Origin of the sequence: Paracoccus sp. MBLB3053, assembly GCF_031822435.1 — a bacterium.
Classification (GTDB): Bacteria; Pseudomonadota; Alphaproteobacteria; order Rhodobacterales; family Rhodobacteraceae; genus Paracoccus; species Paracoccus aurantius.
Genome location: NZ_JAVQLW010000001.1, coordinates 54877 through 252500, shown reverse-complemented (window position 1 = coordinate 252500; position 197624 = coordinate 54877). Strand labels below are relative to the sequence as shown.

The following is a 197624-nucleotide window of genomic DNA, read 5'->3' as shown; positions in this document are numbered from 1 at the left end:
AATTGTCTGTGAAGATGCAGACTTCCCGCGGTTAGACGGAAAGACCCCATGCACCTTTACTATAGCTTCGCACTGGCATCAGGATTGTGATGTGCAGGATAGGTGGTAGGCATCGAAGCAGTGACGCCAGTCGCTGTGGAGCCATCCTTGAGATACCACCCTTCGCACTCTTGATGTCTAACCGCGGCCCGTTATCCGGGTCCGGGACCCTGCGTGGTGGGTAGTTTGACTGGGGCGGTCGCCTCCCAAAGAGTAACGGAGGCGCGCGAAGGTTGGCTCAGAGCGGTCGGAAATCGCTCGTTGAGTGCAATGGCAGAAGCCAGCCTGACTGCAAGACTGACAAGTCGAGCAGAGACGAAAGTCGGCCATAGTGATCCGGTGGTCCCGAGTGGAAGGGCCATCGCTCAACGGATAAAAGGTACGCTGGGGATAACAGGCTGATGATGCCCAAGAGTCCATATCGACGGCATCGTTTGGCACCTCGATGTCGGCTCATCTCATCCTGGGGCTGGAGCAGGTCCCAAGGGTATGGCTGTTCGCCATTTAAAGAGGTACGTGAGCTGGGTTTAGAACGTCGTGAGACAGTTCGGTCCCTATCTGCCGTGGGTGTAGGATACTTGAGAGGAGTTGCCCCTAGTACGAGAGGACCGGGGTGAACGTTCCACTGGTGGACCAGTTGTCGTGCCAACGGCAGTGCTGGGTAGCTATGAACGGACAGGATAAACGCTGAAGGCATCTAAGCGTGAAGCCCCCCTCAAAACAAGGTATCCCTTGAGAGCCGTGGAAGACCACCACGTCGATAGGCCGGAGATGTAAGTGCAGCAATGCATTCAGTTGACCGGTACTAATGGCTCGATTGGCTTGATTTGATCCGGAAGAAGACAGATCAATCTGTCACGCTTCCAAAAGCATCCTTGGACAACCGAAACCCTGCAAAGGGTAACGCCGATCCGTTTCTTTCCCGGTCTGGTGGCCAAAGCACGAGCAAAACACCCGATCCCATCCCGAACTCGGCCGTTAAGTGCCGTCGCGCCAATGGTACTGCGTCTCAAGACGTGGGAGAGTAGGTCACCGCCAGACCTGGAAAGAAACGGTTCTCTCAAAACGATGAAAAAACGCCGAAAACCAGGCAAAACGGCGCGGGGTAGAGCAGCCCGGTAGCTCGTCAGGCTCATAACCTGAAGGTCGCAGGTTCAAATCCTGCCCCCGCAACCAAACTTTACTGCAAGATAACAAACACATAGGCCGCCCTCTGGCGGCTTTTGCGTGTCGCGTCGTGTTGCAAGCGCGTCCCGACCGCTCCCCAAAGATTCCAAAGGCTTACAGCCGTTCCGATTTCTTCCGTGCAACACGGATGCGACAAGGGATGGGGTGGATGTTCCGCAGGCGTTCGCGGCCACCAGCGATTGCCATCTTGGCCGATTGCCGCCTTTCCGGATTGACCGCCGGCCGCGGATTCACGATCATTCCCATATGCTTCCATTTTCGACCGAGTTCCCTGTAATCCCCAGCGACAACCGCGGGCTGCCTTCGTGGCGGAAGTGGTCGCTTGGATCCGCGGTATGCAGCATCAGACTGTGCTTTCGAGTAAGTCTGAGGCTGAGCTTGACAGAGCTAATGTTCACATCCGCTCGAATAGCGGCGAAGAACTCCGCATGCGGGAGTTGCGAACCGGAGATGCCTGGACTGCCATCGGTATTCGGCACGACCTTCCCGATGATCTCGGGCGTGTTTGGCGAACGGAGTGCGTCCTGAAACGTGCTTCCGCAGAGGGTGGGCAGGACCTGGTCCGCCTTCGGACCCAGTGCATCGCTACAACACCGGGCGCACGACTTGACACCCCGCGAAAGCCGTACCTGATCAAGGCGCTCTTGAAAGACGGTTGGGGAGGAAAAGACCAGCAGTTCAGTGTCACCGACCAGCCTGTTTGGCTTGAGAACAATGATGCAGGCCTTGCTTCAGCGAAATCAGTGACTCTGGGCGATGCGGCGAAATGGCTTCCAACCGTCTACATGTCTGCGACTGGGGTATCTTCCTGGCTGCTCAGCCAGCGGGAAATTGAGAAGCTTTCCTATGACCTCGGCGGGATCGCGCATGTCGTTGTCGAAACAGATCGAGCGTTCTCGTTTCAGCTTCGCGACGAGACCGAGGGCCGCAACGCCTATGGGGGGACGATTGGTTTGTCAGTTCCCGGACAGGGTATCGTTAGGCGATACTATCTGGGTGGCAGATCCAAGACGGTAGAGAGCTGGCTACCGCGATTGTGGCAGCGGCGTCGTCCTTGCGGAGTCAGATGCCAGCCTTCGGATGGGACTGGACGGAGCTGCAGGAGCAGGCTCTCCGCGTTCAGCGTGAGCGTGAGAAAGATAGCCAGACCGAGGCAGAATGGAACCAGCTGCACCAAGAGCAGATCGACAACCTGCATGACAGAATCCGTGAGCTTGAGCAGCAGTTCAGCGCAATTCCTGCTGCGAGCCTCGGCACGGATGAGGCCGAGTTCTCCACCGACAATCTAGTTCAGAGGGTCGGTCCGGAGGTTTATTCTGGCGAGATATCCGATAGGCTCCGACTTGCGGCAAAAACGACGTTGTCTGTCGCAGACCAGATCGGGCTTGACGCAAGGTCCAAAGCTATTTTTCAGCGTGTTGTCGAACGCTTACCCGCGTCGCCCGCGCTCGCCGAACTCTCACAGGATCTTGCGCGAGCAACCAAAGACCCCAAGCGGGTTGCCAGTGAACTGACTTCGCTCCTCGCCCGGCATGGCTATACGGAGAAGTCAGACAACAAGCATATCCGACTTGAAGCGAACAAGGGTTTTGACGGCCTGGACTCCATCACGCTCCCGAAGACCCCGAGCGAGAAGCAATGTCGTCCAGATCATTCTCATCCGGTGTCGGAATTCGTTGCCAGTCGAGCGTTTCGCCGATGGACCGAGCAATGGCACAGAATACGGGAGGGCGCGGATCAACATCTGTATGTCGCCGCTCGATAGCGAGGATGTAAGTCTTTTGCGCTGTATTGAAAAACGTATTCCTGGGCAGCTGGATGGACGCGATGATGTTGCATTCGCGTAACCGGCCTGCGCGCCTCGGAACTGCGCACCCTGCGCTGGCAGGACGTGGATTTCGAGATGGGCTTCGTCTACGTGCGCCAGCGCGCCGACGCCTACAACCAGATGGGTGAGCCGAAATCGCGCGCGGGCTATCGCGACATCCCGGCCGGGTCGATGGTGCTGAACGCCCTGCGCCGCTGGAAACTGCGCTGCCCGAAGAGCGACCTCGGGCTGGTGTTCCCCGCGCCGCGCGGCGGCGTCCTCCAGCACACCAACACGCAGTCCCGGTTCCGCAAGCTGCAGGAGCAGGTCGGCGTGAAGCTGCGCTGGCACGACCTGCGCCATTTCGCGGTATCGCTCTGGATCGAGCAGGGCATCTCGATCAAGGAGGTGATGACCTTCGCGGGCCATTCCTCGATCCAGATGACCATGGAGCGCTACGGCCACCTGTTCCCGTCGCCCGACCACCAGAACGCCATGGCCGAGGTCGAGGCCAAGCTGCTGGGGTGACCGATTCCGAGCGGCGGCTGCTGGATGCTTCGCCCGGTTCACCCGTATGGCCGGGATCGGCCCTCACCAACGCCCCTGTGGCGGGGCTTGGAGCCGCTCTATCGAAATGGCTCAGGCTCATAGGCCGCCTTGGCCATCACCTTGCTGGCATCCCCGCGGAATCGATAGCGGCCAATCATGTCGCCGCTGGCGGCGTCGTCGACCTCCTGCACCCGATAGAGCGTAAGGCTCTTGTCGCTGTTGGGCTTGAGCTGGAAGACCCGGCCGTTCTTGCGGTAATAGAAGAATTTCGAGCCCTTGATCTGGGCCCATGGACAATCGGCGTAGGACAGGGGTCGCCGCTCCCGCTCCAGTCGCGCCGCTTCCGACCGCCGCTCCGCCTCCGCACGCTCCTCGTCGCGCAGGCGCTGCCACTGCGCGCCTACACAATCCGCCAGCCGCCCGATGATGGCGGGCATTTCCGTGCCAGCCTCTTTCTCGGCCTGGTAGATGGCCAGACATTCGGCCTCGAGCTTCGGTTCCGGATCTCCGAGGTATTCCTCCTCGATTATGGCCTTCATGCGCTGCTCGATATCGGTCATCGTCAGGGCAGGGCCAGGCAGGCCATTCAGGAAGGCGAGCATGTCGTCCTTCGGGATCCAGCACTCTATCGCCGAGGCCAGGACCTTGTCCCGCGGGCCTTCCCATGTCTTCCAAATGGAACTGTCCTGATCCAGTCTCGTGATGATCTCGAGGGCCAGCTTGGCCAGGGAGCGCTGCTCTCGCATATGACGCAGGGAAGGGCTGCGCACATAGTCGGCCAATAGACTGTAACCTATTGAGGTTCGCTGATTCATGAACATGCGGGGCTTTCCCGTTTATTCCCAATGGTTTGCGTCTGCTCCGTGCGACACTACGCTGACGTCGCCCACCCAAAATCTCTCTAAATATTTGCTTTTGAAAGACTATTCTGGCCCCGTCGGGTTGCCTCATAACCTGAAGGTCGCAGGTTCAAATCCTGCCCCCGCAACCAAAAATCAAAATACATCAATACACAAAAAACGCCCCAAGGGGCGATCTCCGCGTTCGAGGGAATTCGGCCCCCTTCCGAACGAACACCGAACTCACCACCATGACCTCAGCCAGAAACGTGCCGCGCTCTGATGTAGGTGCGCCACGGCCTGCTCTGCTCCCTGAACTTTCTACCGCCCGAAGGCAGAGTCTTCTGGCTTCGCTCAGGGGGACGGGTTGGTGACGCCCCCCGATTTCGTCAGCATGATCGGAACCTTGTTACCGATCGAGCCGTGTGGCCGTTCCTCGTTCTAGTACCTACGCCAAGCCTCCAGCTTTTCGGTCGCATCCGCAGGGCTCATGAACCAGCGTGTGTCCAAGCACTCAGACCTCAGCTTGCTGTTCTCGATGAAGGGATTGTCGGTCGGCTTTCCAGGGGCGAGAAGCCGAGGACGCCGCCGCGCTGGTAGGCTAAGAGATCCATGTCGCGCGACACGAACTCTGTTCCCTGATCGACCCTGATCGTCTTCGGCGACAGGCCGTCCGGATCGACACCGCTGCACATCCCGCGAACGACTTCGCGCTTGCGACCAGGCTTCAGGGCTTTCGGCGAATGACCTCCGTTCGCATGTTCTCTCGAACCAGTGGCGTTCACATGCTCACCATCTCCCGGTCCAAGGTCAGGTTGGTCACGATCTTCTTCAGGCGGGCGTTCTCGTCCTCGAGATGCTTCAGCCGCCGCATCTCGTCCGGCATATTTCTTCTTCCAAGCAAGGTAGGTCGGCTGGCTGATCCCGTTGGGCGCTGCGATCGATCCCCTGGATCAATCGCTTGACGCTTCAACTGCGGCAGATCTCGGCTACTGGGGTTCCTTCCTCGCCCTGCTTCAGGGTGAACGCCTTCTGCGCGTCCGAAAACTTGCTCGCCTTTATACGATTCCGCTCCTCTCCCGGCCGGGAAAGCGTAGCGGAAAACTCCAGGTTCAAACGGTCCGGTTTCCGGGGATCAGAGCAGATCACAGGTGGATCAGCCACCTTTTCTCGCCCGACAGTCTTCGTGCCGATCCCGGTGTCCGCCACCTTCCCTGATCATATCGGCGACGCGACGCAGGTCTGCTCCACGCCCTCGGTCAGCCGGGGAATGACGCAATCGAAGACGATGTCGCTGCCGATGGCATAGAACGAGGTGGGCGGGCGAAGCGCGTCCGAAAGTCTCGTGACGGCCGAGCTCATCGTCAGGGATTGCGGCCCCGCTCCTATGATCAGGGGGGCGACGGAAACCTGCATGCGGTCCAGCTGCCCGGCCTCGAGGAAACCGGCAATCGTGGTCCCGCCGCCTTCGACGAGGATCGACGAAAGGCCGGTTTCCTGAAGTCGCGGCAGGATCTCGGCCGGGTTGATCCAGCCAGCGCGTGCGCCCAGCCGCAGGATCTCGACGCCATGCGGCCTGGGCCTGTCGATCCCCTGAACCACGATCCGGCGTGCTCCGTCCGAGCGAAAGACCGTGGCGTCATCGGGCAGGCGGCCCTTGGGGTCGATGATGATGCGTGCCGGGTTCCGACCCGTGCAAAGACGAACGGTAAGCCTTGGCTTGTCCAGAAGCGCAGTCTTGACGCCGATCACGATGCCATCGACCAGTGCCCTGAGCCGATGAAGATGCGCCAGCCCGTCCGGGCCCGAAACGCTGGCCGAATCTCCGGAAACCGTGGCGATCCGGCCATCGAGGGATTGCCCGATCTGCGCCACGACCCGCGCATCGCCATCTCGGCGCGCGACGGGGCCGTAAAGGGCCAGTGCCGCGCGCTCGGCTTTCGTCCAGCCGAAATCGCCCGGCGGGCGTGCCCCGTTCCTGATGGCCAGAATGTGGTTCCAGATGCGTGGGGTAACTTCGACCGAGCGCATGACCGCGTTGTCTTTCATGGTCTAGCCGGGGGGGAGGGCCAGCAGATCGACATGGCCGATCTCCCAGCGGGTTGTCTCGATCCGCGCCATCCTGAGGCTCGCCCATTCCTGCGCGTCGCGCAGGCCCGCCTCGGCGGCGACTGTCGCAATTCCTTGAAGCAATTCTCGCTGAAGTCCGGCATGTTCGATTCCGAGATCCCAGTTGCTATCCGCTCGAAGGACCTGGAACCCGGCCAGCCGGAACGTCTCGACGGCCTGTCGCCCGGCATCCGGGCCAAGCGCAGGCCCCAGCCCCTTGTCGCGTTTCTGATGGCGATTGTAGGCCGCCGTTACAATAACGTCGTCAGGCAGCATTGGATCCCATTCCATGCAGCCGTCATAGGACAGGGCGGCATAGAACGGCAGCCTTGCGTCGAGCAGCCGCCGCGACAGGGCGGAAATCCATCGCGCAGGCATGAGGTCAAGCAGCGCAGAAGCCGTCACGAGCGTCGCCCCCTCCAACGGAAGCGCATCGACATTCCCCAGATCCTGCATCAGGCATTCGATATTCCTCTGGGTCGCTTTCGAGGCGTAAGAAAGCAAGGCCGGGTCATGATCGACAAGACGCCATGACGCAGAGGCCGGCAGATGGGGCCGAAGCGCTCGCATCATTGCTCCGGTTCCCGAGCCGAGATCGAGCACCAAGGGGTCGGGGCCCGCGGCATCCGCAGCAAGAGAAAGCAGATATGGGTCGCGCGCAGACTGATCCGCCGCTTCCCTCATCGCGAGCCATTCTGCGGAAAAAGACACGATCAGACCTCTCGTTCGAACCAGGCGCGTGCGACATGGCTTTCGTGCAGCGTGATGCGCAGCCGCGTGACGCGGGTCGCATCGCCCATCTCTCCGCCGCGAATGCGGGCTGCCAGCTGATCGAAAATATGGCGGCAGAGGAACTCGGTCGTGGTGAACTGTCCGGCGAATTCCGCGGCTTCGTCAAGGTTCTTGTAACGAAGCGGTGCCAGCACTTCAGACAGCGCCTCGGTCGCCAGTCCGATATCGACAACCAGTCCTTCCGCATCAAGATCGGTGGCATAGAAGGCGGCATCGACGATGAAGGTTGCCCCATGGACGCCTTGGGCTGGCCCGAAGACGGGCGAGCGCAGGGAGTGGGCAATCATGATATGGTCGCGGACTTCGACGGCAAACATGGTCTCTCCTGGTTCAAAAGCGGATGCGGTGGCAGAGGGTATCCGGATCGGCAAGGATGCGGGGATATTCGGACGGGAGATCCATCAGCGCCGTTTCCCCCGAAATCAGCAGGTCGAGCACGGGATCGGCCAGAAGTTCGAGCGCCTTTTCCAGCCTGCGGCGCGTCGTCCAGCGCGGAAGCCGCTCGGAAGGAAGGGTTCCGACCTGCGAACTGATAAGCCTCAGCCTGCGGCTGTGAAAGGCGCCACCCAGGGGCAGGGCCGTCAGGCCGCGCCCATGCCAGCTTGCCTCGACGACCACCGCGCCGGGACCCGCCGCATCGATTGCCGAGGCGAGCCCTGCTTGCGTTGCGCTGCAATGGATGACGACGTCCTGCCCGGCAGGCGGGCTGATCGCGAATTCGCATCCCAGGTTCCGGGCGGGCCTCGCACGTTGCCGCAGGGGATCGACCAGCGTGACCTCGGCGCCCGGAAGCCGGGCCGCCAGATAGCCGGTGAGCAGCCCGACAAGCCCCGCGCCAATGATCGCGATGCGGTCACCCGCACCCGCCTGGCTGTCCCAGATGATGTTCAACGCCGTTTCCATGTTCGCGGCGAGCACCGCACGTTCCGGCGGAACGCGTGGCGGAAGCGGGATCAGGTTCGTCTCGGGCAGCCGAAAACGATCCTGATGGGGGAAAAGGGCAAAAACGGGGTTTCCGGCATGGCGGCCGTCCTGCGCGACCCCGACGGCCGAATATCCGTATTTGACAGGGAAGGGAAAATCTCCCTCCTGGAAAGGCGCGCGCATGCGGTGCCATTCGTCGCGGGGAACGCGGCCTTCGCTGACGAGCCGTTCCGTGCCGCGGCTGATCCCGGTGAAGGCGGTTTCGACAAGCGTTCCCGCTCCCTCCGTGCCTGGCCGAATTTCCACCTCGCCAGGGGCGATGCACCAGAGCGCCGATGCGGTCATGCCGCGCTCGGGCCTTTGCGGCGCCTGGCGAGGGGCATGTCCCGCAGCGGGTTCGGGGCGGATGGCGGCATCTGACTTTCCCGGGAAAATGCGAGATTCACCGTAACAAACATCACGACAGGGCGAAATGTTCCGCGCTCTGGCACCCGGCCGCAGTCATTGCGCAAGGTATCAGGGACTGCCCCATTTCTCACCAACTGGTTGCAGTTCGTGCAGAGAGGCGGAAACCGGCCAAGCTTGGGCCCCGCGCCTCAGGCTTCGTTTAAATCTCGGTAATCGTGGGAATTACATGCAGATTTCTTCATCGTTCCGGGTACTGGTGATCTGCTATCGCTGATTGTCTGCCCAAAACTGAGGAACAAAGTCTTAACCGGCGGGCGTCGTTCGTATTGACCGAAATTTGCATTCTTCGTATCAGTTTTCGGGACTCGAGAGCTAACTGGAAGAACATCGTTGTCGTGCGGCAAAAGACTGATCGAACGGTTCCCCTTGGCCGTTTCCACGCTTGCCGATCCGGCAAGGGCTAGATCTTTCGTCGGGTGCTCAGGCGACACGGCTTTGTCACTTCGCTGCCTCAGGGTAACAACCCGACATCCCGTGCCGGGTGTCAGCTGAATTCGCCGGAGGTTTTCATGACAATGCCCACCGTTTTCTTTGTGCATGAAGATCTGAAACCTCAGGTTTCATCGTTCCTTCCTGACGGCGCTGCATTGTTCACGGATCTGCGGGAATTCGATCGCAAGGCGCTCAAATCCTTGTTGGGCCGTCGTGCTGCCGGCGTCGTCCTGCCTGCCGGATTTGACGCGAGCTTGCCCGAGGAACTGACGACGCTGCCCAGGATCGAGCTTGACCCGGCCGAACCGGCGGGTGCCGCCGCACGGATCATCGAACTGCTCATCGACCAGGTGCAGGCCAGCCAGAAGGATGCAGGAACGTCGCGCATGGCGGCCTCGGTGCTTAGGTCGGAAATCCAGACGCTTGAAGCGAATTTCAAGGGCGTCGAGGATTTCCTTTACGGCCTCGGCAATCCGCGCTTCCTGCAATCGCTGGTGTGGAACCCGGCAGGGGAGATCCTGTCGATTTCGCCCGGAGAGACGGTGACGCAGATGCTGCCGATCAGTGATGTGGGCGTATCCGCCGTCGATCTCTGGCTGCCCGAGGTCGTCGCGGCATTTTCAAGCCGGCTTCAGGCCGTTCTGGTAGACGCGTCGGGGCAGCGCCATGGGCTGCATGCAAATCTCGCAGATACCGGGCTCGAAACCGGCTGGCTGCGGTTCACCACGCCCGAGCCGATCTTTGGCGTCGAGCGCGATTGCCAGCTTGAGATCAGCTGGAGCGGCACCCAGCCTCTGCTGCTGGGGCTGGGCAATGCCGTGCCTGATCCGCATTTCGGGGTGAAGGTCAACGGCATGAACGCCAAGGACCAAACCCTTGCCTTGCGTGCCTGGAAATCGCTTCCCGGTGTGAAGCTGCCGCAATGCGCGCCCGTCACTGCACGGGGCCGTCTCGTGAGCATCGGGGAATCGAACTTCATCTCACCCGGCGCGCTTCCCGAGCCAAGCATTTTCTCGGTCCCGAACCTGGCCAACGATCATATCTCGACGCAGTTCTGGGAAAACGAAGATGCGATCATGGTTCACCCGTCGCGGCAGGGCCCGGTCTGCGCCATCATCCGTGACGTCGAACTGCCGGCGCTTTCCCATATCTCGGCGCTGGTCAATGTCGGTCACCCGCGTTCGCCGAACCTGAACTTCAGCATCGGTGTGGCGCCAAGCGGGCTCGTCGACGAAGACGGCTACTGGCAGCGTCGGCTGGGCCCCTGGGTCATCGGCGTTCCGCCCCATGGCTGGGCGCAGGCGCATTGCATTCCGATCGAGCCGATCGAGGGCAAGGCCGACATCATCCTTGCCGCCTCGCTGGCAAGCGATCGGCCCAATGACATGAGCTGGGGGCTCTTCCGCGGTTTTCGGATCGGGCGGAGCGATCGCCAGGAGGCCATCCTGCAATGACCAAGCGCGCGCGGGATCAGATCAGCGTCGTCATCCCGGTCAAGGGTCATCCCGTTCTTCTTGACGATGCGATCGGTGCCGTGCAGCGCGAACTGGCCCATGGCGTGATCCGGCGAATAGTCGTGGTGAACGATGGTTGCCGCTATGAGGAAACCCGCGCCAGCATCGCGGCTTGGCAGGCCGTGCTGGGCGAGGCGATGCACGCGATCGAGATCCCGAACGCTGGGCTTAGCGGAGCGCGCAATCGCGGCATCGATCGCGCCCTGGAGATCGACCCCGACATTGCCGGCATCCTGCTTCTGGATGCGGATAACATGCTGGCAGAGGGCGCCAGCGCGGCCATGCGACAGGTTCTGGAAACCTATCCCGACAAGGACTGGTTCTATCCGGATTTCGACTTTTTCGGCCAGAAGGGCAACTATGTCACCGAGCGCGAACCCTCGCTGCTTTTCCACGCCCATATCAATATCTGCGAGGCAGGAAGCCTGATCCGCCGCCGCGTCTTCGAAGCGGGCATCCGTTTCGACGAGGCGATGCGGCAGGGATACGAGGATTGGGACTTCTGGCTTTCGGCTTCGCGCAAGGGGTTCCGCGGCCAGCCCTTTGCCCAGCCCATGCTGCTTTACCGCAAGCGCCCGGTCAGCATGTTGTCGAACTCGCATGATGTCGACGGCGAGTTGCGGCGCTTTCTTGAAAAGAAGCATAGCTGGCTGTTTTCGACCCGTTCCCTTCTGGCGCTCGAGGCAGAGCAGTTCCCCCGCTACGCGATCATCGAGGGCAGCGACGACACTGCCCTGCTGTGTACTGACCCGGAACGGGGCGAAACCGTCGCGATCGGTGAACTGGAACGCAAGCTTTTCGCGCATCTCGGCGATCCCTATTCCCATCATGTCCCGGCCTATTTCGTGTTTCTGCGCGAGGGGGTGACCGCGCGCCTGGCCGAGGCACGCGTGCTGCGCAATTTCCTTTGGAACTGCGAGCGGCGTTCGACCCGGCGGAACTGGTATCCGGATTATGAACTTTTCTTCCTTGATTCCGCCGAGGGAAGCCACGCCATTCGAAACGATGCGGGCAATCCCGAACGCGCTGCGGATGGGGTCATCGTTTCCCTTGAGCAGCTGCGAAGGATCATCGTTGACCGCGACGCGAACTGGGTTCGCGACGTCGATCGCGTGCCCTGCCCGCATCAGGTTTCAAGCTGGGACATGGCGCTGGACGGCATTTCCCAACCGAAACCCTATAGCGATGCCGGAAACGAGGTTTTCCGGAATTTCCTTTTCACCCTGTTACGCAGCCGTTACCGGGCCGCCTTAAGTCAGCGCTGGTCGTGGCGCGAACCCGGAGGGGCCGCGTCGCGCGCCATGGCGTCGGAGATCCCGCGCAAGGCGACATCGGGCGGGGTCGTGTTTCCGCTTCTGAAGCAGAAAGGACGCCGTGACATTGCCTTCGTGCTCCCCATCTTTGATTTCGGCGGGGTCGAGAAGGTCGCGGCCAGCATGGCACGCGAATTCGCCGCGGCCGGGGATCGGGTGCATCTCGTGGTCGCCAGCGACCGCCCGATCCATCGCGATGTCTGGACGCTCGAGGCGTTCTCGACCGTGAACTGGTTGCCCGATCCTAGCACCATCGACTGGACGGGGCCCGAGTTCCTGGGCACTGCCGAGCCAAGCTGGGGCAACGCGCATGAACGCGCGGATCTTTGCGGGCTCCTTTCGTCGATGGATGTCGTGATCAACGCGCATTCCGGTGCCCTTCACAAGGTGGCAGACCGGCTGCGGCGGCAGGGCACGATCATGATCGACCACGAACATCTGCTGGAACGCAGCATCTATGGTCGGGGATACGGCCCGCCGAAGCTCGCGCTGGCCTATGAATATGCCTATGACCTGTTCCTGACCTGTTCGGAATCGCTGCGCTACTGGTTGGGCGCGAACGGCATTCCCCGCGAAAAGCTTTGCCCGGTGGTCAATGCACCCGGTTATCCCCTGGCGCCGAGCAGGATCGCGAGCGTGCTGAAAGGCAGAAGATCCCGTGCCAAGGCCAACGGGCCGCTGCGCGTCTTGTTCATGGGGCGGCTTGATCCGCAGAAGGGCGTCCATCGTCTGGTCGAAATCTATAACGGGCTGGCCCTGCGCGCGCCCTCGATCCAGCTTTCGATCGCCGGACAATCCGTCATCAACGAGGCGGGCGGGGGTTTCGGTTTCCCCAAGCATACCAGGATGCTTGGCGCGGTCCGCGGCCCCGAAGCGCTGACCGAGCTGCTTGCCGAAACGGATGTCGTCGTGCTGCCCTCGCTTTACGAGGGGCTGCCGCTTTCGGTTCTGGAAGCGCAGCGTTGCGGCGTCGTCGTGATCGCCACGGATGTGGGCGCGATGCGCGAAGCGATCGAGGATGGCTCGAACGGCTTCGTCATGCCCGAGGAAAATTGCGAGGAACTGTTCATCACGCAGATACTGGCCCTGGATCAGGACCGCGCGCTTTTGCAGCGCGTGTCGCGGGCGGCAGAGCGTGATGCGCGCAGCTGGAGCGATGCGATCCAGCCGTTGCAGCAGTGGCTCGATGCGAGATGGGAGGGCCGCGCGTGCGAGGAGGCGCAAGCGCCATTTTTAAGCAGTGAAGGATGATTGAAGTGACGACCATTTATTCCGCCGCCGTCAAGTCTTACCAGGCTGCTGCCGACGTCCTGGTGGCCCTTCAGGAAGGTCGGATGGACCTTGTGCCTGAAATCAATGCCGCGCTGGTTGGCCGCCCGAAGCTGGCTCTCAGCGGCGGCTACAACGCGATTACCAACACCTTTGGCGCATGCCTGCCGGATGGAACCCGCTGTGATGTTCTCGGGTCGACCGAGGGCAACACGGTCGAGCTGCGCAGTTCCGGCCTGAACTGGATGACGCTCGAAGCGACGCTGCCCTCGAAATTCGAGACGGCGACCCGCTGCTATGTCGAATGCGAGGCCGGCAGCGACTTCCCGCTGGTTGCAGACGTCTTCGTCCGCAATTTCGCAAAGGACGGCTCCGTCGAGGATGCCGGACATGTCGAATGGCATATCCGTCCGGGGTCTCTCTCGCTCTGCCGTATCGATCTGCCCGAATTCGACGAGGCTGCGGCCGAACGTCGCGTGATCGTGCATCTTCGCCAGCCCTCGCACCGACTGCTGATCGGCGGGCTTTGTGTGACGCTGGTCTGAACTTCTACTGCCGCCTGCTGCTCGCGCCTGCGCGGGCAGCGGTAACTGACGAAAGGTCTTCTTCTTGGGTCTGAACACCGATTTCTGCTTTGCGGATGCGAACGGGACGCTGGTCGTTGCGGGATGGAGCAGTGAACAAAGCCTCGACCTCGAGCTTTATGCCGATGACACCCGGTTCAAGCCCGAGATCGTCACGCGACATACCCGCCGCGATCTTCGGTCAGCCGAGCCGATGGGTTTCCTTGCGATTTTCAACCTTTCCGCCGTGGATAATTCGGTTGACGGGACCTTGCATCTCAAGACCGGGCACGAATTTTCCGAGATCACGCCCGAGCGGCTGATCACCGACGAGATGCGCCTGATCGAAATCGGCGTGGACGAGGCGTTCTTTGCCTATCTTCGCGTTCTGGCGACCGGTCGACTGAATCTGCCGATCGGCGAGGTGGCACAGGCGGCTGCGAACCGGCTGCGCTTTGCGCCCCTGCTTCCGCGCGAAAGCGAGGATTTCGCCCTTGGCGTCGATCGCGGCGTGGTGACGGCGGACGGACAGGGGATCGTCTCGGGCTGGTATCTGGGCGCTTCCGGTCTTCGCGAGCCGCTGCGCGCGCTGGCCATTGACGAAAACCAGATCTGCAGCATCGACCTGCTTGCAAATTCCCTGCCGCGAGAAGACCTGCAGGCCTATTCGCCGCGCTATCGCTATAGCGGGATGGATGGCTTTTGCGGCGCATTCGTTCTGCCCAATCCCGCGCGCGGTCCTCTCAAGCTGCTGCTGATCATCCCGGGGCAGGACGCGGCAGCCGGTGTCGTCGTGGTCGCCGATCCGGTCCAGCCCGCCGAGCTTGCTTCGGCAATCAGCGAGGCCGGGCAGGCGCTTCCCGACCCCGCGCTGCAACGCCGTTTCCGCGGTGCGATGCTGGGCTCACTCGCGCCCTGGAAAGCTCCGCAGGATGCGCCGCTTTCCCGCGCGGGCAAGGTGTCTCTGGTGCTCGATCACGACCTTGCCGACAGCGACCTGCGCGATATCCTGCGCCGGATCGGGGCCGCCGTCGCCCGGCCCGTAGACCTGTTCCTGCTGCGCAGCACGCTGACGGCCGAGCTTTCCGAGGCGATCGGCGGAGCGTCGCGGGAAATGGAGCACGGGTTGCAATTGCAGGGCGTCGCCATGCAGTTCGAGCCGGCAAGCCATGCCGGAGATTTCCTGCTTTTCGGGCGAAGCTCGACGTTTTTCCTGCTCGAGCCGGAAGACATGGTCTTTGACGCCGCGGCGGATCGTCAGCCGGTCCATGTCACCGTTCTTGACCCGATCGGCAGCCTGACGGGCGAACAATCCCCTTCGCCCGAGCGTTTTGCCCGCGATCTTCTGCCCTTCGCGATCAGCGGGCCAACCTCGACGCTGCTTTCCCTTCTTGAACTCGCGCCCCGCGAATTCCTGACCGAGGAAGCCCGCCTGCGTTACCTGGCAGAACGGTTGATGCAAAGCGGCGGCGCCAGCAGCAACGGGGTCGACAGCACCCTGCATTTCTCGGGCAAGTCAGGCCCGTTCAGCCAGAATCTTCCCGGCGGGCTCGACTGGCACGGCTTTGACGCCGAAAGCCGCAAACTGATGGAGGCTCGGACCCCGGTATGACCCGCATCGTCATCATTTCACACTCGCATCCCAACCTGCGTTACGGCGGGGGCGAGGTTGCGGCCTATCGGCAGTTCCAGCACCTGTTGTCGCTGGGCGAAGACGCGTTCTTCGTCGGCTCGACCATCGGTCCCGAGGACAGCGAGAAATTCTTTGGCCGCGGGCAGCAGGTCATCAGCTTCAGCCCGAGGGATTTCTGCCTTCAGGGCAAGGGGATGGATTCCTTCAAGATGGAGCAGGCGAAGGTCTCGGATGAGGACTGGCTTGTCGAGTTCCTTGCCGCCTTCAAGGCCGATGTCTACCATTTCCACCATTTCTGGAACATCGGGGCCGGCACCATCCGCCGGCTGCGCAAGCTTTTGCCCGAAGCCAGGTTCATCTGCACCCTGCACGAACTGACCGCGATCTGTGCCAATCATGGCCAGATGGTGAAACGATCGGGTGAGCTTTGCTATGCCTCGAGCGAGGTTGCCTGCGCCGCATGCCTGTCGCGCCCGCCCATCGATTTCGTGCTGCGTCGCGCCCGCATGATCGAGATGCTGGCGCTTTTCGACCACCTGCTGTCACCAAGCCAGTTCCTGAAGGATCGCTTCGAGGATTGGGGCGTGCCGAAAGGTCGTATCGGCGTGATCGAGAACGGGCTGGATCACCGGCATGACGAAGTCGTGGAAAGCGAAGCCATGCTTGCGCAAAGGTCGGGTCGCTTCGCTTTCTTCGGACAGGCGACGCCGACAAAGGGTCTTGATGTGCTGATCCGCGCCGCAGCGTTGATCGAAGCGCGGGAGGTCGAACTGGATCGGCCTCTCAGCATCGAGATCCACGGTGTGGACAAGGACAGCTTCGCGCGGATGTGGCCTGATCTTGAAGTTCCCAAATCGGTTCACTTCCGCGGTCGATATCGTCCGCAGGATTGCGTGAACATCATGCGCGGCTATGGTTGGATCATCATACCGTCGGTCTGGTGGGAAAACTCACCGGTCGTCATCCAGGAAGCCCGGGCCGCCCGAACGCCGATGATCGCCTCGGATATCGGCGGCATGGCTGAGAAGACGATGGGTTGGGGCATCCAATTCCGCGTCGCGGACCCCGCAGCGCTGGCTGAAGCAATTTTGTCCGTGCACGGCAATGTCGAGCGACTGAAGGAACATGTCGCCATGATCGATCCGCCCCTGGATCTGGCGGGGTTCACCGAAGCATGGCGAGAAGCCTGCGAACTTTCGGGCACGAAGGCGCGTATCGTGAAAGGCGCCAAGGTCGCCTGAGAGAGGGTTCTGGAAAAGTGCCGAAATCTCCGCCGTCGCGGCCATTTCGCGACGGCGGTTCGTTTGATCCGGGCTTTCATGTTTCAGGGGGCTTGCTGCTTGAGCGATGCTGCTGCGCCGCACGAAGGTTGAAGCCACCACGCGGCCACACCGGTCAAGCGCCGACGGTCGCGGCGGCCACGGCACGAACCAGAAATCTCAGGTCGAGAGCCGCACGTAAAGCATTCGTCCTGTGTCAGGCAGTCGATAATTACACGAAATCAAAGTGCTGGCTCGGCGGGAACTTCGCCTTCCACCCCGGTCGCAACGGGGGCACCGCTTTTCTCGCGATAGCCTTCGGTCCTGCAGGCTTCGTTCGCGGCGCTGTCGGTCATGGTTGCAGGGCGGGTCAGCGCGCGATCCCAAAGCACCATGTCCCTGCGGTAAAGCTGGCAGGTGACAGGACCTTCGACGGTGTCGACGGTGACGGTCGCGGATTCGTATTCGGTTTTATCGCATGCGCAGACCGATACAACGGCTGCCAAAAGTGCAAGTCTCAGCATTCTCCCGTCCTTTGATGTGTTGGTGATGCCTGATGTTTTCGTTAAATACAGAGAAATTCAACAATAAGTTACCGAAAATCGCCGATTTCCGGACCCGCCCGGATGTGCGGCAGATCAATTGCTCGAAACCATGCAGCAAGTAGGCCAGAGTGATCCTTGAAATGCTGCGATGCAGTATCATCACGTGATGACGAAGTGTTTACAAATTGGATGCTGCAAGATAATAAATGCTCAAGTCTGTTGCAGATTGGGTCGTCAGTTGAGCGATTTTGAGCGCCAGGAGAAGATCGTCTCGTTGCTGGATGAGCGACCTTTCGCATCAGTCCGCGACTTGCAGCATCTGATCGGCGTATCTGGCGCGACCATTCGGCGTGATATCGAAAAGCTGAACGAGGCCGGGCGCGCACGCAAGGTGTATGGCGGTGTGGCCGCGGTCGAACGGGGCGTGCGCGCGGCTTCGCTGCCCTTCGTCGAGAACCGCGATATTGCCGTCGGTGCCAAGCGCGCCATCGCGCGTGAGGCCGAAAAGCTCGTCCGGGACGGCAGCGCGATCATCATCCATGGCGGTTCGACCTGTTTTCATTTCGGCTGCCGGATTGCCAATCGTAACCTGCGCGTCTTCACGAATTCGCTGCCGCTGGCGGCCTATCTGGGCGAGCATGGTTCGTGTCAGCTTACGGTCGGCGGGGGCGATCTGCATCGCGAGCCGGGGATTCTTTACGACGTGCGCTCGGATGAGCATCTGTTCTATGCGGCTCAGTTCTTCGTCGGCGCGCTCGGCATCAGCGAACAGGGCATCCTTGAACAGCACCCGCTGCTGGTCCGGCTTGCCGATGAGATGAGTCAGACCGTTTCCGAGGTGATCCTGCTGGCCGACAGCCGCAAGTTCTCGATCCGCCCGCCGACCGTTTCGCTTCCGTTTTCACGCATCGCGCGTGTCGTGACAGATGACGGTCTTGCCGATTCCCATGCCCGGATGCTTGAACGGGCCGGGGTCGAAGTCATCATTGCCCAGACCGAGAGGGAACAATGAGCCAGCCCCCCATTCTGGAGATGCGCAACATCTCGAAAACCTTCGGCGCCGTGAAGGCGCTCAAGGATGTCAGCCTGACCGTCCTTCCGGGTGAACTGCATGCCCTGATGGGCGAGAACGGCGCGGGCAAGTCCACGCTGATGAAGATCCTGTCCGGGGCCTATATCGCCGATCCGGGCGGAACCGTCGTGATCGAGGGCAAGCCCCAGCACGAGGCCGCCGGAAGCGTCGCCGTCATCTATCAGGAATTGTCGCTGGCCCCGAACCTCACGGTGGCCGAGAACATGTTCCTTGGACGAGAAATCGCGAACCGTGGCGTTCTGAACCGGCGCGAGACGCTGGATCGCGCGCGACCGATCCTCGAGCGGCTGGGCGTCAGCTTCGATGCGCGTACCAGCGTCGGTGACCTGTCTCTGGGCGAGCGCCAGATGGTCGAAATCGCCCGCGCCCTGACCACGGATGCGCGCCTGATCGTCATGGATGAGCCGACGACGTCGCTTTCCGCGCGAGAAACCGAACGCCTCTTCGAGGTGATCGCGCGCCTGAAATCTCATGGCATCGCGATCATCTATATCAGCCACCGCATGGAGGAAATCTATGCATTGGCCGACCGCTGTTCGGTCTTGCGAGACGGCGTCTATATCGGGACGCTCGACCGGTCCGAACTGTCGGCGCAAAAGCTTGTCTCGATGATGGTCGGGCGCGATCTCGACAGCTTCTACAAGAAGGAACACGTCGCTTCGCCCGATCACAGCGGAACGCCGCTGCTATCGGTGCGCGACATGTCGGATGGAGGGCTGGTAAAGGGCTGTTCCTTCGATCTTTATCGCGGCGAGGTGCTGGGGATCGCCGGTCTTGTCGGATCGGGCAGGACCGAGCTTGCGCGCCTGATCTACGGGGCCGATGCCCGCAGCAGCGGTACGGTTGCGGTGCAGGGGGCCGAGGTCGACAGTTCCAGCCCGCGCGCCGCGCTTGCCGCGGGGATTGCCTACCTGACCGAAGATCGCAAGAAGCTGGGCCTGTTTCTCGACATGACGATATCGGAGAACGTCAATATCGGCGTGATCGAGAAAGATGCGAAATCCGGTGGCCGGCTCGATTTCCGGGCGGCCGCGCGGCGCGCCAATGACGCGATCAAGGCGCTTGCGGTCAAGACACCAAGCGCCCGCGTGCCGGTCGGCGGCCTTTCGGGCGGCAACCAGCAGAAGGTGCTGATCGCACGCCTGCTCGAGACGGGTCCGAAGGTCGTGATCCTGGACGAGCCCACACGCGGCGTCGATGTCGGCGCCAAATCCGAAATCTACAAGCTGATCGACGGGCTGGCGCGCAATGGCGTCGGCGTCGTCATGATCTCGAGCGAACTCGCCGAGATCATCGGTGTGGCCGATCGCGTGCTGGTCATGCGCGAAGGGCATATCGCGGGGCAGGTCCCCTCGGGGCCCGGCCAGGCGATCAGCCAGGAGGCCATCATGGAACTTTCGACCGGTTCGGTCTCCGAACCGGCTCCGGCGACGGAAGGAGCAACGCTATGACAGAAACCAAGACAACCGCCCCCGCCTCGGTCGCCGCCAAACAGCGCCTGCGCACGATGATGAGCATCGTGGGCATGCTGCCGGTGCTGATCATCCTCGCGATCATCTTCGAGGTCATGAGCGGGCGCTTCATGAGCGTCAACAACATCTCGAACGTGATGCAGCAGGCCTCGATCAACATCGTGCTGGCCTCGGGGATGACCTTTGTCATCCTGACCGGGGGGATCGACCTGTCGGTCGGCTCGATCCTAGCGACATCGGCGATGGTCGCGGTCATCGTCTCGCTTATTCCGGGGATCGGCTGGCTGGGCGTTCCGGCCGGAATGGGCATCGGGCTTGCTTGCGGGCTTGCCAACGGCATCCTCATATCGGCATTGAAATTGCCACCTTTCATCGTGACATTGGGATCACTGACAGCGGTTCGAGGCATAGCCCGGCTTCTGGGCAATGACACGACCGTCTTCAACCCGGACCTGCCCTTCGACGTCATCGGCAATGGCAGCCTCTTCGGCATCCCGTGGCTTGCGATCATTGCCGTGGCGGTCGTGCTGATCTCGTGGTTCGTTCTCAAGCGCACCGTGCTGGGCACCTGGATCTATGCCACCGGCGGCAACCCCGAGGCGGCGCGGCTGACCGGCATCAAGGTGCCGCTGGTCCTTCTGTTCGTCTATGGCGTCTCGGGGCTGTTCGCGGGTCTTGGCGGGGCAATGGCGGCGGCGCGCCTTTATGCGGCTAACGGTCTGCAGCTTGGTCAGGCCTATGAACTCGACGCGATCGCGGCTGTCATCCTGGGGGGCACCAGCTTTGTCGGCGGTGTCGGCTCGATCTGGGGCACGCTGATCGGCGCATTGATCATCGCCGTGCTGTCGAACGGCCTGATCCTGATCGGCGTCTCGGATATCTGGCAATACATCGTCAAGGGCCTCGTCATCATCGCGGCCGTGGCACTCGACCGCTACCGCCAGACCGGCGCGCGGACCTGAGCGAACCCTGTTCCAACAACGCATCATAATGGGAGGAAACCTCATGCGTTTTGCGAAAACCCTGGCCTCGGCACTGGCGCTGGCGGCTGTCTCTGCGGTGCCTGCCGCAGCCAAGGATCTCAACAGCATCGGCATCTCGGTCGGGCTCTTGGGCAACCCCTTCTTCGTCGCCACGATCAAGGGCATCGAGGACGCGGCCAAGAAGATCAATCCCGACGTCAAGGTGACTTCGGTTTCGGCCGATTACGACCTGAACAAGCAGGTCGGCCAGATCGACAGCTTCATCGCGGCGGGCGTCGACATCATCATGCTGAACGCGGTGGATGCCGCCGCCATCGCGCCTGCGGTCAAGCGCGCGCGGGACGCGGGCGTTGTCGTCGCGGCCTTTGACGTCTCGGCCCCCGGCGCGGATGTCACGGTCATGACGAACAACGTCCAGGCCGGCGAAAAGGCCTGCGCCTATATCTCCGAGGCGCTTGGCGGCAAGGGCGACGTGGTGATCGTCAACGGCCCGGCCTCGTCCTCGATCCTCGACCGGGTCAAGGGCTGCAAGGACGAGTTCGCCAAGCATCCCGATATCAAGATCCTGTCGGACGATCAGAACGCCCAGGGCTCGCGCGACGGCGGCATGAATGTCGGCCAGAACCTGCTGACCCGCTTCGACAAGATCGACGGCGTCTTCGCGATCAACGACCCGACCGGGATCGGCTTCGCGCTGGCTGCCAAGCAGGCTGGCCGCGACGAGTTCATCATCACTGCCGTGGACGGTGCCCCGGACATCGAGAACGAGCTGAAGTCGGGCGATGGCCTGATCAAGGCCTCGGCCTCGCAGGACCCCTACACCATGGCGGGTCAGGCGCTCGAAATGGGCTACAAGGTTCTGCAGGGCGAGACGCCCGAGCAGGACACCGTCCTGCTTGAGCCCGAACTGATCACCAATGAGAACATCGACAGCTACAAGGGCTGGACGTCGCCCCGCTAAGGGCAAGCGGCCGCGCGGATCGTTCCGCGCGGCCCCATCCGATTTCTTTCAAGGCGCTTCCCAATGACTGACGAAACCCTTCGCGACGCCGTCCTGCAGGCCAATCTCGACACCGTACGGCACGGGCTGGTGCTTTCGACATTCGGAAATGCCAGCGGCATCGACCGCGAAACCGGCCGCATCCTGATCAAGCCCAGCGGTGTGCCCTATGACAGCCTTACCGCCGCCGACATGGTGCCTTGCGATCTCGACGGGCGCGCGCTCGACAACCGGTTGAGGCCCTCGTCCGATCTGGCGACCCATGCGGTGCTTTACCGCGCCTTCCAGGGTATCGGGGCGGTCATTCATACCCATTCGACCTTCGCCACCATAATGGCGCAAGCACGTCGTCCTGTCCCGGCGCTGGGTACGACTCATGCAGATTACTTCTACGGCACGATCCCCGTGACACGCGACCTGACACCGGACGAGATCGCCGATGATTACGTCCTGAATACCGGCAATGTCATCGTCGAAACCTTCAAGGACGTCGATCCGCTGTCGATCCCTGCGGTCCTGGTTGCAGGGCACGGGCCCTTTGTCTGGGGCAGGACGCCGGCCGAGGCCGTGCATAACGCCGTGATCCTTGAAGAGGTCGCGCGCATGGCCTGGCATGTCATGGCGCTGAACCCCGCGCCGCAGCCGATCTCGCAGGCGCTTCTGGATCGTCATTACCTGCGCAAGCATGGCGCGCAGGCGACCTACGGTCAGGGGAACTGAGCATGATCGTCGCCGGCGTCGATTTCGGCACGCTCAGCGTGCGCGTGACCCTGATGGAGACCGAGACCGGCGCGACCCTTGCCGGCGCGACGGCGGGCTATGCGCTGAAGCGCAGCGCGGCCGACCCGCTGCTGGGCGCGCAGGCCCATGCCGATCACATGACCGGACTTGCCGCGGCCATGCGCGAGGCTGTCGCCAAGGCGGGGATCGACGGCGAGCAGGTCGCGGCCCTGGCCTGCGATACCACAGGGTCCAGCGTGGTGATGGTCGACAAGGACCTGCAGCCGCTGGCGGATTACTACTTGTGGTGCGATCACCGCGCCCATCACGAGGCCGCCGAGATCACCGCGCTGGGCCGGGCCGAGGGGCTCGAGGCGCTCGACTGGTGCGGCGGCACCTATTCGCATGAATGGGGCTATGCCAAGGTCCTGCATTTCCTGCGTCACAATCCGGGCCTGCGTGCGCGTTTCGCCACCGCGCTCGAACATTGCGACATGGTCGCGGCGACGCTTTGCGGCATCACCGATCTTGCCGACTTGCCCCGCAGCATCTGCGCGGCCGGTCACAAGTGGATGTATGGCGCGGGGTGGGGGGGCTTGCCGCCGCAGGACTTCCTGAGCCGGGTAGATCCGCTGTTCGAAGGGATCAATGACCGGCTTTCAGGGCGTTTCGTCACCTCGGATGCGATCGCCGGCCATCTTTCGCCCGAATGGGCCGATAAGCTGGGCCTGAAAGCGGGCATTCCGATTCCGGTCGGCGCCTTCGACGCGCATTGGGATGCGATCGGGGCGGGGGCGCGGCCGGGCGATATCGTCAACGTCGTCGGGACCTCGACCTGCATCATCGCCATGGGGCCGGCGGAATTCCCGCCTGTTCCGGGACTTTGCGGCGTCGTGCCGGGCAGCGTGCTGCCGGGCTGGGCCGGGATCGAGGCCGGACAATCCGCCACGGGCGACGTCTTCGAGGCGATCGCGAAGCGGGCGGGCAGCGATGTCGCGACGCTTTGCCAGGGCTTGGAAATGCTGCCCCCGGGCGGCAGCGGGCTCTTGCGGCTCAACTGGGACAATGGCGACCGGACGGTTCTGGTGCGCTCGGATCTGGGCGCGGTCACGCTGGGCTGGGATCTGAACCATACTGCCGCCGACGAGATGCATGCCGCGATCGAGGGCATGGCCATGCATGTGCGCATCATCACCGAAAGGATCGAAAGCGGCGGAATGCAAACGGCGCGGATCGTCAATGCGGGGGGCATTCCGCAAAGGAACGACGTGCTGAACCAGGTCTATGCCGATGTGCTTGACCGCGAGGTCCATGTTCCGGCGCATTCGCCTGTCGGAACCGGCTCCTGCATCTTCGCGGCCATGGCTGCGGGCGCGTTCGAGACCTTCGAGGCGGCGCAGGCCGTGCTTTGCCCACCCAGTCGGGTCTTCGTTCCCCGCGCGGAATCGCGGGAAGCCTATGATCGCCTGTTCTCGGTTTTCAGCGAGCTTTATCACGGCTTTGGCGAAGGCCGGCCCGTGGATCTCGCCAGCGTCCTGCCCAAGCTGCGTGACTTCCGCCTTGCCGGATCGGCGGTGCGCTAGCGGACCGCCAGACCCGCGTTGAGACCGCCATCGATCAGGTAATCGGCGCCGGTGATGAAGGCCGCGCGATCCGAGCAGAGAAATGCGATCAGCTCGGCGACCTCGTCCGGTTCGCCGATCCGGCCCAGCGGGTGGGCGGCCCCGAAGCGGGCGAAAACCTCGTCTTCGGCCTGATCGCTGCCCAGTTTCCGGGCGGCAAGCTCGAGGATCGGGGTGCGGACCGATCCCGGCGAAACGGAATTGACGCGAATGGAAGCCGCAGCGTGGTCGATTGCCATGGCACGGGTCAGCGCATGGATCGCGCCCTTGCTCGCGACATAGGCCGCGACCCCCGCCTGGCAGCCATGCCCCTGGACCGAGGAAAGGTTGACGATCGCGCCCCCGCCGCGCTTCTCCATCTCGGGAATGCCGAAACGCCCGGTCAGGTAGATGCCCCCGACATTGACGGCCATGCACTGCGCCCAATCCTCGGGTTCGGTGGTCAGCACCGTGCCATAGGGATGCACGGCGGCGGCGTTCACGATGATGTCGAGTCCGCCGAACTGATCCAGGATCTCGTTCACGGCATCACGCACATCTTCTTCCTTCGAAACATCCGACCTGCGTGTCACAAGTGAGAGCCCACGGGCAATTCCGATCGCGGCAAGCTCCTGATTGGCTCCGACATCAATGCCGCAGGCCAACACATCGGCGCCTGCGGCGGCCAGCCGGATTGCCGCGGCTCGCCCGATGCCCGTCGTGCCCGTTACCAGCGCGACCTTGCCGCTGAATTCCGTCTCCTGCATCTGCGCTCTCCCCTTGCTTCGGGCGCAGGTTAAGCCCGGCCGGTGCCGAAGGGCAGCCCGAAATCAGGCAGGCAGCGCAATCCCGTCCAGTGCCGTACCCGCGATCCGTGCGGTTTCATCCCAACCGGGCAGCGCCGCACCGGCAAGGGCGGCCGCTTCGGACATGCGCGCGTAGCTCGCATGGTCGGTCAGAAGCTGCCGCAAGGCGGAGGCAAGGGCTTTCGCGTCGTCGCAGGGCACCAGAATTCCCGCATCCCCCGGCACCGTATCCGGCACGGCCCCCGTCAGCGTGCTCACGATGGGCAGACCGTGGAGCAGGGCCTCGTCAAAGACGATGCCGTAACCCTCGTAGCGGGTGGCCAGCGCGAAAATCGAAGCCCGCCGGTAATGCGCCTGCAATTCCTCTGCCATCAACCGGCCCGGCATCTGGATGCGGCTGGAAAGGCCGCTTTCGTCGATGCGGCGACCCAGGTCCGCGGCGCATGACGGATCAAGGGGTGTTCCCACGATCGCGGCCTGCCAATCGAGATCGGCGATCTGGGCCAGTGCCGTGACCAGAATGTCATGCCCCTTGCGGGGCAAGAGATTGCCGACCGACAGGATCAGCGGCGGGCTGGCGGGATCGCGCCGCAGATCTACGGGGCGGTTCGTGCCGGGCCGCGCGACGGTGATCGCCTTGGGCGGTACGCCGTATTCCTTGATGAGAATGGCGCGGGTATGGGGGCTGGGCACAAGAACATGGCGGGCCAGGCGCAGGTTGTCGCGCTCGGTCCGAAACAGCCGGTCCTTCGTCGTCGGCTCCAGGCCACCTTCATGCGCCAGCGGATGATGGATCATCGCGACGATCGCCGCGCCGATCCTGGCAAAGCCCTGCGTCGGCAGGGACCCCAGCGCGAGCCCGTCCAGGATGACGATCCGATCCTTGGGCACCTTTGCCAGTCGCTCGAAAGCGGCTTCGCATTCCTCGGGGGTCGGGTCTGGGAAACCGCCAGACAATTCGATCAACTCGACATCGCGGCCCGCGTCTCGCAGCCCTTCGAGCAGGTGGCGGTCATAGATGAACCCCCCGGTCAGCGTCGTGATGCTGCCGGGAACGGCAAGGGCGGCTTTGTGTAATGGGATCATGCGGGCGGCGCCTTGGTCGTAGAAGAATAGCTGCGCAGGATCAGATCGCGCATCCGCTCCATGGGCAAGGCCCGAGTGGTTGTCGGCGGAACAAGGCCCGGCGCAAGGCCCCATTCCGCGGTGCGCCCGACCAGGTCCGCAGGTCCGATCACATGGACCGGCACCTCGCGCCGGTCGTCCAGCCCGATCGAACTGGCGGCCTGATGATCTCCGAGCAGCACGACAAGCCGTCTTTCATGGGCGTGGCGCAGGCAATATTGCAATGCCGCGTTCAGGCTGTAGTCGATTGCCTCGCGATATTGCATCCGAACCCGGTCGCGATCACGCCAGACGGTTTCTGGGCTGTCGCCCGATCTCGCCTGTTCGTCAAAGACCCGCCCGTCGCCGATCCGGTCCCAGTCCAGCAAGCGCGGCACGGGAACCCAAGGGGCGTGGGACGAGATCAGGACGATCTGCGTGGCAAGCCGTTTCCCGTCCTGCCGAGGCAGCAACCGCTCGGATGCGGCAAGGGTGAACTGGTCGGGCATGGTGACCCAGTTGAACGCCGCGCCGCCATAGCCCAGATCGGCCGCGGCCATCACCCGGTCGAAGCCCATCCGGGCCGCCTCCGGCCAGGGCCGCGTAATGCCGGGAACGATAGCCGCGGTTTCGAACCCGGCCTGTTGGGCGATATGGAAAACCGTGCGGCGACCGCTCGCAAGCGCCGCGCGATATTGCACCTGGTTCGCGATCCAGAGCCCGTTGGCGAAGGTCGCATGCGCAAGCCAGCTTTGCCCGCCATGGGTCGGAGATGTCAGAAAGCCCGAGCGCGCTGCCAGGCCCGAGGCCGCCAGGGCCGTTTCGGTGCGGCGCAATGTCCCAAGATGCTTTTGGGCAAAGAAAGCGGTGTCGAAGCTGGTTCGGCCATAGCTTTCGACGAAGATGACCATCAGATCGGCATCAAGAAGGTCCAGCCGCAGCGCGGGGCTTATTGGATCATCACGGATTTCCGCGCGAAAGCTCCGGGCGGTTTCGATGCCTTGGCGGATCGCTCCGACCCTCTCGATCATGCCATGCGACGGGGCGGCGCTGCCCAGCAGCGCAAATCCGCAAAGACCTGCTGCGACGGTCGCGGCGGTGCGAGGCTTGCTCAAAAGCCCCGGCCTCAGCGCGGCCCATACCCCAATGCTCCACCAGATCACGCGACATCCGAGCGCAAGCAGCAGGATCGCTGCAAGAACAGCGGTGATTGCGGCAAGCCTGCCGAAGCTGGATGCCAGAAGGCTGGTCAGCGGCCCGATCAGGGCAAGGTCGGCGACCGGGTCGAATTTTCGGCCAAGCATCTGCAGGCTGATGAGGTCGGCCGCGCTCCAGATGTCGCTGATCACAAGGAGCAGGAACAGCGCCACCTTCACCCCCCGGTAGGAACCAAATGCCAGCAATGCTAGCAGGATCATGGGGAATTCGGCGGGCAGCCAGTGTTGTGGATGGTTCGACAGGACGAGCGCAAGATAGAGCGCGAGCGCGGCGAGGATCAGAGAAATCAGTTGGCGCGTGCTCATTGGCGATGTCTGCGAAGCCAGAGAATATCTGTCGCGAAGGACCACAGCAGGAACCCCGCCGCGATGCGGGCCAGCCAGTCGAAGGCCGGGTCATCGGCCACCGGAAGTTGCAGGACCAGCAAGGTCGCGAGTTGCAGCACGCAGATCGCCTTGCGCCGGAACCGTTGGGGCAGGGGGCGCCCGATCCAGGGGAAGACCCAGGATGCGAACATGAAGACGGGCCGCGCGAAACCGAGGATCAGGATTTCACCTCCGGTCCGTCCCGCGCTCAGCAGGTGCAGCGACATGATCAGGGCCAGGGCAGAATCGACCTCCATGTCGAACCGCGCGCCGAAGGCCGAGACCAGGCCGCTGCGACGGGCAAGCCAGCCGTCGAGACCGTCGAGCAGCAGTGCCAGCGCGGCGATGCCCGCGACCAGCCTTCCCCCGCCTTCGCCCGATGCAAGCGGAGCAAGCAGCGCAAGCGTCATGGCCGCACGCGCCAAAGTGATGGTGTTGCAGGCGCCGAATGCGGGATGCGGATAGAAGTGCCGGATCAGGCGCGGCAGCACTGCGACAAGAAGCGCGTATGTGGCGAGGCTCGGCATCAACGGTCCGGGCAAGATGGCAAGACAGGCCACCAGCGCCGCTGTTCCGATCGCGACCGCGACAGGATAGCCGGTGACGCGACAGGTCGCAGGCTCGCGAGGCCGCGTCGGCCCCGATTGGCCGGCATCCGTCGAAGAAAGGGGCTGCAATTTCCGCATCAGGAAATCCTACGCGCAGCCGGGCATCGGTCAAGCGCCAGCATTGGAAGGGATTTTCCAGACATAGCACCTGCCCCGAAAGTTTTTTCGCAACTGCCGGGAAGAGAATGCGGCTCGGCTACGTATATAGTTCAAGATGACGACGAAGCCTGACCCGATCCTGGATCAACTGCCGGCGCTGCGCCGCTATGCCCTTGCCCTGTCGCGAGACGAGGGGGAGGCCGACGATCTCGTGCAGGAGGCACTTCTGCGCGGTCATGAAAATCGGCGGAGCTTTCGCGCAGGTGGAAACCTGCGGGGCTGGCTGTTCTCGATCCTGCGGAATGTGTTTCTGGATCGAAACCGCAGCCGCCGGGCCGAACGCAAGCGGGAAGAGGCGGTCGCGGCCTATGCCCCCGACGTGATCGAGGCGCCGCAGGATCACGCGCTGCGCCTCGCGCAGTTGCGGCAGGCCTTCATGATCCTGCCCGATGACCAGCGTGAGGCGCTTTTGCTCGTCGCGATCGAAGGGCTGACCTATTCCGAGGTCGCGGCGCTTGCCGGTGTGCCTGTGGGCACGCTGATGTCGCGGGTGGGGCGCGCCCGCGCACGGCTTCGAGAGTTCGAGGAAGGCGGGGCAAGGCCAAGGCCGCTGAAACTGGTGGGAGGGCGCGATGCAGCCGGCAAGTGACGCGATTTCCGAACTGGACCTGAATGCATATGTCGATGACCAGCTTGACGACTGGCAGCGATTGCGTGTCGAGGAATATCTTTCGCATCAGCCCGAGGCGGCGGCAAGGGTGATGCAGGATCTGCATCTGCGCAGGGAATTGCGGCTGGCCTTCGCGCCCGGCCGTGACACGCCGGGCACGCAGCGCGCGGCCGCGACCCGGCTTTCGCGGGCGCTTCGCCGCGACCAGCGTCTGCGGGGCGTGATCCGGCTTGTGCCGGTCGCGGCGCTCGTCCTTGCGGGATGGCTTGCCAATGAGGGGCTCGGCCCGCTTTCGGTGGGCCGCGTCGTCGCCTCGCAGCCGCCGCATCCCGTGATCGCCGCCGCGCTTTCCGCGCGCGAGGCCAGCATCATCCGCCTGCCCATGCGGTCACAGCCCCAGATCCACGAACTCGACCCTGCCGAATTGCGGGCGGCGACCGGCATCTTGCTGCCGCGCTTCGACCGGGCATGGGAGATCCGCGATGCGCAGGTATTTCCGTCGCCGCAAGGGCCGGGGATCGAGATCGTGTTCGATGCGGGCGAGCTTGGGCGGCTTACCCATTTCGCGGTCAGGACGGGCAGCTTTGCCGTGACCCTGCCGCATCTGGAAACCCATCGGGGCGACAATGTCGCCTGGTTCCAGATCGGCGAGACGGCGCATGTCCTGATCTCGGACCGCGGGGATGGGGCGGCGCTGCTCAAGGTCGCCGAAAACCTGTCCTCGACCCTTTACTGAATCCAACAACAGCGGAGATCACCATGGACCAAATCACCAGAGGCCGCAGCGCCGGCTTTTCACCCAGCGCGGCCTATGATGACGGACTTCGGGCGCATATGCTGCGCATCTACAACTACATGGGGCTTGGCCTTGTGCTGACCGGGCTGGTCGCTGTGCTTGTCGCGTCGGTCCCTGCAATCTACGTTCCGATCTTCAGCTCGCCGCTGAAATGGCTGGTGATGCTCGCCCCGCTGGGCTTCGTGATGTTCCTGTCTTTCCGCATCGAAGCCATCTCGGGCGCGACCGCGCAGACCCTGTTCTGGGTATTTTGCGGCATCATGGGCCTGTCGCTGGCCTCGGTCTTTCTGGTTTTCACCGGCACCTCGATCGCCCGGGCCTTCTTCGGCGCTGCAGCCATGTTCGCGGGCATGAGCCTTTACGGCTACACGACCAAGCGCGACCTGAGCAAATTCGGCAGCTTCCTGATGATGGGCCTGATCGGCGTGATCATTGCCAGCATCATCAACATCTTCCTGGGATCGTCGGCGCTGCAATTCGCGATCTCGATCATCGGCATCCTGGTCTTCGTCGGCCTGACGGCCTGGGACACCCAGTCGATCAAGCTGCAATATGCCGAGCACCACGACGATGAGACCCGCCAGAAGCTGGCCGTCATGGGGGCGCTGTCGCTCTACCTGAATTTCATCAATATTTTCCAGCTTCTGCTGAGCCTGACGGGCCAGCAGGAGGAATAACCCGCCAGAAGGATAATGAGGCATGGATCATAACGACAGGCAGGCCATCGAGGGCCTGTTCGACAAGCTTGGGCAGGTCGAACGCCAAAGCGCCGCCCGCGACGGCGAGGCCGAGCAGTTCATCTCGGGCCAGATCGCACGCCAGCCGGGCGCTCCGTATTTCATGGCGCAGACCATCATCGTGCAGGAACATGCGCTGAACGCCGCGCAATCGCGGATCGAGGAGTTGGAGCACCAGCTTCAATCCTCGCGTCAGGGCGCGGGACAGGGCGGTTTCCTTTCGCGCATGTTCGGTGGTGGTGGTGCAACGGCTCCGGCCCCGCGCATGGCGGCGCGTCCGCAAGCTGGCGCATCGATGGCGCAGCCGGGGCAGGGCGGCGGTTTTCTGGCCGGTGCGGCGCAGACGGCAATGGGCGTCGCGGGCGGCGTCATGCTGGGCAATGCCGTGATGGGCATGTTCGCGGGCGAGGCCGAAGCGGCCCCAGCCCCCGCACCCGAGGAAACGGAAGAAGAAGACACCGGCGCCTTTGAGGATGCCGGCGGCTGGGACGAGGAATTCTAAGAAATTCCCGCGCCAAGGCAGCCTCTCCTCCCCTTGGCTGCCAGGTAACGATTGCTTGGTTCAGGCCCCGCGGATTGATCCCCTGGATCCGCGGGGCGTTGTCTTCCTGCCCCGAGGGTCCATGGCGGCCTTGCGCCTAACCCTGCGCGGCGGCGCGGGCTTCGACCACGCTGAAGGGCACGCCCGGCTCGTCCTTGGCACAGCGGATGACGAGGCTTGTCTTGACCGATGCGACATTCGGCGCAGCCGTCAGGCTTTCCGTCAGGAAACGCTGGAAGCTCGGCAGGTCGGGCGAGACGCATTTCAGGATGAAATCTATCTCGCCATTCAGCATGTGGCATTCGCGCACAAGCGGCCATTCGCGCGCCAGCGTCTCGAAGGCGGCAAGGTCCTTTTCGGACTGGCTCACCAGACGCACCATGGCAAAGACCTGAACTTCGAAACCCAGTTCGCGCGGGTCGATTTCAGCGTGGTAGCCACGGATGAAACCCAATTCTTCGAGCGTGCGGACACGGCGCAGGCAGGGCGGGGCCGAGATGCCCACGCGACGCGCCAGTTCGACATTGGTCATGCGGCCGTCGGCCTGTAGTTCTGCAAGGATCTTCCGGTCGATCTCGTCCAGTCGGGCGACGCTCATGCTTTTCCTCTTGGGCCTTTCCATCGCCCGAAACCTTGCCGGAAGCTATCTTGCCGGGCTTTGTTGCGCAACATTGTTTCCGCCGGGGCAAGGGGCTTGCGGGCGCATTGCATCGCGCGGCGGGGGTGACTACCTAGGGCGGGAAAATCAAAAGGTCCAGTTGCCATGTCCCATGCCCCCGCCGATTTTACCGCACCTTCCCTTCCGTCGCATACGCGCGTCCTTATCGTGGGCTCTGGGCCGGCCGGTTACACGGCCGCGGTCTATGCCTCGCGCGCGATGCTCGAGCCCGTGCTGATCCAGGGCATGCAGCCGGGCGGGCAGCTGACCATCACCACCGAGGTCGAGAACTGGCCGGGCGAGACCGAGATCCAGGGCCCCGACCTGATGGTCAAGATGGAGGCGCATGCGAAGGCCATGGGCGCGCGCATCTTCATCGACACGGTCACGAAGCTTGACCTGTCGGTGCGTCCCTTTGTCGCCGAGCTGGATTCGGGAGCGAAGATCACCGCGGATGCCGTGATCCTGGCCACCGGTGCCCAGGCGCGCTGGCTGGGCCTGGAATCGGAAGAGAAGTTCAAGGGCTTCGGCGTTTCGGCCTGCGCGACCTGCGACGGCTTCTTCTATCGCAACCGCGAGGTCGTGGTGCTGGGTGGCGGCAACACCGCCGTCGAGGAAGCCCTGTTCCTGACCAATTTCGCGAGCAAGGTGACCTTGGTGCATCGCCGCGACAGCCTGCGGGCCGAGAAGATCCTGCAGGAACGCCTGTTCAAGCATCCCAAGGTCGAGATCCTCTGGGATCACGAACTGGCCGAGGTGCAGGGCAGCGAGCAGCCGCTGGGCGTGACTGGCGTGCGCGTGCGCCACGTCAAGAGCGGGGCCGAGCAGGTGATCGGTGCCGATGGCGTCTTCGTCGCGATCGGCCATGCCCCGGCTTCGGAATTGGTCAAGGACCAGCTTGAATTGCACAATGGCGGCTATGTGAAGGTCGAGCCGGGCACCACCCGCACCTCGATCCCCGGCGTCTTTGCGGCGGGCGACCTGACCGATCACGTCTATCGTCAGGCCGTCACCTCGGCGGGCATGGGCTGCATGGCGGCGCTGGATGCCGAGCGCTGGCTGGCCGAGCATCACATGGCGGGCGCGCCGAACCCCGACAGCGCCGAGATCCCGGCCTGATGAAGGCTCTTGGGGGCGCGCCCGTCCGCGCCTCCGTCTTTGCGCCCTGCCGGGCGGGCAGCCATCCCGCGGCCGTCTGGGCGCAAGCACACGCAATTCCTTGCCAGATTCGCGATTTCGACCGTCTTGTCGAGACACGGCAGTTGAAAGGCGCCGGATTGCATGTCTAGCCTGACCCGGTTGGCCTGCACTCCGTCACCCTTGCAACTGTCGAGAGCCTTGATGACCCAGCCGAATCTTGCCCCTGTTCCAGAACTTTACGTCAGTGCCGAATCCGCGCAGAAGCTCAAGGCCGAGGCCGCGCAGATGCTTTCCTGGGATCTGACGCCGCGCCAGATCTGTGATCTGGAACTGCTGATGAATGGCGGCTTCCACCCGCTCAAGGGCTTTCTGACCGAGGCGGATTACAACTGCGTTCTGGAAGACATGCGGCTTAGCTGGGGCGGGCTCTGGCCCATGCCTGTCACGCTGGATGTCAGCGAGGCCTTTGCCGAGACCGTCGAGCCGGGGCAGGATATCGCCCTGCGCGACCAGGAAGGCGTCATCCTGGCCATCCTGTCCGTGACCGACAAATGGACGCCGGACAAATCGCGCGAGGCCGAGGCCGTCTATGGGGCCGATGATCTGGCGCATCCCGCGGTGAACTATCTGCACCATTCCGCGGGCGCGGTCTATCTGGGCGGTCCCGTCACCGGATTGCAGCAACCGACGCATTACGATTTCCGCGCGCGCAGGGATTCGCCGAACGAATTGCGGGCGCATTTCCGCAAGATGGGCTGGCGCCGCATCGTGGCCTTCCAGACCCGCAACCCGCTGCATCGTGCCCATCAGGAACTGACCTTCCGCGCAGCGCGCGAGGCGCAGGCCAACCTGCTTATCCACCCGGTCGTCGGCATGACCAAGCCGGGCGATGTCGATCATTTCACCCGGGTCCGCTGCTATGAGGCGGTGCTGGACAAATATCCCCATGCGACCACGCATCTGAGCCTGCTGAACCTTGCAATGCGCATGGCGGGCCCGCGCGAGGCGGTCTGGCACGGGATCATCCGCCGCAATCACGGCCTGACCCACATGATCGTGGGTCGCGACCATGCGGGGCCGGGCAAGAACAGCAAGGGCGAGGATTTCTACGGCCCCTATGACGCGCAGGAACTGTTTCGCAGGCACCAGGACGAAATCGGCATCGAGATGGTCGATTTCAAGCACATGGTCTATGTGCAGGAACGCGCGCAATACGAACCGGCCGACGAGATCAACGGCGATGTCACCGTGTTGAACATCTCGGGGACCGAGCTGCGCCGTCGCCTGCGCGAGGGGCTCGAGATCCCGGAATGGTTCAGCTTCCCCGAGGTCGTCACCCAGTTGCGCCGGACCTCTCCGCCGCGCAGCAAGCAGGGCTTCACCGTGTTCTTCACCGGGCTCTCGGGCTCAGGCAAGTCCACGATCGCGAATGCGCTGATGGTCAAGCTGATGGAAATGGGCGGCCGTCCGGTGACGCTTCTGGATGGGGACGTGGTGCGCAAGCATCTTTCGTCCGAACTCGGCTTTTCGAAGGAACACCGTGACGTCAACATCCGCCGGATCGGCTATGTCGCGAGCGAGATCACCAAGAATGCGGGTATCGCCATCTGCGCGCCAATTGCGCCCTATGCGGCAACGCGCCGCGCCGTGCGCGAGATGATCGAGGATTACGGCGCCTTCATCGAGGTGCATGTCGCAACCTCGGTCGAGGAATGCGAACGGCGCGATCGCAAGGGGCTCTACAAGCTTGCACGCGAGGGGAAGATCAAGGAGTTCACCGGCATATCTGACCCTTACGAAGAGCCCCTGAACCCCGAATTGCGCATCCAGACAGAAGGGTTCGACGTGGATTATGCGGCCCATCAGGTGCTGCTGAAACTGGAATCCATGGGCCTGATCGGCGCGGAATGAGCCCAAGTGCAGAACCCAAGGGGCCGGGCTGACGTTGACCGGCGCGGCCCCTTGGAATATCGCCGGGGCATGTCCAGCCAAGGAGCGCAGATGACCGAGCCCATTCTCATCCTGACCATGAAATGGGGCACGATCTACGGGGCAGAGGACGTGAACCGCCTTTACAGGCAGGTCAGGCGCCATCTCGATCGTCCGCATCGCTTCATCTGCTTCACCGACGATGCGGCAGGCATCGATCCCGGCGTCGAAGCCCTGCCGCTGCCCGAACTGGGCCTGCCCAAGGGGCATGGCGACACGCGTTGGCGCAAGCTTGCGCTGTTCCGTCCCGATCTGGGCGGTTTTGCCGGGATGACGGCGCTGTTTCTCGACCTCGATCTGGTGGTGGTCGACGATCTTGCGCCCTTCTTCGATTTGCCGGGCGATTTCTTCATCATTCGCGATGACGACCTTTTCCGCCCGAAGCCGCTGCGCAAGATCAATGCCGAGCGCGATCGTTTCCTGCATTCGGTCGGCAATTCCTCGGTCTTTCGCTACGAGGTCGGGGCGCATTCCTATATTCTTGACGCCTATCTTGCCGATCCCGAGGCCGCGACCTCGAATTACGAGATCAGCCAGCAGTTCCAGAGCGCGCAGCTGGCCGCGCATGGCAATCTGCATTACTGGCCCAAGGGCTGGTGCGTCAGCTTCAAGAACGATTGCGTCCCGCGACACGTCCTGAGCTTTTTCGGCGACCCGGTGTTGCCTGCGGGCGCCAAGATCGTCCTGTTCGCCGGCGCCCCCAAGATGGAGGACGTCTTTGCCGGGCGCGGCGCCACATGGTACCGCCGCATCGGCAATATCGACTGGCTGCGCAAGGCCTGGCAGGGATGATCGCCGATGCCTTCCGGCGCTGGAAGCAATCCCGCCGCATCGCCCGCGCCGAGGCCGAAATCCTTGCGCGGGGGAATGAACCGGCTTCGCCGCACGGTCTGCCCGCGCCGCTGATCATAAGCCTGACCAGCTATCCGGCGCGTTTTGCCCATCTGCATCTGGTCCTGCGCTCGCTTCTGTCGCAATCGGTGCGTGCTGATCGGGTGATCCTTTGGCTCGACGCAGGGGATGAGGCGCTGCTGCCTGCCGAGATCATCGCGCTTGATGTCGAGATCCGGATCTGCCCGGCCTGGCGATCCTACAAGAAAATCGTCCCGACCCTTCTGGAATGGCCGGATGCCCATGTCGTCACGGCGGATGATGATGTGTATTACGGCCCCGACTGGCTGCGCCAGATGGTCGAGCGGGCGGATGCGGGCGTGGTGTGCCACAGGGCGCACCGGGTTACGATGCGCGACGGGCAGCCCGCCAGCTACGATGACTGGCAGCGCAACATCGCCGCGCCCGAGCGGTCCGGGCTGATCTTTCCGACCGGGGTGGGAGGCGTGCTTTATGCGCCGGGGGCGTTCCATCCCGACGTGACGAATGCCCAACTGTTCCAGCGGCTGGCGCCATCGGCCGATGATGTCTGGCTTTACTGGATGCACCGGCTTGCCGGGTCGAAACCTGCCAAGATCGGCGGGCGCTTTCGCATCACGGAATGGCCGGGAACCCAGGAACAGAACCTGCGCGGCACCAATCTCGCGGGCGACGGGAATGACCGGGCCGTCCGTGCCATGCTGGAGTATTACGGATTTCCGGGCTGAGCGGCTTGCCAGCCTCGTTGACGCGGGCAGAAGCCTCTGCAATCGTAATCTTGCCAAACCGTTAGCTTCTGGAGATCAGCATGACGATCCTGCCTGAGACTAAGACTGTTTCGACCCGCGGCCTTTTCGCACTTGGGGCCGCGTTGGCGTCCTGCGCGCTGCTTACCGCCTGCGCCACGACCGAAGAAACCCCTCCGCCGACCGCGGACAGCAACCATTTCGTGGTGACGCTTGCCGAGGATGGCAGCCTGATCGGGAAATACGACGCGAACAGCTTCAGCCAGTCGGTCGTCAGGAGCGTGCTCGACAGGGGGTGCGTCGGCGGAAGCGTCGATACCTATAGCGAAATGGTGGGCGCCGACGGGCTGACGGAATTCACCGCGACCTGCGTTGGCGGGGTGAAGGATATTACCGGCACCGTGGCCTATCAAAAGGCCGTAGCCGAGGCCGAGGCGGCCCAGTAAGCGCCGCGTTCCCGCGCGCCGCCAGGCCCCAGAGGCGGCGGCGCGTCTGTTCAGTGCACGCTGACCGGCGTCAACTCGTTCTGGCGTGCCAGCATGAAGGCCATCTGACGGTCCTTGACCAGCGCAAGGCGTTCGCCATCGATACCGTGGACGGCGTAAAGCGCCTCGGCATCGGGAACCTGTTCGCGCACCTCGTCGGGAAGCGTGTCCATCTCGACGCGCCGGATATAGACGATATTGCCCGCCGTTTGCGGGCCGAAATCAAATTTCTCGTTCATTTGCGATCCCCTTTCATTTGCGGCTGATCGGAATGGTCTGCACAATGCTGTCCGGAACGGATCGGCGCAGGTCGATGTTCAAAAGCCCGTTTTCAAGTCCTGCGGATACGACCTCGACGCCATCGGCCAGCACGAAACTGCGCTGGAAAGCGCGCGAGGCGATGCCGCGATGCAGGAAGACGCGACTTTCGTCCAACTCGACCTGGCGGCCCCGAATCACCAGTTGGCGATCCTCGAGCGTGATGGCGAGATCGTCATCCGAGAACCCGGCAACGGCAAGCGTGATCCGGAACCCGTTCGGCCCCTGATGTTCGATATTGTAGGGCGGATAGCCCTCGGCGCCCTTGGCGGCCCGTTCGGCCAGACGCTCAAGCTGGTCGAACCCCAGCAGGAACGGATGAGCGGCCAGACTGATCTTGGTCATTTCCCAAGCCCTTTGCATCAAAGCGACTGTCGGCCGGACCCCAGGATGGCGATCCGGCATTTCCAATATGTGGGCGCGGCGGGCAGTCCGCAAGTGCTGCGGCTTCTTGCCCATTAACACCGCGATTGCTGTGCGTTATAAGGGAAACGATCCAGCCCGAGGCCCGAGATGAATGCCCATCACGAGATGTCCCACGATGAAATCGCCCGCACGCGGCTGGCCGTGCTCAGGCGCGAGCATCGTGACCTTGACGAAGCGATCGCCGCCCTTTCGGACCAGAGCCTGACCCATTCGCTGACGCTGCAACGGCTCAAGAAGCAGAAGCTTGCGCTCAAGGATCGCATCGCACGGCTGGAAGATGAGCTGACCCCGGACATCATCGCCTGATTGCATCGCTGCCCCCGCCGCGCTAGGGCGGGGGAAACATGCGCGAAAAGGGGACGGTGCCATGGAAAAACCCGTCGGAATCATCATGGGAAGCCAGTCGGACTGGCCGACCATGCGCGAGGCTGCGGTCATTCTGGATGAGCTTGGCATAGGCTATGAGGCAAGGATCGTCAGTGCGCATCGCACGCCCGACCGCCTGTGGGAATATGGCAAGACCGCCGTCTCGCGCGGGCTCAAGGTCATCATCGCGGGGGCGGGCGGTGCCGCGCACCTGCCGGGCATGATGGCGTCGAAGACCCGGGTTCCGGTCATCGGTGTGCCGGTCCAGACCAAGGCACTTTCGGGCGTGGATTCGCTTTACTCGATCCTGCAGATGCCCAAGGGCTATCCCGTCGCGACCATGGCGATCGGCGCGGCCGGTGCTGCGAATGCCGGGCTGATGGCCGCGGGCATCCTTGCGATCAACGACCCTGAACTTGCCGCGCGTCTGGATGCGTGGCGCGAGGCACTGTCGGCCTCGATCCCCGAGGAGCCGAAGGATGACTGAACTGAAACCGGGTTCCACGATCGGCATCCTGGGCGGCGGCCAGCTTGGGCGCATGCTTTCGGTGGCAGCCAGCCGTCTGGGCTATCGCTGCCATGTCTACGAACCGGGCGCCTCGCCTGCCGCCGACGTGGCCCATGCCGTGACGAACGCACCCTACGAGGACGAGGCTGCGCTGCGCGCCTTTGCCGAATCGGTCGATGTGATCACCTATGAATTCGAGAACGTGCCCACGGCCGCGCTGGACCTCTTGGAATCGATCCGGCCGATCCGCCCGAACCGCCGTGCGCTGGCTGTCTCGCAGGACCGTCTGACGGAAAAGGACTTCCTGTCCAAGATCGGGCTGACCACCGCGCCCTATCGCAACGTGGAAACCGAAGCCGACCTGCCCGCCGCCTTGGCCGAACTGGGCGCTCCCGCGATCCTCAAGACCCGGCGCATGGGCTATGACGGCAAGGGCCAGATCCGCTTCAAGGATGCGGAGAGCCGCGACTGGACCGGCGCGCCTTCGGTGCTGGAAGGGTTCGTCGAGTTCTCGGCCGAAATCAGCGTCATCGTGGCCCGCGGAACGGATGGTCAGGTCGCGGCCTTTGATCCGGGCCTGAATGTCCACCGCGAAGGCATCCTGCGCACGACCACCGTGCCATGCGGTCTGCCGCAGGCCATGCTGACCGATGCGGTCCTGATCGCGGCCAAGATCGTGAACGCGCTGGATTACGTCGGGGTGATGGGGGTCGAGCTTTTCGTCACCCGCGAAGGGCTGGTCGTCAACGAGATTGCGCCGCGCGTGCACAATTCTGGCCACTGGACGCAGGCGGGTTGCGTGGTCGACCAGTTCGAACAGCATATCCGCGCAGTCGCTGGGTTGCCCCTGGGCGACGGCCAGCGCTATGCCGATGTCGAGATGGAGAACCTGATCGGTGAAGATGTGGACCGCATCCCCGAACTTCTGAAGCGTCCGCGCACGCAGATCCATCTTTACGGCAAGGGCGACGCGCGCCCCGGCCGCAAGATGGGCCACGTCAACCGGGTGCTGTAAGCGCCGCCTCGATGCGGTCGAATTCCTGACGATCCGCGGGGATGCCAAGACGTATCCAGCGCGGGTGCCAGGGAAAGATCCGGCTCCAGATCGCGGCGCGGGCAAGTCTGTCCCGCGCCGCTTCCGCATCCGGGGTTTCATAAAGCCTGAAGAGATGCGTCCCGCCGACAAATTGCCAGCCAGCCGCCGCCACGATCCGGTCGAGATGAAGACTGGCTTCGGCCAGCCAGGTCACCGTCGCCTCGCGCCAGTTCTGATCGGCAAGTGCGAGGGTTCCGATCTCGATCGCCGGGCCCGAGACCGACCAGGGACCCGCGCGTTCGGCCAGCCGGGCAAGCAATTCGGGCGCGCCGATCACGAAGCCCAGCCGAAGACCGGCAAGTCCCCAGAACTTCCCGAATGAGCGCAGCACCGTGACATTTTCCGGTCTGCGGGCAGCGACGGAAAGATCGGGCCGGGCATCCGCGAAACTTTCATCGACGACGAGGTGCCCGACGCGGGCCGCAATCTCGGTGATCTGCTGTGGGGAAAGGTTTCTGCCATCCGGGTTGTTGGGATTGACCACCACGGCCAGATCGCCCGCCAGCAAGCCAGCATCCTGCCGCTCCTCGACCTGCCAGCCTGCCGCGCGCAGGCTGGCCGCATGTTCGTTATAGGTCGGCCCGAGGCACGTCGCGGTCTTGCCCCGAAGCACATGGGGCAAAAGCTGGATCGCTGCGGATGCCCCGGCCACGGGCAGGATCTGGTCCGTTGGCGCGCCGAAAAACCGCGATGCTGCCTTGATCAGCCCCGCTTCATCCGTCCGCATGGGCAGTGCTGTCAGGGAATGGGACGAGAAGCCGGGCACAGGATAGGGACGCCGATTGATTCCCGTGGACAGGTCGATCCATGCTGCACCGCCGAATTCCCGTGCCGCCCTGTCGATGTCGCCGCCGTGATCGCGTTTGCCAAGAATCGTCATGTTTTGTTCCGCCCTGACCTTTCTGGATCGCCTTCCTGATGATGCACATGCAGCAAAACCGGAGGCATAGGTATCATTTTCTCTTTACACCCAGTTGGAAGAAGAACACGATATATGGTAGGCGCGCTCGGGGGATAACGCCGGGTGTAGTCGAAGCCCACCAAAAATTGGGTGGGTTGGCCTTACTCTGGAAAGGCAGGGGGAACATGGCGCAGCTTAGTGACTTCATCCACAGCGACGAGATCCATCCCATCGATATTGTCGAGACGGTCGCGGCCCATCACGCATGGGATTTCGACCGGCTTGCCGAAGATCAGATCGCGATGGCGGTCGAGGGGCAATGGCGCAACTACTCGATCACATTGGCATGGTCCCCGCGGGAAGAGGTCCTGCGGCTGATCTGCACGTTCGACATGGACCCGCCTGCCGATCGTCTTCCAGCGCTGTACGAGGTGCTGAACCTGGCCAATGACGAGGTCTGGGATGGCGGCTTCACCTTCTGGGCATCGCAAAAACTGATGGTCTGGCGCTACGGTCTGGTGCTGTCGGGCGACGCGATCGCCAGCCCCGAACAGATCGACCAGATGATCCGCAACGCGATCGAATATTGCGAACGCTTCTATCCCTGCTTCCAGCTTGCCTGCTGGGGCGACGCTTCTCCCGAGGCGGCTCTGGACATCGCCATGTCCGAGGCCTACGGACGGGCCTGAGAGCCGCCCCTGAAACCGGTTCGGGCGGCCAAGCAGGGGGAATGCAATGGATATCTCGGCGTTGAACGCCCGCGGTCTGGTTTTGATCGGTTGCGGTCGCATGGGCGGGGCACTTCTAGACGGCTGGCTGAGGAACGGGCTCGAACCTCATGCCGTCCATGTGGTCGACCCGAATGCACGACCCGAGCTGTCGCAGATCGGGATCTCGGTCAATGGCAAGCTGCCGCAATCGCCCGCCGTGCTGGTCATTGCCGTGAAGCCCCAGATGATGTCGGGCGTTCTGCCGCAGCTTTCTGGGTTCGGGGCCGGTACTCTTGTGCTGTCCGTGGCGGCGGGCGTCACCATCGCCGCCTATGAGGCGGCCTTCCCGACCTCGCCCATCGTGCGCTCGATGCCGAACACTCCGGCAGCGATCGGCCAGGGCATCACTGCGATCATCGGCAATGCCAAGGCGGGCGAAGCCGAGATGGATCTGGCCGAGTCGCTTCTTTCCGCGGTCGGTCGTGTCGTCCGGCTGGAAGCAGAGGAGCAGATGGATGCGGTGACAGCGCTTTCCGGTTCGGGCCCGGCCTATGTTTTCCACATGATCGAGGCAATGGCGGCAGCCGGCGAGGCCGAGGGGCTTTCGCCCGAACTGGCGCTGGCGCTGGCCCGCGCGACCGTCGCAGGGGCCGGCGCCCTTGCCGTTCACGCCGATGAGGACCCGGCGAAGCTGCGCGAAAATGTCACCTCTCCGGGCGGGACGACCGCCGCGGGCCTGAGCAGGCTGATGGATGCCGAGACGGGACTGCCGCCGTTGATGCGCCGCACGATCGCCGCCGCCGCAGAGCGTGGTCGGGAACTGGGCAAGTGAGCGGCGCGCAGGTTGCCAGCCCACAGATCAGCTGGGACGATTTCGCATCGGTCGATATTCGCGCGGGACGTATCGTCCGGGCCGAGCCCTTCCCCGAGGCGCGCAAGCCCGCGATCAAGCTGTGGCTGGATTTCGGTGCCGAGATCGGAGAGCGAAAATCCTCGGCCCAGATCACCCGGCATTATTCTCCCGAGACGCTGGTTGGCAAACAGGTGCTGGCCGTGGTCAACTTTCCTCCGCGCCAGATCGGGCCCTTCAGGTCCGAGGTGCTGGTGCTGGGCCTGCCTGACGAGGCGGGCGAGGTGGTGCTGATCGCGCCGGACAAGCCCGTGCCGGACGGGGGGAGGATGTATTGATGAAGCTTTTGGTGACCCGCCGCATGACCGATGCGGCCGAACGTGCCCTGTCGGACCGGTTCGAGACCGTGATCCTTGACCGCAAGCAGGGGCTCAGCCCGGACGAGGCGGGTGCGGCGATGCGCGAATTCGACGCGGTGATGCCAACGCTTGGGGATCAGTTCGCCGCGGATGCATTCCAGGGCGACCTGCGCTGCAAGCTGATCGCGAATTTCGGCGCGGGCTTCAACCATATCGACGTGGCTGCAGCCGCGAATGCCGGTGTCGCAGTGTCGAATACACCCGAGGCGGTGACCGAGGCCACCGCTGACATCGCGCTGACGTTGATGCTGATGACCGCACGCCGCGCCGGCGAGGGAGAGCGGATGCTTCGGCGCGGGGATTGGACCGGCTGGCAACCGACGCAGCTTCTGGGGCGGCATGTCACCGGCGCAACTGTCGGCATCATCGGCATGGGGCGGATCGGCAAGGCCATTGCCCGGCGCTGCCATCTGGGCTTCGGCATGCGGGTGCTGTTCCACAATCGTTCGGTCGTATCGGCGCTGGATATCCCTGCGCGGCAGACCGAAAGCCTGGACGAATTGCTGACCCAATCCGATTTCGCGGTGATCGCCGTGCCGGGTGGGGCGGCGACGCGTCACCTGATCGGGGCACGGGAGCTGGGCCAACTGGGCAAGAATTCCTTCCTGATCAATATTGCGCGCGGCGATGTCGTGGATGAGGCTGCGCTGGTCGATGCCCTTCAGCAGGGCGGGATCGCGGGGGCAGGGCTCGATGTCTACGAGCGTGAACCCCATGTCTCGCCGGAGCTCTGCGGGCTGGAGAACGTGACGCTGCTGCCCCATCTGGGGACGGCTGCCGAAGAGGTGCGCACGGCCATGGCGATGCGTGCGTTGAACAATCTCGTTGCATTCCACGAGGGACGGCCGCTGCCCGACCAGGTGAACTGATGCGGCCGGACGATCGCGCGATGGCCCTGATCCGCGCAGGGATCGCGGCCGCCGATCCGGCCGCGGCTGTCAGTCGGGGCATGGCGGATGTGCTGGCCGACCCACCGGGACCGGGGGGGAAATGGAAGATCATTGCATTGGGCAAGGCTGCCCGCGCCATGGCCGCCACCGCATTTGAAGCACTGCCCGGGGCCGAGGTCCTGGTGGTCACGAATGTCGGCAATGACGATCCGCTTGCGGGTGCGCGGGTCATGCGCGCGGGACATCCGCAACCCGATGCCGACGGCGCGGCTGCCGCAGACGAGGTGCAGCGCATCCTGCAGTCGACGGGCCCCAACGATCGTGTCCTTGCGCTGATCTCGGGTGGCGGCTCGGCCATGCTGCCGGCCCCGGTCGAGGGCATGACGCTTGCTGACAAGCAAGAGGTCAACAGGCTCCTGCTGGCTTCTGGGGCGGATATTTCGCAGGTGAACCTGATCCGGCAGGGCCTGTCCCGCCTGAAGGGCGGCGGCTGGTTGCGCCTGTCGCGCGCGCCCGTCACCGCGCTGATCCTTTCGGATGTTCCTGGCGACGACCTGCGGGTGATTGCTTCTGGCCCGACTGTCGCCCCGGTCGGGTCACGGGCCGAGGCCGTTGCCCTGGCCCGGGAACTCGCGATCTGGGACAGAATGCCCGAGCCGGCGCGCATCGCCCTGCAGCGGCCCGACGACGCCCGATCCTTGCCCGATGCGCGGAACATTCTGGTGGGGTCGAACGCGATTTCGGTCTCCGCGATGGTCGAGGCGGGGGGAGAGATCGCGCCCATCGCGCTTGAGGGGGAGGTGCAGGACTGCGCCCGCGCGATCTGGGCCTTGGCCAAGGGCCTTCGTGCGCATCAGGCTTTGGTTTTCGGCGGGGAAACGACCGTCCGCCTGGTTGGCGACGGTATGGGCGGCCGCAACCAGGAACTCGCCCTGCGACTGGCCATGCTGGCCGAACAGGAACCGGTGGATTTCGACTGGGCCTTCGCCTCGGTCGGCAGTGACGGGCGCGACGGGCCGGGTGAGGCAGCAGGCGGGCTGGTCGGCCCGCAAAGCATTTCGGCGATACGCGCCGCCGGGATAGACCCTGCCGAAGCGCTGTCGCGCAACGATTCCACGCCCGCGCTGGATGCAGGCGGCGCGCTGGTCGTGACCGGGGCGACCGGCACGAATGTCGCGGACCTGGCGGTTCTCGTCCGGGCCTGATGCTTATTCGGCCGCGATGCGGGGATCGTCGGGCGTCCCGTTCGTGGCCATCATCGCGAAGCGGCGACGCGCCTCTCCGGCCAGATGGATCAAGCGCCCCGCGCAGATGGTCGCCTCGACCCGGCCTGTACGACGTGAAATGATGGCCAGATCTGCCCTGCATCCCAGATCCAGCCGCCCGCGATCGGCAAGGCCCATGATCTCGGCCGGGCGCGATGACAGCATTGCCCAGATGCGGGGCAGTTCGGCAAGCTCGGGTCCGGCCAGGGAAAGCGCCAGCGGTACCATGGCAGCGGGTGCACCGTCCGAGACGATCGCGTCGCCCAGATGGCTGCGCAGCATGTCGCGCAGCCGATCCTCGTCTGCGGCCGAGAGCAGGACGGGATCGCCCATCGCACGTGCTGCAGCGGCGGCGGAATGTGCAGCCGGGCAGGCGGCGAGGCCCGCGCCGATCATCGAATGGGTCTCGCGCATTGCCCCGCCGGTATCGCCGACGCTTCCATAGCGCGCGCGGATTTCGTCAAGCGCTTCGGCCAGTCGGCAAAGATGTCGGGGCACCTCGCGGCGGCGTCCCGAAGCTTCGTCAAGCGCCTGCGCCAGAAGCTGGGGACGCGTTCCAAGGCGTCCGGCCTCGAAGGCGAGTTGGGCGGGATCGTTCAGCCGCAGGTCGTTCAGCCGCGCGAAATCGCTTTCGAACCAGGCAAGCTCGGGCCCCTGGGCCGCGAAGAGCTCGATCAGATCCTCGGTCGTGTCGGTCCGGTAGCTTTCGATCCGGATCGCAGGGCGCAGATCGGGAAGGCCGTGACGCGGCAGAAGCGACAAGAGTTCCCTTGCCGAAGCGGGCGCGTCAAAGCCGTTTTCCCAGGACCAGCGTGGGGCCAGCCAGGCCGTGGAGATCCCGGCGGACGAGGCCGCAACCCTGCTGCGTTTGAGCCGGGTGACCATGTCGCTGCCCCTGGCCGGGACATGCAGCAGGTCGATGATGCCGGGCAGGACGAGATATCCTTCGAGGTCGATGGCCGGCAAGGGGCCCTTGGTGATGCGTCCCGCCGCCAGGGAAACGGACCGCTGACGCAATTCACCTTCGCGAAGAATGGTCGCGCCAACAAGACGCATCGGGGGCAGGTAGGGCATCGCAACTCTCGGGCCAGTTGTTCCCCGGATCATGCCGTCACGTGATGAAGAATGCGTGACATCGGCCCGTATTTACTGGGCGGTTTCTCGCCCGAGCAGAGGAAATTCGCGAATGACGCGCATATGCCGGCTCTTATCCTCGCCCAGCAGCGCAACCGAGCGGACCGGCATCGGCTCGGCGATAAGGGGGGCGATCACCGGCGCCAGCGCTTCGCGCAGCTGTTCTTCTGTCTCGGGCGACAGGCTGTTCGAAAGGGTGAGATGGTAATTGAACAGATCCAGCACGAAAGGATAGCCCCAGTGCTCAAGATGCATGCGCGCCCGCTCGGGCAGCTTGTCGGGATTGCGGCGATCGCGTTCCTGCGGGCTCAGCGGCGCACGCAGATGATCCAACCGCGTGACCAGGGCCTGTTCTAGCGCCATCAGTTCGGCGGGCCTGTTGCGTGGGCGCAGTGCGACGAAGCTCCAGTCGGCGCGCAGTTCAAGATCAAGCGTGAAGGGCGCCAGATGGTCACAGACCAGTTCGATCTGCCGCATGAGATCGTCTAGGTCATGCCCTGCGGCCAGGCGGAAGGGCGCCTTCAGGGTGGCGTGAAATCCGTATCGCATCGGGGTCGAGGTCAGCTCTTGCGGGCTCGCCGGAAGGTTGTCGATCTGCGGCCGTGGAACGGTCGCCGCCCGCCGGGCATCCCAGCCAAGCCACGCGCTTCCGAACTCGCCAAGATCGCCCTCGGGCATGTGATAGATGGCCAGGCGCGTGAAAGTCATCCCTGTCTCCTGCATGCCGGGCAATTCCGCATTGCATCCGGCGAAATCTGTGCCCGGCGGCTTGTCCGTGCGTCGAGGCGAGCTTATGGCTGCAAGGGCTGGTCCACAATCGGGGACGCCGGATGAAATCCACACTTCGCTACATGACCTGGCCATTCATCCTGACAGGGGTGGGACTTGCGCTTGCCGGTCTGATCGGCTGGCAATATTCCGGCACGGTTTCCGGAACTCTGACGTTCTTCATGATCGCTGCCGTTCTCGCGGTGCTCGAAATCTCGCTCAGCTTCGACAATGCGATCGTGAACGCCAACAAGCTCAAGCAGATGACGCCGCTTTGGCAGCATCGCTTCCTGACCTGGGGCATCGTGATCGCGGTCTTCGGGATGCGGGTGATCTTTCCGCTATTGGTGGTCGTGATCGCGGCGCGCCTTGGCCCGATCGAGGCCCTTCGACTGGCGGCGACCCAGCCCGTCGAATATGCCCGCATCATCCACGAGGCCCATCTGCCCATCGCGGGCTTCGGCGGCGCCTTCCTGATGCTGGTGGCGCTGAACTATTTCTTTGACCAGAGCAAGGAAGTCGACTGGATCGCAGGGATCGAACGCGCCTTGCGCAGGATCGGCGAAATCCGCGGCATGGAGGTCGGCTTTGTCCTCGTCTGCATGATGATCATCCTGCGGTTCCTGCCCGACGGAAAGGAACATGCCTTCATCGTCGCGGCGACCTGGGGCGTCATCACCTATCTGCTGGTCGATGCGCTGGGGCATGTGCTGGACCGATGGGGAGGTGGCGGCGTTTCGGCCGGGGACATGGCCCGAGGCGGATTTGGCGCGTTCCTGTATCTTGAAGTGCTGGATGCCTCGTTCAGTTTCGACGGGGTGATCGGAGCCTTCGCGCTGACCCAGAACCTTTTCCTGATCGCGATCGGTTTGGGCATCGGGGCGATCTATGTCCGCTCGATGACCGTGATGCTGGTCGAAAAGGGCACCCTGGCGCAGTTCCGCTATCTCGAGCACGGGGCATTCTGGTCGATCTTCGTGCTGTCGATCATCATGTTCGTCCAGACCCTGATCCATATCCCGGAATTCGTGACCGGGCTTCTGGGCGCGGGCTTCATTGCGGTCGCCTTCATCAATTCGCTGGAATGGCGCCGCCGTCACCCGGAATGGGCCGAGAGCGACTGAGAAAAAGGCGCCGCGAGGGGCGGCGCCTTCCGGTTTTTGGGAACTCAGCCCAGAAGCGGGCTGGTGGCGGCCTCAAGCCAGCCGCGCGTCGCATCCGAGACGAGCGGCTCAAGCTCGGTCCGGACCCAGGCGTGATAGGCATCAAACCATTCGATCTCGGCCGAGGACATCAACGCGGGGTCGATCAGGCGCTTGTCGATCGGGGCCAGGGTCAGCGTCTCGAAGCCCAGCATGTCGCGCCCGTCGGGGCTTTCGGCGGGCTCGACGACGATCAGGTTCTCGATCCGGATGCCGTATTCGCCCTCGCGGTAATAACCCGGTTCGTTCGACAGGATCATGCCGGTCTGCAAGGGAATTTCCGAGATGCGCGAGATGCGGACCGGGCCTTCATGCACCGACAGGCCGGCGCCCACGCCATGGCCGGTGCCGTGGTCGTAATCCATGCCTTCCATCCACAGCGGCGCGCGGGCCAGCGCGTCGATATGCGCCCCCGCGACACCGCGCGGAAATTTCGCGCGCGAGACGGCGATCATGCCTTGCAGCACGCGGGTATAGGGCCGACGGATCGCCTGGTCGAATTCGCCCATGGGTAGGGTGCGGGTGATGTCGGTGGTGCCGTCATTGTACTGGCCACCGGAATCGACCAGCACGATGTCGCCGGGCATGATGCGCCGGTCGGTCGCCTCGGTCACATGGTAGTGGTTGATCGCACCGTTAGGCCCCGAACCAAGGATGGTGTCGAAGCTGACATCCAGGATGCCTTGTGCCACGCGCAGCTCTTCGAGCTTGCGGCAAATGTCGATTTCGGTCAGTGGCTCGTCGGCGATGCGCGGGGCCTGCGCGTCGAGCCAGCACAGCAGTTCCGTCACCGCGACCCCGTCGCGCAGATGGGCGCTGCGCATTCCGGCGATTTCATAGGCGTTCTTGGTGGCTTTCGGCAGGATCACCGGGTCGGCGCCCTCGGCGATCTCGGTCTTCATGCTTTCGATCAGGCGGAAGACCTGCTCGGGCGCAGTGCCCGGATCGACCACGACTGGGCCTGTCAGGTTGGTGAGGGCAGGGGTCAGCGCCTCGGGCGGCAGGATGGTGACCTCATTGCCGAGCGCCGAGCGTATTTCAGGGGAAAACTTGCGCGGATCGGCAAAGACCGCGACGCGGCCATTGGCCTCGATGATGGCAAAGGACAGCACGACCGGGTTCTTGGGCACATCCGCGCCGCGGATGTTCAGCAGCCACGAGATCGAATCCGGCAGGGTCAGAACGGCGGCATTTGCCTTGCCATCGCGCAGCTTGGCGCCGATCCGCTGGCGCTTCTCTGCGGCGGTTTCACCCGCAAGTGCGTCGGGCCATAGCCGGACAGAGCCGATCGGGGCTTCGGGCTGATCCTGCCAGATCGCATCGACCGGGTTCGTATCGACCGGCACCAGGGCGATTTCCGAACCGGCAAGCCCGGCCTCAAGCTCGCGGATCTCGCGGCGAGTATGCAGCCAAGGGTCAAAGCCGATCATGCCACCTTCGGGCAGAGCTTTGCGCAGCCAGGCAGCCGGCTTGGTCTCGGGCCAGTTGACGGGGGTGAAATGACCCAGATCTATTTCGGATTTCACCTGCACGCGATAGCGCCCGTCGATGAAAACCCCGGCCAGGTCGGGCGTCACGATGGCAAAGCCCGCGCTGCCGGTAAAGCCGGTGAGCCAACCCAGGCGCGCATCGCGATCCGCGACATATTCGCTTTGGTGGGCATCGGCACGGGGCACGATGAAGCCGTCCAGCTTGCGCGCAGCCATCTCGGCACGCAGCGCGGCCAGCCTCGGGACATGTTGCGCGGGGCTCGCGTGGCTTTCGAAACGCTGGAACATGGTCACCTCATTTTCTTGCTTTCAGGTCGTCTTCGAACCTGGTCGCAAGGTGTTTGCGGCATGGGGCGGGGTCTCTGCAAGCCCCTGCGCGACGGCCGCAGCGTTGCAACGAAGCGAATGCCCGCCAAGACGCGCATGTCTGAGAATTCCACGAGCGGCGGTTGTGGCGGCGCGGGCCCCTCAGGGCCGGCGCATTGCGTTCATGCCAAGCACGCGGGCGCGCTTGCGCGGGTCAGCCTCGAACAGCGCGGCAAGCTGTTCGGTGATCGCGCCGGCAAGCTGTTCCGCATCGGTGATCGTCACGGCACGCTGGTAATAACGCGTCACGTCATGGCCGATGCCGATGGCAAGCAATTCGACCTGGCGGCGCTTTTCGATCATGGCGATCACGTCGCGCAGGTGCTTTTCCAGATAGTTCGCCGGGTTCACCGACAGGGTCGAATCGTCGACCGGCGCGCCATCGGAAATCACCATCAGGATGCGGCGTGCCTCGGGGCGGCGGGCAAGCCGACGATGCGCCCATTCAAGCGCTTCGCCGTCGATGTTTTCCTTGAGCAGCCCTTCTTTCATCATCAGGCCCAGGTTAGGGCGCACCCGCCGCCAGGGGGCGTCGGCCGCCTTGTAGATGATGTGGCGCAGGTCGTTCAGCCGACCGGGATGGGCGCTGCGACCGCCCGCCAGCCATTTCTCGCGGCTTTGCCCGCCTTTCCAGGCGCGGGTGGTGAAGCCCAGGATCTCGACCTTCACCTGGCTGCGCTCGAGCGTGCGTGCCAGAACGTCGGCGCAAATCGCGGCAATCGAGATCGGCCGACCCCGCATCGAACCCGAATTGTCCAGAAGCAGCGTCACCACCGTGTCGCGGAATTCGGTATCCTTCTCGACCTTGAAGCTGAGCGGCGTGGTCGGGTTCGCCACCACGCGCGCAAGGCGTCCCGCATCCAGAACGCCTTCTTCCTTGTCGAATTCCCAACTGCGGTTCTGCTGTGCCTGCAGGCGGCGCTGCAGCTTGTTCGCCAGCCGCGAAACCGCGCCGCGCAGGGGCTCAAGCTGCTTGTCCAGATAGGCGCGCAGGCGTTCGAGTTCCTGCGGATCGGCCAGGTCCTCGGCGCGAATTTCCTCGTCGAATTCCTGCGTATAGACACGATAATCAGGGTTGGCGTCGCTGACCGGCGGCGGGATGTCGGGCGGAGATTCGGCCTCGGACATCTCGGCCTCGTCGGCCATTTCCTCGTCCGACTGGTCGTCCATGCTGACCTGGGCCTGACGCTCGTCCTGGGTCTGTTCCTGGGTGCGTTCGGGCGCAGCCTCGGCCTCGTCTTCCTCGGACTGATCGCGCGACTGGTTGTCGCCGGATTCCTCGTCCTGTTCGGCGTTTTCCTCGGCCTCGTCCTCCTGTGGCTCGTCAGGGTCCTCGCCCAGCTGGTCGCCATAGCCAAGGTCCGAGATGACCTTGCGCGCAAGCCGCGCGAAGGCCGCCTGATCGGCCAGGCTCGTCGACAGGTCCTGCAGATCGCCGCCGGCCTGCTGTTCGACGAAGGGCCGCCACAGATCCGCGACATGCTGGGCAGCAGGGGGCAGGCTGCGCCCCGTCGCCATCTGCCGCAGGATGTAGCCCGCGGCGACCGAAAGCGGCGCATCGGCCGGGGCCTTGATCTGGCCGTAGCCCTTGCGATCAGCTTCCTGCCCGAGCTTGGCGTCGATGTTCGACAGCGCTCCGGGCATGTCGCGCGCGCCAAGCGCCTCGCAGCGGGCGGTTTCCATCGCCTCGTAGAGATCGCGGGCCATCGGTCCGGCGGGAACGTATTTCGCATGGGTCGCCGAGTTGTGATGGCGCAGCTTCATCGCCAGCGCATCGGCTGTGCCGCGCGCGAGCAGCACTTCGTCGCGGGTCATCCGGCGGCTGACCTGCGGCAGACGCATCGTATCGCCCGAAACGCCCGACGGATCGGCGCTGAAGGTCACGTTCAGCTCATGCTCTTCGGCCATGGCGCGGGTCGCCTCGGTCAGAGCCTTCTTGAACGGATCGGCGGGGTTGTCGGAATTTTTCATGTCGTCCCCCCAAGAGAGCGCAATCTGGTCGCAATGAGGCGGGGGCGGCCCCGCCTCGGTTCAGCAGGGGGCGGGAATCACCCCGCCTTGACCGCGGCGCTTTCCGGAAGTTCCTCGTCGAACAGGCGCTGGTAGAACTCGGCCACGGTCTGGCGCTCGAGCTCGTCGCATTTGTTCAGGAAGGTCAGGCGGAAGGCGTAGCCCACGTTGTCGCCGAAGATCCGGGCGTTCTGGGCCCAGGCGATCACCGTGCGCGGCGACATGACCGTGGACAGGTCGCCCTGCATGAAGGCGGTCCGGGTCAGATCGGCAAGCGTCACCATCTGGCCGATGATCTTGCGGCCTTTTTCGGTGTTGTAGGTCGGGTTCTTGGCCAGAACGATCGCGGCTTCGGCGTCATGGCTCAGGTAGTTCAGGGTCGAGACCAGCGACCAGCGGTCCATCTGGCCCTGGTTGATCTGCTGGGTGCCGTGGTAAAGCCCGGTCGTGTCGCCCAGGCCCACGGTGTTCGCGGTCGCGAAGAGACGGAAATAGGGGTTCGGCGTGATGACCTCGTTCTGGTCCAGCAGGGTCAGCTTGCCGTCGGCTTCCAGCACGCGCTGGATCACGAACATCACGTCGGCGCGGCCGGCGTCGTATTCGTCGAAGACGATGGCGGTCGGGTTCCTGAGCGCCCAGGGCAGGATGCCTTCGTGGAACACCGTCACCTGCTTGCCGTCCACGAGCTTGATCGCGTCCTTGCCGATCAGGTCGATCCGGCTGACATGGCTGTCGAGGTTGACCCGCACGCAGGGCCAGTTCAGCCGCGCCGCGACCTGTTCGATATGGGTGGATTTCCCGGTGCCGTGATAGCCCTGGATCATCACCCGGCGGTTATAGGCAAAGCCCGCCAGGATCGCATGGGTCGTATCGGGGTCGAACTTGTAGGTCGGGTCGATCTCGGGCACGCGGTCGGTTCGCTCGGCAAAGCCCTTGACCTTCATGTCACTGTCGAGGCCGAAGACTTCGCGCAGGTCGATTTCTTCGGTGGGTTTCGCGTTCACGTCCAGCATCTGTCAGCCCTTTCTCGCAACCCGGCCTTGATCGCGCATTCGGGCAGGACGTGCAAGCACCCCGCGCATTGGCGGATCTTTGCCGGTTCGTTTCGTTGACGCCCGGGGGCGGCCTTCCTAATCTCGCCCGCGACCGCAGCACGAAGGAAGACCGCCTTGCCAGAAGCGCGCCGGATCGCAATTGACGACATGATCGCGAAAACCGCCCAGGGAAACCGAGAGGCGTTCGATGCGCTATACGCCGCGACCTCCGCCCGGCTTTATGCGCTGTGCCTTTCGATCCTCAAGGACAGGCCCGAGGCCGAGACGACGCTTGAACGGCTTTACGTCGCGTTATGGCAGGGCTCGGCCGGACAGCCGCCGCAGGGGGCGGCGGCCCTGCAATGGTTGACGGCCTTGGCCCGATATCGCGCGATCGAGAGGCTGCGCGCGCGCCAGGCGGGCACCTCTTCGGGAGAGGGCGCGAGAAAGGCCGGAGCCCTGGCCGCCGTTCCCGCCGAGATCGAGGGCAGCGCCGCCGCCCCGATCCTGTCGGATCTGGACGAGGCGCAGGCCGAGGCGATCCGCGATGTCTTTCTGAACGGGCTGACCTATGCCGATCTGGCCTTGCGCGAGAATGTTGCCGTCGACGACCTGCGCCACTGGATGCGCGGGGCGCTGCTGAGGCTCAGGAATTGACCCGAGAAATGGACGAAGACGAACCCATGACCCCGCCCGGCCTTTCGCCCGAGGAACTGGACGAACTGCTTGCCGCAGAACTGGCGCTTGGCCTGCTCGACGGCGACGAGGCGCAGCTTTTGATGGCGCGGCTGGCGGGGGATGAAGATTTTGCCCGCCGCGTGCAGGAATGGCAGGGCCGTTTCGCGGGCATCGCAGACGGGCTTGTGCCGGTGATGCCCCCTGCACGCGCGCGCCAGCGCATCCGAGAAGAGCTTGGTCTGGCAAGCGCCCCCTTCAGCCAGCCGCTGGACAGCCGCATCCGCTGGTGGCAGAGGCCGGGCGCCCTGCTGTCCGTTCTGGTCGTGCTGCTTGGCCTGGCCGCCCTGGTTTTCTGGGCCATGGGCTAAGGGGCGCGCGTCTTTTCGGCAAAACGTCGTGAACCCGGACCGCCGACGCGGCGTTCCTGACCAGGAATTCCCGATCACCCGGCCGTGATCGGTCGAAATGTGCCAAATGGGGGACGCATGAGCGGATTGCTGGCGCTGCTGGATGACGTCGCGGGGATCGCCAAGATCGCCGCGGCCTCGGTCGACGATGTCGCCGGCCAGGCGGCCAAGGCCGGGGCAAAGGCTGCGGGCGCGGTGATTGATGATGCCGCCGTCTCGCCCAAATATGTCCACGGCTTTTCGGCGGCCCGCGAATTGCCGATCGTGTTGAAGATCGCGCGCGGCTCGATCTTCAACAAGCTGGTGATCCTGTTGCCCGTGGCGTTGGCGCTTTCGGCGCTCGCACCCGGCGCGATTTCGCCGCTGCTGATGCTCGGGGGGGCTTATCTGTGCTTCGAGGGCGCCGAAAAGGTCCTCCACGCGGTCAGCCATCACAAGGTGAACGAACCACATCTGCAGGTGACGCCCGAGGGCGGCGCCGGTCTGGAAGAGGAACGCGTCAAGGGCGCGATCAAGACCGACTTCATCCTTTCGGCCGAGATCATGACCATCGCGCTGGCCGCCATCCCGCCGGGCGATCCGATCTGGATGGAGGGGCTGATCCTTGCCGTGGTGGGCCTGGGCATCACCTTCGTCGTCTACGGCTTTGTCGCGCTGATCGTCAAAGCGGATGATGTCGGGCTGCATCTGCACGAACAGGGCGGCCCCCTGGCCGGGTTCGGCCGCGCGCTCGTGCATTTCATGCCGGGCTTCATGCGCGTGCTGACGATCGTCGGGACTGCCGCAATGATCTGGGTGGGCGGTCAGATCATCGTCCATGGCCTGCATGAGCTGGGTCAGCACCAGCCCTATGAATGGGTGCATCACATGTCCGAACGGGCGGCCCAGGCGCTGCCTGCGGCGCCCGGTTTCGCAGCCTGGGTCGTAACCGCGTTTCTAGACGGCATTTTCGGCCTGATCCTTGGCTTCATGCTGATCCCGGTCGCAAACTACATCGTTTCGCCGGCCATTGGCGCGGTCAAGGGCATGTTCGGCGCAAGCGCCTAGCCGTGCTGTTCGGCGGCGGCTTCGCCCAATGCGGCATTGAGGGCGCGCAGCGCGTCGATATGGTAGACGGCGCCGAGGATCTCGGGGGTGGGGCCGTCCTCGCGCACGACGGGGAAGAAGGCACCGCCGGATTGGTCAAAGTGTCTCAGCGCCTGTTCCAGCGTGAGGGTGTCGGCCATCATCTGGCCGTCCGCGACCATGTTGCGCAGCAGATCGGCCGAAGGCGCCGTCTTGCTGCCGATGTCGCGCATCACCGCCGTCACCCGCATCTTCTGTGGCAGCCAGACCTGTGGCCCTTCCGCGATATGCACCCCGCGCCGCTTGAGCTGGGTCAGGAAGAAGGACCGGTGCACCATGCGAGAGGCCAGCGCGGTGCTGAGCGAAATCGAGGTCATCACGGCGATTCCGGTCTGCCAGTCGCCGGTCAGTTCAAAGACGATCATGGCCGTGGAAATCGGCGCGCCCAGCACGGCCGCGCCGACCGCGCCCATCCCGGCGAGCGCGTATAGCGTTTCATTCCCCGAGGATTGCGGCGCGATCGAGGTCGCCAGAATGCCGAATGCCAGCCCTGTCAGCGCGCCCATCACCAATGCAGGCGAAAACACCCCCCCGCCCATCCGCCCGCCCAGGGTGATCGCCACGGCGACGGCCTTGACCAGGGCGAAAACGACGGCCGTCCACAGATCCAGCCGCCCGGTCAGTGCGGCCGAAGTGGCCTCGTAGCCCACGCCGATGATATGAGGGTAGGGGATGGCGATCAGACCCAGCAGTGCCCCCGCGACGGTGGGACGCAGCCAGCGAGGCCAGCCAGTGCGGCTCATGATCCGGTTGGCGACGGTTTCCGCGCGGAATATGGCGGCCATCAGCGCAGCCGCGACCAGTGCGCAGATCAAGCCGAGAATCATGAAGGCCGGGAGTTCGATGTAAAAGCTGAGAGTCCCCGCCTGCGGAAGGTTGAATTCGGTCATGCCCCCGAAACGCAATCGATTGATGACCGTCCCGGCGACGGCGGAAATCGCGATCGGGGCAAAGGCGCGGATCGCGAAATTGCGCAGCACCACTTCGTGGGCAAAAAGCGCGCCCGCGATCGGTGCGTTGAAACTTGCCGCGACCGCGCCTGCCACGGCGCAACCCAGCAGCTCGCGCCCGGTCACGGGGCTTGCCTTGATCCGGTTGGCGACCAGCGTCGAGATCACGCCCGCAAGGTGGACAACAGGCCCTTCGCGACCGGACGAGCCGCCGGTGCCCAGCGTGATCACCGAAGCCGCGGCCGATGCCAGCCCTTCGCGCAGTTCGACACGGCCGCCCTCGAGCGCGGCGCCCTCGATCACGTCGGCGACGGCGCGTACCCTGCCATCGGGGGTGAAGCGGTCCAGCACCAGGCCGACGACAAGCCCGCCCATGATCGGAACGGCCAGCACCCACCACCAGGGCAAGTGGCCAGCCACGGTCGCCATGGTCAGATCGTCGGTCCCATAGGCGAGCCGTTGCAGCGCCGCGATTCCCAGCCGGAAGGCCAGCGCGGCGAGGCCCGCGCAGATCCCGATCATCAGCGCGATGACCCAGAATTCGATCTGTCCGGGGCCGCGCATCAAAAGCACGTTCCACCCCTGCGCAAGATGTCGGCGCAGATGCCTGATGCCCTGCCGCCCCCAGCCCTTCGATAGCTGATCCCTTTGTCGTTCGCCCATCTTCGCCGACCCGTTTGGCCCGAAGGAACCATGTTGCGCGGATCAGGTCCACCGCCCTGCCACCTTATCGGGCCAAGCTTGCCCTTTGGGCAACAGCGGGATTATCAACGCGCAAGTCTCGAGGAGGACCCCCAATGCCGATTTCCCTTCAGGCCGCAGACGCGCTTGGCCAGCTTCTGGGCGCGCGCTTTTCGCAATCAGAGGCCGATCGCGACCTGCATGGCCAATCCGAAACCTTTCACCGCGCCCCGCCGCCCGAGGCGGTGGTCTGGCCCATCTCGACAGATGAGGTCTCGGCAATCATGCGGATCTGCCACGAACATCGCGTTCCGGTGATCGGCTGGGGAACGGGAACCTCGCTGGAAGGCCATGCGCTTGCGGTGCATGGCGGCATCGTCATGGACCTGATGAAGATGGACCGCGTCCTAGAGGTGCGCGCAGGCGATCTGCAGGCGAGCGTCCAGCCCGGCGTCACGCGCGAGGCGCTGAACCTTGATTTGCGCGCGACCGGGCTGTTCTTCCCGGTCGATCCCGGCGCCAATGCAAGCCTTGGCGGCATGGCCGCGACGCGGGCCAGCGGCACTGCCGCGGTGCGCTATGGCACGATGCGCGACAACGTCCTGGCGCTCGAGGTCGTGCTGGCCGACGGCACGGTGATCCGCACCGGCACGCGGGCTGCGAAATCCAGCGCGGGCTATGACCTAACCGGACTGTTCGTCGGCTCGGAAGGCACGCTTGGCATCATCACAGAACTGACCCTGCGGCTGCATGGCCAGCCCGAAGAGGTCGCTTCGGCCGTTTGCGCCTTTGCCACCCTGGAAGAGGCAGTGGAATGCGTGACCGCGACGATCCAGATGGGGATTCCCATGGCGCGCATCGAATTCGTCGATGGTGACGCGGCCAGGGCCTTCAACATGCAGAACGGAACCCATCTGCACGAGGGGCCGCACCTGATGGTAGAGTTCCACGGCTCGCCCGCCTCGGTCAAGGACGATGCCGAGAAGTTCGGCGAGCTTGCGGCGGAATTCGGCGGCCAGGGCTTCGACTGGGCCACGACGCCCGAAGAACGCGCAGCGCTTTGGAAGATGCGCCACGGCGCCTATCGCGCCTGCCTTGCCCTGCGCCCGGGCGCGACGGCCGTGGTCACAGATGTCTGCGTGCCGATGTCGCATCTGGCCGAGGCGGTTGCTGCTGCTGCGGCCGATATCAGGGCCGAAGGCCTTGTCGGCCCGATGGTGGGCCATGTCGGAGACGGGAATTTTCACGCGCAGCTTCTGGTCATGCCGGGCAATGCCGAGGAACTGGCGGCTGCCAAGCGCGTGGCGAACCGGATGGCAGAGCGCGCGCTGGCGGTCGGCGGCACCATCACGGGCGAACATGGCGTCGGGATCGGCAAGCGGCCCCTGATGCGCGCCCAGCACGGCGAGGCGATCGGCGTGATGGCTGCAATCAAGGCGGCGCTGGACCCAGGCAATATCATGAACCCGGGCAAGCTGATCCCCGAGGCGAACTGATGCCATTTTCAACCCTGACGCTATCGTGACTGTCACGCCATCGTGACAGAAACCTGCACCTTTGCGATAAAGACCTGAAGCGCCGGAAACGCGGGCATTGGGCAAGGGGCAGTGATGAAACTTCTGGGCAGAATTCTGGGGATATTGCTTGTGGTGGCCCTGGCCGCTTGCGGCGGGGGACGAACCTACCGGCCGGCGGGTGTGTCCGTGGGCCATGGCACCGGGCCGCAGTTCGGGGATTCCGCCCCGCATGAATGGGTGGGCGGCCATCCCTATGACCACCGGGTTCACGGGATCGACATTTCGCGCTGGCAGGGCAATATCGACTGGGGACGGGTGCGTACTTCAGGGATCAGCTTTGCCTTCATCAAGGCCACCGAGGGCGCGGACCATGCCGATCCCAACTTCCGCCGCTATTGGTACGAGGCGGGGCAGGCGCGCATCCCGCGCGGCGCATACCACTATTTCTACTTCTGCCGCTCGGGCGCCGAGCAGGCGGCATGGTTCATTGCCAATGTTCCGCGAGAGCGGGGCGCGCTGCCTCCGGTGCTTGACCTGGAATGGACTGCGTCCAAGACCTGTCCGCGCCGCCCGCCGAGTCATGAAGTCCTGCGCGAGGCGCGCATCTTCAAGGATATCCTGCATCGCCACTACGGGCAGCGCCCGATCATCTACACCACGGTCGATTTCTACCGCGACAACAACCTTGGCAGCTGGCCCGAGGAATTCTGGCTGCGCTCGGTCGCGGGTCATCCCCGCATCGTCTATCCCGGCCAGCCTTTCAGCTTCTGGCAATATACCGGCACGGGCATCGTTCCGGGCATCCAGGGCAATGTCGATCTGAACGTATTTGCCGGCAGCGCCGAGCAGTGGCGCCTATGGCTTCGGCAGCGATTGCAGTAAGGCGGCGTCGCCTTCTCATCGAATTCGTGGCGCTCTATTTCGGGGCGCCACTTCTGATCGCATTGTTCATGCCGGGCCACCGGCTGTTCGAGGCGCTGGCCGTTCTGTCGCTCGTCGGTCTCGTGCTCTTGTGGCGAACCGGGGGGTTCAACTTCGTGACCCTGGTGCGCGGCTGGTCGCGCCTGCCGTGGCGCGAGATCGGCGGCATTGCGGTGATCACCCTCCTGATCGGACTCCTTGTCCTGGGCAGTACGAACCCCAATGCACTGTTCCATACGCTTAGGACGCGGCCCGGCTTCCTGCCGGTGATCTGGGTCTTCTATCCGTTCCTGTCGGCTCTGCCGCAGGAGCTGATCTTTCGCCCCCTGTTCTTTCATCGCTATGCTTCGCTGCTGCCGATCGGCCGGTCGGCGATCACCTTGAACGCGGTGGTGTTTTCTTTCGCGCATCTCATGTACTGGTCCTGGATCGTCGCGATCCTGACCTTTGTCGGGGGCTGGTTCTTCGCCCGCGCCTATCTGCGTCACGGCTTCCCGGCCGCCTGGGTCTTGCATGCGGTGGCGGGAAACGTGCTCTTTGCCGTCGGGATGGGGGCCTATTTCTACTCGGGTAACGTCGTGCGACCCTTCTAGATAACTTGACTTCCCGGCCATTGCGCGGTTGATGCGTGCGCTGAAACCAAGGGGAAATCATGATGAGCGTCTATCGCAGCCATACCTGCGGCGAGCTGACCGCCGCGAATGCCGGGTCCGAAATCCGTCTGTCCGGCTGGGTCCACAGGGTCCGGGATCACGGCGGCGTGCTGTTCATCGACCTGCGCGACCATTACGGCATCACCCAGGTCATCGCCGACAGCGACTCGCCCGCCTTTGCAGGGCTCGAGAAGCTGAGGGCCGAAACCGTCATCCGCATCGACGGCAAGGTCAAGCTGCGCGATGCCTCGCTGGTGAACCCGAAGCTGCCGACCGGCGAGATCGAAGTTTACGCGACCGACATGGAAGTGCTGGGCGCATCCGACGACCTGCCGCTGCCGGTCTTTGGCGACCAGGACTATCCCGAGGAAACCCGCCTCACCTATCGCTTCCTCGACCTGCGCCGCGAGACGCTGCACAACAACATCATGCTGCGCTCGAAGGTCGTCCGCTCGATCCGCAACCGCATGTGGGACCAGGGCTTCACCGAGTTCCAGACCCCGATCATCACGGCATCCAGCCCTGAAGGTGCGCGCGACTTCCTCGTGCCCTCGCGCCTGCATCCGGGCAAGTTCTACGCGCTGCCGCAGGCGCCGCAGCAGTTCAAGCAGCTGATCATGGTCGCGGGCTTCGACAAGTATTTCCAGATCGCGCCCTGCTTCCGCGACGAAGACCCGCGCGCCGACCGCTCGCCGACCGATTTTTACCAGCTCGACCTCGAGATGTCCTTCGTCGAGCAGGAAGACGTCTTCGCCGCGATCCAGCCTGTCGTTCAGGGTTTGTTCGAGGAATTCGGCAATGGCCGCCGCGTCGATACCGAATGGCCGCGCATTCCCTATGCCGAGTCGATGCTGAAATACGGCAGCGACAAGCCGGACCTGCGCAACCCGATCGAGATGCAGATCGTCTCGGATCACTTCCGCGACTCGGGCTTCGCGATCTTCGCGAAACTGCTTGAGCAGGACGGCACCGAGGTTCGCGCGATCCCGGCCCCGACCGGTGGTTCGCGCAAATTCGCCGATCGCATGAACGCCTTTGCGCAGGCCCAGGGCCTGCCGGGCATGGGCTATATCTTCTGGCGCAAGGCCGAGGACGGTTCGACCGAGGCCGCCGGCCCGATCGCCAAGGCGCTGGGTGCCGAGAAAACCGAAGCCATCCGCGTCCAGCTGGGCCTGGGCGAGGGCGATGCCGCCTTCTTCCTTGGCGGCAAGCCCGAGAATTTCGAAGCCGTCGCTGGTCGTGCCCGGAACGAGATCGGCAAGGAACTGGGTCTGACCGACGAGGGTCAGTTCAAGTTCGCATGGATCGTCGACTTCCCGATGTACGAGAAGGGCGACGATGGCCGCATCGACTTCAGCCACAACCCGTTCTCGATGCCGCAGGGCGGTCTCGACGCGCTGTCGGGCGACCCGCTTGCCGTCAAGGGCTACCAGTACGACCTCGCCTGCAACGGCTATGAGCTGATCTCGGGCGCGATCCGGAACCACAAGCCGGAAATCATGTTCAAGGCCTTCGAACTGGCCGGCTACGGCCATGACGAGGTCGAGAAGCGCTTCGGCGGCATGGTCAAAGCCTTCCGCTATGGCGCCCCGCCCCACGGCGGCTGCGCGGCAGGGATCGACCGCATCGTCATGCTGCTGGCCGATGAGCAGAACATCCGCGAGGTCATCATGTTCCCGATGAACCAGCGCGCCGAGGACCTGATGATGGGCGCGCCCAGCGAGCCCCTGAACGAGCAGCTGCGCGAATTGCGCCTGCGCGTCCTCCCGAAAGAGTGATTTCGGGCAAGTGATTGGAAAATGCCGAAAGCCGCTGCGGCTTTCGGCAGAATGCTGCCATGCGGCATGATCTTTCAAAAGCGTGAACTGACCTCTCGCGGGCTTCGTGAGATAGTGCGACCGGGGCAGATGCCCCCCATCGCAAAGGGATGCGCATGACGATTGATTTCCCGGAACTCGCCGCGATCCGCCTTGGGTTCGGATTGTCGCCGATCATGGCGCCACCGCCGGATGTGGATGCGCTTCTTGCCGGACTAGCCCGTTCCGCGCCGGGGCCGGGGGCCGTGACGACCGCCAAGGCACAGGAACTTCAGAACGAACTCATGGCGTTGCGCGCCGTGCGCCGGCAGGACGAGCGCAGCGAAAAGGAATTCAAGGCATTCAATCAGCGCATGGGGCGGACGATCGCCTTCGATCTGCGGCTGAGAATGGCCCGCGCCGTGGATGATCCGACCGGGTTCGGTGAGCGCCTGGTCCAGTTCTGGGCCGACCATTTCACAATCCGGCCGATGGGTGTAGGGCGCAACCCGCTCGCCATGGCCTTTGTGGACGAGGCGATCCGGCCCCATATCGCAGGTCGGTTCGAGGACATGTTCTTTGCCGCCGACACTCATCCGATGATGCTGGTCTATCTCGACCAGAACACCAGCCGCGGGCCGAATTCCATGGCCGCGCGCAACCGCAAGGACAAGAAGCTTGGCCTGAACGAGAATTTGGCTCGCGAGGCGATGGAGCTTCATTCGCTCGGCGCTGGCGCACCCTATACGCAGGATGATGTGCGCGAACTGGCGGAGCTCCTGACCGGGCTGACCTATGATTCGAAGAAAGGCTTTGCCTATCGGCCGCAGATCGCCGAGCCGGGCGCGGAACAGGTTCTAGGGGTCAATTACGGCGGTGAGAAGCGCGCGAGCCTCGACGATATCCGCGCCGCCTTCCGCGATATCGCCCGCAGGCCCGAAACGGCCCAATATCTTTCGCGCAAGCTCGCGGTGCATTTCGTCTCGGACGATCCTTCGCCCGAGCTTGTCGAGGCCATGGCATCGGTCTGGCGCGAAACCGGGGGCGATTTGCCGCAAGTCTACCGCGTGCTGGCGACCCATCCTGATCTGGCGGCCAATCTGCGTGCCAAGGTGCGCCAGCCCTTCGATCTCGTCGTGGCGGGGTTTCGGGCGCTTGGCATCACCGGCAAGGATGTGCGGGATCTGGAGTTCAAGAAGTTCCGTGCCTTCGCCTTTGATCCGATGGCCCGGATGGGGCAGCGCTGGATGAACCAGAACGGACCCGATGGCTGGCCCGAAGACCCGCAGGCCTGGATCGCGCCGCAGCTTCTTGCCGCGCGGATCACCTGGGCCACGCAGATGCCGCAGCGGATGCTGAAGAAGCTTCCCGATCCGCGCGAGATGCTGGTCACGACGCTTGGCAGCACCCGGTCGGACGGCTTGGCCTGGGCGGTGCCCAAGGCCGAAAGTCAGGCCGAAGGCGTGGCGCTGATCCTTGCCTCGAACGATTTCAACCGCCGATAGGAGATCCCGCATGATCGAGCTGAACCGGCGCCTGTTCCTGAAATCCGCAGCCCTCATCGGCTGTTCCGCCGCGGCACATCCGCTGATGACCTCGATGACCTTTGCCTCGGTCCCTTCGGACAACCGGCTGGTCGTCATCATCCTGCGCGGTGCCATGGACGGGCTGGATGCGATCCAACCCTATGGCGATCCGATGCTGGCAAAGCTTCGCCAGAATATCTCGGTCGGGCCGGACAGGGGCGCCCTGGACCTTGACGGGTTCTATGCCCTGCACCCGAGCCTCGCGCCGCTTCTGCCGCTTTGGCAGAAGGGGGAACTGGCCTTTGCCCACGCGGTTTCAACCCCCTATCGCGACAAGCGCAGCCATTTCGATGGCCAGGACCTGCTTGAGGCGGGAACTGGGCATGACCTGCCGGTGAACTGGCAGGTCGGCGGCTGGCTGAACCGTCTTTTGCAGGCCATGCCGGGAAGCAAGGCCGAGACCGCCTATGCGGTCGGGCTGGAGCAGATGAAGATCCTCAGCGGCGAGGCCGCGCATCTGGGCTGGGCGCCGCAATCCTCGCTGAACTTTTCGGCGCAGGCTCAGCTTCTGCTGGAGCATATCTATCACGACGATCCGCTTTTTCGTGATACCGCACGCGATGCCTTTCGCATCAGTTCCGAAACGGAGCGCACCGATGTCGGCAAGGGGGCCGATGCCGAGGCCGTGGCGCTGGGCCGTTTCGCGGCCGATCGGCTGAATGCCGAGGCGCGGATCGCCGCCTTTTCGATCACGGGCTGGGACAGCCATGCGAACCAGGGGGCGGTGATCGGCAGGGCGCTCGAGCGGCTGTCGGGCGCGATCCTCGCACTGCGTGAGGGGCTGGGCGAGAACTGGGGCAGGACCACCGTGCTTGCGATGACGGAATTCGGCCGCACCGTTCGGGAAAACGGATCGAGCGGGACCGATCACGGCACCGGCGGGGCGCTGATCATGTCAGGTGGCGCGATCCGGGGCGGGCGCGCCTATGGTGACTGGCCGGGGCTGGGCGAAGGCCAGCTTTACGCCGATCGCGACCTGATGCCCACGCGCGATATCCGGGCCTATGCGGGCTGGGCGATGCGAGGCCTTTTCGGGACCGAGCTTGCGGCGATCGAGCAATCCGTCTTTCCGGGGCTTGACCTTGGCGGAGATCCGAAGATCCTCGCCTGAATTTCTCCACTGCCCGAGGACAGGATGAAAGATCGCCCGATCGGCCCCCAAGTTGCGGGGTTCGAACCGCCGCCTGCGCCCGGACCGACGCTGCAAGGTCGGTTCGTGACGCTTGAACCGCTGGAGGCGAATTGCCACGCGGCAGATATCTTCGCGGCCAATCTGGGGCAGGATTGGGTCTGGGACTATCTGCCCTATGGCCCCTTCGCGTCCCTTGACGACTATCGCGCCTGGCAGGCAGAGGCCGCGGGAAAGGCCGATCCGTTCTTCTACGCCCTGCGCGACAATGCGACCGACAGGGTGGGCGGGGTTGCGTCCTTCCTGCGCATCGACCGCCCGAACGGGGTGATCGAAATCGGCCATATCCAGATTGCGCCGACGCTCCAGCGCAGCGCCGCGTCGACCGAGGCGATCATGCTGATGATCCGCTGGGCTTTCGACAGCGGATATCGCCGGGTCGAGTGGAAGTGCGATGCGCTGAACGCGCCCTCGGTCGCCGCCGCAAAACGCTATGGTTTCACCTATGAGGGCACGTTCCGTCAGCACATGCTGAGACGCGGACATAATCGCGACAGTGCCTGGTTCTCGATCATCGACGGCGAATGGCCCGCGCTGAGGGCGGCCTATGATACGTGGCTGGCCCCAGGGAATTTCGCGGAGGATGGCACGCAGCGCACGCGTCTTTCGGAACAGGTCGCAGCCGCTGGTCAAAGGCCCTGAACGGCCGAAAGCCTGTCCTGGACCATGCCGCTGATCCGCGCGAGATCGACTGCAAGTGATCCACCCGCGCGCGGAGCGCTTGCCAGAGCGCTGGCTGCGTGCTCCAGCGGCGCATCATGGGCCGAACGGGCAACGCCGGCAAGAAATCGGGCGATATATTCGATGGCGGCGATATCGTCGGCCATGGCCAGAACCTCGGCGACATGGGTCAGATCGTCGCGCAGGGCGGTGCGGTCCGGCACGATCACCTCATTCGGAAGCGAGCGCACTCCGCAAGGCCGGTCCTCGGCGGGAAGGGCGTTCAGGATGGTTTGCTGAAACAGCGCGAGGTTTTCGATCGGCTTCGCAATGAAACCATCCGCGCCCGCGGTCAGCGCGGCTTCGCGACGGGATGCATCGCCCGATATGCCCAGGATCACGGGAACCCTTGGCGAGGCGAGGGCGATCGTGCGGATCATGTCGGCGCCATCGCCATCGGGCAGGCCCATATCCACGATGATCGCGCCGGGCCGATAGGTCTGGAGGTGGCGAAGCGCGGCGCGGATCGTGTCGGCCCGCCGGATGCGCGCGCCCGAGCGCAGGCAGAGCAGGCGCACCGCTTCCGAAGCGAAGCGCGAATCCTCGACGACCAGAACGGTCAGCCCGGTCAGCGGTCGGTCGGGCAGGGCGCTGCGCCATGGCGGAATGTAATCCAGGTCCTTTGTCAGATCGTTCGTCATAGCCGGTAACCTTCAAATGAATCGCCAGATTGATTCAAATTCGCCCGATTCCCCTAAAAAGCGGTTAACGGCGGCCTGCTGCATTTCGGCTTTCGTCGCGCGGCGCGGCGTCCTAGAACATCAGCGCATCGGGGGAGAAAGCGCATGATCGGACGTCTGAACCACATTGCGATCGCGGTGCCGGATCTGGACGCGGCGGTTCGGCAATATTCGGGCACGCTGGGGGCAAAGGTCGGTCCTCCTCAGGACGAGCCCGACCATGGCGTGACGGTCGTTTTCATCGAGCTGCCCAACACCAAGGTCGAACTGCTTTATCCTTTGGGAGATGACAGCCCGATTCTCGGTTTTCTTGACAAGAATCCTTCGGGCGGCATCCATCACATGTGCTTCGAGGTCGAGGATATCCTTGCGGCCCGTGACCGGTTGAAAGCCGAGGGCGCCCGAGTGCTGGGCAATGGCGAGCCGAAGATTGGTGCGCATGGCAAGCCGGTCCTGTTCCTGCATCCCAAGGATTTCAACGGCTGCCTGATCGAATTGGAGCAAGTCTGATGAACCTGACCGGCGGAATCGTCCTTTATGCGGTGCTCTGGTTTCTTGTTCTTTTCGTGCTCTTGCCGATCGGACAGAAAAGCCAGGCAGATGTCGGAGAGGTGACGCCCGGAACGCCTGCCGGCGCGCCGCACGAACCGAAGCTGAAGAAGAAGATGTTGTGGGCCACGCTGATCACCGCGGTGATCTGGGGTGTGATCGCCTATGTCATCCTTGCGGGTGTGATCACCCGCGCCGATATCGAAGCCTGGACGAGCTAGCGACCACGCCCCAGATGGAACAGGTGGGTGAACCCCGCCGCCGCCAGCACCGGTACGACGATGTTGAGCAGGGGAACCGTGCCCAAAAGCGCGATGAGCACCCCCAGCATGGTCGCCTGTGGCGCCATGCGCTTGCGCAGGGCCGTCGCATGTCCGGCATGCAGATGCCGGCCTGCGGCCATCTGGAAGAATTCGCGCCCGAGCAGCCAGCCATTGCCCAGATAGAACAGCACCGAAGCCAGCGGCCCAAGGAACGGTGTCAGGATCAGCGTCGCCACCGTGACCAGCAGCACCGCGCCGATGACGGCGAGTGATTCTAGCAATCCATCCCAGAAGTCGACAGGAAGGCCCTTGGCCGAGGGATAGTGGATATCCTCGACCGCTTCTGCGACCCGCTCGGCGAAGAGGCCGGCGAAACCTGCCGTGACCGGTGCCATGAGAAAGATCGACATGACCGGAAAAAGCACCAGCGATCCCCAGGAAAGCGCGCCATTGATGGCGATCTCTCCGATCCAGGGCAGGGTCAGCGTTTCAGGCGCGAAGAACCGGATGGCCCAGAAGGCACCTGCCTGAAGCAGCACGAAAAGCACGAGGGTCAGGAGAACACCCAGCACCACGACCCCGAAGATGCGGGGCCGCAGCAGATCGCTCCAGGCGCGGCCAAGCGCGGTCAGGACCATCAGAGGAAGACGGTCTTGGCCGCGACATCGGGACGGGGGCGATCGGGCGGGGTCGCACCGCGCTGGCCGATATGGACAAGCCCGACGACACGTTCGCCCTCGGCCAGTCCAAGATGGGAAGTCGCGAATTCCGGCTGCGCGGCCGGACCGGTCAGCCAGGCCGCACCGAAGCCCGCCGCAAGCGACGCGTTCAGCAATTCGAGGCAGACCGCACCGGAAGACAGGAACTGTTCCCAGTCCGGGATCTTGGCGCTTTCGACCGGAGAAGAGACGACCGCGACGATGACAGGTGAGGCGAAGGCCGAGCGGGCCTTTTCGACGGTGGCCTCGTCGCCACCCTGCGCGGCTACGAAATCGGCCAGAACCGGGGCGAGGCGATCAAGCGTCTCGCGTTCAAGTACCACGAAGCGCCAGGGCTCGAGCTTGCCATGATCGGGCACGCGCGCCGCCAGCTCCAGCAGGTCCATCAGCACCTCGCGCGAAGGCGGCGGACCCGTCAGCAGTTTCGGCGGATGCGAGCGGCGGTTACGCATGAAGGAAAGCGTTGCGGGATCGGTATGTTGCAATTCGGACCTCGATCTTTCTGCGTGCCGCCCAAGTCGGCGGCGGCGGTTGCTGCGGCTGGCTGATTACAGCCGTTCGCTTTCGCCCCTGAATAACGGTCGCGGCGGTCCTGCGCCAGCGGGGGGCGGGACGGCATTGCCTTTTCCGCAATGAGGCGTTTGATGAGCGCATGACCGATCTTCGTCATCTGGCCCAACCCGGCGCCGAAATCGCGGTGCGCGTCACCCCACGTGCCTCGCGCAATGCGATCTCTGTGGATGACGGTGTGATCCGGGTTTGGGTGACGACCGTTCCCGAAGATGGCAAGGCGAATGCCGCAGTCGTCAAGCTGCTGTCCAAGGCAATGGGCATCGCGAAATCGCGGCTCGAGCTTGTCCGGGGCGCGACGGCCCGGGACAAGGTCTTTCGCGTCGGTTGAGCTTCAGCGGCGCTCGAGCCGGTAGTTGCCTTCGGGCAGGTTCAACGCGGCGCGCAATTCGTCGAGCTGTTCGATCGTCATCACGATCTGCGACAGCTCTCCGGTATCTGGGTCGAACTGCTCGACGATCACGCGATCATCAAAGCTCTGGATGACCACATCTTCGTTCAGGGGGCGGGCACCCACCGGGCTGTCTTTCGGAAGCTCGTCGATCAGGGTGATGATGGTTGCGTCAAAGTCATGCTCGATGGTGAACATCGCGGGCCTTTCTCGACAGTTGTCATCCAACTTTCGCGTGAAGTCGGGGCGGGGGCAAGCCCGGGGGTTGGCGAGGGGTCCGAAGGCCGGATAAGATGTGGCAACGAACCGGCTGTATCCGCCGGAGATTTTGGCGGGGGACACCGATGTTCAAATCCTGGAAACTTGCGGCTCTTGCGTCGCTTGCGCTTGCAGGTTGCGCGACCGGCCCCGCAATTCAGCTTCCCACGCAGCCCCCCGTTCCGCCGGCCCAGATCGCGCCCTCGCCCGACATTCCGCAAGGCGCGCGGGCGTCCGCACGGACCTTCATCAGCGTGATCAACCGCATGGAGCCGGCGGTCGAGCGCGAGTGCCTGCAGCGCCGCACCCAGCCGATCAATTGCGATTTCCAGTTCGTCGTCGACGACCGGACCGATCTTGAACCGAATGCGTTTCAGACGCTTGACGGAAATGGTCGGCCGATCATCGGTTTCACCTTGTCGCTGATCGGCGAGGCGCGCAATGCCGATGAGCTCGCATTCGTTGTCGGTCACGAAGCGAGCCATCACATCCTTGGCCATATCAATCGCCAATCAAGCGCCTCGCGTGTCGGGGCGGTCATTCTTGGGGGGCTCGCCAGTGCCTATGGCGGCGACAGCGAGGCGATCGAGAACGCCCAGCAGCTTGGGGCCCAGTTCGGGGCGCGCTACTATTCCAAGGAATGGGAACTCGAGGCGGATTATCTTGGGGCGATCATCACGATGAACGCCGGTTTTGATCCGGAGCATGGGGCGCAATTCTTCGCCCGCATCCCCGATCCGGGGGACAAGATCTTGGGCACGCACCCATCCCGCGCCGCCCGTCAGGCGCAGGTTCTGCGCGCGGTAATGGACTACCGCTCAGGAAGGGTTCGATAAAATCGGATCTCTGTGGCACAGATGCAGCACTTGGCGTCTTGCCCAATAAGCATACAAATTTGACGGAAAACGCTTGCTTTGCTGGATCAAACGCGCAGGCATTAGCGATTTGGTTCCCACAGGTCGTAAAAATTTCTTTCCCTCGGCATAGGTTCGCTCAAATTCTTCTTTCATGGGCGGGACTTCGCCAATAAATTCACCCTGCGGTTGATCCGCTGGTGGCCCGCCAGAATTTGGGCGAATTCAGTTTCGGGGGAATTTCATGATTGGCGTCATTCTTTGGAGCAACGCCGCACGAGAAAAGGCGGTGATATGGTGCGATGACCATGCCGCCCTGGCGTATCTGGAGGGGGTCGCCAATCTGCTTCCGGACACGACCTGGCCGGAAGCGGGCGATCTTGTCGAGCTTGAGTTCGAAACGATCAACGGCCTGCGACACGCGCGCCGGGTCTTTCTTGTGGCGGGAAACAATCGCTCGGACCTGCCCGGCCTTTTGCGTGACATCCACCAGCCCAAGGCCGGGCAACCGGCCTTGCGCGTGGTCTCGAACGACGATTATCGCGATGAGAACCCGAAGCCCCACAAGGTCGCGGCGTCGGGCTGAACCGCTTCAGGCGCCGCGCGCGAGCGCTGCGACACCGGTGCGCGCAAGGTCCGACAGACCCAGAGGGCGCATCAGATCGGCGAATGCGTCCAGCTTTTCTGGCGTGCCGGTCATCTCGAACACAAAGCTTTCCAGCGTCGAATCCACGACGTTCGCCCGGAAGATCTCGGCGATGCGCAGGGCCTCGACGCGCTTGTCGCCCTTGCCCGAGACCTTGAACAGACCCAGTTCGCGTTCGACGCTGGGGCCTTCGACGGTCAGGTCGTGAACTTCGTGAACCGGAATGATCCGGCCAAGCTGGGCCTTGATCTGTTCGATCACCGCGGGGGTGCCGCGCGTCACGATGGTGATCCGCGAGCGGTGGCCAAGGTGGTCGACTTCGGCCACCGTTAGGCTGTCGATGTTGAAGCCACGCCCCGAGAAGAGACCGATGACACGCGCCAGAACGCCCGCCTCGTTGTCCACCAGAACCGCCAGCGTATGGCTTTCGATGACCTGGGCATTCGGATCGCGCAGGTCATAGGCGGAATGGCTGGACGCGCCTTTTTCGATTTTCAGTGCCGACATTTCTCGTATTCCCTGTTGGTTCTCAGACCAGCGCCGCGCCAGCGCCCGAAATGGCATCCTCGGTCGAGGCTTCGCCCAGGATCATTTCGTTATGGGGCTTGCCCGAAGGGATCATCGGGAAGCAGTTTTCATGCTTCTCGACCATCACGTCGAGGATGAACGGCCCGTCGTAATCCAGCATCTCCTGGATCGCCGCGTCCAGATCGGCCGGGTCGCTGACCAGACGGCCCTTGCAACCGAAGGCCTCGGCCAGCTTCACGAAATCGGGCAGGCTCTCGGACCAGCTCTGGCTGTAGCGTTCGCCATGCAGCAATTGCTGCCACTGGCGCACCATGCCCAGACGTTCGTTGTTCAGGATGAACTGCTTGACCGGCGCGCGGAACTGCACCGCGGTGCCCATTTCCTGCATGTTCATCAGCCAGCTCGCCTCACCGGCGACGTTGACGACCAGTGCCTCGGGATGGGCGACCTGCACGCCAATCGAGGCCGGCAGACCGTAACCCATGGTGCCCAGACCGCCCGAGGTCATCCAGCGGTTCGGGTCCTCGAAATGCAGGAATTGCGCAGCCCACATCTGGTGCTGGCCCACTTCGGTCGTGATGTAGCGATCCTTGCGATGGGCGGTCAGCGCCTGCAGCCGTTCAAGCGCATGCTGCGGTTTGATGACCTTGTCCGAGTTCTTGTAGGTCAGACATTTCACCGCGCGCCATTGCTCGATCTGGCTCCACCAGTTCCGCAAGCCCTCGGCATTGGTCTTGCGGCCACGCGATTTCCAGACCTTCAACAGGTCTTCCAGCACATGGCCGACATCTCCGACGATCGGCAGGTCGACATGGATCACCTTGTTGATCGAGCTGGAATCGATGTCGATCTGCGCCTTGACCGATCCGGGGCTGAAATCGTTGACACGGCCGGTGATGCGGTCATCGAAACGTGCGCCGACGGCGATCATCAGGTCGCAATCGTGCATGGCCATATTGGCTTCATAGAGGCCGTGCATGCCCAGCATGCCGATCCAGCCCTTGCCCGAGGCAGGATAGGCACCCAGACCCATCAGGGTCGAGGTGATCGGGAACTCCGTCGCATCGGCGAGTTCGCGCAGCAGCTGGCTGGCGCCGGGACCCGAGTTGATGACGCCGCCGCCGGTATAAAGGATCGGGCGTTCGGCCTTTTCCATCAATTCGACAAGGCGCGTGATCGCGTCGAGATCGCCTTTCTTCATGGGCTGGTAGCTGGGCGTGTCGATCTGTTTGGGCCCGACATATTCGCCCGTGGCGAATTGGACGTCCTTGGGAATATCGACGAGAACCGGGCCCGGGCGGCCCGAGGTCGCCACGTGGAATGCCTTGTGGATCGTCGCGGACAGTTCGTCCGTTTCCTTGACCAGCCAATTATGCTTGGTGCAGGGGCGGGTGATGCCGACCGTATCTGCCTCCTGGAAACCGTCCGTGCCGATCAGGAAGGTCGGGACCTGGCCCGACAGGACGACCAGCGGGATCGAATCCAGAAGCGCATCCGTCAGGCCGGTCACCGCATTGGTCGCGCCCGGTCCCGAGGTCACCAGCACGACGCCGGGCTTGCCGGTAGACCGCGCATAGCCTTCGGCCATGTGGACCGCACCCTGTTCGTGACGAACCAGGATGTGCTTGATGTCGTTTTGCTGGAAGATCTCGTCGTAAATGGGTAGGACCGCGCCACCCGGATAGCCGAATACGGTGTCGACGCCCTGATCGCGCAGAGCTTCGATGACCATCCTTGCACCCGTCATGGTTCGGGACATGCCCATTCTCCTTACTTGAACCTGGGCGGAGCCTGAGGCCATATCCGATCCTCCCTCCGCCGCGCCGCCGGAAACTATGGGGGCAGGTAGGAAGGGTCAATGGTCATTCTCCAAGAAAATGACCAGCATTGGGGAAATATTGAAATTAAATTACCAGAAACGCACGTTTCCGGTAACTACTTCCTGTTGTGAGGCAGGGTTATGCGTGCGACCTGCTCGACAATCGGGTCGATGGACAGCGGATGAATATCCGAATTGTGCTGTTCGGGATCGCCGATCGGCTGCCAGACACCGCCCTTGTAGATCTCGAGCGCCGAGAACCGGGCCTTGTAATCCATCTTGCGGCTGCCCGGGACCCAGTAGCCAAGATAGATGAAGGGCAGGCCCGCTCCGCGCGCCAGGTCGATGTGGTCGAGAATGACATAGGTTCCAAGGCTCGATGGCTCAAGCCGCGGGTCATAGAAGCTGTAGACGAGGCTCAGCCCGTCATCCAGCACGTCAGTCAGGCAGACGGCGACCAGGCGATCTTCCTGCGATGGCGTCGTGCCGGGTTCGGTCAACCGGTATTCGACGACCCGAGTGCGAACGGGCGTTTCCTCGACCATCGCGGCGAACTCGAAGATGTCCATGTCGGCCATGCCGCCATCGGCGTGGCGATAGTCCAGATAGCGGCGGAACAGTTCATACTGTTCCTCGGTCGCCCAGGCGCTGGTCGCCATGCGGCGCAGGTTGTCGTTCTTGCGCAGCACGCGCCGCTGGGTCCGCGAGGGCGAGAACTCTGCGACCCGAATGCGCGCTGACATGCAGGCGACGCAGCTTTCGCAACTGGGCCGATAAAGGACGTTCTGCGAGCGCCTGAAGCCCTGGCGCGACAGCGTATTGTTCAGCTCATTGGCTGAATCCCCCGCCAGGGCGGTGAAAAGCTTCCGCTCGGCACGGCCATGCAGGTAGGGGCAGGGCTGCGGGGCGGTGACGTAGAATTGCGGCGCATGGGGCAGGGTATGGCGCATCAGGCCCGCCCCGATCGGGCCGCGCCCGCTTGGCCCGGGCTGGCAATTCTTCTCGTGTTGATCTGATCTGAGCCCATCGGCAAAAGACGACCCGTCAATCTCAAATGGCTTTCCGACCCGGCAAAGCCTAGCAACAGATGCCCTGCTAGCCAAGCGCGGAAACCTGCATTTCGGCCTTGCATTCTCTGGCGGGGCACCGACCCGCGCAGGGACGCAGGCCGGAGCGGAAAAAACAGCGTCAGAAGCGCGCACCGGGGGCAGATCGGGCCGCCATTGACCTTGGCCAGCCGGGATATAGGCTCGCGCCATGAGCTTTGCATCCCGTATCACCCGCCTGCCGATTCCCGCCGACCCGAACCGGGGCCAGGCCGCACTTGACCAGACCGGGCTGACCGATCCGGTGATCGCCGACCTGATCCGGGGTGCGGCGGGATGCAGCCCCTATCTGGCCGGTCTGATCGAGCGCGAAGGCGAATGGCTGGCGGCGCAGGCCGCGCGTGCCGATCTCCCCGATGACGATCTGGTCGCCCGCGTGACCAAGGGGTTCGACGAGCTTTCGGCAGACGCGCTTTCGGGGGCGCTGCGCCAGGCAAAGCGTCGCGTCGCGCTTTGGACCGCGCTTGCGGATCTGGGAGGCGTCTGGCGGCTCGAACAGGTCACGGGCGCGCTGACTGACCTCGCCGATCGGGCCACCGACCTGGCGCTGCGGGTTCACGTCGCGCAGGAAGCCGCGCGCGGAAAACTGCCGGCGACCGAGAGCGATGCCGGAGGGATCACCGCCATCGCCATGGGAAAGATGGGCGCGGGCGAATTGAACTATTCCTCGGATATCGATCTGATCGTGTTCTACGACGACAGCGCCTATGCGCGCGACGACCAGCACGAGGCCCGGGCTGCCCTGATTCGCGCGACCCGCAAGGCGGCGGCGACGATTTCGGACAATACCGACCAGGGCTATGTCTTCCGCACCGACCTGCGATTACGCCCCGATGCCGCGGTAACGCCGGTCTGCATCTCGGTCTCTGCCGCATTGGGCTATTACGAGGCCGAGGGCCGAACATGGGAGCGCAGCGCCTATATCAAGGCGCGGTCATGTGCCGGAAACCTCGCGGTGGGCGAACGCTTCCTGCGTGAAATGCGCCCCTTTGTCTGGCGCCGGCATCTTGATTTCGCGACCGTTCAGGATACCGACGACATGCGGCGGAGAATTCGCGATCACAAGGGGCTGCATGGCAGGATCGACGTGCCGGGCCACAACATGAAGCTGGGGCGCGGCGGCATTCGCGAAATCGAGTTCTTCACCCAGACCCGCCAGTTGATCGCCGGGGGGCGCGATGCCGACCTGCGCGTCAGGGGCACGGTCGAGGGGCTTGCCCGTCTTGCCGAAAAGGGCTGGATTCCTCTGGAGGTCGCTTCCGAACTTACCGATCACTACCGCGAGCATCGCGAGATCGAGCACCGGATCCAGATGGTCAACGATGCGCAGACCCATCTGGTGCCGAATTCGCCCGAAGGCATCCACACGATCGCCTGCATGATGGGCGTACCCGAAACGCAGGCCTGGTCCGATCGGCTGGCCGTGCGGCTCGACCGGGTCGAGACCCTGACGTCTGATTTCTTCACCCCCTCTGATGGCGGCGCGAGGCCGGATCTTTCGCCCGAATCAGAAGCCATGGTCGAGCGTTGGCGGTCCTATCCGGCGCTCCGCTCGGCGCGAGCGCGGCAGGTCTTTGCCCGGATCGAACCCGAATTGCTGACCCGACTCGTCGGGACGAGCCATGCCAAGGAGGCGCTGGCGCGCTTCGACGCTTTCCTCGCCGGGCTTCCCTCGGGGGTGCAGCTTTTCTCGCTTTTCGAAGCCAATCCGCAGCTCATCGAGCTGATTGCCGATATCTGCGGCACCGCTCCCGGTCTGGCGGCCTATCTGGCGCGCCATCCCGAAGTGTTCGATGCCGTTCTCGGTGGCAGCTTCTTCGCGGACTGGCCGGGTACAGCAGGCTTGCGGCGCGAGCTTGACGACCTGCTGCGCCAGACGCTGGCCGCGCCGGACGGAGGCTATGAGCAGGCCCTGGATGCTGCGCGCCGTTGGGCGCATGAATGGCAGTTCCGGACCGGCGTCCACCACCTGCGCGCTCTGATCGGGGGCGAGGAGGCCGGCGCGCAATATGCCGATATCGCCGATGCCGCGGTTGCCGCGCTGTTTCCCGTCGTGGTGCAGGAATTCTCGCGTCGGCACGGGACGCCGCCGGGACGCGGCGCCGTGGTGATGGGCATGGGTTCGCTGGGCGCGCGCCAGCTCAATGCGGCGTCGGATCTTGACCTGATCGTGATCTATGACGCGGCCGGGCAGGAAACTTCCGAGGGCGCGAAGCCGCTCGCTCCGCGTGCCTATTACTCGCGCCTGACCCAGGCGATGATCACCGCGCTATCCGCGCCGATGTCTGCAGGGCGTCTTTTCGAGGTGGACATGCGGCTACGCCCCTCGGGCAGGCAGGGGCCGGTCGCGACGTCGGTGCAGTCCTTCCGCCATTACCAGATGGAAGAGGCCTGGACCTGGGAACATCTTGCCCTGACGCGTGCACGGGTCATCGGGACCTGCGGAACCGAAGGGGCGGCGCTTGGCGCCGAGGTCGAGGCGCTGCGGCTGGAGGTGCTCACGACGCGGGGAAGCGACCCGAGGGTGATGCCCGATCTTGCCGAGATGCGGGCCAGGATCTTCGCGGCCAAGGCGCCGGACGGGGCATGGGAAGCCAAGATCGGGCGGGGCAGGCTGCAGGATATCGAGCTGCTGGCACAATCCTTCGCGCTCCGCTCGGGCGCGTCGGCGCGCGCCGCCGCGGCGCAGCTTCGCGCGGGCCCGCGGGGTGGGCTGATCGGGCGCGACGAAGCGGAAAGCCTGTCCTCGGCCCGTCGTTTCCTGTGGAACCTGCAATGTGCGGGGCGATTGCTGACCGAACGTCCGCTCGACATGGAGAATATCGGCGAGGGCGGACAGGAGTTTCTCTTGCGGGAAACCGGTTCGCGATCGCTGGACGAACTGGCCGAGCGGCTGGCCGAGACGATCGAGATGGCGGGCCGGATCATCGACGCCGCGCTTGCCCATCGTGATCGCGCACCGGCCTGAAGCGGGGGGCTCAGCCGACCTTGCCCAGCACCGGGACCATTTCCCCCATCGCCGCAGTCCTCGCCGCAGTCCTCGCCGGCGTGCCGCCGAAGACCGGAAGAAGCGCGGCATTGGGGGGGGCGGAGGGTTTTGCGGGTGCGTCCTCCTCGGCCGCATCGAAGACCCCGTGCTGGGTCTTGTCCCAATAGAAGGGTTTGGTCACGACCTCCCAAATCGCCTTCCAACCTGCAAGGCAGCCCAGCGGGAAATAGAGGTGCATGGTCGGAACCCAGGGCAGAAGATGGCGATGGGCAGAGCCCCGCACCGCCCAGGCGGCGACCGTTATGTTGAGCAGCTCGGAGAGGATGAAGACCGCGACGAGCATCGAGATCGCATGTCCGCCAAGCCCGCCGTCCAGCATGTCGCGGACCGGATGGGGCAGGCCGAAGCTGAGCAGCCAGAAGCTCCAGAGCACCGGGGCCAGAAGATATTGCGAGACCGAGGCCGCCAGCTGAACCTGCAATGCGACGAAGCGGCGGGCCCCTAGGTCGCGCCAGAGCCCGATCGGGTCGCGCATGTGGACGCCCCAGGTCATCGCGAATCCCTTGAGCCAGCGCGATCGTTGCTTGATCCAGGGAAGCAGTCGGCAGTTCGCCTCTTCATGGGTGACGGTATCCAGCATTTCGGTCCGGTAGCCGCGTCGGGTCAGACGCACGCCCAGATCGGCATCCTCGGTGACATTCCATGCGTCCCAGCCCCCGACCTTCTCGAGCAGATCCCGGCGAAAGAACAGCGTCGTGCCGCCAAGCGGCACCACCAGATCAAGCGCCGCAGCCCCGGCCAGGGTGCCGCGGAACCAGGCCGCATATTCGATCGTGAAGGCGCGGGCGAGCCAATTGGTGCGGGGATTGTAATAGTCCAGCACGCCTTGCAGGCAAGCGACATCGGGCGCGGCGAAATGGAAGCCGCGGGCCACCTTGTGCAACTGGTCAGGCTCGGGCCGGTCTTCGGCGTCCCAGACCCCGATGATCTGGCCGCGACAAAAATTGAGCGCGTAGTTCAATGCGCGCGGCTTCGTCCTGATCGGGCCATCGGGCACTTTCACGATGCGCATCCAGCGCGGCAGACGCGCCCGTTCGAGCGCTTCGCAGGTGATCCGGTCGGTTTCTTCGACCACCAGGACGATGTCCATGAGTTCGCGTGGGTAATCCAGCCGTGACAGGCGTCCGATCAAGCGGTCGGCGATATCGGCCTCGGCGAACATGGGGACCATGACCGAGATCACCGGCAAGGGCGCGTTCATCTCGCGCCGGACCATCTGGCCCTGAAGCAACGCCTCTTCGACCGCGCGCTTGCGACCGGTACGGCGCAGGATGGCGGCAAAGGATGCGACCTTCAATATCATCGAAGCGACAAGCGTGAGGGTCGCCCAGAATGTCAGGACAGCGATCACGGCAAGGGGTTGGAGGAGCAGGCCCGCCATCGTCAGCACCCCGAGGCCCAGGGCAAGCCGGGCGGTCCGGCGTTCATTTCGCGTCCGGCAGCTTTCGGGGCCGGGTACGCGCAGCTCGGCCTGCCGGATCAGCGTGGTGCGCCGCTGCTTCAGGACCGCCTCTCGTGCGGCATTCTCCGAGCAGAGCAGCATGCGGACGGTTCCGAACTGCTCGGGAAGTCGTCGCACCAGCGCGGCAAAGGCTTCGGGCCGCGCGGTCGCGACAAAGGTGACGCCCCCGACGCGGCGCCAGGGCACCATGCCTTCGGCAAGGCAAAGCGTCACTCCGGCGGCATCCACCAGCCGCGGATCGGGGGGCATTTCCCCAAGGTCGATGATCGAAGCCCGCCATTGTCGCGCCAACGCGCGGGCCAGGGCCTGTTCATCCACCCAGCCATTCGCCAGCAGGATCTCGCCCAGCCGGGCCGATTGGCGCTGCCGCATGACCAGCGCCTTGAGCAGGTTGCGGGGATCGATCGCACCGTCTTCGATCAGGATCTGACCGAGCGGCCGAAGATCGCGCTCCGAAACGACGCGCGCATCCCCTCCGGACCGTGTTTCCGGCCCGAGGGGGAGCGAATCGGATTGCAAGGATTTGGTAAGCGCTGAGATTCCGGCCATGGTGATTCCCCGTCCCTGTGCCCGCTCTGTCGCACAGAGAGAGTTAAGGACGGGTTAACCGGCCGTTCACATCAGCCGCGACGGCTCCGCATCGCTTCGGCGAAACGGTCGAACAGATAGGCACTGTCCTGCGGACCGGGGCTGGCTTCCGGGTGATACTGCACCGAGAAAACCGCGCGGTCGGTCATGCGCAAACCGCAGTTCGAGCCGTCGAACAGGCTGACATGGGTTTCGATCACGCCTTCGGGCAGGGTCTGGGCGTCAACCGCAAAGCCGTGGTTCATCGAGGTGATCTCGACCTTACCGGTTTCCACGTCGCGGACCGGATGGTTCGCGCCGTGATGGCCATGGCCCATCTTCACGGTCTTTGCGCCAAGCGCCAGTGCCAGCATCTGGTGGCCAAGGCAGATCCCGAAGATCGGCATTTCCTTGTCGAGCAATTCGCGGATCATCGGCACGGCATATTCGCCGGTCGCGGCGGGGTCGCCGGGACCGTTCGACAGGAACACGCCCTCGGGTTCATGAGCCAGGACTTCCTCGGCCGTCGCGGTCGCGGGCAGCACGATGACTTCGGCGCCACTCTGGGCAAGGGAACGCAGGATATTGCGCTTCGCACCATAATCCAGCGCGACGACGCGGAAGGGTTTCTGTTCCTCGGACTTGCCGAATTCGCCCGGCCAGGCCCAAAGGCCTTCGTCCCAGCGATAGCTTTGGCGGCAGGTCACGTCCTTGGCAAGATCAAGCCCCACAAGCCCCTTCCAGTCGCGCGCCTTGGCCACCATCGCAGCAATGTCGAATTCGCCATCCGCCGAATGGGCCAGAACGACATGCGGAGAACCCTGCTGGCGGATCGCGCGGGTCAGGCGGCGGGTATCGATCCCGCCGATGCCGACACGACCGCGCTTTTCCATCCACTCGACCAGGTCGCTCGAGGCGCGCCAGTTCGACGGCTCGGTCGGGTCCCACTTGACGACGATGCCCGAGGCGACGGGCTCGGACGCTTCGTCATCCTGCTCGGTGACGCCAGTATTCCCGATATGGGGGAAGGTGAAGGTCACGATCTGGCTTGCATAGGAAGGATCAGTCATGATCTCCTGATAGCCGGTCATGGCCGTGTTGAAGACCAGTTCGGCAACCACTTCGCCGGTCGCGCCGAAGCCCTGTCCGTAGAATACGGTTCCGTCTGCGAGCGCAAGACATGCGGTCGGTTTTTGGGCCATCGTCATCTCTCCGGGTAAATCGCCGGGAACCTAGAGTTACGTCCCGTTCCCGTCAAGGCTGGAACGTCACTTCGCACATCTATGGAACCCTGACGCCCTGCGATGGGTTGACGCGGGACGCGAAGCCTAGGACAAACCCCGGTTCAATATCCAGCGAGGACCCCATGGGATTGCGCGAACGTATCACGGCTGACACCAAGGAAGCCATGAAGGCCAAGGACACGGCCCGGCTTTCGACTCTGCGGCTGATTTCGGCCGCAATCAAGGATCGTGAAATCGCGGCCCGCGGCGAGGGCGGCGACGAAACCGGACTGAGCGATGCCCAACTGACGGCCATTCTGTCGAAGATGGTCAAGCAGCGTCAGGAATCGGCCAAGGCTTATGAAGAAGGTGGTCGGCTGGAACTCGCGGAGCGCGAGCAGGACGAGATAAGGGTGATCCAGTCCTATCTGCCGCGCCAGATGACCGAAGAGGAAACCCGCCTCGCGATCGACAAGGTGATCGCCGATCTGGGTGCCGAGACGATTCGAGACATGGGCCGGGTCATGGCCGAGTTGCGCAACCGCCATGCCGGGCAGATGGATTTCGGCGCCGTCGGTCCGACCGTCAAGGACCGTCTCATGGCCTGACAAGGGGTATGCCGAGGGCGAGGCCATGCCTCGCCCCCTCCTGTCGCCAGACCCCCTCAGATCCAGGTGACGGGACCGGGCGGGAAAATGCCCGCCCATCCGTGGCACGAACCGAACTTGCCACCGATTCGCCGGGTTTTCCTTGATCCAGGTCAAAAATGCATCGGCTTTCCGGACTGCTTTGGGGCCAGTTCCACGTCACGAGGCGCTTGCGGCCAGTTCATCCCAGCAGGCCATGGCATGACCGGCATACATCACGCCCGGGCCACCGCTCATCTGGATCGCCATCGAGAGAACGTCGCAAAGTTCATCGCGCGTGGCTCCGGCCTTCATCAGCCCTTCGACATGGAAAAGGATGCACGGCTCGCAGCGCTGCACGATCGCCATTCCCAACGCGATCATCTCCTTCGTGCGGTCATCAAGCGTGCCGCTTTCCTTGACGGCCTTCGAAAGGGTTCCGAAGCCCTTCATCGTCTCGGGGATCGCCCGGTTCATGACGCGCAGTTCGTTGCGCATCGCCTCGATCTTCTCGCCGTATTCCATCGCACCCTCCGCCGGTTGCCACTCAGCGTATGGCGGCTTTGCCCCTACGGTCTTGATTCAGGTCAAGTCACGCTCTCGTCAGACGCGTTCGCCGCGCACCCAGGTTTCGCGCATGACCGGACGCTTTGCGACGAGCCTGAAGCGCATAAGATCCGCCCGCAGACCGGTTTCGATCCGCCCACGATCGGCAAGGCCGGCCGCGCGCGCCGGGTTGGCCGTGACGGTGGCGATGGCCCGCGCCATGTCCTGCCAGAGCCCGGCAAGGATGATCGCCCCCCCGATCAGGCCCGAAGGCACATAATCCGAAGACAGGATGTCCAGATGCCCGGCCTGGGCGAGCGTTGCGGCCGAGACGTTGCCGGAATGAGATCCCCCACGGATCAGGTTGGGTGCCCCCATCATCACCATGATGGCATGGTCATTGCAGGCGGCGGCGGCCTCGAGGGTCGTCGGGAATTCGGCCAATCGCACCCCATGTCCGGCAGAGCGGGCGACATGTTCGGCCGTGGTGTCGTCATGGCTCGCCAGGACGGCGCCAAGACGGTGGGCGACCTCGACGGCGGCGGCTTCATGTGCATCGCCATAGCGGTCGCGAAGCGCCTTCATGCGGGCGACATGTTCGGCGAATGCGGCATCGGAAAGTTTGTAGCGTCCCTGCACATACTGGGCGAGCTTGGAGATGTCGCGGAACTGCCGCTGGCCGGGCGTGTGATCCATCAGGCTGATGATGCCCACGCGGTCATCCGGCCCGAATTCGTCCAGTTCGGCAATCAGGGTTTCCGAACAGACTTCGGCGCGCAGATGCAGCAGATGGCTGATCCGCAACGCGCCTTGGCGGCGCAGGTCGATCAGTTCATGGGCCAGTTCGCGGGCGTATTTCTCGTAATCCTGATCCGGCCCGTCGCTGACGACCGAGCCCACGCGCATCGCGTCGAAGACCGTCGTGATGCCGCAACCGGCCAGCTCGGCATCATGCGCGATGATCGCCGCAGCATGGGGCCAGTCGACGCCGGGACGTGGGCGCATGTGGCGTTCAAGGTTGTCGGTGTGCAGTTCGATCATGCCCGGCGCAAGATAGTCACCGCCGCAATTGATCGCCCCCGCCGGCACGTCCTCGCCGCGACGGATCTCGGTGATCGTGCCATCTTCGATGACCAGGGAACCGGGCGTTTCCGTATCGGGCAGGATCAGGCGGGCGTTTGCAAGGATGGTCGTCGACATCACGGGCTTTCTGGTCAGGCCTGCAAGGGGTGGAGGATTGCATGGCCGTCGTCAAGCGGGCGAGGCCCGTCGATTTCGTCTCAGGGGCAGAGTTGCGTCACCCATTCCGGCACGACTCGCGTTGCAGGTCCGATGCGGTGTTCGTCGAAATCCCGGCTGACCGCCGAGCGATCCAGGTTAAGCTCGATCGTGCGCACGCCCCGACGACGGGCATGCTGTGCGAGGCCCGCGGCGGGATAGACCTGACCCGACGTGCCGATGGCGGCGAAAAGCTCGGCCCCTTCCACCGCGGCCCAGATCCGTTCCATGTGATAGGGTATCTCGCCGAACCAGACGATGTCGGGACGGGCCTCGGGCTTGCCGCAATCGGGGCAAGGGTCGACGGGGCTCATGGCAAGCGGTGCCTGCCAACGATGCCCGCAAGCCGCGCAGGTAGCACCCGCAAGGCTGCCATGCATATGAATGACATCGCCCGAGCCGCCCCGCTCATGCAGGTCGTCGACGTTTTGCGTGATCAGGGTCACGTCGTGATGACGAGCCAACCGGGCCAGGGCAAGATGCGCTTCGTTCGGCAGCGCCCGCGCGACATCCGCGCGGCGCATGTTGTAAAATCGATGGACCAAGATCGGATCGCGCCGGAAACCTTCCGGGGTCGCGACATCCTCGATCCGGTGCTCTTCCCAAAGCCCGTCTGTCGCGCGGAAGGTCCTGATGCCGCTTTCCGCCGAAATCCCGGCGCCGGTCAGGACAGCTATGCGCATGCCGCGCCGGTCAGCGTGCGCAATAGGCCTCTGCCGTCGCGGCGAAGTTCTTGTAGCGCGACCAGAAGGCGTTGTCGGCATTGCTTTTCGACATGCGCACGGCCTGCGCCTCTTCGGCGTCGCGGAAGAAGCGCGCCGCGCGTCGCTGGTCCGAACGCGAGAGGGTCATATCCGCAACCTGCTGGATGCAGCCGCAAAGCTGGCTGCTGCGCGCCCGGCGGTCGGACTTGATGCAAGCGGAATCGATGGGGCCGGCTACGGCGAGCGGCGTGGTCAGAATGACCGCTGTCGCGGCGATCATAAGGCGGTTCAACATCACTGTCTCCTCGGCTTCTGCCAGTGCGGCGGGGTTGGACACCCTCTCGAGCCGCGTCTTGATCCTGGCGAGCTTAACAGAATTGGCCCTTCCGCTCAATCGAAGGGAGAGAACAAGTCTTGGCAGGCCGGCGGAAACCGGCCGCAAGATATGCGCTCAGGCGGGTTGAGGCTCATATCCTGCCTCGCGAATCACCTGCATGGCGCGAGCTTCATCGAGGGACTCGATTTCGACCGTCCGGCTGTCCAGATCCGCGCTTGCGCGGCCCCCGGCGTCGGAAATCGCCTTCTCGATCGTGTCCGTGCAGTGACGGCAGCTCATATCGTCGACGCGCAGTTTCATCTGTCATCCTTTCTCGCTGGACCAGTCCATTTTTGCGGCATATGGCGATGCGTGCAATTCCCCCGACGAGGTCGATACGATGGTCAGCGAAAATTTTCGTGCGGCGATGCTGATGCTCGTCTCGATGGTGCTGTTCGCGGCCGAGGACATGTTCATCAAGCTGCTTTCGCAGGAACTGCCTTTCGCCGAAGTTCTGGGGATGATCGGTCTGCTTGGCTGGCTGAGTTTCTGGGGCATGCTGAAGCTTCAGGGCGGACATTTGTGGACGCGCGATCTCGCGCGGCCGCTGGTCGTCTTGCGCAATTGCGCCGAGGCCGTCGGCTCGATCGGGATTGTCGTCGCGCTGGCCATGACCGAACTTTCGTCGACCGCGGCAATCATGCAGGCCCTGCCGCTTGCGATCGTCCTGGGGGCCGCGGTCTTCCTTGGCGAACCCGTGGGCTGGCGGCGCTGGACGGCGATCGGCGCAGGGTTCCTGGGTGTCCTGCTTGTCCTTCGTCCCGGGGTCTCCGATTTTCAGCCCGCTTCTTTGATGGCCCTGGTCGCGGTGGTCGGGCTGGCCGCGCGCGACCTGGCAACTCGACGCATCCCCTCGCAGATCCGATCGCTTCAACTGGCGGCCTCGGCCTTTTTCGCGATTCTCATCGCTTCAATCTGCATGGGGTTGGCGCTGGGGCAGCGCTTCGTCATGCCGAACCTGCACCAGTGGCTGCTTTTCATCGGCTGCATCGCGGTCGGCGTCGCGGGATATGCGCTGCTTGTCCAGGCCACGAGGCTGGGCGAGGCTGCGGCACTCGCTCCGTTCCGCTATGCCCGCCTCGTCTTCGCGCTGACCCTTGCGGTCATCGTCTTTGGCGAGCGCCCGGATTACCTCACGTTGACGGGTGCCGGGCTGATCGTCGTTTCAGGCTGTTACGCCATGTGGCGCGAGGCCGTTCTGCGTCGCCGGCAGCTTCGTGCCGCAGGGTTCGAGCCCCTGCGCGGCTGAACCCGCGCGTTCCCCCTTCCCGCAATCCCATTTCCCCAGTATAGCCGCGCCATGACCGACCTTGATCTCATCCGTAACTTCTCGATCGTGGCCCATATCGACCACGGCAAATCCACTCTGGCCGACCGCCTGATCCAAATGACGGGCACGGTCGCCGAGCGGGACATGAAGGCCCAGTTGCTCGACAGCATGGATATCGAACGCGAACGCGGGATCACCATCAAGGCGAACACCGTGCGCATCGAATATCCTGCGAAGGACGGGCGCAAATATGTGTTGAACCTGATCGACACCCCCGGCCATGTCGACTTCGCCTATGAAGTCAGCCGTTCCATGCGCGCGGTCGAAGGCTCGCTTCTGGTCGTTGACGCCTCGCAGGGCGTCGAGGCGCAGACGCTCGCGAACGTCTATCAGGCGATCGACGCGGGCCATGAGATCGTCCCGGTCCTGAACAAGATCGACCTTCCCGCCGCCGAGCCGGACCGGGTCAAGGAAAACATCGAGGACGTGATCGGCATCGACGCCCATGACGCGATCGAGATCTCGGCCAAGACGGGCCTCGGCATCCCCGACGTGCTGGAAGCCATCGTCACCCGCCTGCCGGCGCCCAAGGGCGACCGCAACGCGCCCCTGAAGGCCATGCTGGTCGACAGCTGGTATGACGCCTATCTCGGCGTCGTTGTCATGATCCGGGTCATGGAAGGCGTGATCAAGAAGGGCGACCGCATCAAGATGATGCAGACCGGCGCGCTTTACGGCATCGACAAGCTGGCCGTTCTGAAACCCGCGATGGTCGACATCGCCGAGCTGGGCCCGGGCGAGATCGGCGTTCTGACCGCCTCGATCAAGCAGGTCCGCGACACCCGCGTCGGCGACACCATCACCCATGAGAAGAAGGGCACCGACACGCCGCTGCCGGGCTTCAAGCCGGCCCAGCCGGTGGTGTTCTGCGGCCTCTTCCCGGTCGATGCCAATGACTTCGAGGCGCTGCGCGACGCGATCGAGAAGCTCGCGCTGAACGACGCGTCCTTCAGTTACGAGATGGAGACCTCGGCGGCGCTCGGCTTCGGCTTCCGCTGCGGCTTCCTCGGCCTGCTGCATCTCGAGGTGATCCGCGACCGCCTTGAGCGCGAATACGATCTGGACCTGATCACCACCGCGCCGTCGGTCGTGTTCAAGCTGCACATGAAGGACGGCGAGGTGCGCGATCTGCACAACCCGGCCGACATGCCCGACCTGACCTATGTCGACCATATCGAAGAACCGCGCATCAAGGCCACGATCATGGTGCCGGACGAATATCTGGGCGACGTGCTGAAGCTATGCCAGGACCGTCGCGGCATCCAGATGGACCTGACCTATGCAGGCAACCGCGCGATGGTGGTCTATGACCTGCCGCTGGCCGAGGTGGTCTTCGACTTCTACGACCGCCTGAAGTCGGTGACCAAGGGCTATGCCTCGTTCGACTACCAGATCAGCGAGTATCGCGAGGATTTCCTCGTGAAGATGTCGATCCTCGTCAATGACGAGCCGGTCGATGCGCTCTCGATCATGGTCCATCGCGACCGCGCCGAAAGCCGTGGCCGCGTCATGGTCGAGAAGCTGAAAGAGCTGATCCCGCGCCACATGTTCAAGATCCCGATCCAGGCCGCCATCGGCAGCCGCGTGATCGCGCGCGAGACTCTCTCGGCGATGCGCAAGGACGTGACCGCGAAATGCTATGGCGGCGACGCGACGCGGAAAAAGAAGCTGCTTGAGAAGCAGAAGGCCGGCAAGAAGAAAATGCGGCAATTCGGCAAGGTCGAAATCCCGCAAACCGCCTTCATCCAGGCGCTCAAGATGGACAATTGATCCGGGGGCGGGCGATCGTTGGATCTCCCGCCATCCGCACGGTTCACGTGTCCGAAAAACCCTTGCCGGGACGGGACGTAGGAAGGCCTTAGTAGGGCGAAGGCGCCACCGGCGCTGCCGAATAGGGTGCCTGGCCCATCTGGCTTTGGCTTTCATAGCCTTGCTGCGTTATCGCCTGACCTGCGGTCTGCAGATCCCGACCCGCGCCCTGGATCGTCTCGCAGGCCGAGACGGCCATCAGGCCCAAAAGTGGTGCGAATTGAATGATGCGGCGCATTGGCTGCTCCTTGTCCTTGGCTGCTCGTTTTCGGCAAATCTAGGCCAGGCTTTCGGGGTGTGCCTCTCACGGTCGCGCGAGAGTGTGGCCATCGGCGGGATTGCTCCGAGACCCGAGCACATAACGGGCGGAAGACAGCCGATTTTTCACGGCGTTAGCGTTTCGTTAATCCCCTTGTCACATGATCGGCAGATGCGCCCGATCTTCGTGATACTCCTTCTGCTTGCGTCTTGCGCTTCGCCCGCGCCGCAATTCTTCGGCTCGGCGCGGCAAGATGTCGAACTTGGGGGAATGCGCTTTGCCGTGTTCGTCCGGCAGGACGAGGCCCAGGTGATCCGGCTCGGCTATCTGCCCCGCAGGGACAGGACCCGCGTCCCGGAACTGATGATGCGCGCGGCGGAACTGGCCAGCGGCTGCGAGGCAATCCCCTTCAGCCTGAAAAGCCGTATCCCCGGCGATCCGGGCGAGGGCAGGGTCAACCTGCGCTGCGGCCCCTAGCCAAGGAATTCGGCGACGCTTTCGGCGACCTCGGCGGGGCGATCAGCATGCAGCCAATGTCCAGCCCCGGCAAAGAACCGAACCTTCGCTTGCGGGAAGTGGGCGCGAAGGGCCTCGACCTGGGGCTCGCCACTATAATCCGAGGTGGCCCCCGCAAGCAGCAGGACGGGGCCGGAAAATGTCCCCTTTGGCGCGTCCGAGGGCCATCCGACAAGACTGGGCATCTGCTCGCGCAGGGTCGCGAGGTTGAATTTCCAGCGCGGCGGATCGGATTTCAGGTCGAGCGATTGCAGCAGGAAGGCGCGCACCCCGGCTTCCGGCACGAACTCTGCCAGCCGAGCATCGGCGGCCGAGCGAAGCTTGATGCCGCCCAGATCCACGGCTTCCATCGCGTCGATCAGCGGGGTCTGGGTGTGGCTATAGGCATAGGGCGCGATATCCAGAACGCAAAGCTTGCGCAGCAGCTCGGGGTGGTTCAGCGCGAGCATCATCGCGCTTTTGCCGCCCATCGAATGGCCAACGACATCGGCGATGCCGCCCTCGGCCTTGATGATGCGGGCCAGATCCTCGGCAAGGGCAGGGTAGCTGTGATCGGGGTCATGGAAGCTGTCGCCATGGTTGCGCATGTCGACCGAAATCACGCGCCGCGTCTGAGACAGGCGGCGCGCGAGGCCACCAAGATTCTTGCCCGATCCGAACAGCCCATGCGCCAGTATCACTGGCAGCTGCGTCGAATCCTCTCCGGTCACGGTCATGTTCAGCATCATGGCGGCACCCTAGCGAGGCTGGCGAAAGGACGCCAGAGGCGGTAGCCTCGATTCAAACGGGGTGACAAAGATGATCGACGATATCCGGCCCAAGGCGGATGAGGTGGCCAGCCTGATGGCGGCAAGATTCGGGGGCGTGAGACGTGGCCATCACGCGGATCTTGCGCAGATGTTGAAGCGTCGCGGCGGGGCGCTGCCCAGAAAACTGCGGCGCGAAGCACGCTTCATTGCCGAGGCGGATCGCGTGTCGGGTCAGCCCAAGCTGGCGCGGCAGGTGGATTTCGACAAGTTCGACCACGCGCATCGCGCATTGACGGCCTATCTTCGGCCCTTGGGGCAGGGCAGTCGGTTTTTGGGTGGGGCCGTCAATGTCGCTGCAAGCGTGATCTTCGGGCTGATGATCCTTGGCGCGCTTGCGCTGTGGATCATGAAGGTGCGCGGGCTCAGTTGAGCCCGCGCCATCTTGTCGATCACTTCCCGGCGTAAAGCGGGAACTTGGCGCAAAGTGCCTCGACCTCGGCCTTAACCTTGGCTTCGACCTCGGCATTGCCTTCCTCGCCATTGGCGGCAAGTCCGTCGACGACCTCGACGATCCAGCGGGCGATCTGGCGGAATTCCTCTTCCTTGAAACCGCGGGTGGTGCCGGCGGGCGCGCCCAGACGGATGCCCGAGGTCACGAAGGGTTTTTCCGGGTCGAACGGCACGCCGTTCTTGTTGCAGGTGATGTGCGCGCGGCCCAGAGCGGCCTCGGTCGCCTTGCCGGTCACGCCTTTCGGGCGCAGGTCGGCGAGGCACAGGTGGTTGTCGGTCCCGCCCGAGACGATGTCGATGCCGCCTTTCATCAGCTCATCGGCCATGGCCTGAGCGTTCTTGACGACCTGCGCGGCATAGTCCTTGAAATCGGGGCGAAGCGCCTCGCCGAAGGCGACGGCCTTGGCGGCGATCACATGCATCAGCGGGCCGCCCTGCAGGCCGGGGAAGACCGCCGAGTTGATCTTTTTCGCGATGTCGGCGTCGTTGGTCAGCACCATGCCGCCACGCGGGCCGCGCAGCGATTTATGCGTGGTGGTGGTCACGACATGGGCGTGGGGCAGCGGCGAGGGATGCTGGCCACCGGCCACGAGGCCCGCGATATGGGCCATGTCGACCATGAGGTAGGCGCCGACCTCATCCGCGATCTTGCGGAATTCGGCCCAATCCCAGACGCGGCTATAGGCGGTGCCGCCGGCGACGATCAGCTTCGGCTTGTGCTCGAGCGCCTTCTTGCGGATGTCGTCCATGTCCAGCAGCTGGTCCTGCTGGCGCACGCCGTAGCTGACGACGTTGAACCATTTCCCGGACATGTTGACCGGCGAGCCGTGGGTCAGGTGGCCGCCCGAATTCAGGTCGAGGCCCATGAAGGTGTCGCCGGGCTGCAAAAGCGCGAGGAACACGGCCTGGTTCATCTGCGAGCCCGAATTCGGCTGGACGTTGGCGAATTCGCAGCCGAACAGTTCTTTCGCCCGTTCGATCGCCAGCGTCTCGACGATGTCGACATATTGGCAGCCGCCGTAATAGCGCTTGCCCGGATAGCCCTCGGCATATTTGTTGGTCAGGACCGAGCCCTGAGCCTCGAGCACCGCCTGCGAGACGATGTTTTCGGACGCGATCAGTTCGATCTCGTCACGCTGGCGGCCCAGTTCCTTGCGGATTGCGCCAAAGATTTCGGGATCGCGGCTGTCCAGCGTCTCGGTGAAGAATCCGGTATCGGTCATCTGGTCCTCATGTGAAGCGGCTTGCGGGCCTAATAGACGGATTTTCTGCGGGCCGCTAGGATGGATGCGACGGGGTGGCGGTAGATCTTCCTTGCGTTCACGAGGGCTTGCGCATGCCGTGTCCCGCGCCATGATGGCGCGCATGAAGATGCATTTCATTTCAAGCAGCACCGAGGCAGCCTCGACCGCCGCCGAGACCCTGTCGCGGCGCTACGGCCATGTTCCGATCCGCGAGGCCGATGTCATTGTCGCACTGGGCGGCGACGGGCTGATGCTGAACGTCATGCATCAAAACCGCGGCCTGCCCGTCTATGGTATGAACCGCGGCACGGTTGGTTTCCTGATGAACAACTATTCCGCCGATGCGCTGCCCGAGCGGATCGCCGCGGCCGAGGAAACCGTGACCAACCCTCTCGCCATGACCGCCGGCACCACCGACGGGCACGAGCATTGCGCGCTGGCGATCAACGAGGTCAGCCTTCTGCGCGCGGGACCGCAGGCGGCACGGCTGCGCATCTCGGTCAATGGCCGGGTGCGGATGGAGGAACTGGTCTGCGACGGCGCGCTGCTCTCCACGCCCGCCGGTTCGACCGCCTATAACTACTCGGCCAATGGCCCGATCCTGCCCTTGGGCTCGGATGTGCTGGCGCTGACCGCGATCGCGGCCTTCCGGCCCCGGCGCTGGCGCGGCGCGATCCTGCCCAATTCGGCGACGCTGCGCTTCGACGTGCTCGACCCCGACAAGCGCCCGGTGATGGCGGATGCCGATTCGCGCGGCGTCGATTCGGTTCTCTGGGTCGAGATCCGGACCGAGGCTTCGATCTGCCACCGCCTGCTTTTCGATCCCGGCCATGGGCTGGAGGAAAGGCTGATGCGCGAACAATTCGTTTGAGGCTGACGGCCCGGCGCGGTAAAGGGCCGGGCATGAGCAACCAACCCGTCCTTCCGCCCGAAATCGCCCGCCGCCGGACCTTTGCGATCATCTCGCACCCGGACGCCGGCAAGACCACGCTGACCGAAAAGTTCCTGCTGTTCGGCGGCGCGATCCAGATGGCCGGCCAGGTCCGCGCCAAGGGCGAGGCGCGGCGCACGCGCTCGGACTTCATGAAGATGGAGCAGGACCGCGGCATCTCGGTCTCGGCCTCGGCCATGTCGTTCGAATTCGGGCAATACCGCTTCAACCTCGTCGACACGCCCGGCCACAGCGACTTTTCCGAGGACACCTACCGCACGCTCACGGCGGTGGACGCCGCGATCATGGTGATCGACGGAGCGAAGGGCGTGGAAAGCCAGACCCGCAAGCTGTTCGAGGTCTGCCGGTTGCGCGACCTGCCGATCCTGACCTTCTGCAACAAGATGGACCGGGAAAGCCGCGACACATTCGAGATCATCGACGAGATCCAGGAAAACCTCGCGATCGACGTGGCCCCTGTCAGCTGGCCGATCGGCATGGGCCGCGATTTCATCGGGGTCTACGACCTCTTGCATGACCGACTGGAAATCATGGACCGCGCCGACCGCAACAAGGTCGCGGAATCGATCCAGATCTCGGGCCTCGACGATCCCAAGCTCGCCGATCACGTTCCCGCCGACCTGCTGGAAAAGCTGCGCGAGGAGCTCGAGATGGCGCGCGAGCTGCTGCCCGCCTTCGACCGCAAGAGCTTCCTTGAAGGGCACATGACCCCGATCTGGTTCGGCTCGGCGATCAACAGCTTCGGCGTCAAGGAATTGATGACCGGGATCGGCGAATTCGGCCCTGAACCGCAGCCGCAGAACTCGGCCGAGCGCGAGATTGGCGCGGACGAAAAGCCCGTGACCGGCTTCGTCTTCAAGGTGCAGGCCAACATGGACCCCAAGCACCGCGATCGCGTGGCTTTCGTGCGCCTTGCCTCGGGCCATTTCGAACGCGGCATGAAGCTGCTGCATGTCCGCTCGAAAAAGCCGATGGCGGTATCGAACCCGGTCCTGTTCCTGGCCGCAGACCGCGAACTGGCGGAAGAGGCCTGGGCGGGCGATATCATCGGCATTCCAAACCACGGCCAGCTGCGCATCGGCGACGCCCTGACCGAGGGTGAGGCCCTGCGCTTCACCGGCATTCCCAGCTTTGCGCCCGAGCTTTTGCAGACCGTCCGCGCGGGCGACCCGATGAAGGCCAAGCACCTGGAAAAGGCGCTGATGCAATTCGCCGAGGAAGGCGCGGCCAAGGTCTTCAAGCCGATGATCGGCTCGGGCTTCATCGTGGGCGTCGTGGGCGCGCTGCAATTCGAGGTTCTCGCCAGCCGGATCGAGATCGAATACGGCCTGCCGGTCAGGTTCGAATCCTCGCAATTCACCTCGGCCCGCTGGGTCGCGGGACCGAAGGACAAGGTCGAGGCCTTTGCGAATACGAACAAGGGCCACATGGCCCAGGATCATGACGGTGACCTGGTCTATCTGACCCGGCTGCAATGGGATATCGACCGGGTCGAACGGGACCATCCCGAACTCAAGCTGACCGCGACCAAGGAAATGATGGTCTGAACAGCAGAAAACGGCGCCCATCGGGCGCCGCTTCTCGTTTCCGCCCTGGGATCAGACGACCGTCACGTCCAGCGTGACTTCGGCATTCAGCACCTTGCTGACCGGGCATCCCTTTTCGGCCTTGTGCGCGCATTCCTCGATCACCGAGGGATCGCCATTGCCGGAAATCTTTGTCGTGAGATGGGCGGTCTTGATCGCGAAGCCGTCGCCTTCCTTGTCGAGACCTATTTCAGAGGTGGTTTCGATCTTCACATCCGTGATGCCCTCGCCCGCGAGGATCAGCGATAGCGCCATGCTGAAGCAGGCGGCATGGGCGGCGCCGATCAGCTCCTCGGGGTTTGTGCCCGGCTTGCCCTCGAAGCGGGTGCCGAACCCGTAGGGCTGTTCGGACAGGACGCCGGATTTGGTCGATATGTGGCCCTTGCCGTCCTTGAGCCCGCCTTCCCATTTTGCAGAGCCTGAATTGACGATCATGGTCAGTCCTCCATCTTGTCTGGGGTTCGCGCCTCAACGCGCCACTGTCTGGAAAGGTTCATCCGGGTGAAAATGTCACGTCACCGCCATCTGACGGCTTTGTCATTTCCCTATCCTTCGCTCTCAGGGCTTTGATAAGGCGTATAATTCCGGAGGATCAAGAATGCGAAAGCTGTTCGTCACCACCACCGTTGCGGCCATGCTTGCCTTGCCCGCCATGGCACAGGACCACGCGAACCATGCTGCAATGGGGCATTCCGCCGAAAGCGGTCCCGCCTCGACCGAAGCCTACAAGGCGGCGATGGACAACATGCATCGGGACATGATGATCGACTATTCCGGAGATGCGGATGTGGATTTCATGCAGGGCATGATCCCGCATCACCAGGGCGCGATCGACATGGCGAAGGTCGTCCTTGAACACGGCAAGGACCCCGAGGTTCGCAAACTCGCCGAAGAGGTGATCCGCGCACAAGAGGCCGAGATCGCCATGATGCAGGATTGGCTCAAGGCGCATGACAAGGCCGAATAGGCCCGGTGGTGGCGGGGGCCTCAGCCCCCGTCTTTCGGATCAGCCAAGCAGGCGCTCGGCCTCGGCGATGGCGAAGCGGTCGGTCATGCCGGCGACGTAATCCAGCACCACGCGGGCACGGCCCGTCTCGTCGCCCGCGGCCTCGGATGCCGCGAACCAGTGGTCAGGCATCTTTGATGGGTCGTTCAGGAAGAGCGGGAAAAGTCCGTTCAGCATTTCTGTCACGCGCTGGCGTTCAACCACGACCGAGGGGGCGCGATACATGCGCTGGAACAGGAACAGCTTGATCGCCTTGAGGTTCTGGTAGAGCGGCTTCGAGAACCGGATGATCGGGCCATCCATGTCGCGGATTTCCTGCACGTCCTGCGGTTGCAGGCTCGTGAGCCGGTTCTGCGCGACGGCGATCACATCCTCGACCATGACGCCGAAAACCCGGCGCAGCGCCTCGTGACGGCGGCGCATCGGATCAAGTCCGGGATGAAGGGCATCCACCTCGGCGAAGGCTTCGCCGATCACGGGAAGTTCGGCCAGATCCTCTTCGGAGAAGAGCTCGGCGCGCAATCCGTCATGCAGGTCGTGGTGGTTGTAAGCCACGTCATCGGCGACGGCGGCCACCTGAGCCTCGGCGCTGGCATTGCCGGACAGTTCCAGATCCCAATCGGCATTCACCTCGGCCAGCGCATAGGGCAGGGGTCCGGTGACCGGGCCGTTGTGCTTGGCGATGCCTTCGAGGCTTTCCCAGGTCAGGTTCAACCCGTCGAAATCGGCGTAATGGCGTTCCAGCCGGGTGACGATGCGCAGCGCCTGGGCGTTGTGATCGAAACCGCCATAGGGCTCCATCAGGACGGCAAGCGCATCCTCCCCGGTATGGCCGAAGGGCGGGTGCCCCAGATCATGCGCCAGCGCCACGGTCTCGGCCAGGTCAGGGTTCAGGCCCAGCACGCCTGCGATGGTGCGCGCGACCTGCGCGACCTCGATCGTATGGGTCAGGCGGGTGCGGTAATAGTCCCCCTCGTGCTCGACAAAGACCTGCGTCTTGTGCTTGAGCCTGCGGAAGGCCGAAGAATGGATGATGCGATCACGGTCGCGTTGCCAAGGGCTGCGGAAGGTGGACATGCGTTCGGGCCAGTGGCGACCACGGCTGTTTTCGGGCTGGCAGGCATAAGGTGCGATCATGTCTTCCGGCATTCCTTGCGAGGTCTTTCCCTCGAGCCTATATTTCGGTTTCACGGACGGAAACGAGAACGCACCATGAACATGGAACTGAACCTGCCTCCCAAGGTCACCCCGCGCGCCTTTGCGCGTCTGGCCGAGATCAATGCGAGCGGTCCCGCCCGCCCGCTGCGCGTGGCAGTCCTTGGCGGCGGATGCTCGGGATTCCAATATGATATCCGCCTCGACGCGACGGCCGAGGATGATCTGGTGCTGGCCGGCGAGGGGCAGAGCGTCGTCGTCGACCCGGTGTCACTGCCTTTTCTGGCGGGTGCGACGATCGACTTCACCGATGAACTGATCGGCGCGCGCTTCGTGATCGACAATCCGAATGCCAGTTCGTCCTGCGGCTGCGGGACGTCTTTCTCGATCTGATCTGCTCTGGTCTAGGGTCGCGCGGGCGGCTAGTCTGCGCGGCATGAAAATCGCGACATTCAACATCAATGGCGTCCGCGCCCGGATCGAAACCCTGACAAGCTGGCTTTCGGAAGCCCAGCCGGACGTCGTCGTCCTGCAGGAGATCAAGACCCAGGACGAATCCTTCCCGGCCGAGCCGATTGCAGATCTGGGCTACAATCTTGAGGTTCACGGCCAGAAAAGCTTCAACGGCGTCGCGATCCTTTCGAAGCTGCCGCTCGAAGACGTGAGGCGCGGCCTGCCGGGCGACGAGAGCGACGAACAGTCGCGCTATATCGAGGCCACCGTGGTGGGCCAGCAGGCAGTGCGGATCGCCGGGCTTTACCTGCCCAACGGCAACCCTCAGCCGGGCCCGAAATTCGACTACAAGCTGGCCTGGATGGAACGTCTGCGCGCCCGCGCCCGCGAATTGCGCGATTTGGAAATGCCCGTTCTCATGCTGGGAGATTACAACGTCATCCCCGAGCCTCGCGATGCGGCCTTCCCCGAAAAATGGGTCGATGACGCTTTGTTCCAGCCCGAAAGCCGTGCCGCCCTGCGCCGCATCCTGAACGATGGCTGGACGGATGCGATCCGCCTGCGCGAACCCGACAGCAAGCGCGGACCCTTCACCTTCTGGGATTACCAGGCAGGGGCGTGGCATAAGGATAACGGCATCCGCATCGACCATGTGCTGATGTCGCCACAGGCTGCGGATCTGCTGATCGATGTTGGTATCGATCGGGACGAGCGTGCCAAGGACAAGCCCAGCGATCACGTCCCGGTCTGGGTCGACCTGGACGCCTGAGGGTCAGACGCGGTTCTCGTCACCATCGCCGCGCACCTCGTCATCGTCGCCGAACCGTGCGTCATCGTCATATTCATCCTCGCCCTCGCCGACATATTTCGACGAAAGGGCGATGGAGTGATTGTCATGCACCGGGTCCATGATGATGTCCGAAGGAATCTCCCCGGCCAGCCATTCACGGATCTCGTCCTTGGTTTCGGCAATCTCCTGGCCGGTGACTTCGGCGATATACTTGATGAAGGCCCGCTGGTCGCCGTCGATCTCGTCGAGATCGGCTTCATCCGCTTCGGGCCATTTCTCGATGATCGCTTCGAAAAATGCCGGCCAATTGTCACGGACATGAACCCACTTCATCAGTAACCGCCTCCTCCACTCATATTGCCCTGCGCCCAGCGTGATGCGCCAGTGATGTCTTCGCCGACCCCGGCAACCGTGTTACATCCGGCCAACGCAAGAAGTGCGATAAGGGTTGCGATCCGAGTCACCATCAATTCCTTTCCTCGTACCACCACGTCTCTGGCATGAAGCCCGGCCAATCGCCGTAAAGCGGTGTTTTTTCAGGGTAATGTAGGTCGGCCTTATGGGCCAAGCGTGAAATTTTCGAATAGCTTACCGGAATCACGAAACGTCCGGCGGTCAGGATGCGGTCCAGTGCATGCACTGCCGCGCGGTAATCTTCCAGCGTCTTCGCCGTGCCCATCTCGGCGATCATGGCCTCGGCAGCGGGTGAGTTCATGCCCATCCAGTTCTTGGTGCCGGTCTTTTCGACGCCCGCGCTGCCCCAGTAAAGCATCTGTTCGTTGCCTGGCGACAGTGACAGGCCGCGTTCATACCAGGTCATGTCGAACTGGTAGTTGCTGGTGCGTTCGACATATTGCGCCGAATCCAGCAGCGTCACCTGCGGCCTGATCCCCAGGTTGCGCAGCGACTCGACGAAGATGTCGACGATCTGGCGGGTTTCCGAACTCGATCGCATGGCGCTGCCCGACTGGTTCAGCAGGATCTCAAAGGCGAAAGGCTGGCCCTGCGCGTTCTGTAGCTGCCCGTCCCTGACCGTCCATCCTGCCTCTTCGAAAAGCTTCAGCGCGGCGCGAATGCCCTTGCGGTCGATCGCGCGTTCGCCGCCTTCGGGCAGGGCATAGCCTTCGATCGTGCCCGGTGGCAGGTCGGACGCGAAGGGGGCAAGCAGCTGGGCTTCGCGCCCCGTCGCGGGGCCGGGCTGCATGGCGAGTTCCGAATTCGAGAAATAGCTGGTGATCCGGGGGTCCTTGCCGCCCGAGAGCGTCATGTTGATGAAGCGGTAGTTGAAGGCCTCGATCAGCGCCTCGCGCACGCGCCAGTCGTCGAAAATCGGGTTCCTCGTGTTCATCACCAGCCCCATGATGCCCGAGGGGCGCTGATGCGCGATTTCGGACTTCACGACTCGACCATCGCGTATCGCGGGGAAGTCGAAGTCGCGATCCCAGCGGGCGGCGACAAGCTCGCGCCAGACATCGGTTTCGCCCGCCTTGAACGCTTCGAACATGGCCGAGGCATCGCCGTAATAGTCGTAGCGGATCTCGTCGAAATTATGCAGCCCACGGTTCACGGGCAGGTCGCGGCCCCAGTAATCCGGATTGCGGCGGAAGGTGATCGCGCGGCCCGGATCGACCTTGTCGATCACATATGGCCCCGATCCGATTGGCGGCATCAGCCCCGATTGCGAGAAATCCTTGCCGTCCCATTGGGCCTTCTTCAGGATCGGACGCATGCCCATCAGCAAGGCCAGTTCGCGGTCGGCGGTATTGAAGGTGAAACGGACGGAACGTGGGCCAGTCTGCTCCATCCTCTCGACCTTGGCCCAGACGCCGGTATAGCGGGGATGCCCCTTGGTGCCGAGCGTTTCATAGGACCACATCACGTCTTCGATCGTGACCGGCGCGCCATCCGAAAATCTTGCCTCGGGACGCAGCGTGAATTCCACCCAGCTGCGTTCCGGATCGGTCTCGACGCTTTCGGCCAGCAGGCCGTAAAGCGAGAATGGCTCGTCGATCGAGCGCATCATCAGGGATTCTGCCAGCAATCCGGGCTGGGTGAAGATCGGCCAGACCGGATTTCCCATGAGGATCCAGGGGTTCAGCGAATCGTAACTTCCCGATTCTGCCAGCCGAATCGTGCCGCCTTTGGCAGCGTCGGGATTGGCATAGGGCAGGTGATGAAACCCCGCTTCCAGAGCAGGTTCTCCATACATTGCAATGGCATGCGTGGGTTCAGCAACGCTTGCCAGAGGCATCGCTGCAACACACACGCCAAAGGCGAGTGCCCGCCAGATCGCGGATTCGTTAGAAAACTTGAAGAATCGCATGCTCGATCGCCCTGTTTTTCGGGTCTGTGGTCTTTTCACCGTCCAGATTAGCGATCCGTTCGGCATGTGGCAAACTTACCCATTGGACTCATCTGGGGAAAAGCGTATAGATAAAGCACTGCTCGATAGGTTTCTTGCCTGTATGAAACCTGCCTCATGACTAGCGCCCGCCTTGTGCGGGCGCTTTTTTACTGGTTTTGACCGCTTTCTTGATGCGTCTCGGAAAGCGATCCGTCGCCCTGCAGATCACGATTGCTCACGCAAAAATGTAGACGAGCGCGGAGGTTTGCGCGGGCTTGTTTCGCTGCGAGTTTTTCCACATTGTTCCGGCGACCGACAGCAATCTGGGCGAGGGAGATGCCAATGTTCACGAAATTTCTGACGGGCAAGACTGCGGTGGTCACGGGGTCGAATTCCGGCATAGGCCTTGGAATTGCCATCGAACTTGCCAAGGCAGGCGCCGATCTTGTGCTGAACAGCTTTACCGACAACGACGACGACCATGCGCTGGCCGAGAAGTTGGCGTCAGATCACGGCGTTGAGGCACGATACATTCAAGCCGACATGTCGAAGGGCGATGAATGCCGTGCGCTGATCGAAAAGGCCGGGCGCTGCGATATTCTCGTGAACAACGCCGGTATCCAGCATGTCGCCCCGATCGAGGATTTCCCGGTCGAGAAATGGGACGCGATCATCGCGATCAACCTGTCCTCGGCCTTTCACACGACGGCGATCGCCTTGCCGAAGATGCGCGAGGCTGGCTGGGGGCGGGTCATCAACGTGGCCTCGGCGCATGGCCTGACGGCCAGCCCCTTCAAGTCCGCCTATGTTGCGGCCAAGCATGGCATCATCGGCCTGACCAAGGTCACGGCGCTGGAAACCGCGACCGACCCGATCACCTGCAATGCGATCTGCCCGGGCTATGTGCTGACGCCCATCGTCGAAAAGCAGATCCCCGACCAGATGAAGACCCATGACATGAGCCGCGAGGACGTGATCGCCAAGGTCATGCTGCAACGCCAGCCTTCGGGGCAATTCGCCACCGTCGAGCAGATGGGCGGTACGGCGGTCTACCTGTGCTCAGCCGCCGCCGATCAGGTGACGGGTACCAGTATTTCGGTTGACGGCGGCTGGACCGCCCTTTGACGGTCCGCCTTTAGCGCCGGCGGATCAGTTCGCGCAGCGTGCAGATCGGCCCGTCGCCCGAAAGGTCGCGGCGGGCCAGCTCGATCCAGTCGCTTTCCTCGAATGCGGGAAAGAAGGCATCGGCCTCGGCGATTTCCAGATCCACCTCGGTCAGCATGAGCCGGTCGGCCAGGGGCAGCATTTCGCGATAGATCGCTTCGCCGCCGATGCCGTAGAGCCGATTGTAGCCCGCAGCCCCGGCCATCCTGACCGCTTCGGCAACCGTGGGCGCGACATGTTCGGCCAGCGAGCCATCGCGCGACACGACGATGTTCAATCGGTTCTTGAGCGGCTTGAAGGGCAAGCTTTCCCAGGTCCGGCGGCCCATGATGACGGCGCCCCCGGTGGTTTCGCGCTGGAACATCTTCAGATCCTCGGGCGAATGCCACGGAATCTGGTTGTCCTTGCCGATGGCCGAATTTCGGGCGCGGGCGACGATCAGGCTCAGCATCAGACGGCCACCGGAGCCTTGATCGCGGGAGCCGGATCATAATCCAGAAACTCGAAATCCTCGAAGCGGAAGTCGAAGATCGAACTCACCTCGCGAGTGATGCGCAGCCGGGGCAGGGGGCGCGGTTCGCGGGCAAGCTGGGTCGCGACCTGATCGAGATGGTTCGAATAGATGTGCGCGTCCCCCATCGTGTGGATGAAATCGCCGGGCTCGTAGCCGGTCACATGCGCCAGCATATGGGTCAGCAGCGCATATGAGGCGATGTTGAACGGCACGCCCAGGAACATGTCCGCCGAACGCTGGTAAAGCTGCAGATGCAGCTTGCCCTGCTGCACGCGCACTTGCCACAGCGTGTGGCAGGGGGGCAGCGCCATCTGGTCCACCTCGCCCGGGTTCCATGCGGACACGATCAACCGGCGAGAATCCGGCGTCTTTCGGATGCGCTCGACCAACTCGGCGATCTGGTCGACTTCGCCAGTGACGACGCGGCCGTCCTCTTCCCGGATGGTCGGGAAATGGCGCCACTGATGGCCATAGACCGGGCCGAGATCACCTTTCTCACCCGCCCATTCGTCCCAGATCGAGACGCCGTTTTCCTTGAGGTAGCGGATATTCGTGTCACCCGACAGGAACCACAACAGCTCATGCACGATGGATTTCAGGTGCAGCTTCTTGGTGGTGACCAGCGGAAAGCCCTCGGCCAGCGGATAGCGGCATTGCATCCCGAACTGCGAGATGGTCCCGGTTCCCGTCCGGTCGGTCGAAGGTACGCCCTGATCGAGCACGGTGCGAAGCGCATCGAGATATTGGCGCATGGGCTGGTCTCCTGTAGCGGCTTGGCCCCGATTACCAGCCTGCCGCAGCAGCGTCGACCGCGATCTGGTAAAGGCTCGTGGTCGCCGTGATAAAAAGCCGGTTCCCGCGCGGCCCGCCGAAACAGAGGTTCGAGACCACCTCGGGCACGAGGATCTTGCCCAGCAGCGTGCCGTCCGGGGCAAAGACATGCACCCCATCGGCGGCCGAGGACCAGAGATTGCCGTTGGCGTCGCAGCGGATGCCATCGGGCAGGCCGGCGTCGACCATGGCGAAGTCGCGCCCGTTATCGACCCTGCCATCCTGTGTCACTTCGAACACCCGGATCACCGGTGCGATATCGGGATCATGGCTCGATCCCGACTCGGCCACATAAAGCAGGCTTTCGTCGGGCGAGAAGCAAAGCCCGTTCGGCTGGGTAAAGTCGGTGATGACCGGTTGCGGCTCGCCTCCTTCCGGGGGAATGCGCCAGACGTAGTTGCCGGGTTGTTCCGGCACGGCGCGATAACCCTCCAGATCGGACAGGATGCCGTAGGTCGGATCGGTGAACCACACGCTGCCATCGGACCGCACCACCACGTCATTGGGCGAGTTCAGCCGCTTGCCATCATGGCTCGCGGCAAGGATCGTGCGACTGCCATCATGTTCCGTCCGGCTGACGGCGCGCAGGCCATGATGGCAGGTGACCAGCCGACCCTGTGGATCGCGGGTATTGCCGTTGCTGTAATCGGAATTCTCGCGAAAGACCGTGCAGCCGGTTTCGGCCGTCCAGCGCATCATGCGATGTGCCGGGATATCGGAAAACAGCAGCATCTGCGCGGCAGGGAACCAGACCGGCCCTTCGGTCCATTCGAAACCCGAGCCCAACTGGCGCAACTGCGCATTCGGGTGGATCAATGCCCTGAAGCGCGGGTCGCGTTGATCGTGGATGGTCATGCTCTGGCCTTTCTTCCGCTTGCGACGGCGACGATGGCAATGATGATGATCCCTGTCGAGAGCAGTCTGACCCCCGCACCCAGACCGTAGGAGTTCAGCATCGAGACGATGAGGTACATGAACAAGGCTCCGGCCCAGATGCCGGGAACATTGGAATTGCCGCCCGCGATCGACGAACCGCCGATCACCGTCACGGCGATCGACATCAGCAGGAATTCGGCGCCCATGTTCAGCGCTGCCCCGCCCGAGAAACAGGCGAGAAGAAATCCCGTGAGCCCGGCCATCTTGGCGCAGGTGACATAGGTCGTGCCCGAAACCCTTGCGACCGGCACCCCCGCGAGCCGTGCCGCACGGGGGTTCTGCCCGATGGCCGAGAGGCGTCTTCCGAAGGCGGAACGGTTCAGGGCGACCCAGAAGCCGATGCTGATCACCAAAACGACCAGCGCGAGGTTCGGAATTCCAAGGATCGCGCGGCCGGTGGTGAAATCGGCCAATGCCGCAGGCGGCTTGATGCGCAGGCCGCGGTTCGACCAGATTGCAAGCGACTGGTAAAGGAAACTTGCCGACAGGGTGGCGATGATCGGCGGGATCCGCAGCAGGCGGATCAGCGCGAAATTCACCACGCCAGCGCATCCGCCAACGGTCAGAGCCGCGACGAGACCCGCGAGGATCACAAGCCAGGCCGGCCCGGTCATGCCGTCCATGAGCTTCAAGGACAGCGTGCCGGCAAGCGTCATCGTGGCAGGAATCGACAGGTCGACATTGCCCGGTCCCATGGTGATCACCAGCATCTGCCCAAGCCCGGTCAGGACCGAGAAACTGGCAAATGTCAGGGCCGCGACGGCCAGCGCCGCGCCACCCCCGCCGCCCACACTGATCGACCAGGTGGCAAGGAAGGCGGCGACGGCCGCGATCCAGGCCCAGAACCAAGGCGCGCGGTGGAGGTTCAGCAGCTTGGTCATGCACGCCTCGCAGAGGGTCGGACGATCAGCCGCGCGGCAAGGACCAGGATCAGGATCGCGCCCTGTGCCCCGATCTGCCAGTCGGGCGACAGGCGCAGAAAGGACAGGAAACTGCCCGCCAGCGTCAGGGTCAGGGCGCCGATCACCGCGCCCACGGGCGAAACGCGTCCGCCGGTGAACTCTCCTCCGCCCAGGATCACGCCCGCAATCGACAAAAGCGTGTAGCGCAGCGCGATATTCGCGTCACCCGAAGTGGTGAGCCCGACCAGCGCCATGCCCGCCAACACGGCGAAAAAACCGGCCAGACCATAGGCCATCGCGCGCAGTCTCACGGTCGAGCGGCCGGCGCGGGAAACCGCGCGGACATTGCCGCCAAGCGCGCGAAGCCGCACCCCGAAGCCCGAGCGCATGATGAGAAGATGCGCGACCAGCGCGATCAGCACGCTCGCGATGATCGCCATCGGGACAAGCGGCGGCTTGGCCTTCATGATCGCCGTCAGCCAGCTGGGCGAACTCCCTCCGGGTGAGGGCAGGATCAGCACCGCTGCCCCGCCCCATACGAAGGACATGCCGAGCGTGACGACGATGGCGGGCAGCTGGCGCGCCTCGATCAGCGCGCCAAGGGCCGCATAGGCCAAGACGCAGCCCATCAGCAGCAAGACGCCAAGGGTGGGGTTCGCGGGCAGGATGGCGGCGGTGATGCAAGCGATCAGGCTGACGAAAGCGCCCATCGACAAGTCGATGTCGTTGACCATGATGATGATCATCTGCGCCACCGTCGCCAATGCGATGGGCACCGCCAGATTGAACAGCAGGTTGATCCCGACATAGCTCATGGCGCGGGGTTGCAGCCAGAACACGGCCACGATCAGGACCGCAAGCGACAGCACGGGCAGGGCAAGGCGCGGGGTGATGTATCGCGTCATGCGGCGCTGTCCCCGAACTCGAACGAGGCAGCCAGGATGTTTTCTTCGGTGATCGCCTCTCCCTCAAGCTCGGCCGAGATCGCGCCGCCACGAAAGACGAAGACCCGGTCGCAATTGCGGATCTCGTCCATTTCGGTCGAATACCACAGGAAGGTGCGGCCCATCGCGGCCTCATGGCGGATCATGTCATAGACCTCGGTCTTGGTGCCGATATCCACACCGCGCATCGGGTCGTCCATGACGACCACGGGGGCGGTGGTGGCCAGGGCGCGGGCGAACAGCACCTTTTGCTGGTTGCCGCCGGAAAGTGAAAGGATCGGGTTGCCCATGTCAGGAGTGCGAATTCCGATGCGTCGCTGCCATTCCTTCGCCATCTCATTCTCGGCCGCCTGATCGACAAGCCAGCGCCGCGTCAATTGCCCCAGGGCGGCCAGCGCGAGATTGCGTCGTATAGACCAGATCGGCATCAGCCCATCGCGACGGCGGTCGCCCGCGACGAAGACGGCAGCTGGCTCGGTCAGGCTGCGCCAGTCCGAACTTTGTGCAAGATAGAACCGCGCCAAAGCCTCGGCCTGGCCATGTCCGGCCAGTCCGGCCAGTCCGACGACCTCGCCCCTGCGCGCCTCGACCCCCTCTGGCGTGCGCAATATGGGCTGCGAATGGTCACCCCATGCACGTGTCAGTGCCGCCGGGCTTGTCTGACGCGCGTGCTCAGCCACATGGCCCATCGCATCGACAAGTCCCTGCCGGGTAAAGCCATTGGCCAGACGATCGGCGATGATGCGCCCGTCGCGCATGACGACGATCCTGTCCGCGACCTCGGATACCTCGCCAAGCATGTGCGAGATGAACACCACCGCGCCGCCTGTCGCGCAGAAGCGACGGATATGTGCAAGAAGCTGGGCCGAGATCGAGGCGTCGAGCGACGAGGTCGGTTCGTCCAGCACGACAAGTCGGGCCGGTGCAGCACCCTCGGCGAAGCCGATGGCGATTTCGATCATCTGCTGTTCGGCAAGCGTCATGTCGAAGATCGAAGCCTCGGGTCGAATGCGGTGCTCCGGAAAGATCGCGTCCAGCGCCGCCCCTATCCGGCGTGCGGCCAGCTTGCGCCAGCCCCAGCCAGTCAGGTCGCGCTGCGCGACCTGAAGGTTTTCAAGCACGCTCAGGTTCGGGCAGAGCGTGCCTTCCTGCGAAATGGCGCGGATGCCCGCCCCGACATGATCTGAGGCGCCGGGATAGAAGATCTCTCCCCCGGTCGGCGCAAAGAGCCCTGTCACCAGATTGACCAGCGTGGATTTTCCCGCGCCGTTATGGCCGACGAGGCCAAGGCATTCGCCCGGTGCAATCGACAGGTCGACGTGATCCAGCGCGCGGAGCGCACCGAAGTTTTTCGACGCTCCCTTCAGCACCACGACCGGGGTCGGCCCGGTCGTGTCCCGTTCGCGTTCCGTCATCACATCGACTCGGAGATCACCTTCTTCGCGTCTTCCTGTGAATAATCGACATTGGTGACGCCGCCCTCGGGCGTATCCTTCAGCGATTGGTCCAGAGTGTCCTGCGTCACCGACAGGAAGGGCACGGTCAGGTCCTTGGGCACGTCCTGCCCATCCAGGATCTGCTGCGCGACCCAGAAGGCGAGTGTGCTAACCCCCGGGGCGATCGAGGTCGAGACAGTCTCGTAGCCATTCGCGTCCCGCTGTTCCGCCCACCATTTCAGCTCGTCCTGGCGATTGCCCATGACGATGATCGGGGTTGGGCGGCCGGCGGCGGCAAAAGCCTGGGCCGCGCCGTAGCCGTCCCCGCCCTGTGTCACCACCGCCGCAATCTCGGGCAGCGAGGGCAGGATGCCCGCGACGGCCTTCTGCGCCACGTCCTGCGCCCAGTCGCCATTGACAGAGCCCACGATCTTGAAGTTCGGATGCGCTTTCACCCCTTCTTCGATGCCCTGATGGATCTCGTCATCGACGGATACCCCGGCAAGGCCGCGGATTTCCAGGAGATTGCCGCCGTCAGGCAGGCGGGTTGCCAGATACTCCACCTCGTCCCGGCCCATCTTGACGAAATCGACCTTGACCCGCCAGGCGCAGGGCTCGGTCACGATCCCGTCAAAGGACACAACGGTGATCCCGGCATCGCAGGCTTCCTTGACGGCGCCGTTCAGCGCGGTGGGCGAGGCGGCGTTCAGCACGATCGCGTCATAGCCCTGCAGGATCAGGTTCTGAATCTGCGCGGCCTGTTCGGTGGCCTGATTCTCGGCCGTGGTAAAGGCATCTGCGCTGGCCACGATCCCGTCAGCAACGGCCTTGTCGGTAACGCGCTTCCAGCTTTCCAGCATGGCCTGACGCCAGCTGTTGCCGGCATAGTTGTTCGACAAGGCGATCTTCTTGTCGGCGGTATCGGCGATCGCGCCCGTGCCGAGCGCAAGGCTCAGCGCGGTGGTGGCAGTCAGCAGAAATCCCTTGCGGGTCATGTCCGTCTCCTCCCTCAAGTTGGGGACCCTCTCCCGTTGGTCCGTCCTCCGCGCACAGGATATGCGTCGCGCGCGTTCTGCATAGGGGGCAATTCGGATGATCGTGCATTTGTCCCTGGCATCCCTTCGGAACGGCAGAAGAAAAGGGGGCAGTTTCCCGCCGCGATTCTAACCGGGCTCTGGCGGGTCGACGCGTTCCAGATAGGGCAGCGGATCGGGCTGGATCATCTCTTGCACCGCTTCGATGCGTAGCATCGCGCGGCGGCGTGAAATGCGCAGATGGGCGACAAGCGCGGCCCTTGCGCCGTCAATATCGCCCCTGCGCAGGCGGTTGATCACCTCGAGATGCTCGGACAGGAACGGCTCGGTCCCGAAAAGTTCAAGCGTCAGCTGATAGAGCATCTGATGCGTGACCAGGAGCGCCTGCGGCAGGCTGATCGCGCGGACCAGCGCCTCGTTCCGGCAATGCCCGAGCAATTCGACATGCAGGCGCTGTTCCAGATGATCAAGCAGCGTGCTGTCGCGCTGGGCGTCGCCTTCCATGGCGGCCAGCAATTCGTCGCTCATGGCGTCGAGCAGGCCGGCTGGCAGGTTCGGCACGGCCTTTTCCATCGCCACGGGCTCAAGCAGCCAGCGCAACTCGTAAAGCTCGTCGATATGCTGGGCGGTCAATGCAGGCGCGTGCCAGCGGCCGCTGTCATCCTTGCGAATGATCCCGCGATTCTGCAGCCGCCCCATCACATCGCGCGCCACAGTCCGGCTGACACCGTAATGGCGGGCCAGCACCGCCTCGTTCACGCGCCAGCAGCCCAGAGGGGTGCGCGACACAATGGCCAATTCGATTTCGGGGTAGATGCCTTCCCAGCTGCTGCGCTGGGTCAGCCTGGCAGGGACGGGCATCCGGCCCGATAGACCCGGGTCGGCGGTCTGCCCCGAAAGACTGTATCGCCCCGAAGCGCCGCGCAGCAGAAGCCCGCGCCGGACCAATTCATCAAGCGCCTGCCGGGCAGGCGAGCGGCTGATCCCGAAACGCTCGGCCAAAGCCTTCTGCGTCAGTGCCGTACCGCGGGGCAGCAGGCCCTGAGAGATCTCCTGCGCCAACATGTCGGCCGCCTGCTGGTAGAGCCGAGGCGCCAGCCGGTCGCGATCCCTTGTCATCTGGCCTTCTCCTGCTGCCCGGTTTCAGGATGCGGCGCGGCGTGTGTCTTTGGCAATGCGCGCGCCACGATGACGTTGTCGCGTCGCGAACTTTATGTCTAGTGTGTGCAGGAATCATTTCAGGGGGAGGAATGGAATGGGAACGCACGGCCATGTCTCGCTGCAGGAACTTGACCGGTTCAGCCGCTCGGCCTTTCTCGCGATCGGCGCCGATAAGGACACCGCCGATGCGGCGAGCCGCGCGATGTTGCATGGCACGAGGTTCGGCGTGGATAGCCACGGGGTGCGCCTGCTGCCGCATTACATTCGCGCCCTTGAAGGCGGGCGGCTGAACAAGTGCCCCGAAATCAGGAAGGTTGGCGGCTTTGGTGCGGTCGAGGTTCTTGATGCGGATAATGCCCAAGGCGCGCTGGGCGCCTATCGCGGCATGGATCGGGCGATTGACCTGGCTCGCCAATACGGCATCGGAGCCGTCGCGATCCGGAACAATTCCCACTTCGGACCGGCGGGGGCCTATGCACTGGCCGCGGCGGAAACTGGCTTCATTGGCCTGAGCTTCTGCAATTCGGACAGTTTCGTCCGCCTGCATGACGGCGCGATGCGCTTTCACGGGACGAATCCGATTTCGGTTGCCGTGCCTATGGGGCCTGAGAATCCCTGGTTTCTGGACATGGCGACAAGCGCCATCCCCTATAACCGGGTCCAGCTTTATCAAAGCCTTGGCGTCCAGCTGCCACAGGCCGTCGCTTCGGATTCCGCTGGCGTTGATACGACCGATCCGTCGGCTGTCGACATGCTGGCGCCGCTTGGCGCGGAATTCGGCTTCAAGGGGGCGGCGCTGGCTGGGGTGGCCGAAATCTTCAGTGCCGTCCTGACGGGAATGCGGCTCAGCTTCGACATCCTGCCCATGGGCGGCCCGGATTTTGCCACGCCGCGCGCCCTGGGGGCTTTCGTCATTGCAATGAATCCGGATGCCTTCCTGGATCGCGCCAGCTTTGATGACGGAATGCGGCGATATGTGGAAAAGCTGCGCACTTCGCCCGCGCGGGAGAATTGTCGGGTGATGGCCCCCGGCGACCGCGAATGGGAGGTCGCCCGTCAGCGCCAGGAACAAGGGGTGGTGCTGGACCCCGTGACGGCCGAGCAATTTGGCGCGCTGGCAGCACGGCTTCAGATCCCGCCGGTGGCCTGACCAGTTTACCGCCGGGACTGGATGCTGCAAAGCAGCATGTTTTATGGGAAATGGCACGCAAGAATCGCTTGACCAAAGCCGGGTACCGTTCCTAATCTCCTAATTGGTCAAACCAGTTTTGACGCCCGCGCGGCGAGGAGGCGGCGCAGGTTCCCGGAGGAAAAATGCTCAACGATACCCGACCCCGCCGGCAATACCGGCAGGTGGCCGATCAGATCATGGCGCTTGTCGCCAGCCAGGCGCTTGCGCCCGGCGAGCGCCTGCCGTCCGAGCGTGATCTGGCCGAGCTGCTCAGCGTTTCGCGCCCATCGCTGCGCGAGGCGCTGATCGCACTGGAGGTCGAGGGGCATCTTGAGATCCGCATGGGCTCGGGCATCTATGTCGGGACCATCCCGCCCGCCGACGGCGCGACGATCAGCACGGATTCCGAAGGCCCGCTTGAAATCCTTCAGGCGCGCTGCATCATCGAAAGCGCCATTGCCGAAGAGGCGGCGCGACATGTCGGCGACGAATTGATCGCACGGCTCGACGACAACCTGCGTGAGATGGGCGCGGCGCTGAACGACCGGGCGCGGGCGATCCTGCTGGATGGGCAGTTCCATATCGCAATTGCTTCCGGGGTCGGAAACTCGGTTCTCGCCAATTTCACGGCGCAGATCTACGAAAAGCGGCTTTCGCCCTTTTTCACGCAGTTCTCGAGCCGCTTCGAAGGGCCGCGGACCTGGCGGCTGGCGCTGGCCGAACATGGCGCGATCCGCGACGCGATCGCCGATGGCGACGCCCCCGCCGCGCGCGAGGCGATGCGCCATCACCTGACCGAGTCGCAGCGCAGATTTACCGAAAGCTTCCTTGTCGAACGTCACCGGGGAGCCTGACCACCAAGAAGACTGAACTCAACGCTACTGGGAGGATATGCATGAAGTTCACCATGAAACGACTGATGGGCGCCGCCGCCATGCTGATGGCCAGCACCATCGCAGCCCACGCGCAGACCGCGCTGAAATGGGCCCATGTCTACGAGACGTCCGAACCGTTCCACACGGAATCGGTCTGGGCCGCCGAGGAAATCGCCAAGCGTACCGATGGCCGATACACCATCGACGTCTTTCCGGCGTCGCAGCTTGGCAAGGAGGCCGATATCAACCAGGGCCTGAAACTGGGCACGGTCGATATCATCATCTCGGGTTCCAGCTTTGCGTCGCGTGAATACAAGCCGATCGGGGTGACCTATTACCCTTATATCTTCCGCGATCCCTCGCACCTGATCGCCTATACCAAAAGCGACGTCTTCAAGAAGCTGGCGCAGGGATATGAGGAAGCCTCGGGCAATCACATCACCGCCGTGACCTATTACGGCACGCGCCACACCACCTCGAACAAGGAAATCAAGTCCTGCGCGGACATGCAGGGCCTGAAGATCCGGGTTCCCGACGTTCCGGCCTATCTGGCCATGCCGCGCGCCTGCGGGGCCAACACCTCGCCCATCGCTTTCGCCGAGGTCTATCTGGCGCTGCAGAACGGCACGGTCGAGGCGCAGGAAAACCCGCTGACCACGATCGAGGCCAAGAAGTTCTACGAGGTGCAAAAGAACATCGCGCTGACCGGCCATATCGTCGACCACCTGAACACCGTGGTCTCGAAACAGCTGTGGTCGAGCCTGTCGGATGAGGACAAGCAGATCTTCAGCGAGGTGATGATGGAGGCCGCCGAGCGCGCGACCAAGATCGTCGAGGAACGCGAGGCAGCGCTTGTCGACAAGTTCAAGGGCATGGGGATCGGCGTGAACGAAGTCGACCGTTCGGATTTCGAAAAGACCGTTCTCGAGAATGTCGCCCTGGAAGACTTCGGCTACACCAAGGAAGACTGGGAAGCCATCCGGGCGGTCCAGTAACCACATTGCCCGGCGCGGCCAGATCCGCGCCGGGACCCTTCCGACCCAACCAAAAATTCGGAGCCTGAGACATGGCAGACCACGATCACACGCCCCTCAGCGTGGAAGAGATGGCGCATGCCTTCGAGGATGCCGGCGGCCCCGTCGATCTGTCGCCCTATTCCATCGAGGACTGGATCACGCTTGCGGTCTTCTGGGCCATGGCGCTTTGCGTTTTCCTGCAATTCTTCACCCGATACGCGCTGAACAACAGCCTGACCTGGACCGAGGAGATCGCGGCGAACTGCCTTGTCATCGTCGTCTTCATGGGCGCGGTGATGTGCGTGCGCATGTGCCGCCATATCGTCGTGGACCTGCTTTACAACTTCATGCCGCGCGGAATGCGCCGGGGCTTCGAGATCGTCGTGGATGTCGTGGGGATCGGCTTCTTCGCCTACATGTCCTGGCTGATGTGGCGCTATATCGACGTGGTCGGCAACGAGCGGATGGTGACGGTCGACCTGCCGCGCGGCTTCGTTTTCTACACCGTCTTCCTGGCCTTCGTGCTGATGGCGCTGCGTGCGCTGCAGAATTTCGTGCGTGACCTAACCGGCAGGAAGACCACGCGTGAAAAGGCCGCTGAAACCGGCATTTCGGGGATCTGAACCATGCTTCTCCTAATTGGGTCCTTTCTTGTCCTGATGCTGATCGGCGTGCCCGTCGCGGTGTCGATGGCCGTGGCCTCGCTGGCCTATATCAGTGTCTACAACGTCGCGCCCGACATCATCGCGGCGCAGCGGATGATCGCAGGCGTCGAAAGCTTTCCGCTGATCGCGGTTCCGTTCTTCATCCTGGCCGGGAACCTGATGAACATCGCGGGCGTCACCGGCCGCATCTATCATTTTGCCCTGTCGCTGGTCGGCTGGATGAAAGGCGGCCTCGCGCAGGTCAACATCATCGGCTCGGTCGTGTTCTCGGGCATGTCGGGCACGGCGCTGGCCGATGCCGCCGGGATCGGCACGATCGAGATCAAGGCGATGAAGGATCATGGCTATCCGGTCGAGGCTGCGGTGGGTGTCACCGCCGCCTCGGCGACCCTGGGCCCGATCTTCCCGCCCTCGCTGCCCTTCGTCATCTACGGGATGATGGCCAATGCCTCGATCGGGGCGCTGTTCATGGCGGGCATCCTGCCGGGGTTGGTCATGGCCGGGCTGATGATGCTGACGGTCTATGTCTTTGCCCGCCGCAAGGGCTGGGGCTCGGACACGCCCTTCGACATCCGCCAATTGCTTGGCGCATCCCTTGAGGTGGTGATCGTTCTCAGCTTCCCGCTGGTGATCTACCTGCTGGTCATGGCGGGGCTCTCGGTCAATATCGCGGTGCTGATCGGGCTTTCGGCGCTGATCGCGCTGGACTGGTATTTCGACTGGCACGCCGTCATGGCGCTGATGGCGCCGGTGCTGTTGATCGGCGGCATGACCATGGGTTGGTTCACCCCCACCGAGGCCGCAGTCGCCGCCGTGATCTGGTCGCTGTTCCTCGGCCTCGTGCGCTATCGCACCATGACTTTCCGGACGCTTGCCAAGGCCAGCTTCGACACGATCGAGACCACGGCTTCGGTGCTGTTCATCGTGACCGCCGCCTCGATCTTTGCCTGGCTTCTGACGGTCAGTCAGGCGGCGGCGCTGTTCTCGAATGCGATGTTCGCACTGACCGACAATTGGTGGACGTTCCTTATCATCGTGAACGTGCTTCTGCTGATCGTCGGCGCGTTTCTGGACACCATCGCCGCGATCTCGATCCTGGTGCCGATCCTGATGCCGGTCGCCGCGCGCTACGGGATCGACCCGGTGCATCTGGGCCTGATCGTGACGCTGAACCTGATGATCGGGCTGCTTACCCCGCCGCTGGGAATGGTGCTTTTCGTCCTGTCGCGGATTTCCAGGATGTCGGTCGAACGCACCGCGCTGGCGATCCTGCCCTGGATGATCCCGCTGGTCGTGGCGCTTCTGCTGATCACTTTCATCCCGCAACTGACGCTGTGGCTGCCGACGCAGCTTGGCCTGATCCGATAGGGGGCAGAGATGCAGACAAGGGTTGCACGCCTATACGGTGCCCATGACCTGAGGGTCGAGGAACAGGAAGTCCGACGCCCAGGACCCGGAGAAGTGCTGCTTGCGATGGCAGCAGGCGGGATTTGCGGATCGGATCTGCATTACTACCATGATGGCGGCTTCGGCCCGGTCCGGGTGCGCGAGCCGATCATTTCGGGGCATGAGGCTTCGGGGCGGGTGGTCGAGACGGGCGAGGGGGTGGATCTTGCCCCCGGAACGCTGGTCGCGATCAGCCCGTCCCAGCCCTGCGGAACCTGCGAATATTGCGCGAAGGGCATGCCGATCCATTGCCTCGACATGCATTTCATCGGTTCGGCCATGCGCTTGCCTCATGAACAGGGGATGTTCCGCGACCTCTTCACCGTGCCCGCGCGGCAGGTGCACGCGTTTCCCACTGGCGTGACCGAGGGTGAGGCGGCTTGCGCCGAGCCGCTGGCGGTGTGCCTTCATGCGGTGGCGCAGGCGACCGAACTGCTGGGCAATCTTTCGGGCCTGCGCGTCATGGTCACGGGGGCCGGGCCTATCGGGCTTCTGGTGCTGGCGGCATTGCGCCATGCGGGCGCGACCGATGTGACCGTGACCGACCTGACCGACGCCGCGCTTGAGCGGGCGCAGGCGATGGGCGCGACGGTGACGGTGAATGTCGCGAGCGATGCCGGAGCGCTTGAGCCGCTGCAGGCCGGCAAGGGCCAGGTCGACCTGATCTTCGACTGCTCGGCCGCGGGTCCGGCCCTGCGCACAGCCTTCGCCGCCATTCGCCCGCGCGGGATCATCATCCAGGTCGGCGTGACCGGGGACATGACGATCCCGCTAAGTGCGTTGGTCGGCAAGGAAATCACCTGGCGCGGTTCGCAGCGGTTTCACCCCGAATTCGCTGAAGCCGTCGCCCTGATCGGCAGCCGCGAGATCGACCTGCGCCCGATCATCAGCCACAGCCTGCCCCTGGAACGCGCGCGCGAGGCCTTCGAACTGGCCTCGGATCGCAGCATCGCCTGCAAGGTGCAACTGACCTTCGCCCCCGAGGAGCCCCTGACATGAAATATACCTGGCGCTGGTTCGGCCCGGTCGACAAGGTCACCGTCCGCGACGCCCTGCAGGCCGGCGCGCATGGCATCGTGAGCGCGCTGCACCATGTCCCGACCGGCGCGGCCTGGACCGTCGAGGGCATCCGCCAGCGCCAGGACGAGATCCTGTCCGGCGGGCTGACCTGGGACGTGGTCGAAAGCATCCCGGTCTCCGAGGAGATCAAGACCCAGAGCGGCGACTGGCGCGCCCATGTCGCGAACTGGCAGGAATCGCTGCGCCGCCTTTCGCAATGCGGCATCCGCACGGTCTGCTACAATTTCATGCCGGTGCTGGACTGGACCCGCACCGACCTGCGCTGGGAGACCCGCCACCAGGCCCGCGCCATGCGCTTCGACCTGCCCGATTTCGTGGCCTTCGACCTGCATATCCTGAAGCGCCCCGGGGCCGCCGGGGATTATCCCGAACCCCTGCAGGCCGAGGCCGAGCGCCGCTTCAGGGCGATGTCCGACACCCGCATCGCCGAGCTGGGCCGCAATATCGGCGCGGGCCTGCCGGGCTCGGCCGATGGCTACACGCTGGACCAGCTTCTCGAGAAGCTGCGCAGCTACCAGGGCATCGACGCGGCGCGGCTGTGCGCCAATCTCGTCGATTTCCTGTCCCAGGTGGTGCCGGTCGCCGAAGAGGTCGGCGTCAATATCTGCGCCCATCCCGACGATCCGCCATGGCCGCTGCTGGGCCTGCCGCGCATCCTGTCGACGCGCGCGGATTACGCCCATATGCTGGGCCAGGTCGAGAGCCGCGCCAATGGCATGACCCTGTGCTCGGGCTCGCTCGGGGCGCATCCGGGCAATGACCTGCCGCAGATCACCCGCGATTTCGCCGACCGTATCCATTTCGTCCACCTGCGCAACGTGACGCGCGAGGCCGAGACCGCGCCCTGCTCCTTCTACGAGGACGAGCATCTCGAAGGCGGCACCGACATGGTCGAGGTCATCGCCGCGCTGCTCGACGAGGAACGCCGCCGCCGCGCCGAGGGCCGCGAGGATCACCTGATCCCGATCCGCCCCGATCACGGCCAGGAGATCCTCGACGACCTGACCCGGGGCGCGCAGCCCGGCTATCCCGCCATCGGCCGCCTCAAGGGCCTGGCCGAGCTGCGCGGGATCGAGCGCGCGCTTTCCCATCCCCGGCTGGGGGCCTGCGCATGAGCAGGCTTTCCTCGCAATCCGTGCTGCCCGAGAGTGTCGCGCTGCCGGAATTCGACCGCGCGACCCTGCTGCCCGGCATCCTGCACCTGGGCTTCGGCGCGTTTCACCGCGCCCATCAGGCGGTCTTCACCCAGCGCGCTTTGAACATCGACCCCGATGCCTGGGGCATCGTCGCGGTCAACTTGCGCTCGCCGGGGCCGATCCGCGACCTCGCGGCGCAGGACGGGCTTTATACCGTCATCACGCGCGGCCCAGAAGGCGACAGCGCCGAGGTGATCGGCGTCACCGAGGACTGGCTTTGCGCCGCCGAGGACCTGCCCGAGCTGCTGGACTGGCTCGCCGATCCGGCGATCCGCATCGTCACCCTGACCGTCACGGAAAAGGCTTATGGCATCGATCCGGCGACCGGGGGGCTTGATCGCGGGCATCCCGCCATCGCCGCAGATCTTGCCGCGCCCGAGGCCCCGGGCGGCGCGGTCGGCCTGCTCGTCGCCGGGTTGCGCCGCCGCCGGGACGCCGGAACCCCGCCCTTCACCGTGCTGACCTGCGACAACCTGCCCTCGAACGGCAAGGTGCTGCGCCGCCTCGTCAGCGAATTCGCCGCCATCCACGATCCCGAGCTCGCGGGCTGGATCTCGACCGAGGTCGCCTTCCCGAGCTCGATGGTGGACCGCATCGTTCCCGCCGCGACCGAGGCCACCCGCGCCCGCGCCGCCGCGCTGATCGGCGCCGAGGACGCGCTGGCGATCGAGACCGAGCCCTTCCTGCAATGGGTGATCGAAGAGGATTTCCCGCAGGGCCGCCCGGCCTGGGACAAGGCGGGCGCGGTCATGGTCTCGGATGTCGAGCCCTATGAGAAGATGAAGCTCAGGATGCTCAATGGCGCGCATACGCTGATCGCGCATCTGGGCATCCTGCACGGGCTCGAGCATGTCCGCGACGTGATGGCGGTGCCCGAGCTCGCCGCGCAGGCCCGCGCCCACATGCAGGCGGCGCGTGCGACGCTCGACCCGGTGCCGGGGATCGATCTCGATGCCTACATGGCGGATCTGCTGGCCCGTTTCGCCAATCCGGCCATTGCCCATCGCAATGTCCAGATCGCGATGGATTCGACCCAGAAACTGCCGCAGCGGATCATCTCTCCGGCGCTGGATGCGCTGCGGGCGGGGCAGGACATCGCCCCCTTCGCCCGCGTGGTCGCGGCCTGGATCGCCGCGATCCGCCTGCGCGGCGAGGCCGACGACCCGCGCCGCGCCGAGCTTCTGGACGCCGCTGCCGGAACGGACGCCGCGCCCTTCCTGGCGCTGCCGGGGCTGTTCCCGCCGGCCTTGGCCGACGATCCCGCATGGCGCGCCGCGGTCGCGGCCGCCCTGGCCGAATTCGAAGAAAGGAACGCGCGATGAAGGCGCTGATCTGTCAGGAACCGGGGCAGCTCGCCCTGATCGAGCGCCCCGCGCCCGCGCGCGGTGAAGGCGAGGTGCTGGTCCGCATCCGCCATGTCGGCATCTGCGGCACGGATTTCCACATCTTCGGCGGCAAGCATCCCTTCCTCGAATATCCGCGCGTGATGGGGCACGAGCTTTCCGGCACGGTCGAGGAGGCCCCCGAGGGCAGCGCGCTCGCGCCCGGCGAGGCGGTCTACATCGTGCCCTACCTGTCCTGCGGAACCTGCCAGGCCTGCCGCATCGGGCTGACGAATGCCTGCTGCAACATCAAGGTTCTGGGCGTCCATACCGATGGCGGCATGGCCGAGCTGATCTCGGTCCCGGCGCGGAACGTGATCCCGGCAGGCGGCATCGCGCTGGAAGATGCCGCGATGATCGAGTTCCTCGCCATCGGCGCGCATGGCGTGAAGCGCGGCGGCGTCAGCGCGCGCGACCGTGTGCTGGTGACCGGCTCGGGGCCGATCGGCATGTCGGCGATCATCTTCGCCAAGGCGCGCGGCGCCCATGTCACGGTGATGGACACGCGCGAGGACCGGCTGGGCTTCGCCCGAAGCGGGCTGGGGGCCGACGAGCTCCTGCTGGCCGATGGCGATGCCGAGGCCAATGCGGCGCGCCTCACCGGCGGCGACTGGTTCGACGTGGTGATCGACGCGACCGGCGCGGCCCCCCCGATCGAGCGCGGCTTCGGCTTCCTCGCCCATGGCGCGCGCTACGTGCTGCTCTCGGTGGTGCGGCAGGACATCCGCTTCTCGGACCCGGAATTCCACAAGCGCGAGGCCACGCTGATCGCCAGCCGCAATGCCCAGCCCGATGATTTCGCCGAGGTCGTGGCGCAGATGCGCGCGGGCCGGGTGCCGACCCGGGCGCTGAATACCCATCGCGGCGCGCTTTCGGACGGGGTAGAACTTTTCCAGGACTGGTCGCGTCCCGAGGCGGGCGTCATCAAGGCCATCCTCGACCTTTAAGGAACCATGCCATGACCGCGCCCCTCATCATCCGCCTGCGCCCCGAGGACGATGTCGTCATCGCCACGCAACCGATTGCCGCCGGAACCGTCCTGCCCGAGGAAGGCATCACGCTGCAGGGCGACGTCCCGCCCGGCCACAAGATCGCCACCCGCGACATTGCCGCGGGCGAGGCGGTGCGGCGCTACAACCAGGTCATCGGCCTGGCCTCGCAGGCCATCCCGGCGGGCAGCCATATCCATGTCCACAATCTCGCGATGACCGACGTGCAGATGGAACATGCCATCGGCGTCGATGCCCGGCCCACGGTTCCGGCGGCCGAGCCCCTGACCTTCATGGGCATCCGCCGCCCTGACGGGCGGATCGCGACGCGGAACTATATCGGCATCATTTCCTCGGTGAACTGCTCGGCCCGGGTGGTGCGCTCGATCGCCGATCATTTCCGCCGCGACATCCGCCCCGAGGCGCTGGCCGATTTCCCGAACGTGGACGGGGTCGTCGCGCTGACCCATGGCATCGGCTGCGCGGTGGACGGGAAAAGCGAATCCATGCGCATCGTGCGGCGCACGCTCTCGGGCTTCGCGACGCATCCGAATTTCGCCGCCGTGCTGTTCATCGGCCTCGGCTGCGAGACCAACCAGATCTCCGAGATCATGGCGCAGGGCGGTCTGGCGGAGGGGGCCAAGCTGAAGGCCTTTACCATTCAGGATCAGGGCGGCACGACCAAGACCATCGAACATGGCGTGGCGCAGATCAAGGGAATGCTGGCCGAGGCCAATGCGGTGACGCGCGAGGCAGTGCCCGTTTCGGAATTGGTCGTGGGCCTGCAATGCGGGGGGTCGGACGGGTATTCCGGCATCACCGCGAATCCGGCCTTGGGCCATGCGGTCGATATCCTTGTCAGACATGGCGGCACGGCGATTTTGTCGGAAACACCCGAAATCTATGGCGCGGAACATTTGCTGACCCGCCGTGCCGAGACGCAGGAAGTGGGCGAAAAGCTGATCGCCCGCATCGACTGGTGGAAAGATCACACCGCCCGCGGCGGGGCCGAGATGAACAACAACCCCTCGGCCGGGAACAAGGTCGGCGGGCTGACCACGATCCTTGAAAAATCCCTCGGCGCGGTCGCCAAGGCGGGGACGACCAACCTGCGCGGGGTCTATGAATATGCCGAGCCGGTGACCGAACATGGCATGGTCTTCATGGACAGCCCCGGCTACGACCCGGTCTCGGCGACGGGGCAGGTGGCCTCGGGGGCGAACCTGATCTGCTTCACCACCGGGCGCGGTTCGGCCTTCGGCTGCGTGCCGGCACCCTCGCTGAAATTCTCGACCAACACGGCGACCTGGAAGCGGCAAGAGGATGACATGGACCTCAATTGCGGGACCATCATCGAAGGCGAGGCCACGATCGAGGAACTGGGCGAGGTGATCTTCCGCATGATGATCGACTGCGCCTCGGGGACGCGCTCGAAAAGCGAGGTGCTGGGCTATGGCCAGGATGAGTTCGTGCCTTGGCAGATCGGCATCGTGACCTGATCGGACTTGGCGGACGGGGCGGCGCGGGCTATGACATTCCTCCGACCTTGAGGAGCCTGACGATGGACGCCACCGACCGGATTGCCCGCACGATTGCCAATGAAATCAATGCCTCTGCGGCGCAAGTATCCGCTGCGACCGCGCTTCTGGACGGCGGTGCGACGGTGCCTTTCGTCGCCCGCTACCGCAAGGAGGTGACCGGCGGCCTCGACGATACGCAGCTGCGCAACCTCGCGGAAAGGCTCGCCTATCTGCGTGAGCTGGAAGCCCGGCGCAAGGCGATCCTCGAGTCGATCAAGGGGCAGGGCAAGCTGACCGACGAGCTGACCCGCGCCATCGTCGGGGCCGAGACCAAGGCGACTCTCGAGGACATCTACCTGCCCTACAAGCCCAAGCGCCGCACCAAGGCGATGATCGCGCGGGAAAACGGGCTCGAGCCGCTTTTGCGCGCCATCCAGGACAATCGCGGGGCCGATCCGGCGGCGCTGGCGGCCAGCTACCTTTCGGAAAATGTCGCGGATCAGAAGGCTGCGCTCGACGGGGCGCGCGACATCCTCGTCGAGGAACTGTCGGAAAATGCCCCGATGCTGGGCCGCCTGCGCGAATTCATGCAGGTCGAGGCGCGCATCTCGGCCAAGGTCACCCCCGGCAAGGAGGCCGAGGGCGCGAAGTTCAGCGACTATTTCGACCATGCCGAGAAATGGTCCGCCATTCCGGGCCATCGGGCGCTCGCCATCCTGCGCGCCGCCAAGGAAGAGATCCTGACCATCGAGATTGCCCCTGAAGGCGAAACCGGCGAGGCGCGGGCCGAGGGGATCGTGGCCTCGACGCTGGGGGGGCTTGGCAATGGTCCGGGCGACCAATGGCTGCGCAAGGTCGCGGGCTGGGCCTGGCGGGTGCGGCTCTCGAACACGATGTATATCGACCTGCTGACCGAATTGCGCGCCCGCGCCCATGCCGAGGCGATCCGCGTCTTCGGCCGCAATCTGAAAGACCTGCTGCTGGCCTCGCCCGCCGGGCCGCGTGCCACCATCGGCCTTGATCCGGGGATACGCACCGGGGTCAAGCTCGCCGCGGTGGACGCCACCGGCAAGCTGGTCGAGACCGCGACGCTCTATCCGTTCCAGCCCAAGAACGACCTGCGCGGGGCCGAGGCCGCGCTGGCCGCCGCGATCCTCCGCCACAAGATCGAGCTGATCGCGATCGGCAACGGCACCGCCAGCCGCGAGACCGAGCGCATGGTGGCCGATGTGCTGAAACGCCTGCCCGCGGGCGTGAAGGTGCCGGTCAAGGTCATCGTCAGCGAGGCAGGGGCCTCGGTCTATTCGGCATCCGAACTCGCGGCGAAGGAATTCCCCGATCTCGACGTGTCGCTGCGCGGCGCGGTGTCGATTGCCCGCCGTCTTCAGGACCCGTTGGCCGAGCTGGTCAAGGTGCCGCCGGAATCCATCGGCGTCGGCCAGTATCAGCATGACGTGGACCAGCGCCAGCTTGCGAAAACGCTCGAAGCAGTGGTCGAAGATGCGGTGAACGCGGTCGGCGTTGATCTGAACACCGCCTCGGCGCCCCTGCTTTCCCATGTCGCGGGGCTGGGGCCGTCGCTTGCGCAGAACATCGTGGCCCATCGTGATGCCGAAGGGGCCTTCGCCTCGCGCGCGCAGCTGAAGAAGGTCGCGGGCCTCGGTCCCCGCGCCTTCGAGCAATGCGCGGGCTTCCTGCGCATCCGCGACGGGAAAGAGCCGCTCGACGCCTCGTCGGTCCATCCCGAGGCCTACGGCGTCGCGCGCAAGATCGTCGCCGCCTGCGGCCGCGACATCCGCCAGATCATGGGCGACGGCGCGGCGCTGAAGGGCGTCCGGGCCGAGCAGTTCGTCGATGACAGCTTCGGCCTGCCGACGATCCGCGACATCCTGTCGGAACTGGAAAAGCCCGGCCGCGACCCGCGCCCGAGCTTCGTGACCGCCAGCTTTGCCGAGGGGGTCGAGGACATCAAGGATCTCAGGCCCGGCATGGCGCTGGAAGGCACGGTCACCAATGTTGCGGCCTTCGGCGCCTTCGTCGATATCGGCGTGCACCAGGACGGCCTCGTCCATATCAGCCAGCTCGCCGACCGCTTCGTGAAGGACCCGAACGAGGTCGTGAAGGTCGGCGACGTGGTCCGCGTCCGGGTGACCGAGGTGGACGTGCCGAGGAAACGCATCGGCCTGACCATGCGCAAGGACGGCGGGGCCTCGGCGCGCGACAGCCAAGCCGAGCGCGGTCCGAAATCACAGCCCGCGCGCGGCCCGAAGACCGCGAAGCCTGCGGGCAATGATAGTCCCGGCGCATTCGGCGCGGCGCTGATGAACGCGTTGCGGAAGAACTAAAGCGTCAGGAGCGCGGCGCGGAATGCAGGGTCGGACAGCACCACCTCTTTCGCGCCGAGGCATGCGGCATGGGCCAGCGCGCGTGTCGTCTGTTCCTGCGCGAATTCGACCGCATCGGGCAGGCTGCGTCCGCATCCCAATGCTGCGGTGACGAGGCCTGCGAAAAGGTCTCCGGTTCCCGCCAATGCAAGCGGAAGGTGCGGCGTGGCATGGCGGCTCAGGCCGTCGGGGCCCAGCACGACGCTTTCCAGCATGCCCTGATCGGTTTCGCGCAGACGGCAGCCGGTCGCGATCAGGCTTGCTCCGGGCGCAAGGCGCAACGCGCGGGCCGCAATGGGCAGGTCGGCAAGCTCGGTGATCGGCTGGCCCGTCAGATAGGCGATCTCGAACGGGTTGGGCGATGCGATGTCAGCCTGCGGCAACAGATCATCGCGCAGCACATTGGCGATGACTTCCGGCACGTAAAGGCCGGGCGTTTCATCCCCCATGACCGGATCGCAGAGATAGGTCAGGCCGGGATTGACTTCGCGCGCGCGGGCAATGAACTCGGCAATCATCAGCGCGACCTCGGTCGATCCGATATAGCCGGTGACGATATAGGCCGCGCGCTCGGGCAGGCCCCGTTCCCACGCGCCCTCAAGCAGGTCGGCGAAGAAATCCGCAGGCACGGCCCGGCCGCGCAGCGTCGGATAGTCGGGGGTGTTCGAAAAAACCACCGTCGGGATCTGTGCGACTTCCAGCCCGGCGGCCTGCATCGGAAAGACGGCGGCGGAATTGCCGACATGACCCATGATGACCTGGCTCTGGATCGAAATCACCAAAGGCGGTTTCATGCGCCGCCCTCAAGCCGTTTCGTCCAGTCTTCGATCTTGCCGTTCTCCAGCCGCCGGATCGCGTATTTGCGCCAGCCCTCGGCCAGCACGTCGAGTGTCGCGATGCCGCGCAATTCCTCGAGGTTCATCCGGTCGACATATAGCGCGTGCCAAAGCCTGCGAAGCGACCATTCCGGGGCAATCCGATCGATCAGTTCGATCCTGTCGCCGGGCGCGACCTTGCCGGCTTCCAGAACGCGGTAATACCATCCGGTGCGGCCGGTATCCTGCACCCGCCGCGCCATGTCGGGCACAGCGAACCGCTGGGTCAGTTTCCAGCAGGGCTGTCGACCCTGGCTGACCTGCAGAAGCGCGCTGCCCAATCGAAAGATGTCACCCGCAGCCACGCCATCTTCGGTCAGGCCGGTGGTCGAGAGGTTCTCGCCGAATGCGCCGGGACCATCCAGCAAGGGCAGCTCGCCCAGATCGGTGCGCCAGGCCGCGTAATGGTCGAAAGGATAATGATGGACGGCCTTTTCGACACCGCCATGAACGCGCAGATCCGCCTGCTCGTCGCCTTCGAAACCTTCGCGGCCAAGGGTCAGCGGCTGATCCACCGGATGCTTCGCAATTCCGCTGAGCTTGTCCGAACCGGGCAGGGGGGCGACCCGGCCAGTGAGCAGGGTAATGGCTATCATCTGGGGCTCCGTTTTGCGCGCCAGATTAGGCTTTCGCGCGCCTTGGGCAAGAGGCTGTGCGGAAACGAAAACGCCCGCCGGAATGGCGGGCGTCCTTGCCGTTTGGGCTGGATCAGAAGTCCCAGTCTTCGTCCTCGGTCGCGACGGCCTTGCCGATCACGTAGGACGAGCCCGAACCCGAGAAGAAGTCGTGGTTTTCGCTGTCGGGCGACAGTGCGGCCATGATCGCGGGGTTCACCTCGCAGGCCTGCGGCGGGAACAGCGCCTCATAGCCGAGGTTCTGCAGCGCCTTGTTGGCGTTGTAATGCAGGAAGGCCTTCACGTCCTCGGTCAGACCGATCCCATCGTAAAGCTCGGCGGTGTATTTCTGCTCGATGTCGTAAAGATCGAAGATCAGCGAGAAGGCGAAATCCTTCAGCTCCTGCTGTTTTTCGGCGCTCAGCTTTTCAAGGCCGCGTTGGTACTTGTAGCCGATGTAATAGCCATGCACCGCCTCGTCGCGGATGATCAGGCGGATCAGGTCGGCGGTGTTGGTCAGCTTCGCGCGCGAGGACCAGTACATCGGCAGGTAGAAGCCGGAATAGAACAGGAAGCTTTCCAGGAACACGCTTGCGATCTTGCGCTTCAGCGGGTCCGAGCCGGCCTTGTATTCTTCAAGGATCAGCCGCGCCTTGGCTTGCAGATGCGGGTTTTCCTCGGACCAGCGGAAGGCCTCGTCGACTTCCTTGGTCAGGCAGAGCGTCGAGAAGATCGACGAATAGCTCCGCGCATGGACGGCCTCCATGAACGAGATGTTCGACAGCACCGCCTCTTCGTGCGGGGTCAGCGCGTCGGGCATCATCGAGGGCGCGCCGATCGTGTTCTGCACCGTGTCGAGCAGGGTCAGGCCGGTGAAGACGCGGATCGTCAATTCCCGCTCGGCCGGGCGCAGGGTCGCCCAGCTTTGCACGTCATTCGACAGCGGCACCTTTTCGGGCAGCCAGAAGTTCACGGTCAGGCGGTTCCAGACCTCGAGGTCCTTCTCGTCGTCCAGACGGTTCCAGTTGATGGCGCGCAATGGGGTCCGAATGGCGTGATCCTTCATCCGAAGAACCTTTCTTTGGTGTTCAAATATCCATGGAATTGCGGGGGACATTCAGCCCCCGCAAGCGACTTTGGTCAGAGAGAGCAGGAAACGCAGCCCTGAACCTCGGTGCCTTCCAGTGCGGTCTGGCGCAGCCGGATGTAGTAGATCGTCTTGATGCCCTTCTTCCAAGCATAGATCTGCGCGCGGTTGATGTCACGCGTCGTAGCCTCGGCGGGGAAGAACAGCGTCAGCGACAGGCCCTGATCGACATGCTCGGTCGCCGCCGCATAGGTGTCGATGATGGCGTCGGGGCCGATCTCGTAGGCGTCGCGGTAATATTCCAGGTTCTCGTTCGACATGAACGCCGCCGGGTAATAGACGCGGCCGATCTTGCCTTCCTTGCGGATCTCGATCTTCGCGACGATCGGGTGGATCGAGCTGGTCGAGTTGTTGATATAGCTGATCGAGCCGGTCGGCGGCACCGCCTGCAGGTTCCGGTTGTAAAGCCCGTGTTTCATGACCTGCTCCTTGAGCGCGGCCCAATCGTCGCGGGTCGGCAGGGTGATGCCTTCGAAAACGCGGGTGACATCGGCCATGGTCGGCAGCCAGTCGGCTTCGGTATATTTGTCGAAAAAGCTGCCGTCAGCGTATTTCGACTTGTCGAAATCCTTGAATGTCGTGCCCTTTTCCTGTGCGAGCAGGTTCGAGGCGCGGATCGCGTGATAGGCCACGGCCGCGAAATAGACCGAGGTGAACTCGACGCCTTCGGGGCTGCCATAATGAATGCGCTCACGGGCCAGGAAGCCGTGCAGGTTCATCTGGCCAAGACCCACGGCATGGGCCTCGTCATTGCCGCGGCGGATCGACGGAACCGAGTCGATCGAGGACATTTCCGACACCGCCGTCAGCGCGCGGACCGCCGCTTCGACGGTGGCGCCGAAATCCGGCCCGTCCATGGTCGCCGCGATGTTCAGCGAGCCGAGGTTGCAGGAAATATCGGTGCCCAAATGCGAATAGCTCAGGTCTTCGTTGAATTCCGAGGCCTCGTTGACCTGCAGGATCTCCGAGCACAGGTTCGACATGGTGATGCGCCCGTGAACCGGGTTCGCCTTGTTCACCGTGTCTTCGAACATGATGTAGGGATAGCCGCTTTCGAACTGGATCTCGGCCAATGTCTGGAAGAAGGCGCGGGCGTTGATCTTCTTCTTCTTGATGCGCTTGTCGTCGACCATCTCGGCATATTTCTCGGTGACCGAGATCTCCGAGAAGGGCAGGCCATAGACCTTTTCGACGTCATGCGGTGAGAACAGGTACATGTCCTCGTTCTTCTTCGCGAGCTCGAAGGTCACGTCGGGGATGACCACGCCCAAGGACAGCGTCTTGATGCGGATCTTTTCATCCGCGTTCTCGCGCTTGGTGTCGAGGAAACGCAGGATGTCGGGGTGGTGCGCGTTCAGATAGACCGCGCCCGCGCCCTGGCGCGCGCCAAGCTGGTTGGCGTAGCTGAAGCTGTCTTCAAGCAGCTTCATCACCGGGATGACGCCCGAAGACTGGTTCTCGATTCCCTTGATCGGGGCGCCCATCTCGCGCAGGTTCGTGAGCATCAGGGCCACGCCGCCGCCGCGCTTCGAAAGCTGCAGCGCCGAGTTGATCGAACGGCCGATGGACTCCATGTTGTCCTCGACCCGCAGCAGGAAGCACGAGATCAGCTCTCCGCGCGATTTCTTGCCCGCGTTCAGGAAGGTCGGGGTTGCCGGCTGGAAGCGGCCCGACAGGATCTCGTCCATGAAGCGCAGGGCCAGCGCTTCGTCGCCGCGCGCGAGCGCCAGCGAAACCATGACCACGCGATCTTCGTAGCGTTCCAGGTAGCGCTGACCGTCGCGGGTCTTCAGCGTGTAGCTGGTGTAATACTTGAACGCGCCCAGGAAGGTCGGGAAGCGGAACTTCTTCTCATAGGCAGCGTCCCAGATCGCACGCTGGAAGTTCTTGGAATACTGATCCAGGACCTCGGGCTCATAATAGCCCTCATCCACGAGATAGCGCAGCTTCTCGTCGAGGTTGTGGAAGAAGACCGTGTTCTGGTTCACGTGCTGCAGGAAGTACTGGCGCGCAGCCTTGCGATCCGCGTCAAAGCGGATGCGGCCCTCGCCGTCGTAAAGGTTCAGCATCGCGTTCAACGCGTGATAGTCGAGCTCGGCCTTTACGCCATCATCAAGCATTCCGTCCCCCAGAATTTTTGCAGGCCCGACACGGTGCGGGCGACATCAAGATCATCCCCCGCGAGCTCGAATCGATAGAGCACGGGGATATTGCATTTATCAGAAATGACCTTGCCCGACAGGGCGAAGGTGGCGCCGAAGTTCCGGTTTCCGCTGGCGATGACGCCGCGAAGCAGCGCGCGTCGCGCCGGGTCGTTCAGGAAGCGTATCACCTGCTTCGGCACCGCGCCACGACCCTCGCCATCGGCATAGGTCGGGCAGATCAATACATACGGGCCCGCCGGTTCCGGCATGGGCTCGGAGGGCGAGACCGGAATCCGTTCGGCGGCCAGACCCAGCCGCGCCACGAATCGCGCGGTGTTGCCTGATGCCGACGAATAATAGACCAGCCCGCCCATCGCAGTGCCTCTTACGACAGCCGGCCGATCATGTCGGGCCGGAAACCTGCCCAATGCTCGTCACCGGCGATGACGACGGGGGCCTGGCGGTATCCGAGCGACGTGACAAGCTGCATGGCGCTGTCATCCTCGGTCAGGTCTACAACGTCATAAGCCAGTCCACGGGCGTCCAGCGCGCGCGTGGTCGCGGTGCACTGCACGCAGGCGGGTTTGGAATAGACGGTGATGCTCATACCTGTGGTCCCTTCTTCTACTGTCCTGTCGCGGCTTCTGCTGGCAGTGGCGACTGCTGATCGATCCCCGCGACCTTCTCGCTGGAACCTGCAGAAACGCCAACCACTTACAGTTGCATTCAAGCCTGGAAGACGAGGGGGTTTTCACCCGGAATCGACTCGTCGAACTGGCTCGTTCGCTCAGTATATAGCCATCCTTCACGCTTCGCCACCAATATGTGGTGGTCCAAATCCGGAACTTCAAGTTTATTCCAGCTTTTGGCATGCCAAGGGGGCTCAACCTGTGGGTTGAGTTTCCTGAAGCGATTTTGGCCAAGGGTTGTGTCTCCGCAGGGGCGCGGGGGGCCGCTTCTAGCCCCGGCTTCGACGGGCGTCCACTTCAAAAATCGCGCGGAAAGCGCAGCTCGAGCTCGCGGACCTGATCATCGCTCAGCGGGCGGCTGCGCATCCCCTGCAAGGCCAGAAAGAGCTTTGCAGTCTCTTCAAGCTCTTCGGTCGCGTAAACCGCATCTTCGAGGTTCTTGCCTGCGACCACCGGCCCGTGGTTTGCCAGCAACACCGCGTGATGATCCGAGGCCATTTCCTCGACCGCCCTGGCCAGATCCAGATCGCCGGGGGCGAAATAGGGGATCAGGGGCAGGCGCCCGACTCGCATGACGTAATAGGCGGTCAGGGGCGGCATGACGTTGCGATGGTCGATATCATGCATGCAGCTGACCGCGACCGAATGGGTCGAATGCAGGTGGACGATCGCCCCTGCGCGCGGACGCTGGCGGTACATCGCCATGTGCAGGAAGCTTTCCTTGGTAGGCTTGTCGCCGGAAATCAGATTGCCCTGCATATCCAGCCGCGAGATACGGGCAGGGTCGATCGCCCCCATGCTGGACCCGGTCGGCGTCATAAGCCAGCCGTCATCCAGCCGGATCGAGATATTGCCGGAAGATCCGAAGGTCAGGCCGCGCTCGAACAGCGATCTGGCCTGCAGCGCCATCACTTCGCGCAGCTTTGTGTCAGACATCAAACATCTCCAACGCCGCCGCGAACATGTCTGCACCGCCGAAATTGCCGGATTTCAGGCAAAGGGCCAGGTCGCGACCATCAAGGGTTGCCCCGCACCATGGCACGCCGGGACAGACCTCCGGCCCGATGACAAGCTGCCCCAGGCCAAGCGCGGAAATCACCGCTCCCGACGTTTCGCCCCCCGCGACGAGGAACTTGCCGAAGCCCTGCGCGAAAAGGCCGCGGGCGATATCGGACAGCGTGCGCTCCATCATCTCTCCGGCGGCCTGGATGCCGTGGCGACGCTGATTCTCGGCCACCTCGACCGGGTCCGACGAGCCGTAGATCAGGATCGGCCCAGACTGGTCGTCTGCCCATTTCATCGCCTGACCAACGACATCCTCGCCGGCCGCGATGCGGTCGATCTCGATCTTGAGCGAGGGCCAAAGCGGAACGACATGCGCAATCTGTGCGCGCGTCGCGGCCGAGCAGCTGCCGGCGATGACCACCGGCCGACCATCGGCACGGGGCAGCCGAGGCGCCATTCCCGCGCCCAGTTCGCCACTTTCGCGCAGGTTGGCGGGCAGCCCCATCGCCACGGCCGAGCCGCCGGTAACAAGCGCCATCCCGTCCAGCGCCTTGCCCAGGATCATCATGTCCTGATCCTCGACCGCATCGGGCACGACGTAACGGAAGCCCTGTGCCCGCAGCTCTTCGAATGCCTTGGTCACCGCCGCCGGTCCCCGGCGCAGGGTCTGCAGCGGAACCAACCCGGTCCTGCCGCGCGATTGCGCATCCATCAGGCGGATCAGGCTTGAATCCCGCATCGGCGTCAGCGGATGATCCTTCATCGAGCTTTCCGCCAGGGGCAGGTCGCCGACGAAAAGGTTGCCCTTGTAGATGGTACGCCCGTTCCCCGGAAAGGCGGGGGAAACGACGGTGAAGTCCGACCCGAGCGCATCCAGCAGCGCATCCGTGACCGGTCCGATATTGCCCTGCGGGGTCGAATCGAAGGTCGAGCAATATTTGAACAGGACCTGGCGCACACCTTGCCCCCGCAGCCATTCCAGTGCCGCAAGAGATTGGGCTATCGCTTGATCGGGCGCGATGGTGCGGGATTTCAGCGCGATCACTATGGCATCGGCTTCGGCCGGAATGAAATCCGGCCCCGGGACGCCGATCACCTGGATGACCCTGAGCCCTGCCTTGACCCAAGTGCTGCAAAGATCGGTCGCGCCGGTGAAATCATCGGCGATGGCCCCTAGAATGTTCTGCATTTCTCTCCCTCGTTCCTCGGAGGGATTTAGACCTGCATGGGCGGGATGGGTCAACGTATCTCTTGGCGGCGTTCCACGGCGCTGCCTGTTGCCGTGGTGGGCAGGGCGCAATCCATTCGATCTGCGCGCTTTCAGGCAACCATTCCGTCCCGTTGCGGTTGGTTGTCCGACCTGTCATCTTGGCCGGACAATCGGGAGATATGCCATGAAAATCCGCTATCTGCACACCATGGTGCGCGTCCTTGACCTGGAAAAGTCGATGGAATTCTACAGGCTTCTCGGGCTCGAGGAGGTGCGTCGCATCGAAAACGACAAGGGGCGCTTCACGCTTGTCTTCATGGCGCCGCCGGACCAGCCGGAATGTCCGGTCGAGCTGACCTGGAACTGGGACGGGGACGAAGGTCTGCCATCCGACAGCCGTCACTTCGGCCATCTCGCCTACCGGGTCGGAAATATCTACGACATGTGCCAGAAGTTGATGGATGCGGGGGTCACGATCAACCGTCCGCCGCGCGACGGTCATATGGCCTTCGTGCGCAGTCCGGATAATGTCTCGATCGAACTGCTGCAGGAAGGTGAGCATCTGCCGCCGCAGGAGCCCTGGGCCAGCATGGAGAATACCGGGCACTGGTAAGACCGGCTCTGCCCGCTGGCCGCGTCGCGGCCGGCGGGTGTTCTCAGTAGATGTAACGGATCTGTTCCAGCCAGAAGCGTTCGATGCGGCGCCATTGCAGGTTCACGATCTCGATCGCGGGGTCGTCGAGCACGCCGGACAGATCCAGCCCCTGCGCGTGACGAGCGAACAGACCGGCGACATTGTCGCGGACCTCCTGCCCGGCGGGGGTAAGTTTCACGCGCACCGAACGGCGGTCCATGTCGCAGCGTTCATGGCTGAGATAGCCCAGATCGACCAGCTTCTTCAGGTTGTAGCTGACATTCGACCCCTGATACATCCCGCGCGAGCGGAGCTCACCCGCAGTCACCTCATAGCTTCCGAGGTTGTAGATCAGCAGGGCCTGAACCGGCGTCAGATCGGTGCGTCCAAGCCGTTCGAATTCATCCTTGACCAGATCCTGAAGCAGTCGGTGCAGTCGTTCGAGGATCTGCAGGCTTTCAAGATAAGCATCGGCGCGCGCCACGCTGGGGGCGGGCCGCAGGGCAGGCACCGGCCGAACCGGGCTGGGGCTGGTCTGGGGCATCGGCTCAATCCGTTCAAAGTCGCGTTTCCAGGGACCTTGGACGAGATTTCCGAATCTCCGGTTAATCCGGGCGATAATTCCTGCCGCTTGCATAAAACTTTCAGGATTTCGGGCCGAGCCGGCCGATCGCGAATTCCGAGATCCGGTCGAGCAGTCCGATCAACGCATCGGGGCCCGGGTTCTCGCCGGACATGCGCGCCGTGATCCAGGGGTAGAGGTCCTGATCGTTTTCGCCGAGCAGGGTTTCATAAAGATCAAGATCGTCGGCATCGAGCTTTTCCAGTTCGGTATCAGAGAAGGGGCCAAGGATCAGGTCCATTTCCTTCATGCCGCGCCGCCAGCTTCGCATCCGCAGCCGCTTCAACCTTGCCTCGTCCATTCCTTCGCCCCCGGCTTGTCTGTCCACGGCGCCGCGCCTATGACTTCAGGCACCCCAGCCGCAGGATGAATTTCGATGAGCCTTTTGTCCCAGACACTCGCCCGCGTCAAACCCTCGCCCACCATTGCGATCACGGGCCGCGCCCGCGAACTCGCGGCAGAGGGTCGCGATATCATCAGCCTTTCGGCCGGTGAGCCCGATTTCGATACGCCGAAACATATCCGCGAGGCGGGCAAGGCCGCGATTGATGCCGGGCATACCCGCTACACCGCCGTGGACGGCATCCCCGAGTTGAAGCGCGCGATCTGTGACAAGTTCAAGCGCGAGAACGATCTGGACTATACCCCCGAACAGATCACCGTCGGCACGGGCGGCAAGCAGATCCTTTACAACGCGCTGATGGCGACGCTGAACCCCGGCGACGAGGTGATCATCCCGGCGCCCTATTGGGTCAGCTATCCCGACATGGTGCTGCTGGCGGGCGGAACCCCTGTCGTGATCGAGGGCGCAATGGACAACGGCTACCGCATCACGCCGGAACAGCTCGAGGCCGCGATCACGCCCAGAACGAAATGGCTGATCCTGAATTCGCCCTCGAACCCGACCGGCGCAGGCTATGGCGCAGCCGAGATGCGCGCCTTGACCGATGTTCTGATGCGCCATCCCGATGTCTGGGTGCTGGCCGATGACATCTACGAACATCTCGTCTTCGATGACTTCAAATTCGTGACCCCGGCTCAGATCGAACCCGGCCTGAAGGACAGGACCCTGACCATGAACGGCGTCAGCAAGTCCTATGCCATGACCGGTTGGCGGATCGGCTATGGCGCAGGCCCGGTCGAACTGGTCAAGGCGATGGGCAAGCTGCAGTCGCAATCGACCTCGAACCCGACCTCGATCAGCCAATATGCCGCGCTGGCCGCGCTGGAGGGTCCGCAGGATTATCTGGAAGAAAGCCGACTTGTGTTCCAGCGTCGCCGTGACCTGGTGGTCGAAGGCCTGAACAAATGCGCGGGCATGACCTGCCCGGTGCCGCAGGGGGCGTTCTATGTCTATCCCTCGATCCGCGACCTGATCGGCAAGACATCGGCGGGGGGCACGCTGATTTCGGATGACGAGGCATTTGCCACGGCGCTGCTGGACGAAACCGGGGTCGCGGTCGTCTTTGGCGCGGCATTTGGCCTAAGCCCACATTTCCGGATTTCCTACGCCACTTCGGACGAGGTGCTGGCGGATGCGTGCGACCGCATCCGCCGCTTCTGCGAAGGGCTCGCCTAAGCCCTTACCAGAGATGCTTGCGCAGCGCTTCGCCGTCGATCGGGCGGCTCTCCGCGCGGGGGGGCGCCGGCATGGATACGCCGACATCGCGCAAAAGATGTGGCGGCAACTCGGACAGGATCTTGCGGGTGGCTGGGTCGTCGAGTGCTGCCGCGCGGTCCATCGTCGCTACATATAGACGCTGCTTATTCTTGGTTCCGAGCCCAAGAAACGAGAGGATACGGTCGACAAGCCCCTTGGGCTGCCGCTGAGACGCGCAGTCAAACATTGCATTTCTCCGCAATGTGCATGGTTGATGAACAATGTCACAATGCTACTGTTGCGCCGCCTTGACCAACAAAGGCTCTGCACACATCCATAAGGCAACCTTATGTCCATTCCGTCGCTTGCCGCGCTTCGCGCCTTCGAGGCGGTGGCTCGACACCTGAGCTTTACCCGAGCCGCCGAAGAGCTTGGTATGACGCAGGCCGCAGTCAGCTATCAGATCCGGATGCTGGAAGAGCGGCTCGGCGCACCTTTGTTCTTGCGCAAGACGCGCGAGATCAGCCTGACCGAAACCGGTGCCCTTTTCGCGCGCCCGACCATCGACGCCTTCGATCTGCTGCGCGAAACCTATTCGGAACCCTCTGCCGACACCGTCTCGACGCTGTCGATTTCGACCGTGCCGACATTTGCCGGGGCGTGGCTGTCGCCGCGCCTCGGCAAGTTCCAGATGAGCCATTCCAATCTCGCGGTCCGGCTTGAGACCAGCGACAATCTCGTGGATTTCGGACGCGAGGATATCAGCGTGGCGATCCGCGCGGGCGACGGGAAATGGCCGGGACTGGCCTCGCATTTCCTCATGCATGTCGAATATACGCCGATGCTGTCGCCTGAACTCGCGCGCAGGATCGACATCCGTGAGCCCGCGGATCTGTTGCGACTGCCCCTGCTGGACACGGCCGATCCGAACTGGGCGGTCTGGATGCGGGACGCGGGGGTCGAATATCCCGAATGCCCGCCGCGCGCGGGGCTGACGCTGTCCACGGATCTGCATGAGGCACGCGCGGCGCTGGCGGGTTACGGCGTGGCGCTTCTGACGCCGCGCTTCTTCCGCTTCGAGCTTGCGACGGGAAGCCTGATCCAGCCCTTCCCCCAGGTGTCGAAGAACGGGCGGGGCTATTGGCTGGTCTATCCGCAGGGTCGGCGGAATCGGCCCGCGATCCGCAAGTTCCGGGCGTTCCTGCTGGATGAAATCGAAAGCGACCCCGGCTGATAGCCGGGGCCGTCACCCCTGGGGGCAGGGGATGGATCAGGCCACGAAGGGCACAGGGCGGGTCAGCGTCTCGGGGCGAAGGATTGCGTCAAGCCGATCCTTGGGCAGCAGTCCCTTTTCCAGCACGAGTTCGTAGACGCCGCGCCCGGTCAGGTGGGCTTCGGTCGCGACCTCGGTCGCCGCCGCATAGCCGATATAGGGGTTCAGCGCGGTCACGATGCCGATCGAGCGGCGGACGGTTTCCTTGAGCACGTCGCGGTTCGCGGTGATGCCGCGAACGCAATTGTGCTCGAGGGTCGAGAGACCCGCGACGAGGTGATCGACCGAACGGAACATGCTGTATGCGATGACCGGCTCGAAGGCGTTGAGCTGCAACTGACCGCCCTCGGCCGCCAGCGTGATGGTGACATCATTGCCGATCACCTCGAAGCAGATCTGGTTCATGACTTCGGGGATGACCGGGTTCACCTTGCCCGGCATGATCGACGAACCGGCCTGCTTGGCAGGCAGGTTGATCTCGTTGAAGCCCGCGCGAGGACCGGACGAGAGCAGGCGAAGGTCGTTGCAGATCTTGGAAAGCTTCACAGCGACCCGCTTCAAGACGCCCGAGGTCTGGACGAATGCGCCACAATCCTGCGTCGCTTCGACGAGGTCGGCGGCAGTCACGACCGGAATGACGGTGATCTCGGCCAGACGGGCGCGGACGCGCTCGGCATATTCCGGATGGGCAGTGATGCCGGTGCCGATGGCGGTGGCGCCAAGGTTGATTTCGCAGATCAGTTGGGCCGCTTCGGCCAAGCGCTGCTCATCCTCGCCGATGGTGATGGCGAAGGCGTTGAATTCCTGGCCCAGCGTCATCGGTACTGCCTCCTGCAGCTGGGTCCGGCCCATCTTCAGGATGTCCTGGAATTCGACGCCCTTCGCCTCGAAGGCGCCGCGCAGCGAGGCAAGCGCGCCGATCAGCTTCTGGATGCCCTTCCACGAGGCCAGCCGCAGCGCCGTCGGATAGACGTCGTTGGTCGACTGGCTCATGTTCACATGCTCGTTCGGGTGCAGGTATTTGTATTCACCCTTGGCGTGACCCATGATTTCCAGCGCGCGGTTTGCGATGACCTCGTTCGCGTTCATGTTGGTCGAGGTGCCCGCGCCGCCCTGGATCTGGTCGACGATGAACTGATCGTGCAGCTTGCCCGAGCGGATCTCTTCGCAGGCGGCGACGATGGCGTCGCGGCGCTCGGACGAAAGCAGGCCCAGATCGGCATTGGCCATGGCGGCGGCCTGCTTGATTGCGGCCAGCGCGCTGACCAGTTCGGGGATCTCGCCGACCTTGCGGCCCGAAATCGGGAAATTCTCGACCGCGCGCAGGGAGTGGACGCCCCAATAGGCGTCGGCGGGAACTTCGCGGTCGCCAAGCAGATCGTGGTCGATACGGGTCTTCATCATGTTCACCTCGGCTGCATGCTTCGGCGGCCCGCATCATGCGGGTTCCTTCCGGTCAGGCAGGTTCTAGGAATTGGTATCTTATCAGGTTTTCGAAGGTTTTTCGCCCTCTTGTCGGGCACATCTATGAGCGGGCAGGGGTGAATTCCAATGCCAAGTCGCGCTAGGTTATTCCTATCCGGAATAAAGTTCGGCCTGCTTCAGCCCTGCTTCGGGAAAAGCCGGGAAACGTCGCTTTTCGCCGCCCCCTGCGTCACATGAAGGTGATCCCGGCCGGCATGTCCAGAAGCAATGTCGCCGCGCTCATGGGCTGTACGAAAGATCGTCGGCAAAGGCCGCGCGGATCTCGTCAAGGCTTTTGGCGCTGAGCCGGGGTCGGGGTATCTCTTCCTGTCCGGGCAATGGCTCTGCCTTCAGCAATTCGTGCCGGGCGGCCTTGCGCTCTTTGGTGCCAGCGGCGATGTCGCGGAACAACTGCCGTGCAAGCTCGATCTTGAACCCGGGCAGCGAGCCATTCACCCGTTTGCCGGGCAGGGCAAGGCTGGCCGGGGGCAGGTGAAAGCGTTCGGAAATCCCCTTCATGAACACATCCGGCGCCTCTTCCAGAAGCTCATAGCCGAGATGCGACACCTTCTGGGCTCCGAAGTGGTCACGCCACGGTTCGGCCAGCTTGTCGAAGCGCAGCGCGTCGATGCCTTCCTGCAGAAGCAAGGCCCAGAATTCATCCAGCGACATGTCGAGCCGGACCCAGCGGATTCCGTCCATATAATGGCTGGGAAACAGCGTCTCCTGCTTGCGCGTGGTGAAGACTATCTCGACCTCCCAAGGCTCGAAGGCCTCGGCAATGGCTTCGGCGGTGGCGCTGTTATGCCGGTAATAGCGCGCCTCGCCGTGCTTGAGCACGAAGAATGTCGGGGGATGGCCAAGGAAGTTCTCGTCGGACACGACAAGATTTGTCACGCCCATCGCCTCGGCCGACTCGGCAAACTTGCGCAAAAGCTGCCGGGCGTTTTCGACCCTTTTCTTCGTGGGTTTCATGTTCAGCGCGACAAAGGCCCAGCGAATGGTCCGGAAATCATCCGCAAGGCCGGCAAGGTTACGCGCATCCGCTGCGCCACCCACGATTTGCCCGCCCAGACCGGTCTTGAGCGCCGACTGGACCATGGTGGTTGCGGTCTTGTGCGGACCGGGGTGCAGGACGATGCGCATCTAATCTCGGACCGGCAGAATAGAATCCGGCCAGCTTGCGAAATCGGGGTTTCGGGCAGCCTGTCTCAGGTCGCGACGTTGTCGCTTGGATTCGGTGGCCTCGGCCTTTTGCTCCGCGGTTCGTTCTTCTTTCGGGATGGCCTTTATTTCCTTGATCTTGTCCGTGGCCTGCTTCTGCGCAAGGAAACTTGACAGATTGTTCGGGCTCATCTCCTCAAGTTTCGAGAAGCAGGTGAATTCCCTGGTCAGGTCCTCGAAATAGCCTTCATAGCGCGTGCCATAGAGGAACTTCGGCGAATGGTAATGCAGGATCACGGCATCTTCGCCGTTCATGCGGCTTACGGTTTCGTCGATGCGCTCAAGCTTCTTCCCGGGCATGTCGGGCTCGGCTTCCTTGCGCGACAGCGACAGGTTCCAGCGGTTCTCGAGAAGGTGGTAAGCCCAGCCCGCCCGTGCAATCGCCACCGGCATGGAGATCTGGTCGAGCCATGGGCGACTTTCCTCGACCTTGGGGTTGGCACCGATCTTCTGCGCCGTATCCAGCCAGAGCGCACCGAAATTCGGAAAACCGGCGACGGCCACGTTCGGAAAGCCGACCACGCCCGCATTGAAATAAGGTTTCGAAGGACGGCCGCTCCGCGCAAGGTTGATCGTTTCCTCGGGGGGCTCCATGTCGAACATCTTGTAGACGCGCGGCCATCTTTCCTCGGATTTGCCCCATGTCATCACGCCTTCGGGCGCCGCCGAGACGGTGTTGTCGTGCAGGATCTCGGACGGTTCGAAAGCCTGCCAGAGCACGATATCCGTATCGAGAAACAGGGTGAAACCGGTCGAGCGCGGCTCGGCGCAGGCCAGGATCTTGTTGCCATGCGGGTAGGGTGGATCGAATTTCCCGGTCGCCTCGAAATAGCGGATCTCGGCATTGTTCGCCTTGAAGAACTCGCTGACCTGGGGTGGGATCATCTCGGCTTTTTCGGCCGGACAATAGCCGATCACTTCGATCTCCGGCATGTGGCGCCGGATCGACGCCACAAGAAGGATGCCGTCAGCTATGAGTTTCGGAGGGTCCAGTACGAAAATGATGCTGGTATCTTTCATCGCCTTCCTCAGTGACAGTGACCTGGTGCTTTCGGATAGCTTTAACGAAAGTTAACGAACGGCATCGCGGCGCTGTCAACGAGAGTCGACGGGTCTGTGGCGAGATCCGGCAGAATTGCGCAATTCCCTGCTGGGTTTGTCGAAACAGCACCAAAATCGGGCTGGAATTCAGGCCGAGGGCTGCTCGCGATCCATGTGTTCGGCGGCGCGCCAGACCTGCCCCGTAATGCCACGACCGCGCGAGGGATTGCGGTAAAGCCTGATTTCCATGGGCAATTCAGGTGCAACCACTTCCAACCGGCCAGCAGTGATTTCGGCTTCGACCAGCAGGCGTGGCAGCCAGACCACGCCGTGACCTGCCACGGCCATGCTTTTCATCGCCTCGGCCATGGAGGCTTCGTCAATATGGGCAACATAAACCTTGGGCGCCCCGGGCTGGGCCTGCGCGATTCGGGTCATCTGGTTCAAGAACGAACCTCGGGAATATTGCAGCAACGGCATGCCCTCGCTGAGCCATTCGCCCGGCCATCCCGGCCGCGCCACCGCAACGAGGCTGTCGAGCCCGACAACCAGATGCGGGTAAAGCTCGGGGTCCAGTGGGATATTCACCTGGGGATGGGCATAGGTCAGAAAGAAATCGTAGCCCCCCTCGGCAAGTGCCTCGACGCAGCGGTCGAAGTTTTCAGGCTTCACGCGGCTCGTCATCTTGCCCGCGACAGCCTTCAGGCGCATCAGCCAGCCGGGCAGGAAAGTCACGCTGAGGCTGTGCAGCGAAAGGAACGAAATCTCGCCCCCCCGAGAACGCGAATGTTCGCGGAACTCGGCGCGCCGCGCATTCAACATTCGAACCGCCTCTTCAGCGGTTTCGCGAAACAGCACCCCTTCGGGCGTCAGGGTGACGGGATAGCTGTCACGCGACAGCAGATCCGCCCCGATCCATTCCTCGAGCGCGCGAATCCGGCGGCTGAAGGCACTTTGGGTGACGCCGCGCAATTCCGCCGAACGCGAGAAGCTGCGCGTCTCGGCCAGCGTCACGAAGTCCTCGAGCCATTTGAAGTCCATCAGGTTCCAAGTCCGTCGGAGTGGGTGGACGGGCGCTTACAGCTCGGTCCAGTTCTGTTCAACCACCGCCTCCATCGAGACATAGCTGGTGGTGGCGTGGATGTGCGGCAAGGCCGATATCTTTTCGGCCATGATCCGTCGATATCCGGCCATGTCCTCCGAGCGCACTTTCAGCAGGTAATCGAAGCCGCCGGCGATCATGTAGCATTCCTCGACCTCGGGAATCGCCCGAACCGCGGCGTTGAATGCCTCGAGCGCCTTTTGCCGCGTGTCGGATAGGCGCACCTCGACATAGGTGACATGGGTCAGGCCCAGCTTCAGCGGCGAGAGGATCGCGCGGTATCCGGTGATGAGACCCATTTCCTCCATCTGCTTGATCCGCAAGGCAACCGGGGTCTTGGACAGGCCGACCTTGCGCGCCAGCTCGGTGATCGGAATGCGGGCATTGGCGACGAGCTCGCGCAGGATCTTGACGTTCGTTGCGTCCAGGATGTCATCCATGGTCTGCGACTCGCTTGAAAAATGTTATGATCGTCTAATCATCTGACACAGATTGGTCACATCGTCCATGCGTCACGGGCTATCCAGCCGACAAACCGCAGGAGAACATAATGTCCCAGACCCGCCTTTCCGATCTCGGCCCTGACAGCAAGTTCCAGGACGAACGGGCTTTGCTCGATCGGCTGGTCGCCGAGGCCGGGCTGGATGTTTCCGATCGCACGGCCATCACCGCCCGAGGAGCCGGCCTGGTGCGCCGCATCCGCAGCGAAGCGCGCCCGACCCTGATGGAGCATTTCCTTGCCGAATACGGGCTTTCCACGCGTGAGGGCGTCGCGCTGATGTGCCTTGCCGAGGCCATGCTGCGCGTTCCCGACCGCGACACGATCGACGCGCTGATCGAAGACAAGATCGCGCCGTCGGACTGGGGCAAGCATATGGGTGAGGCCTCGTCTTCGCTGGTCAACGCCTCGACCTGGGCATTGATGCTGACCGGCAAGGTTCTGGACGATGAACAAGGCGGCATCGCGGGCACGCTGCGCGGCGCCATCCGTCGCCTGGGTGAGCCGGTGATCCGCGCCGCTGTCGGCCGCGCCATGAAGGAGATGGGCCGCCAGTTCGTTCTGGGCGAGACGATCAACAAGGCGCTTGTCAATGCGCAGGCCCGTGAAAAACAGGGCTTTACCTATAGCTATGACATGCTGGGCGAGGCCGCGATGACCGCTGCCGATGCCGCGCGCTATGCCCGCGACTATGCCGATGCCATCACGGCGATCGCCAAGGCCTGCACCAAGGGCTCGGTGCAGATGAACCCGGGCATCTCGATCAAGCTGTCCGCCCTACATCCACGCTACGAGGTCGCGCAGGAAGCCCGCGTCCTGTCGGAACTGGTTCCTGTCGTCCTGAAGCTGGCGCAGCAGGCCAAGGCTGCGGGCATGGGGATGAATATCGACGCCGAGGAGCAGGATCGCCTGGTCTTGTCGATGAAGGTCATCGAAGCCGTCATGTCCGATCCCTCTCTCGCGGGCTGGGACGGGTTCGGCATCGTGGTCCAGGCCTATGGCAAGCGCGCGGGGCTGGCGATCGACTGGCTCTACGAACTCGCGACCCGACTGGACCGCAAGATCATGGTGCGCCTGGTCAAGGGCGCCTATTGGGACAGCGAGATCAAGCGAGCACAGGTCGAGGGCCTGCCCGGCTTTCCGCTGTTCACCTCGAAGGTCGGGACCGATGTCAGCTATATCTCGAATGCGCGCAAGCTGATCGACTGCGCTGATCGCATCTATCCGCAATTCGCGACGCATAACGCCCATACGGTCGCCGCCATCCTGCACATGGCGCAAGGCATCGAATTCGAGTTCCAGCGCCTGCATGGCATGGGCGAGCGTCTGCACGACATCGTCCTGCGCGAAAGCAAGGGGCGCTGCCGCATCTATGCACCGGTCGGCGCGCATCGCGACCTGCTGGCCTACCTGGTCCGCCGCCTGCTTGAAAACGGCGCGAACTCGTCCTTTGTGAACCAGATCGTCGATGAATCGATCGCCCCCGAGGATGTGGCGGCCGACCCCTTTGCGGCGCTCGCGACCGCCAAGGCACCCGCTGGGCTTGCCGCGCCCGACAAGATCTTCGGTGAAGCTCGTGCAAACTCGCAGGGCTTCGACCTGAGCGACGAGGCGGTGCTTGCAAAAATCTACGCCTCGCGCGAGGTGGCGATCCCCGATGCCGCGCCGATCACCGTTTCGGCGCCGACCGGCCAGGCCATGCCGGTGCGCAACCCCGCGACCGGCGAAGCCATCGCCGAAGTGATCGAGGCCGATCAGCGCACGGCGACGCGGGCGATTGCCGATGCCGCGGTCTGGGACGCGGCCCCGGTGGCCCGTGCCGAAGTGCTGCGCCGCGCGGCCGACCTCTACGAAGCGAATGCCGGGCTGATCTTCGCGACGCTCGCGCGTGAGGCTGGCAAGACGCTCGGTGACGCTGTCGGCGAGTTGCGCGAAGCTGTCGACTTCCTGCGTTACTACGCAGCCGAGGGCGCGGCGGATCAGCGCAAGGCGCGCGGCCTCGTGGTCGCGATCAGCCCCTGGAACTTCCCGCTGGCGATCTTCAGCGGTCAGATCGCGGCGGCCCTGATGGCGGGCAATGCCGTCCTGGCCAAACCCGCCGAACAGACGCCGTTGATCGCGGCAGTCGCCGTGCGCTTGCTGCACGAGGCCGGCGTGCCCGCATCTGCGCTGCAGCTTCTGCCCGGTCAGGGCGGAACCGTCGGGGCGGCCCTGACTTCGGATGCGCGCGTCAATGGGGTGGTCTTCACCGGCTCGACCGACACCGCGCGGATCATTGCCCGCGCCATGGCCCAGCACATGGCGCCCGGAACTCCGCTGATCGCGGAAACCGGTGGACTGAACGCCATGATCGTCGATTCGACCGCGCTGCCCGAACAGGCCGTGCGCGACGTCGTCGCATCGTCCTTCCGTTCGGCGGGACAGCGCTGTTCGGCCCTGCGCTGCCTTTACGTTCAGGAGGATATCGCCCCGCATCTGATCGAGATGATCAAGGGCGCGATGGATGAACTGGTCGTGGGCGATCCGATGCTGCTCAAGACCGATGTCGGCCCGGTCATCGATGACGAGGCGCGCGAGGGTATCACCACTTACCTGCAGCAGAAGCAGAACCGCGTCGCCCATGAAGTGCCGACCCCTGCACAGGGCAACTTTGTCGCGCCGACCCTGCTGACGGTGAACGGGATAGATGAACTCGAGCGCGAGATCTTTGGCCCGGTCCTGCATGTCGCGACCTTCCGAGCGGATGATCTGCCCAAAGTGCTCGATGCGATCAACGCGCGCGGTTACGGCCTGACGTTCGGGCTGCACACCCGGATCGATTCGCGCGTCCAGGATGTGTCGGACGCGATCGATGCAGGCAATGTCTATGTCAATCGCAACCAGATCGGTGCGGTCGTCGGCTCGCAACCCTTCGGGGGCGAGGGACTGTCGGGAACCGGACCGAAGGCGGGCGGCCCGCTTTACCTGAACCGCTTCTATGCGCCTGCGCCAGTCGCGACAGATGCGGCGGCCCAGGCCCCTTCAACGCCGACCGAGGATGAGCTGTTCATGCCCGGCCCCACCGGTGAGATGAACCGCCTGCGCTTCGTGGCCCGTCCGCCGGTCCTGTGCCTTGGCCCCGGAACCGAGTTGCGCCAGGTGCAAGAGCGCGCGGTCAGGGCGCTGGGTGGTCAGGCACTTGCCGCAGACGGCTTGAACCAGGCGAATGGCGCCGAATTCTCGGCGGTCCTTTGGTGGGGTGACGAACAGAAGGGGCGCGAAATCGCGACCGCCCTGTCCCGCGAGGACGGAGCCCTGAGACCGTTGATCACCGCCATGCCCGACCGGGCCCATGTCTGCCATGAGCGCCACCTTTGCGTCGATACCACGGCGGCAGGTGGCAATGCTGCCCTGCTTGCGGGCTGAAAAGTCGCGGGCCGAGGCTCGGATCGTCAATCCAACAGGATCGACGAGCTGAGCCCGGCGGGTCGATCAAAACTCATCAGGCCGCGCCGTGAGAATGGCGCGGTCTGCCATCCGGCTTTTACCGCTTTTCGTGCCTGGTCTGTTTCATCCCCCGTTGAGGATCGCGAGCGCCGTCGAAAACGGCGAATAGACCGAGCCCGAACTGAACTGGGAGCGGAGCAGGTAGGTCTTGATGAGATCCTCGACTGCCCCGGTTTCGATGAATTGTGACGGATCGCTGCTGCCGGTCATTTGCTCGCAACGCAGTTTCAGTTCTTCGACCTGCCGGTCTACGTCCAACTGGCCAAAGGAACTGCTCAGACCGAAGGCGCCTTCGAATATCTTCCTCAGCGGCGTCGATCCGATGATCTGGTACCATTTGGTGTTTTCGGCGGAATCCGATTTCGCGAGTTCGGGCAATTCCCGGCGGGCGTTCAGGGCAAGTTCGATCTCGGCGTGGCTGCTGCCCACATTCTTTTCGAAGCTGCGGGTCACGTAGAGATCAAGAATGCTTCCGCTATCCATCCTGTCGCTCGCCGGCTCGGTGCCCGAGCCGAGGCCGAGCGCCTTGTTCAGCCTGAGATAGCGCTTGTCGGAAAGCCTGTTGACCAGGCTCGAACTGTCATCCGGGTCGGCCTCGAGGACACGCCTGATGAACTGGCGATTGCCGATGTCATTGTCGAGCCCGAAGGCCCTCAGAGCCACGCTGAGCAACTTGTAATCTGACACCAGATCCTCGGCGGCCGTCACCTGGGGCAGCCGCTCGGCGAAATAGTCGCGCGACGCCGTGATCTGAGCGTCCTTTTCCAGAACGGCGCGCTGGACCGAGGCCGTGCGCTCAAGGATCTTCCAGCCCAGATAGCCACCATTTCCGGCCTGAACGAGATAGCTCACGAGCCATGCCCGGCAAGCAGCGAGGCCTCCAGCGGCAGGAGTCCTCGCAATAGCTTCATGGCAAGATAAAAATTGCCCTCGCGCAGATGCCGCGCCGCGTCGTCAAGCAATTCGCGGGTCGCACCCAGAGGGAACACCTGCGCGAGCTGGGCAATGCCTTCCAGGGCCTGTTCGCGACCGTGATCCTCTTCCGCCTCGGCCGTCAGGACAAGCTGGCAGATATAGCAGATCCGGCTGACCGGGGTCTGTGCTTCGGCAGGATGGATCGCATCGCGCAGGCGCAGGATCGCGGCATTCGGGGTCTTGATCGAGATCCGGGTGCGCCGCTCGCCATTCTCGATCACCGCGCCATTGACAAGGATGCGTTCGTTCGGGGCAAGCTTGAGGATCAGACCGCTCATTCCATCTCTCCCCCGCGCAGACCTTTCATGACGGTCATGTTGATGTCGATCAGCACATCGGTCGTCGCCGCGCCGGCCAGAACCGTCCTGCCATGGCGAAGCGAGAAAAAGGCAAGGGCCAGAAGCCCCGCCCTGATTTCATCTGGCAGGCCGTTTCCGGGATCGGCCAGATCCGTCGCCAGAAGCGACCAAAGTTCATTGTTCTTGCCGACAGCCGCGATCGTTTCGCAGCAATCGCAATTGCGCGGAGCAAGCCGGAGCATCCGGGTAATCCGCGAGAACATGTCGTATTCGATATCGCGGGCGCTGCGGAGACAGACATTTCCGTAGGCGTGGTCGGATTTGGTCAAGACTGCGTTCACGTCGATTATTCCCGATTTCCCCGGGCAGATCCTTCGTCGCGAGTGAAGGGGCGCCGTGGCGCCCCCGTGCTTTGTCATCAGCGGAACAGCGACAGGATGGCCGACGGCGCCTGGTTCGCGATCGACAGCGCCTGAACGCCGAGCTGTTGCTGGGTCTGCAGCGCCTGCAGGCGCGCCGATGTCTCTTCCATGTCGGCATCGACCAGAGAGCCGATCCCGCTCTTGAGCGAGTCGGCCAGTTTCCCCACGAAGTTCGACTGATCCGAGATCCTCTTGCCGGACGAACCGAGCTCGGCCGCGCCGACAACCGCGATATCGATCAGCGCCTCGATCTCACCCAGGGCGGTCGCGGCCGTCGTCCGGTCGGTGATTGCGGTCACGGTCGCGCCTTCGATATCCGCTTCGAAATCGACCGAGTCGACCGTGATGGCATTCGCGGTCGTAGCCACGGTGCCGTTGGTGCGGTCGAGCGAGCCCAGAACGCTGAAGCTGGTCTGCCCGGCGACCGGGTTCGTCTTGAGCAGGTTCACGCCGTTCATCTGGGTGCCCTGGATGATCGAGGTGATCTGCTCTTTCTTGGCCGCGATGTCCGTCTGGATCTTGGTGAAATCTGCCGTATCGCTGTTCGCGCTGACGGCGAGATCCTTCATCTCGTTCAGCAGATCCGCGATCTGCTCGGCGCCGACCCTGGCCGTCGCCACCGTCGCACCCGCAACGTTGAGGTTGGACTGGATCGCCTTGAAGGCCGACTGGTCGGTTTCCATCACTTTCGAGATGGCCCAGATCGCGGCATTGTCCTGCGCGTTGGCGACGGATTTCCCGGTCGAGATTTCCGACTGTGCCTTGGCGAGGTTCGAGTTGATCCCCTTGAGCGTCTGAAGGGCGACGAGGGCGCTGTTGTTGGTCAGAATGCTGGACATTTTTTGCTCCATGACTGGGGTATTCACCCCGTTGCAAATACGGCCTTCTGACCTTCTGGGAATTGCCCCAGGTGCATTTCAGCACAATTCCGGAATACTCCGGCAAGAATGAATAAATGCTGAATTGCGACCCTTGATCAAATCAATACAGCACGGGTTTTTATTCAAAATCTCATGATCTTCTGCGTCTTGACGGGATTGCTTTCCATATGACCCGATTTGTCATAGCAGGCGAACTCGCGCGAGATCCGCAACAAACCTTCGATTTCCTGGCGCGCCCGCGCGAGCCCTTCGCAGCTTGCCGCCGCCAGTGTCCGGATTGCCTCGAACTCTCTGATGATCGCAATGCGGTCCTCTGCGGCGACTGACGTGTCCGCGAGCGCTTTTGCAAGATTTCCCATCGCGTTTTCTGCTTGCTCTGGATGGAAAGACTCGATTGCGGCCCGAACTTCCCGGGCGAGGTCGAGCGCGGTCATGGCCGGATGCCCGGCCCAATAAGCCGAAAATCCAACCGGCTGGCCAGGGCCTCGGCATGCGCTTCGATCAGAAACCCGGCGAATTGCTCCTCGCCGATTCCGCCGGAAAAACTTCCGGACATTGGCTTTGGTCCGGCGTGTTTCAGCATTTCCTGAAGGAATGCCTTTTCGAGCCCGTTGGATAAATCTTTATCAATTGTTTCTCGATCCGCTCGACTTTGGGTGATGCTCTCTATTCTCAAGATTAACCTCTAAGATTTTCACGATGATCGTGACTTTATCCGGCTTGCGTAAATATTTGGTAATCAAACTCGGCTACCCGAGAGAGGTACACGAGAGGACCGCGACATGCTCAGACCCGAGCTTTTCCTGCCCGCTTCCATTCTGGCCGCGCCGAATTTGCAAATGGCTTCGCTGGAGGGCGACGGGCTTTTCGGGGAACTCGTCGATCTGGTCGGGGGCGATGAAATCCCCGACCCGCCCTCGGCCCAGGCTCTGAACGAAGAACCGCCGGAGGCCATGCCCGAGGATGAGGTGATATTGCTTTCTGGCGACGCGGCTGCTGTGCCACCGCCGCTTCCGCCTTCGATTCCTGCTCTCGATGCGGAAAGACCCGTTCCCGAAGCGGTTCGCAGCCACGTAGACGTCGCCACGGAAGGCGCGCCTACTCCCCAGCCCGTTCTACCGGAAGCGGAGCTGCCACAGGCGGAGCTGCCGCGTCCCGAATTAGACACGGTTGCGTGGTATGCCTCGCCGGTTACTCATCCTTTCGTCGCGGCGGGGCGCGCCAATGGTTTTCCCTTTGCGCGGGATACAAGCGGATCGGCGTCCGAAGACCTCGCGGCACTGGCCGCGCAGCCCGAGATCGGAACCAAGCGATCGACCATTGCCTTTGCGCCGGACATTGTTCTTGCGCCCGGCTCGGCGATCGCCCCGCCCGCGACCGCGAATGGTCCGGCGGTATTTTACCGCCCAGGCGCATTGGCGGGCGAGGATCTGCCGATTTCGCTCGACCGACCGGACGGGGTCGCATCAGATCGGGCCGCATCGGTTCGGAACGCATCGGATCGGGACGCAGCAGAACCTGCGCATGCGCCGGATATCGACCGGCGTCAGGCGTCGGCCGACCGCGTTGAAGCCGAAGCGCCGCAGGAAAGCCCGGCTTCTCTGGAGGTGGAAACTCTCACTCCAGTCGAGCCGGATGAGCAAGGGCAGATGGCCGATGAGGCGATGACGGCAGAAGTGAGGATGCATCCCGGTCGGGACCGGATTGGCGAAAGCGCAGGACCGGCTGTGCAGGCCCAAACACGTTCTCTGCCGCAAGAGCCGAAAGAGGTGATGCGCCAGATAGCCGATCGGATGGTCACAAGCGATGAGGCACGGATCGAGGTGACGCTGAGCCCGGAAGAACTGGGCAAGGTTCGCCTCGTCATGTCATCGGGAGAGACGCCGACCGTGACGGTCTATGCGGAACATCGGGACACGCTGGAGTTCCTGCGCCGGCACGGCGAGCTGCTCGCGCGCGAGCTGCGGGATACCGCATTTGCCGGCGCCGCGTTCTCGTTCTCTGACGGTGACGGTGACGGTGACGGAGCAGGCCAGCGCCCGCAGCGGGCTGCAGGACGCAGCCAGACGGCCGGCCGAGCACATGCAGTCGTCCCATCGACCGAGCCGCAGGCGGGCCCGGACCGCCCCATCCTGGCGCGGCAAATCGACATTCGCATCTGAAGGGAAACACGATGGTCAACGCGATCAGCGATATTTCGGCCAGCAGCTCAACCAGTTCCTCGCCCGCCAGCACGCAAACCGCGTCAATCGGCGGGGACTATCTGACCTTTCTGCGCATGCTCACCACCCAGCTGCAGAATCAGGACCCGCTGAACCCGATGGAGGGCAGCGAGTTCGCGGTCCAGCTTGCCACCTTCTCGGGGGTCGAACAGCAGGTGCGCACGAATGAGCTGCTTGCCCAGCTGGTGGAAGGGACGGGCGGAACATTGAGCCAGCTCGCGGATTGGATCGGTCGCGAGATCCGGACGACTTCCGAGGTCTGGTTCGACCAGGATCCGCTGACACTGGTGATCGAGCCCGAGGACGAAGCAGAGAGCGTCACGCTTGTCACGCTCGACAGCCAGGGACGGGAGGTCCGGCGCGAAGAAATCGGGACCGGTTCGGGCGAGGTCGACTGGCTTGGCAGGGACGCCAATGGCGAACCGCTGCCCTCGGGGAGCTATCGTTTCCGGCTTGAATGTCTTCGTGACGGCGAACTGATCGGCATCAAGGATGTCGGGGTCTACGCGCGTGTGACCGGGGCCGAGATCGGAAGTGCGGGCCCTCGGCTGATCCTTGAGGGCAATCTCGCGGTGGGGGTGGATGAAGTGACCGCGCTGAGGGAGTGAGGCATGCTCGATCCCAGCTCGTGGGCGCTGCCGGGGGCTGCGCCTTTGCGCAAACGTTCATGCGCGACACCTCCGCCTGCAGGGCGTCGAACGAACCCGGGCGAGGCGCCTGTCGCGCCGGCAATTCCCCCACTGGATGGCGCGGGTGACAACGCTGCCACCCGCTTCGCGGAAGTGTCGCGAAAGGCTCGGCCTTTCTAACCCCTCCCGTGCGGTTCGTGCCAGTCGATCACCGGATTGATTGGAATGATCCGCGAAGGATTTATGGTGTCGTGGCTGTAATGGTAGTGCCGGACGATGTGGTCGAAGTTCACCGTCGCGGCGATGCCCGGCCATTGATAAAGCTCGCGCGTCCAGCCCCAAAGGTTGGGATATTCCCGCAACCATGCACGATTGCACTTGAAATGCGTGTGATAGACGGGATCGAAACGCACCATTGTGGTGAAAAGCCGCCAATCCGCCTCGGTGATCCGGTTCCCGCAAAGGTAACGATTGCCCGCCAGACGACGCTCGAGAAGATCAAGCGTTTCGAAAAGCGGATGGACGGCCTCATCATAGGCGGCCTGACTGGTTGCAAAGCCCGCCTTGTAGACGCCGTTGTTCACCTGATCGTAGACCAGTGAGTTTACCTCGTTGATCTCATCCAGCAAGTCATCCGGGCAATAGTCGTCCCGATTGCCGGTCAAGTCGTTGAAGGCATGGTTGAACATGCGGATGATTTCGGCGCTTTCGTTCGAAACGATCGTGCCCCGTTCACGGTCCCACAGCACCGGCACGGTAACCCGCCCCGAGGCGTCGGCATCGGCCCGAAGATAGATCTCGCGCAGGAAATCCGAGCCGAAAAGCTCATCACCCGTCGCAGCCGGAAATTCCGTCGAGAAGGTCCAGCCGTCGGACAGCATATCAGGGTGGACGACCGACACCGAGATCAGATCCTCAAGCCCCTTCAGCGCGCGAAAGATCAGCGTGCGATGGGCCCAGGGACAGGCGAGCGAGACATAGAGGTGATACCGCCCGGCCCTTGCCTCGAACCCGCCTTCGCCCGAAGGGCCTGGCGAACCGTCCGGCGTGATCCAGTTCCGCCAGGCCGTGGTCGTGCGTTGAAAGCGTCCTCCGCTGCTTTTCGTGTCGTACCATTCGTCATGCCAGACGCCATCGACCAGTCGGCCCATTCATTGTCCCCTTGCCTTGTTTCCATTCGTCAGCCGAGCGCCGCCAGAACGGCCTCGGGGGTAATCGGAAGATGCCGCATCCGCACGCCCACCGCCGCGTGGATCGCATTGGCGATGGCCGGGGCGATCACGGTCGTTCCCGGTTCGCCCAGACCCACCGGGGCCTCGGAACTGGCCACGAACTCGATCTCGATCTCGGGCGTGTCCATCATGCGAAGAGGGTTGTAGCTGTCGAGATTGCGATCGCGAACTGCACCGTCGACGAATTCGGTCCCTTCGTAAAGGGCCATCGACAGGCCCCAAAGCGCCGCGCCTTCGGTCTGGGCGCGGGCGCTGTCTGGGTCGATCACGATTCCGCAATCGACCGCAAGCCAGATCTTCTGCACATCGACCCGGCCCGATGACCGGTCGACCCTGACCTGTGCCGCGCCCCCGATCCAGGTCGGCATGCTGCGGGCCTGCCCGAAGGTCGTGGCGATTCCGATGGCTGTATCCGGGGGCAATTCCGCCTCGCCGTAATGGGACAGTTCAACGACGCGGCGAAGCACCTCGGCCTGCCGACCTGCACCGCCATTGGAAAGCGGAGCCTCGCCGGCGTTGCGCCCCTCGGCCTTCAGGTGGTCCAGCCGGAATTGCACCGGGTCCTGGCCCAGATGCCGCGCGGCCTCGTCCATGAAGCTTTCAACGGCGAAGGCCGTGAAGCCCGGCCCGACCGCGCGCAGCCAGCCCGGTCTGAAGGATTGAAGCGCAAGCTCGTTCGAAATCGCCCGCAGGCGCTGCGCCCCGACGGAATACCAGTGATCCGCCCCGTCGACCGAGAAGGGATCATAGGGTTGGTCGTTCACTCCGTTCGGCATCGCGATGGGAATCATCGCCTTGGTCGGCCAGCCTGCGGCCACCGCCATATCCATGGCGAGAACTCGACCGTCCGGGTCGAAGCCCATGCGCAGTTTCTGCACCGAAGGCGAACGGGGAGAATCGAACAGGACGTCATCTTCGCGCCGCATCACCATTTTTACCGGACGCCCGTCCAGCGCCTGTGAAGCCAGCGCGGCCGGCACGGCATAATCTCCGTTCAGCCTTCGCCCAAAGCCGCCGCCAAGCATGTAGCTGCGCAGGACGACCTTGCCGCTTTCGACACCAAGCGCCGCCTCGAGCGTCGGGACGATCAGGGATTGCCACTGGTTCCCGGTGTGGATTTCCCAGACGCCGTCGGGATCGCGGAACGCCGTCGCGTTCAGCGGTTCAAGCTGGAAATGCAGCACGGTGGCGGTGGTGTATTCGGCCTCGATCCTGTCGGCGGCCCCGGCGAAAACCGGGTCGAAATCGCCTTCCCCTGTGTCGAGAACCGCCCCGGCGGCGGGATCGGCGATCAGGCGCCGCGCCTCTTCCTGAAGGGCGGCTTCGGTCACCTTTGCGGCATCGGGCAGGGTGTAGGACAGCCTCACCGCTTCGGCCGACCTGAGCGCGGCCCAATGATTGTCAGCGATCACGATCGCCCATCCCGGCACCGTGCCGGTCGGGTCGTCAAGCTTCAGGACCTGCTGGAAACCCTTGACCTGCTTCGCGGCGCTGTCGTCGATCTCGGTAATCTCGCAACCATATCGCGTGGGCGGCAGGATGGGCACGGCATGAACCATGCCCTCGATCCGGGCGTCTATGCCGTAGATCGCCTGCCCGGTGGTCTTGTTCGCGATGTCAAGGGCGGCGACATCCCTGCCGACCAGCGTCAGTTCGGAAACGGGTCGCAGGGGCAGGGCATTCAGTTCGTCCTCGGTGAAGCTGCGCTCGATCCCGCTTGTGACGAGCTCTCCGATGCCGACGGACTCTCCGCCGCCCGAAACCACGCCATTCGTCAGGGAAAGGCTTCCGGCATCGACGGCCCAAAGCTGGGCGGCCTTTTCGATCAGGGCGAGGCGGCCCGCTGCGCCTGCACGGCGGTAGATGTCCCAGCTTTGCGAAACCGAGCCGCTGCCGCCGGTAACCATCATGCCCCATTTCGGATCGGAATCGACATGTTCGATTCGCACATCCTTCCACGGCGCGCCAAGTTCATCGGCAAGAATGCGTGCGATCGCGGTTCCGACATGCTGGCCCATCTCGGCGCGGATGATGTTGACGTTCACGACGCCACGGGAATCAATCCAATACCAGATCGAAGGCTCGAACCTGGCGCCGACAGCCTTGGCCGCAGCGCCATCGGCGGCGCCGGGGTCCATGGCGGCAAGCCCGATGCGCGGGAAGCCGAATGCCGCGCCCGTGGCGCAGGCCGCGACAAGAAAGCCCCGCCGACTTAATTCGGGCATGCTCCTGTCGGAGCGCAGAAGACGACGAAGCTCAGCCATTTGCCTTCTCCCCCCTCAGGGCCGAGGCGGCCACGCGGACCGCCTGGCGGATGCGGTTATAGGTCATGCAGCGGCACAGGTTGCCGGTCATGACCGCGTCGATATCCTCATCCGTCGGGTCGGCGAAGTCCGTCAGTAGCGCCGCCGCCTGCATGATCTGGCCTGATTGGCAGTAGCCGCATTGCGGCACGCGCAAGTCGCGCCAGGCCTGCTGCAGGGGATGGTTGCCATTGGGGTCGAGCCCTTCGATGGTGGTGACCTCGCCGCCTGCAACATCTGAAACCGGAGTGATGCAGGATCGCGTGGCGCGACCGCCCACATGCACCGTGCAGGCTCCGCACATGCCGATACCGCATCCGAACTTGGTGCCAGTCAGGCCGATCTCATCCCGTATCGCCCAGAGCAGGGGCGTGTCGGGTTCGATATCCAGTCGAACGGGACGACCATTGACCGAAAATTCGATCATGCCGATTTCCTCCCTAATGATCTGTTCCCGCTGCCCGGACCATGGCGATTTTCGCCGCGAGATCCGGCCATGCGGGAAGGCCTGCCAGACCTTCGCGGATATGGCTTGCGATGGCGGCAATCTCCGCATCCGACATCGCGCCCGCAAAGGCTGGCATGACGACGCCCGAAGTGCCCTCGGACGCGCTGACGCCATGCAATATGGCCTGTATGAGATTTGCCGGGTCGTCCAAACGGGCGGCCGAGTTGATTGCAAGATCCGGTCGGCCCGGGCTCACTTCGCGCGCATTGTAGTGGCAGGCGGCGCAGGCGGTGGCGTAAAGTCGCGCACCGGGTTCCATCCGCCAGTCGCGACCGGGCCGGCCTGCCTCGAGACTGGCGATCACGACCTGGTTTCCGGCAGGATCGGCATCCGGTGCACCGACGATCGAGGCGAGATAGGTCCCGATCGCCTCAAGGTCCGATTGCGGCAGCATGGCGATGCCCTGATGCACAACCGGACCCATCGGGCCTGTGGCGACGCCTTGATAACGGGTCGAACCGGTCGAAAGATAGGCGACGAAATCGGCGGCGGACCAGGGAACGGCGGCAGGATTCGCGGCAGTCAGCGGGGGCGCGTGCCAATTGTCGATGACCGCGCCCTCGAACAGCGCGCTTTGATCGCGTTCAGCCCCCAACGCGTTGCGGGGCGTGTGGCAGGCGCCGCAATGGGTGACGCCCTGGGTCAGATAGGCCCCCCGGTTCCACAGCTCGGATTTCGATAGATCGCTCTCGTACCTGCCCAGATCGGCGAAAAGCAGTTTCCAGCCCGCCTGCAGGAACCGCCGGTCGAGCGGTGCCGGAAGCTCTGGCGGCAACGTCTGCTGGCGGACGGGTTCGACCTCGGCCATGAGATAGGCATAGATCGCATCGACATCCTCATCGGTCATCTTGCTGAAGTGGTCATAGGGAAAGGCCGGGAAAAGATGCGCCCCGTCGCGATCGACACCCTTCTGCATCGCCCTGCGGAATGCCTCGGGCGACCAGCCCCCAATGCCGGTTTCGGGGTCGGGCGTGATGTTCGATCCGTAGATCGTGCCGAAATCCGTCGTGACGGGGTAATTACCGGCAAAGGGTGCGCCATCTTTGGCGGTGTGGCAGGATGCACAATAGCCGGCAGCGGTCAGGACGCGGCCCTTTTCGATCGTCTCGGGCTCGAATTGGGGGCGGCCCACCTCGGCCAGTTCGGGAAGCTCGGGCTGCCGGGCGTAAAAGGCAAAACCAGCAACTCCGGCGATGCCGATGCCCAAGATCGCGAGGAAGATGGATTTCAGCTTCAAGGGACCGATCCTTCCCGTTGCGCCACTGCCCGGCCGGTCTGGCGACAGGATAAAGCAGCGCGGGGCTTCGTCAATCGCGGTGCGACCGGTTCGGCGAAGACCGGCGAACGGGCTTTTCCCCCGCGGCGCCTCTTCTATACTGATGGCGGAACCACGACAGGGCAGGGCCGATGAGGGATCAGCAGATTTCGGCGACAAACGGGCTGATCGCGCGGGCAAGCATTCGGGCAAGCGATCTGCCGCTGGCAGGGGCGTCCCGTGCCACGGGGCTGGCCATCGTCACCGGCATTGACGGCCCGTCCTATCGCCCGCTTGGTGCCACGATGGTGCTGGCAGCGGATGGTGAACTGCGCGGTTCGATTTCGTCGGGCTGCATCGATGCAGATATCGCCCGGCACGTTGCCGAGGTCGTGCAAAGCGGCCAGGCGCGGCAATTGCGCTATGGCATGGGCTCGCCCTTTCGCGATCTTGAGCTACCTTGCGGCGGTGGCCTTGACATCCGCGTTCTGCTCGCGCCGGCAGAGGGCGAGCTGACCCGGATCGTCGCGGACCTGGAAGCGCGGAAAACCCTGCATCTCTGGCTTGGAGAAGCATTGCGGGACGAACCCGTTCCAGGCGCGTCGATGCAGATGGTCGTCGACCCCGATCCGCGCTTCGCAGTTTTTGGCAAGGGACCCGAGGCGGTCGCCTTTGCACGCATGACCGCCGCGGCGGGATATGAAACCGTGCTTGTCTCGCCCGACGACGAAACGCTGGCGGCGGCCGAGGGAAACCGGCTTTGTCCCGTCCGTCTTCTGCCAGCAGGCGCGTTCGACGTCCGGATGGATGCCCATACGGCGGCCGTGTTGTTCTTTCACGACCATGATCTGGAGCCCGAAATCCTGAGCCGCCTTCTGCCGGGGCCCGCTTTCTATGTCGGGGCGCAAGGCAGTCACCGAACGGCCGAGCGGCGATTGCAGAGGCTGCGCGAACGCGGGGTGGACGAGACCGCCTTGGCCCGGTTGCGCGGGCCCATCGGCGTGATCCCCTCGACGCGGGACCCCAGAACGCTTGCCGCCTCGGTTCTGGCTGAAATCCTGGCCGAGGCCTGCAGGCGGTGAAGCTGGCGATCGTCCTGCTCGCGGCGGGGCTGTCGCGGCGCTTTGGCAGCCGGGACAAGCTGATGGCGCAGCTCGAGGGCCGCCCGCTGGCCGCACATTCCCTGGCGGCGCTGCGCGGCCTTCCGCGACATGCGGCCTTTGTCGTTCTGCGTCATCCCGGTCATGCCGGGCTGTATCGCGGCATGATTCCCGTGCGCACGCCAAAGGCGCGGGCGGGGCAGGGCATCAGCCTTGCCATTGGCATCCGGGCGGTCAGGCGCAGTGGTGCAAGCCATGTGCTTCTGGTTCTGGCCGACATGCCCCGACTGACACGCAGTGATCTTCGGCTGGTCGCGCGCGGGGCGTTGACCCATCCCGTCATGGCGCTGGGCGGCGTGGCCATGCCGCCTGCAATCATTCCGCGCGCGCTGTTCCCGCGTGTCATGCGTCTGGATCGCGACAAGGGGGCGGGGGCGCTGCTGCGCGAAAGGCCGGACCTGATCCTGCGCGCGATTCCTGCCGATCGGCTGGTTGATGTCGACAGGCCAGGCGACCTGCCGAACACGCGCATGCAGGCGATCTGAGTGCCGAGGGCGCGGTCGCGTCCTCGGCCGGTTTCAGCATGCGGGATCACTCGATCTCGACAAGCAGGTCCTTGGCGTCGATGCCCTGCCCGGGGCTGACATGCAGGGCCTTGATGGTGCCTTCGCGATCGGCATGGATGCCGGTTTCCATCTTCATCGCCTCGATGGTCAGCATCAGGTCGCCCGGATGGACCTTCTGCCCCACGGTGACCGCGACCGAGGCGACGACACCGGGCATTGGCGCGCCGACATGGCCGTCGTTCGACGGGTCGGCCTTGGGTCGGACCGAGGTCTGGGATTTCACCAGCCGGTTCGGCACGCGGATCACGCGGGGCTGGCCGTTCAGTTCGAAAAAGACCTTCACATCGCCGTTCTCATCCGTCTCGCCCAGCGTCAGCAGGCGGATCTCGAGCGTCTTGCCGGGGTCGATCTCGGCCTCGATCTCATCCCCCGGCTCCATGCCGTAGAAGAAGGTCCGGGTCGGCAGGGTGCGGACCGGGCCATAGGTCTCATGCCGCGACATGTAGTCGGTGAAAACCTTGGGATACATCAGGTAGCCGTTCAGGTCCTCGTCATCGACCGGCTGGTCGCCGAGATCCTTCGAAAGCTTCGCGCGCACCGCTTCCAGGTCCACCGGCTCCATCGAGGCGCCGGGACGGGTGGTCAGCGGCGCTTCGCCCTTGAGGATCTTCCTTTGCAGCGCCTCGGGCCAGCCGCCCGGGGGCTGGCCGAGATTGCCGCGCATCATGTCGACGACCGAGTCGGGGAAGGCCACTTCCACGTTCGGGTCCTCGACCTGCGCCCGGCTCAGCCCCTGCGCCACCATCATCAGCGCCATGTCGCCCACCACCTTCGACGAGGGGGTGACCTTGACGATATCGCCAAACATGCGGTTCACCTCGGCATAGGTCTGGGCCACCTCGTGCCAGCGCTCCTCGAGGCCGAGGCTGCGCGCCTGCGCCTTGAGATTGGTGAACTGCCCGCCGGGCATCTCGTGCAGGTAGACCTCGGAGGCCGGGGCCTGCAGCCCGCTTTCGAAGGCCGCGTAATGCGCGCGCACGGTTTCCCAGTAGTTCGAGATCTCGCGGATTGCGCCGATATCAAGGCCGGTGTCGCGAGGGGTATGGCGCAGCGCCTCGACGACCGAGCCGAGCGTCGGCTGCGACGTGTTGCCCGACAAAGCGTCCATCGCGCAATCGACCGCATCGACGCCCGCCGCCGCGGCGGCAAGGATCGTCGCACCGCCGATGCCCCCGGTGTCATGGGTGTGGAAATGGATCGGCAGCCCGACCTCGTCCTTCAGCGCCTTCACGAGCAGGCTGGCCGAGGCGGGCTTCAACAGCCCTGCCATGTCCTTGAGCCCCAGCACATGCGCGCCCGCGGCCTTCAGTGCCTTGCCCATCTCGACATAGTATTTCAGGTCGTATTTCGAGCGCTCCGGGTCCAGCAGGTCGCCGGTGTAGCAGATCGTGCCTTCGCAGATCTTGCCGGATTCGACGACCGCATCCATGGCGACGCGCATGTTCTCGACCCAGTTCAGGCTGTCGAAGACGCGGAAGACGTCGATGCCGGTCGTCGCCGCCTGTTTGACAAAGGCCTGCACCACGTTGTCGGGGTAGTTGGTGTAGCCCACGCCATTGCTGGCCCGCAGCAGCATCTGCGTCATCAGGTTCGGCATCCGGGTGCGGATGTCGCGCAGCCGCTGCCAGGGGCATTCCTGCAGGAAGCGGTAGGCCACGTCGAAGGTGGCGCCGCCCCAGCATTCGACCGAGAAGAGCCCCGGCAGGTTCGCGGCATAGCTCGGCGCGACCCGGATCATGTCGATCGAACGCATCCGCGTCGCAAGCAAGCTCTGGTGGCCGTCGCGCATCGAGGTGTCGGTGATCAGAAGCTGCTTCTGATCCAGCATCCAGTCCGCGACCGCCTTGGCGCCCCTTTCCTCGAGCAGTTGACGCGTGCCGGGCACGGGCTCGCCGCGCGGTTTCGGGGGCACGGGCATGCGTGCCTCGGCCGCGGGCATCGGCCGGCCCGCCGTCTCTGGGTGACCGTTGACCGAGATGTCGGCGATATAGGTCAGGATCTTTGTTGCCCGGTCGCGGCGCTTGGCGAAGTGGAACAGCTCTTCGGTCGTGTCGATGAACTTGGTCGTATAGGTGTCGTCAAGGAAGGTCGGGTGCTTCAAGAGGTTGATGACGAATTCGATATTCGTCGCGACCCCGCGCACCCGGAATTCGCGCAAGGCCCGGTCCATCCGCGCAATCGCCTTTTCTGGCGTCTGCGCATGGGCGGTGACCTTGACCAGCAGCGAATCGTAGAAACGCGTGATGACGCCCCCTGCATAGGCGGTGCCCCCATCCAGCCGGATGCCGTTGCCGGTCGCGCTGCGATAGGCGGTGATGCGGCCGTAATCGGGGATGAAATTGTTCAGCGGGTCTTCGGTGGTGACCCGGCATTGCAGGGCATGGCCGTTCAGCCGCACCTCGGACTGGCCCGGTACGCCGGTGGCCTGCGCCAAAGTCGCGCCCTCGGCGATCTGGATCTGGGACTGCACGATGTCGATGCCGGTGACCTCTTCGGTCACGGTATGCTCGACCTGGACGCGCGGGTTCACCTCGATGAAGTAGAAATTGCCCGAATCCATGTCCATCAGGAACTCGACCGTGCCGGCATTCTGGTAGCCGACGGCGCGGCCGATCTTCAGCGCGAGCTCGCAGACCTCGGCGCGCTGTTCCTCGGAAAGATAGGGTGCGGGGGCGCGCTCGACGACCTTCTGGTTGCGGCGCTGCACGGTGCAGTCGCGTTCGTAGAGGTGATAGAGCCCGCCATGGCTGTCGCCCAGCAGTTGCACCTCGACATGGCGGGCGCGCAGGATCATCTTTTCCAGATATCCTTCGCCATTGCCGAAGGCGGCCTCGGCCTCGCGCCGGCCCTCGCGGACCTTCTCGGGCAGTTCCTCGGGACCCATGATCGGGCGCATGCCGCGCCCGCCGCCGCCCCAGCTTGCCTTGAGCATCAGGGGATAGCCGATCTCGGCGGCTTCCGCCTTGATCGCCTCCATGTCGTCGCCCAGCACCTCGGTCGCGGGGATCACCGGCACGCCCGCACCGATCGCGACGCGCCGCGCACTGGCCTTGTCGCCAAGTGCGCGCATCGTGTCGGAGGACGGACCGATGAAGGTGATCCCGGCCGCCACGCAGGCATCGACGAAATCGGGGTTCTCGGACAGCAGGCCATAGCCCGGATGAATCGCGTCAGCGCCCGATTCTTTCGCCACGCGGATGATCTCGGGGATCGACAGATAGGCCGCGACCGGGCCCAGCCCTTCGCCGATGCGGTAAGCCTCATCCGCCTTGAAGCGGTGCAGGCCCAGCTTGTCTTCCTCAGCATAGACGGCGACCGTCTTCTTGCCCAGTTCGTTGGCCGCGCGCATCACGCGGATCGCGATCTCGCCGCGGTTCGCAACCAGAATCTTGTTGAACATCCGTCCCCCCACCATTCACAGGATCGGCCAATGGTTAGTTATGCTGCATCGCAGCGCAAGTGCTGGCAAGAGCCGTCCCGATCAAAGATTGCCATTGCCCCGCAGGCCGCGAAAGAACTCGAGCAGAAGCTGGCGCGATTCTCCTGCCGAAATGCCGTCAATGATCTCGGGGCGATGATGGCATTGCGGATGGTCAAAGACCCGCGCGCCGTAGCGCACGCCGCCCATGCGAGGATCGTCCGCGCCGTAATACAGCACCTCGATCCGCGCCGCAGAGATCGCCGCGGCGCACATCGGGCAGGGTTCCAGCGTGACCCAAAGCCGGGTGCCCGGCAGCCGTTCAGAACCGAGCAGCCGGCAGCCCTCGCGGATGGCCAGGATCTCGGCATGCGCGGTCGGGTCGGACAATTCCCGCGTCCGGTTGCCTGCACGGGCCAGCACCCGGCCATCTGCGCCGATCAGAACGGCGCCCACGGGAACCTCGCCGCGCGCCGCAGCCTCATGCGCCTGGGCCAGCGCTTCGGGCATGTGTGATTTGAACTCCATGCCGGTTTCTTGCGCGACTTGTCGCAGGGCGCAAGAACCGCTTTCCATATTGTGCGTTATGGCGTAGACGCCCGCTTTTGCTACCGCAGAGATGCGCAGGAGATCGCGATGACCGATAAAACCGACACCCCCGAAAACGAATCCCCCAAGGCCGAAGGCGACCGCATCGCCAAGGTGATGGCGCGCGTCGGCGTCGCCAGCCGCCGCGAGGCCGAGCGGATGATCCTGGAAGGCCGCGTGACGGTCAACGGCAAGAAGATCGAGAGCCCCGCGCTGGACGTTCTTCCGAGCGACCGGATCACCGTGGACGGAAAGAAACTGGACGAGCCGCAGGAAACCCGGCTTTGGCTTTATTACAAGCCGGTCGGCCTCGTGACCTCGGAATCCGACGAAAAGGGCCGCCAGACCGTCTTCGACGCCCTGCCGCGTGACCTGCCCCGAGTGATGAGCGTGGGGCGGCTGGACCTCAATTCCGAAGGGCTGTTGCTGCTGACCAACGATGGCGAGCTGAAGCGCCGGCTTGAGCTTCCGACGACCGGATGGCTGCGCCGCTACCGCGTGCGCGTCAATGGCCAGCCCAATGACCTGACCTTCGCGCCGCTGCGCCGGGGCGTCACCATCGACGGCGAGGATTTCGCCCCGATGGAGATCGCGCTCGACAGCCAGCAGGGCGCAAATGCCTGGCTGACGGTCGGCATCCGCGAGGGTAAGAACCGCGAGATCCGCCGCGCCATGTCCCATGTCGGACTGACCGTGAACCGGCTGATCCGTGTCGGCTACGGTCCCTTCAAGCTGACCGGCATGGAAGAAAACGAGGTTCGCGAGATCAAGCGCAAGGTCCTGCGCGACCAGCTTGGCGGGCTGCTGACCGGCGAGGAAACCGAAGCGAAGCCCCGCAGCTTCCGCGAACGGGGTGCCGCGCGCGACGAAGAGGCCGGGGACCGTCCCCGCAAGCCCTTCGCGCGTCGCGAGGATGGTGACCGCAAGCCCTTCGTCAAGCGCGAGGGAGGAGATCGCCGTCCCTTCGTGAAGCGGGAAGACAGCGAACGCAAGCCTTTCACCCGCCGCGAGGACGGCGACCGCAAGCCCTATGCCAAGCGCGAGGATGGCGATCGCAAGCCCTTCGCTCGTCGCGAGGATGGTGAGCGCAAGCCCTATGCCAAGCGCGAGGATGGTGACCGCAAGCCCTTCGCACGTCGTGAGGACGGCGACCGCAAGCCCTTTGCCCGCCGCGAGGACGGCGACCGCAAGCCCTATGCCAAGCGCGAGGACGGCGACCGCAAGCCTTATGCCAAGCGCGAAGGTGGAGATCGCAAGCCCTTCGCACGTCGCGAGGACGGTGATCGCAAACCCTATGCCCGCCGGGAAGACAGCGACCGCAAGCCTTTCGTCAAGCGTGAGGAAGGGGATCGCAAGCCTTTCGCACGTCGCGAGGACGGTGACCGCAAGCCTTATGCCAAGCGCGAGGATGGCGATCGCAAACCTTTCGCCAAGCGAGACGGAGATCGCAAGCCCTTTGGCAAGCCCGACGCGCGGGGTGGCAAGCCCTTTGGCAAGCCCGGCGGAAAACCTGGCGGCTTCAGCGGCAAGCCGGGCCCGCGTGGCGGCGATCGTCCATCTGGCAAGGGGCCGCGCCGGGGCTGACCTGGGGCGTTACGGAAATGGGAAAGGGCGCGGTTCTACCGCGCCCTTTTCCGTGTGGGGTCTTCGCCATGACCCGCGGGGCTCATTTCGTCAGGATCAGTTTTCCGGCACGGGTAATGCGCAGGTTGTAGACCTGGTCTCCCAGGACGATCAGGGCCTGATTGCCGCCGGCCGTGAGGACTTCGGCGTCGTATTCGGGCAGGCGCTGCAGAGCGGTTGCGCCTGGGCGCGAGAATTCGGCGGGGCGGGTCGCGGTCATGTCCAGATCCTCGTCATGCGATTGTGGGTAGGGCTAACCTGACAAAAACACTCATGCATGTCAAAGGAAAAGAGTCGGAAATCTTGGGGCCGTGCACTCATCAACCCAAAAGGGCGGCATATGCGAAAACGGGCGGCCTTCGGCAAGCCGCCCGTCCAATACTTTCATGCAAGATCAGGCTCAGGGTCGTGACAAGCAATCTGCCAGAGCAGAACCCAGATTGCTGAGGATCGCGGAATAGAGCCCCTTGCCTGAGGTTGCGAGGCTGCCTTCGGGATCGAGAGCATTCCCTTGCCGCACGTCGCTGCCTTCCAGCACGGCTGTCAGCAGCTTCGGATCATGATTGGCCTCGGGGAAGGCGCAGGTGGCGTTTTCGTGCTGAACCTGCTGCTGGATCTCCCTCAGGCGGGCTGCAGAGGGCGCGGCCGCATCGCCAAGGCTGACCGGAATGGCCGGCATGAGCCCATAATGTTCGGTGAAGTAGCCATAGGCATCATGGAATACGACAAAGCTCTTGCCCTTCACCGTTTCGAGGGTGGCGCGGAGCGTCTGATCCTGCGCCGCGATTTCCTCGGCTGCGGCCTTGGCATTTGCGGAATATGTCGAGGCATTTTCCGGGTCCAGCTCCGAAAGCGATGCGGCAATGGCCCCAAGCCACAGCCTCCCATTCTCGGGGTCCAGCCAGGCATGGGGATCGACCCCCGAATGATCGTGGCCGTCACCCTCGCCATGATCGTGAGCGTCGTGGTCATGCCCGGCGTGATCGTGATCGTGGCCGTGGTCTTCATGGTCGTGGCCCTCATGCGCTTCTGCGCTGCCATAGTCGCGCCGATGCGTTTCGGGCAGGGCAAGCAGGCCAAGCGATCTTCCCTGGCTCAGGCTTTCAGCGGGGCGGGCGAGCCAGGGCGTCAGTTCGGGGCCGACCCAGACCAGAAGTTCCGCATCCTGCAGGCTGCGGGCCTGGCTTGGCCGAAGCTGGTAGTGATGGGCATCCCCGCCGGTTTCGAGCAGCACCGTCGGTTCGCCCAGATCGCCCATGACCTCTTGCACCATGGCGCCGACGACCGGAATGTCGCTGACGACACGGGGCGGGTCGGCCAAGGCGGGGAGCGCGCCCGACCCAAGAATGACGGCAAAGGCCGGTGCAAGGCGGAAATGTTGTCTCATGGCGGTTCCCTTCTGGAAGGGTCATGGTTATTTATGTTATATCGTAACCCGTCAAGAAGAATTGTGATATTGTAACCAAATGAGCAGCCCTTCGCAGCCGTCGCCCCTTGCCGATGCCGGCGTGGAACAGACCCCGGACCCGTTCCACGCCCATGATCACGACCATTGCGCAGCGACTGTGCTGCGCCGTGCGGAAGAACAGGCACGGCAGGACGGCGTGCGCCTGACGCCCGTCAGGCGGCGTGTGCTCGAGATCCTGCTGGAATCCCATCGTGCCATGGGCGCCTATGACGTGCTCGACCGGCTGGCAGCCGAAGGCTACGGCAAGCAGCCCCCGGTCGCCTATCGCGCGCTGGATTTCCTGGTCGAGCAGGGGTTCGCGCATCGGGTGCGGCGGCTCAACGCCTATGCCGCCTGCCTGTCGCATCAACGCGACCATTCACCTGCCTTCCTGATCTGCCGAAGCTGCGAGCAGGTCGCGGAATCCGAAAGCGTCGGACTGCGCCAGGCGCTGCAGGGGTTGGGTGAGGCGCATGGTTTCGCCATCGAACGCAGCACGATCGAGCTTCTGGGGCTTTGCGCCCGCTGTGCAGCGGAAGGCAAGGAATGAGCAGTGCGACCCTGATTCGCGCTCATGGCATGTCCGTGGCCCATCCGGGCGCTGACCGCCCGGTGATCTCGCATGTCGACATGCGCATCAAGCGGGGCGAGATCGTGACGGTCGTCGGGCCGAACGGTTCGGGGAAATCGACGCTCGTGCGGGCGCTTCTGGGGCAGGTGATGCTTTCGGCGGGCCGGATCGAGCGGCGCGCGGGACTGCGGATCGGGTATGTGCCCCAGCGCGTCCACATCGAGCGCGCAATGCCCATGACCGTCCGCCGCTTTCTGTCACTGCCGGTCCGCGTCTCGGACGCGCAGGCCGAGGCCGTGATGGAACGCACCGGTGTTCCCGGCCTGGGGTCGCGCCAGATCGTCGCGCTTTCTGGCGGGCAGTTCCAGCGCGTGCTTCTGGCGCGCGCGCTGCTGAACGAGCCCGAGCTTCTGGTGCTGGACGAACCCACCCAAGGGCTGGACCAACCCGGAATTGTGGCCTTCTACAAGCTGATCGAGGACGTCCGCGCCGAAACAGGAGCGGCCATCCTGATGGTCAGTCATGACCTTCTGGTGGTGATGCGCGCCTCTGATCGGGTGCTGTGCCTCAATGGGCATGTCTGCTGCGAGGGCACCCCCGAAGATGTCAGCGCCGCCCCGGCCTATCGCGCGCTTTTCGGCGCGGAAGCACAGGGCACGCTGGCGCTTTACCGCCACCATCACGATCATGATCACGACCATGTCGCCTTGGCCGACAAGGGCCATGCCCATGCGCATGTGCATGGCCCCGGCTGCGATCACGACCACAGCCACGCCCGAGGATGACAGATGCTCGATGACTTCATGTTCCGCGCCCTTTTCGCGGGGCTCGGCCTTGTCCTTGCGACAGGGACACTGGGTTCGTTCGTCGTCTGGCGCAGGATGGCCTATTTCGGCGATTCGACCGCACATGCCGCGATCCTCGGCGTGGCGCTGAGCTTTGCCTTCGCAATGCCCTTCTATGTCGGCACGCTGGCCGTCGCGGTCGCCATGGCGCTGCTGGTCGCCTGGCTCACGGCGCGGGGGCAGGGGATGGATACCGTGCTGGGCGTGGTCGCGCATTCGGCATTGGCGCTGGGGCTCGTCGCGGCAAGCCTGATCCCCTCGCTTCGGGTCAACCTCGAATCCTTCCTGTTCGGAGACATCCTAGCCGTGACGCGCAGCGACCTGCTCTGGATCTGGGGAGGGGCGGCGCTGGTCCTCGGCGTGCTGTTGTGGCGCTGGCAGCGACTGGTGACGGCATCGGTCAACGAGGAATTGGCCATGGCATCGGGTATCAATCCCGAACGTGAACGGCTGATCCTGTCGCTCGCCCTTGCCATCGTCGTGGCAATCGCGATTCGCATCGTGGGTGCCCTGCTCATTTCGGCGATGCTTATCGTGCCCGCCGCGGCCGCCCGTGGATTCTCCAAAACGCCCGAACAAATGGCAGGTTCCGCCACGCTGATCGGCGCCCTCGCGGTGGTGGCTGGGCTGTGGGCAAGCCTTGTCGCGGATCTGCCGGCCGGACCTGCGATCGTGGCGGCGTCAACTGGAATTTATGCTTGTTCTCTGGTGTTTTATCGCAAATAGTGAAGAAATGTTCACAGTTGCATGTGGGCGGGAACCGGCGCAGCTATTGGCGACTTGCTGCCGACCTGCTAAGTTGTTGGCTAATATGCAACAGTTTGATCTGTCGCAGGTTCGAGGGTCGTCAAGACCGCTTTCCAAGTCATTGGCTTTATGCGACTGTCTCGAGGATGTTGCTGGCAACGGCAACCTCCAAAGTACTGAACGGAGCATGATCATGACCAAAATTGCTACCTTTGCCATGGCCCTTGGCCTGACGGCATCGTCCGCACTCGCTGGTGGCTACGTCGCCCCCGTCGTCGATGTTGAGCCGGTCGTCGTTGACGAGCAGCCCGCTTCGTCGAACGCTGGCCTCGTTGTTCCGGCCCTGCTGCTGCTCGGCGTCATCGCCGCTGTCGCTTCGGACGACGACGACGACGACGACGACGACACCACCGACTGATCTTCCGCAAGGAAGCTTGGTTCATGGGCTGGCCCTCGGGTCAGCCCATTTCCTTTTGCACGATGCCGCCCGACGCGTCGGCAGGTTTCCGATTTCCCGAAAGCGCGGCCCCATCGTGCGGCTTCGGTCGCAACAGAAAAGCCCGCGTATGACGCGGGCTTTTTCGTTTTTCGCTCGGCAAGAAAACGTCAGGGGCGCAATTCCTGGATCGTCACGTAGCCCAGGTTGGGCCCGATCCATTGCCGCGACACGGTGACCCGGCCGCCCTGCACGATGTAGTTGTTCTGGAACTCGAGCGGCCCGTTCTTGCAGCTTTCGATGATCACGCCGGCCTTTGGGCCGGGGCCGATGCTGCAATCAAGCCGCAGCGGCCGCTCGAGCCCGTCGCCGGTCCAGTAGCGCATCACGCGCTGCGCCTGGCCGCTGCGCCCGGAACGGATAAGCGCCGAGGACTGCGCCATCTCGGCCACCGACAGGTCGTGGCCCAGCCCGCGCGTACCCGCCAGCATGCCGTCGCGCAGGACCAAGGCCTGCTCGTTCTTGGTCATGTAGGTGCGCTGGCCGGCATTCTCGCCGGTCATGGCCAGCACCTGCGTGGTATTCCTGCTTTCAAGCCCGACAAGGATCAGCGGCCCCGTGTTCACGCGAAGCGCGGTTGCGGCCATCTGCGAGGGATCGACCGTTTCCGAAACCTCGGCACGTTCACGCTGTCCGGCCGCCTGCTTGGCTGCTTCGGCCAGCAGTCCGGGGATCGAGCCTTCGTCGCTGTCGACATTGCCGCAGGCGCCGAGCATGGCAAGAACGGCTGCTCCCAGCAGGAAACGCATCTTCGTTCCGCTCATCGCCAGAACCTCCCCCAACCTTGATAGAGATGCCCCGACTGGCTGTCGCGGACCTTGTCGTAAAGCCGCCCCTCGACGCGCAGCTTGCTGCCGCCATCACGCGAGAGCGAGCGGATATTGCCGCCGACGCGGCGCATGGACGGCTCACCCGTACCCCAGGCAAGCGGGATCGAGATGCTGACGCCCTTGTCGAACGAGCCTTCTCCGAAATCCTCGGCGCTCAGATCGGTTTTGCTGGCCCAGGCCCCGACGCGCCAGCCATTGGCAAATTCGCGCTCGATCGTAACGGTCGCGCCACGGTCACCGGCCAGGTACTGGCCAACGTCAAGCTGCGCCGTGATGCCGTTGTCGAAGCGGTAATAGGCCGAGACATGCCCGGTGGTCACCTCGTAATCGCGGAAGCCGAAGACATCGCGGAAATCACGCTTCTTGACGCGGTTCAGTTCGGCGCCGATGGCCAGCGGCGAGTTCGTCGGATACCACAGCACCTCGGTCGAAACGCCGCCGTAGGCACGCTCAAGCAGGCCCGTCGTTACGCGGCTGTAGATCGTCTCGGTGGGCTTGGCATACCAGGCGAGGGTCAGGCGCGGAATGGTCGGGCTTGAATTGCCCGAGTACATCCGACCGTCTGAACGCACGCGCGGCACGCCGTTTTCGGCATAATCCGTGTCCAGCGCCTCGTATTCCTCTGCGCTCAGGCCGCCGGGGCCTTCCTGATCGGTCGTGCCCAGAACACGCTGGCGCACCGTTCCGGCAAGTACGAACCCTGGAACAAGCTCGTATTCCGCCGATGCCTGTGCGCCGATTTCATAGCGGAAGGGCTCATCAGGATCGAAGATCGAGGTCGAGAGATAGGGCTTGATCGCCCAGCGGAAGCGCGGAAACAGCCCCTCGCTATAGGTAAGATTGCCCGGCCGCGGATCGGCATCGGTCAGGACTGCCGCATTGGCGATCTGGCTGGCCTCGGTATTCTCAAGACGCTCGACATCCGAACGGCGCAGCGTGACCGAGCTGGTCGGAAGCCCGTCCTCGGATGAGGTGATGACAAGGGTTTCGACCGATGGCGGCAGAGCACGGGTCATCAGGCGGGCAGTCCTGCCGATCGCCTCGGCGGGCTGCATGTAGCGGCGATTGCGGATGCGAACCTCGGCGCGCGTGGCCGTGAGGGACATCGATTCCAGCGTCTGCCCCTCCTTGTCCAGCGCATCGCCCAGAGCCTTCTGGATCGCGGGCTGCGCCGTCGGATCGGCCGACCAGGCACCCGACCAGCCTTCTGGATCGGCGGCGGGCGAGGGGCGCGGGCGTACCGGAGCGGGTGCCTTCTCGATGCCCGAAGGGAATGGCGCCTGTGCGCTGTTCATCGCGACCGAGAATTGCAGGCCGACCTGCTTGCCGCCCAAGAGATAACCGCCCAGTTGGTAATTCTCGCCCAGCTGGTAGCTGACGCCCAGGTTGATATTGTTCTTCAACTCATCCTTGTCGCTCAGCCAGACAGAGCGAGGGCAGTCCTCGGCGATGCCGGTTTCGCAGGCATAATTGTCCCCGGAATATTCGGCGATCAGCGCGAGCTTGTCGGTCGCCTGCCAGGTCGCGTTCACGAAGGGCGCCATTTCGCCCTTGAACCATTGGTCCACATTGGGCTTGCCGCCCTCTTCTGCGTCGGGGCCCGGCCGGTCGCCGAACGGGCTGCCGATGCCGCCGCTTTGGGCCAGGCGGCCCCAGCCCAGACCGGCGCTGACGCGCAGGCGCGGGCTGATCGTCTTGGTTGCGACGATGTATTCGGCGCTGTAGAAGCCGGTGCCCATGAAGTCCTGAAGGCCGATCGCAATGGCCGGACGCCAGCCCTGCGGGTCCTCGTCGAGGAATTGGTAACGCAGGTCGAAGCTGCGATCCCAGACATAACCGCGATCTTCGGCGATACTGTCAAATCGTCCATAGCGCAGCGCGACCGTCAGACGCGGCATGGCTTGAAAGACCAGCGTGTTGCGCCGCGACATGTCCGAATAGTTCAGCGTGGCGCCAAGCGTCCCATCCGGCAGCATTTCGGCCGAGGGCGTGTCAATGCCGCCGGGCAGGCCGTGGCCGTTGAGCTTGGTGCCGATCAGGGGATCGGCCTGGCCTGGGTTCGTCCCCAGTCCAAGCAAAAGCGCCACCGGCAGGGTCGAGGCCAGCAAGCGTCGGGTCAGGGGCGAATGGGCGCGCATCGGCGGGTCCTTCTCACATGTCGGTCCGCAGGCTGGCTGGCCGCGGATAGGCAAGACCCGCGCGAGATGTCGCGCGGGTCCGTGGCTGACTTATTCCGTCGCGGCCGGAGGCGTCGGCGGCAGCACCATCTCGGGCGCGGGAACGCCGCTCGTGGTGCTGGGCGCGGCCGCAGCCGGGGTTTCAGGCGTTTCGCTCACCACCGGTGCAGGGGTCGTCTCCGCGGGGGCGGGTGACACGCTGGCTGCCGGGGGAGCGGTCGTCGTCGTGCTTGTCGTCGCGGGCTCGACGGCCGGAGCGGGGGTCGCCTCGGTCGAAGCCGGCGCGGCCGTTTCGGCAGGCTTCGCCGCCGGGGCGACGGCGGCCGGTTTCGGCGTCGATTTCGGCTTCGGAGCCGCCGAAGAGGCCGTCACCTGCGCCTTGGGCATCGTCGTGGTCGGCGCGGCGCAGCCGGTCAGGCGCTGGCTGCCGACGCGCAGCTTCGCGGTGAAGGGGGTGCTGCCGTCGCCTGTCTTGCACTCGGCCGCCTGAACGTTCAGCGAAAAGACCGAGCCATTCATCGTGCCGATGAATTCCACGCCCCGCGCATAGGTCACGCGACGCACCGAAACGGCGGTCGATTTCGCGCCGGAGCGTTCATAGACGGCACGGCTGTCGCTGGCGGTCACGGTCCAGCCGGACCCTGCGGCGCGGAACATTGCCGTGTTCATGGTGCTGGCTTCGGCCGTCGCGACGGCGACGCTCTCGGCACCGGTTTCGATCGGCTGTTCAAGAGGCGAAACGCCGGGTGGTCCCGAATGTCCCGTCGCCTCGGGTTCGCCAGTCGTCTTCTGGAAAGGCAGCTCGCCGCATGCGGTGACGGCCACCGACATCGCCAGCACGGCAATAGCCGAACGGAATTTCATCTGCTCTGTCCCGGTTCCTTAGTTTTGCTTTGAATTATCGCTACAGGAACCCCCCGCTTTGGGCAAGCGTCCAGCGGCCCGCAGGACGTTTGCAGGGGGAAACTGTGCGGAGATCCGCGCGCTTTCGGCCTCAGCAGTTCGGAACGTTGACCGCAAGACCGCCCAGAGAGGTCTCCTTGTACTTCTCGCTCATGTCCTGGCCGGTCTGGCGCATGGTCTCGATCGCGGCGTCGAGCGGCACGAAGTGCTTGCCGTCGCCCCGCAGCGCGAGGCTGGCAGCCGAAACCGCCTTGATGGCGCCCAGCCCATTTCGTTCGATGCAGGGAACCTGCACAAGCCCGCGCACCGGGTCGCAGGTCATGCCCAGATGATGCTCCAGCGCGATTTCGGCCGCATTCTCGACCTGCTCTGCCGTGCCGCCCAGAACGGCGCAGAGCCCCGCCGCGGCCATGGCGCTGGCCGAACCGACCTCGGCCTGGCATCCGCATTCCGCACCCGAAATCGAGGCATTGTGCTTGATCAGCCCGCCGATCGCCGCCGCCGTCAGCAGGAATTCGTCAAGCCGCTTCTCGGAGGCGCCGGGGACGTGGTCGAGCCAGTAGCGGACGACAGCGGGAACCACGCCCGCGGCGCCATTGGTCGGCGCCGTCACGACCTGGCCGCCCGCCGCGTTCTCTTCGTTCACCGCCATGGCATAGACCGACATCCAGTCGTTGATGACATGTGGCGCAGTCAGGTTCATGCCGGCCTCGGCCTTCAACGCCTGGTGGATTCCTGCGGCGCGGCGACGGATCGAAAGCCCGCCGGGCAGGGTGCCGCCCGTGTCGAGGCCCCGGTTCATGCAATCGCGCATCACCTGCCAGATGCGGCCGATCCCGGCTGAAATCTGTGCATCGCTGCGATGCACGCGTTCGTTCTCGCGTTTCATGGCTGCGATGGATTTGCCTGATTTTTCGGCCATATCCAGCATTTCCAACGCGCTCGAGAACGGGTAGGGGACACGCGGGGCGTCATCGCTGCGGGTGTCGTCGCCGCGGGCCTGCAACTCGGCCTCGGTCATGACGAAGCCGCCGCCAATGGAATAGTAGGTTTCATGGAAGATGACGTCGCCCTGCGCGTCGGTGGCCATCAGGACCATGCCATTGGCATGTCCGGGAAGGGCGTGTTCGAAATCGAAGATCAGGTCGCGTTCGGGGTCGAAGACCAGATCGCCCAGCCCCTCGGGCGTCAGGATGCGGGAGGCGCGATTGGCCTCGAGCGCGGCTTCGGCCCGTTCGGCGTCCAGAGTTTCGGGCAGGAAACCGGCAAGGCCGAGAATTGTGGCCCTGTCCGTCGCGTGGCCCTTGCCGGTAAAGGCCAGGCTGCCATGCAGGCTCGCGCGGAGCCCGTGGACACGGAACGGCAGGACGCGCAGCGCGTCCAGAAAGCGGCCCCCGGCGACCATCGGTCCCATCGTGTGCGATGATGAGGGGCCGACCCCGATCTTGAAGATGTCGAAGACCGACAGAAACATGCGTGTTACCCTTCTTCCAGGGTTTCACAGTTAACCTCGAGACCGCCGCCGTTCCAGTCACGCTGCGACCGGTTCGAGGGAGGAGTGCGACATTTGACGAAACGCCCTCTGCACTGTAATTGGTCAACAAGCCCATACATTAAGCAAACGTCGCGTGCGGTGAGAAAGCCTGCCGATAGGGCAGTCGCCACATTCTTCCGCATTCCCGCGCCCCGTCTTACGAGTTCCCCATGAGACTGCCCGACCCGATCATTCTTGGCGATACGCGACTTGGCCCGCCGGTCTTCCTGGCGCCGATGGCAGGCATCACCGATCTTCCGTTTCGCCGCGCGGTTGCGCGTCATGGCGGTGCGGGTCTGATGGTCAGCGAAATGGTCGCATCCACGGAAATGGTGACGCCGCGACCCTCGACCCGGATGGCCGTTCGCGCGAAAGCCATGACCGAAGGTGATCTGCCCGTGTCCGTCCAGATTGCCGGGCGCGAGGCGGGGGCGATGGCTGAAACTGCCCGCATCGTCGCCGGTATGGGGGCGCGAATCGTCGATATCAACATGGGCTGCCCGGCCAAGAAGGTGACGGGCGGCCTGTCAGGCGCCGCCCTGATGCGCGATCTCGACCATGCGCTTGAACTGGTCGATGCGGTCGTGGGCGCGGTGCCCGATCTGCCGGTGACGCTGAAGATGCGGCTCGGCTGGGACGAAGTGTGCCTGAACGCGCCAGAACTCGCGGCCCGGGCGGCCTCGGCCGGGGTCAGGATGCTAACGGTGCATGGCCGGACGCGGGCGCAGTTCTATACCGGGCAGGCCGATTGGCAGCGCATCCGCAAGGTAGCGAACCTGCCCGGCCGGCCGCCTCTGGTCGCGAATGGCGATGTCGTCGATGCGGCCTCGGCACGGGCGGCCCTGGAACAGTCGGGCGCCGATGCGGTCATGGTCGGACGCGGGGCGCAGGGCGCGCCCTGGATGCTTGCCGGGATCGCGCATGAACTTTGGGGCACGCCCGCGCCTGTCGTGCCGCGCGGCGCGGCGCTGGCCGAGGCGATTTCCGAACATTACCAAGATATCCTGTCGCTCTACGGCAACGAATTGGGGCTGCGCGTCGCACGCAAGCACCTAGGTTGGTATGCCGAGGCGAATGGCGCGCCCAACCGCGCCGAACTGTTGCGCGCGCCAACACCGGGGGACGCGCTGGCCGCGATCCGCGCCGGCTTTGCCGATGCGGGCCAGCCAATTCCCCAGACGGAGACCGGTGAATGAGATTTCTCGGCAAGACGCGAACGCCCGGAAAGTCGTCGGGCAGCGGCCCGGCCGGGGACTTCGTCCCGGCTGAGGTGGGCCCGAACTGGTCCGCCTTGCCGATGCCCGCGATCATCGTCGACCAGCAGGGGCGAATCGCGGGGATGAACGATCTTGCCGAAGCCTTCCTGAATGTCTCGCGCCGTTCGGCGATGGGCCATGACATCGAGGGCCCCGAGATCCTGAAGCGGCTCCGGATCGTGCCCTCGATCGGCGAGATCCTCGAACGCGTTCGCGAGGGGCATGAGGCATTGAACCGTTCGGGCGTGCGTTTCGAGATCGGCGACCGTCTGGGCGGGCATGCCGATCGCGTCGCCTCGATCCATGCGGGGCCGGTGCCCAGCCCCGAGGGGGGTGTCGTCATCCTGATCGCCCCGGGCGAAGGTTCGGGGCGGCTGGGCCAAGGGCGGGCGGTGCGCTCGGCCGCGCGCTCGGCCATCGGCATGGCCGAAATGCTCGCGCATGAAATCAAGAACCCGCTGGCGGGCATCCGGGGCGCGGCCCAGTTGATCGGCATGAACCTCGCGCCCGAGGATCGCGACCTGGCCGACCTGATCGTGGCGGAGTCGCGCCGCATCGTCGAGCTTCTGGATCAGGTCGAGCGTTTCGGCGACACCTCGGCTCCGAAGCTGACCGAGGTCAATATCCATGACGTGCTTGAGCGCGTGCGCAGATCGGCTGCGGTCGGTTTCGGCAAGGGGATGAAGATCGTCCCGGATTATGACCCGTCGCTGCCGCCGGCGCTGGCCGATAACGATCAGCTTGTCCAGGTCTGCCTGAACCTCGTCAAGAATGCCGCCGAAGCCATTCGGCGCGACGGGCGCGACACCGGCACGATCCGCATCCGCAGCTTCTATGATGGCACGCTGCGCATGGCCCCGACCGAGGCCGAGCCGCATGGCCGGAGCCTGCCATTGCAGATCGAGATCGAGGATGACGGGCCGGGCATTCCCGAATCCATCGCAGATCAGGTCTTCGAGCCCTTTGTTTCGGGGCGCGAGAACGGCACGGGGCTGGGCCTTGCCCTGGTCTCTAAGATCATCACCGACCACGGCGCCTGGATCGGGCTCGATTCCCGCCCTGGTCGGACAGTATTCCGCATTTCACTTCCCAAAGCCTGAGGTAAACCATGGACGGCACCGTTCTGATCGCTGATGACGACCGCACCATCCGCACAGTCTTGACCCAGGCGCTGACCCGAGCGGGGTGCCGCGTCCATGCGACCGGATCGCTGGCGCAGCTTCTGCGCTGGGTCGAAGAGGGCCGGGGCGATCTGGTCATCACCGATGTGATGATGCCAGATGGCAACGGCATCGACATGATCCCGGCAATCCGCAAGGCAAGGCCCGACCTGCCCGTGATCGTGATCTCGGCCCAGAACACCATCGTGACCGCGATCCGCGCGACCGAGGCGGCCGCCTTCGACTATCTGCCGAAACCTTTCGACCTGCCGGACCTGATGGTGCGGGCGAACCAGGCGTTGTCGCGCCGCGCCCGCAAGTCCGACCCGACCCCGACGGCGATCCCTTCTCCGGAAAGTGCGACCGACCCGACCTTGCCTTTGATCGGCCATGCTCCGGCGATGCAGAGCCTGTTCCGGATGGTCGCCCGCGTGCTGAATGCCGATCTTCCGGTGATGATCGCGGGCGAGGCGGGCGTTGGCAAGACCGTGGTCGCGCGCTCGTTTCATGACCTGTCGGACCGCCGGGATGCGGGCTTTGCCGTGCTGACCTCGGCGGATTTGTCGGAAGATGCGATCCACCGTGCGGGCGAACGTGCCAGTGGGGGGACGCTGTTGATCGAGGACCCGGCCGGATTCGGTGCCGCCGCGCAGGCACGCCTGATCGGCCTGATCGAGGCATGGGAGGTGGGCCCGGCGCGCAACCAGATGCCGCGGCTCGTTTCGACCACAGGCCCCGAACCGCAGGCCGATGTGGCCGCAGGTCGCCTGCGCGCCGATCTTTATTACCGTCTGGCCGGGGTCACGATCACGGTGCCGCCTCTGCGTTCGCGTGTTGACGATATTCCGCCATTGGCCCGCCACCTGCTGGCGCGCGCCGCGTCACAGGGCCTGCCAGCGCGCAGCCTGTCGGAAGGTGCGACAGGGCTGATCCGGTCCTATGCCTTTCCGGGCAATGTGCGCGAGCTTGAAAACCTGATGCGTCGGCTGGCTTTGACCGCGGCGGGGACCGAGATCACCGAGGCCGAAGCACGCGCCGCGCTGCAGGAATCCGTGCCTGTGAACGCATCCGGAGCAAGCGCGGCAGCTTCTTCCGCAGGCCGCCCGGCAAGCGTTGCGCCCGTCGCGGCCTCGCCCTCGCCGGCCTCGTCATCTTCGGCCGGCCCGATCAACGAGCCTTCGAATGCTCGGCTGTCGCAATCGGTCGAGATGCATCTTCAGCGGTATTTCGACCTGCATGGCGATCAACTGCCGCCTCCGGGTCTTTATGACCGGATCCTGCGCGAAATCGAAAAGCCGCTGTTGGAAATCGCATTGGATGCGACCGGCGGAAATCAGCTCAGATGCGCCGATCTGCTTGGCATCAACCGCAATACGCTGCGCAAGAAGCTTACAGATCTGAATATCGAGGTGACACGGCGCCGCAAGCTGATGTAAAACGGCCACAGATGGTCGCACGGAAGTCACGCAGCGGCCACAGAAACGCCGCGGAACAGCGGCGAAACCGTGAGGTCGGGCGAGTTGGCGGGATCGCTGTCCAGGGACACATGGGAACGCGTCGTGCGATTGCGGCGCCTTCGTCGCGTTCGTAACGTGGCCACAGTGGGATTGGCCGTGTTGGGTCCGGTTCTTGCTGGCCTGACCTTCACGATCATGGGCCCGTTGGCTGGGGCCGAATATGGTCGGGCGCTGCTGCGCCTCGTGCTGTTGGCCGATCTTCTCTACCTGATCGTGCTCACTGGACTGGTGGCCACGCGGATGACGGGCATTGTCGCGGCGCGGCGGCGCTCGGCGGCAGGATCGCGCCTGCACCTGCGGCTCGTCGGGGTCTTTGCGACGATCGCGCTCGTGCCCACGGTGCTTGTCGCGCTTTTCGCGGGACTTACCGTGAATATCGGTCTGGAAGGGTGGTTCTCGAACCGCGTCCAGCAGGTGGTGCGCAGTTCGCTTGCCGCCGCCGAGGCTTATCAGGAAGAACATCGCCGCGACCTGACCAATGATGCCAAGCTTCTGGCCGGCGCGCTGATCCAGGCCGCCCGGCAGAATCCGATGCTGGGGGATGGCGAGTTGCGCCAGCTTCTGGGGCAGGGCCAGGTGCAAATCCAGCGCGGGCTGCGCGAAGCCTATGTGATCGACGGGCGCGGCACGATCAGGGCGCGCGGCGAACGCAGCTATCAGTTCTGGTATGAACAGCCCTCGCCCGTCCAGTTCGACCAGGCCCAAAGCCAGGGGTTGGTGCTGATCCAGGATTGGCAGAACAACGAATTTCGCGCGTTGGTCCCGCTGACCCCGCTTGCGGACCGCTATCTTTACGTGACGCGGGATGTCGACGGGAAATTGCTGGGGCTGCTGGACGACACCCGCCAGAGCGTCGGCGAATACCAGCGGCTTGAACAGGAACGCGGTCGCGTGCTTCTGGAATTTTCGATGCTCTATCTGGGCTTTGCGCTGCTTCTTGTGGCAGCTGCGATGTGGCTGGGACTGTGGTTCGCCGACCGGCTGTCCCGCCCGATCGGCCGTCTGGCCGAAGCATCCGAACAGGTCGGGCAGGGCAATCTTGACCTGCAGATCCCCGAACCCGACACGGGGGACGAAATCCAGACGCTGGGACAAAGCTTCAACCGCATGACCCGACAGTTGAAGGCGCAGCGACAGGAGCTTGTCGAAAGCTATCGTGCCGCCGACGATCGACGGCGTCTGTTCGATTCCGTTCTGTCCTCGGTCACGGCGGGCGTGATCGGGCTGGACGCGGCGGGAGAGATCGATTTCCTGAACCGGTCGGCGACGCGTCTTCTGGGGCTGGACCCGGACGCATCGCATGACCGGCTGCTTTCCGAACTGGTGCCGGAATTCGCGCCGCTGTTCGACCGTCTTGAGCAATCGGTGAATGAATCGGTGCAGGACGAGATCCGGCTCAGCCGCGAAGGTCGGGTGGAAAGCCTGCTTGTGCGGATGGCCATCCGGCGCGGTGCCGCAGGCGGGCTGGAAGGCTATGTCGTTGCGCTCGATGATGTGACCGATCTCGTCTCGGCGCAGCGCATGGCGGCCTGGGGCGACGTGGCCCGCCGCGTCGCGCATGAGATCAAGAACCCTTTGACCCCGATCCAGCTTTCGGCCGAGCGTCTGAAACGCAAGTTCGGCCCCATCGCCGGAAATGATCGCGAGGCGCTCGAACAATATACCGAAGTCATCATCCGCCAGACCAATGACCTGCGCCGGATCGTGGACGAGTTCTCGCGCTTTGCCCGCATGCCCGAGCCGGATCGCAAGGAAACCGACATCGCAAAGCTTTTGCGCGACAGCGAGTTGATGCAGCGCGATGCGTTGCAGGGGGCGCTGGTGTCGCAGATCCCGGATGAACCGGTGATTGTCGATGCCGATGCGGGCATGATGCGGCAGGTCTTTACCAACCTTCTGAAGAATGCGGGCGAAGCGCTTGATGAATTGCGGGCAGATCCGCCCGAAGGCTGGAGACCCGAAATCAGGGTCGAGCTGACTTCTGCGCCGGATGCGGTGACGATCCGGATCATCGACAACGGACCGGGCCTGCCCGAGGACCGTTCGCGGCTGTTCGAGCCGTATGTCACCATGAAGCAGGGAGGCACCGGGCTGGGCCTACCCATCGTCAAGAAGATCGTCGAGGAGCATGGCGGCAATTTCACCCTGACCGACGCAGGCGGTCACCGGGGTGCGATGGCCCAGATCCGCCTGCCCCGCGAACGCCAGCCCGTGCGCCTGTCGGCGCGGCGCCAGAAACTAGAGCAGGACCACGTGAAATGACTGACATCCTCATCGTTGACGACGAAAAAGACATTCGCGAACTGATCTCGGACATTCTCAGGGACGAGGGCTTCTCGACACGAATGGCCGCGAATTCCGACCAGGCCGTGGCCGAGATCAACCTTGCCGAACCCGCCCTGATGATCCTCGACATCTGGCTGAAGGACAGCAAGATGGACGGGATCGACATCCTGAAGCAGGTCAAGCGCAACAATCCCGACGTTCCCGTCGTGATCATCTCGGGGCATGGGAACATCGAGATCGCGGTCGCCGCGATCAAGCAGGGGGCTTACGACTTCATCGAAAAGCCCTTCAACATCGACCAGCTTCTGGTCGTGATCCGTCGCGCGATGGAGACATCGCGGCTGAGGCGCGAGAACTCGACGCTGAAACGAAGCGAATCCCGCGCGGCCGAGATGCTGGGCAATTCCGCCGCCTTCCGGCGGTTGCGCGAGCAGCTCGACAAGGTGTCGAAGTCGAACGGGCGGATCATGCTGTCGGGTGAGCCCGGCGCGGGCAAGGAAATGGCCGCACGCTACATTCATGCCCAAAGCCCCCGCGCGCGCGAACCCTTCATCGCCGTGCCCTGCGCGACGATCGAGCCCGAGCATATGGAAGAGGTGCTGTTCGGCCGCGAAACCAGCGAACGCGGGATCGAGCCCGGTCTTCTGGAACAGGCCCATGGGGGCGTGATCTATTTCGACGAGGTCGCGGACATGCCCTTGGGCACGCAGACCAAGATCCTGCGCGTCCTGACCGAACAGCAGTTCCAGCGTTCTGGCGGCACCGACAAGGTGCGGGTCGATCTGCGGGTGATTTCCTCGACCAACCGCGACCTTGCGACCGAGATCACGGCGGGACGTTTCCGACAGGAGCTTTATGACCGGCTGAACGTCGTCCCGGTCCCGGTCCCGTCGCTGGCCGAGCGCCGCGAGGATATCGCCCACCTGGCCGAGCATTTCATCGCGCAGTTCCATGCCGCTCAGGGTCTCCCGCTGCGGACCCTGCCGGAAGAAACCGTTGCCGCGCTTCAGGTCATGGCCTGGCCCGGCAACATCCGGCAGCTGCGCAACGTGATCGAACGGGTCCTGATCCTTGGCGATGGGTCCGGTCCGATCGTCCCGGGTGAGCTGGAGGCACAGGGCGGCCAAACCGGTTCAAGCGATACGCTTGCGCTGGGACCGCAGATCACCAGCCTGGCCCTGCGCGAGGCACGCGAGCTGTTCGAGCGGGAATACCTGCTGGCGCAGATCAACCGCTTTGGCGGCAATATCAGCCGCACCGCGCAGTTCGTCGGGATGGAGCGCTCGGCGCTGCATCGCAAGCTGAAATCGTTGGGCGTCGTTGGCGGCGTCCGTGTTGAAGAAGAACTGATGGGCAAGTGAGCCCGCATCGCGTGCGGTCCGGGCCCCGTCCGGACGCACGCATGCGGGCTGCCCGGCACCGGATTTTTGCTGTATGCGCAATTCCATGGCCGCGCTAGGATCGGCCGCGCCGGGGGCTGAAGGGACAAGGCCAAGATGAAGATCATCATTTGCGGGGCCGGCCAGGTCGGCTGGCACATCGCGCGCCATCTGGCTGGCGAGCGCAACGACGTCACCATCATCGACACCAGCGCCGAGCTTATCCGTCGTGCAACCGATGCGCTGGATGTGCAGGGCGTGACGGGTTTTGCCAGCCATCCCGACGTGCTTGACCGCGCAGGCGCACGCGATGCCGACCTGATCATCGCGGCGACGCATTCGGACGAAGTGAACATGGTGACCTGCCAGGTCGCGCATTCCGTTTTCCAGGTGCCGCGCAAGATCGCGCGTCTGCGTTCCTCGGCCTATCTGGATGCGATCTATTCCGATCTCTACCGTACCGACCACCTGCCGATCGACGTGGTGATCAGCCCGGAACGCGAAGTGGCGCGCGCGGCCCTGCAGCGGCTTTCCGCGCCCTCGACCTTCGACGCCGAAAGCTTCCTGAACGGTCGGCTGCAGCTTCTGGGGATATCGCTCGAATCCGACAGCCCGGTTCTGAACACACCGCTGCGCCAGCTGGACGAGATGTTTTCCAGCCTCAGCGCGATCGTGGCCGGGGTGCGGCGGGGCGGAAAGCTTTTTGCGCCCGAACCCGGCGATCAGCTTTTCGACGGCGACCAGATCTATGTCTTCACCCTGTCCGAAGACGTGCCGCGCACGCTGGAGATCTTTGGCAAGCCTGCCGAAAGGCAGGAAAGCGTCGTGATCATCGGGGCAGGGAATGTCGGTCTTGCGGTGGCGCAGACCCTGGAATCGCGGGCCGAGCGGGTGCGCGTCAAGGTGATCGAGCGCGACCGCGCCCGAGCCGAGGATGCCGCCGACACGCTGAACCGGACGATCGTGCTGAATGGCGACGGGCTTTCAGCCGAATTGCTGGAAGAGGCGGGCGTGCCGCGCACGGATGCGGTTCTTGCCGTGACCGATGACGACAAGACGAATATCCTGGCCGCTGTCCGTGCCAAACAGGCGGGGGCTAAGCTTGCCATTTCGCTGATCAACGACCCGACGCTGATGTCGCTGATGGACACGCTGGACATTGACGCCTTCATCAACCCCCGGGCCAGCACGGTTTCGACCATCCTGCGCCATATCCGGCACGGCCGGGTGCGCGACATCTACTCCGTCGGTGATGCCGAGGCCGAGGTGATCGAGGCGCAGGTGCTGTCGACTTCGCCCATCGCGGGCAGGCCGATCCGTGACATCGAGTTCCCGGAAGGCGCGTTGATCGGCGCCGTCATGAAAGGCAGCCGCGTGGTCAAGCCCACCGGCGATCTGCGCATCGAAGAGGGCGACCTTGTCGTCATCTTCGCACTGACGTCGGACATTGCGGAGGTCGAGCGCCTGCTGCAGGTCTCGATCGACTTCTTCTGAGGCCCGCTATGGATCTGCTGCTGCGCCTGCCGCTTCTTGTCATCCTTGCGGGGATCGTGGCGCTGTCGATGATCCTGCCGGGCGCCTATGCCCATGCGCTGGAAATGCACCATCTCGGTCAGGCATTTCTAAGCTGTGGCGGGGTTTTCCTGATCATGTCGGCGCTTGTCGGGATCGCCACCGCCGACCGGCCCCGCGCATCACGCCCGCGCAGCGTGCTGCTGACGATGGTCGGCGCGATGACGCTGCTGCCCGCGATGATGGCCGTGCCCTTTTTGCTTGGCCTGCGCGATACCGGCTTCTTCAATGCCTGGTGGGAGATGATCTCTTGCCTGACGACGACCGGGGCGACGCTGTATTCGGCTGAACTGCTGCCTGCGCCCCTGCATTTGTGGCGCTCGATGGTGGGCTGGATGGGGGGTCTGTTCATGCTGGTCGCGGCCGTCTCGCTGCTTGCCCCGCTGCGGGTCGGGGGGTTCGAGATCATCTCGTCGCCCTATGGCAGGAACGAAAGCTTCGAACGGCTTCCGGCCTCGGCGCGGCCGCGCAGTCCGACCACCCATATTTCGTCTCCGACCTTCCGTTCCGAGCTTTCGGACCCGGTCAGCCGGACGATGCGCTCGTTCCGGCAGGTGTTTCCGGTCTATGCCGGGCTCACGCTCGCGATGTGGACATTGCTCTTGATACTGGGCGAGCCGGGGCTTGTCGCGCTGACCCGCGCGATGGGGACGCTTTCGACCAGTGGCATCAGCCCGGTGAATGGCCCCGCCGCGCATTCGAGCGGCCTCGCGGGCGAGATCCTGATCTTCCTGTTCCTGCTGCCAGCCCTGTCGCGGCGATTCTGGCCCGGTGGGGGCGAACTCAAGACTTCGGAAAGCTGGTGGACGGACCCCGAGTTGAGGTTGGCCGTCTTTGTCGTCCTGCTGGTGTCGAGCATGCTGTTTCTGCGACATTTCCTGGGCGCTATCGGGGTAACGCCCAGCGGGGCGCGCGGCATGATCGAGACATTCGACAGTGCGGTGGCCGCCGCCTGGGGCGGTGTTTTCAGCGCGCTGAGCTACCTGACCACGACAGGGTGGAATTCGAACGAATGGCAGGGCGCGCGCAACTGGTCCGGGCTCAGTTCTCCCGGGCTGATGCTGGCCGGGCTTGCGATCATGGGGGGCGGCGTGGCGACGACCGCCGGCGGTGTGAAGCTGCTGCGGGTCTACGCCCTGGCGCGTCATAGCGAGCGCGAACTGGAACGGATTGTCCACCCGGCCTCGATCGGTGGGGGCGGGCTGATGGCAAGACGGCTGCGGCGCGAAGGTGCCTATCTCGCCTTCATCTTCTTCATGCTTTTCGCCAGTTCGATCGCCGCGATCGTCATGCTCATCTCGCTTCAGGAGATCGAATTCGACAGCGCGACGATCCTGTCCATTGCGGCCCTGACCAATACCGGCCCGCTTGCGGGGGTGATTCCCCTGACCCCGACATTCCAGGGATCGGCCGGGATGGCCGGCGCGCCGTGGGAAGGTTGGGCGGGTTTGCCCGCGATCACCAAGGGCGTTCTGGCAGGTGCCATGATCGTCGGAAGAATCGAGACACTTGCGCTGCTTGCATTGCTTTCCCCCGAATACTGGCGAAAATGATTTACATGGCGTTCATGCAACGCAACGCGCCAGTTCTCTCTCCGCGCGCTTGCATGGCCCGGATGGCTCGCCTAAGTCTTGAAAAACAGCGATAAGAACAAGGTGCACGGGATGGCCGGCGACAAACAAAATCTTCAGGATGCTTTTCTGAACCACGTCCGCAAAGGAAAGGTTCCGGTCACGATCTTCCTTATCAATGGCGTCAAGCTGCAGGGTGTGATCACCTGGTTCGACAATTTCTGCGTGCTGCTGCGCCGCGATGGACAATCGCAGCTGGTCTACAAGCATGCCATTTCGACCATCATGCCGGGGCAACCGATCAGCCTTTACGACGGCGAGGACTGATTGGCAGAACTGACCGAGACCCGCGAACGCCCCACTCGTGCCTATGTGATCCATCCGGATCTGGGGAATTCGCGGACGCGCCGCTCGCCCGAGTTGGCGCTTGAAGAAGCCATTGCACTTGCCCATGCGCTCCCCGCGATCGATGTCGCGGGGGCGGAAGTTGCGCGTCTGCGCAGTCCCGATGCCGGCATGCTGTTCTCCAAGGGAAAACGGCAGGAGATCGGCGATCACCTGAAGGCCGCGTCGGAAGGCGAGGGGGCCGAGCTGGTGCTGATCGACGGGCCGGTGACCCCGGTCCAGCAGCGCAACCTGGAAAAGGAATGGGGCGTAAAGATCCTGGACCGGACCGGGCTGATCCTCGAGATATTCGCGGATCGGGCGCATACGCGCGAAGGCGTGCTGCAGGTCGAGCTTGCGGCGCTGGCCTATCAGCGCACGCGCCTGGTACGCGCCTGGACCCACCTTGAACGCCAGCGCGGCGGTCTTGGCTTTGTCGGCGGTCCGGGGGAAACCCAGATCGAGGCCGACCGCCGTGCGATCGACGAACAGATGATCCGCCTGCGCCGCCAGCTTGAGCGCGTCGTCAAGACACGCGAGCTGCACCGCAAGGCGCGGGCCAAGGTGCCTTACCCGATCGTCGCGCTGGTGGGCTACACGAATGCGGGCAAATCGACGCTGTTCAACCGGATGACCGGCGCCGAGGTCATGGCCAAGGATCAGCTTTTCGCGACGCTTGACCCGACCATGCGGCAGTTGACGCTACCGGGTGGACGACGAGTGATTCTGTCGGATACGGTCGGGTTCATCAGCGAATTGCCGCATGAACTGGTCGCGGCATTCCGTGCCACGCTGGAAGAGGTGCTGGCGGCCGACCTGATCCTGCATGTCCGCGACATCAGCCATCCCGAAACCGAAGAGCAGGCCGGCGACGTCGGTGAGATCCTGGGTAGCCTCGGCGTCGAAGAGGATGTGCCGCTGATCGAGGTCTGGAACAAGATCGACGCGCTTTCCCCGGAAATCCGCGATGCGCTGCGCCGCACCGATGCCCGGACCGAGGGGGTGCAGGCGATCAGCGCGCTGTCGGGCGACGGTCTGGAGGAACTTGCGGCGGCAATCGATGCCCGCCTGGCCGAGGCGCTGGACGAACCGCGCGAGGAAGCCGTGCTGCGCCTTGCACTTGAAGACGGTCGCCGCCGCGCATGGTTGCACCAGCAATCCATCGTCCAGTCCGAAGAGATCGACGAGAACGGTGTCAGCCTGACCGTCAGCTGGACGGCACGACAAAAGGCGCAGTTCGAAGCGATCTGAGCCGTTCTGTCCATCAAAGTGAAGGCCGCGCAATGCGCGGCCTTTGTCATTCACGATGGCAGGGCGGCCAGCTCATGTGCCCAGGGCGGGTTCGCACCGGGGCGCGAAACCGTGACGGCCGCCGCGCGGGTGCCAAGGGTCAGGGCCTTCAGCAGCGTTTCGGGCCTCAGATCGTCGATACCCTCACGGGACAGCGCACCTTCGGCGTGCAATGCTGCCAGCACGCCAGCGTTGAACGTGTCGCCCGCACCGATCGTGTCCGCGACGTCGACCCGCAGCGCGGGCGCGCTGATCCTTTCGCCCGACCAATGCGCGGCTGCGCCCTGTGCGCCGCCGGTCTGGAAGACGACCTTGGCCCCCTTGGCCAGGATGGTGCTTGCGGCCTCTTCGAAGCTTGCGCCGGGCATCAGCCATTCGAGGTCATCGGCCGAAAGCTTCACCAGGTCAGCCATGCCGATCAACCGTTCGAGCCGCGCCCGGTAACGGTCGGGATCGGCGATGAAGAAGGGGCGGATGTTCGGGTCGATCATCACGGGAACACGCGGGTGAAGCCGGGCGACCAGTTCCTCGACCGCCGCGCCGCAGGGATCGGGCACAAGGCTGATCCCGCCGATGAAAAGCGCCGATATCTCGTCCGGGATGGCGGGCAGGTCTTCGGGCGTGAGCATGCGGCCCGCCGAGCCCTCATCATAGAAGGAATAGCGCGCCTCGCCGCCGGTCAGCGTGACGAAGGCCAGTGTCGTCAGGCGGTCCGAGCGGGGGCAGAGCGATGTATCCACATTCGCTTCGGCCAGGGGACGCAGCAACATTTCGCCAAAGGGATCGCGCGAGATCGGCCAGAGATAGCCCGAAGGCGCGCCGATCCGCCCCAAGGCGATCGCGGTATTATAGACCGCGCCCCCCGCGAGCGGACGGAAGGTCCCGTTTTCCGGCACCATGTCGATCAGCGATTCTCCGGCACAAAGGATCATGCTTTCGTCTCCATCATCGCGACGGCGGCGGGGCCGGTCGCTTCGGTCATGGGCAGGTGATAGCCGGGCGCCGCGTCCATGGGAAGCATGCGATAGGCCGACCCTTGTCCGACACGCACGAAGTTCTGGCTTTCATTGAGCCAGAGCAGCGCCATCAGGATCAGAAGCGCGACGATCACGGCGAGTGTGATCTTCCAGACAGACCAGGGCCGCTCGCCCTGCACCCGTCCCGATTGTCCATTCACCACGAAACGGTAGCTTTTCCCGTTATAGCGATAGGCGGCGGTCCAGACCGGCAGCAGGATGTGCTTGAAGGTTTCATCTGAATGCGATGTCTGGATCGAGGCGATCTGCTGTTCGTTGCCGCCAATGGCGCGGCGCACATCCATGGCGATGACACCCGACATTTCCTGGCGCGCGATCTGATGTCCCGAGGCCAGCGGGATCGTGTAGCCCTCGGCCATGAAGCCCGCGAGATATTCAGGCTGATAGGTCACGAGATGCGAAAGATCCCACGGCGTAAGCGCGTCGGTGATGCGGCGGGGCAGCGAACTGGCGGCGAGCACGAGCACATCGTTGAAATTTCGCGCGACCTGTCCGGAGACCGAAGTCCATCGGGTCCTGCGGACCTGTCGCGCGACCCGCTGCATTCGGCCGTTCACCTCTTCCGTGACCCAGACCGTTTCGTAATACCAATCGCCCCGCATCCCGGAATAAAGCGAGCGGGTCGAGGCGTCGAAGGTCCAGAAGGGCGAATAGATCCCGTTCATGCGGCGTCCACGCCGGGCATAGGCCGTCAGCCCCGAAGGCGCGAACCACAGCCCCTTGAGCCAGCTTTCCAGCGCGGCCTTGGCCTGTTCCTCGCGGATGACGAAGGGCAGCACCCCCTGCGGTTTCAGCAGTCGCATGCTGCCGGTATCGGTGACGACTGCCGTTGCGCAGAACGGGCAGCTTGATGCGTGGCTATCCGAGGTGATCTCGATCTTGGCGCCGCAATTCGGACAGGAAAGCGTACGGACGGTTTCGGTCAGGGTGCTGTTGCGGTCGATGCGCAGCCCCTGTTCCAGCGGCAGTTCGACCAGCTCTGGTGCCTTGTGGCTGGCATCCCATTGCAGCGCGCGCCCCGTAGTTGGATCGCGCAGGATCATCTGATCTCCCCACGGCCCCTCTCTGGACTGCCGGCTGGGGGCGCGGGCGGCGCCGGGACTTATGTCCTGCTCATGTCCGCAATAGGGGCAGTGCAACCGTTGCTGGCCGGGCGAGAATTCGAGGCTCGCACCGCAATTCTCGCACGGATAGCGGTATTCTGACGGAGGGGTAGGCATTCAGGCCGCTCAGCCGTCCTCTTTGGGTAGCGGGGGTGGCGGCGGTGCAACCGTGAAAAGCTGGGCAAGTTCGATGACATCATCCGCAGGCTTCCAGCCATCCTGACCCGGTGTCCAGACCAGTGTTTCCCGGCTGAACCTGCCTTCATGCGCCAGCCGTCCCAGATGCGCCCGGCCATATGGCCCCTCGGCCTGACCATTGACCGCGATGTGCCAGACCGTTTCGGGATGCAAGGGCGGCGGGCTTTGCGGTGCGGCCTGCTGCGGCACGGCACCCCAAGGGCCGCGCTGCATGCCGGCCATTGCCGCCCCCATGCCCGCTCCGAGACCGGCACCCAAGCCTGCCCCCATGCCGCCGGGCTGGTTCGAGGCGTTCAGCATCGCCTCGGAGGCGGCATATTGGCCGAAGCGGTCGAGATCCCCGACGATCCCCATCGAGGTCCGCTTGTCGAGAATCTTTTCGACCTCGTCGGGCAGGCTGATGTTCTCGATATAGAATTCGGGGATGTTGAGCCCGTATTCGGCGATGGTCGGGGCGATCGCCTTGGCGACCATCTTGCCGAACTGGCCGGTGTTCGCGGCCATGTCGAGAACCGGGATGCCGGAACCGGCGATCATGCGCGAAAATTCCTGCACGATGATGTTGCGCAGCTGGAAGGTGATTTCGTCCTTGGTGAACTCGCCGTCGGTTCCGACGATTTCCAGCATGAACTTGCCGGGATCGGTCACGCGCATCGAATAGGTGCCGAAAGCACGGATGCGGACCGGGCCGAATTCCGGGTCCCGCGCGATCACGGGGTTCTTGGTGCCCCATTTCAGGTCGTTGAACCGCGTCGTATTGACGAAGTAGATCTCGGACTTGAACGGGCTGCGGAAGCCATGATCCCAGTGCTGGATGCGCGTCAGGATCGGAAGGTTGTTGGTTTCCAGCATGTAAAGGCCCGGGCCGAACACATCGGCAAGCTGGCCCTCGTGGATGAAAACGGCGGACTGGCCTTCGCGAACGGTCAGTTTGGCGCCGTATTTTATGGCCTTTCCGACGGTGGGAAAGCGGTAGACCATCGTGTCCCGGGTGTCGTCGGTCCATTCGATGATGTCGATGAACTCGCCGCCGAGAATGTCGAGGATGCCCATGACCATGCCTTTCACGGTGTTGATGTGAACCGGATGTCTGTCGTTCCTGATAGTGCCGCGCAGAAAAGCAGCGTCAAGTCCCGACGCCCGGAGTTTGCGTGTCTCAGGCGCTTGTCCCGAGCAACTCGCGCGCGATCTCGAGCACGATCGGCCGGGCCTCGGCCTCGTTCATGCCGGGGCGAAGGCGCGGATCATAAAGGATCTTCAGCAAGAGTTCGTCATGCGGGGTGAGATAGGCGAATTCCTCGTCATCATTGAAGATCGAGGGGCGAACCAGCCTGCTGTCATTGGCAAGCCCAAGTCCTTGTGCGATTTCCTCGTGGATGCACGAGCGCCGCAGGCGCGGTGGGGTTTCCGACCGGATCAGCGCGACCGCCCGGTCGTAGGTGGCAATATTGCCGCGGGAATAGGCGAAAACGGTGCAATAATTCTGCGGTGAAAGTTCGCGCAATGCCGAGATGTCGCCTTCGGGGATGCCGGGCACCAGCTGGGCCAAGCGGGGGCCGATCTGGTGGCGCTCGTCCTCGCTGACGATGAGCACGGTGAAATTGCCGTTGTCGATCCCGAGCGAGACAGGCCGGCCCGATGCTGATTGCAGCCGCGAGGCAAAGGCTGCGATATCCGAGCGATCACGCGCGCGCTGCGCCGACGAAACCGACGCGCCGAACTCGATATTGAGCCTGACGGGTTGTTCCCAGCGCCGCAAAGGGGCGGGCGAGGGGCGGGAAACCAGTTGGCCACCGTCGCGGGAATATTCGTCATAAAGGGCGATGCGGACGAAGTCGTCCGTAAGCCGCTCGGGCGTCATCTCGATTTCGTTGCCGCTGTCGGTGCGCAGCAGCCCGCGCGCGACAAGCGTTTCTTCGACCCCTTGCAGATAGTCCCTCATATTGGTGCTTGCCGGCGTATCGGCGGCTGCGGCAGCCGCGTCGTTGGCCGCGCGGGCCCGCTCGGCACGATCGCGACGAAGCGCGGCCTGGGTCAGCGCCTCTCGGTCGGGGCGGGGCTGGGGCGCCACCGCCCGGATCGAGGAGGTTGACGACCCTGGTTCGGCCGGCAGATCGGAGCAGGCCGAGAGGAGCGCGAAAGCGAGACAGGCAATGCCCGACCGCGGGAAAAGGCCGTGATGGCTGGACGCAAGACCCGGTTGGCGTGTCACGATCTTTCCGTAGCAGGGGACGTCTGGGGTTGGAGGCGGTTCTGGGAGGCGCTGGCAGATGCCAGGGTTCGGCGCAATTCGCCCTCCATATGTTTCAGTTCATCCTCGGCTGCGGCACGACGTGCCTTGCCTTCGTCCGCGATCCGGAGACTGTCCTCGATCGTCGCGATCAGCTCGGCATTCGCGGCACGCACGGATTCGATGTCGAAAACACCGCGCTCGGTCTGCGTCCGGATGGCCTGATTGGCCTGGCGCAGGTTCTTGGCATTCGCGGTCAACAGATCATTCGTCAGATCATTCGCATCCTTGACCGCCTTGGCGGCCTGGGCGCTGCGGCTGATGGTGACGGCTTGTGCCAACTGCGTTTCCCAAAGCGGGACCGTGTTCACCAGCGTCGAATTGATCTTGGTAATCAGGGATTTGTCATTTTCCTGCACAAGTCGGATCGAGGGCAGGGATTGCATCGTGACCTGGCGCGTGAGCTTCAGGTCGTGCACGCGGCGTTCCAGATCGTCACGCGCGGCGCGCAGGTCGCGCATCTCTTGCGCGGCCATGACCTTTTCGGATTCGGCGGCGGATTCGATCAAGGCTTCCTTTGCGGGGATCTCGTTCGCGTCGATCTGCGCCAGCTTTTCCTCGCCGGCGGCAATGTAGAGCGCGAGTTCGTCATAAAAGGCCAGCGTGCGATCGTAGAGCACGTCGAGCGAGCGGACATCCTTCAGCAGGCGGTGCTGATGGCTGTCCAGATCGGCGGCAACCTTGTCGATCTGGGACTGGACCTCTTCGTAATTCGCGACGAATTTCGCGAAGGGCGCGGCGCGACCGGTCAGGCGTTCCCACCAGCTGCGTTCGCGGCGCACATCGAGTTCGCTGACCGAGAAGCCGCGGATCGTGGTCACGATCTCGCGCAGGGATTCGCCGACCGGGCCGACATCCTTGTTCTTCACATCGGCGAGCATTTCCTGGCTGATCTCTTGCAGTTCATTCTGTGCGCGGGCACCGAAATGAACGATGGAACTGCTGTCTTGAAGGTTGATTTCATCCATCCGGCGCCGGATTTCCTCGGCGGTTTGCCCCGAAGCTTCGGCCAATGGCGGCGGAGCAGGATGCGGATCTGGAAGGACGACCGAGGTCACGTTCACTATTTCATCCAATGCTGCTTCGGCGCTGGCCTTGGTCTGGGTCGTCATACGTCAACCTTTCCATCATCTGCAGGACCTATCGGAAATCATAGGCCCTTTTCGGGTCGGTTCAATGGCGCTCGGAACGGGAATCCGGCTTTCCGCAAAGGAAGCCCAAAGCATCGTCACAGGTTCCGGGACCGTGCGAAAAGTCATGGCGTTGCGCCGAGGACTGGCCGCGTGTAGAACCGCAGCGATTAAGCGAGGGTTAAGGAGCCGTCTATGCGCAGAGTTGTCGTCACCGGCCTTGGTATGGTCACGCCGCTGGCCTCGGGGGTCGAAGAGACCTGGAGGCGCCTTCTCGCCGGGGAATCCGGCGCGGGACCTATCACGCGGTTCGATGCCAAGGATGTCGCGACGAAATATGCCTGCGAGATCCCTTATGGTGACGGGACCGACGGCACATTCAACCCCGATGACTGGATGGAACCCAAGGACCGCCGCAAGGTGGATGACTTCATCCTTTACGGTATGGCCGCAGCCGATCAGGCGGTGAAGGATGCGGGCTGGGAGCCCCAATCCGAAGAGGATCGCATCCGCACCGGCGTGATGATCGGTTCGGGCATTGGCGGGCTTTCGTCGATTGCCGACACAGCTGTCCTGATCAAGGAGCGCGGGCCGAAGCGCGTTTCGCCCTTCTTCATTCCCGGCGCGCTGATCAATCTTGTTTCAGGGCAGGTTTCGATCCGCTTCGGTTTCAAGGGCCCGAACCATGCCGTCGTCACCGCATGCTCGACGGGGGCGCACGCCATCGGCGATGCGGCGCGGCTTATCATGCTGGGGGATGCCGACGTGATGATCGCGGGCGGCGCGGAGAGCCCGATCTGCGAGATCGGGGTTGCGGGCTTCAACGCCTGCAAGGCGCTGTCGACCAAATGCGAGAACGATCCCAAGGCGGCCAGCCGTCCCTGGGATGAGGGCCGCGACGGTTTCGTCATGGGCGAGGGCGCGGGCGTCGTCGTGCTGGAGGAATACGAGCACGCGAAGGCGCGCGGGGCCAAGATCTATGCCGAAGTGCTGGGTTACGGCATGTCGGGAGACGCCTATCACATCACGGCGCCGTCCGAAGACGGTGATGGCGGGTTCCGCAGCATGGCCGCCGCGATGAAACGCGCGAATATCGCGCCCGCCGATCTGGATTACATCAACGCGCATGGCACCTCGACCATGGCCGACGTGATCGAACTGGGCGCGGTCGAGCGGATGCTGGGCGAAGCCGCGGGCAACGTGGTCATGTCCTCGACCAAATCGTCGATCGGGCACCTGTTGGGCGCGGCTGGCGCGGTCGAGGCGATCTTCTGCATCCTGGCGATCCGTGACCAGATCTGCCCGCCGACGATCAATCTCGACAATCCGGCGCGGGAAACCCGGATCGACCTGGCCGCGAATGCCGCTGTTCGCCGCAAGGTGGATTACGTTCTGTCGAACAGCTTCGGCTTTGGCGGGACGAATGCCAGCCTTGTCATGGGGCGCGTCCCGCAATGATGTGGCGCCATATCGCGTCGAACTTCCTGACGCTGCTGATCGTCATCCTGGTCGCGGTTGCGGCCGCGATTGCCTGGGGCAAGCACGAATACAGCAGTCCTGGTCCGAGTGCTTCCGCGCAATGCGTCCGCGTCGCCCCGGGCGCCAGTCTGGCCGCGGTCAGCGACCAGTTGGTGGAACAGGGGGTCGTCTCGAATGGCTATATCTTTCGTGCGGGAACGGACTACCGGGGCAAGGCGGGGGGGCTGAAATTCGGCTCCTATCTCATCCCCGCGCATTCAACGATGGAGCAGGTCGTCGATATCCTGTCGGCGGGCGGCCCATCGACCTGCGGGGTCGAACTGACCCTGCGGATCGGCGTGCGCGAGAACTCGGTGGTGCTGCGCGATATTGACCCCGAAACGGGCTCGATGGCCGAGCAGGCCAAATACGACCCGGCCAAAGAGGAAGCCCCGGCCCCGATCCTGGCCGCCGAGGAAAGCGCGACCTCGCGGCTGCGCATCACGGTGGCCGAGGGCGTGACCAGCTGGCAGATCGTCGAGGGGCTGAAGCAGGCGAAGTTCCTTGCCGGGAATGTCGCCAAGGTTCCCGATGAGGGCAGCCTCGCTCCCGAGACCTATGAGGTGCAAAAGGGCTCTGATCGGGGCGACCTGATCGACGAGATGGCCGAGCGCCAGGCGTCGATCCTGGCTGCGGCATGGGAAAAGCGTCAGCCGGATCTGCCCTATGCGACGCCGCAAGAGGCGCTGATCATGGCCTCGATCATCGAGAAGGAAACCGGGGTCGCCGCCGAGCGCCGCGTCGTCGCAAGCGTGTTCATCAACCGGTTGCGCCGAGAAATGCGTCTGGAGACCGACCCGACGGTGATCTATGGCGTCACTAAAGGTCAGGGCGTACTGGATCGCGGCATTCGCGGCTCGGAGCTGCGCCGCCGCACGCCTTACAATACCTATGTGATCGCGGGCCTTCCGCCGACCCCGATCGCCAATCCTGGCCGCGCCGCGATCGAGGCTGCGATGGACCCCGAGGAGACGGATTTCATCTTTTTCGTCGCCGACGGATCGGGCGGGCATGCCTTTGCGCGGACCCTTGCGGAGCACAATGAGAATGTTGCCCGCTGGCGCAGGATCGAACGGGAACGCGGACAACCCTTGTCTCCGGTTCAAGGCGACTAGATTCGGAATGTAGCGGGGCGATCCTTTCGCCCCGTTGCGCATGGCGCACGCTGGGGTGTTGCGTGCCTAGATATTTGATTTTACAGAATAAATTCGAAAGCTGTATTCAACCTTGGGTTTATCGTTGACTCTGCGAACGCCCTAAGGTAGAAATTATCCATGCTGGGAGAAATGGGCAAGCGGCCGGGTCGACGACCTCGGGCCGCTTTTTTCATGGCTCGCTCGTGCGGACAATCACACGAGGGCAAGGCGACACACCTATGACGATGAACTTCGATCCGGGGATTGAGCCACCGGAAGGGCCTTACATGGCTGGCGCCGAAGTGGTGCCCGACATGAGCGTGCTGGAAATCGCGGATGGGCTGTTTCAGTCCTATGCGGCGGATCTGCATCGGCTGCGGCTGAAGATCCAGGCCGGCGAAACGAATGAATTGAAGGAATCCGGCCGACTGGTGCGCGACCTGAGGGCGGCCGCGCATCTGGTGCTGGAGGAAAGGGGCAAGGTTGACAAGCTTCGCAAGGATGCAGCCGGACAGGTCGAAGGAGGCGCTCTCGACCTTGTCGCGGCACGAGATGAAATCGGGCGCCGCCTGGCTTGCCTGCGCCGAACCTCGGGAGGTTGACGAATTCCTGGGGGGGCTCAGCGACAATGCGCTGGCGAGCCTGCCCTGGTTGTTCGAGTTCTGGGCGCTGCCGCACCAGTTGCCGCCCGAAGGCGACTGGAAAAGCTGGGTCATCATGGGCGGGCGCGGCGCGGGCAAGACCCGCGCCGGCGCGGAATGGGTCAGGGGGCAGGTCGAGGGCGCGACCCCGGAGATGCCGGGGCGCGCCCATCGGGTGGCGCTGGTCAGTGAGACATTTGACCAGGCGCGCGACGTGATGGTCTTTGGCGAGTCGGGCATTCTGGCCTGCTCGCCTCCTGACCGCCGGCCGGTATGGGAAGCCGGCCGGCGCAGGCTGGTCTGGCAGAACGGGGCGACGGCGCAGGTCTTTTCGGCGCATGAGCCCGAGGCGCTGCGGGGTCCCCAATTCGACGCGGCATGGGTCGATGAACTGGCCAAGTGGAAGAAGGCGGAGGACACCTGGGACATGCTGCAATTCGCGTTGCGGCTGGGTGATCATCCCCAGCAAGTGGTGACGACGACACCGCGCAATGTCGCGGTGCTGAAGCGCATCCTGGGCAATGCCTCGACCGTCACGACCCATGCGCCGACGGATGCGAACCGCGCCTATCTGGCCGAGAGCTTCCTGGCCGAGGTCGAAGAGCGTTATGCGGGCACCAGGCTGGGTCGGCAGGAACTGGAGGGCGTGCTTCTGGAGGATGTCGAAGGCGCGCTGTGGACGACCGCGATGGTGGAGCGCTGCCGGACGGACAAGGCCCCCGAATTGACCCGCATCGTGGTCGCGGTCGATCCTTCGGTGACGGGCGGAGCGGGCTCGGACGAATGCGGCATCATTGTCGCGGGCGTCCGGGCCGAGGGGCCGGCGACCGGCTGGCGGGCCTATGTGCTGGAGGACGCAACCGTGCGGGGCGGCCCGACCGACTGGGCCCGCGCCGCGATCTCGGCGATGGATCGTCACGGTGCCGAACGCCTGGTGGCCGAGGTCAACCAGGGCGGCGATCTTGTCGAAAGCGTTGTCCGTCAGATCGATCCGCTGGTGCCCTTCAAGGCCTTGCGGGCCGGGCGGGGCAAGGGGCTGCGTGCCGAACCAGTCGCCGCGCTTTACGAGCAGGGGCGAGTTCATCACTTGCGGGGGCTGGGGGCGCTGGAAGACCAGATGTGCCGAATGACCGTACGTGGCTATGACGGCAAGGGATCGCCCGACCGTCTGGATGCACTGGTCTGGGCAATACATGAGCTGATGATCGAACCGTCGGCGCATGCGAGGAACCCGCAGATCAGGGGTCTCTGACGATCCGACGGAATTTGAACCGGGCCTCCGAAGGTCCGAGAAGGGTCGCGCAAGGCGGCCCTTTTTTCTTGGGAAATCAGGAGGAAACCATGGGTTTTCGTTGGTTCGGGCAGGCAAGGTCCGAGGCTTCCGTGGAAACAAAGGCGAGCGCAACGGGCAAGATCGTGGCGCTGTCGGCCGGAGCAGGGCGCGTGGTCTGGTCGCCCCGCGACACGGTTTCGCTGACGCGGGCCGGGTTTTCAGGAAACCCGGTCGGATTTCGCGCCGTGCGCCTGATTGCCGAAGCGGCAGCGGCGGTTCCGCTGCTGTGCCAGGATCGCGAGCGGCGCTATGACACTCACCCGGTGCTGGACCTGTTGCGCAGGCCCAATCCAGGGCAGGGCAGGGCAGATCTGCTCGAGGCGCTGATCGGGCAGATCCTGCTGAGCGGCAACGGCTATGTCGAGGCCGTCGGAGAGGGCGCCAAGGGATTGCCCGCTGAATTGCACGTCCTGCGCTCGGACCGGATCGCCGTCGTGCCCGGAACAGATGGCTGGCCCGAGGCCTATGAATATGCAGTGGGCGGGCGCAAGTTCCGGTTCGAAATGGCCGGAAGCCCCGATCCGATCTGCCATATCAAGAGCTTTCACCCGCTGGACGATCACTATGGGCTGTCGCCCATGCAGGCGGCGGCGGTCGCGGTGGACGTGCATAACAGTGCATCGAGCTGGTCCAAGGCATTGCTTGACAATGCTGCGCGGCCTTCGGGGGCCATCATCTACAAGGGCGTGGACGGGCAGGGCAGCCTGTCGCCTGACCAGTATGATCGGCTGGTGACCGAGATGGAGTTGCACCATCAGGGCGCGCGCAATGCGGGGCGGCCGATGCTGCTGGAAGGCGGCCTTGACTGGAAGCCGATGGGGTTCAGCCCCAGTGACATGGAATTTCACGAGACCAAGAAGGCCGCAGCGCGTGAAATCGCGCAGGCTTTCGGCGTGCCTCCGATGCTGATCGGCATTCCGGGGGATGCGACCTATGCAAACTATGCCGAGGCGCATCGTGCCTTCTACCGGCTGACGGTATTGCCTTTGGTGTCACGGGTCGCAAGCGCGCTGGCCTGGTGGCTGTCGGAGCACATGGGGGCAGAGATCGACCTGCGCCCCGATCCCGATCAGGTGCCGGCGCTGGCAGAAGAGCGCGATCAGCAATGGAAACGTGTCGGCGATGCCATTTTCCTGACGGATTCAGAGAAGCGCGCGGTGCTGGGCTTGCCGCCACTTTCGGAGGGGTAAGATGGAGGGTTCGCGTTTTCTGAAGGAGCCCTTCGACTGGCACGACCAGCGCTTCGACACACAGGAGAGGATCATGGCCTTGCAGTTCGGGCAGGTGGAACGACGCCTCGAACGGATCGAGGCATTGATCGAGGGGCTGGAACGTCGGCTTTGGATGACGGTCTACGGCGTGGTCGCAGTCATCCTCACGCAGGCCGTGCAGTCGATCCTGGAATACGCACCGAAAGGAGGCTGAGGTGAATTTGAAGGACTATGGGCTGGAACTCAAACATGCCGCCGGCGGAACGCTTGTCTCGGATGGTGCGACCATCGAAGGCTATGCGAGCCTTTTCGGCCTGCCTGATCAGGGCGGCGATATCGTGACCAAGGGCGCCTTTGCGGAAAGCCTGAGGCGCGTGGCAGAAAGGGGGGACCGGGTCAGGATGCTGTGGCAGCACGACCCCGCCCGGCCCATCGGCGTCTGGGACGAAATCCGCGAGGACGCGAAGGGGCTGTGGGTCAAGGGGCGCCTTTTGCCCGAAATCGCCCAGGCTCGTGAGGCCGCCGCGCTGATTGCCGCTGGCGCGATGGATGGCCTTTCGATCGGCTACCGAACCATTTCCGCCGAGCGCGACGCCAAGGGGCGGCGGCTGCTGAGTGAGGTCGAGCTGTGGGAGGTGTCCCTGGTCACTTTCCCGATGCTGGCCGAGGCGAAGGTCGGTCAGAAATCCGATCGGGAATTCGAGATGGCGGCGGCGTTCCGTGCCGCAACCAAGGCGCTGCGCGCCGAGTGATTTTCACCGCAATGGAGGAAGCATGACCGAGGCCAAGGCCGCGGCCGGGGAAGCCATGCCCGGCAACCTTGAGAGCGAGATGATCGGGTTCGTCAATGAACTCAAGATTTTCCGCTTGGATATTCAGAAACGACTGCAAGCACAGGAAGAGCGCATGACCATGCTGGATCGCAAGACCAATCACCGGGGCCGTGCCCCTCTTTCGGCCGAGGCGGATGCCGGTGCGCCGCATCAGAAGGCCTTCGACGCATATGTTCGCCACGGCGACGATGCGGCCCTGCGCGGCATCGTATTGGAAGGGAAGGCCATGACGACCTCGTCTGACGGCGGCTTCCTGGCGGCTCCGACCGTCGCGGTACAGGTTCAGGATGCGCTGAACGTTACCGCCTCGTTGCGCCGCGTTGCCAATGTGGTGACGGTCGAGTCCGCGAATTACGAAGTGCTCGTCGATATGGGAGATATCGCCACGGGCTGGTCGAGCGAGGCCGGAACGCAGGCAGAGACCGGCACATCGGCAGTGCAGCGGGTGGTCATTCCGGTTCATGAACTTTCCGCCATGCCCAAGGCCAGCCAACGGCTGCTGGATGATGCGGCCTTCGACGTCGAGACCTGGCTTGCCGGGCGTATTGCCGAGAAGTTCGCTCGTGCGGAAGCGACTGCCTTCGTCAATGGGGATGGGGTGAACAAGCCCAAGGGCTTCCTGACCCATGCCAAGGCAGCGAACGCAGCGGCAACGAATGCTCAGATCGGAACGATCCCGTCGGGCGGTGCCGGCGATTTCGCCTCGACCAATCCAGCCAATGCACTGATCGATCTTGTCTACGCGCTGGGTGCGCAGCATCGGGCGAACGCAACCTTTGTCATGAACTCGAAGACCGCCGCCGCCGTGCGCAAGATGCGCGACACCGACGGTCGTTTCCTGTGGTCGGATTCCCTTGCGATGGGACAGCCTCCGCAACTGCTGGGCTACCCGGTCCTGCTGTGCGAGGACATGCCCGACATCGCGGCGGGTTCATATGCGATCGCCTTTGGTGATTTCAAAGCGGCCTATACGATCGTCGAGCGCCCCGACCTGCGGGTTCTGCGCGACCCGTTCTCGGCCAAACCGCATGTGCTGTTCTATGCAACCAAGCGTGTCGGCGGTGGCGTGACCGACGCCCGCGCGATCAAGCTCATGGTCTTCGGCTGATCTGAAGCCGAAGGGGGTCGCGCAGCCCAAGTCCGCTTGACCGGCTACTGTCCGCGCGCGCGATGGCGGACATGCGCGACCCCGTTTCGAACCGAACATGCGCCGACCGTGCGAAGGGAAGGGTCTGACGATGATGCTAGTGGAAATGACCGCGCCTCCGGTCGAGGCATTGCCGGTAAGTGGGTTGCGCGCCCATTTGCGTCTGGCGCGAGGGTTCGAGATCGCGGACGACTCGTCCGAGACCGCTGCGCTGACGGGTTTCCTTCGGGCGGCCATGGCGACGGTGGAAGCTCGGACCGGCAAAGTGCTGCTGTCGCGTCAGTTCCGGATGCGCCTGGAAAACTGGCGGGATTGCGAAGCGCAGACGCTGCCCCTGGCTCCTGTCAACTCGATCGACAGGATCGATGTTGATGACGGCGCGGGGCGGGTCACCGTGCTTGACCGCGAAAGTTATCGCCTGGTGGCGGACTTGCAGCGCCCCATTCTGGCACCGCGTTCGGCGTTTCTGCCGACCGTGCCGCAAGGAGGCAGCGTTTCAGTGATCTTTTCGGCTGGCTTCGGCACTGCTTGGGAGGCGATTCCGGCGGATCTGGCGCAGGCGGTCTTACTGCTTGCCGCGCGCTATCACGAGGATCGTACCTTCGAGGGTAGTCAGGCGGCGATGCCATTTGGCGTCAGCGCGCTTGTGGAACGTTGGCGGTCGGTGAGGGTGCTTGGGGGGCGCGGCGCTTCGCGGGGCCGCACATGAGGGCGCCGCGAATGACGGTGCCACTTGTTCTGGAAGCGCCCAAGAGCGAATCCGACGGCATGGGTGGCTTTGAGACAGTTTGGAGCCCCATTGGTGAGCATTGGGCCGAACTCGTGGCCGGTTCAAGCCGTGAGCGGGCAGCAGGGATCGGCAACGAGAACAGGGTGAGCTGGCAGATTAGGGTCAGGGCAGCCGCGGTTTCGGACCCGCGGCGACCGCTTCCAGGCCAGCGGTTTCGGATGGGGAGCGGTTACGCGCTCCGGACCTTTCTGATCGCATCGGTCGCCGAGGATGGTCCGGAAGGCAGATACTTGACGTGCAGAGCTACTGAGGAGGTGCGTCGATGAGCTATCAGGCCGCATTGGCGCTTCAGACATCAATCTATCAGGCTCTCATCGCGAATGACGCGCTGCGCGATCTGGTCGGCGATCGGATCTATGACGCTTCGCCCGCCGTGCCGCCGGCAGGGGTGCATGTGGCGATCGGTCCTGAGGACACCCGGGATGCGGGCGACATGACCGGGCGCGGCTCCGTCCACGAATTGCGGATCTCGGTTCATTCCGGGGCAGATGAACCTGGCGGATTCCGCGAAGCCAAGGCGGTTGCAGCGCAAGTGACCACGGCGCTTGAGAGCGCGTCATTTGCTCTCGCGACGGGGCATCTCGTGGGCATCTGGTTCGTCAGGGCCAAGGCCCAACGCATTGGGAACGGCGACGGTCGGAGGGTCGATCTGATCTTTCGCGCGCGCATCGATCTTGGTTGAGGAGAAGAGAATATGGCAGTGCAGAATGGCCGCGACCTGCTGATCAAGCTGGACATGACGGGTGATGGGCATTTCGAGACAATCGCGGGGCTCAGGGCGACCCGGATCGCGTTCAACGCCGAAACCGTCGATGTCACGAGCCTGGAGAGCGAGGGGCGCTGGAGAGAATTGCTGGGCGGCGCAGGGGTGCGGTCGGCAGCGATCTCGGGTTCCGGCGTGTTTCGCGACGCGACGACGGACGAGCGAGCGCGTCAGGTGTTCTTTGACGGGGAAGTTCCACGCTTTCAGGTGGTGATCCCGGATTTCGGAACCGTCGAGGGGCCGTTCCAGATCACCAGCCTTGAATATTCCGGCAGCTACAACGGAGAGGCGACCTATGAAGTTTCCCTGGCCAGCGCGGGTGCGCTTAGTTTCGTCTCGCTCTGACATGGTCAACCCTTGGAGGGGAGAGGTCGAGGTGGTGCTGAACGATCAGTCCTTCCCGGCCAGGCTGACCCTGGGTGCCCTCGCGGAACTCGAAACAGAGCTGGGTGCCAAAAGCATGATCGAACTGATCGAACGGTTCGAGACCGGGCAGTTCTCCAGCCATGACGTGATCGCTGTAATTGTCGCGGGTTTGCGAGGAGGTGGATGGGAGGGGGAACGATCCAATCTGCTGAATTCCGAGTTGAGAGGCGGGCCGATGGAAGCGGCGAAACTGGCCGCTACGCTGCTTGCACGCGCATTCCGGCTGGAAGGTGCATGAGCCGCCGCTCGCTTGATTGGGCCGGACTCATCAGGGTCGGAATGGGTCCGTCAATGCTTGGTGGGCTCGGGCTGCAACCGGCTGTCTTCTGGGCGCTGACCCCAGCTGAACTGGCGGCAATGCTGGGGGTGGTGGCAGGGGAAGCCGCCATGACGCGGAGCCGCCTGGCAGAGCTCGCGGCCCTTTATCCGGATGCTCAGAGCCATCGGGAAGACTGATTGAAAATCAACACAGGAGTTAGGGCCGTGACCGAAGGAGACGGAATAGATGAGCCTGTGGTCGGACGGGCTTCGCTTGAGAAAAGCATCGACGAAAGCGGGCAGGTAACGGCTGCGTTCGAAAGGGAGTTATCCCGTCTGCGCGACTCGATGCTTTTCACGGGGAGAGAAGTCTCGAGTCTCAGTTCAGGAATTGGCATCGGACTTCGCAGGGCGTTCGAGGGGCTGGTATTCGACGGTGTGAAGCTGAGCGACGCGCTGAAAGGAGTTGCCCGGAGTTTGGCCGACAGCGCATTTTCGGTCGCGATGAAGCCCGTTCAGCAAGCGATTTCAGGGGCGATCTCGCAAGGGGTGAACGGGTTGCTTTCAGGGGCCATGCCCTTCGCGAGTGGTAGTGCATTCACCCAGGGGCGGGTCATGCCTTTCGCCAAGGGAGGGGTGGTGAGCCAGCCGA

194 protein-coding genes, 1 tRNA gene, 2 rRNA genes and 1 pseudogene (2 of these 198 only partly in view) are annotated in these 197624 nt (G+C 63.9%); 109 read left to right on the top strand and 89 right to left on the bottom strand.

What is annotated here, in order from left to right:
* From RGQ15_RS01280 to RGQ15_RS01260, 5 genes are all read left to right on the top strand, one after another.
* Positions 1-869, top strand: a 23S ribosomal RNA gene (locus RGQ15_RS01280) (it extends 1962 nt beyond the left edge of the window).
* Between the two features lie 96 nt (positions 870-965).
* Positions 966-1080 (top strand): 5S ribosomal RNA (gene rrf / locus RGQ15_RS01275).
* Positions 1081-1138: 58 nt separating this feature from the next.
* Positions 1139-1215 (top strand) — tRNA-Met (locus RGQ15_RS01270).
* 1078 nt (positions 1216-2293) lie between these two features.
* Entirely contained in the window at positions 2294-2992 is a 699-nt protein-coding gene (locus RGQ15_RS01265) for a hypothetical protein (RefSeq protein ID WP_311158403.1), read from the top strand.
* A 72-nt stretch (positions 2993-3064) separates the two neighbouring features.
* Positions 3065-3562: a tyrosine-type recombinase/integrase gene (locus RGQ15_RS01260; RefSeq protein ID WP_311161007.1), complete on the top strand. Its 498-nt coding sequence runs from the start codon at positions 3065-3067 to the stop codon at positions 3560-3562.
* Between the two features lie 98 nt (positions 3563-3660).
* Here RGQ15_RS01260 and RGQ15_RS01255 read toward each other — a convergent pair whose 3' ends face one another.
* The 6 genes and pseudogenes from RGQ15_RS01255 to RGQ15_RS01230 all read right to left on the bottom strand — a co-directional run bounded on the left by RGQ15_RS01255 (position 3661) and on the right by RGQ15_RS01230 (position 8592).
* Positions 3661-4404: a hypothetical protein gene (locus RGQ15_RS01255; RefSeq protein ID WP_311158402.1), complete on the bottom strand. Its 744-nt coding sequence runs from the start codon at positions 4402-4404 to the stop codon at positions 3661-3663.
* Positions 4405-4776: 372 nt separating this feature from the next.
* Positions 4777-5084 (bottom strand): annotated as a pseudogene (locus RGQ15_RS22360) (integrase core domain-containing protein); the annotation flags it as partial.
* Between the two features lie 556 nt (positions 5085-5640).
* Positions 5641-6471, bottom strand: coding sequence for a RibD family protein (locus tag RGQ15_RS01245; protein WP_311158401.1), 831 nt, complete (start codon positions 6469-6471; stop codon positions 5641-5643).
* A gap of 3 nt (positions 6472-6474) precedes the next feature.
* Complete coding sequence (locus RGQ15_RS01240) at positions 6475-7242, bottom strand: class I SAM-dependent methyltransferase (protein WP_311158400.1); 768 nt, start codon at positions 7240-7242, stop codon at positions 6475-6477.
* 2 nt (positions 7243-7244) lie between these two features.
* Entirely contained in the window at positions 7245-7640 is a 396-nt protein-coding gene (locus tag RGQ15_RS01235) for a 6-pyruvoyl trahydropterin synthase family protein (protein WP_311158398.1), read from the bottom strand.
* Between the two features lie 13 nt (positions 7641-7653).
* Complete coding sequence (locus RGQ15_RS01230) at positions 7654-8592, bottom strand: zinc-dependent alcohol dehydrogenase (RefSeq protein ID WP_311158397.1); 939 nt, start codon at positions 8590-8592, stop codon at positions 7654-7656.
* A 632-nt stretch (positions 8593-9224) separates the two neighbouring features.
* Between RGQ15_RS01230 and RGQ15_RS01225 the strand changes: the two genes are divergently transcribed.
* The 5 genes from RGQ15_RS01225 (at position 9225) to RGQ15_RS01205 (ending at position 16680) form a co-directional block, all read left to right on the top strand.
* On the top strand, positions 9225-10601 hold the full coding sequence (locus RGQ15_RS01225) for a DUF6212 domain-containing protein (protein ID WP_311158396.1): 1377 nt from the start codon (positions 9225-9227) through the stop codon (positions 10599-10601).
* Positions 10598-13225, top strand: coding sequence for a glycosyltransferase (locus tag RGQ15_RS01220; protein WP_311158395.1), 2628 nt, complete (start codon positions 10598-10600; stop codon positions 13223-13225). Before RGQ15_RS01225 ends, RGQ15_RS01220 begins: the two co-directional genes overlap by 4 nt.
* Positions 13226-13230: 5 nt before the next feature.
* Positions 13231-13788 (top strand): hypothetical protein, encoded by a 558-nt coding sequence (locus tag RGQ15_RS01215; protein WP_311158394.1) that lies wholly within the window; start codon positions 13231-13233, stop codon positions 13786-13788.
* Positions 13789-13852: 64 nt separating this feature from the next.
* Entirely contained in the window at positions 13853-15418 is a 1566-nt protein-coding gene (locus tag RGQ15_RS01210; protein WP_311158393.1) for a hypothetical protein, read from the top strand.
* Positions 15415-16680, top strand: coding sequence for a glycosyltransferase (locus tag RGQ15_RS01205; RefSeq protein WP_311158392.1), 1266 nt, complete (start codon positions 15415-15417; stop codon positions 16678-16680). Before RGQ15_RS01210 ends, RGQ15_RS01205 begins: the two co-directional genes overlap by 4 nt.
* A 260-nt stretch (positions 16681-16940) precedes the next feature.
* On the opposite strand, the gene RGQ15_RS01200 is transcribed toward RGQ15_RS01205, so the two are convergent.
* The gene (locus RGQ15_RS01200) at positions 16941-17222 is read right to left on the bottom strand and encodes a hypothetical protein (protein ID WP_311158391.1); all 282 of its coding nucleotides are present in this window, start codon (positions 17220-17222) and stop codon (positions 16941-16943) included.
* A 259-nt stretch (positions 17223-17481) separates the two neighbouring features.
* Between RGQ15_RS01200 and RGQ15_RS01195 the strand changes: the two genes are divergently transcribed.
* The 6 genes from RGQ15_RS01195 to RGQ15_RS01170 all read left to right on the top strand — a co-directional run bounded on the left by RGQ15_RS01195 (position 17482) and on the right by RGQ15_RS01170 (position 24094).
* Positions 17482-18255, top strand: coding sequence for a DeoR/GlpR family DNA-binding transcription regulator (locus RGQ15_RS01195; RefSeq protein WP_311158390.1), 774 nt, complete (start codon positions 17482-17484; stop codon positions 18253-18255).
* The gene (locus RGQ15_RS01190) at positions 18252-19787 is read left to right on the top strand and encodes a sugar ABC transporter ATP-binding protein (protein WP_311158389.1); all 1536 of its coding nucleotides are present in this window, start codon (positions 18252-18254) and stop codon (positions 19785-19787) included. Before RGQ15_RS01195 ends, RGQ15_RS01190 begins: the two co-directional genes overlap by 4 nt.
* On the top strand, positions 19784-20770 hold the full coding sequence (locus RGQ15_RS01185; protein WP_311158388.1) for an ABC transporter permease subunit: 987 nt from the start codon (positions 19784-19786) through the stop codon (positions 20768-20770). Before RGQ15_RS01190 ends, RGQ15_RS01185 begins: the two co-directional genes overlap by 4 nt.
* Before the next feature lie 43 nt (positions 20771-20813).
* Positions 20814-21752: an ABC transporter substrate-binding protein gene (locus RGQ15_RS01180; RefSeq protein ID WP_311158387.1), complete on the top strand. Its 939-nt coding sequence runs from the start codon at positions 20814-20816 to the stop codon at positions 21750-21752.
* Between the two features lie 63 nt (positions 21753-21815).
* The gene (gene araD / locus RGQ15_RS01175) at positions 21816-22511 is read left to right on the top strand and encodes an L-ribulose-5-phosphate 4-epimerase AraD (RefSeq protein WP_311158386.1); all 696 of its coding nucleotides are present in this window, start codon (positions 21816-21818) and stop codon (positions 22509-22511) included.
* A gap of 2 nt (positions 22512-22513) precedes the next feature.
* Complete coding sequence (locus tag RGQ15_RS01170; protein WP_311158385.1) at positions 22514-24094, top strand: ribulokinase; 1581 nt, start codon at positions 22514-22516, stop codon at positions 24092-24094.
* Here RGQ15_RS01170 and RGQ15_RS01165 read toward each other — a convergent pair.
* The 4 genes from RGQ15_RS01165 to RGQ15_RS01150 all read right to left on the bottom strand — a co-directional run bounded on the left by RGQ15_RS01165 (position 24091) and on the right by RGQ15_RS01150 (position 28291).
* Complete coding sequence (locus RGQ15_RS01165; RefSeq protein ID WP_311158384.1) at positions 24091-24879, bottom strand: SDR family NAD(P)-dependent oxidoreductase; 789 nt, start codon at positions 24877-24879, stop codon at positions 24091-24093. The two genes, RGQ15_RS01170 and RGQ15_RS01165, sit on opposite strands and share 4 nt — an antisense overlap.
* Before the next feature lie 63 nt (positions 24880-24942).
* Positions 24943-26004, bottom strand: coding sequence for a glycosyltransferase family 4 protein (locus RGQ15_RS01160; RefSeq protein WP_311158383.1), 1062 nt, complete (start codon positions 26002-26004; stop codon positions 24943-24945).
* On the bottom strand, positions 26001-27545 hold the full coding sequence (locus RGQ15_RS01155; protein WP_311158381.1) for an alkaline phosphatase family protein: 1545 nt from the start codon (positions 27543-27545) through the stop codon (positions 26001-26003). Before RGQ15_RS01155 ends, RGQ15_RS01160 begins: the two co-directional genes overlap by 4 nt.
* A complete protein-coding gene (locus RGQ15_RS01150; RefSeq protein ID WP_311158380.1) occupies positions 27542-28291 on the bottom strand; it encodes a CDP-alcohol phosphatidyltransferase family protein in 750 nt (249 codons plus the stop codon). Before RGQ15_RS01150 ends, RGQ15_RS01155 begins: the two co-directional genes overlap by 4 nt.
* A 136-nt stretch (positions 28292-28427) precedes the next feature.
* Here RGQ15_RS01150 and RGQ15_RS01145 point away from each other — a divergent pair, with 136 nt between their 5' ends.
* The 4 genes from RGQ15_RS01145 to RGQ15_RS01130 are packed head-to-tail and all read left to right on the top strand — an operon-like array spanning position 28428 to position 31017.
* On the top strand, positions 28428-28961 hold the full coding sequence (locus RGQ15_RS01145; protein ID WP_311158379.1) for a sigma-70 family RNA polymerase sigma factor: 534 nt from the start codon (positions 28428-28430) through the stop codon (positions 28959-28961).
* Positions 28945-29718 carry an anti-sigma factor family protein gene (locus tag RGQ15_RS01140; RefSeq protein WP_311158378.1) on the top strand — a complete coding sequence of 258 codons (774 nt, stop codon included), beginning with the start codon at positions 28945-28947 and terminating at the stop codon, positions 29716-29718. Before RGQ15_RS01145 ends, RGQ15_RS01140 begins: the two co-directional genes overlap by 17 nt.
* A 23-nt stretch (positions 29719-29741) precedes the next feature.
* Positions 29742-30455, top strand: coding sequence for a Bax inhibitor-1/YccA family protein (locus tag RGQ15_RS01135; protein WP_311158377.1), 714 nt, complete (start codon positions 29742-29744; stop codon positions 30453-30455).
* A 22-nt stretch (positions 30456-30477) separates the two neighbouring features.
* On the top strand, positions 30478-31017 hold the full coding sequence (locus tag RGQ15_RS01130; RefSeq protein WP_311158376.1) for a DUF2076 domain-containing protein: 540 nt from the start codon (positions 30478-30480) through the stop codon (positions 31015-31017).
* 136 nt (positions 31018-31153) lie between these two features.
* On the opposite strand, the gene RGQ15_RS01125 is transcribed toward RGQ15_RS01130, so the two are convergent.
* Positions 31154-31654: an Lrp/AsnC family transcriptional regulator gene (locus tag RGQ15_RS01125; RefSeq protein ID WP_311158375.1), complete on the bottom strand. Its 501-nt coding sequence runs from the start codon at positions 31652-31654 to the stop codon at positions 31154-31156.
* A 165-nt stretch (positions 31655-31819) separates the two neighbouring features.
* On the opposite strand from RGQ15_RS01125, the gene trxB reads away from it, so the two are divergent.
* The 5 genes from trxB to RGQ15_RS01100 all read left to right on the top strand — a co-directional run bounded on the left by trxB (position 31820) and on the right by RGQ15_RS01100 (position 36905).
* On the top strand, positions 31820-32833 hold the full coding sequence (gene trxB, locus RGQ15_RS01120) for a thioredoxin-disulfide reductase (protein ID WP_311158374.1): 1014 nt from the start codon (positions 31820-31822) through the stop codon (positions 32831-32833).
* 222 nt (positions 32834-33055) lie between these two features.
* Positions 33056-34765: a bifunctional sulfate adenylyltransferase/adenylylsulfate kinase gene (locus tag RGQ15_RS01115; RefSeq protein WP_311158373.1), complete on the top strand. Its 1710-nt coding sequence runs from the start codon at positions 33056-33058 to the stop codon at positions 34763-34765.
* A gap of 90 nt (positions 34766-34855) precedes the next feature.
* Positions 34856-35635, top strand: a complete 780-nt coding sequence (locus RGQ15_RS01110; protein ID WP_311158372.1) for a hypothetical protein — start codon at positions 34856-34858, stop codon at positions 35633-35635.
* On the top strand, positions 35632-36441 hold the full coding sequence (locus tag RGQ15_RS01105) for a glycosyltransferase family 2 protein (RefSeq protein ID WP_311158371.1): 810 nt from the start codon (positions 35632-35634) through the stop codon (positions 36439-36441). Before RGQ15_RS01110 ends, RGQ15_RS01105 begins: the two co-directional genes overlap by 4 nt.
* A gap of 80 nt (positions 36442-36521) precedes the next feature.
* Positions 36522-36905: a hypothetical protein gene (locus RGQ15_RS01100; protein WP_311158370.1), complete on the top strand. Its 384-nt coding sequence runs from the start codon at positions 36522-36524 to the stop codon at positions 36903-36905.
* A 50-nt stretch (positions 36906-36955) separates the two neighbouring features.
* Here the strand turns inward: RGQ15_RS01100 and RGQ15_RS01095 are convergent, their stop codons facing one another.
* Positions 36956-37183 carry a DUF1150 domain-containing protein gene (locus tag RGQ15_RS01095; protein ID WP_311158369.1) on the bottom strand — a complete coding sequence of 76 codons (228 nt, stop codon included), beginning with the start codon at positions 37181-37183 and terminating at the stop codon, positions 36956-36958.
* A 13-nt stretch (positions 37184-37196) separates the two neighbouring features.
* A complete protein-coding gene (locus tag RGQ15_RS01090; RefSeq protein ID WP_311158368.1) occupies positions 37197-37607 on the bottom strand; it encodes an Hsp20 family protein in 411 nt (136 codons plus the stop codon).
* Between the two features lie 168 nt (positions 37608-37775).
* Here RGQ15_RS01090 and RGQ15_RS01085 point away from each other — a divergent pair, with 168 nt between their 5' ends.
* The 3 genes from RGQ15_RS01085 to RGQ15_RS01075 all read left to right on the top strand — a co-directional run bounded on the left by RGQ15_RS01085 (position 37776) and on the right by RGQ15_RS01075 (position 39577).
* Entirely contained in the window at positions 37776-37994 is a 219-nt protein-coding gene (locus tag RGQ15_RS01085; RefSeq protein ID WP_311158367.1) for a YdcH family protein, read from the top strand.
* 61 nt (positions 37995-38055) lie between these two features.
* Positions 38056-38541: a 5-(carboxyamino)imidazole ribonucleotide mutase gene (gene purE, locus RGQ15_RS01080; protein ID WP_311158366.1), complete on the top strand. Its 486-nt coding sequence runs from the start codon at positions 38056-38058 to the stop codon at positions 38539-38541.
* Positions 38534-39577, top strand: a complete 1044-nt coding sequence (locus RGQ15_RS01075; RefSeq protein WP_311158365.1) for a 5-(carboxyamino)imidazole ribonucleotide synthase — start codon at positions 38534-38536, stop codon at positions 39575-39577. The genes purE and RGQ15_RS01075 overlap by 8 nt, the downstream gene beginning before the upstream one ends.
* Here RGQ15_RS01075 and cobD read toward each other — a convergent pair.
* Positions 39561-40538 (bottom strand): threonine-phosphate decarboxylase CobD, encoded by a 978-nt coding sequence (cobD, locus tag RGQ15_RS01070; RefSeq protein ID WP_311158364.1) that lies wholly within the window; start codon positions 40536-40538, stop codon positions 39561-39563. The genes RGQ15_RS01075 and cobD overlap by 17 nt on opposite strands.
* A 206-nt stretch (positions 40539-40744) precedes the next feature.
* Here cobD and RGQ15_RS01065 point away from each other — a divergent pair, with 206 nt between their 5' ends.
* From RGQ15_RS01065 to RGQ15_RS01045, 5 genes are read left to right on the top strand one after another with little or no spacing between them, the layout of a single operon-like run.
* Entirely contained in the window at positions 40745-41248 is a 504-nt protein-coding gene (locus RGQ15_RS01065) for a type III secretion system chaperone family protein (protein ID WP_311158363.1), read from the top strand.
* A 46-nt stretch (positions 41249-41294) separates the two neighbouring features.
* Positions 41295-42101: a pyrroline-5-carboxylate reductase gene (proC, locus tag RGQ15_RS01060; RefSeq protein WP_311158362.1), complete on the top strand. Its 807-nt coding sequence runs from the start codon at positions 41295-41297 to the stop codon at positions 42099-42101.
* Positions 42098-42457 carry a tRNA-binding protein gene (locus tag RGQ15_RS01055; protein WP_311158361.1) on the top strand — a complete coding sequence of 120 codons (360 nt, stop codon included), beginning with the start codon at positions 42098-42100 and terminating at the stop codon, positions 42455-42457. The genes proC and RGQ15_RS01055 overlap by 4 nt, the downstream gene beginning before the upstream one ends.
* The gene (locus tag RGQ15_RS01050) at positions 42457-43407 is read left to right on the top strand and encodes a 2-hydroxyacid dehydrogenase (protein WP_311158360.1); all 951 of its coding nucleotides are present in this window, start codon (positions 42457-42459) and stop codon (positions 43405-43407) included. The genes RGQ15_RS01055 and RGQ15_RS01050 overlap by 1 nt, the downstream gene beginning before the upstream one ends.
* A complete protein-coding gene (locus tag RGQ15_RS01045; RefSeq protein WP_311158358.1) occupies positions 43407-44633 on the top strand; it encodes a glycerate kinase type-2 family protein in 1227 nt (408 codons plus the stop codon). The genes RGQ15_RS01050 and RGQ15_RS01045 overlap by 1 nt, the downstream gene beginning before the upstream one ends.
* A 3-nt stretch (positions 44634-44636) precedes the next feature.
* Here the strand turns inward: RGQ15_RS01045 and RGQ15_RS01040 are convergent, their stop codons facing one another.
* Both RGQ15_RS01040 and RGQ15_RS01035 read right to left on the bottom strand, forming a co-directional pair.
* Positions 44637-45767, bottom strand: a complete 1131-nt coding sequence (locus RGQ15_RS01040; RefSeq protein WP_311158357.1) for an amidohydrolase family protein — start codon at positions 45765-45767, stop codon at positions 44637-44639.
* 72 nt (positions 45768-45839) lie between these two features.
* Complete coding sequence (locus RGQ15_RS01035; RefSeq protein WP_311158356.1) at positions 45840-46535, bottom strand: DUF1045 domain-containing protein; 696 nt, start codon at positions 46533-46535, stop codon at positions 45840-45842.
* A 122-nt stretch (positions 46536-46657) separates the two neighbouring features.
* On the opposite strand from RGQ15_RS01035, the gene RGQ15_RS01030 reads away from it, so the two are divergent.
* A complete protein-coding gene (locus RGQ15_RS01030; protein WP_311158355.1) occupies positions 46658-47719 on the top strand; it encodes a DUF475 domain-containing protein in 1062 nt (353 codons plus the stop codon).
* Positions 47720-47763: 44 nt separating this feature from the next.
* Here the strand turns inward: RGQ15_RS01030 and RGQ15_RS01025 are convergent, their stop codons facing one another.
* The 3 genes from RGQ15_RS01025 to cobS form a co-directional block, all read right to left on the bottom strand.
* The gene (locus RGQ15_RS01025) at positions 47764-49575 is read right to left on the bottom strand and encodes an aminopeptidase P family protein (protein WP_311158354.1); all 1812 of its coding nucleotides are present in this window, start codon (positions 49573-49575) and stop codon (positions 47764-47766) included.
* A 180-nt stretch (positions 49576-49755) separates the two neighbouring features.
* Entirely contained in the window at positions 49756-51624 is a 1869-nt protein-coding gene (gene cobT / locus RGQ15_RS01020; protein WP_311158353.1) for a cobaltochelatase subunit CobT, read from the bottom strand.
* 77 nt (positions 51625-51701) lie between these two features.
* Positions 51702-52676, bottom strand: coding sequence for a cobaltochelatase subunit CobS (gene cobS / locus RGQ15_RS01015; protein WP_311158352.1), 975 nt, complete (start codon positions 52674-52676; stop codon positions 51702-51704).
* Between the two features lie 156 nt (positions 52677-52832).
* On the opposite strand from cobS, the gene RGQ15_RS01010 reads away from it, so the two are divergent.
* From RGQ15_RS01010 to RGQ15_RS01000, 3 genes are all read left to right on the top strand, one after another.
* Positions 52833-53354 (top strand): RNA polymerase subunit sigma, encoded by a 522-nt coding sequence (locus tag RGQ15_RS01010; protein ID WP_311158351.1) that lies wholly within the window; start codon positions 52833-52835, stop codon positions 53352-53354.
* An 8-nt stretch (positions 53355-53362) separates the two neighbouring features.
* The gene (locus RGQ15_RS01005; protein ID WP_311158350.1) at positions 53363-53743 is read left to right on the top strand and encodes a hypothetical protein; all 381 of its coding nucleotides are present in this window, start codon (positions 53363-53365) and stop codon (positions 53741-53743) included.
* A gap of 117 nt (positions 53744-53860) precedes the next feature.
* On the top strand, positions 53861-54829 hold the full coding sequence (locus RGQ15_RS01000) for a DUF808 domain-containing protein (protein WP_311158349.1): 969 nt from the start codon (positions 53861-53863) through the stop codon (positions 54827-54829).
* Here RGQ15_RS01000 and RGQ15_RS00995 read toward each other — a convergent pair.
* A complete protein-coding gene (locus RGQ15_RS00995; protein ID WP_409201291.1) occupies positions 54826-56520 on the bottom strand; it encodes a chloride channel protein in 1695 nt (564 codons plus the stop codon). The genes RGQ15_RS01000 and RGQ15_RS00995 overlap by 4 nt on opposite strands.
* 134 nt (positions 56521-56654) lie before the next feature.
* Between RGQ15_RS00995 and RGQ15_RS00990 the strand changes: the two genes are divergently transcribed.
* The 7 genes from RGQ15_RS00990 to RGQ15_RS00960 all read left to right on the top strand — a co-directional run bounded on the left by RGQ15_RS00990 (position 56655) and on the right by RGQ15_RS00960 (position 64842).
* Positions 56655-58034 carry an FAD-binding oxidoreductase gene (locus RGQ15_RS00990; protein WP_311158348.1) on the top strand — a complete coding sequence of 460 codons (1380 nt, stop codon included), beginning with the start codon at positions 56655-56657 and terminating at the stop codon, positions 58032-58034.
* Between the two features lie 114 nt (positions 58035-58148).
* Positions 58149-58937, top strand: coding sequence for a glycoside hydrolase family 25 protein (locus RGQ15_RS00985; protein ID WP_311158347.1), 789 nt, complete (start codon positions 58149-58151; stop codon positions 58935-58937).
* Positions 58913-59569 (top strand): CPBP family intramembrane glutamic endopeptidase, encoded by a 657-nt coding sequence (locus tag RGQ15_RS00980; protein ID WP_311158346.1) that lies wholly within the window; start codon positions 58913-58915, stop codon positions 59567-59569. Before RGQ15_RS00985 ends, RGQ15_RS00980 begins: the two co-directional genes overlap by 25 nt.
* A gap of 62 nt (positions 59570-59631) precedes the next feature.
* Entirely contained in the window at positions 59632-61407 is a 1776-nt protein-coding gene (aspS, locus tag RGQ15_RS00975; RefSeq protein ID WP_311158345.1) for an aspartate--tRNA ligase, read from the top strand.
* Positions 61408-61562: 155 nt separating this feature from the next.
* Entirely contained in the window at positions 61563-62930 is a 1368-nt protein-coding gene (locus RGQ15_RS00970) for a DUF1800 domain-containing protein (RefSeq protein WP_311158344.1), read from the top strand.
* Between the two features lie 10 nt (positions 62931-62940).
* Positions 62941-64122 (top strand): DUF1501 domain-containing protein, encoded by a 1182-nt coding sequence (locus RGQ15_RS00965; RefSeq protein ID WP_311158343.1) that lies wholly within the window; start codon positions 62941-62943, stop codon positions 64120-64122.
* 24 nt (positions 64123-64146) lie between these two features.
* Positions 64147-64842, top strand: a complete 696-nt coding sequence (locus RGQ15_RS00960; protein ID WP_311158341.1) for a GNAT family N-acetyltransferase — start codon at positions 64147-64149, stop codon at positions 64840-64842.
* On the opposite strand, the gene RGQ15_RS00955 is transcribed toward RGQ15_RS00960, so the two are convergent.
* The gene (locus RGQ15_RS00955) at positions 64830-65561 is read right to left on the bottom strand and encodes a response regulator (RefSeq protein ID WP_311158340.1); all 732 of its coding nucleotides are present in this window, start codon (positions 65559-65561) and stop codon (positions 64830-64832) included. The genes RGQ15_RS00960 and RGQ15_RS00955 overlap by 13 nt on opposite strands.
* A gap of 144 nt (positions 65562-65705) precedes the next feature.
* Here RGQ15_RS00955 and mce point away from each other — a divergent pair, with 144 nt between their 5' ends.
* The gene (gene mce / locus RGQ15_RS00950) at positions 65706-66110 is read left to right on the top strand and encodes a methylmalonyl-CoA epimerase (RefSeq protein ID WP_311158339.1); all 405 of its coding nucleotides are present in this window, start codon (positions 65706-65708) and stop codon (positions 66108-66110) included.
* On the top strand, positions 66110-66370 hold the full coding sequence (locus tag RGQ15_RS00945) for a DUF1467 family protein (protein ID WP_311158338.1): 261 nt from the start codon (positions 66110-66112) through the stop codon (positions 66368-66370). The genes mce and RGQ15_RS00945 overlap by 1 nt, the downstream gene beginning before the upstream one ends.
* Here RGQ15_RS00945 and RGQ15_RS00940 read toward each other — a convergent pair.
* Both RGQ15_RS00940 and RGQ15_RS00935 read right to left on the bottom strand, forming a co-directional pair.
* Complete coding sequence (locus RGQ15_RS00940) at positions 66367-67050, bottom strand: EI24 domain-containing protein (RefSeq protein ID WP_311158337.1); 684 nt, start codon at positions 67048-67050, stop codon at positions 66367-66369. The genes RGQ15_RS00945 and RGQ15_RS00940 overlap by 4 nt on opposite strands.
* Complete coding sequence (locus RGQ15_RS00935) at positions 67050-67616, bottom strand: nitroreductase family protein (protein ID WP_311158336.1); 567 nt, start codon at positions 67614-67616, stop codon at positions 67050-67052. The genes RGQ15_RS00940 and RGQ15_RS00935 overlap by 1 nt, the downstream gene beginning before the upstream one ends.
* 167 nt (positions 67617-67783) lie before the next feature.
* Between RGQ15_RS00935 and RGQ15_RS00930 the strand changes: the two genes are divergently transcribed.
* Positions 67784-68032 (top strand): DUF167 domain-containing protein, encoded by a 249-nt coding sequence (locus RGQ15_RS00930; protein WP_311158335.1) that lies wholly within the window; start codon positions 67784-67786, stop codon positions 68030-68032.
* Positions 68033-68035: 3 nt separating this feature from the next.
* On the opposite strand, the gene RGQ15_RS00925 is transcribed toward RGQ15_RS00930, so the two are convergent.
* Entirely contained in the window at positions 68036-68290 is a 255-nt protein-coding gene (locus tag RGQ15_RS00925) for a hypothetical protein (RefSeq protein WP_311158334.1), read from the bottom strand.
* 146 nt (positions 68291-68436) lie between these two features.
* Here RGQ15_RS00925 and RGQ15_RS00920 point away from each other — a divergent pair, with 146 nt between their 5' ends.
* Complete coding sequence (locus RGQ15_RS00920) at positions 68437-69186, top strand: M48 family metallopeptidase (protein WP_311158333.1); 750 nt, start codon at positions 68437-68439, stop codon at positions 69184-69186.
* A 262-nt stretch (positions 69187-69448) separates the two neighbouring features.
* Positions 69449-69790: a hypothetical protein gene (locus tag RGQ15_RS00915; RefSeq protein WP_311158332.1), complete on the top strand. Its 342-nt coding sequence runs from the start codon at positions 69449-69451 to the stop codon at positions 69788-69790.
* 6 nt (positions 69791-69796) lie between these two features.
* On the opposite strand, the gene ilvN is transcribed toward RGQ15_RS00915, so the two are convergent.
* From ilvN to RGQ15_RS00900, 3 genes are all read right to left on the bottom strand, one after another.
* On the bottom strand, positions 69797-70357 hold the full coding sequence (gene ilvN, locus RGQ15_RS00910; protein ID WP_311158331.1) for an acetolactate synthase small subunit: 561 nt from the start codon (positions 70355-70357) through the stop codon (positions 69797-69799).
* 22 nt (positions 70358-70379) lie between these two features.
* On the bottom strand, positions 70380-72137 hold the full coding sequence (locus tag RGQ15_RS00905; protein ID WP_311158330.1) for an acetolactate synthase 3 large subunit: 1758 nt from the start codon (positions 72135-72137) through the stop codon (positions 70380-70382).
* A 176-nt stretch (positions 72138-72313) separates the two neighbouring features.
* The gene (locus RGQ15_RS00900; protein WP_311158329.1) at positions 72314-73147 is read right to left on the bottom strand and encodes an arginyltransferase; all 834 of its coding nucleotides are present in this window, start codon (positions 73145-73147) and stop codon (positions 72314-72316) included.
* A 307-nt stretch (positions 73148-73454) separates the two neighbouring features.
* Between RGQ15_RS00900 and RGQ15_RS00895 the strand changes: the two genes are divergently transcribed.
* Complete coding sequence (locus RGQ15_RS00895) at positions 73455-76271, top strand: [protein-PII] uridylyltransferase family protein (RefSeq protein WP_311158328.1); 2817 nt, start codon at positions 73455-73457, stop codon at positions 76269-76271.
* Between the two features lie 10 nt (positions 76272-76281).
* Here RGQ15_RS00895 and RGQ15_RS00890 read toward each other — a convergent pair whose 3' ends face one another.
* Together RGQ15_RS00890 and carA are read right to left on the bottom strand one after the other, a co-directional pair.
* Entirely contained in the window at positions 76282-78363 is a 2082-nt protein-coding gene (locus RGQ15_RS00890; protein WP_311158327.1) for a glycosyltransferase family 2 protein, read from the bottom strand.
* Between the two features lie 71 nt (positions 78364-78434).
* A complete protein-coding gene (carA, locus tag RGQ15_RS00885; RefSeq protein ID WP_311158326.1) occupies positions 78435-79583 on the bottom strand; it encodes a glutamine-hydrolyzing carbamoyl-phosphate synthase small subunit in 1149 nt (382 codons plus the stop codon).
* Positions 79584-79747: 164 nt separating this feature from the next.
* Here carA and RGQ15_RS00880 point away from each other — a divergent pair, with 164 nt between their 5' ends.
* A complete protein-coding gene (locus RGQ15_RS00880) occupies positions 79748-80212 on the top strand; it encodes a GatB/YqeY domain-containing protein (RefSeq protein WP_311158325.1) in 465 nt (154 codons plus the stop codon).
* 198 nt (positions 80213-80410) lie between these two features.
* Here RGQ15_RS00880 and RGQ15_RS00875 read toward each other — a convergent pair whose 3' ends face one another.
* The 5 genes from RGQ15_RS00875 to RGQ15_RS00855 form a co-directional block, all read right to left on the bottom strand.
* Positions 80411-80755, bottom strand: coding sequence for a carboxymuconolactone decarboxylase family protein (locus tag RGQ15_RS00875; RefSeq protein WP_311158323.1), 345 nt, complete (start codon positions 80753-80755; stop codon positions 80411-80413).
* Between the two features lie 78 nt (positions 80756-80833).
* Positions 80834-81976: an alpha-D-ribose 1-methylphosphonate 5-triphosphate diphosphatase gene (locus tag RGQ15_RS00870; protein WP_311158322.1), complete on the bottom strand. Its 1143-nt coding sequence runs from the start codon at positions 81974-81976 to the stop codon at positions 80834-80836.
* A gap of 80 nt (positions 81977-82056) precedes the next feature.
* The gene (locus RGQ15_RS00865; protein ID WP_311158321.1) at positions 82057-82737 is read right to left on the bottom strand and encodes an NAD-dependent deacylase; all 681 of its coding nucleotides are present in this window, start codon (positions 82735-82737) and stop codon (positions 82057-82059) included.
* Positions 82738-82747: 10 nt separating this feature from the next.
* Positions 82748-83053 carry a hypothetical protein gene (locus tag RGQ15_RS00860; protein WP_311158320.1) on the bottom strand — a complete coding sequence of 102 codons (306 nt, stop codon included), beginning with the start codon at positions 83051-83053 and terminating at the stop codon, positions 82748-82750.
* Positions 83054-83209: 156 nt separating this feature from the next.
* A complete protein-coding gene (locus RGQ15_RS00855) occupies positions 83210-83395 on the bottom strand; it encodes a heavy-metal-associated domain-containing protein (RefSeq protein WP_311158319.1) in 186 nt (61 codons plus the stop codon).
* 79 nt (positions 83396-83474) lie between these two features.
* On the opposite strand from RGQ15_RS00855, the gene RGQ15_RS00850 reads away from it, so the two are divergent.
* Positions 83475-84383, top strand: a complete 909-nt coding sequence (locus RGQ15_RS00850) for a DMT family transporter (protein WP_311158318.1) — start codon at positions 83475-83477, stop codon at positions 84381-84383.
* Between the two features lie 51 nt (positions 84384-84434).
* Complete coding sequence (gene lepA, locus RGQ15_RS00845; protein WP_311158317.1) at positions 84435-86234, top strand: translation elongation factor 4; 1800 nt, start codon at positions 84435-84437, stop codon at positions 86232-86234.
* Between the two features lie 88 nt (positions 86235-86322).
* Here the strand turns inward: lepA and RGQ15_RS00840 are convergent, their stop codons facing one another.
* Positions 86323-86511, bottom strand: coding sequence for an entericidin A/B family lipoprotein (locus RGQ15_RS00840; RefSeq protein WP_311158316.1), 189 nt, complete (start codon positions 86509-86511; stop codon positions 86323-86325).
* Between the two features lie 192 nt (positions 86512-86703).
* Between RGQ15_RS00840 and RGQ15_RS00835 the strand changes: the two genes are divergently transcribed.
* Positions 86704-87009, top strand: a complete 306-nt coding sequence (locus tag RGQ15_RS00835; RefSeq protein ID WP_311158315.1) for a hypothetical protein — start codon at positions 86704-86706, stop codon at positions 87007-87009.
* Here RGQ15_RS00835 and RGQ15_RS00830 read toward each other — a convergent pair.
* On the bottom strand, positions 87006-87776 hold the full coding sequence (locus RGQ15_RS00830) for an alpha/beta fold hydrolase (protein ID WP_311158314.1): 771 nt from the start codon (positions 87774-87776) through the stop codon (positions 87006-87008). The two genes, RGQ15_RS00835 and RGQ15_RS00830, sit on opposite strands and share 4 nt — an antisense overlap.
* 70 nt (positions 87777-87846) lie before the next feature.
* Between RGQ15_RS00830 and RGQ15_RS00825 the strand changes: the two genes are divergently transcribed.
* A complete protein-coding gene (locus RGQ15_RS00825; protein WP_311158313.1) occupies positions 87847-88227 on the top strand; it encodes a hypothetical protein in 381 nt (126 codons plus the stop codon).
* A gap of 19 nt (positions 88228-88246) precedes the next feature.
* Here RGQ15_RS00825 and glyA read toward each other — a convergent pair whose 3' ends face one another.
* Positions 88247-89530, bottom strand: a complete 1284-nt coding sequence (gene glyA / locus RGQ15_RS00820; protein ID WP_311158312.1) for a serine hydroxymethyltransferase — start codon at positions 89528-89530, stop codon at positions 88247-88249.
* 142 nt (positions 89531-89672) lie between these two features.
* Here glyA and RGQ15_RS00815 point away from each other — a divergent pair, with 142 nt between their 5' ends.
* Both RGQ15_RS00815 and RGQ15_RS00810 read left to right on the top strand, forming a co-directional pair.
* Positions 89673-90422 (top strand): NAD kinase, encoded by a 750-nt coding sequence (locus RGQ15_RS00815; protein ID WP_311158311.1) that lies wholly within the window; start codon positions 89673-89675, stop codon positions 90420-90422.
* 32 nt (positions 90423-90454) lie between these two features.
* Positions 90455-92050, top strand: coding sequence for a peptide chain release factor 3 (locus RGQ15_RS00810; RefSeq protein WP_311158310.1), 1596 nt, complete (start codon positions 90455-90457; stop codon positions 92048-92050).
* Between the two features lie 51 nt (positions 92051-92101).
* Here the strand turns inward: RGQ15_RS00810 and RGQ15_RS00805 are convergent, their stop codons facing one another.
* Positions 92102-92524 carry an OsmC family protein gene (locus RGQ15_RS00805; RefSeq protein WP_311158309.1) on the bottom strand — a complete coding sequence of 141 codons (423 nt, stop codon included), beginning with the start codon at positions 92522-92524 and terminating at the stop codon, positions 92102-92104.
* Between the two features lie 163 nt (positions 92525-92687).
* Here RGQ15_RS00805 and copM point away from each other — a divergent pair, with 163 nt between their 5' ends.
* The gene (gene copM, locus RGQ15_RS00800; RefSeq protein ID WP_311158308.1) at positions 92688-93056 is read left to right on the top strand and encodes a CopM family metallochaperone; all 369 of its coding nucleotides are present in this window, start codon (positions 92688-92690) and stop codon (positions 93054-93056) included.
* A gap of 39 nt (positions 93057-93095) precedes the next feature.
* On the opposite strand, the gene RGQ15_RS00795 is transcribed toward copM, so the two are convergent.
* Positions 93096-94232 (bottom strand): deoxyguanosinetriphosphate triphosphohydrolase, encoded by a 1137-nt coding sequence (locus tag RGQ15_RS00795; protein ID WP_311158307.1) that lies wholly within the window; start codon positions 94230-94232, stop codon positions 93096-93098.
* A gap of 75 nt (positions 94233-94307) precedes the next feature.
* Between RGQ15_RS00795 and RGQ15_RS00790 the strand changes: the two genes are divergently transcribed.
* Both RGQ15_RS00790 and xth read left to right on the top strand, forming a co-directional pair.
* Positions 94308-94643, top strand: a complete 336-nt coding sequence (locus tag RGQ15_RS00790; protein WP_311158306.1) for a HesB/IscA family protein — start codon at positions 94308-94310, stop codon at positions 94641-94643.
* Positions 94644-94686: 43 nt separating this feature from the next.
* Entirely contained in the window at positions 94687-95472 is a 786-nt protein-coding gene (xth, locus tag RGQ15_RS00785) for an exodeoxyribonuclease III (RefSeq protein ID WP_311158305.1), read from the top strand.
* A 3-nt stretch (positions 95473-95475) separates the two neighbouring features.
* Here xth and RGQ15_RS00780 read toward each other — a convergent pair whose 3' ends face one another.
* Together RGQ15_RS00780 and RGQ15_RS00775 are read right to left on the bottom strand one after the other, a co-directional pair.
* Positions 95476-95826 carry a hypothetical protein gene (locus RGQ15_RS00780; protein ID WP_311158303.1) on the bottom strand — a complete coding sequence of 117 codons (351 nt, stop codon included), beginning with the start codon at positions 95824-95826 and terminating at the stop codon, positions 95476-95478.
* 133 nt (positions 95827-95959) lie between these two features.
* Positions 95960-97816: an extracellular solute-binding protein gene (locus RGQ15_RS00775; protein ID WP_311158302.1), complete on the bottom strand. Its 1857-nt coding sequence runs from the start codon at positions 97814-97816 to the stop codon at positions 95960-95962.
* A gap of 363 nt (positions 97817-98179) precedes the next feature.
* Between RGQ15_RS00775 and RGQ15_RS00770 the strand changes: the two genes are divergently transcribed.
* Entirely contained in the window at positions 98180-98962 is a 783-nt protein-coding gene (locus tag RGQ15_RS00770) for a 3-hydroxybutyrate dehydrogenase (protein ID WP_311158301.1), read from the top strand.
* Between the two features lie 10 nt (positions 98963-98972).
* Here RGQ15_RS00770 and RGQ15_RS00765 read toward each other — a convergent pair whose 3' ends face one another.
* The 8 genes from RGQ15_RS00765 to RGQ15_RS00730 all read right to left on the bottom strand — a co-directional run bounded on the left by RGQ15_RS00765 (position 98973) and on the right by RGQ15_RS00730 (position 106717).
* The gene (locus tag RGQ15_RS00765) at positions 98973-99452 is read right to left on the bottom strand and encodes a dihydrofolate reductase (RefSeq protein ID WP_311158300.1); all 480 of its coding nucleotides are present in this window, start codon (positions 99450-99452) and stop codon (positions 98973-98975) included.
* The gene (locus RGQ15_RS00760) at positions 99452-100267 is read right to left on the bottom strand and encodes a thymidylate synthase (protein ID WP_311158299.1); all 816 of its coding nucleotides are present in this window, start codon (positions 100265-100267) and stop codon (positions 99452-99454) included. The genes RGQ15_RS00765 and RGQ15_RS00760 overlap by 1 nt, the downstream gene beginning before the upstream one ends.
* 31 nt (positions 100268-100298) lie before the next feature.
* Entirely contained in the window at positions 100299-101201 is a 903-nt protein-coding gene (locus RGQ15_RS00755) for an SMP-30/gluconolactonase/LRE family protein (protein ID WP_311158298.1), read from the bottom strand.
* The gene (locus tag RGQ15_RS00750) at positions 101198-102163 is read right to left on the bottom strand and encodes an ABC transporter permease (protein WP_311158297.1); all 966 of its coding nucleotides are present in this window, start codon (positions 102161-102163) and stop codon (positions 101198-101200) included. The genes RGQ15_RS00755 and RGQ15_RS00750 overlap by 4 nt, the downstream gene beginning before the upstream one ends.
* Complete coding sequence (locus RGQ15_RS00745) at positions 102160-103089, bottom strand: ABC transporter permease (protein ID WP_311158296.1); 930 nt, start codon at positions 103087-103089, stop codon at positions 102160-102162. The genes RGQ15_RS00750 and RGQ15_RS00745 overlap by 4 nt, the downstream gene beginning before the upstream one ends.
* On the bottom strand, positions 103086-104543 hold the full coding sequence (locus tag RGQ15_RS00740; protein WP_311158295.1) for a sugar ABC transporter ATP-binding protein: 1458 nt from the start codon (positions 104541-104543) through the stop codon (positions 103086-103088). The genes RGQ15_RS00745 and RGQ15_RS00740 overlap by 4 nt, the downstream gene beginning before the upstream one ends.
* On the bottom strand, positions 104543-105559 hold the full coding sequence (locus tag RGQ15_RS00735; RefSeq protein ID WP_311158294.1) for an ABC transporter substrate-binding protein: 1017 nt from the start codon (positions 105557-105559) through the stop codon (positions 104543-104545). Before RGQ15_RS00735 ends, RGQ15_RS00740 begins: the two co-directional genes overlap by 1 nt.
* A gap of 168 nt (positions 105560-105727) precedes the next feature.
* The gene (locus tag RGQ15_RS00730; protein WP_311158293.1) at positions 105728-106717 is read right to left on the bottom strand and encodes a GntR family transcriptional regulator; all 990 of its coding nucleotides are present in this window, start codon (positions 106715-106717) and stop codon (positions 105728-105730) included.
* Between the two features lie 136 nt (positions 106718-106853).
* On the opposite strand from RGQ15_RS00730, the gene RGQ15_RS00725 reads away from it, so the two are divergent.
* From RGQ15_RS00725 to RGQ15_RS00675, 11 genes are all read left to right on the top strand, one after another.
* Positions 106854-107909 carry an Ldh family oxidoreductase gene (locus RGQ15_RS00725; protein ID WP_311158292.1) on the top strand — a complete coding sequence of 352 codons (1056 nt, stop codon included), beginning with the start codon at positions 106854-106856 and terminating at the stop codon, positions 107907-107909.
* Positions 107910-108073: 164 nt separating this feature from the next.
* Complete coding sequence (locus tag RGQ15_RS00720) at positions 108074-108784, top strand: FadR/GntR family transcriptional regulator (protein ID WP_311158291.1); 711 nt, start codon at positions 108074-108076, stop codon at positions 108782-108784.
* A gap of 41 nt (positions 108785-108825) precedes the next feature.
* The gene (locus tag RGQ15_RS00715) at positions 108826-109800 is read left to right on the top strand and encodes a sialic acid TRAP transporter substrate-binding protein SiaP (protein WP_311158290.1); all 975 of its coding nucleotides are present in this window, start codon (positions 108826-108828) and stop codon (positions 109798-109800) included.
* 71 nt (positions 109801-109871) lie between these two features.
* Positions 109872-110444, top strand: a complete 573-nt coding sequence (locus RGQ15_RS00710) for a TRAP transporter small permease (RefSeq protein ID WP_311158289.1) — start codon at positions 109872-109874, stop codon at positions 110442-110444.
* Positions 110445-110447: 3 nt separating this feature from the next.
* A complete protein-coding gene (locus RGQ15_RS00705) occupies positions 110448-111854 on the top strand; it encodes a TRAP transporter large permease (RefSeq protein ID WP_311158288.1) in 1407 nt (468 codons plus the stop codon).
* A gap of 9 nt (positions 111855-111863) precedes the next feature.
* Positions 111864-112931, top strand: coding sequence for an L-idonate 5-dehydrogenase (locus RGQ15_RS00700; protein ID WP_311158287.1), 1068 nt, complete (start codon positions 111864-111866; stop codon positions 112929-112931).
* A complete protein-coding gene (uxuA, locus tag RGQ15_RS00695; RefSeq protein WP_311158286.1) occupies positions 112928-114127 on the top strand; it encodes a mannonate dehydratase in 1200 nt (399 codons plus the stop codon). The genes RGQ15_RS00700 and uxuA overlap by 4 nt, the downstream gene beginning before the upstream one ends.
* Positions 114124-115530, top strand: coding sequence for a mannitol dehydrogenase family protein (locus RGQ15_RS00690; RefSeq protein WP_311158285.1), 1407 nt, complete (start codon positions 114124-114126; stop codon positions 115528-115530). The genes uxuA and RGQ15_RS00690 overlap by 4 nt, the downstream gene beginning before the upstream one ends.
* A complete protein-coding gene (locus RGQ15_RS00685) occupies positions 115527-116537 on the top strand; it encodes a zinc-binding alcohol dehydrogenase family protein (protein ID WP_311158284.1) in 1011 nt (336 codons plus the stop codon). Before RGQ15_RS00690 ends, RGQ15_RS00685 begins: the two co-directional genes overlap by 4 nt.
* 11 nt (positions 116538-116548) lie before the next feature.
* Entirely contained in the window at positions 116549-118078 is a 1530-nt protein-coding gene (locus RGQ15_RS00680) for a UxaA family hydrolase (RefSeq protein WP_311158283.1), read from the top strand.
* Between the two features lie 62 nt (positions 118079-118140).
* Complete coding sequence (locus RGQ15_RS00675) at positions 118141-120444, top strand: Tex family protein (RefSeq protein ID WP_311161005.1); 2304 nt, start codon at positions 118141-118143, stop codon at positions 120442-120444.
* Here RGQ15_RS00675 and pdxY read toward each other — a convergent pair.
* The 8 genes from pdxY to otnK form a co-directional block, all read right to left on the bottom strand.
* Complete coding sequence (pdxY, locus tag RGQ15_RS00670; RefSeq protein WP_311158282.1) at positions 120441-121277, bottom strand: pyridoxal kinase; 837 nt, start codon at positions 121275-121277, stop codon at positions 120441-120443. The genes RGQ15_RS00675 and pdxY overlap by 4 nt on opposite strands.
* On the bottom strand, positions 121274-121954 hold the full coding sequence (locus RGQ15_RS00665; RefSeq protein WP_311158281.1) for an MOSC domain-containing protein: 681 nt from the start codon (positions 121952-121954) through the stop codon (positions 121274-121276). The genes pdxY and RGQ15_RS00665 overlap by 4 nt, the downstream gene beginning before the upstream one ends.
* Positions 121955-122066: 112 nt before the next feature.
* The gene (gene nrdF, locus RGQ15_RS00660) at positions 122067-123038 is read right to left on the bottom strand and encodes a class 1b ribonucleoside-diphosphate reductase subunit beta (RefSeq protein WP_311158280.1); all 972 of its coding nucleotides are present in this window, start codon (positions 123036-123038) and stop codon (positions 122067-122069) included.
* Between the two features lie 74 nt (positions 123039-123112).
* Positions 123113-125239, bottom strand: a complete 2127-nt coding sequence (gene nrdE / locus RGQ15_RS00655; protein WP_311158279.1) for a class 1b ribonucleoside-diphosphate reductase subunit alpha — start codon at positions 125237-125239, stop codon at positions 123113-123115.
* Positions 125221-125637 carry a class Ib ribonucleoside-diphosphate reductase assembly flavoprotein NrdI gene (gene nrdI, locus RGQ15_RS00650; protein WP_311158278.1) on the bottom strand — a complete coding sequence of 139 codons (417 nt, stop codon included), beginning with the start codon at positions 125635-125637 and terminating at the stop codon, positions 125221-125223. The genes nrdE and nrdI overlap by 19 nt, the downstream gene beginning before the upstream one ends.
* Positions 125638-125648: 11 nt before the next feature.
* Complete coding sequence (gene nrdH / locus RGQ15_RS00645; RefSeq protein WP_311158277.1) at positions 125649-125870, bottom strand: glutaredoxin-like protein NrdH; 222 nt, start codon at positions 125868-125870, stop codon at positions 125649-125651.
* Positions 125871-126249: 379 nt separating this feature from the next.
* On the bottom strand, positions 126250-126888 hold the full coding sequence (gene otnC / locus RGQ15_RS00640; protein WP_311158276.1) for a 3-oxo-tetronate 4-phosphate decarboxylase: 639 nt from the start codon (positions 126886-126888) through the stop codon (positions 126250-126252).
* Positions 126881-128146 (bottom strand): 3-oxo-tetronate kinase, encoded by a 1266-nt coding sequence (gene otnK, locus RGQ15_RS00635; protein ID WP_311158275.1) that lies wholly within the window; start codon positions 128144-128146, stop codon positions 126881-126883. Before otnK ends, otnC begins: the two co-directional genes overlap by 8 nt.
* Positions 128147-128351: 205 nt before the next feature.
* Between otnK and RGQ15_RS00630 the strand changes: the two genes are divergently transcribed.
* Positions 128352-128780 carry a VOC family protein gene (locus RGQ15_RS00630; RefSeq protein WP_311158274.1) on the top strand — a complete coding sequence of 143 codons (429 nt, stop codon included), beginning with the start codon at positions 128352-128354 and terminating at the stop codon, positions 128778-128780.
* A gap of 43 nt (positions 128781-128823) precedes the next feature.
* On the opposite strand, the gene RGQ15_RS00625 is transcribed toward RGQ15_RS00630, so the two are convergent.
* Positions 128824-129345 carry a MarR family winged helix-turn-helix transcriptional regulator gene (locus RGQ15_RS00625; RefSeq protein ID WP_311158273.1) on the bottom strand — a complete coding sequence of 174 codons (522 nt, stop codon included), beginning with the start codon at positions 129343-129345 and terminating at the stop codon, positions 128824-128826.
* 100 nt (positions 129346-129445) lie between these two features.
* The gene (locus RGQ15_RS00620; RefSeq protein ID WP_409201325.1) at positions 129446-129694 is read right to left on the bottom strand and encodes a succinate dehydrogenase assembly factor 2; all 249 of its coding nucleotides are present in this window, start codon (positions 129692-129694) and stop codon (positions 129446-129448) included.
* A gap of 105 nt (positions 129695-129799) precedes the next feature.
* Here RGQ15_RS00620 and RGQ15_RS00615 point away from each other — a divergent pair, with 105 nt between their 5' ends.
* Positions 129800-131002: a pyridoxal phosphate-dependent aminotransferase gene (locus RGQ15_RS00615; RefSeq protein WP_311158272.1), complete on the top strand. Its 1203-nt coding sequence runs from the start codon at positions 129800-129802 to the stop codon at positions 131000-131002.
* Between the two features lie 4 nt (positions 131003-131006).
* On the opposite strand, the gene RGQ15_RS00610 is transcribed toward RGQ15_RS00615, so the two are convergent.
* Complete coding sequence (locus tag RGQ15_RS00610) at positions 131007-131270, bottom strand: hypothetical protein (protein WP_311158271.1); 264 nt, start codon at positions 131268-131270, stop codon at positions 131007-131009.
* Between the two features lie 102 nt (positions 131271-131372).
* On the opposite strand from RGQ15_RS00610, the gene RGQ15_RS00605 reads away from it, so the two are divergent.
* A complete protein-coding gene (locus RGQ15_RS00605) occupies positions 131373-132257 on the top strand; it encodes a LysR substrate-binding domain-containing protein (protein WP_311158270.1) in 885 nt (294 codons plus the stop codon).
* Between the two features lie 36 nt (positions 132258-132293).
* Here the strand turns inward: RGQ15_RS00605 and aspA are convergent, their stop codons facing one another.
* The 5 genes from aspA to RGQ15_RS00580 form a co-directional block, all read right to left on the bottom strand.
* Positions 132294-133700, bottom strand: coding sequence for an aspartate ammonia-lyase (aspA, locus tag RGQ15_RS00600; protein ID WP_311158269.1), 1407 nt, complete (start codon positions 133698-133700; stop codon positions 132294-132296).
* Positions 133701-134000: 300 nt separating this feature from the next.
* Positions 134001-134906, bottom strand: a complete 906-nt coding sequence (locus RGQ15_RS00595; protein WP_311158268.1) for a hypothetical protein — start codon at positions 134904-134906, stop codon at positions 134001-134003.
* Positions 134907-136004 carry a hypothetical protein gene (locus tag RGQ15_RS00590; protein WP_311158267.1) on the bottom strand — a complete coding sequence of 366 codons (1098 nt, stop codon included), beginning with the start codon at positions 136002-136004 and terminating at the stop codon, positions 134907-134909.
* Positions 136005-136172: 168 nt separating this feature from the next.
* Positions 136173-137066, bottom strand: a complete 894-nt coding sequence (locus tag RGQ15_RS00585) for a LysR family transcriptional regulator (protein WP_311158266.1) — start codon at positions 137064-137066, stop codon at positions 136173-136175.
* Between the two features lie 36 nt (positions 137067-137102).
* On the bottom strand, positions 137103-137567 hold the full coding sequence (locus tag RGQ15_RS00580; RefSeq protein WP_311158265.1) for an Lrp/AsnC family transcriptional regulator: 465 nt from the start codon (positions 137565-137567) through the stop codon (positions 137103-137105).
* 110 nt (positions 137568-137677) lie between these two features.
* Between RGQ15_RS00580 and putA the strand changes: the two genes are divergently transcribed.
* On the top strand, positions 137678-141031 hold the full coding sequence (putA, locus tag RGQ15_RS00575) for a bifunctional proline dehydrogenase/L-glutamate gamma-semialdehyde dehydrogenase PutA (RefSeq protein ID WP_311158264.1): 3354 nt from the start codon (positions 137678-137680) through the stop codon (positions 141029-141031).
* Between the two features lie 144 nt (positions 141032-141175).
* On the opposite strand, the gene RGQ15_RS00570 is transcribed toward putA, so the two are convergent.
* The 6 genes from RGQ15_RS00570 to RGQ15_RS00545 all read right to left on the bottom strand — a co-directional run bounded on the left by RGQ15_RS00570 (position 141176) and on the right by RGQ15_RS00545 (position 144365).
* The gene (locus tag RGQ15_RS00570) at positions 141176-141964 is read right to left on the bottom strand and encodes a DUF1217 domain-containing protein (protein WP_311158263.1); all 789 of its coding nucleotides are present in this window, start codon (positions 141962-141964) and stop codon (positions 141176-141178) included.
* Positions 141961-142365: a flagellar biosynthesis repressor FlbT gene (locus RGQ15_RS00565; protein WP_311158262.1), complete on the bottom strand. Its 405-nt coding sequence runs from the start codon at positions 142363-142365 to the stop codon at positions 141961-141963. Before RGQ15_RS00565 ends, RGQ15_RS00570 begins: the two co-directional genes overlap by 4 nt.
* Positions 142362-142727 carry a flagellar biosynthesis regulator FlaF gene (gene flaF / locus RGQ15_RS00560; RefSeq protein ID WP_311158261.1) on the bottom strand — a complete coding sequence of 122 codons (366 nt, stop codon included), beginning with the start codon at positions 142725-142727 and terminating at the stop codon, positions 142362-142364. Before flaF ends, RGQ15_RS00565 begins: the two co-directional genes overlap by 4 nt.
* A 77-nt stretch (positions 142728-142804) precedes the next feature.
* Positions 142805-143647, bottom strand: coding sequence for a flagellin N-terminal helical domain-containing protein (locus tag RGQ15_RS00555; RefSeq protein WP_311158260.1), 843 nt, complete (start codon positions 143645-143647; stop codon positions 142805-142807).
* Positions 143648-143811: 164 nt separating this feature from the next.
* Positions 143812-144123, bottom strand: a complete 312-nt coding sequence (locus RGQ15_RS00550) for a hypothetical protein (protein ID WP_311158259.1) — start codon at positions 144121-144123, stop codon at positions 143812-143814.
* Entirely contained in the window at positions 144120-144365 is a 246-nt protein-coding gene (locus RGQ15_RS00545; RefSeq protein WP_311158258.1) for a hypothetical protein, read from the bottom strand. The genes RGQ15_RS00550 and RGQ15_RS00545 overlap by 4 nt, the downstream gene beginning before the upstream one ends.
* Before the next feature lie 106 nt (positions 144366-144471).
* Between RGQ15_RS00545 and RGQ15_RS00540 the strand changes: the two genes are divergently transcribed.
* Both RGQ15_RS00540 and RGQ15_RS00535 read left to right on the top strand, forming a co-directional pair.
* Complete coding sequence (locus RGQ15_RS00540) at positions 144472-145851, top strand: flagellar hook-length control protein FliK (protein ID WP_311158257.1); 1380 nt, start codon at positions 144472-144474, stop codon at positions 145849-145851.
* A gap of 11 nt (positions 145852-145862) precedes the next feature.
* Positions 145863-146519: a flagellar hook capping FlgD N-terminal domain-containing protein gene (locus RGQ15_RS00535; protein ID WP_311158256.1), complete on the top strand. Its 657-nt coding sequence runs from the start codon at positions 145863-145865 to the stop codon at positions 146517-146519.
* Between the two features lie 197 nt (positions 146520-146716).
* Here RGQ15_RS00535 and RGQ15_RS00530 read toward each other — a convergent pair whose 3' ends face one another.
* Genes RGQ15_RS00530 through RGQ15_RS00515 form a run of 4 tightly spaced genes read right to left on the bottom strand, consistent with a single transcriptional unit; the run spans position 146717 to position 151820 of the window.
* Entirely contained in the window at positions 146717-147691 is a 975-nt protein-coding gene (locus RGQ15_RS00530; RefSeq protein WP_311158255.1) for a glutathione S-transferase family protein, read from the bottom strand.
* 29 nt (positions 147692-147720) lie between these two features.
* Positions 147721-150036: a xanthine dehydrogenase family protein molybdopterin-binding subunit gene (locus RGQ15_RS00525; RefSeq protein ID WP_311158254.1), complete on the bottom strand. Its 2316-nt coding sequence runs from the start codon at positions 150034-150036 to the stop codon at positions 147721-147723.
* The gene (locus RGQ15_RS00520; protein WP_311158252.1) at positions 150029-150502 is read right to left on the bottom strand and encodes a (2Fe-2S)-binding protein; all 474 of its coding nucleotides are present in this window, start codon (positions 150500-150502) and stop codon (positions 150029-150031) included. The genes RGQ15_RS00525 and RGQ15_RS00520 overlap by 8 nt, the downstream gene beginning before the upstream one ends.
* Before the next feature lie 13 nt (positions 150503-150515).
* Positions 150516-151820 carry a cytochrome c gene (locus RGQ15_RS00515; RefSeq protein ID WP_311158251.1) on the bottom strand — a complete coding sequence of 435 codons (1305 nt, stop codon included), beginning with the start codon at positions 151818-151820 and terminating at the stop codon, positions 150516-150518.
* A gap of 170 nt (positions 151821-151990) precedes the next feature.
* Here RGQ15_RS00515 and RGQ15_RS00510 point away from each other — a divergent pair, with 170 nt between their 5' ends.
* Together RGQ15_RS00510 and RGQ15_RS00505 are read left to right on the top strand one after the other, a co-directional pair.
* Positions 151991-152920 (top strand): XdhC family protein, encoded by a 930-nt coding sequence (locus tag RGQ15_RS00510; protein WP_311158250.1) that lies wholly within the window; start codon positions 151991-151993, stop codon positions 152918-152920.
* Positions 152917-153483 (top strand): nucleotidyltransferase family protein, encoded by a 567-nt coding sequence (locus tag RGQ15_RS00505; protein ID WP_311158249.1) that lies wholly within the window; start codon positions 152917-152919, stop codon positions 153481-153483. The genes RGQ15_RS00510 and RGQ15_RS00505 overlap by 4 nt, the downstream gene beginning before the upstream one ends.
* Before the next feature lie 46 nt (positions 153484-153529).
* On the opposite strand, the gene RGQ15_RS00500 is transcribed toward RGQ15_RS00505, so the two are convergent.
* Both RGQ15_RS00500 and RGQ15_RS00495 read right to left on the bottom strand, forming a co-directional pair.
* Positions 153530-156964, bottom strand: coding sequence for a pyruvate carboxylase (locus tag RGQ15_RS00500; protein ID WP_311158248.1), 3435 nt, complete (start codon positions 156962-156964; stop codon positions 153530-153532).
* An 81-nt stretch (positions 156965-157045) separates the two neighbouring features.
* Positions 157046-157510: a nucleoside deaminase gene (locus tag RGQ15_RS00495; RefSeq protein ID WP_311158247.1), complete on the bottom strand. Its 465-nt coding sequence runs from the start codon at positions 157508-157510 to the stop codon at positions 157046-157048.
* A gap of 108 nt (positions 157511-157618) precedes the next feature.
* Here RGQ15_RS00495 and RGQ15_RS00490 point away from each other — a divergent pair, with 108 nt between their 5' ends.
* The gene (locus RGQ15_RS00490) at positions 157619-159154 is read left to right on the top strand and encodes a pseudouridine synthase (RefSeq protein WP_311158246.1); all 1536 of its coding nucleotides are present in this window, start codon (positions 157619-157621) and stop codon (positions 159152-159154) included.
* Between the two features lie 82 nt (positions 159155-159236).
* On the opposite strand, the gene hemP is transcribed toward RGQ15_RS00490, so the two are convergent.
* Positions 159237-159413, bottom strand: a complete 177-nt coding sequence (gene hemP, locus RGQ15_RS00485) for a hemin uptake protein HemP (RefSeq protein WP_142664740.1) — start codon at positions 159411-159413, stop codon at positions 159237-159239.
* 180 nt (positions 159414-159593) lie between these two features.
* On the bottom strand, positions 159594-160580 hold the full coding sequence (locus tag RGQ15_RS00480) for a zinc ABC transporter substrate-binding protein (RefSeq protein WP_311158245.1): 987 nt from the start codon (positions 160578-160580) through the stop codon (positions 159594-159596).
* Between the two features lie 79 nt (positions 160581-160659).
* On the opposite strand from RGQ15_RS00480, the gene RGQ15_RS00475 reads away from it, so the two are divergent.
* The 4 genes from RGQ15_RS00475 to RGQ15_RS00460 all read left to right on the top strand — a co-directional run bounded on the left by RGQ15_RS00475 (position 160660) and on the right by RGQ15_RS00460 (position 163221).
* On the top strand, positions 160660-161190 hold the full coding sequence (locus tag RGQ15_RS00475; RefSeq protein WP_311158244.1) for a Fur family transcriptional regulator: 531 nt from the start codon (positions 160660-160662) through the stop codon (positions 161188-161190).
* The gene (locus RGQ15_RS00470) at positions 161187-161996 is read left to right on the top strand and encodes a metal ABC transporter ATP-binding protein (protein WP_311158243.1); all 810 of its coding nucleotides are present in this window, start codon (positions 161187-161189) and stop codon (positions 161994-161996) included. The genes RGQ15_RS00475 and RGQ15_RS00470 overlap by 4 nt, the downstream gene beginning before the upstream one ends.
* Positions 161997-161999: 3 nt before the next feature.
* Complete coding sequence (locus RGQ15_RS00465) at positions 162000-162782, top strand: metal ABC transporter permease (RefSeq protein WP_311158242.1); 783 nt, start codon at positions 162000-162002, stop codon at positions 162780-162782.
* A 214-nt stretch (positions 162783-162996) separates the two neighbouring features.
* A complete protein-coding gene (locus RGQ15_RS00460) occupies positions 162997-163221 on the top strand; it encodes a hypothetical protein (RefSeq protein WP_311158241.1) in 225 nt (74 codons plus the stop codon).
* A 188-nt stretch (positions 163222-163409) separates the two neighbouring features.
* Here the strand turns inward: RGQ15_RS00460 and RGQ15_RS00455 are convergent, their stop codons facing one another.
* The 4 genes from RGQ15_RS00455 to RGQ15_RS00440 all read right to left on the bottom strand — a co-directional run bounded on the left by RGQ15_RS00455 (position 163410) and on the right by RGQ15_RS00440 (position 168683).
* On the bottom strand, positions 163410-164063 hold the full coding sequence (locus tag RGQ15_RS00455; RefSeq protein ID WP_311158240.1) for a YjbF family lipoprotein: 654 nt from the start codon (positions 164061-164063) through the stop codon (positions 163410-163412).
* On the bottom strand, positions 164060-166267 hold the full coding sequence (locus RGQ15_RS00450; protein WP_311158239.1) for a YjbH domain-containing protein: 2208 nt from the start codon (positions 166265-166267) through the stop codon (positions 164060-164062). The genes RGQ15_RS00455 and RGQ15_RS00450 overlap by 4 nt, the downstream gene beginning before the upstream one ends.
* Positions 166268-166357: 90 nt before the next feature.
* Entirely contained in the window at positions 166358-167170 is an 813-nt protein-coding gene (locus tag RGQ15_RS00445; protein WP_311158238.1) for a hypothetical protein, read from the bottom strand.
* A gap of 130 nt (positions 167171-167300) precedes the next feature.
* Positions 167301-168683, bottom strand: a complete 1383-nt coding sequence (locus RGQ15_RS00440; protein WP_311158237.1) for an L-serine ammonia-lyase — start codon at positions 168681-168683, stop codon at positions 167301-167303.
* Between the two features lie 230 nt (positions 168684-168913).
* On the opposite strand from RGQ15_RS00440, the gene dusB reads away from it, so the two are divergent.
* The 9 genes from dusB (at position 168914) to hflX (ending at position 181119) form a co-directional block, all read left to right on the top strand.
* The gene (gene dusB, locus RGQ15_RS00435; RefSeq protein ID WP_311158236.1) at positions 168914-169939 is read left to right on the top strand and encodes a tRNA dihydrouridine synthase DusB; all 1026 of its coding nucleotides are present in this window, start codon (positions 168914-168916) and stop codon (positions 169937-169939) included.
* Positions 169936-171099, top strand: coding sequence for a two-component system sensor histidine kinase NtrB (locus RGQ15_RS00430; protein ID WP_311158235.1), 1164 nt, complete (start codon positions 169936-169938; stop codon positions 171097-171099). Before dusB ends, RGQ15_RS00430 begins: the two co-directional genes overlap by 4 nt.
* Positions 171100-171107: 8 nt before the next feature.
* Positions 171108-172595, top strand: a complete 1488-nt coding sequence (locus RGQ15_RS00425) for a response regulator (protein ID WP_311158234.1) — start codon at positions 171108-171110, stop codon at positions 172593-172595.
* Positions 172596-172679: 84 nt separating this feature from the next.
* A complete protein-coding gene (locus RGQ15_RS00420; protein ID WP_311161003.1) occupies positions 172680-174938 on the top strand; it encodes a sensor histidine kinase NtrY-like in 2259 nt (752 codons plus the stop codon).
* Entirely contained in the window at positions 174935-176323 is a 1389-nt protein-coding gene (gene ntrX / locus RGQ15_RS00415) for a nitrogen assimilation response regulator NtrX (protein WP_311158233.1), read from the top strand. Before RGQ15_RS00420 ends, ntrX begins: the two co-directional genes overlap by 4 nt.
* A 135-nt stretch (positions 176324-176458) precedes the next feature.
* Positions 176459-177835, top strand: a complete 1377-nt coding sequence (gene trkA / locus RGQ15_RS00410) for a Trk system potassium transporter TrkA (RefSeq protein ID WP_311158232.1) — start codon at positions 176459-176461, stop codon at positions 177833-177835.
* 8 nt (positions 177836-177843) lie between these two features.
* Positions 177844-179466, top strand: a complete 1623-nt coding sequence (locus RGQ15_RS00405; RefSeq protein WP_311158231.1) for a TrkH family potassium uptake protein — start codon at positions 177844-177846, stop codon at positions 179464-179466.
* Positions 179467-179577: 111 nt separating this feature from the next.
* Positions 179578-179811 (top strand): RNA chaperone Hfq, encoded by a 234-nt coding sequence (hfq, locus tag RGQ15_RS00400; protein WP_017999735.1) that lies wholly within the window; start codon positions 179578-179580, stop codon positions 179809-179811.
* Positions 179812-181119, top strand: a complete 1308-nt coding sequence (gene hflX / locus RGQ15_RS00395) for a GTPase HflX (protein WP_311158230.1) — start codon at positions 179812-179814, stop codon at positions 181117-181119. It begins immediately after the preceding gene.
* Between the two features lie 50 nt (positions 181120-181169).
* On the opposite strand, the gene RGQ15_RS00390 is transcribed toward hflX, so the two are convergent.
* The 5 genes from RGQ15_RS00390 to RGQ15_RS00370 all read right to left on the bottom strand — a co-directional run bounded on the left by RGQ15_RS00390 (position 181170) and on the right by RGQ15_RS00370 (position 186898).
* Positions 181170-182090, bottom strand: coding sequence for a carbohydrate kinase family protein (locus tag RGQ15_RS00390; protein WP_311158229.1), 921 nt, complete (start codon positions 182088-182090; stop codon positions 181170-181172).
* Entirely contained in the window at positions 182087-183415 is a 1329-nt protein-coding gene (locus tag RGQ15_RS00385; protein WP_311158228.1) for a zinc ribbon domain-containing protein, read from the bottom strand. The genes RGQ15_RS00390 and RGQ15_RS00385 overlap by 4 nt, the downstream gene beginning before the upstream one ends.
* Positions 183416-183424: 9 nt before the next feature.
* Entirely contained in the window at positions 183425-184549 is a 1125-nt protein-coding gene (locus tag RGQ15_RS00380; protein ID WP_311158227.1) for an SPFH domain-containing protein, read from the bottom strand.
* A gap of 103 nt (positions 184550-184652) precedes the next feature.
* Positions 184653-185708: a DUF2927 domain-containing protein gene (locus RGQ15_RS00375; protein WP_311158226.1), complete on the bottom strand. Its 1056-nt coding sequence runs from the start codon at positions 185706-185708 to the stop codon at positions 184653-184655.
* Complete coding sequence (locus RGQ15_RS00370) at positions 185705-186898, bottom strand: toxic anion resistance protein (RefSeq protein ID WP_311158225.1); 1194 nt, start codon at positions 186896-186898, stop codon at positions 185705-185707. Before RGQ15_RS00370 ends, RGQ15_RS00375 begins: the two co-directional genes overlap by 4 nt.
* 213 nt (positions 186899-187111) lie before the next feature.
* Between RGQ15_RS00370 and fabF the strand changes: the two genes are divergently transcribed.
* The 15 genes from fabF to RGQ15_RS00295 form a co-directional block, all read left to right on the top strand.
* Positions 187112-188374 carry a beta-ketoacyl-ACP synthase II gene (fabF, locus tag RGQ15_RS00365; RefSeq protein ID WP_311158224.1) on the top strand — a complete coding sequence of 421 codons (1263 nt, stop codon included), beginning with the start codon at positions 187112-187114 and terminating at the stop codon, positions 188372-188374.
* Positions 188374-189549, top strand: a complete 1176-nt coding sequence (gene mltG / locus RGQ15_RS00360) for an endolytic transglycosylase MltG (RefSeq protein WP_311161002.1) — start codon at positions 188374-188376, stop codon at positions 189547-189549. The genes fabF and mltG overlap by 1 nt, the downstream gene beginning before the upstream one ends.
* A 260-nt stretch (positions 189550-189809) precedes the next feature.
* The gene (locus RGQ15_RS00355) at positions 189810-190172 is read left to right on the top strand and encodes a permease (RefSeq protein WP_311158223.1); all 363 of its coding nucleotides are present in this window, start codon (positions 189810-189812) and stop codon (positions 190170-190172) included.
* Positions 190123-191463, top strand: a complete 1341-nt coding sequence (locus tag RGQ15_RS00350) for a DNA-packaging protein (RefSeq protein WP_311161001.1) — start codon at positions 190123-190125, stop codon at positions 191461-191463. The genes RGQ15_RS00355 and RGQ15_RS00350 overlap by 50 nt, the downstream gene beginning before the upstream one ends.
* 89 nt (positions 191464-191552) lie before the next feature.
* Positions 191553-192734 (top strand): phage portal protein, encoded by a 1182-nt coding sequence (locus RGQ15_RS00345; RefSeq protein ID WP_311158222.1) that lies wholly within the window; start codon positions 191553-191555, stop codon positions 192732-192734.
* 1 nt (position 192735) lies between these two features.
* Positions 192736-192969, top strand: coding sequence for a GTA head formation protein, RCAP_rcc01685 family (locus RGQ15_RS00340; RefSeq protein WP_311158221.1), 234 nt, complete (start codon positions 192736-192738; stop codon positions 192967-192969).
* Position 192970: 1 nt separating this feature from the next.
* Positions 192971-193507 (top strand): HK97 family phage prohead protease, encoded by a 537-nt coding sequence (locus RGQ15_RS00335; protein WP_311158220.1) that lies wholly within the window; start codon positions 192971-192973, stop codon positions 193505-193507.
* Positions 193508-193529: 22 nt separating this feature from the next.
* Positions 193530-194696, top strand: coding sequence for a phage major capsid protein (locus RGQ15_RS00330; RefSeq protein WP_311158219.1), 1167 nt, complete (start codon positions 193530-193532; stop codon positions 194694-194696).
* A gap of 130 nt (positions 194697-194826) precedes the next feature.
* On the top strand, positions 194827-195444 hold the full coding sequence (locus RGQ15_RS00325; protein ID WP_311158218.1) for a head-tail connector protein: 618 nt from the start codon (positions 194827-194829) through the stop codon (positions 195442-195444).
* Complete coding sequence (locus RGQ15_RS00320; RefSeq protein ID WP_311158217.1) at positions 195441-195791, top strand: head-tail adaptor protein; 351 nt, start codon at positions 195441-195443, stop codon at positions 195789-195791. The genes RGQ15_RS00325 and RGQ15_RS00320 overlap by 4 nt, the downstream gene beginning before the upstream one ends.
* Positions 195788-196207, top strand: coding sequence for a DUF3168 domain-containing protein (locus tag RGQ15_RS00315; protein WP_311158216.1), 420 nt, complete (start codon positions 195788-195790; stop codon positions 196205-196207). The genes RGQ15_RS00320 and RGQ15_RS00315 overlap by 4 nt, the downstream gene beginning before the upstream one ends.
* 12 nt (positions 196208-196219) lie before the next feature.
* On the top strand, positions 196220-196633 hold the full coding sequence (locus RGQ15_RS00310; protein ID WP_311158215.1) for a phage major tail protein, TP901-1 family: 414 nt from the start codon (positions 196220-196222) through the stop codon (positions 196631-196633).
* 1 nt (position 196634) lies between these two features.
* Positions 196635-196952: a gene transfer agent family protein gene (locus tag RGQ15_RS00305; RefSeq protein WP_311158214.1), complete on the top strand. Its 318-nt coding sequence runs from the start codon at positions 196635-196637 to the stop codon at positions 196950-196952.
* Complete coding sequence (locus tag RGQ15_RS00300) at positions 196949-197170, top strand: phage tail assembly chaperone (protein ID WP_311158213.1); 222 nt, start codon at positions 196949-196951, stop codon at positions 197168-197170. Before RGQ15_RS00305 ends, RGQ15_RS00300 begins: the two co-directional genes overlap by 4 nt.
* Positions 197171-197197: 27 nt before the next feature.
* A protein-coding gene (locus RGQ15_RS00295; protein WP_311158212.1) for a phage tail tape measure protein crosses the window boundary here: on the top strand, positions 197198-197624 show its 5' portion. Its footprint extends 236 nt past the window's final position; 427 of the gene's 663 nt are visible here — the first part of the coding sequence; it begins with the start codon at positions 197198-197200; its stop codon lies beyond the right edge, outside the window.

Excerpts from the sequence above, each read along its gene's own strand:
- RGQ15_RS01265 (WP_311158403.1), top strand. The coding sequence starts at position 2,294 with ATGCCAGCCTTCGGATGGGACTGGACGGAGCTGCAGGAGCAGGCTCTC.
- RGQ15_RS01255 (WP_311158402.1), bottom strand. The coding sequence starts at position 4,404 with ATGTTCATGAATCAGCGAACCTCAATAGGTTACAGTCTATTGGCCGAC.
- RGQ15_RS01245 (WP_311158401.1), bottom strand. The coding sequence starts at position 6,471 with ATGAAAGACAACGCGGTCATGCGCTCGGTCGAAGTTACCCCACGCATC.
- RGQ15_RS01235 (WP_311158398.1), bottom strand. The coding sequence starts at position 7,640 with ATGTTTGCCGTCGAAGTCCGCGACCATATCATGATTGCCCACTCCCTG.
- RGQ15_RS01230 (WP_311158397.1), bottom strand. The coding sequence starts at position 8,592 with ATGACCGCATCGGCGCTCTGGTGCATCGCCCCTGGCGAGGTGGAAATT.
- RGQ15_RS01225 (WP_311158396.1), top strand. The coding sequence starts at position 9,225 with ATGACAATGCCCACCGTTTTCTTTGTGCATGAAGATCTGAAACCTCAG.
- RGQ15_RS01220 (WP_311158395.1), top strand. The coding sequence starts at position 10,598 with ATGACCAAGCGCGCGCGGGATCAGATCAGCGTCGTCATCCCGGTCAAG.
- RGQ15_RS01205 (WP_311158392.1), top strand. The coding sequence starts at position 15,415 with ATGACCCGCATCGTCATCATTTCACACTCGCATCCCAACCTGCGTTAC.
- RGQ15_RS01200 (WP_311158391.1), bottom strand. The coding sequence starts at position 17,222 with ATGCTGAGACTTGCACTTTTGGCAGCCGTTGTATCGGTCTGCGCATGC.
- RGQ15_RS01190 (WP_311158389.1), top strand. The coding sequence starts at position 18,252 with ATGAGCCAGCCCCCCATTCTGGAGATGCGCAACATCTCGAAAACCTTC.
- RGQ15_RS01185 (WP_311158388.1), top strand. The coding sequence starts at position 19,784 with ATGACAGAAACCAAGACAACCGCCCCCGCCTCGGTCGCCGCCAAACAG.
- RGQ15_RS01180 (WP_311158387.1), top strand. The coding sequence starts at position 20,814 with ATGCGTTTTGCGAAAACCCTGGCCTCGGCACTGGCGCTGGCGGCTGTC.
- araD (WP_311158386.1), top strand. The coding sequence starts at position 21,816 with ATGACTGACGAAACCCTTCGCGACGCCGTCCTGCAGGCCAATCTCGAC.
- RGQ15_RS01170 (WP_311158385.1), top strand. The coding sequence starts at position 22,514 with ATGATCGTCGCCGGCGTCGATTTCGGCACGCTCAGCGTGCGCGTGACC.
- RGQ15_RS01165 (WP_311158384.1), bottom strand. The coding sequence starts at position 24,879 with ATGCAGGAGACGGAATTCAGCGGCAAGGTCGCGCTGGTAACGGGCACG.
- RGQ15_RS01160 (WP_311158383.1), bottom strand. The coding sequence starts at position 26,004 with ATGATCCCATTACACAAAGCCGCCCTTGCCGTTCCCGGCAGCATCACG.
- RGQ15_RS01155 (WP_311158381.1), bottom strand. The coding sequence starts at position 27,545 with ATGAGCACGCGCCAACTGATTTCTCTGATCCTCGCCGCGCTCGCGCTC.
- RGQ15_RS01150 (WP_311158380.1), bottom strand. The coding sequence starts at position 28,291 with ATGCGGAAATTGCAGCCCCTTTCTTCGACGGATGCCGGCCAATCGGGG.
- RGQ15_RS01145 (WP_311158379.1), top strand. The coding sequence starts at position 28,428 with ATGACGACGAAGCCTGACCCGATCCTGGATCAACTGCCGGCGCTGCGC.
- RGQ15_RS01140 (WP_311158378.1), top strand. The coding sequence starts at position 28,945 with ATGCAGCCGGCAAGTGACGCGATTTCCGAACTGGACCTGAATGCATAT.
- RGQ15_RS01135 (WP_311158377.1), top strand. The coding sequence starts at position 29,742 with ATGGACCAAATCACCAGAGGCCGCAGCGCCGGCTTTTCACCCAGCGCG.
- RGQ15_RS01130 (WP_311158376.1), top strand. The coding sequence starts at position 30,478 with ATGGATCATAACGACAGGCAGGCCATCGAGGGCCTGTTCGACAAGCTT.
- RGQ15_RS01125 (WP_311158375.1), bottom strand. The coding sequence starts at position 31,654 with ATGAGCGTCGCCCGACTGGACGAGATCGACCGGAAGATCCTTGCAGAA.
- trxB (WP_311158374.1), top strand. The coding sequence starts at position 31,820 with ATGTCCCATGCCCCCGCCGATTTTACCGCACCTTCCCTTCCGTCGCAT.
- RGQ15_RS01115 (WP_311158373.1), top strand. The coding sequence starts at position 33,056 with ATGACCCAGCCGAATCTTGCCCCTGTTCCAGAACTTTACGTCAGTGCC.
- RGQ15_RS01110 (WP_311158372.1), top strand. The coding sequence starts at position 34,856 with ATGACCGAGCCCATTCTCATCCTGACCATGAAATGGGGCACGATCTAC.
- RGQ15_RS01105 (WP_311158371.1), top strand. The coding sequence starts at position 35,632 with ATGATCGCCGATGCCTTCCGGCGCTGGAAGCAATCCCGCCGCATCGCC.
- RGQ15_RS01100 (WP_311158370.1), top strand. The coding sequence starts at position 36,522 with ATGACGATCCTGCCTGAGACTAAGACTGTTTCGACCCGCGGCCTTTTC.
- RGQ15_RS01095 (WP_311158369.1), bottom strand. The coding sequence starts at position 37,183 with ATGAACGAGAAATTTGATTTCGGCCCGCAAACGGCGGGCAATATCGTC.
- RGQ15_RS01090 (WP_311158368.1), bottom strand. The coding sequence starts at position 37,607 with ATGACCAAGATCAGTCTGGCCGCTCATCCGTTCCTGCTGGGGTTCGAC.
- RGQ15_RS01085 (WP_311158367.1), top strand. The coding sequence starts at position 37,776 with ATGAATGCCCATCACGAGATGTCCCACGATGAAATCGCCCGCACGCGG.
- purE (WP_311158366.1), top strand. The coding sequence starts at position 38,056 with ATGGAAAAACCCGTCGGAATCATCATGGGAAGCCAGTCGGACTGGCCG.
- RGQ15_RS01075 (WP_311158365.1), top strand. The coding sequence starts at position 38,534 with ATGACTGAACTGAAACCGGGTTCCACGATCGGCATCCTGGGCGGCGGC.
- cobD (WP_311158364.1), bottom strand. The coding sequence starts at position 40,538 with ATGACGATTCTTGGCAAACGCGATCACGGCGGCGACATCGACAGGGCG.
- RGQ15_RS01065 (WP_311158363.1), top strand. The coding sequence starts at position 40,745 with ATGGCGCAGCTTAGTGACTTCATCCACAGCGACGAGATCCATCCCATC.
- proC (WP_311158362.1), top strand. The coding sequence starts at position 41,295 with ATGGATATCTCGGCGTTGAACGCCCGCGGTCTGGTTTTGATCGGTTGC.
- RGQ15_RS01050 (WP_311158360.1), top strand. The coding sequence starts at position 42,457 with ATGAAGCTTTTGGTGACCCGCCGCATGACCGATGCGGCCGAACGTGCC.
- RGQ15_RS01045 (WP_311158358.1), top strand. The coding sequence starts at position 43,407 with ATGCGGCCGGACGATCGCGCGATGGCCCTGATCCGCGCAGGGATCGCG.
- RGQ15_RS01040 (WP_311158357.1), bottom strand. The coding sequence starts at position 45,767 with ATGCCCTACCTGCCCCCGATGCGTCTTGTTGGCGCGACCATTCTTCGC.
- RGQ15_RS01035 (WP_311158356.1), bottom strand. The coding sequence starts at position 46,535 with ATGACTTTCACGCGCCTGGCCATCTATCACATGCCCGAGGGCGATCTT.
- RGQ15_RS01030 (WP_311158355.1), top strand. The coding sequence starts at position 46,658 with ATGAAATCCACACTTCGCTACATGACCTGGCCATTCATCCTGACAGGG.
- RGQ15_RS01025 (WP_311158354.1), bottom strand. The coding sequence starts at position 49,575 with ATGTTCCAGCGTTTCGAAAGCCACGCGAGCCCCGCGCAACATGTCCCG.
- cobT (WP_311158353.1), bottom strand. The coding sequence starts at position 51,624 with ATGAAAAATTCCGACAACCCCGCCGATCCGTTCAAGAAGGCTCTGACC.
- cobS (WP_311158352.1), bottom strand. The coding sequence starts at position 52,676 with ATGCTGGACGTGAACGCGAAACCCACCGAAGAAATCGACCTGCGCGAA.
- RGQ15_RS01005 (WP_311158350.1), top strand. The coding sequence starts at position 53,363 with ATGGACGAAGACGAACCCATGACCCCGCCCGGCCTTTCGCCCGAGGAA.
- RGQ15_RS01000 (WP_311158349.1), top strand. The coding sequence starts at position 53,861 with ATGAGCGGATTGCTGGCGCTGCTGGATGACGTCGCGGGGATCGCCAAG.
- RGQ15_RS00995 (WP_409201291.1), bottom strand. The coding sequence starts at position 56,520 with ATGGGCGAACGACAAAGGGATCAGCTATCGAAGGGCTGGGGGCGGCAG.
- RGQ15_RS00990 (WP_311158348.1), top strand. The coding sequence starts at position 56,655 with ATGCCGATTTCCCTTCAGGCCGCAGACGCGCTTGGCCAGCTTCTGGGC.
- RGQ15_RS00985 (WP_311158347.1), top strand. The coding sequence starts at position 58,149 with ATGAAACTTCTGGGCAGAATTCTGGGGATATTGCTTGTGGTGGCCCTG.
- RGQ15_RS00980 (WP_311158346.1), top strand. The coding sequence starts at position 58,913 with ATGGCTTCGGCAGCGATTGCAGTAAGGCGGCGTCGCCTTCTCATCGAA.
- aspS (WP_311158345.1), top strand. The coding sequence starts at position 59,632 with ATGAGCGTCTATCGCAGCCATACCTGCGGCGAGCTGACCGCCGCGAAT.
- RGQ15_RS00970 (WP_311158344.1), top strand. The coding sequence starts at position 61,563 with ATGACGATTGATTTCCCGGAACTCGCCGCGATCCGCCTTGGGTTCGGA.
- RGQ15_RS00965 (WP_311158343.1), top strand. The coding sequence starts at position 62,941 with ATGATCGAGCTGAACCGGCGCCTGTTCCTGAAATCCGCAGCCCTCATC.
- RGQ15_RS00960 (WP_311158341.1), top strand. The coding sequence starts at position 64,147 with ATGAAAGATCGCCCGATCGGCCCCCAAGTTGCGGGGTTCGAACCGCCG.
- RGQ15_RS00955 (WP_311158340.1), bottom strand. The coding sequence starts at position 65,561 with ATGACGAACGATCTGACAAAGGACCTGGATTACATTCCGCCATGGCGC.
- mce (WP_311158339.1), top strand. The coding sequence starts at position 65,706 with ATGATCGGACGTCTGAACCACATTGCGATCGCGGTGCCGGATCTGGAC.
- RGQ15_RS00945 (WP_311158338.1), top strand. The coding sequence starts at position 66,110 with ATGAACCTGACCGGCGGAATCGTCCTTTATGCGGTGCTCTGGTTTCTT.
- RGQ15_RS00940 (WP_311158337.1), bottom strand. The coding sequence starts at position 67,050 with ATGGTCCTGACCGCGCTTGGCCGCGCCTGGAGCGATCTGCTGCGGCCC.
- RGQ15_RS00930 (WP_311158335.1), top strand. The coding sequence starts at position 67,784 with ATGACCGATCTTCGTCATCTGGCCCAACCCGGCGCCGAAATCGCGGTG.
- RGQ15_RS00925 (WP_311158334.1), bottom strand. The coding sequence starts at position 68,290 with ATGTTCACCATCGAGCATGACTTTGACGCAACCATCATCACCCTGATC.
- RGQ15_RS00920 (WP_311158333.1), top strand. The coding sequence starts at position 68,437 with ATGTTCAAATCCTGGAAACTTGCGGCTCTTGCGTCGCTTGCGCTTGCA.
- RGQ15_RS00915 (WP_311158332.1), top strand. The coding sequence starts at position 69,449 with ATGATTGGCGTCATTCTTTGGAGCAACGCCGCACGAGAAAAGGCGGTG.
- ilvN (WP_311158331.1), bottom strand. The coding sequence starts at position 70,357 with ATGTCGGCACTGAAAATCGAAAAAGGCGCGTCCAGCCATTCCGCCTAT.
- RGQ15_RS00905 (WP_311158330.1), bottom strand. The coding sequence starts at position 72,137 with ATGTCCCGAACCATGACGGGTGCAAGGATGGTCATCGAAGCTCTGCGC.
- RGQ15_RS00900 (WP_311158329.1), bottom strand. The coding sequence starts at position 73,147 with ATGCGCCATACCCTGCCCCATGCGCCGCAATTCTACGTCACCGCCCCG.
- RGQ15_RS00895 (WP_311158328.1), top strand. The coding sequence starts at position 73,455 with ATGAGCTTTGCATCCCGTATCACCCGCCTGCCGATTCCCGCCGACCCG.
- RGQ15_RS00890 (WP_311158327.1), bottom strand. The coding sequence starts at position 78,363 with ATGGCCGGAATCTCAGCGCTTACCAAATCCTTGCAATCCGATTCGCTC.
- carA (WP_311158326.1), bottom strand. The coding sequence starts at position 79,583 with ATGGCCCAAAAACCGACCGCATGTCTTGCGCTCGCAGACGGAACCGTA.
- RGQ15_RS00880 (WP_311158325.1), top strand. The coding sequence starts at position 79,748 with ATGGGATTGCGCGAACGTATCACGGCTGACACCAAGGAAGCCATGAAG.
- RGQ15_RS00875 (WP_311158323.1), bottom strand. The coding sequence starts at position 80,755 with ATGGAATACGGCGAGAAGATCGAGGCGATGCGCAACGAACTGCGCGTC.
- RGQ15_RS00870 (WP_311158322.1), bottom strand. The coding sequence starts at position 81,976 with ATGTCGACGACCATCCTTGCAAACGCCCGCCTGATCCTGCCCGATACG.
- RGQ15_RS00865 (WP_311158321.1), bottom strand. The coding sequence starts at position 82,737 with ATGCGCATAGCTGTCCTGACCGGCGCCGGGATTTCGGCGGAAAGCGGC.
- RGQ15_RS00860 (WP_311158320.1), bottom strand. The coding sequence starts at position 83,053 with ATGTTGAACCGCCTTATGATCGCCGCGACAGCGGTCATTCTGACCACG.
- RGQ15_RS00855 (WP_311158319.1), bottom strand. The coding sequence starts at position 83,395 with ATGAAACTGCGCGTCGACGATATGAGCTGCCGTCACTGCACGGACACG.
- RGQ15_RS00850 (WP_311158318.1), top strand. The coding sequence starts at position 83,475 with ATGGTCAGCGAAAATTTTCGTGCGGCGATGCTGATGCTCGTCTCGATG.
- lepA (WP_311158317.1), top strand. The coding sequence starts at position 84,435 with ATGACCGACCTTGATCTCATCCGTAACTTCTCGATCGTGGCCCATATC.
- RGQ15_RS00840 (WP_311158316.1), bottom strand. The coding sequence starts at position 86,511 with ATGCGCCGCATCATTCAATTCGCACCACTTTTGGGCCTGATGGCCGTC.
- RGQ15_RS00835 (WP_311158315.1), top strand. The coding sequence starts at position 86,704 with ATGCGCCCGATCTTCGTGATACTCCTTCTGCTTGCGTCTTGCGCTTCG.
- RGQ15_RS00830 (WP_311158314.1), bottom strand. The coding sequence starts at position 87,776 with ATGATGCTGAACATGACCGTGACCGGAGAGGATTCGACGCAGCTGCCA.
- RGQ15_RS00825 (WP_311158313.1), top strand. The coding sequence starts at position 87,847 with ATGATCGACGATATCCGGCCCAAGGCGGATGAGGTGGCCAGCCTGATG.
- glyA (WP_311158312.1), bottom strand. The coding sequence starts at position 89,530 with ATGACCGATACCGGATTCTTCACCGAGACGCTGGACAGCCGCGATCCC.
- RGQ15_RS00815 (WP_311158311.1), top strand. The coding sequence starts at position 89,673 with ATGAAGATGCATTTCATTTCAAGCAGCACCGAGGCAGCCTCGACCGCC.
- RGQ15_RS00810 (WP_311158310.1), top strand. The coding sequence starts at position 90,455 with ATGAGCAACCAACCCGTCCTTCCGCCCGAAATCGCCCGCCGCCGGACC.
- RGQ15_RS00805 (WP_311158309.1), bottom strand. The coding sequence starts at position 92,524 with ATGATCGTCAATTCAGGCTCTGCAAAATGGGAAGGCGGGCTCAAGGAC.
- copM (WP_311158308.1), top strand. The coding sequence starts at position 92,688 with ATGCGAAAGCTGTTCGTCACCACCACCGTTGCGGCCATGCTTGCCTTG.
- RGQ15_RS00795 (WP_311158307.1), bottom strand. The coding sequence starts at position 94,232 with ATGATCGCACCTTATGCCTGCCAGCCCGAAAACAGCCGTGGTCGCCAC.
- RGQ15_RS00790 (WP_311158306.1), top strand. The coding sequence starts at position 94,308 with ATGAACATGGAACTGAACCTGCCTCCCAAGGTCACCCCGCGCGCCTTT.
- xth (WP_311158305.1), top strand. The coding sequence starts at position 94,687 with ATGAAAATCGCGACATTCAACATCAATGGCGTCCGCGCCCGGATCGAA.
- RGQ15_RS00780 (WP_311158303.1), bottom strand. The coding sequence starts at position 95,826 with ATGAAGTGGGTTCATGTCCGTGACAATTGGCCGGCATTTTTCGAAGCG.
- RGQ15_RS00775 (WP_311158302.1), bottom strand. The coding sequence starts at position 97,816 with ATGCGATTCTTCAAGTTTTCTAACGAATCCGCGATCTGGCGGGCACTC.
- RGQ15_RS00770 (WP_311158301.1), top strand. The coding sequence starts at position 98,180 with ATGTTCACGAAATTTCTGACGGGCAAGACTGCGGTGGTCACGGGGTCG.
- RGQ15_RS00765 (WP_311158300.1), bottom strand. The coding sequence starts at position 99,452 with ATGCTGAGCCTGATCGTCGCCCGCGCCCGAAATTCGGCCATCGGCAAG.
- RGQ15_RS00760 (WP_311158299.1), bottom strand. The coding sequence starts at position 100,267 with ATGCGCCAATATCTCGATGCGCTTCGCACCGTGCTCGATCAGGGCGTA.
- RGQ15_RS00755 (WP_311158298.1), bottom strand. The coding sequence starts at position 101,201 with ATGACCATCCACGATCAACGCGACCCGCGCTTCAGGGCATTGATCCAC.
- RGQ15_RS00750 (WP_311158297.1), bottom strand. The coding sequence starts at position 102,163 with ATGACCAAGCTGCTGAACCTCCACCGCGCGCCTTGGTTCTGGGCCTGG.
- RGQ15_RS00745 (WP_311158296.1), bottom strand. The coding sequence starts at position 103,089 with ATGACGCGATACATCACCCCGCGCCTTGCCCTGCCCGTGCTGTCGCTT.
- RGQ15_RS00740 (WP_311158295.1), bottom strand. The coding sequence starts at position 104,543 with ATGACGGAACGCGAACGGGACACGACCGGGCCGACCCCGGTCGTGGTG.
- RGQ15_RS00735 (WP_311158294.1), bottom strand. The coding sequence starts at position 105,559 with ATGACCCGCAAGGGATTTCTGCTGACTGCCACCACCGCGCTGAGCCTT.
- RGQ15_RS00730 (WP_311158293.1), bottom strand. The coding sequence starts at position 106,717 with ATGACAAGGGATCGCGACCGGCTGGCGCCTCGGCTCTACCAGCAGGCG.
- RGQ15_RS00725 (WP_311158292.1), top strand. The coding sequence starts at position 106,854 with ATGGGAACGCACGGCCATGTCTCGCTGCAGGAACTTGACCGGTTCAGC.
- RGQ15_RS00720 (WP_311158291.1), top strand. The coding sequence starts at position 108,074 with ATGCTCAACGATACCCGACCCCGCCGGCAATACCGGCAGGTGGCCGAT.
- RGQ15_RS00715 (WP_311158290.1), top strand. The coding sequence starts at position 108,826 with ATGAAGTTCACCATGAAACGACTGATGGGCGCCGCCGCCATGCTGATG.
- RGQ15_RS00710 (WP_311158289.1), top strand. The coding sequence starts at position 109,872 with ATGGCAGACCACGATCACACGCCCCTCAGCGTGGAAGAGATGGCGCAT.
- RGQ15_RS00705 (WP_311158288.1), top strand. The coding sequence starts at position 110,448 with ATGCTTCTCCTAATTGGGTCCTTTCTTGTCCTGATGCTGATCGGCGTG.
- RGQ15_RS00700 (WP_311158287.1), top strand. The coding sequence starts at position 111,864 with ATGCAGACAAGGGTTGCACGCCTATACGGTGCCCATGACCTGAGGGTC.
- uxuA (WP_311158286.1), top strand. The coding sequence starts at position 112,928 with ATGAAATATACCTGGCGCTGGTTCGGCCCGGTCGACAAGGTCACCGTC.
- RGQ15_RS00690 (WP_311158285.1), top strand. The coding sequence starts at position 114,124 with ATGAGCAGGCTTTCCTCGCAATCCGTGCTGCCCGAGAGTGTCGCGCTG.
- RGQ15_RS00685 (WP_311158284.1), top strand. The coding sequence starts at position 115,527 with ATGAAGGCGCTGATCTGTCAGGAACCGGGGCAGCTCGCCCTGATCGAG.
- RGQ15_RS00680 (WP_311158283.1), top strand. The coding sequence starts at position 116,549 with ATGACCGCGCCCCTCATCATCCGCCTGCGCCCCGAGGACGATGTCGTC.
- RGQ15_RS00675 (WP_311161005.1), top strand. The coding sequence starts at position 118,141 with ATGGACGCCACCGACCGGATTGCCCGCACGATTGCCAATGAAATCAAT.
- pdxY (WP_311158282.1), bottom strand. The coding sequence starts at position 121,277 with ATGAAACCGCCTTTGGTGATTTCGATCCAGAGCCAGGTCATCATGGGT.
- RGQ15_RS00665 (WP_311158281.1), bottom strand. The coding sequence starts at position 121,954 with ATGATAGCCATTACCCTGCTCACTGGCCGGGTCGCCCCCCTGCCCGGT.
- nrdF (WP_311158280.1), bottom strand. The coding sequence starts at position 123,038 with ATGAAGGATCACGCCATTCGGACCCCATTGCGCGCCATCAACTGGAAC.
- nrdE (WP_311158279.1), bottom strand. The coding sequence starts at position 125,239 with ATGCTTGATGATGGCGTAAAGGCCGAGCTCGACTATCACGCGTTGAAC.
- nrdI (WP_311158278.1), bottom strand. The coding sequence starts at position 125,637 with ATGGGCGGGCTGGTCTATTATTCGTCGGCATCAGGCAACACCGCGCGA.
- nrdH (WP_311158277.1), bottom strand. The coding sequence starts at position 125,870 with ATGAGCATCACCGTCTATTCCAAACCCGCCTGCGTGCAGTGCACCGCG.
- otnC (WP_311158276.1), bottom strand. The coding sequence starts at position 126,888 with ATGTCTGACACAAAGCTGCGCGAAGTGATGGCGCTGCAGGCCAGATCG.
- otnK (WP_311158275.1), bottom strand. The coding sequence starts at position 128,146 with ATGCAGAACATTCTAGGGGCCATCGCCGATGATTTCACCGGCGCGACC.
- RGQ15_RS00630 (WP_311158274.1), top strand. The coding sequence starts at position 128,352 with ATGAAAATCCGCTATCTGCACACCATGGTGCGCGTCCTTGACCTGGAA.
- RGQ15_RS00625 (WP_311158273.1), bottom strand. The coding sequence starts at position 129,345 with ATGCCCCAGACCAGCCCCAGCCCGGTTCGGCCGGTGCCTGCCCTGCGG.
- RGQ15_RS00620 (WP_409201325.1), bottom strand. The coding sequence starts at position 129,694 with ATGCGAAGCTGGCGGCGCGGCATGAAGGAAATGGACCTGATCCTTGGC.
- RGQ15_RS00615 (WP_311158272.1), top strand. The coding sequence starts at position 129,800 with ATGAGCCTTTTGTCCCAGACACTCGCCCGCGTCAAACCCTCGCCCACC.
- RGQ15_RS00610 (WP_311158271.1), bottom strand. The coding sequence starts at position 131,270 with ATGTTTGACTGCGCGTCTCAGCGGCAGCCCAAGGGGCTTGTCGACCGT.
- RGQ15_RS00605 (WP_311158270.1), top strand. The coding sequence starts at position 131,373 with ATGTCCATTCCGTCGCTTGCCGCGCTTCGCGCCTTCGAGGCGGTGGCT.
- aspA (WP_311158269.1), bottom strand. The coding sequence starts at position 133,700 with ATGATGAAGACCCGTATCGACCACGATCTGCTTGGCGACCGCGAAGTT.
- RGQ15_RS00595 (WP_311158268.1), bottom strand. The coding sequence starts at position 134,906 with ATGCGCATCGTCCTGCACCCCGGTCCGCACAAGACCGCAACCACCATG.
- RGQ15_RS00590 (WP_311158267.1), bottom strand. The coding sequence starts at position 136,004 with ATGAAAGATACCAGCATCATTTTCGTACTGGACCCTCCGAAACTCATA.
- RGQ15_RS00585 (WP_311158266.1), bottom strand. The coding sequence starts at position 137,066 with ATGGACTTCAAATGGCTCGAGGACTTCGTGACGCTGGCCGAGACGCGC.
- RGQ15_RS00580 (WP_311158265.1), bottom strand. The coding sequence starts at position 137,567 with ATGGATGACATCCTGGACGCAACGAACGTCAAGATCCTGCGCGAGCTC.
- putA (WP_311158264.1), top strand. The coding sequence starts at position 137,678 with ATGTCCCAGACCCGCCTTTCCGATCTCGGCCCTGACAGCAAGTTCCAG.
- RGQ15_RS00565 (WP_311158262.1), bottom strand. The coding sequence starts at position 142,365 with ATGAGCGGTCTGATCCTCAAGCTTGCCCCGAACGAACGCATCCTTGTC.
- RGQ15_RS00555 (WP_311158260.1), bottom strand. The coding sequence starts at position 143,647 with ATGTCCAGCATTCTGACCAACAACAGCGCCCTCGTCGCCCTTCAGACG.
- RGQ15_RS00550 (WP_311158259.1), bottom strand. The coding sequence starts at position 144,123 with ATGACCGCGCTCGACCTCGCCCGGGAAGTTCGGGCCGCAATCGAGTCT.
- RGQ15_RS00540 (WP_311158257.1), top strand. The coding sequence starts at position 144,472 with ATGCTCAGACCCGAGCTTTTCCTGCCCGCTTCCATTCTGGCCGCGCCG.
- RGQ15_RS00535 (WP_311158256.1), top strand. The coding sequence starts at position 145,863 with ATGGTCAACGCGATCAGCGATATTTCGGCCAGCAGCTCAACCAGTTCC.
- RGQ15_RS00530 (WP_311158255.1), bottom strand. The coding sequence starts at position 147,691 with ATGGGCCGACTGGTCGATGGCGTCTGGCATGACGAATGGTACGACACG.
- RGQ15_RS00525 (WP_311158254.1), bottom strand. The coding sequence starts at position 150,036 with ATGGCTGAGCTTCGTCGTCTTCTGCGCTCCGACAGGAGCATGCCCGAA.
- RGQ15_RS00520 (WP_311158252.1), bottom strand. The coding sequence starts at position 150,502 with ATGATCGAATTTTCGGTCAATGGTCGTCCCGTTCGACTGGATATCGAA.
- RGQ15_RS00510 (WP_311158250.1), top strand. The coding sequence starts at position 151,991 with ATGAGGGATCAGCAGATTTCGGCGACAAACGGGCTGATCGCGCGGGCA.
- RGQ15_RS00500 (WP_311158248.1), bottom strand. The coding sequence starts at position 156,964 with ATGTTCAACAAGATTCTGGTTGCGAACCGCGGCGAGATCGCGATCCGC.
- RGQ15_RS00495 (WP_311158247.1), bottom strand. The coding sequence starts at position 157,510 with ATGGAGTTCAAATCACACATGCCCGAAGCGCTGGCCCAGGCGCATGAG.
- RGQ15_RS00490 (WP_311158246.1), top strand. The coding sequence starts at position 157,619 with ATGACCGATAAAACCGACACCCCCGAAAACGAATCCCCCAAGGCCGAA.
- hemP (WP_142664740.1), bottom strand. The coding sequence starts at position 159,413 with ATGACCGCGACCCGCCCCGCCGAATTCTCGCGCCCAGGCGCAACCGCT.
- RGQ15_RS00480 (WP_311158245.1), bottom strand. The coding sequence starts at position 160,580 with ATGAGACAACATTTCCGCCTTGCACCGGCCTTTGCCGTCATTCTTGGG.
- RGQ15_RS00475 (WP_311158244.1), top strand. The coding sequence starts at position 160,660 with ATGAGCAGCCCTTCGCAGCCGTCGCCCCTTGCCGATGCCGGCGTGGAA.
- RGQ15_RS00470 (WP_311158243.1), top strand. The coding sequence starts at position 161,187 with ATGAGCAGTGCGACCCTGATTCGCGCTCATGGCATGTCCGTGGCCCAT.
- RGQ15_RS00465 (WP_311158242.1), top strand. The coding sequence starts at position 162,000 with ATGCTCGATGACTTCATGTTCCGCGCCCTTTTCGCGGGGCTCGGCCTT.
- RGQ15_RS00460 (WP_311158241.1), top strand. The coding sequence starts at position 162,997 with ATGACCAAAATTGCTACCTTTGCCATGGCCCTTGGCCTGACGGCATCG.
- RGQ15_RS00455 (WP_311158240.1), bottom strand. The coding sequence starts at position 164,063 with ATGAGCGGAACGAAGATGCGTTTCCTGCTGGGAGCAGCCGTTCTTGCC.
- RGQ15_RS00450 (WP_311158239.1), bottom strand. The coding sequence starts at position 166,267 with ATGCGCGCCCATTCGCCCCTGACCCGACGCTTGCTGGCCTCGACCCTG.
- RGQ15_RS00445 (WP_311158238.1), bottom strand. The coding sequence starts at position 167,170 with ATGAAATTCCGTTCGGCTATTGCCGTGCTGGCGATGTCGGTGGCCGTC.
- RGQ15_RS00440 (WP_311158237.1), bottom strand. The coding sequence starts at position 168,683 with ATGTTTCTGTCGGTCTTCGACATCTTCAAGATCGGGGTCGGCCCCTCA.
- dusB (WP_311158236.1), top strand. The coding sequence starts at position 168,914 with ATGAGACTGCCCGACCCGATCATTCTTGGCGATACGCGACTTGGCCCG.
- RGQ15_RS00430 (WP_311158235.1), top strand. The coding sequence starts at position 169,936 with ATGAGATTTCTCGGCAAGACGCGAACGCCCGGAAAGTCGTCGGGCAGC.
- RGQ15_RS00425 (WP_311158234.1), top strand. The coding sequence starts at position 171,108 with ATGGACGGCACCGTTCTGATCGCTGATGACGACCGCACCATCCGCACA.
- ntrX (WP_311158233.1), top strand. The coding sequence starts at position 174,935 with ATGACTGACATCCTCATCGTTGACGACGAAAAAGACATTCGCGAACTG.
- trkA (WP_311158232.1), top strand. The coding sequence starts at position 176,459 with ATGAAGATCATCATTTGCGGGGCCGGCCAGGTCGGCTGGCACATCGCG.
- RGQ15_RS00405 (WP_311158231.1), top strand. The coding sequence starts at position 177,844 with ATGGATCTGCTGCTGCGCCTGCCGCTTCTTGTCATCCTTGCGGGGATC.
- hfq (WP_017999735.1), top strand. The coding sequence starts at position 179,578 with ATGGCCGGCGACAAACAAAATCTTCAGGATGCTTTTCTGAACCACGTC.
- RGQ15_RS00390 (WP_311158229.1), bottom strand. The coding sequence starts at position 182,090 with ATGATCCTTTGTGCCGGAGAATCGCTGATCGACATGGTGCCGGAAAAC.
- RGQ15_RS00385 (WP_311158228.1), bottom strand. The coding sequence starts at position 183,415 with ATGCCTACCCCTCCGTCAGAATACCGCTATCCGTGCGAGAATTGCGGT.
- RGQ15_RS00380 (WP_311158227.1), bottom strand. The coding sequence starts at position 184,549 with ATGGGCATCCTCGACATTCTCGGCGGCGAGTTCATCGACATCATCGAA.
- RGQ15_RS00370 (WP_311158225.1), bottom strand. The coding sequence starts at position 186,898 with ATGACGACCCAGACCAAGGCCAGCGCCGAAGCAGCATTGGATGAAATA.
- fabF (WP_311158224.1), top strand. The coding sequence starts at position 187,112 with ATGCGCAGAGTTGTCGTCACCGGCCTTGGTATGGTCACGCCGCTGGCC.
- mltG (WP_311161002.1), top strand. The coding sequence starts at position 188,374 with ATGTGGCGCCATATCGCGTCGAACTTCCTGACGCTGCTGATCGTCATC.
- RGQ15_RS00355 (WP_311158223.1), top strand. The coding sequence starts at position 189,810 with ATGACGATGAACTTCGATCCGGGGATTGAGCCACCGGAAGGGCCTTAC.
- RGQ15_RS00350 (WP_311161001.1), top strand. The coding sequence starts at position 190,123 with ATGAAATCGGGCGCCGCCTGGCTTGCCTGCGCCGAACCTCGGGAGGTT.
- RGQ15_RS00345 (WP_311158222.1), top strand. The coding sequence starts at position 191,553 with ATGGGTTTTCGTTGGTTCGGGCAGGCAAGGTCCGAGGCTTCCGTGGAA.
- RGQ15_RS00340 (WP_311158221.1), top strand. The coding sequence starts at position 192,736 with ATGGAGGGTTCGCGTTTTCTGAAGGAGCCCTTCGACTGGCACGACCAG.
- RGQ15_RS00330 (WP_311158219.1), top strand. The coding sequence starts at position 193,530 with ATGACCGAGGCCAAGGCCGCGGCCGGGGAAGCCATGCCCGGCAACCTT.
- RGQ15_RS00325 (WP_311158218.1), top strand. The coding sequence starts at position 194,827 with ATGATGCTAGTGGAAATGACCGCGCCTCCGGTCGAGGCATTGCCGGTA.
- RGQ15_RS00320 (WP_311158217.1), top strand. The coding sequence starts at position 195,441 with ATGAGGGCGCCGCGAATGACGGTGCCACTTGTTCTGGAAGCGCCCAAG.
- RGQ15_RS00315 (WP_311158216.1), top strand. The coding sequence starts at position 195,788 with ATGAGCTATCAGGCCGCATTGGCGCTTCAGACATCAATCTATCAGGCT.
- RGQ15_RS00310 (WP_311158215.1), top strand. The coding sequence starts at position 196,220 with ATGGCAGTGCAGAATGGCCGCGACCTGCTGATCAAGCTGGACATGACG.
- RGQ15_RS00305 (WP_311158214.1), top strand. The coding sequence starts at position 196,635 with ATGGTCAACCCTTGGAGGGGAGAGGTCGAGGTGGTGCTGAACGATCAG.
- RGQ15_RS00300 (WP_311158213.1), top strand. The coding sequence starts at position 196,949 with ATGAGCCGCCGCTCGCTTGATTGGGCCGGACTCATCAGGGTCGGAATG.